General features: G+C 33.3%; 251 protein-coding genes, 2 tRNA genes and 1 other RNA gene (2 of these 254 only partly in view). 116 read left to right on the top strand and 138 right to left on the bottom strand.

Annotated features, from left to right (window positions below):
* The 15 genes from CUU59_RS04330 to CUU59_RS04260 all read left to right on the top strand — a co-directional run.
* Positions 1–147, top strand: the final stretch of a protein-coding gene (locus CUU59_RS04330) for an ABC transporter substrate-binding protein (RefSeq protein WP_099950770.1). The gene continues 891 nt to the left of window position 1, outside the view; only the last 147 of its 1,038 coding nucleotides appear in the window; the start codon falls outside the window, past its left edge; the stop codon is at positions 145–147.
* A 171-nt stretch (positions 148–318) separates the two neighbouring features.
* Entirely contained in the window at positions 319–2,133 is a 1,815-nt protein-coding gene (gene ftsH, locus CUU59_RS04325; RefSeq protein ID WP_099950769.1) for an ATP-dependent zinc metalloprotease FtsH, read from the top strand.
* Positions 2,130–2,672: a histidine phosphatase family protein gene (locus CUU59_RS04320; protein ID WP_099950768.1), complete on the top strand. Its 543-nt coding sequence runs from the start codon at positions 2,130–2,132 to the stop codon at positions 2,670–2,672. The genes ftsH and CUU59_RS04320 overlap by 4 nt, the downstream gene beginning before the upstream one ends.
* A gap of 74 nt (positions 2,673–2,746) precedes the next feature.
* Entirely contained in the window at positions 2,747–4,531 is a 1,785-nt protein-coding gene (locus CUU59_RS04315) for an aminopeptidase P family protein (RefSeq protein ID WP_099950767.1), read from the top strand.
* Positions 4,521–6,338 (top strand): excinuclease ABC subunit UvrC, encoded by a 1,818-nt coding sequence (gene uvrC / locus CUU59_RS04310; protein WP_169922854.1) that lies wholly within the window; start codon positions 4,521–4,523, stop codon positions 6,336–6,338. The genes CUU59_RS04315 and uvrC overlap by 11 nt, the downstream gene beginning before the upstream one ends.
* Before the next feature lie 114 nt (positions 6,339–6,452).
* Positions 6,453–10,004, top strand: a complete 3,552-nt coding sequence (nifJ, locus tag CUU59_RS04305; RefSeq protein ID WP_099950765.1) for a pyruvate:ferredoxin (flavodoxin) oxidoreductase — start codon at positions 6,453–6,455, stop codon at positions 10,002–10,004.
* 252 nt (positions 10,005–10,256) lie between these two features.
* Positions 10,257–11,573, top strand: a complete 1,317-nt coding sequence (gene der / locus CUU59_RS04300) for a ribosome biogenesis GTPase Der (protein ID WP_099950764.1) — start codon at positions 10,257–10,259, stop codon at positions 11,571–11,573.
* Positions 11,573–12,166 carry a glycerol-3-phosphate 1-O-acyltransferase PlsY gene (gene plsY / locus CUU59_RS04295; protein WP_099950763.1) on the top strand — a complete coding sequence of 198 codons (594 nt, stop codon included), beginning with the start codon at positions 11,573–11,575 and terminating at the stop codon, positions 12,164–12,166. The genes der and plsY overlap by 1 nt, the downstream gene beginning before the upstream one ends.
* On the top strand, positions 12,163–13,170 hold the full coding sequence (locus tag CUU59_RS04290; protein ID WP_099950762.1) for an NAD(P)H-dependent glycerol-3-phosphate dehydrogenase: 1,008 nt from the start codon (positions 12,163–12,165) through the stop codon (positions 13,168–13,170). Before plsY ends, CUU59_RS04290 begins: the two co-directional genes overlap by 4 nt.
* Complete coding sequence (locus CUU59_RS04285) at positions 13,167–14,330, top strand: biotin/lipoyl attachment domain-containing protein (protein ID WP_099950761.1); 1,164 nt, start codon at positions 13,167–13,169, stop codon at positions 14,328–14,330. Before CUU59_RS04290 ends, CUU59_RS04285 begins: the two co-directional genes overlap by 4 nt.
* Before the next feature lie 8 nt (positions 14,331–14,338).
* The gene (locus CUU59_RS04280; protein WP_245870551.1) at positions 14,339–15,019 is read left to right on the top strand and encodes a YggS family pyridoxal phosphate-dependent enzyme; all 681 of its coding nucleotides are present in this window, start codon (positions 14,339–14,341) and stop codon (positions 15,017–15,019) included.
* A 14-nt stretch (positions 15,020–15,033) separates the two neighbouring features.
* Entirely contained in the window at positions 15,034–15,486 is a 453-nt protein-coding gene (locus CUU59_RS04275; protein WP_245870550.1) for a cell division protein SepF, read from the top strand.
* On the top strand, positions 15,480–16,244 hold the full coding sequence (locus CUU59_RS04270) for a YlmH family RNA-binding protein (protein ID WP_099950759.1): 765 nt from the start codon (positions 15,480–15,482) through the stop codon (positions 16,242–16,244). The genes CUU59_RS04275 and CUU59_RS04270 overlap by 7 nt, the downstream gene beginning before the upstream one ends.
* Entirely contained in the window at positions 16,241–16,690 is a 450-nt protein-coding gene (gene lspA, locus CUU59_RS04265) for a signal peptidase II (protein WP_245870549.1), read from the top strand. Before CUU59_RS04270 ends, lspA begins: the two co-directional genes overlap by 4 nt.
* The gene (locus CUU59_RS04260) at positions 16,687–17,595 is read left to right on the top strand and encodes an RluA family pseudouridine synthase (protein ID WP_099950757.1); all 909 of its coding nucleotides are present in this window, start codon (positions 16,687–16,689) and stop codon (positions 17,593–17,595) included. Before lspA ends, CUU59_RS04260 begins: the two co-directional genes overlap by 4 nt.
* Here CUU59_RS04260 and CUU59_RS04255 read toward each other — a convergent pair.
* Positions 17,563–18,630, bottom strand: coding sequence for a nucleotidyltransferase family protein (locus CUU59_RS04255; protein ID WP_099950756.1), 1,068 nt, complete (start codon positions 18,628–18,630; stop codon positions 17,563–17,565). The two genes, CUU59_RS04260 and CUU59_RS04255, sit on opposite strands and share 33 nt — an antisense overlap.
* A 101-nt stretch (positions 18,631–18,731) precedes the next feature.
* On the opposite strand from CUU59_RS04255, the gene CUU59_RS04250 reads away from it, so the two are divergent.
* A tRNA-Pro gene (locus tag CUU59_RS04250) sits at positions 18,732–18,808 on the top strand.
* A gap of 234 nt (positions 18,809–19,042) precedes the next feature.
* On the opposite strand, the gene sdaAA is transcribed toward CUU59_RS04250, so the two are convergent.
* From sdaAA to CUU59_RS04235, 3 genes are read right to left on the bottom strand one after another with little or no spacing between them, the layout of a single operon-like run.
* Positions 19,043–19,918, bottom strand: coding sequence for an L-serine ammonia-lyase, iron-sulfur-dependent, subunit alpha (sdaAA, locus tag CUU59_RS04245; protein WP_099950755.1), 876 nt, complete (start codon positions 19,916–19,918; stop codon positions 19,043–19,045).
* 1 nt (position 19,919) lies between these two features.
* A complete protein-coding gene (gene sdaAB / locus CUU59_RS04240; RefSeq protein WP_099950754.1) occupies positions 19,920–20,591 on the bottom strand; it encodes an L-serine ammonia-lyase, iron-sulfur-dependent subunit beta in 672 nt (223 codons plus the stop codon).
* A 3-nt stretch (positions 20,592–20,594) separates the two neighbouring features.
* Complete coding sequence (locus CUU59_RS04235) at positions 20,595–22,421, bottom strand: stalk domain-containing protein (protein WP_099950753.1); 1,827 nt, start codon at positions 22,419–22,421, stop codon at positions 20,595–20,597.
* 128 nt (positions 22,422–22,549) lie between these two features.
* Here CUU59_RS04235 and CUU59_RS04230 point away from each other — a divergent pair, with 128 nt between their 5' ends.
* The 9 genes from CUU59_RS04230 to CUU59_RS04190 all read left to right on the top strand — a co-directional run bounded on the left by CUU59_RS04230 (position 22,550) and on the right by CUU59_RS04190 (position 34,887).
* Positions 22,550–23,389 carry a hypothetical protein gene (locus tag CUU59_RS04230; protein ID WP_099950752.1) on the top strand — a complete coding sequence of 280 codons (840 nt, stop codon included), beginning with the start codon at positions 22,550–22,552 and terminating at the stop codon, positions 23,387–23,389.
* Positions 23,386–24,420, top strand: a complete 1,035-nt coding sequence (locus tag CUU59_RS04225; protein ID WP_099950751.1) for a metallophosphoesterase family protein — start codon at positions 23,386–23,388, stop codon at positions 24,418–24,420. The genes CUU59_RS04230 and CUU59_RS04225 overlap by 4 nt, the downstream gene beginning before the upstream one ends.
* A complete protein-coding gene (locus CUU59_RS04220) occupies positions 24,417–25,865 on the top strand; it encodes an ATP-binding protein (RefSeq protein ID WP_099950750.1) in 1,449 nt (482 codons plus the stop codon). The genes CUU59_RS04225 and CUU59_RS04220 overlap by 4 nt, the downstream gene beginning before the upstream one ends.
* A gap of 49 nt (positions 25,866–25,914) precedes the next feature.
* Positions 25,915–26,607, top strand: coding sequence for a metallophosphoesterase (locus tag CUU59_RS04215; RefSeq protein ID WP_342747446.1), 693 nt, complete (start codon positions 25,915–25,917; stop codon positions 26,605–26,607).
* Between the two features lie 3 nt (positions 26,608–26,610).
* Positions 26,611–27,333, top strand: coding sequence for a glucosamine-6-phosphate deaminase (gene nagB / locus CUU59_RS04210; protein ID WP_099950748.1), 723 nt, complete (start codon positions 26,611–26,613; stop codon positions 27,331–27,333).
* Positions 27,330–27,836 (top strand): class IV adenylate cyclase, encoded by a 507-nt coding sequence (locus CUU59_RS04205; RefSeq protein ID WP_099950747.1) that lies wholly within the window; start codon positions 27,330–27,332, stop codon positions 27,834–27,836. Before nagB ends, CUU59_RS04205 begins: the two co-directional genes overlap by 4 nt.
* 273 nt (positions 27,837–28,109) lie before the next feature.
* Positions 28,110–28,973, top strand: coding sequence for a KPN_02809 family neutral zinc metallopeptidase (gene ypfJ / locus CUU59_RS04200; protein WP_099950746.1), 864 nt, complete (start codon positions 28,110–28,112; stop codon positions 28,971–28,973).
* A gap of 8 nt (positions 28,974–28,981) precedes the next feature.
* A complete protein-coding gene (gene trpS / locus CUU59_RS04195) occupies positions 28,982–29,971 on the top strand; it encodes a tryptophan--tRNA ligase (RefSeq protein WP_099950745.1) in 990 nt (329 codons plus the stop codon).
* On the top strand, positions 29,971–34,887 hold the full coding sequence (locus tag CUU59_RS04190; RefSeq protein ID WP_099950744.1) for a phosphoribosylformylglycinamidine synthase: 4,917 nt from the start codon (positions 29,971–29,973) through the stop codon (positions 34,885–34,887). Before trpS ends, CUU59_RS04190 begins: the two co-directional genes overlap by 1 nt.
* A 63-nt stretch (positions 34,888–34,950) precedes the next feature.
* Here CUU59_RS04190 and CUU59_RS08075 read toward each other — a convergent pair whose 3' ends face one another.
* The 4 genes from CUU59_RS08075 to CUU59_RS04170 all read right to left on the bottom strand — a co-directional run bounded on the left by CUU59_RS08075 (position 34,951) and on the right by CUU59_RS04170 (position 40,453).
* A complete protein-coding gene (locus CUU59_RS08075) occupies positions 34,951–36,000 on the bottom strand; it encodes a hypothetical protein (RefSeq protein WP_146036070.1) in 1,050 nt (349 codons plus the stop codon).
* A 637-nt stretch (positions 36,001–36,637) separates the two neighbouring features.
* Positions 36,638–37,372, bottom strand: a complete 735-nt coding sequence (locus tag CUU59_RS04180) for an ABC transporter ATP-binding protein (protein ID WP_099950742.1) — start codon at positions 37,370–37,372, stop codon at positions 36,638–36,640.
* Between the two features lie 19 nt (positions 37,373–37,391).
* A complete protein-coding gene (ppdK, locus tag CUU59_RS04175) occupies positions 37,392–40,010 on the bottom strand; it encodes a pyruvate, phosphate dikinase (RefSeq protein WP_099950741.1) in 2,619 nt (872 codons plus the stop codon).
* On the bottom strand, positions 40,010–40,453 hold the full coding sequence (locus CUU59_RS04170) for a kinase/pyrophosphorylase (protein WP_099950740.1): 444 nt from the start codon (positions 40,451–40,453) through the stop codon (positions 40,010–40,012). Before CUU59_RS04170 ends, ppdK begins: the two co-directional genes overlap by 1 nt.
* Positions 40,454–40,620: 167 nt before the next feature.
* Between CUU59_RS04170 and lepB the strand changes: the two genes are divergently transcribed.
* The 14 genes from lepB to CUU59_RS04100 all read left to right on the top strand — a co-directional run bounded on the left by lepB (position 40,621) and on the right by CUU59_RS04100 (position 54,676).
* Positions 40,621–41,217: a signal peptidase I gene (lepB, locus tag CUU59_RS04165; protein ID WP_099950739.1), complete on the top strand. Its 597-nt coding sequence runs from the start codon at positions 40,621–40,623 to the stop codon at positions 41,215–41,217.
* The gene (lepA, locus tag CUU59_RS04160; RefSeq protein ID WP_099950738.1) at positions 41,214–43,016 is read left to right on the top strand and encodes a translation elongation factor 4; all 1,803 of its coding nucleotides are present in this window, start codon (positions 41,214–41,216) and stop codon (positions 43,014–43,016) included. The genes lepB and lepA overlap by 4 nt, the downstream gene beginning before the upstream one ends.
* Positions 43,017–43,079: 63 nt before the next feature.
* A complete protein-coding gene (locus CUU59_RS04155) occupies positions 43,080–43,982 on the top strand; it encodes a radical SAM protein (RefSeq protein ID WP_169922853.1) in 903 nt (300 codons plus the stop codon).
* Complete coding sequence (hemW, locus tag CUU59_RS04150) at positions 43,979–45,115, top strand: radical SAM family heme chaperone HemW (protein WP_099950736.1); 1,137 nt, start codon at positions 43,979–43,981, stop codon at positions 45,113–45,115. Before CUU59_RS04155 ends, hemW begins: the two co-directional genes overlap by 4 nt.
* 216 nt (positions 45,116–45,331) lie before the next feature.
* Complete coding sequence (gene hrcA, locus CUU59_RS04145; RefSeq protein WP_099950735.1) at positions 45,332–46,354, top strand: heat-inducible transcriptional repressor HrcA; 1,023 nt, start codon at positions 45,332–45,334, stop codon at positions 46,352–46,354.
* Positions 46,351–46,878 carry a nucleotide exchange factor GrpE gene (locus CUU59_RS04140; RefSeq protein ID WP_099950734.1) on the top strand — a complete coding sequence of 176 codons (528 nt, stop codon included), beginning with the start codon at positions 46,351–46,353 and terminating at the stop codon, positions 46,876–46,878. The genes hrcA and CUU59_RS04140 overlap by 4 nt, the downstream gene beginning before the upstream one ends.
* A 12-nt stretch (positions 46,879–46,890) precedes the next feature.
* Complete coding sequence (gene dnaK / locus CUU59_RS04135; RefSeq protein WP_099950733.1) at positions 46,891–48,717, top strand: molecular chaperone DnaK; 1,827 nt, start codon at positions 46,891–46,893, stop codon at positions 48,715–48,717.
* A 169-nt stretch (positions 48,718–48,886) separates the two neighbouring features.
* A complete protein-coding gene (gene dnaJ / locus CUU59_RS04130) occupies positions 48,887–50,032 on the top strand; it encodes a molecular chaperone DnaJ (protein ID WP_099950732.1) in 1,146 nt (381 codons plus the stop codon).
* Positions 50,033–50,034: 2 nt separating this feature from the next.
* A complete protein-coding gene (locus CUU59_RS04125; RefSeq protein ID WP_099950731.1) occupies positions 50,035–50,916 on the top strand; it encodes a 50S ribosomal protein L11 methyltransferase in 882 nt (293 codons plus the stop codon).
* A complete protein-coding gene (locus CUU59_RS04120; RefSeq protein ID WP_099950730.1) occupies positions 50,909–51,616 on the top strand; it encodes an RsmE family RNA methyltransferase in 708 nt (235 codons plus the stop codon). Before CUU59_RS04125 ends, CUU59_RS04120 begins: the two co-directional genes overlap by 8 nt.
* Positions 51,600–52,901: a tRNA (N(6)-L-threonylcarbamoyladenosine(37)-C(2))-methylthiotransferase MtaB gene (mtaB, locus tag CUU59_RS04115; RefSeq protein WP_099950729.1), complete on the top strand. Its 1,302-nt coding sequence runs from the start codon at positions 51,600–51,602 to the stop codon at positions 52,899–52,901. The genes CUU59_RS04120 and mtaB overlap by 17 nt, the downstream gene beginning before the upstream one ends.
* The gene (locus CUU59_RS04110) at positions 52,877–53,212 is read left to right on the top strand and encodes a histidine triad nucleotide-binding protein (protein ID WP_099950728.1); all 336 of its coding nucleotides are present in this window, start codon (positions 52,877–52,879) and stop codon (positions 53,210–53,212) included. Before mtaB ends, CUU59_RS04110 begins: the two co-directional genes overlap by 25 nt.
* A 73-nt stretch (positions 53,213–53,285) precedes the next feature.
* A complete protein-coding gene (locus CUU59_RS04105) occupies positions 53,286–53,723 on the top strand; it encodes a hypothetical protein (protein WP_099950727.1) in 438 nt (145 codons plus the stop codon).
* Positions 53,720–54,676 carry an S-layer homology domain-containing protein gene (locus CUU59_RS04100; protein WP_099950726.1) on the top strand — a complete coding sequence of 319 codons (957 nt, stop codon included), beginning with the start codon at positions 53,720–53,722 and terminating at the stop codon, positions 54,674–54,676. Before CUU59_RS04105 ends, CUU59_RS04100 begins: the two co-directional genes overlap by 4 nt.
* Before the next feature lie 10 nt (positions 54,677–54,686).
* Here CUU59_RS04100 and CUU59_RS04095 read toward each other — a convergent pair whose 3' ends face one another.
* Positions 54,687–55,124 carry a threonine/serine exporter family protein gene (locus CUU59_RS04095; protein ID WP_099950725.1) on the bottom strand — a complete coding sequence of 146 codons (438 nt, stop codon included), beginning with the start codon at positions 55,122–55,124 and terminating at the stop codon, positions 54,687–54,689.
* A complete protein-coding gene (locus CUU59_RS04090; RefSeq protein ID WP_099950724.1) occupies positions 55,121–55,888 on the bottom strand; it encodes a threonine/serine exporter family protein in 768 nt (255 codons plus the stop codon). Before CUU59_RS04090 ends, CUU59_RS04095 begins: the two co-directional genes overlap by 4 nt.
* Positions 55,889–56,015: 127 nt before the next feature.
* On the opposite strand from CUU59_RS04090, the gene CUU59_RS04085 reads away from it, so the two are divergent.
* On the top strand, positions 56,016–58,301 hold the full coding sequence (locus CUU59_RS04085; RefSeq protein WP_099950723.1) for a DNA internalization-related competence protein ComEC/Rec2: 2,286 nt from the start codon (positions 56,016–56,018) through the stop codon (positions 58,299–58,301).
* Positions 58,280–59,305 carry a DNA polymerase III subunit delta gene (gene holA, locus CUU59_RS04080; RefSeq protein ID WP_099950722.1) on the top strand — a complete coding sequence of 342 codons (1,026 nt, stop codon included), beginning with the start codon at positions 58,280–58,282 and terminating at the stop codon, positions 59,303–59,305. Before CUU59_RS04085 ends, holA begins: the two co-directional genes overlap by 22 nt.
* On the opposite strand, the gene CUU59_RS04075 is transcribed toward holA, so the two are convergent.
* Together CUU59_RS04075 and CUU59_RS04070 are read right to left on the bottom strand one after the other, a co-directional pair.
* Positions 59,264–59,638 carry an ATP synthase subunit I gene (locus tag CUU59_RS04075; protein WP_169922852.1) on the bottom strand — a complete coding sequence of 125 codons (375 nt, stop codon included), beginning with the start codon at positions 59,636–59,638 and terminating at the stop codon, positions 59,264–59,266. The two genes, holA and CUU59_RS04075, sit on opposite strands and share 42 nt — an antisense overlap.
* Positions 59,631–59,864 (bottom strand): AtpZ/AtpI family protein, encoded by a 234-nt coding sequence (locus CUU59_RS04070; protein WP_099950720.1) that lies wholly within the window; start codon positions 59,862–59,864, stop codon positions 59,631–59,633. The genes CUU59_RS04075 and CUU59_RS04070 overlap by 8 nt, the downstream gene beginning before the upstream one ends.
* 90 nt (positions 59,865–59,954) lie before the next feature.
* Between CUU59_RS04070 and argF the strand changes: the two genes are divergently transcribed.
* The 11 genes from argF to CUU59_RS04020 all read left to right on the top strand — a co-directional run bounded on the left by argF (position 59,955) and on the right by CUU59_RS04020 (position 69,083).
* Positions 59,955–60,947: an ornithine carbamoyltransferase gene (gene argF / locus CUU59_RS04065; RefSeq protein WP_099950719.1), complete on the top strand. Its 993-nt coding sequence runs from the start codon at positions 59,955–59,957 to the stop codon at positions 60,945–60,947.
* A gap of 23 nt (positions 60,948–60,970) precedes the next feature.
* Entirely contained in the window at positions 60,971–61,660 is a 690-nt protein-coding gene (gene atpB / locus CUU59_RS04060; RefSeq protein WP_099950718.1) for a F0F1 ATP synthase subunit A, read from the top strand.
* Between the two features lie 19 nt (positions 61,661–61,679).
* On the top strand, positions 61,680–61,946 hold the full coding sequence (gene atpE, locus CUU59_RS04055; RefSeq protein ID WP_075573566.1) for an ATP synthase F0 subunit C: 267 nt from the start codon (positions 61,680–61,682) through the stop codon (positions 61,944–61,946).
* Between the two features lie 21 nt (positions 61,947–61,967).
* Complete coding sequence (gene atpF / locus CUU59_RS04050) at positions 61,968–62,480, top strand: F0F1 ATP synthase subunit B (RefSeq protein ID WP_099950717.1); 513 nt, start codon at positions 61,968–61,970, stop codon at positions 62,478–62,480.
* Positions 62,468–63,007 (top strand): ATP synthase F1 subunit delta, encoded by a 540-nt coding sequence (gene atpH / locus CUU59_RS04045; RefSeq protein ID WP_099950716.1) that lies wholly within the window; start codon positions 62,468–62,470, stop codon positions 63,005–63,007. Before atpF ends, atpH begins: the two co-directional genes overlap by 13 nt.
* Complete coding sequence (atpA, locus tag CUU59_RS04040; protein WP_099950715.1) at positions 63,001–64,509, top strand: F0F1 ATP synthase subunit alpha; 1,509 nt, start codon at positions 63,001–63,003, stop codon at positions 64,507–64,509. Before atpH ends, atpA begins: the two co-directional genes overlap by 7 nt.
* Positions 64,510–64,518: 9 nt before the next feature.
* Entirely contained in the window at positions 64,519–65,367 is an 849-nt protein-coding gene (gene atpG / locus CUU59_RS04035) for an ATP synthase F1 subunit gamma (protein WP_099950714.1), read from the top strand.
* 9 nt (positions 65,368–65,376) lie between these two features.
* Entirely contained in the window at positions 65,377–66,768 is a 1,392-nt protein-coding gene (atpD, locus tag CUU59_RS04030; RefSeq protein WP_099950713.1) for a F0F1 ATP synthase subunit beta, read from the top strand.
* 1 nt (position 66,769) lies between these two features.
* Positions 66,770–67,159, top strand: a complete 390-nt coding sequence (gene atpC / locus CUU59_RS04025; RefSeq protein ID WP_099950712.1) for an ATP synthase F1 subunit epsilon — start codon at positions 66,770–66,772, stop codon at positions 67,157–67,159.
* A gap of 139 nt (positions 67,160–67,298) precedes the next feature.
* Positions 67,299–67,395 (top strand) — tRNA-Sec (locus tag CUU59_RS08160).
* Between the two features lie 68 nt (positions 67,396–67,463).
* On the top strand, positions 67,464–69,083 hold the full coding sequence (locus CUU59_RS04020) for a phospho-sugar mutase (protein WP_099950711.1): 1,620 nt from the start codon (positions 67,464–67,466) through the stop codon (positions 69,081–69,083).
* A 149-nt stretch (positions 69,084–69,232) separates the two neighbouring features.
* Here CUU59_RS04020 and CUU59_RS04015 read toward each other — a convergent pair whose 3' ends face one another.
* On the bottom strand, positions 69,233–69,865 hold the full coding sequence (locus tag CUU59_RS04015; protein WP_146036069.1) for an endolytic transglycosylase MltG: 633 nt from the start codon (positions 69,863–69,865) through the stop codon (positions 69,233–69,235).
* 53 nt (positions 69,866–69,918) lie between these two features.
* On the opposite strand from CUU59_RS04015, the gene CUU59_RS04010 reads away from it, so the two are divergent.
* The 8 genes from CUU59_RS04010 to CUU59_RS03975 are packed head-to-tail and all read left to right on the top strand — an operon-like array spanning position 69,919 to position 80,762.
* Positions 69,919–70,878, top strand: coding sequence for an RluA family pseudouridine synthase (locus tag CUU59_RS04010; protein ID WP_099950709.1), 960 nt, complete (start codon positions 69,919–69,921; stop codon positions 70,876–70,878).
* A gap of 58 nt (positions 70,879–70,936) precedes the next feature.
* On the top strand, positions 70,937–71,986 hold the full coding sequence (nagZ, locus tag CUU59_RS04005) for a beta-N-acetylhexosaminidase (RefSeq protein WP_169922851.1): 1,050 nt from the start codon (positions 70,937–70,939) through the stop codon (positions 71,984–71,986).
* A complete protein-coding gene (locus CUU59_RS04000) occupies positions 71,964–74,075 on the top strand; it encodes a PD-(D/E)XK nuclease family protein (protein ID WP_099950707.1) in 2,112 nt (703 codons plus the stop codon). Before nagZ ends, CUU59_RS04000 begins: the two co-directional genes overlap by 23 nt.
* Positions 74,068–76,845, top strand: coding sequence for a UvrD-helicase domain-containing protein (locus CUU59_RS03995; RefSeq protein ID WP_099950706.1), 2,778 nt, complete (start codon positions 74,068–74,070; stop codon positions 76,843–76,845). Before CUU59_RS04000 ends, CUU59_RS03995 begins: the two co-directional genes overlap by 8 nt.
* Positions 76,842–77,519 (top strand): response regulator transcription factor, encoded by a 678-nt coding sequence (locus CUU59_RS03990; RefSeq protein WP_099950705.1) that lies wholly within the window; start codon positions 76,842–76,844, stop codon positions 77,517–77,519. Before CUU59_RS03995 ends, CUU59_RS03990 begins: the two co-directional genes overlap by 4 nt.
* The gene (locus tag CUU59_RS03985) at positions 77,519–78,913 is read left to right on the top strand and encodes a sensor histidine kinase (protein ID WP_099950704.1); all 1,395 of its coding nucleotides are present in this window, start codon (positions 77,519–77,521) and stop codon (positions 78,911–78,913) included. Before CUU59_RS03990 ends, CUU59_RS03985 begins: the two co-directional genes overlap by 1 nt.
* Positions 78,882–80,303, top strand: coding sequence for a hypothetical protein (locus tag CUU59_RS03980; protein ID WP_099950703.1), 1,422 nt, complete (start codon positions 78,882–78,884; stop codon positions 80,301–80,303). The genes CUU59_RS03985 and CUU59_RS03980 overlap by 32 nt, the downstream gene beginning before the upstream one ends.
* 45 nt (positions 80,304–80,348) lie before the next feature.
* On the top strand, positions 80,349–80,762 hold the full coding sequence (locus CUU59_RS03975; protein ID WP_099950702.1) for a hypothetical protein: 414 nt from the start codon (positions 80,349–80,351) through the stop codon (positions 80,760–80,762).
* A gap of 18 nt (positions 80,763–80,780) precedes the next feature.
* Here CUU59_RS03975 and CUU59_RS03970 read toward each other — a convergent pair whose 3' ends face one another.
* Positions 80,781–81,035: a GIY-YIG nuclease family protein gene (locus CUU59_RS03970; RefSeq protein ID WP_075573583.1), complete on the bottom strand. Its 255-nt coding sequence runs from the start codon at positions 81,033–81,035 to the stop codon at positions 80,781–80,783.
* Positions 81,028–81,465 carry a regulatory protein RecX gene (locus CUU59_RS03965; protein WP_075573584.1) on the bottom strand — a complete coding sequence of 146 codons (438 nt, stop codon included), beginning with the start codon at positions 81,463–81,465 and terminating at the stop codon, positions 81,028–81,030. Before CUU59_RS03965 ends, CUU59_RS03970 begins: the two co-directional genes overlap by 8 nt.
* Positions 81,466–81,491: 26 nt before the next feature.
* On the opposite strand from CUU59_RS03965, the gene CUU59_RS03960 reads away from it, so the two are divergent.
* The 46 genes from CUU59_RS03960 (at position 81,492) to CUU59_RS03735 (ending at position 127,910) form a co-directional block, all read left to right on the top strand.
* Positions 81,492–81,905, top strand: coding sequence for an FHA domain-containing protein (locus CUU59_RS03960; protein WP_099950701.1), 414 nt, complete (start codon positions 81,492–81,494; stop codon positions 81,903–81,905).
* Complete coding sequence (locus CUU59_RS03955) at positions 81,902–83,098, top strand: FtsW/RodA/SpoVE family cell cycle protein (RefSeq protein WP_099950700.1); 1,197 nt, start codon at positions 81,902–81,904, stop codon at positions 83,096–83,098. Before CUU59_RS03960 ends, CUU59_RS03955 begins: the two co-directional genes overlap by 4 nt.
* Complete coding sequence (locus tag CUU59_RS03950; RefSeq protein WP_099950699.1) at positions 83,091–84,440, top strand: penicillin-binding transpeptidase domain-containing protein; 1,350 nt, start codon at positions 83,091–83,093, stop codon at positions 84,438–84,440. Before CUU59_RS03955 ends, CUU59_RS03950 begins: the two co-directional genes overlap by 8 nt.
* Before the next feature lie 10 nt (positions 84,441–84,450).
* Positions 84,451–85,071, top strand: a complete 621-nt coding sequence (locus tag CUU59_RS03945) for a CBS domain-containing protein (protein WP_099950698.1) — start codon at positions 84,451–84,453, stop codon at positions 85,069–85,071.
* A gap of 73 nt (positions 85,072–85,144) precedes the next feature.
* The gene (gene ruvC / locus CUU59_RS03940; RefSeq protein ID WP_099950697.1) at positions 85,145–85,639 is read left to right on the top strand and encodes a crossover junction endodeoxyribonuclease RuvC; all 495 of its coding nucleotides are present in this window, start codon (positions 85,145–85,147) and stop codon (positions 85,637–85,639) included.
* Positions 85,640–85,641: 2 nt separating this feature from the next.
* On the top strand, positions 85,642–86,211 hold the full coding sequence (ruvA, locus tag CUU59_RS03935; RefSeq protein WP_099950696.1) for a Holliday junction branch migration protein RuvA: 570 nt from the start codon (positions 85,642–85,644) through the stop codon (positions 86,209–86,211).
* An 11-nt stretch (positions 86,212–86,222) separates the two neighbouring features.
* Entirely contained in the window at positions 86,223–87,227 is a 1,005-nt protein-coding gene (gene ruvB / locus CUU59_RS03930) for a Holliday junction branch migration DNA helicase RuvB (protein ID WP_099950695.1), read from the top strand.
* Complete coding sequence (locus CUU59_RS03925; RefSeq protein ID WP_099950694.1) at positions 87,224–88,459, top strand: SpoIID/LytB domain-containing protein; 1,236 nt, start codon at positions 87,224–87,226, stop codon at positions 88,457–88,459. The genes ruvB and CUU59_RS03925 overlap by 4 nt, the downstream gene beginning before the upstream one ends.
* Positions 88,455–89,474, top strand: a complete 1,020-nt coding sequence (gene queA, locus CUU59_RS03920) for a tRNA preQ1(34) S-adenosylmethionine ribosyltransferase-isomerase QueA (protein ID WP_099950893.1) — start codon at positions 88,455–88,457, stop codon at positions 89,472–89,474. Before CUU59_RS03925 ends, queA begins: the two co-directional genes overlap by 5 nt.
* Positions 89,475–89,483: 9 nt before the next feature.
* Positions 89,484–90,602, top strand: coding sequence for a tRNA guanosine(34) transglycosylase Tgt (gene tgt / locus CUU59_RS03915; protein WP_099950693.1), 1,119 nt, complete (start codon positions 89,484–89,486; stop codon positions 90,600–90,602).
* Between the two features lie 53 nt (positions 90,603–90,655).
* Positions 90,656–91,009: a preprotein translocase subunit YajC gene (gene yajC / locus CUU59_RS03910; RefSeq protein ID WP_099950692.1), complete on the top strand. Its 354-nt coding sequence runs from the start codon at positions 90,656–90,658 to the stop codon at positions 91,007–91,009.
* A 9-nt stretch (positions 91,010–91,018) separates the two neighbouring features.
* A complete protein-coding gene (gene scfA, locus CUU59_RS03905; protein ID WP_075573596.1) occupies positions 91,019–91,168 on the top strand; it encodes a six-cysteine ranthipeptide SCIFF in 150 nt (49 codons plus the stop codon).
* 31 nt (positions 91,169–91,199) lie between these two features.
* Positions 91,200–92,552, top strand: a complete 1,353-nt coding sequence (scfB, locus tag CUU59_RS03900; protein WP_099950892.1) for a thioether cross-link-forming SCIFF peptide maturase — start codon at positions 91,200–91,202, stop codon at positions 92,550–92,552.
* 72 nt (positions 92,553–92,624) lie between these two features.
* Positions 92,625–93,830, top strand: coding sequence for a protein translocase subunit SecD (secD, locus tag CUU59_RS03895; RefSeq protein ID WP_245870548.1), 1,206 nt, complete (start codon positions 92,625–92,627; stop codon positions 93,828–93,830).
* Between the two features lie 10 nt (positions 93,831–93,840).
* Positions 93,841–94,701 carry a protein translocase subunit SecF gene (gene secF, locus CUU59_RS03890; RefSeq protein ID WP_099950690.1) on the top strand — a complete coding sequence of 287 codons (861 nt, stop codon included), beginning with the start codon at positions 93,841–93,843 and terminating at the stop codon, positions 94,699–94,701.
* A 99-nt stretch (positions 94,702–94,800) separates the two neighbouring features.
* Positions 94,801–96,546 (top strand): single-stranded-DNA-specific exonuclease RecJ, encoded by a 1,746-nt coding sequence (gene recJ, locus CUU59_RS03885; protein WP_099950689.1) that lies wholly within the window; start codon positions 94,801–94,803, stop codon positions 96,544–96,546.
* 4 nt (positions 96,547–96,550) lie between these two features.
* Positions 96,551–98,695, top strand: a complete 2,145-nt coding sequence (locus tag CUU59_RS03880; RefSeq protein ID WP_099950688.1) for a RelA/SpoT family protein — start codon at positions 96,551–96,553, stop codon at positions 98,693–98,695.
* Entirely contained in the window at positions 98,695–99,144 is a 450-nt protein-coding gene (dtd, locus tag CUU59_RS03875; protein WP_099950687.1) for a D-aminoacyl-tRNA deacylase, read from the top strand. The genes CUU59_RS03880 and dtd overlap by 1 nt, the downstream gene beginning before the upstream one ends.
* A gap of 45 nt (positions 99,145–99,189) precedes the next feature.
* Positions 99,190–99,981: a nitroreductase family protein gene (locus tag CUU59_RS03870; RefSeq protein ID WP_169922849.1), complete on the top strand. Its 792-nt coding sequence runs from the start codon at positions 99,190–99,192 to the stop codon at positions 99,979–99,981.
* A gap of 8 nt (positions 99,982–99,989) precedes the next feature.
* Entirely contained in the window at positions 99,990–100,643 is a 654-nt protein-coding gene (gene fsa / locus CUU59_RS03865) for a fructose-6-phosphate aldolase (RefSeq protein ID WP_099950685.1), read from the top strand.
* A gap of 11 nt (positions 100,644–100,654) precedes the next feature.
* Positions 100,655–101,623: a class II fructose-bisphosphatase gene (glpX, locus tag CUU59_RS03860; RefSeq protein WP_099950684.1), complete on the top strand. Its 969-nt coding sequence runs from the start codon at positions 100,655–100,657 to the stop codon at positions 101,621–101,623.
* A gap of 83 nt (positions 101,624–101,706) precedes the next feature.
* The gene (gene rpmE / locus CUU59_RS03855) at positions 101,707–101,913 is read left to right on the top strand and encodes a 50S ribosomal protein L31 (RefSeq protein ID WP_099950683.1); all 207 of its coding nucleotides are present in this window, start codon (positions 101,707–101,709) and stop codon (positions 101,911–101,913) included.
* A gap of 56 nt (positions 101,914–101,969) precedes the next feature.
* Positions 101,970–102,797 (top strand): peptide chain release factor N(5)-glutamine methyltransferase, encoded by an 828-nt coding sequence (prmC, locus tag CUU59_RS03850; protein ID WP_099950682.1) that lies wholly within the window; start codon positions 101,970–101,972, stop codon positions 102,795–102,797.
* Between the two features lie 3 nt (positions 102,798–102,800).
* Positions 102,801–103,871 (top strand): peptide chain release factor 1, encoded by a 1,071-nt coding sequence (prfA, locus tag CUU59_RS03845; protein ID WP_099950681.1) that lies wholly within the window; start codon positions 102,801–102,803, stop codon positions 103,869–103,871.
* Positions 103,871–105,028, top strand: coding sequence for a BaiN/RdsA family NAD(P)/FAD-dependent oxidoreductase (locus CUU59_RS03840; RefSeq protein ID WP_099950680.1), 1,158 nt, complete (start codon positions 103,871–103,873; stop codon positions 105,026–105,028). The genes prfA and CUU59_RS03840 overlap by 1 nt, the downstream gene beginning before the upstream one ends.
* Positions 105,029–105,030: 2 nt before the next feature.
* Positions 105,031–106,305, top strand: coding sequence for an NAD(P)H-dependent oxidoreductase (locus CUU59_RS03835; protein WP_099950679.1), 1,275 nt, complete (start codon positions 105,031–105,033; stop codon positions 106,303–106,305).
* A gap of 250 nt (positions 106,306–106,555) precedes the next feature.
* Positions 106,556–109,666: an isoleucine--tRNA ligase gene (gene ileS, locus CUU59_RS03830; RefSeq protein ID WP_099950678.1), complete on the top strand. Its 3,111-nt coding sequence runs from the start codon at positions 106,556–106,558 to the stop codon at positions 109,664–109,666.
* A gap of 9 nt (positions 109,667–109,675) precedes the next feature.
* Positions 109,676–110,428, top strand: coding sequence for a peptidylprolyl isomerase (locus CUU59_RS03825; protein WP_075573611.1), 753 nt, complete (start codon positions 109,676–109,678; stop codon positions 110,426–110,428).
* Entirely contained in the window at positions 110,428–111,765 is a 1,338-nt protein-coding gene (locus CUU59_RS03820; protein ID WP_099950677.1) for a GTP pyrophosphokinase, read from the top strand. The genes CUU59_RS03825 and CUU59_RS03820 overlap by 1 nt, the downstream gene beginning before the upstream one ends.
* Before the next feature lie 66 nt (positions 111,766–111,831).
* Positions 111,832–112,146, top strand: a complete 315-nt coding sequence (locus tag CUU59_RS03815; RefSeq protein WP_099950676.1) for a DUF1292 domain-containing protein — start codon at positions 111,832–111,834, stop codon at positions 112,144–112,146.
* A gap of 46 nt (positions 112,147–112,192) precedes the next feature.
* Complete coding sequence (locus CUU59_RS03810) at positions 112,193–112,612, top strand: hypothetical protein (RefSeq protein ID WP_099950675.1); 420 nt, start codon at positions 112,193–112,195, stop codon at positions 112,610–112,612.
* 16 nt (positions 112,613–112,628) lie between these two features.
* Positions 112,629–113,180 (top strand): DUF6648 family protein, encoded by a 552-nt coding sequence (locus CUU59_RS03805; RefSeq protein ID WP_075573614.1) that lies wholly within the window; start codon positions 112,629–112,631, stop codon positions 113,178–113,180.
* Positions 113,181–113,266: 86 nt separating this feature from the next.
* Positions 113,267–115,432, top strand: a complete 2,166-nt coding sequence (locus tag CUU59_RS03800) for a polyribonucleotide nucleotidyltransferase (protein WP_099950674.1) — start codon at positions 113,267–113,269, stop codon at positions 115,430–115,432.
* Positions 115,425–115,862 (top strand): dUTP diphosphatase, encoded by a 438-nt coding sequence (gene dut, locus CUU59_RS03795; RefSeq protein ID WP_099950673.1) that lies wholly within the window; start codon positions 115,425–115,427, stop codon positions 115,860–115,862. The genes CUU59_RS03800 and dut overlap by 8 nt, the downstream gene beginning before the upstream one ends.
* Positions 115,856–116,674 carry an undecaprenyl-diphosphate phosphatase gene (locus CUU59_RS03790; protein WP_099950672.1) on the top strand — a complete coding sequence of 273 codons (819 nt, stop codon included), beginning with the start codon at positions 115,856–115,858 and terminating at the stop codon, positions 116,672–116,674. Before dut ends, CUU59_RS03790 begins: the two co-directional genes overlap by 7 nt.
* 4 nt (positions 116,675–116,678) lie before the next feature.
* Positions 116,679–119,000: a DNA translocase FtsK 4TM domain-containing protein gene (locus CUU59_RS03785; protein ID WP_099950671.1), complete on the top strand. Its 2,322-nt coding sequence runs from the start codon at positions 116,679–116,681 to the stop codon at positions 118,998–119,000.
* Positions 118,972–120,315, top strand: a complete 1,344-nt coding sequence (gene rimO, locus CUU59_RS03780) for a 30S ribosomal protein S12 methylthiotransferase RimO (RefSeq protein ID WP_245870546.1) — start codon at positions 118,972–118,974, stop codon at positions 120,313–120,315. Before CUU59_RS03785 ends, rimO begins: the two co-directional genes overlap by 29 nt.
* Positions 120,312–120,839, top strand: a complete 528-nt coding sequence (pgsA, locus tag CUU59_RS03775; RefSeq protein WP_099950670.1) for a CDP-diacylglycerol--glycerol-3-phosphate 3-phosphatidyltransferase — start codon at positions 120,312–120,314, stop codon at positions 120,837–120,839. The genes rimO and pgsA overlap by 4 nt, the downstream gene beginning before the upstream one ends.
* A 5-nt stretch (positions 120,840–120,844) precedes the next feature.
* Positions 120,845–121,315, top strand: a complete 471-nt coding sequence (locus CUU59_RS03770) for a CinA family protein (protein ID WP_099950669.1) — start codon at positions 120,845–120,847, stop codon at positions 121,313–121,315.
* Between the two features lie 4 nt (positions 121,316–121,319).
* Entirely contained in the window at positions 121,320–122,351 is a 1,032-nt protein-coding gene (gene recA, locus CUU59_RS03765) for a recombinase RecA (RefSeq protein WP_099950668.1), read from the top strand.
* A gap of 8 nt (positions 122,352–122,359) precedes the next feature.
* A complete protein-coding gene (locus tag CUU59_RS03760) occupies positions 122,360–123,331 on the top strand; it encodes a metallophosphoesterase family protein (protein WP_099950667.1) in 972 nt (323 codons plus the stop codon).
* Positions 123,324–124,775 (top strand): AAA family ATPase, encoded by a 1,452-nt coding sequence (locus tag CUU59_RS03755; RefSeq protein WP_099950666.1) that lies wholly within the window; start codon positions 123,324–123,326, stop codon positions 124,773–124,775. The genes CUU59_RS03760 and CUU59_RS03755 overlap by 8 nt, the downstream gene beginning before the upstream one ends.
* Complete coding sequence (locus CUU59_RS03750) at positions 124,765–125,001, top strand: hypothetical protein (protein ID WP_099950665.1); 237 nt, start codon at positions 124,765–124,767, stop codon at positions 124,999–125,001. Before CUU59_RS03755 ends, CUU59_RS03750 begins: the two co-directional genes overlap by 11 nt.
* A complete protein-coding gene (locus tag CUU59_RS03745) occupies positions 125,001–125,651 on the top strand; it encodes an ATPase (protein WP_099950664.1) in 651 nt (216 codons plus the stop codon). The genes CUU59_RS03750 and CUU59_RS03745 overlap by 1 nt, the downstream gene beginning before the upstream one ends.
* Positions 125,652–125,739: 88 nt before the next feature.
* Positions 125,740–127,281: a ribonuclease Y gene (gene rny, locus CUU59_RS03740; protein WP_099950663.1), complete on the top strand. Its 1,542-nt coding sequence runs from the start codon at positions 125,740–125,742 to the stop codon at positions 127,279–127,281.
* Between the two features lie 137 nt (positions 127,282–127,418).
* Positions 127,419–127,910: a ferritin gene (locus CUU59_RS03735; RefSeq protein WP_099950662.1), complete on the top strand. Its 492-nt coding sequence runs from the start codon at positions 127,419–127,421 to the stop codon at positions 127,908–127,910.
* Positions 127,911–127,958: 48 nt separating this feature from the next.
* Here the strand turns inward: CUU59_RS03735 and rbr are convergent, their stop codons facing one another.
* Complete coding sequence (rbr, locus tag CUU59_RS03730) at positions 127,959–128,549, bottom strand: rubrerythrin (RefSeq protein WP_099950661.1); 591 nt, start codon at positions 128,547–128,549, stop codon at positions 127,959–127,961.
* A gap of 590 nt (positions 128,550–129,139) precedes the next feature.
* Between rbr and CUU59_RS03725 the strand changes: the two genes are divergently transcribed.
* Positions 129,140–130,234, top strand: coding sequence for a tyrosine recombinase XerC (locus tag CUU59_RS03725; RefSeq protein ID WP_099950660.1), 1,095 nt, complete (start codon positions 129,140–129,142; stop codon positions 130,232–130,234).
* Positions 130,235–130,278: 44 nt separating this feature from the next.
* On the opposite strand, the gene CUU59_RS03720 is transcribed toward CUU59_RS03725, so the two are convergent.
* The 43 genes from CUU59_RS03720 to CUU59_RS03510 all read right to left on the bottom strand — a co-directional run bounded on the left by CUU59_RS03720 (position 130,279) and on the right by CUU59_RS03510 (position 171,712).
* Positions 130,279–131,535 (bottom strand): methionine gamma-lyase family protein, encoded by a 1,257-nt coding sequence (locus tag CUU59_RS03720; protein ID WP_099950659.1) that lies wholly within the window; start codon positions 131,533–131,535, stop codon positions 130,279–130,281.
* Positions 131,522–132,451 (bottom strand): tRNA (adenosine(37)-N6)-dimethylallyltransferase MiaA, encoded by a 930-nt coding sequence (miaA, locus tag CUU59_RS03715; RefSeq protein WP_245870545.1) that lies wholly within the window; start codon positions 132,449–132,451, stop codon positions 131,522–131,524. Before miaA ends, CUU59_RS03720 begins: the two co-directional genes overlap by 14 nt.
* Positions 132,444–134,276 (bottom strand): DNA mismatch repair endonuclease MutL, encoded by a 1,833-nt coding sequence (gene mutL, locus CUU59_RS03710; RefSeq protein ID WP_169922848.1) that lies wholly within the window; start codon positions 134,274–134,276, stop codon positions 132,444–132,446. Before mutL ends, miaA begins: the two co-directional genes overlap by 8 nt.
* Entirely contained in the window at positions 134,269–136,869 is a 2,601-nt protein-coding gene (mutS, locus tag CUU59_RS03705) for a DNA mismatch repair protein MutS (RefSeq protein WP_099950657.1), read from the bottom strand. The genes mutL and mutS overlap by 8 nt, the downstream gene beginning before the upstream one ends.
* A complete protein-coding gene (miaB, locus tag CUU59_RS03700; protein ID WP_245870544.1) occupies positions 136,869–138,176 on the bottom strand; it encodes a tRNA (N6-isopentenyl adenosine(37)-C2)-methylthiotransferase MiaB in 1,308 nt (435 codons plus the stop codon). Before miaB ends, mutS begins: the two co-directional genes overlap by 1 nt.
* A gap of 59 nt (positions 138,177–138,235) precedes the next feature.
* Positions 138,236–139,531, bottom strand: a complete 1,296-nt coding sequence (rpsA, locus tag CUU59_RS03695; protein WP_099950656.1) for a 30S ribosomal protein S1 — start codon at positions 139,529–139,531, stop codon at positions 138,236–138,238.
* A gap of 153 nt (positions 139,532–139,684) precedes the next feature.
* On the bottom strand, positions 139,685–140,524 hold the full coding sequence (ispH, locus tag CUU59_RS03690) for a 4-hydroxy-3-methylbut-2-enyl diphosphate reductase (RefSeq protein WP_099950655.1): 840 nt from the start codon (positions 140,522–140,524) through the stop codon (positions 139,685–139,687).
* A complete protein-coding gene (locus CUU59_RS03685; RefSeq protein WP_099950654.1) occupies positions 140,505–141,089 on the bottom strand; it encodes a lysophospholipid acyltransferase family protein in 585 nt (194 codons plus the stop codon). The genes ispH and CUU59_RS03685 overlap by 20 nt, the downstream gene beginning before the upstream one ends.
* Complete coding sequence (cmk, locus tag CUU59_RS03680; RefSeq protein WP_099950653.1) at positions 141,090–141,731, bottom strand: (d)CMP kinase; 642 nt, start codon at positions 141,729–141,731, stop codon at positions 141,090–141,092. It lies immediately after the preceding gene.
* Entirely contained in the window at positions 141,728–142,081 is a 354-nt protein-coding gene (gene aroH, locus CUU59_RS03675) for a chorismate mutase (protein WP_099950652.1), read from the bottom strand. Before aroH ends, cmk begins: the two co-directional genes overlap by 4 nt.
* A complete protein-coding gene (locus tag CUU59_RS03670) occupies positions 142,078–143,280 on the bottom strand; it encodes a BaiN/RdsA family NAD(P)/FAD-dependent oxidoreductase (RefSeq protein WP_342747445.1) in 1,203 nt (400 codons plus the stop codon). Before CUU59_RS03670 ends, aroH begins: the two co-directional genes overlap by 4 nt.
* The gene (locus CUU59_RS03665; RefSeq protein ID WP_099950651.1) at positions 143,280–143,930 is read right to left on the bottom strand and encodes a hypothetical protein; all 651 of its coding nucleotides are present in this window, start codon (positions 143,928–143,930) and stop codon (positions 143,280–143,282) included. The genes CUU59_RS03670 and CUU59_RS03665 overlap by 1 nt, the downstream gene beginning before the upstream one ends.
* Positions 143,931–143,945: 15 nt before the next feature.
* On the bottom strand, positions 143,946–144,806 hold the full coding sequence (locus CUU59_RS03660; protein ID WP_099950650.1) for a MurR/RpiR family transcriptional regulator: 861 nt from the start codon (positions 144,804–144,806) through the stop codon (positions 143,946–143,948).
* Entirely contained in the window at positions 144,793–145,515 is a 723-nt protein-coding gene (locus CUU59_RS03655; protein WP_099950649.1) for a pseudouridine synthase, read from the bottom strand. Before CUU59_RS03655 ends, CUU59_RS03660 begins: the two co-directional genes overlap by 14 nt.
* Entirely contained in the window at positions 145,505–146,167 is a 663-nt protein-coding gene (scpB, locus tag CUU59_RS03650) for an SMC-Scp complex subunit ScpB (RefSeq protein WP_099950648.1), read from the bottom strand. The genes CUU59_RS03655 and scpB overlap by 11 nt, the downstream gene beginning before the upstream one ends.
* A 12-nt stretch (positions 146,168–146,179) precedes the next feature.
* Positions 146,180–146,884, bottom strand: coding sequence for a segregation and condensation protein A (locus CUU59_RS03645; protein ID WP_099950647.1), 705 nt, complete (start codon positions 146,882–146,884; stop codon positions 146,180–146,182).
* Positions 146,881–147,474, bottom strand: coding sequence for a site-2 protease family protein (locus CUU59_RS03640; protein WP_099950646.1), 594 nt, complete (start codon positions 147,472–147,474; stop codon positions 146,881–146,883). Before CUU59_RS03640 ends, CUU59_RS03645 begins: the two co-directional genes overlap by 4 nt.
* On the bottom strand, positions 147,474–148,760 hold the full coding sequence (locus tag CUU59_RS03635; protein WP_099950645.1) for a thymidine phosphorylase: 1,287 nt from the start codon (positions 148,758–148,760) through the stop codon (positions 147,474–147,476). Before CUU59_RS03635 ends, CUU59_RS03640 begins: the two co-directional genes overlap by 1 nt.
* Positions 148,760–149,281 carry an NUDIX hydrolase gene (locus tag CUU59_RS03630; protein WP_099950644.1) on the bottom strand — a complete coding sequence of 174 codons (522 nt, stop codon included), beginning with the start codon at positions 149,279–149,281 and terminating at the stop codon, positions 148,760–148,762. The genes CUU59_RS03635 and CUU59_RS03630 overlap by 1 nt, the downstream gene beginning before the upstream one ends.
* Positions 149,282–150,949, bottom strand: a complete 1,668-nt coding sequence (gene recN, locus CUU59_RS03625) for a DNA repair protein RecN (protein WP_099950643.1) — start codon at positions 150,947–150,949, stop codon at positions 149,282–149,284.
* 12 nt (positions 150,950–150,961) lie between these two features.
* Positions 150,962–151,771 (bottom strand): polyprenyl synthetase family protein, encoded by an 810-nt coding sequence (locus tag CUU59_RS03620; protein WP_169922847.1) that lies wholly within the window; start codon positions 151,769–151,771, stop codon positions 150,962–150,964.
* 1 nt (position 151,772) lies between these two features.
* Positions 151,773–151,991 carry an exodeoxyribonuclease VII small subunit gene (gene xseB, locus CUU59_RS03615; protein WP_099950641.1) on the bottom strand — a complete coding sequence of 73 codons (219 nt, stop codon included), beginning with the start codon at positions 151,989–151,991 and terminating at the stop codon, positions 151,773–151,775.
* A 9-nt stretch (positions 151,992–152,000) separates the two neighbouring features.
* Positions 152,001–153,182, bottom strand: a complete 1,182-nt coding sequence (gene xseA, locus CUU59_RS03610) for an exodeoxyribonuclease VII large subunit (protein WP_099950640.1) — start codon at positions 153,180–153,182, stop codon at positions 152,001–152,003.
* Complete coding sequence (gene nusB / locus CUU59_RS03605) at positions 153,175–153,585, bottom strand: transcription antitermination factor NusB (protein ID WP_099950639.1); 411 nt, start codon at positions 153,583–153,585, stop codon at positions 153,175–153,177. The genes xseA and nusB overlap by 8 nt, the downstream gene beginning before the upstream one ends.
* 35 nt (positions 153,586–153,620) lie before the next feature.
* Entirely contained in the window at positions 153,621–154,001 is a 381-nt protein-coding gene (locus tag CUU59_RS03600; protein WP_099950638.1) for an Asp23/Gls24 family envelope stress response protein, read from the bottom strand.
* Positions 154,002–154,022: 21 nt separating this feature from the next.
* On the bottom strand, positions 154,023–154,340 hold the full coding sequence (locus CUU59_RS03595) for a CD1247 N-terminal domain-containing protein (protein ID WP_099950637.1): 318 nt from the start codon (positions 154,338–154,340) through the stop codon (positions 154,023–154,025).
* 12 nt (positions 154,341–154,352) lie between these two features.
* A complete protein-coding gene (gene efp, locus CUU59_RS03590) occupies positions 154,353–154,910 on the bottom strand; it encodes an elongation factor P (RefSeq protein ID WP_099950636.1) in 558 nt (185 codons plus the stop codon).
* Between the two features lie 56 nt (positions 154,911–154,966).
* The gene (locus CUU59_RS03585; RefSeq protein WP_146036067.1) at positions 154,967–155,851 is read right to left on the bottom strand and encodes a hypothetical protein; all 885 of its coding nucleotides are present in this window, start codon (positions 155,849–155,851) and stop codon (positions 154,967–154,969) included.
* Positions 155,852–155,915: 64 nt separating this feature from the next.
* Positions 155,916–156,476 (bottom strand): type II secretion system protein, encoded by a 561-nt coding sequence (locus CUU59_RS03580; RefSeq protein WP_169922846.1) that lies wholly within the window; start codon positions 156,474–156,476, stop codon positions 155,916–155,918.
* On the bottom strand, positions 156,445–156,768 hold the full coding sequence (locus CUU59_RS03575) for a prepilin-type N-terminal cleavage/methylation domain-containing protein (RefSeq protein ID WP_099950633.1): 324 nt from the start codon (positions 156,766–156,768) through the stop codon (positions 156,445–156,447). Before CUU59_RS03575 ends, CUU59_RS03580 begins: the two co-directional genes overlap by 32 nt.
* The gene (locus tag CUU59_RS03570; RefSeq protein WP_099950632.1) at positions 156,761–157,216 is read right to left on the bottom strand and encodes a prepilin-type N-terminal cleavage/methylation domain-containing protein; all 456 of its coding nucleotides are present in this window, start codon (positions 157,214–157,216) and stop codon (positions 156,761–156,763) included. The genes CUU59_RS03575 and CUU59_RS03570 overlap by 8 nt, the downstream gene beginning before the upstream one ends.
* Complete coding sequence (locus CUU59_RS03565) at positions 157,200–158,504, bottom strand: hypothetical protein (protein WP_099950631.1); 1,305 nt, start codon at positions 158,502–158,504, stop codon at positions 157,200–157,202. Before CUU59_RS03565 ends, CUU59_RS03570 begins: the two co-directional genes overlap by 17 nt.
* Positions 158,491–159,738 carry a hypothetical protein gene (locus CUU59_RS03560; RefSeq protein ID WP_099950630.1) on the bottom strand — a complete coding sequence of 416 codons (1,248 nt, stop codon included), beginning with the start codon at positions 159,736–159,738 and terminating at the stop codon, positions 158,491–158,493. The genes CUU59_RS03565 and CUU59_RS03560 overlap by 14 nt, the downstream gene beginning before the upstream one ends.
* Positions 159,738–160,163, bottom strand: coding sequence for a hypothetical protein (locus tag CUU59_RS03555; protein WP_169922845.1), 426 nt, complete (start codon positions 160,161–160,163; stop codon positions 159,738–159,740). The genes CUU59_RS03560 and CUU59_RS03555 overlap by 1 nt, the downstream gene beginning before the upstream one ends.
* 37 nt (positions 160,164–160,200) lie before the next feature.
* Positions 160,201–160,542, bottom strand: a complete 342-nt coding sequence (locus tag CUU59_RS03550) for a type II secretion system protein (RefSeq protein ID WP_099950628.1) — start codon at positions 160,540–160,542, stop codon at positions 160,201–160,203.
* Between the two features lie 13 nt (positions 160,543–160,555).
* Positions 160,556–161,260, bottom strand: coding sequence for a hypothetical protein (locus tag CUU59_RS03545; protein ID WP_099950627.1), 705 nt, complete (start codon positions 161,258–161,260; stop codon positions 160,556–160,558).
* A 152-nt stretch (positions 161,261–161,412) separates the two neighbouring features.
* Entirely contained in the window at positions 161,413–164,088 is a 2,676-nt protein-coding gene (locus tag CUU59_RS03540) for a cation-translocating P-type ATPase (RefSeq protein WP_099950626.1), read from the bottom strand.
* Positions 164,089–164,176: 88 nt separating this feature from the next.
* A complete protein-coding gene (locus tag CUU59_RS03535) occupies positions 164,177–166,147 on the bottom strand; it encodes a sulfatase-like hydrolase/transferase (protein ID WP_099950625.1) in 1,971 nt (656 codons plus the stop codon).
* The gene (locus CUU59_RS03530) at positions 166,113–166,820 is read right to left on the bottom strand and encodes a response regulator transcription factor (protein WP_245870543.1); all 708 of its coding nucleotides are present in this window, start codon (positions 166,818–166,820) and stop codon (positions 166,113–166,115) included. The genes CUU59_RS03535 and CUU59_RS03530 overlap by 35 nt, the downstream gene beginning before the upstream one ends.
* A 2-nt stretch (positions 166,821–166,822) precedes the next feature.
* Complete coding sequence (gene selB / locus CUU59_RS03525) at positions 166,823–168,700, bottom strand: selenocysteine-specific translation elongation factor (RefSeq protein ID WP_099950623.1); 1,878 nt, start codon at positions 168,698–168,700, stop codon at positions 166,823–166,825.
* Complete coding sequence (selA, locus tag CUU59_RS03520) at positions 168,697–170,088, bottom strand: L-seryl-tRNA(Sec) selenium transferase (RefSeq protein WP_099950622.1); 1,392 nt, start codon at positions 170,086–170,088, stop codon at positions 168,697–168,699. Before selA ends, selB begins: the two co-directional genes overlap by 4 nt.
* Before the next feature lie 12 nt (positions 170,089–170,100).
* On the bottom strand, positions 170,101–171,144 hold the full coding sequence (gene selD / locus CUU59_RS03515) for a selenide, water dikinase SelD (RefSeq protein WP_099950621.1): 1,044 nt from the start codon (positions 171,142–171,144) through the stop codon (positions 170,101–170,103).
* A complete protein-coding gene (locus tag CUU59_RS03510) occupies positions 171,137–171,712 on the bottom strand; it encodes a ComEA family DNA-binding protein (protein ID WP_099950620.1) in 576 nt (191 codons plus the stop codon). The genes selD and CUU59_RS03510 overlap by 8 nt, the downstream gene beginning before the upstream one ends.
* A gap of 234 nt (positions 171,713–171,946) precedes the next feature.
* On the opposite strand from CUU59_RS03510, the gene CUU59_RS03505 reads away from it, so the two are divergent.
* Both CUU59_RS03505 and CUU59_RS03500 read left to right on the top strand, forming a co-directional pair.
* Positions 171,947–172,426 (top strand): DUF2975 domain-containing protein, encoded by a 480-nt coding sequence (locus CUU59_RS03505; protein ID WP_099950619.1) that lies wholly within the window; start codon positions 171,947–171,949, stop codon positions 172,424–172,426.
* A gap of 9 nt (positions 172,427–172,435) precedes the next feature.
* Positions 172,436–172,648 (top strand): helix-turn-helix domain-containing protein, encoded by a 213-nt coding sequence (locus CUU59_RS03500; protein ID WP_099950618.1) that lies wholly within the window; start codon positions 172,436–172,438, stop codon positions 172,646–172,648.
* A gap of 267 nt (positions 172,649–172,915) precedes the next feature.
* On the opposite strand, the gene CUU59_RS08070 is transcribed toward CUU59_RS03500, so the two are convergent.
* The 52 genes from CUU59_RS08070 to CUU59_RS03270 form a co-directional block, all read right to left on the bottom strand.
* On the bottom strand, positions 172,916–173,065 hold the full coding sequence (locus tag CUU59_RS08070) for a DUF6290 family protein (RefSeq protein ID WP_146036065.1): 150 nt from the start codon (positions 173,063–173,065) through the stop codon (positions 172,916–172,918).
* A 98-nt stretch (positions 173,066–173,163) separates the two neighbouring features.
* Positions 173,164–173,298, bottom strand: coding sequence for a hypothetical protein (locus CUU59_RS08310; protein ID WP_281254426.1), 135 nt, complete (start codon positions 173,296–173,298; stop codon positions 173,164–173,166).
* A 237-nt stretch (positions 173,299–173,535) separates the two neighbouring features.
* Entirely contained in the window at positions 173,536–173,859 is a 324-nt protein-coding gene (locus tag CUU59_RS03495; RefSeq protein ID WP_099950617.1) for a phage holin, LLH family, read from the bottom strand.
* Between the two features lies 1 nt (position 173,860).
* Positions 173,861–175,141 (bottom strand): N-acetylmuramoyl-L-alanine amidase, encoded by a 1,281-nt coding sequence (locus CUU59_RS03490; RefSeq protein WP_099950616.1) that lies wholly within the window; start codon positions 175,139–175,141, stop codon positions 173,861–173,863.
* Positions 175,142–175,152: 11 nt separating this feature from the next.
* The gene (locus CUU59_RS03485) at positions 175,153–175,410 is read right to left on the bottom strand and encodes a hemolysin XhlA family protein (RefSeq protein ID WP_099950615.1); all 258 of its coding nucleotides are present in this window, start codon (positions 175,408–175,410) and stop codon (positions 175,153–175,155) included.
* A gap of 29 nt (positions 175,411–175,439) precedes the next feature.
* Complete coding sequence (locus tag CUU59_RS08305) at positions 175,440–175,571, bottom strand: CD1375 family protein (RefSeq protein WP_281254425.1); 132 nt, start codon at positions 175,569–175,571, stop codon at positions 175,440–175,442.
* Positions 175,571–175,765, bottom strand: a complete 195-nt coding sequence (locus CUU59_RS03480; protein WP_099950614.1) for a hypothetical protein — start codon at positions 175,763–175,765, stop codon at positions 175,571–175,573. Before CUU59_RS03480 ends, CUU59_RS08305 begins: the two co-directional genes overlap by 1 nt.
* 9 nt (positions 175,766–175,774) lie before the next feature.
* Complete coding sequence (locus CUU59_RS03475) at positions 175,775–177,298, bottom strand: fibronectin type III domain-containing protein (protein ID WP_146036064.1); 1,524 nt, start codon at positions 177,296–177,298, stop codon at positions 175,775–175,777.
* Positions 177,285–178,511 (bottom strand): radical SAM/SPASM domain-containing protein, encoded by a 1,227-nt coding sequence (locus CUU59_RS03465; RefSeq protein WP_099950611.1) that lies wholly within the window; start codon positions 178,509–178,511, stop codon positions 177,285–177,287. Before CUU59_RS03465 ends, CUU59_RS03475 begins: the two co-directional genes overlap by 14 nt.
* Entirely contained in the window at positions 178,511–179,188 is a 678-nt protein-coding gene (locus tag CUU59_RS03460; RefSeq protein ID WP_099950610.1) for a phage tail-collar fiber domain-containing protein, read from the bottom strand. The genes CUU59_RS03465 and CUU59_RS03460 overlap by 1 nt, the downstream gene beginning before the upstream one ends.
* A 62-nt stretch (positions 179,189–179,250) precedes the next feature.
* Positions 179,251–179,655 (bottom strand): type II toxin-antitoxin system HicB family antitoxin, encoded by a 405-nt coding sequence (locus tag CUU59_RS03455; RefSeq protein ID WP_099950609.1) that lies wholly within the window; start codon positions 179,653–179,655, stop codon positions 179,251–179,253.
* Between the two features lie 32 nt (positions 179,656–179,687).
* Positions 179,688–179,885 carry a type II toxin-antitoxin system HicA family toxin gene (locus CUU59_RS03450; RefSeq protein WP_099950608.1) on the bottom strand — a complete coding sequence of 66 codons (198 nt, stop codon included), beginning with the start codon at positions 179,883–179,885 and terminating at the stop codon, positions 179,688–179,690.
* Positions 179,886–180,350: 465 nt separating this feature from the next.
* Positions 180,351–181,100, bottom strand: a complete 750-nt coding sequence (locus tag CUU59_RS03440) for a hypothetical protein (protein ID WP_099950606.1) — start codon at positions 181,098–181,100, stop codon at positions 180,351–180,353.
* Positions 181,093–181,740, bottom strand: a complete 648-nt coding sequence (locus CUU59_RS03435) for a putative phage tail protein (protein WP_281254428.1) — start codon at positions 181,738–181,740, stop codon at positions 181,093–181,095. The genes CUU59_RS03440 and CUU59_RS03435 overlap by 8 nt, the downstream gene beginning before the upstream one ends.
* Positions 181,741–181,794: 54 nt before the next feature.
* Positions 181,795–182,886 (bottom strand): baseplate J/gp47 family protein, encoded by a 1,092-nt coding sequence (locus CUU59_RS03430; protein ID WP_099950604.1) that lies wholly within the window; start codon positions 182,884–182,886, stop codon positions 181,795–181,797.
* A gap of 440 nt (positions 182,887–183,326) precedes the next feature.
* Positions 183,327–183,752, bottom strand: coding sequence for a DUF2634 domain-containing protein (locus CUU59_RS03425; RefSeq protein ID WP_245870541.1), 426 nt, complete (start codon positions 183,750–183,752; stop codon positions 183,327–183,329).
* Complete coding sequence (locus CUU59_RS03420) at positions 183,749–184,150, bottom strand: hypothetical protein (RefSeq protein WP_099950603.1); 402 nt, start codon at positions 184,148–184,150, stop codon at positions 183,749–183,751. Before CUU59_RS03420 ends, CUU59_RS03425 begins: the two co-directional genes overlap by 4 nt.
* Positions 184,151–185,122 carry an XkdQ/YqbQ family protein gene (locus tag CUU59_RS03415; RefSeq protein ID WP_099950602.1) on the bottom strand — a complete coding sequence of 324 codons (972 nt, stop codon included), beginning with the start codon at positions 185,120–185,122 and terminating at the stop codon, positions 184,151–184,153.
* 44 nt (positions 185,123–185,166) lie between these two features.
* The gene (locus CUU59_RS03410; RefSeq protein WP_099950601.1) at positions 185,167–185,802 is read right to left on the bottom strand and encodes a hypothetical protein; all 636 of its coding nucleotides are present in this window, start codon (positions 185,800–185,802) and stop codon (positions 185,167–185,169) included.
* Complete coding sequence (locus tag CUU59_RS03405; RefSeq protein WP_099950600.1) at positions 185,802–187,787, bottom strand: tape measure protein; 1,986 nt, start codon at positions 187,785–187,787, stop codon at positions 185,802–185,804. The genes CUU59_RS03410 and CUU59_RS03405 overlap by 1 nt, the downstream gene beginning before the upstream one ends.
* Positions 187,788–187,947: 160 nt before the next feature.
* Positions 187,948–188,340, bottom strand: a complete 393-nt coding sequence (locus tag CUU59_RS03400; RefSeq protein WP_099950599.1) for a phage tail assembly chaperone — start codon at positions 188,338–188,340, stop codon at positions 187,948–187,950.
* A complete protein-coding gene (locus CUU59_RS03395) occupies positions 188,333–188,812 on the bottom strand; it encodes a phage tail tube protein (RefSeq protein ID WP_099950598.1) in 480 nt (159 codons plus the stop codon). The genes CUU59_RS03400 and CUU59_RS03395 overlap by 8 nt, the downstream gene beginning before the upstream one ends.
* Before the next feature lie 11 nt (positions 188,813–188,823).
* The gene (locus CUU59_RS03390; RefSeq protein ID WP_099950597.1) at positions 188,824–190,131 is read right to left on the bottom strand and encodes a phage tail sheath family protein; all 1,308 of its coding nucleotides are present in this window, start codon (positions 190,129–190,131) and stop codon (positions 188,824–188,826) included.
* A complete protein-coding gene (locus tag CUU59_RS08155) occupies positions 190,131–190,301 on the bottom strand; it encodes a hypothetical protein (RefSeq protein WP_169922843.1) in 171 nt (56 codons plus the stop codon). The genes CUU59_RS03390 and CUU59_RS08155 overlap by 1 nt, the downstream gene beginning before the upstream one ends.
* The gene (locus CUU59_RS03385) at positions 190,298–190,753 is read right to left on the bottom strand and encodes a phage tail terminator family protein (protein ID WP_099950596.1); all 456 of its coding nucleotides are present in this window, start codon (positions 190,751–190,753) and stop codon (positions 190,298–190,300) included. Before CUU59_RS03385 ends, CUU59_RS08155 begins: the two co-directional genes overlap by 4 nt.
* Positions 190,750–191,154, bottom strand: coding sequence for an HK97 gp10 family phage protein (locus CUU59_RS03380; protein ID WP_099950595.1), 405 nt, complete (start codon positions 191,152–191,154; stop codon positions 190,750–190,752). The genes CUU59_RS03385 and CUU59_RS03380 overlap by 4 nt, the downstream gene beginning before the upstream one ends.
* On the bottom strand, positions 191,145–191,504 hold the full coding sequence (locus CUU59_RS03375) for a hypothetical protein (protein ID WP_099950594.1): 360 nt from the start codon (positions 191,502–191,504) through the stop codon (positions 191,145–191,147). The genes CUU59_RS03380 and CUU59_RS03375 overlap by 10 nt, the downstream gene beginning before the upstream one ends.
* Positions 191,498–191,962 carry a head-tail connector protein gene (locus tag CUU59_RS03370; RefSeq protein WP_099950593.1) on the bottom strand — a complete coding sequence of 155 codons (465 nt, stop codon included), beginning with the start codon at positions 191,960–191,962 and terminating at the stop codon, positions 191,498–191,500. The genes CUU59_RS03375 and CUU59_RS03370 overlap by 7 nt, the downstream gene beginning before the upstream one ends.
* Before the next feature lie 8 nt (positions 191,963–191,970).
* The gene (locus CUU59_RS03365; RefSeq protein ID WP_099950592.1) at positions 191,971–192,219 is read right to left on the bottom strand and encodes a hypothetical protein; all 249 of its coding nucleotides are present in this window, start codon (positions 192,217–192,219) and stop codon (positions 191,971–191,973) included.
* A 2-nt stretch (positions 192,220–192,221) separates the two neighbouring features.
* Positions 192,222–193,139 (bottom strand): hypothetical protein, encoded by a 918-nt coding sequence (locus CUU59_RS03360; RefSeq protein ID WP_099950591.1) that lies wholly within the window; start codon positions 193,137–193,139, stop codon positions 192,222–192,224.
* Between the two features lie 12 nt (positions 193,140–193,151).
* The gene (locus CUU59_RS03355; protein WP_099950590.1) at positions 193,152–193,691 is read right to left on the bottom strand and encodes a phage scaffolding protein; all 540 of its coding nucleotides are present in this window, start codon (positions 193,689–193,691) and stop codon (positions 193,152–193,154) included.
* Positions 193,692–193,935: 244 nt separating this feature from the next.
* Positions 193,936–194,604 (bottom strand): hypothetical protein, encoded by a 669-nt coding sequence (locus CUU59_RS03350; protein WP_099950589.1) that lies wholly within the window; start codon positions 194,602–194,604, stop codon positions 193,936–193,938.
* The gene (locus tag CUU59_RS03345; protein WP_099950588.1) at positions 194,597–195,028 is read right to left on the bottom strand and encodes a Panacea domain-containing protein; all 432 of its coding nucleotides are present in this window, start codon (positions 195,026–195,028) and stop codon (positions 194,597–194,599) included. The genes CUU59_RS03350 and CUU59_RS03345 overlap by 8 nt, the downstream gene beginning before the upstream one ends.
* 100 nt (positions 195,029–195,128) lie before the next feature.
* A complete protein-coding gene (locus CUU59_RS08150) occupies positions 195,129–195,302 on the bottom strand; it encodes a hypothetical protein (RefSeq protein ID WP_169922842.1) in 174 nt (57 codons plus the stop codon).
* Between the two features lie 6 nt (positions 195,303–195,308).
* Positions 195,309–196,874, bottom strand: coding sequence for a minor capsid protein (locus CUU59_RS03340; RefSeq protein ID WP_099950587.1), 1,566 nt, complete (start codon positions 196,872–196,874; stop codon positions 195,309–195,311).
* Complete coding sequence (locus tag CUU59_RS03335; protein ID WP_099950586.1) at positions 196,849–198,237, bottom strand: phage portal protein; 1,389 nt, start codon at positions 198,235–198,237, stop codon at positions 196,849–196,851. Before CUU59_RS03335 ends, CUU59_RS03340 begins: the two co-directional genes overlap by 26 nt.
* Before the next feature lie 9 nt (positions 198,238–198,246).
* On the bottom strand, positions 198,247–199,506 hold the full coding sequence (locus CUU59_RS03330; RefSeq protein WP_099950585.1) for a PBSX family phage terminase large subunit: 1,260 nt from the start codon (positions 199,504–199,506) through the stop codon (positions 198,247–198,249).
* Positions 199,499–199,921: a terminase small subunit gene (locus CUU59_RS03325; protein WP_099950584.1), complete on the bottom strand. Its 423-nt coding sequence runs from the start codon at positions 199,919–199,921 to the stop codon at positions 199,499–199,501. The genes CUU59_RS03330 and CUU59_RS03325 overlap by 8 nt, the downstream gene beginning before the upstream one ends.
* Before the next feature lie 205 nt (positions 199,922–200,126).
* On the bottom strand, positions 200,127–200,543 hold the full coding sequence (locus CUU59_RS03320; RefSeq protein WP_099950583.1) for a sigma factor-like helix-turn-helix DNA-binding protein: 417 nt from the start codon (positions 200,541–200,543) through the stop codon (positions 200,127–200,129).
* 9 nt (positions 200,544–200,552) lie between these two features.
* Positions 200,553–200,897, bottom strand: a complete 345-nt coding sequence (locus CUU59_RS03315; protein ID WP_099950582.1) for a DUF1064 domain-containing protein — start codon at positions 200,895–200,897, stop codon at positions 200,553–200,555.
* A gap of 2 nt (positions 200,898–200,899) precedes the next feature.
* Positions 200,900–201,754: a Lin1244/Lin1753 domain-containing protein gene (locus tag CUU59_RS03310; RefSeq protein WP_099950581.1), complete on the bottom strand. Its 855-nt coding sequence runs from the start codon at positions 201,752–201,754 to the stop codon at positions 200,900–200,902.
* Between the two features lie 65 nt (positions 201,755–201,819).
* Positions 201,820–202,578: a hypothetical protein gene (locus tag CUU59_RS03305; RefSeq protein ID WP_099950580.1), complete on the bottom strand. Its 759-nt coding sequence runs from the start codon at positions 202,576–202,578 to the stop codon at positions 201,820–201,822.
* Between the two features lie 19 nt (positions 202,579–202,597).
* Positions 202,598–203,266 (bottom strand): hypothetical protein, encoded by a 669-nt coding sequence (locus CUU59_RS03300; protein ID WP_099950579.1) that lies wholly within the window; start codon positions 203,264–203,266, stop codon positions 202,598–202,600.
* An 11-nt stretch (positions 203,267–203,277) separates the two neighbouring features.
* A complete protein-coding gene (locus tag CUU59_RS03295; protein ID WP_099950578.1) occupies positions 203,278–203,877 on the bottom strand; it encodes a host-nuclease inhibitor Gam family protein in 600 nt (199 codons plus the stop codon).
* 8 nt (positions 203,878–203,885) lie between these two features.
* Positions 203,886–204,053 carry a hypothetical protein gene (locus CUU59_RS08145; RefSeq protein ID WP_169922841.1) on the bottom strand — a complete coding sequence of 56 codons (168 nt, stop codon included), beginning with the start codon at positions 204,051–204,053 and terminating at the stop codon, positions 203,886–203,888.
* Positions 204,054–204,079: 26 nt separating this feature from the next.
* Complete coding sequence (locus CUU59_RS03290) at positions 204,080–204,265, bottom strand: hypothetical protein (protein ID WP_099950577.1); 186 nt, start codon at positions 204,263–204,265, stop codon at positions 204,080–204,082.
* Positions 204,266–204,275: 10 nt separating this feature from the next.
* On the bottom strand, positions 204,276–204,449 hold the full coding sequence (locus CUU59_RS08140) for a hypothetical protein (protein ID WP_169922840.1): 174 nt from the start codon (positions 204,447–204,449) through the stop codon (positions 204,276–204,278).
* Positions 204,431–204,781 (bottom strand): glucosaminidase domain-containing protein, encoded by a 351-nt coding sequence (locus CUU59_RS03285; protein ID WP_099950576.1) that lies wholly within the window; start codon positions 204,779–204,781, stop codon positions 204,431–204,433. Before CUU59_RS03285 ends, CUU59_RS08140 begins: the two co-directional genes overlap by 19 nt.
* Entirely contained in the window at positions 204,774–204,929 is a 156-nt protein-coding gene (locus CUU59_RS08135; protein ID WP_169922839.1) for a hypothetical protein, read from the bottom strand. The genes CUU59_RS03285 and CUU59_RS08135 overlap by 8 nt, the downstream gene beginning before the upstream one ends.
* A complete protein-coding gene (locus CUU59_RS03280; RefSeq protein WP_099950575.1) occupies positions 204,929–205,165 on the bottom strand; it encodes a hypothetical protein in 237 nt (78 codons plus the stop codon). Before CUU59_RS03280 ends, CUU59_RS08135 begins: the two co-directional genes overlap by 1 nt.
* 5 nt (positions 205,166–205,170) lie before the next feature.
* Positions 205,171–205,437, bottom strand: coding sequence for a helix-turn-helix transcriptional regulator (locus CUU59_RS03275; protein WP_099950574.1), 267 nt, complete (start codon positions 205,435–205,437; stop codon positions 205,171–205,173).
* Positions 205,438–205,439: 2 nt separating this feature from the next.
* Positions 205,440–205,679, bottom strand: a complete 240-nt coding sequence (locus CUU59_RS03270) for a hypothetical protein (RefSeq protein ID WP_099950573.1) — start codon at positions 205,677–205,679, stop codon at positions 205,440–205,442.
* A gap of 132 nt (positions 205,680–205,811) precedes the next feature.
* Between CUU59_RS03270 and CUU59_RS03265 the strand changes: the two genes are divergently transcribed.
* Positions 205,812–206,003 (top strand): hypothetical protein, encoded by a 192-nt coding sequence (locus CUU59_RS03265; RefSeq protein ID WP_099950572.1) that lies wholly within the window; start codon positions 205,812–205,814, stop codon positions 206,001–206,003.
* A gap of 77 nt (positions 206,004–206,080) precedes the next feature.
* Here the strand turns inward: CUU59_RS03265 and CUU59_RS03260 are convergent, their stop codons facing one another.
* Positions 206,081–206,266, bottom strand: a complete 186-nt coding sequence (locus CUU59_RS03260; protein ID WP_099950571.1) for a hypothetical protein — start codon at positions 206,264–206,266, stop codon at positions 206,081–206,083.
* Between the two features lie 120 nt (positions 206,267–206,386).
* Between CUU59_RS03260 and CUU59_RS03255 the strand changes: the two genes are divergently transcribed.
* The gene (locus tag CUU59_RS03255) at positions 206,387–206,644 is read left to right on the top strand and encodes a hypothetical protein (RefSeq protein WP_099950570.1); all 258 of its coding nucleotides are present in this window, start codon (positions 206,387–206,389) and stop codon (positions 206,642–206,644) included.
* Between the two features lie 10 nt (positions 206,645–206,654).
* Here the strand turns inward: CUU59_RS03255 and CUU59_RS03250 are convergent, their stop codons facing one another.
* Genes CUU59_RS03250 through CUU59_RS03240 form a run of 4 tightly spaced genes read right to left on the bottom strand, consistent with a single transcriptional unit; the run spans position 206,655 to position 207,657 of the window.
* Entirely contained in the window at positions 206,655–206,876 is a 222-nt protein-coding gene (locus CUU59_RS03250; RefSeq protein WP_099950569.1) for a hypothetical protein, read from the bottom strand.
* Entirely contained in the window at positions 206,866–207,132 is a 267-nt protein-coding gene (locus CUU59_RS03245) for a hypothetical protein (protein ID WP_099950568.1), read from the bottom strand. Before CUU59_RS03245 ends, CUU59_RS03250 begins: the two co-directional genes overlap by 11 nt.
* Before the next feature lie 16 nt (positions 207,133–207,148).
* Positions 207,149–207,325 carry a hypothetical protein gene (locus CUU59_RS08130; protein WP_169922838.1) on the bottom strand — a complete coding sequence of 59 codons (177 nt, stop codon included), beginning with the start codon at positions 207,323–207,325 and terminating at the stop codon, positions 207,149–207,151.
* Positions 207,326–207,333: 8 nt separating this feature from the next.
* On the bottom strand, positions 207,334–207,657 hold the full coding sequence (locus CUU59_RS03240) for a hypothetical protein (RefSeq protein WP_099950567.1): 324 nt from the start codon (positions 207,655–207,657) through the stop codon (positions 207,334–207,336).
* A gap of 53 nt (positions 207,658–207,710) precedes the next feature.
* Between CUU59_RS03240 and CUU59_RS03235 the strand changes: the two genes are divergently transcribed.
* The gene (locus tag CUU59_RS03235) at positions 207,711–208,142 is read left to right on the top strand and encodes a hypothetical protein (protein ID WP_099950566.1); all 432 of its coding nucleotides are present in this window, start codon (positions 207,711–207,713) and stop codon (positions 208,140–208,142) included.
* On the opposite strand, the gene CUU59_RS03230 is transcribed toward CUU59_RS03235, so the two are convergent.
* Together CUU59_RS03230 and CUU59_RS03225 are read right to left on the bottom strand one after the other, a co-directional pair.
* Complete coding sequence (locus CUU59_RS03230; RefSeq protein ID WP_099950565.1) at positions 208,139–208,366, bottom strand: hypothetical protein; 228 nt, start codon at positions 208,364–208,366, stop codon at positions 208,139–208,141. The two genes, CUU59_RS03235 and CUU59_RS03230, sit on opposite strands and share 4 nt — an antisense overlap.
* A 68-nt stretch (positions 208,367–208,434) precedes the next feature.
* Complete coding sequence (locus tag CUU59_RS03225) at positions 208,435–208,656, bottom strand: DUF739 family protein (RefSeq protein ID WP_099950564.1); 222 nt, start codon at positions 208,654–208,656, stop codon at positions 208,435–208,437.
* 165 nt (positions 208,657–208,821) lie between these two features.
* Here CUU59_RS03225 and CUU59_RS03220 point away from each other — a divergent pair, with 165 nt between their 5' ends.
* From CUU59_RS03220 to CUU59_RS03210, 3 genes are all read left to right on the top strand, one after another.
* The gene (locus CUU59_RS03220) at positions 208,822–209,427 is read left to right on the top strand and encodes a LexA family protein (protein WP_099950563.1); all 606 of its coding nucleotides are present in this window, start codon (positions 208,822–208,824) and stop codon (positions 209,425–209,427) included.
* Positions 209,428–209,571: 144 nt separating this feature from the next.
* Positions 209,572–210,540 carry an Abi family protein gene (locus tag CUU59_RS03215; RefSeq protein ID WP_099950562.1) on the top strand — a complete coding sequence of 323 codons (969 nt, stop codon included), beginning with the start codon at positions 209,572–209,574 and terminating at the stop codon, positions 210,538–210,540.
* Positions 210,541–210,710: 170 nt separating this feature from the next.
* Entirely contained in the window at positions 210,711–211,895 is a 1,185-nt protein-coding gene (locus CUU59_RS03210) for a tyrosine-type recombinase/integrase (protein WP_099950561.1), read from the top strand.
* A 212-nt stretch (positions 211,896–212,107) separates the two neighbouring features.
* Here CUU59_RS03210 and ssrA read toward each other — a convergent pair.
* From ssrA to CUU59_RS03175, 7 genes are all read right to left on the bottom strand, one after another.
* Positions 212,108–212,468: a transfer-messenger RNA gene (gene ssrA / locus CUU59_RS03205) on the bottom strand.
* 14 nt (positions 212,469–212,482) lie between these two features.
* A complete protein-coding gene (locus CUU59_RS03200) occupies positions 212,483–212,950 on the bottom strand; it encodes an ATPase (RefSeq protein WP_075573670.1) in 468 nt (155 codons plus the stop codon).
* 1 nt (position 212,951) lies between these two features.
* Positions 212,952–213,437: a pantetheine-phosphate adenylyltransferase gene (gene coaD / locus CUU59_RS03195; RefSeq protein ID WP_099950560.1), complete on the bottom strand. Its 486-nt coding sequence runs from the start codon at positions 213,435–213,437 to the stop codon at positions 212,952–212,954.
* Positions 213,412–213,972, bottom strand: a complete 561-nt coding sequence (gene rsmD / locus CUU59_RS03190; protein ID WP_099950559.1) for a 16S rRNA (guanine(966)-N(2))-methyltransferase RsmD — start codon at positions 213,970–213,972, stop codon at positions 213,412–213,414. Before rsmD ends, coaD begins: the two co-directional genes overlap by 26 nt.
* Positions 213,972–215,987 carry an ATP-dependent DNA helicase RecG gene (recG, locus tag CUU59_RS03185; RefSeq protein WP_099950558.1) on the bottom strand — a complete coding sequence of 672 codons (2,016 nt, stop codon included), beginning with the start codon at positions 215,985–215,987 and terminating at the stop codon, positions 213,972–213,974. Before recG ends, rsmD begins: the two co-directional genes overlap by 1 nt.
* Positions 215,987–217,615, bottom strand: coding sequence for a DAK2 domain-containing protein (locus CUU59_RS03180; RefSeq protein ID WP_099950557.1), 1,629 nt, complete (start codon positions 217,613–217,615; stop codon positions 215,987–215,989). Before CUU59_RS03180 ends, recG begins: the two co-directional genes overlap by 1 nt.
* Before the next feature lie 8 nt (positions 217,616–217,623).
* Positions 217,624–217,980, bottom strand: coding sequence for an Asp23/Gls24 family envelope stress response protein (locus CUU59_RS03175; protein ID WP_075573675.1), 357 nt, complete (start codon positions 217,978–217,980; stop codon positions 217,624–217,626).
* Between the two features lie 137 nt (positions 217,981–218,117).
* Between CUU59_RS03175 and rpmB the strand changes: the two genes are divergently transcribed.
* The gene (rpmB, locus tag CUU59_RS03170) at positions 218,118–218,297 is read left to right on the top strand and encodes a 50S ribosomal protein L28 (RefSeq protein ID WP_099950556.1); all 180 of its coding nucleotides are present in this window, start codon (positions 218,118–218,120) and stop codon (positions 218,295–218,297) included.
* Positions 218,298–218,312: 15 nt separating this feature from the next.
* Here the strand turns inward: rpmB and CUU59_RS03165 are convergent, their stop codons facing one another.
* The 13 genes in view from CUU59_RS03165 to gmk are tightly spaced (at most 16 nt apart) and all read right to left on the bottom strand, a layout consistent with a single transcriptional unit that may run on beyond the window.
* The gene (locus CUU59_RS03165) at positions 218,313–218,969 is read right to left on the bottom strand and encodes a thiamine diphosphokinase (protein WP_099950555.1); all 657 of its coding nucleotides are present in this window, start codon (positions 218,967–218,969) and stop codon (positions 218,313–218,315) included.
* The gene (rpe, locus tag CUU59_RS03160; RefSeq protein WP_099950554.1) at positions 218,957–219,613 is read right to left on the bottom strand and encodes a ribulose-phosphate 3-epimerase; all 657 of its coding nucleotides are present in this window, start codon (positions 219,611–219,613) and stop codon (positions 218,957–218,959) included. Before rpe ends, CUU59_RS03165 begins: the two co-directional genes overlap by 13 nt.
* Complete coding sequence (gene rsgA / locus CUU59_RS03155; protein WP_169922837.1) at positions 219,607–220,437, bottom strand: ribosome small subunit-dependent GTPase A; 831 nt, start codon at positions 220,435–220,437, stop codon at positions 219,607–219,609. Before rsgA ends, rpe begins: the two co-directional genes overlap by 7 nt.
* A gap of 16 nt (positions 220,438–220,453) precedes the next feature.
* Complete coding sequence (pknB, locus tag CUU59_RS03150) at positions 220,454–222,559, bottom strand: Stk1 family PASTA domain-containing Ser/Thr kinase (RefSeq protein WP_099950552.1); 2,106 nt, start codon at positions 222,557–222,559, stop codon at positions 220,454–220,456.
* Between the two features lies 1 nt (position 222,560).
* On the bottom strand, positions 222,561–223,259 hold the full coding sequence (locus CUU59_RS03145; protein ID WP_099950551.1) for a protein phosphatase 2C domain-containing protein: 699 nt from the start codon (positions 223,257–223,259) through the stop codon (positions 222,561–222,563).
* Position 223,260: 1 nt separating this feature from the next.
* Complete coding sequence (gene rlmN, locus CUU59_RS03140) at positions 223,261–224,298, bottom strand: dual-specificity RNA methyltransferase RlmN (RefSeq protein WP_245870539.1); 1,038 nt, start codon at positions 224,296–224,298, stop codon at positions 223,261–223,263.
* Positions 224,277–225,509: a transcription antitermination factor NusB gene (locus tag CUU59_RS03135; protein WP_099950550.1), complete on the bottom strand. Its 1,233-nt coding sequence runs from the start codon at positions 225,507–225,509 to the stop codon at positions 224,277–224,279. Before CUU59_RS03135 ends, rlmN begins: the two co-directional genes overlap by 22 nt.
* Positions 225,481–226,401 carry a methionyl-tRNA formyltransferase gene (gene fmt / locus CUU59_RS03130; RefSeq protein ID WP_099950549.1) on the bottom strand — a complete coding sequence of 307 codons (921 nt, stop codon included), beginning with the start codon at positions 226,399–226,401 and terminating at the stop codon, positions 225,481–225,483. The genes CUU59_RS03135 and fmt overlap by 29 nt, the downstream gene beginning before the upstream one ends.
* On the bottom strand, positions 226,402–226,890 hold the full coding sequence (def, locus tag CUU59_RS03125) for a peptide deformylase (protein ID WP_099950548.1): 489 nt from the start codon (positions 226,888–226,890) through the stop codon (positions 226,402–226,404). It lies immediately after the preceding gene.
* Positions 226,891–226,898: 8 nt separating this feature from the next.
* Positions 226,899–229,190, bottom strand: coding sequence for a primosomal protein N' (gene priA, locus CUU59_RS03120; RefSeq protein WP_099950547.1), 2,292 nt, complete (start codon positions 229,188–229,190; stop codon positions 226,899–226,901).
* Positions 229,187–230,362: a bifunctional phosphopantothenoylcysteine decarboxylase/phosphopantothenate--cysteine ligase CoaBC gene (gene coaBC, locus CUU59_RS03115; RefSeq protein ID WP_099950546.1), complete on the bottom strand. Its 1,176-nt coding sequence runs from the start codon at positions 230,360–230,362 to the stop codon at positions 229,187–229,189. Before coaBC ends, priA begins: the two co-directional genes overlap by 4 nt.
* Positions 230,362–230,556 carry a DNA-directed RNA polymerase subunit omega gene (gene rpoZ, locus CUU59_RS03110; protein ID WP_075573687.1) on the bottom strand — a complete coding sequence of 65 codons (195 nt, stop codon included), beginning with the start codon at positions 230,554–230,556 and terminating at the stop codon, positions 230,362–230,364. The genes coaBC and rpoZ overlap by 1 nt, the downstream gene beginning before the upstream one ends.
* 2 nt (positions 230,557–230,558) lie before the next feature.
* Positions 230,559–230,686: the 3' end of a guanylate kinase gene (gene gmk / locus CUU59_RS03105; RefSeq protein ID WP_099950545.1), read on the bottom strand. The gene runs 478 nt beyond the window's last position; 128 of the gene's 606 nt are visible here — the last part of the coding sequence; its start codon lies off the right edge, out of view — the gene reads right to left on this strand; the stop codon is at positions 230,559–230,561.

Genomic DNA, 230,686 nt, shown 5'->3' with positions numbered 1-230,686 from the left:
AAAGAGATGCTGCCAGATGAAATTAAAAATAACCCGGCCCTATATCCTCCAGAAGAAGATTTAAAAAACACAGAAGTATTTACAGACCCTACTGAAGTTATTGAGCTTTATGACAGGATTTGGACTGAGGTTTTATCTGGCCTATAAGTGTTATTGACCGTATTTTTTTACGGTCTTTTTTATTGTATAAACATAAAATATAATTTGCTAGAATTCTTTTTTATAAACTCTAATGTTAATGATTTAAGCAAGCATCTGTGTTTTTTTATATACACTTGGGTATAAATAATCATAAATTAATTCAAAGAGGTGATCGAGATGTTTAAGGATAAAAAACCTTTATATATTTATTATAGTATTGTTATTGCACTAATGCTAATATTTAATTTGTTTTTACTTCCTTATTTACAAACAAAAAAAGTAGAAGAGGTTGGTTATTCAGAATTTTTAACCATGCTTAAAGAGGACGAAATTAAAAAAGTAGAAGTTCAAGACAGGCAGATACTATTCACAACTTTAGATGAAAATAATGAAGAAGTTATTTATAAAACAGGACCTTTTAGAAATAATGAGCTTGCCAAGATGCTCCAAGAAAAAGGTGTAGAATTTGGCAGCCCAATAATTCCAGAACCAGGAATTCTTGCAAGCATTTTGAGTTGGGTCATACCAATATTTATTTTTATATTGCTCGGCCAATTGCTCAGCAAACAAATGCTAAAATCAATGGGCGGCGGTCGCGGCACAATGAGTTTTGGCAAATCAAATGCAAAAGTTTATGTAAAAGCAGAAACTGGTAAAACCTTTGCCGATGTTGCTGGTCAAGATGAAGCCAAAGAAGCCTTGAAGGAAATAGTTAGCTTCCTCCACAATCCAGCCAAGTATGCAAGTATCGGTGCAACCATGCCTAAAGGTGCACTTTTGGTTGGACCTCCGGGAACTGGTAAGACCTTGTTGGCTCAAGCTGTTGCCGGGGAAGCAAATGTACCCTTCTTCTCTATATCTGGCTCGGAATTTGTAGAGATGTTTGTTGGTATGGGTGCAGCCAAGGTTAGAGACTTATTTAGGCAAGCAAATGAAAAAGCTCCATGCATAGTTTTCATAGACGAAATTGATACCATTGGTAAGAGACGCGATGGCAACTATGGGGGAAATGATGAAAGAGAACAAACGCTCAACCAACTCCTATCAGAAATGGATGGTTTTGATGGTCGAAAGGGTGTTGTTATACTTGCTGCAACTAACAGGCCAGAAACATTGGATCCAGCCCTCTTAAGACCGGGCAGATTTGACAGAAGAATTCCTGTTGAATTACCAGATTTAAACGGTAGGATTGCAATTTTAAAAGTTCACGCAAGAAAAGTTCGCACTGAAGATAATATCGACTTTAAGACACTTGGCCTATCCACAGCTGGGGCCAGCGGTGCAGACCTTGCAAATATGATTAATGAAGGTGCTTTAAATGCAGTTAGGGCCGGCAGGCAGGTCGTAACTCAAAAGGATATTGAAGATGCGATTGATGTAGTAATAGCTGGATACGAACGCAAGTCTATGATCGTTAGCCCAGAAGAAAAACGCATTATATCCTATCACGAAATTGGTCACGCTGTTGTAGCTGCTGCTCAAACTCATTCAGCTCCTGTTCATAAAATTACAATTATTCCTAGAACATCAGGAGCTCTTGGCTATACCATGCAAGTCGAAAAAGAAGAAAAGTTCTTGAAATCTGACAAGGAAATCTTTAACGATATGGCGACGCTTTGTGGTGGCCGTGCAGCAGAAGAATTGATATTTAACACCAGAACCACAGGTGCGTCAAACGATATTGAGAGAGTAACAAATCTCGCTCGCAATATGATAGCAACCTATGGTATGACAGATGAATTTGATATGTCTGGCTTTACTAGTCTGCAAAACCAATATTTGGGTGGCAATAGGACACTCGATGCTAGTGAGCAAACCGTTAGACAAATTGACGAAGCAACAATTGCCCTTGTTAAAAAGGCTCACGAAACTTCCATAAATATTTTAAAAGAAAATATGGAAGCCATGCATGCAAGTGCAAAATTTTTACTTGAAAAAGAAACCATTACTGGCGATGAGTTTATGGAAATCTTTAACAGGTATAAAGAATGATTTATATAGCCAGACATGGTGAAACAGATTACAACAAAATAGGTCGACTTCAGGGACAAAGGGATATCTCTTTAAACGAAGTCGGCAGAAACCAAGCCCTTGAGCTCAAAGAAAAGCTTAAGGGTCTTGATTTTGATGAAATTTATTCGTCCGATCTTGTAAGAGCATATGAAACAGCCTGCATAATTGCTGGTGATAAGAAAGTTATCCAAGATCCACGCCTCCGTGAAATCTGCTTAGGCTCTTGGGAGGGCAAAACTTATGAATATCTTCGAGCTAATGACCCCAGATATGAAGTATTTTTTAACGATCCCAGTACAATCACAGGGGCAGACCACGAGCCATACGTAGATGTAATTAAACGCACAGATGAATTTTTCTCTTCCTTGGATACAAGTAAAAATATTCTGGTAATCACCCATGGCTTTGTAATTTATAATTATTTTATGAAACTAATACCTGATATAAAGCCGATAGGAAACTGTGAAATTTTAAAATACGATAGGAATAAAAATATTATTTTAGGAGAAGAGGACTAAGGGATAGGAAAAATAAATATAAGTATTTTGATTTTCGAAATAAATAGGGTATAATATAAAGCAGGAGGTTTGTTATGAATTCTATTGAAAAATTATCTAAGCTAAGAGAGCTAATGAAGAGAGATGGAATTGATTATTTTGTAATTCCTACTAGTGATCCGCACATGAGTGAGTATGTTCTTGAAAGATTTAAGTCAAGAGTGTATTTGACAAATTTCACGGGTTCAGCTGGCTATGCTATTGTAAGTCAAAATGACGCTTTGCTGTGGGCTGATGGTCGTTACCATGTTCAAGCCGCAAATGAAATAAAGGATACTCCTTTTAAACTTATGAAATGGGGTTTGGAAGGCGTTGATACCTGGCAAGAGTGGCTGGATAAAAATGTAAAAAAAGGCGATGTAATTGGATTTAATGGCTACATTACATCTGAAGGTTTATGCGAAGAAATTCAAAACTTGTTAGCTGACAGGGCTGAGTTTAAATACGACAAGGATTTGGTTGGTGAATTTTGGGAAGATAGACCTGAACTTCCAAATGGCAAGGCCTTTATCTTAGATGAAGAATTTACTGGCGAATCGCCAATGAAGAAGCTTGAAAAGATTAGAGAAGATATGAATAAAGCTGGCGCAAATTATATGTTTATATCCACACTTGATGATATAGCATATATTTTGAACTTGAGGGGGCACGATGACAATTTTACTCCTTATGTAGTTTCATATCTGATTATCGATAAACACAATGCAACACTATACGTCAATGATTTTAAATTAGATCAAACTGTAAAGGGATACCTGCAAAAAAATGGAATTAAGTTTAGAGACTACGATGCTATAACAGATGATCTAGGACACTTTAAAGACAGTGACTATGTATGGATTAATTCTGGAAAGATTTCAAGTCTCCACTACAAGATTTTAAATGAAAATACAAATATTATAGACAAGGCTCTGCCAACAACTATTATGAAGGCTGTTAAAAATGATGTAGAAATTTCCAACACCAAGAAGGCTCACATCATTGACGGGGCAGCTCTTACTAGATATTTATTCTGGATGAAGAACAATGCTGGCAAGGTCGAATTGAACGAATACACTGCACAAGAAAAACTGCACGAATTTAGGGCTGAGGCTGAAAGCTTTATTTCAGAATCATTCGGAACGATTTCTGCTTACAAGGGCAATGCTGCCATGGCTCACTATTCTGCAAATGAACACAAGCATTCAGATATAACAAAAAATGGTATTTATCTGGTTGACTCTGGTGGACAATATTATGAAGGCACAACAGATGTTACCAGGACTATTACACTTGGCAATCCAAGTGAAGAAGAAATTCGCGATTATACATTGACTTTGATTGGTCATATTAATTTATATATGGCTAAGTTCTTGAAGGGAACTTGTGGTTGCCATTTAGATGTGCTTGCCAGGGGCAGAATGTGGGAAGAAGGCATTGACTTCAAGCACGGAACTGGCCACGGTGTAGGCTTTGTACTGGGTGTTCACGAAGGTCCAATGAGCATATCAAGAGCTCTTATAAATGTTCCTTTGGAACCCGGTATGGTTATTTCAAATGAGCCAGGTATCTATCGTGAAAACAAACATGGTATTAGGATTGAAAACTTGATCACAGTTACTGAATTTAAGTCAACTGAATTTGGTAGCTTCTATCAATTTGAAAACCTAACTTATACTCCTTATGATAAGGACTTGATTGATGTAAGTCTCTTAAACGAAGACCAAATCAAATATATCAACGAATATCACAAGGCTTGTTATGACAAGTTGATTTCAGGCATGAAAACTGACGAGGAAAAGCAAATGCTTAAGGAGGCATGTAGTCCACTTGAAGTTTGATATTAAAGAAGAATTAAAAAAGCTCCCGGCCAAACCGGGAGTTTATATTATGAAGGATAAGGCTGACAACATTATCTATGTGGGCAAGGCTAAGAGTCTGAAAAACAGGGTAAGATCTTACTTTCAATCAGGCAATAAAAATATGAAGGTGGAGGCGATGGTAAAAAACATTGACCACTTTGAATATATTATTGTCGATAGTGAGGTTGAGAGCCTGATTTTAGAGAGCAATCTGATTAAGACTCATGCGCCTAAGTACAACATCCTGCTTAGGGATGACAAGTCCTATCCTTATATAAAAATTACAAATGAAGATTATCCAAGAATTATCAAAACTCGTGAGCTAAAAAATGACGGGGGCAGGTACTACGGTCCATTTCCAAACGCTTATGCAGTTAATATTGCTGTGGAAAAGTGGGAAGACATGTATAAACTCCGCAGGAGAAACAAAAATATAGAAAAAATTTCTGAGCCTTGCTTAAATTACTATATACACAAGTGCGATGCTCCATGTGCTAGGTTTATTAGCGTGGAAGATTATGCAAAAAAACTGGTTGAGCCTATAGACTTTTTGGAAGGCCGCAACAAAAAGGTAATTGAAAGATTAGAAGACCAGATGCTTGCCTATGCCAAAGAAATGGAATATGAAAAGGCAGCTGAGATAAAATATGCCATTGAGCAGATGAGCTTTTTGAAGGAAGAGCAAAAGATCACCAAGCCACTTGGAGATTCGGCTGACTATATTGCCTACGCCAAATCGAATGATATATTTCTGGTTGAAGTTTTCTTTAAAAGAGATGGCAAGATGATCGGCAAGGACAATTTTGTCCTTAACAATATTTCGGAAAACGAACACCAGATGATGGAAGAATTTATAAAGCAGTATTATGTAAATATTGCCAATCCTCCATCAGAACTCTTAGTCGAAATCGAGCCGGACAATATTGATCTCTTGGAAAAAGCTTTGAAGGGCAAGGGAACATTATCCACAAAAATTTCTGTGCCAAAGCGTGGGGAAAAGCGCAATACAATTATGATGGTAAAGAAAAATGCTATGGAAGAATTGGCCAAGCACAAGAGCAGGCTCTTGCAAAGGACCAAGACCAACGAGAGGGCACTCTTGAATTTAGCTGAAATAATTGGCACAGGTGAATATCCATCTATAATTGAATCTTTCGATATTTCTCATATACAAGGAACGGATGCAGTTGGCGCTATGGTTGTATTTATTGAAGGAAATCCAAATCGAAACGGCTATAGGAGATTTAAAATTAAAAATAAAAACACTGGAGACGACTTAGCTAGCATGCGAGAAGTTTTAACGCGCAGGTACAAGAGACTGGTGGAAGGGTCTAGAGGGTTTAACGAAGCGCCTGATTTAATAATGATGGACGGTGGTCAGACGCAAATAAATGTTTGTAAGGAGGTTCTTCAAAGCCTTGGACTTGATATACCTGTTATGGGGATGGTCAAAGACGATTTTCATAAGTCAAGGGCAATTTTATACGAAGGCGAGGAGTACGAACTTAAAAATTACAGGGACTTATATACTTTTGTAAGCACTTTACAAAACGAAGTTCACAGATTTGCCATATCCTATCACAAGTCTTTGAGGGGAAAGACTATGGTTAAATCAAGGCTAGATGGGATCAAGGGCATTGGACCAAAAAGAAAAAAAGTTCTCATGGAAAAGTATGGAAGCATAGAGAAAATTAAAAACGCAGACATGGAGGAATTAAGTTCTCTTCCTGGTATGAATACCAATGCAGCTCTTAGTGTAAAAGAGGAATTGGCTAAGTACGATTAAAGCTTGATAATAAGATAATATCAAGCTTTTTTATGCTTGGACAGGTGATTTGAATCACTTGACAAAATACAGCATATGGTATAAGATTAAGACATAATGAATTAGGAGGTAATTATGACTAAACATTTTAAAACGATGGATGGTAATACCGCTGCCGCTCACGTAAGTTACGCATTTACAGAAGTTGCAGCCATTTATCCTATCACACCATCTTCAAACATGGCCGAAGTTACAGATGAATGGGCTTCACAAGGAAGACTAAATCTATTCGGACAAAAAGTACTGGTAAAAGAATTACAATCAGAAGCAGGTGCTGCTGGAGCTGTTCACGGTTCTCTTCAAGCAGGCGCATTGACTACTACATACACAGCAAGCCAAGGTTTGTTGTTGATGATTCCAAATATGTACAAGATTGCTGGTGAATTATTACCAGCTGTTTTCCATGTTTCGGCTAGAGCTGTTGCGTCACATGCACTTTCAATTTTCGGCGACCACTCAGACGTTATGGCTTGCAGACAAACTGGTTTTGCTATGCTAGCTAGTGGTTCTGTTCAAGAAGTTATGGACCTAGGAAGCGTTGCTCACCTTGCAACAATCAAAGGTAGAGTTCCATTTGTTCACTTCTTCGACGGATTTAGAACAAGCCACGAAATTCAAAGAATCGAAGTTATGGACTACGAAGAATTAAGATCTTTAGTTGACTACGATGCAATCCAAGAATTCAGAAACAGATCATTAAATCCAGAAAGACCTGTTACTCGCGGAACTGCTGAAAACCCTGATATTTTCTTCCAAGCTGCTGAAGCTTCAAACCCTTATTATGAAAATATTGTAGAAATTACTAATGATTATATGAAGGAAATTTCAAGAATTACAGGCAGAGACTACGCACCATTTAACTACTATGGTGATCCTGAAGCTGAAAGAGTAATCGTTGCTATGGGTTCAGTAACAGATACAATCGAAGAAACTGTTGATTACCTAAATGCTAAAGGTGAAAAAGTTGGTGTTATGAAGGTTAGACTTTATAGACCATTCTCAGCTAAATACTTCTTTGACGTTTTACCTAAGACTGTTAAAAAGATTGCAGTTCTTGACAGAACAAAAGAAAAAGGCGCTTGTGCAGAACCTCTACACTTAGACGTGCTAGAAATTTTCCACGAACATGAATTACAACCTAAGATTGTTGGTGGTCGTTATGGTCTATCATCAAAAGATACAACCCCATCACAAATTAAAGCTGTTTATGATAATCTATCATTGGATGAACCAAAAGATAAATTCACAATTGGTATCGTAGATGACGTTACTCACACAAGCTTAGAAGTAAAAGACATCATCAACACAGAACCAGAAGGAACAATCAAATGCAAATTCTGGGGCTTTGGATCAGACGGTACTGTTGGTGCTAATAAATCCGCTATCAAGATTATCGGTGATGACTCAGGTCTTTATGCTCAAGGTTACTTTGCCTATGACTCAAAGAAATCAGGGGGTGTAACTACATCACACTTAAGATTTGGTAAACAACCAATTAAGAGCACATACTTGATTACACACTCAGACTTTATCTCATGCTCAAAGCAAGCTTATGTTAATAGCTATGACCTACTAGAAGGTCTAAGACCTGGCGGAACATTCTTACTAAACTGCCTATGGGATGATGCAGAACTTGAAGAGCATCTTCCAAACCACATGAAGAGATATATCGCTGAAAACGATATTAACTTCTACACTATCAATGCAACAAAGATTGCCGCAGAAGTTGGTCTAGGTGGAAGAATCAACATGGTTATGCAAGCTGCATTCTTCAAATTATCAGAAGTATTACCAGTAGATGAAGCTGTTCGTCACTTAAAAGACGAAATCGTTCACAACTACGGTAAGAAGGGTGAAGCAATTGTTAACATGAACTTTGAAGCTGTTGACAAGGGTATTGATGCTCTACACAAGATTGAAGTTCCTGAAAGCTGGAAATCATTAAAAGATGATGAAAATGAAGCTGATGAATCAAGACCAGAATTCATCAGAAACATTGCAGATGTTATGAACTCAATGAAGGGTGATACACTTCCAGTATCAGCATTCACAGGTAAATATGCTGACGGTACTTTTGAAATGGGTACATCAGCTTATGAAAAGAGAGCTATTGCTGTTACAGTTCCAGAATGGAAGATTGAAAATTGTATCCAATGTAACCAATGTTCACTAGTTTGTCCACACGCTGCTATCAGACCTTTCTTAGTTAGCGAAGAAGAACAAAAGAATATGCCTGAAACATTTGAAACAAAGAAAGCAAATGGTAAAGGCTTAGATATTTATCAATATAGAATCCAAGTTTCAGTAATGGATTGTACAGGTTGCGGTAACTGTGCTGACATTTGTCCTGCTAAGGAAAAAGCACTTGTTATGGAAATGTTTGAAGACCAATATCATCCACAAAAAGAAAACTGGGAATTCGCAATGTCCTTATCTGAAAAGAGAGACATTATGGATAAATACAGCTTGAAAGGCAGCCAATTCAACATGCCATACCTTGAATTCTCAGGAGCATGCGCAGGTTGCGGTGAAACACCATATGCAAAATTGATCACACAACTCTATGGTGACCACATGTTAATTGCAAACGCAACAGGTTGTTCATCAATCTGGGGTGGTTCAGCTCCAAGTACTCCATACTGCACAGATTGCAATGGAAGAGGACCAGCATGGGCCAACTCATTGTTTGAAGACAACGCTGAATACGGTTTTGGTATGCACCTAGGTATTAAGCAAATTAGAAACAAGATCCAAGACCTAATGGAAGAATTAATTGAACTCAATGTAAATGATGAGCTAAATGAAATTCTAAAGAACTGGATTGAAAATAGAGAAGACACACCAGCAACCAAAGACGCTTATGGTGCTTTAGTAACTGGTAAGTTCGATCTCAAAGGCGATGCTAAGGCTGAAGAACTATTCAAAGAAATTATGGATAGAAAAGATTACCTCATCAAGAAATCTGTATGGATCTTCGGTGGTGACGGCTGGGCATACGACATCGGATTCGGTGGACTTGACCACGTACTAGCAAGTGGTGAAGACGTTAACGTTATGGTATTTGATACAGAAGTTTACTCAAATACAGGTGGTCAATCATCTAAATCAACACCTCTAGCAGCAGTTGCAAAATTCGCAGCAAGCGGTAAGAGAATTAGAAAGAAAGATCTAGGTTTAATGATGTCAAGCTACGGCTACGTATATGTTGCTCAAATTGCTCTTGGTGCTAACATGAACCAAACAATCAAAGCTCTAAAAGAAGCCGAAAGCTACAAGGGACCATCACTAATCATTGCTTATGCACCATGTATCGCACACGGTCTAAGACAAGGTATGGGCAGAACAATCGCTACAGAAAAACAAGCAGTTGACTGTGGTTACTGGCACCTATATCGCTTCGACCCAAGACTGGAAGAAGAAGGAAAGAATCCATTTGTTCTTGATTCAAAAGAACCTAAGGAATCATTCCAAGACTTCATCAACAGCGAAGTTAGATACACAGCTCTCAGACGTTCATTCCCAGAAGAAGCTGATGAATTATTCAAAGCTGCTGAATACGAAGCAAAGAGAAAATACCAAGTTTACAAACAAATGGCTGAAAGAGAAGGCATTGTTGTTGAAGACTAATATATAACTTAAGTCAAAACTTTAAAAGTTTACGCGCACTGACAAGGTCAAAACTATTTAATAGTTTACGCACACTGATTAAGTCAAAACTTTAGAAGTTTACGCACACAGACTAAGTTTAATCAAAAGATCTCGATTTTAAATCGGGATCTTTTTTATTTATTATATTAGAATTTAATAATAAAGATAAATGACAAGGCAAATAGAATGAAATATTTAAAATAATATGTTATAATATTCTTAGGAGGGTCTATGAGAAGAGAGATAGTTACAATAGTGGGGAGGCCAAATGTTGGTAAGTCCACACTTTTTAATAGAATAACAAAATCAAGATCTTCTATTACAGAAGATACGCCAGGTGTTACTAGGGATAGGCTTTATCGTAAGGCCGAGTGGCTTAATAAGCCTTTCTTGCTAGTTGATACTGGTGGTCTTGACGCAAAGAGCGAAGATAATTTTATGAATGATATTTACGAGCAGGCAGAAGTTGCTATTAAATCGAGTTCATGTGTCATTTTTATTGTAGATGGTAAGTCGGGCATTACGCCAACTGATAGATCAATTCTTAACATGCTTAGAAAATTCAATTCCAATATTGTTTTAGCTGTTAATAAGATTGATGCCAAAGATGCAGAGGCTAATCTGTATGATTTTTATGAATTTGGTATAGAAAAAATGGTTCCTATAAGTGCAGAGCATGGAACAGGAATTGGCGACTTATTGGATGAAGTCGTCAGCTTTTTCCCAGAAGAAATTGTTACTCCAGATAGGAACGATGAAATAAAAGTAGCTTTTATTGGTAAGCCTAATGTTGGAAAGAGTTCTCTATTAAATTATATACTTGGTGAAAAGAGGGCGATCGTAACCAATATTCCAGGAACAACTAGAGATTCTATTGACACTTATGTTACTTTAAGGGATAGGGAATTTAGATTAGTCGATACTGCTGGCCTTAGAAAGCGCGGAAAAATTACAGAAAAAATTGAAAGATTCTCTGTTATTAGAACACTATCAGCTGTTGATGAGTGTGATGTTTGTGTGCTTGTAATTGATGCAAATGAAGGCATTACAGAACAAGACACAAAGATAATGGGCTACGCTTATGAAAATAACAAGGCAGTAGTGATTGCTGTTAATAAATGGGACTCAATTGAAAAAGATTCTCTGACTCAAAGGCAATATGTTGCAGATATTAAGAATGACCTATCTTATGTTCAATTTGCACCGATTGTCTTTATTTCTGCTCTTACTGGACAGAGGGTTGATGTTTTGATTGATACAATAATCAAAGTTTATGAGAACTATAACAAGAGGGTGCCAACTGGTGTTTTAAATGAAATTATTAGCGAAGCTGTGCTTTTAAATAACCCACCTCAAGATAAGGGTAGGAGGTTAAAAGTTTTTTATGCTGCTCAGGTATCAGTTGCACCACCTGTATTTTGTATTTATGTAAATGATACAAAATTAACTCACTTTTCTTACACTAGGTATTTAGAAAACACAATAAGGAATTCATTTGATTTTGAAGGAGTACCTTTGGTGTTTGTTTATAAGAATAGGGGCGAATAATGAAATATTTATTTTATTTATTTTGCTATTTACTTGGCTCAATTAGTTTTTCCTACGTCCTTGTAAAGATCTTTAAAAATGAAGATGTAAGGGATAAGGGAAGTAAAAATGCTGGTGCAACTAATGTTATGAGAAACTATGGTAGACCCATTGGTTTTTTTGCCTTTCTTTTGGATTATGGCAAAGGTTTTTTGGCAGCATTTTTATCTAGTCATTTTAATATTGGGCTTCCTATTATAGCAGTATTTTGTACTGCTTTAGGGCATATTTTCCCTATATTTTTAAAATTTAAGGGCGGTAAGGGAGTTGCTACAACCGCCGGAGGCTTTTCTGCCATGAGTCCAGCTTCTATTTTAATGGGATTTGTTGTATTTGTAGTCTTTGCTATAGCAACTGGTTATGTTTCAGTTGGCAGTATGGCTCTTATGGCATATTTATTTTTCTATGTAGCCATGGTTGCCCTGAAGCTTAAAGGCATTGAACTATTCATTGCGGGTATATCTGTATTAATGGTTATAATTCGTCACAAGGACAATATTATTAGACTTATAAATGGTAAAGAAAATTCTATTCGTAAGGGGAAAAGATTATGAGAGTTTGCGTAATAGGTGGCGGAAGTTGGGGAGTTAGTTTAGCCAATGTGTTAAATGATAATAAGCACGATGTAAGCATATATTTTCGCGATAAGAAACAAATTGATTATATAAAAGAAAATGGCAAGAGCAATAAATATTTAAAGGACTTTGTTTTTCCAAAGGAAATAAAGCTTACAAATTCTATATCAGAGGCTATTGATGGAAGTGTGATTATTGTCCTAGCTACTCCTTTGCAACAAATTGTTGAAGTTTTGGAAGAAATAAAGCCATATTTAAAGGGCGATGAAATTATTGTAGATGCCAGCAAGGGAATTCACTTTGAAAGACTGCAAACGGCTTCTGAAATTGTAGAGGATGTATTAGGGAATTTTTCTTACGCTGTTATATCTGGACCAAGCCATGCTGAAGAAGTTTCCAAGAGAATGATAACTACAGTTGCCTGTGCATCAAAAGATGAAGAGGTTGCCAAATTTGTACAAGACTCTTTTATGACCGAATATTTTAGGGTTTATATCCACAAGGATGTCTTGGGCGTTGAAGTAGCAGGGGCAATTAAAAACGTAATTGCCATTGGAGCTGGTGTCCTAACTGGACTTGACCAAGGCGATAATGCCAAGGCTGCTTTGATAACCAGGGGCTTGTTTGAAATGTCAAAGCTAGGCAAGAGCTTAGGCTGCAATCCGCTTACCTTTATGGGCTTAGCTGGTATGGGCGACTTAATTGTAACTGCAAACTCAATTCACTCTAGAAACTTTAGGGCGGGTTTATTGATTGGCAAAGGTGTGCCTATAAATAAATTACAAGAAGAGATTGGTGAAACAGTTGAGGGTGTAAACACTGCCAAGGCTGTTCATCTGCTAAGTGAGAAGATGGGTGTAAACATGCCGATTTGTAAGGTTATATATGAAGTTTTATATGAAGACAAGGGAATTGATATAGCTATTCACGAGCTAATGAATAGACCTAGGAAACATGAGTTTATGGAGATGATGGAAATTTGAAGAAAGAAAAGAAATATTCTCCCTTTTTAGTAGTAATGCTCCTTGTAATCTACACAGGCATTTTATTCTATTCAGTCCAGCCGATGCTTAAGGCAAATTCCTCGACATTTTATTTGCCAGTTGAAACAACATACTATGATTCTATTAGTGGAGATTTTTTGGCTATAAAAGATGAGACAGTATTTTCTTCATCTAAAATAACTGGTTCGGCAAACTATGAAGAGGGAACAAGGCTAAGACGTGGAATTATAAAGGCTGGTATAGCAGAAAACGAAGAGTATTACGAGATAAGTAAAAAGTTATCTGAGCTAGAAGATACTAAGGCAATGTTTACAAGTGAGATTACTGATATAGATAAAAATTTAAGGCAAGCTATCATTAGTGAAGATTACAATAGTTTGAAAAAACTGGTCAATAGCTTTGGATATAAAGTTTTAAAAGATGGCAATCTGACAAATGCCAGCAAGATAGATGAAGAAATCGAGAATTTAAGAGTAAAATTAAACTCTTTAAGCTCAGCTGAGGTATGGAATCCTGCTGGTATTATTAGCTATGATATGGATGGATATGAATATCTTAAGATTGATGATTTTGAGAATATCAAATATGAAGAATTCGTAGATGTGCTTAGCAGACCAAATTTGGATATTAACCAAAAAGATTTCAAAATAGTTGATAATTTTAGAGTTTTATTTATAGTTCATTTTCCAAACAGCCAGGAATTGGTGGATCTCAACGGAAGACGCATAAATATATCCATTGATGACCACAATAGCTTTTTAAGTGCAAGGGTTTTGATTCCCGCTAACTATGATAAAGATGGATTGGTTGGTTTCTTGGTCGATAATCACATAGAAGATATATATAGTATTAGAAGGGGGAAATTATCTGTTGTCTTTAACTCTGTGCCAGCTTTTAGAATTCCAACACAAGCCATAGTTGAGTACAATGGAAAGCAGGGAGTTGTTGTTAAAGATGAAAATGGAATAATTAGGTTCAGACCAGTTGATATTTATAAGTCTCAACAGGATTTTACTTTTATATCTAGAGGTAATGCAAGAGCAGAAATTGGCAACGAAGATAATTCAGAGCGAACCATAGTTTTTTATGAGGAAATAATTCTAAATCCGAATTTAAATAGAATTGATACGATTTATTGAGGTGGATAATGATAAAAGAAAATTTGGATATGGTAAATCAAAAAATCAAAATTGCTGCAGAAAAATCTGGCAGGACTTTTGAAGATATAACTTTAGTTGCTGTGACCAAAACTCATGGTCTGGATATGATAGATGAGGCAATAGAATCTGGTGTAGTAAATATTGGAGAAAATCGAGTCCAAGAGCTTATGACCAAGATTGACCATATACCTGAAAATATAAATATACACATGATAGGGCAATTGCAATCAAACAAGGTCAAGTATATAATCAATCGGGTTAATCTTATTCAATCCTTGGACAGGATGAGTTTATTAAAGAAGATACAAAATGAAGCTGAAAAAATAGATAAGATTCAAGACTGTTTGATTCAAATTAATTTGACCGATGATAAAAATAGGGCTGGCGTACATTTTGATGATCTGGAAGATTTTTGCAAAGAAGTTTCTAATTGTAAAAATGTAAGAGTTTTAGGATTAATGTGTGTAGCACCATTAGACTCTAATAAAGATGAATTAATTGAAGTATTTTCTAATATGAGACTAGCATTTGAAGGATTAAAATGCTATAATATAAGTAATGTATGTCCTAAAATACTTTCTATGGGTATGAGCTCAGATTTTAAACTTGCTATTGAACAAGGTGCAAATATGGTTCGTGTCGGAAGTGCAATTTTTGGACATAGATAATAGAGGAGGAAATTATGTCATTTTTAGATAAGATGAAAAATTTTTTAGTTGCTCCAGACGAAGAGCAAGACTTGTATGAAGAAGAATTTGAAGATGAGGTTGAATATACCCCTGAGCCAGCAAAAGCTAAGTACTCACCAAAGGTTACCGTTAGCGAAAGCAGTCGTCCAGCACCTTTGACATCAAGGGCATCAACTTTTAAAATCCAAGTTCAAGACCCTCTAAAGTACGAAGATGCACCAAAGATTATAGATAAACTAATCAATAATGATGCAGTGGTTGTTAATTTTGAAAACCTTGAACCAGAAATTAAAAGGCAAGTGTTTGACTTTATTAATGGTGGAATTTATGCTATTGAAGGTAAGATTCAAAAGGTTACAAGAGATATCTTTATCCTAGCTCCAAAGGGAGTAGGCATTGAAGGCATCAAAGAAGAATTGGTAGAAAGCGGTCTTTATACTTGGTAGATGAATTATCGTTTTTATACAATGACGATGAAAAAATAAAATACTCCAGAATAGAGGAGAAAGCTTTAATTGCTTTAAATAATTTTAGGGCTGAGCCTGTAGATTTTCTTGACCCATTTTGGCAAGAAATGTCTATATCAATTGCTCAAAAGTATGATGACCTTAAAGCAATATTTTTTGGTGGAATGGATAATGCAGAAAATAAATATCTAGTCTTTTATCCATGGTATATGGATTTAGACGCAAAGGATTTTATAAGCATTATTTGTTTCGACAATCCTTATGATGATATTAAACATAGTGATGTTTTAGGGAAACTTCTTTCATTTGGAATTGAAAGAAGAACTTTGGGCGACATTCTTGTTGGAGATAAGGTCTATATAGTTGTAAACAAGTCTGTAGAGTCGTTTTTGCTAACAGAATTTAGAGATGTTCGCCGCCATGGTATAATTCCTTACACAGTTGACAAAGCTCCATCCATTATAAAGGATTCTTATAAGGAAGTAAGCGTTATTGTACCTTCTTTGAGGTTGGATGCAGTTGTTAGTAAAGTATACAATATATCTAGAAGCGAGGCCCAAGGCAAGATTGAAAATGGTTTGTTAAAGTTAAATTATAGGATTGTTGACAAGCCAGCATCTGAGGTTAAAGAGGATTCATTAATATCGCTCAGGTCTTTTGGGCGGGTGAAAATTAAAGAAGTCACGGGTACTACACAAAAGGGTAATTTAAGATTAAAAGTGGAGAGATTGATTTGATATATGTTTTTATAACTTTAATTTTAATAGCAGCTGACCAATATACCAAGCACCTAGCTGCAAATAATTTGCTAGAGAATTCAATAAACATTTTTAATTGGCTAAAGTTAACCTATGTAGAAAATTCAGGGGCAGCCTTTGGTATGCTAGCTGGTAAGCAGACTTTTTTTATAGTGCTAACCGCAGCAGTTTTGGTGGTTTTTTCTGCCTATGTTATAAATCACAGGCTTGAGTTTAATATCCTAGAAAAAATCGCCCTTACTCTATTTTTTAGTGGGGCAGTTGGAAACTTTATAGACAGGCTCTTGAATGCTTATGTAATAGATTTTATTTCGGTTAGGCTCTTTAATGTTTATGATTTTCCGGTATTTAACCTTGCAGATTGTTATATTTCGATTTCGGCTGTATTATTTATTATAATTGTTATTTTAGGGGACAAGAAATGAAAATGACTATTTTTATGTCAAGCGATGATAGGCTTGACATTTTTTTTAAATCTTTTGGTTTTGAGACCAGGTCAGAGTTTTCAAACGCAATAAAGGAAGAGCGGGTTTTAATAAATGATAAAAAAACAAAAGCAAGCTATAAGCTTGCCGAGGGTGATGTTATTACCATTAAACCCGATATAGATTACAATCAACCGAAAAATTTAAATATTAAAATTCTATATGAGGATGAGGATATACTTGTTATAGACAAACCAGCTTTTATAGCAAGCCACGGGGCGAAGTCTTATAAGGGGGATAGCGTTGTCAACTGGCTATTATATTATGGCTGTGATTTAAGTGATTTAAATGGAGATGATAGGCCAGGAATTGTTCACAGGCTTGATGCAGATACATCTGGCGCCCTTATCATTGCAAAGAATAACCTTGTCCACCAAAAGCTTCAAGACGCATTTAGATCAAGGTTTATTACAAAAGAATATTTGGCAATAGTAAATGGCTGTCCAAAGTTCGATCAGCTTACTATTGAAGATCCAATTGCCAGGGGCAATAATCCTACAAAAATGGCAGTTGTAGAGGGAGGCAGGACTGCCGTATCACATGTAGATATAATTGATAAAAATGAAGATTTTGCTCTATTAAAAGTTAAAATAGAAACAGGGCGGACCCATCAAATACGTGTCCACCTTAGCCATCATAATCTACCGATAGTCGGGGATAAACTATACGGCTTAAAAAAAGAAAAAATAATAGCACGAAGACAAATGCTTCATGCTTATCATTTAGCTTTTAATCATCCAATTACGGGTAAGCGGATGGATATTTATGTTGATTTGCCAGAAGATTTTAATTCTATATTGGCAAAGGCAGGCCTAGATAAAGGGAGACTGACTTCTATCGAGTAACTGCTTGTGGTCTGATAGTGAGTGATAAAACTCACTGTGACTTTCATTTAAAATATACAAGTCTCGACTTAATAAATTCAATCTAACAACATCTTTGTATTGGGTGTAGAGAATAGATTTATCGATAGAATTTAAAATATCTGATGATTTTGAAATAGCTAAAGGCTTAATCAATGTGGTGTCAGCAAATTTTTCTTGCATTTCACTTGTAATTCCAAGTATAGCTTTTAAAAGGGCCCTTCTAATCCTCGATCTACTTAGAGTCTTGTGGGCTGAGTTTTCGATTATATCCTCAAAGCTTTCAGCATAAAATATGGAATCATAAATTCGATTTTTATTTGATTCATCTAGGCCTTCGGTATTAATAGACCTGGATATGCCAATAGACTTACATGATGAAAGCAAACATTCATTTGAAAGGTAATTTCCAGATTTTTTCATATTTTGTCTAATAGAAGAGGCAGAGTAGTCGCTATCCTCATTGTGGTTGTATGGGCTTACAATTCTCTGTATTGGAATTATTTTTATTGGTGCATTTAATCTTTTCAATTCTTTTATATATTCAGTGGCTAGCATATCATTGCTGCCAATAGTTTTGCCAGTTTCCTTAAGGACTAAATCTTTTATATAATTGCTATAAGAGATGTCCTTGAGGATTATTTTTTTATTGGCAATGTCATTATCAATTGAAGATACAATATCAGCTAGATAATATAAAAAATCTAGATCAGGATTTTCAGCTCCAAAGGCAAGTGCATCTATGTCAATAGCCATTAGATGGCGAATGGAGTTGCGGCTAAATGTCTGACCGTTTTGCAAGGAGAAAATAGCCGCTAATTCAAAAACAGCATCGACACCATTATTGTAAGCATTAAAAGCACGCGAAAACTTATCTGTAATTGCAAATTCTCCGCGCACTACATAATCACCACTCATTATAGATATAATGACATTATTTTTTTCTTTAACTGTATTTATCAAATGCAAATGGCCCTTATGAAAGGGATTATATTCAGCAATAATTCCAATTCTCATAATCTACCTCTAGAAAATTTTATCACAGTAAGCGATATTTTACAATTAAAGACTTATATTGTAAAGTTTATTTTTATATGTTATAATACATAGGAAGTCGGCGGGGTGTAGCGCAGCCCGGTAGCGCACTCGTCTGGGGGGCGAGTGGTCGCAGGTTCAAATCCTGTCACTCCGACCAATATAAAAAACAGATGGTTTGTTTTATGTACTGCCATCTGTTTTTATTTGTGCAATTTATAAAAAACATGAAATAATTTTTTTAGGATTTTTAAATGCGAATAAAATTTTAATTTGAATATTTTTAAAAACATTAATTTTAAAAAATCTTTTAAAGTTTAGAACAGATAAAATTGTTATTAAAATGAAAATTAAAAAATGCGGACCAAAGCCCGCATTAAATAAATTTAAATAGTTATTTTTTATTTACGCTCATTCTTTCGTGTTCTAATCTTTCGGCAGTAGGAGTTGCAGCAATTCCGCCCATAGCAGTTTCTCTAAGAGCTTCAGGCATACTTGCTCCTACTTGACGCATGGAGTCAATGGTTTCGTCCAAAGGAACTAGGCAGTTGACACCAGCCATGGCGAGGTCTGCCGATATAATTGCGTTTACAACACCGCTTGCATTTCTAAGATTGCAAGGATACTCTACAAGGCCGCATACAGGGTCGCATACAAGTCCTAAAATATTTTTAATAGCAAAGGCTGCAGCTGCAAACATTATATCAGGCTTGTATCCTCTGAGATAGCAAATAGCAGCAGCACCCATGGCAGAAGCTGATCCACATTCTGCTTGACATCCACCTTCAGCACCAGAAATGCTTGCGTTTTGTGCAATAATTTCGCCAATTACACCAGATGTTATTAGAGCCTTTACAAGTTCTTCGTCTGTGTAGTTATATTTTTCTTGCATGGAAAAGAGCACACCAGGAATAATGCCGCTGGCACCAGCTGTTGGAGCTGCAACAATTCTACCCATTGAAGCGTTTACTTCTGATACTGAAAGGGCCATTGCCATTGCTCTGGTAATTAAACTTCCACTTACAGAGTCATCTCTAAAGTGGTTAACCTTAACAGCGTTGCCACCTGTAATACCTGAAAGCGTTTGAATTGATTTATCTAAACCTTCATAAGCAGATTCTCTCATTACATTTAGCGTGGTTGTCATTTTTTCAAGCATTTCTTCAGGAGTAATTCCTATATTTTCTTCGTCTTTAAGAAGGGCAATTTCCCAAATTTCCTTGCCAGTTGTTCTGTATATATCATATACTTCACTTGCTTTATTATACATATTAGTTATCCTTTCCAACTTTTATAAAAGTAGCAAACTCAAAGTCGTCAATTCTATTTATATCATCTAAAATAGAATTATCAACTTCACCATCAAATTCACATATAAGAGCGGACATACGGCCACTTCTTATTACAGTCATGTTTGCAATATTAAAGCCTGCGATGGCAAATAGGGAAGTTATACGCGAGATAATACCTCTCTTATCTTTATATTTTAAAATAACAGTAGGGCGTTCACCTCTGAATTCAATTTCGGTGCCATTGATATTTGTGATTAAAATATTACCGCCACCAATGGATGAACCTTGTACATAATAATCAGGCCTATCTTCGTAGTGAAAAATAATGCGGACTGTGTTTGGGTGAACAAAGCCCAAATCTGTTTCTAAGTACTCGTAATGTAAGTTATTTTCATCAGCAATTTTAAAAGCATCTCTAATCCTTACATCACTTGGTGAAAATCCCATAACACCGCCTAAAAGAGCCTTATCGGTACCGTGGCCATTGTATGTTTTTGCAAACGAACCATGCAAGAGGAAAGAAACGGATGTAAATCCTTCTCCTGCAATAGTTGTAGCAATTCTTCCTAGTCTTGCAGCTCCAGCGGTGTGTGAGCTTGAAGGGCCAATCATAATTGGTCCAAGTATTTCTAATAAACTAAAATCCCTCATAAATTACCCTTTCTTTCTTTCAATTTTTTTATTCTTTTTTCCTAAATTCAAGTATAAAATCATACTAATAAGAAGTAGTGCCGAGAATAAATAAACATAGATAATGTTTTTTGTGTCCAATTTAATATTAATATCTCCATCTTGAAGAGGAGCTTCTAATAGACTAGCCTTTGAATTTTTCTTAAGCTTTAGTGTATTGTTATCAGTTTTAACAGAATAAAATTCGTTAAAAAGGTTTGATAGTGCTTTTTCTGACAAATAAATATCATTATTTATAAGTATAGGTGGATCTATTAGTTCTGATTTGTTAGCACCAGTTGAAAAAAACTGATTACCTATGCTTAATTTAATAGCATCTCCTATTGTTGCAATCCCAAGATTTTCTTCATAAGAAACTCCCAGAAATTCACAGATTTCATTGATGGGTAGGAGCACGCGATTGTTGTAGCTAATAGCATTTAAATTTCTAGCTTTTTTGCCTTTAACATCTATTTTATAATCTTCAATTTTATCGAATGAAGCAACTGTCCTTTTAATCCATCTGGCTTTTGGTGTGTTTGGAATAATTTTACCCTCGTTTATTAAAACTACACCCTCTCTAATTAAAGTTTGAACGCCACTAGATATATTTGGTGTATCTGCAATAGAAGAGTGCTGGCTAATAGTTTTAGAATCTATTATAAGAATATCTGCATCCGCACCAACTTGTATCATTCCTTTGTTAAGTAGGGGGGAATCGATGGCAGGAAACATATCTTTAACTGACTTAGTCTGAGCACTTATAGCTTCTTTTAAGCTTTCTGTATTTATTCCCAGTAAAATTCTAGCCATAAACGTATTTATATCTTGAGTATTCATAATTTTTCCAGGTGCGCGGTCATAACTTTCGCTTGTAAATTCTGGGCTTGAGGCAAGCTTACTGATAGTATCTTGGTTTATTGCACTGGCAACAGAAATTCTATTATTTGACTTATAATAGTTTTCACCAAAAGTAAAAGACTCTTTGCTATCTTTATTTATGGCAAGATTTCCATTTAAGTTTTTCAAGTAATTAGAATTCTGATTAGCAGGGACAATATTTACATAAGAAAAAGGATAGCCACCAAGAGTGAAATTATCATGGTCACTAGCAAAGTTGAGGAGGTCATCCATAATACTATAAAAATTATTTGCTGCAATTAAATGAATTTTGCGATCTTTATTTGTTTCTGCAAGTGTAGAAACAAATGGAATAATTTCGCTTTCATTAATATTCTCTAAGTCTAGATAGAGTGGATAGGAAGAATCTATAAAATCTAAGTCCAAGGTATCTGTTGTCAGAGGTTTATTATAAAAGCCAGCAAAGCCATCAGAAATTGCAGAAGCAACTTTTGATTTAAAATCAGCATAGGCCTGATCTTGGTCTTTGTTTGCGTAAATGTTTGAAATATCTCTCAATAGAATTCTGTTTATGTAAGAGATACTCGAACCATTATTTAAAAGAAATGAATCGTAATTATCATCTGCAATATAAATAGAGCTTACGACTCCATCAAATAGTCTGGATTCATCAAATTTATCTCCAAAGTGTCTTTGAAAACTATCTATAAAGGCAGGTACTACAAGCTTACCTGTAGCATCTATAATTGTATTGCCAACAATGTCATCAAGAGTTATTATTGAAATTTTGTCATCTTTAATACCAATATTATATTTTTCTAAACTTTTATTACTTGCAGGGTCGTAGACATCTCCGTGTAAAATAACAGTATCGTACTGGTCAGCTGCATGTGATGTAAAAGAATACAATAGAAGAAATATTAATAATGAAAAAACTGTTTTCCTTTTCATACAAATCACCACAATCATTATACACGATATATGAAAAAAATAAAAGAATAATCGATTACAAATAGGTCTTTAAGGTAAATATGAGAATTATCTTATAATTTGTGTTATAATTAATACAAGGAGGGCGTATGGCACTGTTAATTGAACTATCACCCAAGTTGGTTATAGATTTTGAAGATCAAAAATCATCTAGAGAAGTTTTATTAAGATCAGGTGATCTTTATAAAATTTTAAACAAGTACAATCAAGACAACAATATTTATTTAGCAGCGGGCTCAAATATAGGAGAGGAAATTAAAACCATCCTATTAAATAGGGGATCAAATGTTAAGCATATTAAGATTAAAGATGGGGCAAAGATTGAAGTAAGGATAAATTATGGCCACAATCCGATTATAAGAAGTGAGGCAGATCATAAACTTACTTTTGATGATAATATGGAAATAAAGAAAAACTTTGTCTCTTCACTCTTTAAAGAAGACCTTATGGTTTTGCCTGTTTATGATTTGGAGAGGGAATTTGCTTTGGAATTTTTACGCAAGGCAAATGAATATCATAAAGACTCTATTATTTTTGGCGACCGTGTAATTAGCTCTTTATCAGAAAATCCGACGGTGGCAATTATAGATGAAGAAGCGGTAATTGATTTCGCACCTTTTAAAATTGTAAGTGAATATGAATTAATAAATTTCTCTTATAGTCTATGTGAGGGCAAAAACACAAAGCTTTTATTAACCACCAATTTTGGTTTGCTATTTTATGATGGAGACACTTGCCTTCAATATGATTTAACTTCTTACAATATAGATATGATTTACTTTGCCTATACTTTTGCTCTGGAGAATAAAATGAATTCAAAAGATATTCCCAAATTTGTTGTAGCAGCCTCACAGGTTGAACCAGGTACAAAGATTGGAGAGATTATGTCTTTGGCAAAAACTTTTAAGGGAAGTGTACTCCATAGATGATTAAGCTAATTCATATATCTGATCTTCATTTATGCGATTCTTTAAAATCTTCAGTTATAGAGCCATATCAGCTAAGAGAAATCCAGTGGACTACTTTGAAAAATGTAGTTACCTATGCAAACAGTAAGGAAATCTATCTAATTCTTATAAGCGGAGACCTCTACGAGAGAAAAAATTTTTTAAAAACTCACGCCCAGAGGTTGATTAAAATTTTAGGAGAATTTAATGGTGAGGTCCTGATTATTTTTGGCAACCATGACTATGTAGGAGACAATTTTGTATTCGATGATATAGATATACCTGACAATATAATTTTGCACACTATGAACAAGATCAAGAGATATGATTTCAATGACCTAGATCTTTCTGTTTTTATGCATAGCTGGGAGAGAGAAGTCGAAAGTGAGCCTGATTTTACAGGTATAAATAAGATTAATAAGTACAATATTCTAATGGCTCATTCCGGTTTAAACGTTGATAAGGCTTATATGCCTTTTGATAGAAACCTTGTTGTAGAGGCTTTTGATTATATTGCCCTTGGCCATATTCATAAGCCCATGGTGGTTGATGATAAGTTTTTTTATCCGGGAAGCTTAGAACCTATGTCAATAAAGGAAACTGGTCCGCACGGTGGATATGAAATTAAAATTGATAATGGAGTAAGCGTTTCATTTGTTGACTTTGCGTCTATGGAATATGTGGATAATAATATTGATATTAGTCATAAGACTGTTGATGAGTTAATTGATGAATTAAAGACAATAGCTAGAGATAAAATACAAGTTTTAAGGCTAAATATCACAGGTTCAGATATGGCTATGGATGTAGAAGAATTGAGATATGCTTTAAAAAATTATTTTCCATATATAGTAATAAATGATAAGCGGACGCCAAATATGAAGGTAACAGGTATTAATTCAGAATTTTTAGATGATGTAAATAATATAATTGAAAGTGAATTCCAGGGTCATTATCAGGAAGATTTAAAGAGAAAACTTATATCGCTTATGAATAAGGTGGTAGGCTTATGATTATAAAAGGAATATTACTTGATGGCTTTGGCAAGTTTGATAGAAAGCACATTGAATTTGCTCCTGGATTAAATATCGTATACGCCGACAACGAATCTGGTAAGACCACAATTAGAAAATCAATTGAAGCTGCCTTGTATGGTTTTACCAATACAGAATCCAAGAGAAAAAATTATTATGATGATTATAGTATATACAAGTCAGGGGCCTATAGGGTTAAATTAAATTTGGCAGGCGAGGATGGCGACATTTCAATTGAACGGGATTTATCGCAAGAGATTGCAAGGGTTTATTCTGACCACAAAGATATTTCGAGTGGTTATTCTTATGTAAACAAGATTCTTGCTCCTGGCCTTGATATCTTAGGTGTGGATAGCTCTGTTTACAGGGAGTTTTTTGATATAGATTCCAATATTGATTTGAATAATGAACTCATTCGAATGATATTAAACGCTGATTTTGATTCTGATTTTGCAAGCAAAATAATTTCCTTGGCTGAAAGTGAAAGATCTGAAATAGGTTCTTTAAATGCGCCCACTAAACAAAGGGCTATTATATATAGGCAGATTTCAGATTTAAAAGAAAAAATCCGCTCTTATAAGGAAATAGAAAATGAAATTAAAAGCTTAAAAGAAAAGATTGAGGACAAAGAGTTGGCTGAAGTTCAAAGGCTAAAATCAGATAAAAAGCCAAAGAATGCTCAATCAAATTTGTTTGAATACATTGTCATGATAATTTCTTTTGCTTCATTTTTTATCTATGTAAATAATGCTTGGCTATATCTAATTCCAGCTATTTTTATTATTTTATCTCTGACCAGTATATTTAAGAAGAAAAGAAAAAGAAATCTTGCAAAATTAGATACTAATGAAAACAAAGATGAAAATGAAATTGAATTTTATAAGGGCCAGCTAGATATTTTGGAAAAATATATGGACGAGAAGTTGGAAGATATAGATAGGTTGGATAGATTAACTGCAAAATTAGAAGATCTAGACTATGAGTACAAGCTTTTAACTGACCTGATAGATATTACAGACAGGGCTCAGAGAAAAAAATCTGCTAGTCCAATTAATAAGAGCCAAGACAAGTCAAAGGAGATTTTTAAATTTATAACGGCATCTGATGATTTGTTTTTAGATCAGGATTTTAACAGCTTTTTAGACAGGGGATTTAAACTAAACAGAGAGCAAATGAGCACAGCTACCAAAGAAATTGTAAACTTTTCAACCAAGATGGCCCTTAGGCTTCAAATAATGGAAGGCGGTTTTATATTGCTTGATGATGCCTTTCAATATTTGGATGACTTTAGGTTAGCCAATACAGTTGATTATTTGCTTGGTCTTTGCCAAGAGGGTTTTCAAATTATTGTCTTCACATCCAACAAGAGAATTTTGGATATATTGGAAGCTGGATCAAAAAAATATAAGAAAGTGCTTTTATAAATATTGATTTTGAATAAAAAAAATAATATAATAAAATTGCAAATTTGAGGTGATTCATTTGATATATGCGATTGCAGATACTCATCTTGATGGTGGACAAGATAAGCCCATGGATGTATTTTCAGATATATGGTTGAACCACAAGGATAATATAGAAAAAAACTGGAAGGAGATTATCACAGACGAAGACTATGTGCTTCTGGCAGGTGATATTTCCTGGGCTTTAAAATTAGAAGCTGCTCTTGAAGACCTGAAATTTTTGGACCAATTGCCAGGACAGAAAATAATATCTAGGGGCAACCATGATTATTGGTGGTCAAGCTTGAAGAAGATGAATGATTTAAATTTAAAAACAATTAATTTTTTACAAAATAATTCATTTTCTGTTGGCAACTATGAAGTTGTTGGCAGCAGGCTTTGGTGTGACGAATCTTCCAGGGAATTTGAAAAAGGTGATGAACGAATAATTAATCGTGAAGTAATTAGGCTAGAGATGTCTATTAAGTCAGCTAAAAAAGATAAACCTATAATTGCTATGGTTCATTATCCACCATTTGACAACAATGGAAGTCCAAATGTATTCCATCAAGTATTAAAAGATCACAAAGTAAGCATTTGCATTTATGGCCACTTGCATGCAGATGGTCATAAAAAAGCCGTAGAAGGCTTGGTGGATGGAGTGGAGTATCATTTAACATCCGCCGATTATTTGAATTTTACTCCAAAGTTGATTAGGAGGTAATATATGAAAGTTATAGTTTGTAAAGATTACGATGAAATGAGCAAGAAGGCTGCAGAATTTTATGCAAGTAGAATCAAAGATGTAAAAGTTCTTGGACTTGCAACAGGAAGCACGCCTATTGGTCTATACAAGGAGTTAGCTAAAAAAAATAAAAATGGAGAAATTTCTTTTAAAGACATAACAACAGTAAATTTGGACGAGTATATTGGTTTACCAGAAGGTCATGAACAATCATACAAGCAATTTATGAAGGATAATTTCTTTGATCATATTGATATAGACATCAATAATACTCATGTTCCAAGTGCAAAAGATCAAAATGATATTGAAGCATGTAAAGAGTATGACGAGCTCATTGAATCTGTGGGCGGCATTGATATTCAACTATTAGGTGTTGGTGAAAATGGTCACATCGCATTTAATGAACCTGATGAAAGTCTTCCTTTCGGCACCAATATTGTAAAGCTAACTGATTCTACTATAGAAGTTAACTCTAGATTTTTTGATAGTGTAGATGAAGTTCCTAGATATGCTATTAGTATGGGTGTTGGAAAAATTATGGAAGCAAAGACCATTGTTATGATGGCAAATGGCAAGAGAAAAGCTGATGCTATTAGAGCTCTCGTTAAGTCAGATCAAGTTACAACAATGTGTCCAATATCACTTCTAAAACTTCACCATGATCTACATGTATTTATCGATGAAGAATTATATAAGGCCTTATGATAGAAAAAGAAATTGAGATCAAAGTTTTGGGATATAGCCTTGATGAGTTGAAAAATATGATTGAAGATTTGGGTGCAAAGTTTCAAGTAGTGGAAGAGCAAAGCAATTATCGTTTTGAAACACCAAATGTAAATGAAGATTCATATTTAAGATTAAGGGTCACTGACAAGTACTCTGAGTTTACTTTTAAGAAACGCTTAGGGTCTGTTGGAGCAAGGACAAATTCGGAACTTACAACAAGGATTGATGATCCAGAAGTATTTTTACAGATAATGGATGAGATCGGTATGAGTTATTCCTTACAAAAAAAGACTCGTTATAAGTATTTGTTAGATAAATTTGTTTTTGATATTGACCTATGGGATAAGGCAGTTTACCCTTATCCTTATTTAGAAATAGAAGCGGCTAGTCAAGAGGACCTAGACAAGATATTATCTAGGTTAAATATTCCGAAAGAAAATATAAGCACAAAGTCCATAAGAGAATTAATAAATGAGCTTTAAAGTGCTTGAATTCAATCCCTTTTAATGCTATTATATAAGGTAGGAGGGAATGAAATGGAAATGGTCTTTAAAGTAACTAGTAAATATACTTATAAGAGATTTTTTCTGTTTTATTTTCGAATAAATTCACCATCAAACCAGATGATTTTAAGCGACATTTTTAGACCTAAAAGTTTCGCTTGATTTATCTGGTTATTTTTATATGGTTTATAATTCTTTATTAGGAATATATTTTTATTCTAAAAAAATTTTAGAAAGGTCAGGTGACAAATTATGAAATGGAGAGGAAGACAAGGAAGTTCCAATGTTGAAGATAGAAGATTTAACAGTGGAGGCGGTAGACGTGGAGGCTCAGGATTTAAATTGGGCGGAGGAGGCCTAATAATATTTGCAATTATTTATATGATAATGGGCGGCAATCCCCTTAGTTTAATTCCACTTGCAAGCAATAGAACGCAAACAGCTCCTGAATATGTTGAAACTGAATCAGATAAAGAAAAAATGGAATTTTTAAGCGTAGTATTGAAAGATACAGAGGATGTTTGGAATGAGGTATTTAAAGAGTATAATTTAGACTACGAAACTACAAATCTAGTTGTATTTAACGGTTCAGTTAATTCAGCATGTGGCACTGCACAAGCTGCTATGGGGCCCTTCTATTGTCCGCTGGATAAAAAAATCTATATGGACTTGGACTTTTTTGATCAATTAAAAAATGAGTTCGGAGCAAAGGGTGAATTTGCAATTGCCTATGTCCTTGCCCATGAAGTTGGCCACCATGTCCAAGATGAGCTCGGAATCTTAGGCGAAAAGCAGCAGCTGAGAAAGCAACTTAGTGAAACAGAATACAATAAAATTTCTGTAAGAATTGAACTTCAAGCAGATTATCTTGCAGGAGTTTTTGCTAGCAGAATTGAAGATAAGGGTTATTTAGATGTAGATGATATTGATGATGCAATTAGAGCTGCAGAGTCAGTAGGTGATGATATTTTACAAAAGAGGTATCAAGGGACGGTTGTGCCTGATGCTTTTACTCACGGTACAGCAGATATGAGGTCGCGTTGGTTTATGAAGGGTTATCGTGCAGGCAACTTTGATGAATTTGACACTTTCAAATATGAATATGACGACTTATAGGAGGGAAAATGAAAACAGTTTATAGTGCTATACAGCCATCAGGACTTTTAACAATTGGTAATTATATAGGTGCACTTAAACAATGGCCAAAGCTACAAGAAGAGTATAAATGCTTATTTTCTGTTGCTGATATGCATGCAATTACAGTTAGACAAGATCCTAAGGAATTAAGAGAGCGTTCTAGAATGCTAATTGCAGTTTATTTGGCTTGCGGTATTGATCCAAAGAAAAGTATTATGTATATTAACTCACATGTAAGCGAACACGCTGAGCTTGCTTGGATCTTGGATACCTATACAAGCATCGGTCAATTAAAAAGAATGCACCAATTTAAATCTAAGATTAAAGGCAACGAAGAGGGGGCCAACGCGGGTTTATTTTGCTATCCTGTATTAATGGCAGCAGATATTTTACTTTACAATACAGATTTTGTTCCAGTAGGGGATGACCAAAAACAACACGTAGAAATAACCAGGGATATAGCTGAAAGATTTAACTCAGCTTATGGAGACACATTTGTTATGCCTGAGCCTCTTATTTCAAAGACAGGAGCTAGGATTAAATCTTTACAAGATCCTATGGTAAAGATGAGTAAATCAGACCCTAACGACAATGCATACATTTTATTGTTGGAAGACGAAAAAACTCTTAAGAAAAAATTAGGCAGGGCTGTTACAGACTCTGTTGGTGAGATAAATTATACTGATGACCAACCAGGAGTTAAAAACCTAATTGACATTTATCAAGCATTTACAGATGAAAGCTTAGAAGAAATTTTAAATAAATTTGAAGGCAAGGGTTATGGAGAATTAAAAAATCAAACTTTTGAAGCTGTGAACACTGTTTTAAAACCAATTAGAGAAAATACTGAAAAGTTTTTAAGTGATCAGTCTTATATTGATCAAATTATAAAAGAAGGAGCTACTCACGCCAAGGAAATTGCGTCAGAAACCTTGGAAAGAGTCTATGATAAGGTGGGCTTTGTTAGGAGGATTTAATGAAAATATTAATTATTGGTAGCGGTGCAAGAGAGTATGCTATAGGTAAAAAGATTTATGATCAAAGGGGTTCAGAAGTTCAATTGTATTTTGCTCCAGGCAATGCTGGAACTGAATTAATTGGCAAAAATGTAAGCATTCCTGACAGTGAAATTGCAAGTCTACTTGTCTTTAGCCAAGAAGAAAATATCGATTACACGATTGTTGGTCCAGAAGCTCCACTTGTTGAAGGCATTGCAGATGTTTTTGAACGTGCAGGAAAATTAATATTTGCTCCTTCAAAAGAAGCCTCACAAATCGAAGGGTCCAAGGAATTTTGCAAGACTATATTGGCAAGCAAAAATATTCCTACGGCAAAATACAGGTCCTTTAAAGATGCAGGTGAAGCTATTAAATATGCAAAAGAGCTCAGGGATGAGTCTGAACAAAACTTAGTTGTTTTAAAAGCAGATGGACTTGCAGCAGGTAAAGGCGTTTTAATAGTATCAGATGATGTGGATATTGAAAACGGGGCAAAAAATGTTTTGGAAAACAAAATTTTTGGCGACCAAGTCTTGCTTGTTGAAGAATACTTAGAAGGATTTGAAACTTCGCTCATGGGATTTTTTGATGGAGAATCTTTTAAACTCTTTAATCCAGTTAGAGACCACAAGACAATTTATGAGGGAAATGTAGGACCTAACACTGGAGGAATGGGAACCTTCACTCCAGATATGGAAGCTTTAATGTACAGGGATGAAATAAAAGACCAAATTTTAGATCCTTTTATTGAAGCGATAAAAATTAATAAAATTGACTACAGAGGGATTGTTTTCTTTGGACTAATGATAACCAAGGAAGGTCCAAAAGTTCTTGAAATTAATACTAGGTTTGGTGATCCAGAAACCCAGGTTGCCCTCATGGCACTTGAAAGTGATTTATTAAATCTGATGATGGCAACTAGCAAGAGAGAACTTAACGAATGCTATATCAAGATTAATGATAAAAATATTGTAAATGTTGTAGCAGCAAGTGGTGGCTATCCAGGTTCATATGAAAAAGGATATGATATTAATGGACTCGATAAGCTTAATGATGTTGAAGTATTTTATGCTGGTGTAAAATCCGAGGATGGAAAACTTCTGACAAATGGGGGAAGAGTACTTAGTATTGCAGCTGCGGATAAATCAATGGAAGAAGCCGAGAGAATTGTTTATAGTGAAATCGAAAGGATTAAATTTAAGGATATGTATTATAGAAAAGATATAGCTCCAAATGTAAAGAGAATTTATGTAAACAAGAAAGACGAGTTTGACATTTTTTCAGAGGCGGTACTTAATCAATTACAAGAACATGGAATTAATCCATCCAAATGCAAATTATACAAGAGATATGACATTGAAGGTCTGACCAATAAAGAAATAGATTTAATCAAGGATACTATTTTAAGAGAACCCCCAGTAGATGATATCTATGTTGGGGACGATGCTCTAAGCTTGCAAAAATCTTTTAAGGATGTTCTTGTTAGACAATACAAGGCTGGACAATTTGACCAAAGAGAACGCGGCTTAATTGATACAATAAAGAGCGTTATCCCAGGAGCAAATGTAGCTGCTCATGTTGCTGAAGTTATTTCCTTCGAAGGTGTCGATAAGGATACAATGACAAAGATAAAGAAAGTTCTAATCAATCCTGTAGATGAAGAAGAGGGAAGGCTATTGGAAATTCCATCATCCATTAAAGACACAGGAAAAGCTGATAAAACTGTTGTAGTTTATGAAGGCTTTAAGGACTTTGATGACAAAGACTTAGCTGAATTTTATAAGAGCCAAAGTCTTGCCATGGACTTAGAAGACTTGAAAATTATTCAAGACTACTTCAAAAAAGAAGGCAGGGACATAAATGATGTTGAGCTTTCAATGATTGATACTTATTGGTCAGACCATTGTAGGCACACAACTTTTAATACTGCTCTTACAAATATTAAATTTGAAAGTGAAAACTCAAAGCGTGACAAGGCTCTTAAAGAAGCTTTTGAAAAATATTTGGCCAAGAGAGAAGAAATTAATAGAACAAAACCAGTTTCATTGATGGATCTTGGTACAATTCACTCCAGATATATGAGACATTTGGGCAAGCTCGATGATGTTGAAGTAAGCGATGAAATTAATGCTTGCACACTTATTATTGACGCTGATGTGGATGGGGAAAAAGAAGAATATTTGTTCTTCTTTAAAAACGAAACCCACAATCACCCAACAGAAATTGAACCTTTTGGTGGTGCACAAACTTGCTTAGGCGGAGCTATCAGAGATCCATTATCTGGCAGGGGTTACGTATATCAAGCTATGAGAATTACAGGTGCCTCAGATCCTATTAATGATTATGAGCTCAAGGGAAAATTAACTCAAAAGAAAATAGTTCGCGATGCAGCTAAAGGCTATTCATCCTACGGCAATCAAATCGGTTTAGCTACTGGTTATGTAGAAGAATTGTTCCATCCTGGTTATAAAGCAAAGAGAATGGAAGTTGGCGCTGTAGTAGGTGCTGCTCCAAGAAAATATGTTAAACGCGAAAACCCTGAGCCAGGCGATGTAATTGTATTATTGGGCGGACGCACAGGTCGTGATGGCGTTGGCGGAGCAACAGGTTCTTCTAAATCACATGATGAATCAAGTGTAAAAAAATCTGGTGCAGAAGTTCAAAAGGGTCACGCACCAACAGAAAGAAAAATCCAAAGGTTATTTAGACGTCCAGAAGTTACTTCTATGATTAAGAAATGTAATGACTTTGGTGCTGGTGGAGTAAGTGTTGCCATTGGTGAATTAGCTGATTCACTTGATATTTATCTGGACAGAGTACCTCTAAAATACAAGGGGCTTACACCAAGAGAAATTGCAATTTCTGAATCTCAAGAGAGAATGGCTGTTGTTATTAGGTCTAAAGACTTAAATGAATTCTTGAAATATGCTGAAGAGGAAAATCTAGAAGCTACTCATGTTGCAGACGTTGTTGATACTGGCAGAATGAAAATCTTCTATCACGATGATATCGTTGTAGATCTTTCTCGTGAATTCTTAAATTCAACAGGAGCTGAAAAAACTCAAGATGTTACTGTTGAAGGTTTAAATGAAATTAATTTCTTTAAGGAAAAACATACAGAAAAAATTGAAAAGAGAATGGCTGGTCTTGACCAAGCTTCCAGAAAGAATTTGCTTGAAAACTTTGACTTCTCAGTAGGCAGAGCAACCATAAACGCACCCTTAGGCGGTAAAAATGAATTGACTCCTATCAATGCAATGGCTGCAAAGATTTCTTCAAAGACTGACTTAACAAGGACCACAACTTACATGAGTTATGGTTTTATTCCTTACTTGTCAGCTGAAGATCCATTTGTAGGTAGCTATTATTCAGTTCTACTATCGGTCTTTAAGTTAGTTGCATCAGGTGCTCCTCTAGCAACAATTAGAACCTCTTATCAAGAATATTTTGAAAAGATGGGAGACAATCCAAAGACCTGGCAAAAACCATTTATAGCCTTGCTTGGTGCACTTAAGGCAAGCTCAATTGTAAGCACGCCACCAATTGGCGGTAAGGACTCAATGAGCGGAACTTTTGAAGATCTAAACGTCCCACCAACACTGATTTCATTCGCAGTTGGTTATGGAGACAAGGATTATGTTACAACTTCTGAAATGAAGGGTGGCCACAAAATTGGCTTAATTGAAATAGACACAGATGAATTTGGATTAGCAGATGATAAGGAAATTTTAGATAAGCTCGCTATTATTGAAGAACAAATTCAAAAGAAAAATATCAAAACATCATTTGTCTGTGATAATGCAAGCGTACTTGAAGCATTGATAAAAATGTGCGTTGGAAATGATGTTTGCGTAGATGTAAAGCTGACTGATAATGACCAATATAAAAAGACTCCGCTAACAGTTATTATTGAATATGATGAAGAGTTTGATGGGGTTAGAGAAATTGGTAAATCTGGCACAGAAGACTTTATCGTTAACGGCGAAAAGCTCGCTTACGAAGATGTTAAAAAGGCTTTTGTTAATGGCTTAAATGAAATTTACGGCACAAACAAAGATCAAGAAACTAAAGATCTTTATTTCCATGAATCTATTAACAGAAGGATGAAGTCCTATAAGCCAGTTGAAAAAGTTCGCGTTGTAATTCCAGTTTTTGAAGGCACAAATAGTGAATTTGATTCAAGACTTGCCTTTGAAAAGGAAGGGGCTTATGTTCAAGAAGTTTTAATCAAAAACTTAACTCCTGAACTATTAGAAGCATCGATCAAAGAGTTTGCACTTGCTATTAACAATGCGCAAATATTATTTATACCAGGTGGTTTCTCAATGAGTGACGAACCGGATGGAAGTGCAAAGTTTATTGCAAATGTTCTTAGAAATAAGGATGTTAAAGAAGCAATTGAACATCTTGTATCCGAAGAGGGCAATGACGGACTTGTCTTAGGTGTATGTAATGGTTTCCAAGCTCTAATTAAAACAGGGCTCCTACCATTTGGACAAATCAAAAACTTAAGCGAAGACGATGCAACTCTTACCTTTAATACTCTTGGCCGTCACATCTCAAGAATAATTCCAACTAAGCCACAAACATTAAATTCACCATGGCTAAAGTATATTGAAAATAAAGAGTACAGGGTTCCAATCTCACACGGAGAAGGCAGGTTCTATTGTTCAGATGAAATGTACAAGGACCTTGTTGACAAGGACCAAGTTGCATTTAAGTATGTAATAAATCCAAATGGAAGCTCACATGGCATTGAATCCATTATGGACCCAAGTGGAAAGATACTTGGTAAGATGGGCCACTCAGAAAGATTGAGTGAAGACACTTATAAAAATATTCCAGATATAGAATATATGAACTTATTCAAGGCTGGAGTAGAATACTTCAAGTAAAATAAACAAATAAAATAGGCCTTAGCTTCTAAAAGCTAAAGCCTATTTTTTATTCTCATAATATTATTCATCTCTGTATTTGGGAAGCTTTTCTTCTAAAGTAGAAATATTTAACTTGTAAATTACTTCGCCAAATATTAAACATAAAAGCATATATATAAGAGATACATATTGAAGTACTGTAAACCAATCCTCATACAAGGCTGCAAAAAATTTATATAGAAGATATATAATTAGTGCATTTGCAAAAGTAAAAGCCATACTTTTCAGAGGGTTAGTACCTCCTTTAACAGCTCTTTGCGGTGAGTCCCAATCAAAATATGGATACTTAATACCTATATATAAATCTATATTGGAATAATAAAACCAAGATATTATGGTTCCTCCGGCAAATGCAAGAGGCATCGTGATAGAGGATATTGTTAGACCAGATTTAATTATAGTTAGTGCAAGAATAATTATTATTGCAAAAAAAGCATTAAAAGCACTTATCCAAAGAGAGGCTAGAAGCCTTCCATCTACTTGGTCTTTGGCAGTAGTAGGTAGGGTCTTAATCACATTAATTTTATTACCCTCTCTGGTGATTGTACTTATAGTTGAAGAGTTTAAAGATACAAATGTTGTATATAGAAATCCAATTAGTATACAAGAAAAAATTTCTGTTAAGATATTTTCTCCAAAATTATAGTCTAAGCCTCCAAATAAACCTGATAGGCTAACTCCATCTTTGGCGGCGGCTCCTAAGAATCCAATGGAAAATATTATTATAAATACTATTCCTATAGCCATGATATTAAAAAAATAAATTGGAGTTTTTAAAATCTCTTTAAATTCTTTATTCGCAATTTCTCTAACAACTGATCTCTTTTTAATTTTTAAAGCTTTCTTGCGTTTTTTCTTTCTGCTTCCTGTTATGGAGTTAAGTTCGAGGCCTTTTTGCAAGGCTTTTTCTGAAAAACGACCAACAAGATACATTATTGCAAACACAATCCCTGCATACACAAGAGTATATAAGAGGCTTAACAAAATGCTTCTGTTAAATATTTTTACCATAAAAAATGCATGTGGGAAAAATCTAAAGACTGAATTATCAAAATTTTTAACAACTGTCATAAGAGAATCTGCAGTATTTATATATCTGGTAATTAGTATATAAATTACTAGTCCAGCCATTAAAGCTAAAGCTTGCATAATGTTTTTAAGATTAGAAATCCTGTTTAAATACTTCATTAATTTTATAATAATAAAGGATAATAGTGATATTATAAGTATATTTGTTAAGAATATACTTATTAAAACAGTTAGGTAAACTATTATATTATATGAAGAGAAATAGCAGAGCCTAATAAAAGTTGGAATTATTAAAAATAAGGATACAAATAAACTATCTATAAAAATAGAAATAGATTTACTAATTATTATGTCCCTATTTTTAATTGGTAGCGTTTGCATTATTTTTATATCATTTGAGAAATAAAGGTTTGACATAATGGAGGGCAGAACGGTAAAGACAAGAAAGAGGATATGAGATGTACTTATTGATACAATAAATAAATTTATCATACCTGCTTGAACCAATGAATCTATTTGTCCAAATAAAAACCTTTGTATCAGAACTGCGTAGAAAGCTATAATTATGAATGAAAAGATTAGAGAAAATAGTTTTCTCTTTTCTTTTTTATCTTTAAGTGCAGCTCCTGGGTGAAAAAGGGCACTGTATCTGGCATATAAATCTTTTATTACTAGGGTCTTAATCATTTTTGGTTAGCTCCAAGAATATTTTTTCAAGATTTCCTTCAGCTTCAGGCACGAGGCCTTTTATTTCATCAACGCTTCCTCTTGCGATTATTTTTCCATTATTAATAATAATTATATCGTCACATACATTTTGGGCCACTTCCATTACGTGAGTAGAAAAGAGGACGACCTTTCCGTCGTCCGCTCTTTGTCTCATAATTTCTTTTAAATTAAATGAACTTTTTGGATCAAGTCCAACCATTGGCTCATCTAAGATAAAGTAGTCAGGATCGTGTATTAAACCACCGATTAGGGCAAGCTTTTGCTGCATACCATGTGAATAACCAGAAATTGTTTGATCAAGTGCAAAGTCTAGTTCAAATATTTTTGCATATTTTTCAACTTCTTCTTGAGCAAACTCTGGATCCATCTGATATACATTTGCTATAAAGTTTAAATACTCGAAACCTGTCATTGTTTCGTATAGAAGAGGATTATCAGGTATATAACTTATAAGCTTTTTGCTTTCGTAGCCCTCTTGGCTCACATCAAAACCATTTACAGTAACCTTACCATGAGTAGGAGAGAGAATACCAACAATCATATTTATTGTTGTAGTTTTACCGGCACCATTTGGTCCCAGAAAACCTGTTATCTTTCCACCTTCAATATCTAGGTTTACACTATCAACGGCGATTTTAGAGCCGAAAGCTTTTGTAACATTTTGAAGCTTAATAGCTTTGTTCATAAAATCCTCCTAAAGTATTTTATTTTTGTTTTTTAAGCTCGATTGCTGATTGTGCAGCAGCAAGTCTTGCGATTGGAACTCTGTATGGTGAGCAGCTTACATAATCTAAGCCAACTTTTCCAAAGAATTTAATTGAATCTGGATCTCCGCCGGCTTCACCACAAACACCTACATGAAGATTTGGATTTGATTCACGGCCAAGTCTTGTAGCCATTTCAATTAATTTACCAACACCTTCAGTATCTAGAGATTCAAAAGGACTTACTTTAAAGATTCCTCTATCGACGTACTCTGCAATAAATGGACCAGAGTCGTCGCGGCTAAAGCCAAATGTCATTTGAGTCATGTCGTTTGTACCAAAGCTAAAGAAGTCAGCTTCTTTTGCAATTTGGTCAGCGAGTAGGGCGGCACGAGGAATTTCAATCATGGTACCTACTTCATAATCAATCTTTGCTGATTTTTCTTCAAATACTTTTTCGATTTCTTCTTTAATTTGTCCCTTTACATACTTTAGTTCTTTAATATCACCAACAAGTGGAATCATAATATGTGGAGTTGTTTCTCCAACTTCAATTGCAGCTTCCATAATTGCACGAACTTGCATCTTGTAAATTTCTGGATAAGAAACAGCAAGTCTGCATCCTCTGTGGCCGAGCATTGGGTTTAATTCTTTTAATTCTTCAATCCTATCGCAAAGCGTTTCATAACTTACTCCAAGATCTCCTGCAATTTGTTCTATATCGCTTTCCTTAACAGGAAGGAATTCGTGTAGAGGTGGATCTAAGAGACGAATGGTAACAGGTAGGCCTTTCATTGCTTCAAAGATTCCAACGAAGTCAGATTTTTGATGAGGCAATAATTTATCAAGCGAAGCTTGTCTTTCTTCGGTTGTCTTTGCAAGAATCATCTTTCTAACATCAATAATTCTCTTTTCATCAAAGAACATGTGTTCTGTTCTTGTTAAGCCGATGCCCTTAGCACCAAATTTTCTGGCAGCTGAAGCATCTTTTGGTGTATCAGCATTTGTGTAAACACCCATTACCTTATATTCATCAGCCCATTCCATAAAGGTTTCGAAATTGCCGGAAAGTTGTGGTTCAATCTTCTTGATTTCATCTAGGTAAACGATACCGTTTGTTCCGTCAATTGAAATTGTCTCGCCTTCTTTTATTTCGAGGCCATTGTGAGCTCTGATAATTTTGCTTCTTTCATCAACTCTGAGCTCTGAGCAGCCAGCTACACAGCATTTGCCCATGCCTCTTGCAACAACAGCTGCGTGTGAGGTCATACCACCTCTAGCTGTTAAAATACCTTCAGCTAAAACCATTCCTTCAAGGTCTTCAGGTGAAGTTTCTTCACGAACTAGAATTGTCTTAATACCTTTATCGTGTTTTTTCTTAACGTCTTCTGGCGAGAAGACAACAACTCCACTTGCAGCTCCAGGTGAGGCAGGTAGACCTTTTGTAAGAACTTCTTTGTCTTTAAGATCATCTTCATCGAATTGATAGTGCATAAGTTGGTTCAGTTGGTTTGGTTCAACTTTTAATAGGGCTTCTTCTTTTGTTAAAAGCCCTTCGTTAACCATATCTACTGCAATATTTAATGCAGCCTTACCAGTTCTTTTACCATTTCTAGTTTGAAGGAAGTAGAGCTTGCCTTCTTCGATAGTAAACTCAACGTCTTGCATATCTTTATAGTGTTTTTCCAAGCTTTCGATTGTTTCAAGGAATTTATTATATACAGCTTCATTTTCTTCTTTTAAAGTTTCTATATCATTTGGAGTTCTAATTCCAGCAACAACGTCTTCACCTTGGGCGTTCATTAAGTATTCGCCGAACAATTTATTTTCTCCGTTGGAAGGGCTTCTTGAGAAGCATACGCCAGTACCACTGGTTTCTCCCATGTTACCAAATACCATTGATTGAACATTAACAGCTGTGCCGAGATTATCGTCAATTTTATGGAGTCTTCTATAAGTTTTCGCACGAGGATTCATCCATGATTTAAATACAGCTATAATTGATAGTTCCAGTTGCTTTAATGGATCGGCAGGGAAGTCTTCATTAGTATGTTTCTTGTAAATTTCTTTAAATTTAGCTACTAATTTCTTTAAACCTTCAACTGAGATCTCTTGGTCCATGTTTACATTTTCTTCGGCTTTGATATCATCAAGGGCATCATCAAATTCATATTTTGGTAGACCCATAGCAACATCAGAAAACATTTGTATAAAACGTCTGTAGCTATCATAAGCAAAGCGTTCATTTGAAGTTTTTTCAGATAAAGCTTTTACTGTGTCATCATTAAGCCCTAGATTCAAAATTGTGTCCATCATTCCAGGCATAGAAATAACAGCGCCTGATCTTACTGAAAAGAGTAGAGGATTGGATGATGAACCAAATTTCTTATCTGTATGTGATTCGACTTCTTGAATTCTTTTTAAAACTTCTTCCATCAAATGTGCTGGTAGCATTTCTTTGTTTTCATAAAATGCCTTACATGCATCTGTGGAAATAGTAAATCCTGGTGGAACTGGAATACCCATTACGGTCATTTCAGCAAGGTTTGCACCTTTACCACCCAATAGAGAACGCATACTTGCGTTGCCTTCTTCAAAACTGTAAGTAAATTTTGACATTACTCCTCCTTAAAGTTAATTCTGTCTTTAATAAATTCTGCCGCCTCTTCATTAGAGTAGTTATCAAGGTCGATAATAGGACATCTAATACTTTCATAAATATTGTTAGCATACTCAAGCTCTTTAAAAATCCTGGATTCAGTTGCGTAGTTTGAAGATATTCCTAAATATTTTTCTCTTGTACTACGAAATTTCTTGAGGCTTTCTACTGAACGAATTAATCCAAAGCATTTACGCCTTGGCAACTCTTTATAAATATTTAGGTTAATTTCTGGCACCAAAGGAATGTTTAAAGCTTTTATACCAAAGTAACCCAAATAAAAACAAAGAGGTGTTTTTCCCACGCGTGAAGGACCTAAAATAATACAATCACAATCTTCAAAGTGATCAAGTATTTTGCCGTCGTCGTGTTCAAAATTAAAGTTGATTACATCTATAACCATAACTCACCTCTCATATATGATACATTATACACCATAATCCCACATAAATCAAAGAATGATGAGGGAAAATTTAACTTTTTATTTTTTATTTTTAATAAATTAAAATTGACAAATCTCAGGAAATGTGATGTAATATAACTACATAATTACTTATATAGGAGAGAAAAATGAATGAAATAAATCCACAAGAAAATAGTCAAGTAAACTCTGAAAATGAGCAAGACAATACAGATGATCAAAAAATTAATTGGAAGCGTGAGCTGATGGAATGGGTTAAGTCAATTGCGTTTGCATTTATAGCAGCACTTTTAATTACAAAATTTATTTTTACATTTACAGTTGTTAGGGGCAAGAGCATGTTTCCAACCCTGCACAATAGTGACAGGTTGGTTGAATTAAAGATTGATAAAATTTTTTATGAGTACGACCGTGGAGATATTGTAGTTATAAAGGACAAGGAACTAACAGGTAATGATTTTTATGTCAAAAGAATTGTAGCTGTAGGTGGAGATAATATTAAGATTATAGATGGGCAAGTTATTTTAAATGGCCAAGTTTTAGAAGAAAATTATATTGATAATTTATATACAGAAGGAAATATTGATTACACATTAGAGGATGATGAGGTTTTTGTACTTGGAGACAATAGACTTCCAAATGCAAGCAAGGATTCCAGATTTTTTGGCCCTGTTAATAGAAAATCAATAGACGGAAGATGTGTATTGAGGGTATTTCCTTTTAATAGATTTGGAGGACTTAATTGAAAAAAGAGCATATTAGAAACTTTTCGATAATTGCACATATCGATCACGGCAAGAGCACACTTGCAGATAGACTATTGGAGTCTACGAATACAGTTGAAAAAAGAAATTTGAAACAGCAGACACTCGACAGCATGGATCTGGAACGTGAAAGAGGTATAACCATTAAATTAAAAGCGGTAAGGTTAGATTACAAGGCTGATGATGGAAATACTTATGCCTTAAATTTAATTGATACACCAGGCCATGTTGACTTTAATTACGAAGTTTCCAGATCTCTCGCAGCTTGTGAAGGCGCAGTTTTAGTAGTGGATGCTACTCAAGGCGTTGAAGCACAAACCCTAGGCAATGTTTATCTTGCTCTTGACCAAGACTTGGAAATTTTACCTGTTATAAACAAAATGGATTTGCCTTCAGCTAGACCTGAAGAAGTTAAGCATGAAATTGAAGATTTAATTGGCATTGATGCGGAGGACGTTCCTTTAATTTCTGCCAAGACCGGTCTAAATATAAAAGATGTTTTGGAAGATATTGTTAAAAATGTTCCAGCCCCAGATGGAAATGATGACGCTCCACTTAAAGCTTTAATCTTTGACTCATATTATGACCAATACTTAGGCGTTGTTTCTTATATTAGAGTTTTCGAAGGAAAGATCAAGCCAGGTATGAATATTAAACTAATGAGCACAGGAAAAGAATATGAAGTTACAGAAGTTGGGGTAAATGTAACTACCATGAAGCAAGTTGATGAGCTTTGTTCGGGTGAGGTTGGATATTTTACAGCGGCTATTAAAGAAGTTAAAGACGCAAGAGTTGGTGATACAGTTACAGATGCAGATAATCCAACAGCTGAATCACTTCCTGGCTACAAAAAAGTTGTTCCAATGGTTTACTGTGGTGTATATCCATCCGAAGGCCAAGATTATAATACAGTTAGAGAAGCCCTTGAAAAACTTCAAGTAAATGACGCTTCATTAGTCTTTGAAGCTGAGACATCAAAGGCGCTTGGCTTTGGTTTTAGATGTGGTTTCTTAGGTCTCTTGCACATGGAAATTATTCAAGAGAGAATTGATCGTGAATTTGATTTAAATATTATTGCAACAGCACCTAGTGTTATTTATAGGGTTCATAAGACAGATGGAGAAATGCTAGAAATTCAAAACCCAACTAATCTGCCTCCTGTTTCTGAGATTGATTATATAGAAGAGCCAATGGTCGAGGCCGAGATAATGGCGCCAAAAGATTATGTCGGCAAGATTATGGATATTTGCATTGATAGACGCGGCGAATATTTGGGCATGCATTACTTGGATGAAAGAAGAGTAAGCATAAAGTTTAAATTGCCATTAAACGAAGTTATTTATGATTTCTTTGACGCCCTAAAATCAAATACAAAGGGTTATGCTTCACTTGATTATGAGCTATGTGGCTATCAAAAATCAGACCTAGTTAAGTTAGATATTTTAATTAATGGTGAATTAGTGGACGCATTTAGCTTAATTGTTCACGAAAGCAAGGCATACACAAGAGGTCGTGATATTGCAGAGAGATTAAAGGATGTAATTCCTAAACACCAATTTGCTGTTCCTATTCAAGCTGCTATTGGATCTAAGATAATTGCACGTGAAACTATCTCCGCTCTTAGAAAAGACGTTTTGGCTAAGTGTTATGGTGGGGATATTTCTAGAAAGAAAAAGCTTCTTGAAAAACAAAAAGAAGGTAAGAAGCGCATGAGGTCAGTAGGCAATGTCGATGTACCTCAAGAAGCTTTCTTGGAAGTATTAAAATATAAGGAAAAATAATTATAGCTGCATTTTTGCAGCTTTTTTCTTACATATGTTATAATGATTAGGGAGATGATTTTTGTGGACGATTTTTATCCAATTTACATGTATACACCAATGAGTGAAATGCACAACGAAATGATACCTGTAACCATGGGCTGTTCATATCAGCGTTGTTTGTATTGCGATTTAAATTACAGACAAAAATTTAAAATATTTCCTATTGAAGAGATTAGAGATTATATACTTAAACGCAAATGTGAATTAGAAAAGATTAATAGGAAGCCCACAAAATTTACCTTGCTTGAAGGCAATCCTCTATGTATAAAGACGGATTACCTACTAGAGATTTTTAAAATTTTAAAGGTGAATTTTGATGTGGATTATATTTCTATGTTTGCAAGGGCAAATGATGTTTTAAATAAAACTGATGAAGAGTTATTAAAATTAAAAGGTATGGGCATGGATAGGTTATGCTTGGGCCTTGAAAGTGGAAGCGATTTGGTCTTGAATTTTCAAAAGAAGGGTCATAGTGTTTCGGATTCCATTGAGGCTTGCCATAAGCTTGATAGGCTAGGTATAAGTTACAGCACTTATTTTATGTTAGGCTTGGGCGGCAAAGAATTCACAGAGGATCATAGAATAAAGACGCCTATTTTAATCAACCAGATAAATCCTTTTGAAATAATCTTTGTAACTACAGTTATATTTAAAAGAGCTCCCTTAAAAAAACTTGTCCAAGATCAGTCATTTAAAAGACTAAGTATTAGAGAGTCACTCGAAGAGGAGAGAGATATTTTAAGTAAAATAAATATTGATACAGTTATAAAGGCTAGCCATAAGACAAACGCTTTACCATTACTGGCAAAATTTCCTGAACACAGGGACTTGTGTATAGAAAAAATAGATAAGTATATTGAAAATTCTGATAAGATTTTGCAAGCCAATGAAAGAAACAAATGGAAGGTTTGGGGTAAAGAATGATGAAGACCTTAGGATTATATATGCACATACCATTTTGCAAGACCAAGTGCAATTATTGTGATTTTTTAACAATTATTCCTAATAATGTCGAAAAGATCGATGAATACACGGAATATTTATTAAGAGAAATAAATATTACTGCAGATAATTTTGCTGATAGGGAAGTTGATACCATATATTTTGGTGGTGGCACACCATCCTTATTGACAAGCGATCAAATTTATAGGATATTAGATCTGATTTATAAAAAATTTAAGGTAAGTCCAAAAGCAGAGATTACAATTGAAATTAATCCTGAAACTATAGATCACAAGTGGATAAGAAATTTAAAAGAATCAGGAGTAAACAGGACCAGTGTAGGCTTTCAAAATTCTAATCAAGAAATACTAGATTTAATTGGACGCAAGTCTACTTTAAAAATGTTTTTATATACAGTCGAATTTTTACAAAAAGAATCCATAGACAATATTTCTGCTGATATAATTTTGTCTCTACCTAATACTAATGTAGAGTCCACTCTAAGAGATGCAAAACTCTTGGCAGATTTAAACATTCCTCATATAAGTGCTTATTCACTTATACTTGAAGAAAAAACCTTGCTCTATAGGCAAGTTAAGGAAGGGAAAATTAAATTATTAGGCGATGAATTAGATAGGAAGATATACCATGAGTTTTGCCATTATTTAGAGTCAAGGGGCTACCATAGATATGAAGTTTCGAGCTTTTCAAAAGCCGGATATGAGAGCAAGCACAACTCAAGATATTGGAATTTAAGCGAGTATTTAGGACTTGGTCTTGGTGCTAGTGGATTTATAAATAATATGAGAACTAAAAATCCTGTAAAACTTTCTGATTACTATAAGCGAATAGATAATAATAAAATACCTTATTATATTGAGTACGAGCTTTCTAAAGAGGATATGATGAGTGAATATTCTTTTTTATCAATAAGGACTGCAAGGGGAATAGATAAAAATTTTTTTAAAGAAAAGTTCAATGAAGATTTTGATAAAATATTTAATTTAAAAGTTCACGAAGAAAATGGACTCATTATAAACTATAAAGATTTTGTAAGGCTAACTGAAAAGGGCTTTGATTTATCAAACTTAGTAGAAGTAGATCTATTATTATAAAATGGAGGAATATTATTGAAAAAAATTTGGCTTGTAATATTAATATGCTTAAAAAGTAAATAAAATTTCTGTACAAAACTCTCTTGCTTGGAGAGTTTTTTATTTATTTTAAAATATTTTAATATTTTGTGTTTAAAAAAGATTTATAGTGGTATAATATAAATGTAGTTAGCACTCACCAAGAGTGACTGCTAATAAAAAGATGGGAGGTGCGTTATGTTAAGTTCAAGAGAAGCCACAATTTTACATGGAATCATCGAGAGCTTTATCCTTAGCGGAACTCCAATTGGGTCAAGAACGCTTGTTAAAAGTTATGATTTAGATTTATCATCGGCTACTATTAGAAATGTTATGAGTGATTTGGAGGAACTTGGTTACTTAACTAAAACCCACCAATCGAGCGGAAGAATCCCTTCCATAAAGGGGCTCAAGCTTTATGTTTCAAATCTAATAGCTAAGGAGCTCTCTGAAAATAGACTGCCTAATTCAGATGTAAGAAATTATTTGGAAGATGGCGACAGAGAGATAAAAAACACCTTATCTAAAATAGGAACGGTTTTAAATGAGATAACAGATTATGCTTCACTAACCTTTATTAGCAAAGACAAAAATGGAATTGTTAAAGATATATTTATAAAAGAAGTATCTAGCAATTCTTATATTTTTGCTGTAATGCTAAGTGATGATGAAATTTTTACCAAGCTAATTACAACTGAAGAGGCAAATGATTTTATAAGTACGGAAGAATTCAACAGATTTTTAGGAGATAATTTTAAAAATAAGTCCACTAAATATCTGGTAGACAATTTGCTTCCACTTTTTAATTTTACTTTTTATAAGGACTTGAAGGTTTTAAATGATATTGTTAATGATATTAAAAAGAAAAGATCAGATGAACTTCAGTTATCAGGTATATCAAGGCTATTAAATCATCCAGATTTCGATGACATTGACAAGGTTCGTCAAGTTGCAAATTTGATGAGTGATGATACTGAGATTAGAGATGTTCTTACTCACGAGGATAAGGACGGCATCAAAGTTTACTTAAGTGATGATGAAGATGATCCACTCTCCAGTTTAGCTATTATTACTTCGAATTATAGTATTGATGAAGATAGGATAGCATCTTTTGGCCTTATTGCGCCAATCAGAATTAATTATTCTGAGGCTGTAGCAACAATAATAGGACTGGATAGAGATTTAAAATCAATAATAAATAAAAATAGAGGTAAGGTATGATGGATAAAGACTTGAAACAAGATGTATTAAAAGATGAAGAATTAAAAGTAACAAAAGAAGAGGACCTCGATTTAGAAAAAGAGGCTTCTGAGGATGAAGAAAAACTTAATGCTGAGATAGATTCATTAAAGAATCAATTGGTAAGGCTACAAGCAGATTTTACAAATTATAGGAACAGATCAAAGAAAATTGAATTAGAAAGTGTCGGTATAGGTATTGAAAAAATGGCCGAAACACTTTTTCCAGTTATTGATAATTTTGAAATCGCCCTTAGCCACATTGAAGACCCAAGCACAAAAGAAGGGGTCCAAATGATTTACAATCAGATTATTGAGGCTTTAAAGTCTCAGGGCATTGAGCTTATGAAAACCAAAGACGCTGACTTTGATCCAAATTTACATTATGCAGTAATGATGGAAGAAGCAGAAGGCGTAGAAAGTGGTAAGATTATAGAAACATTAAAAACAGGATTTATAAAAGACGAAAAAGTTTTAAGACCAGCAATGGTAAAAGTATCAAAATAGGAGGAAATTATTATGAGTAAAGTTATTGGTATTGACTTAGGAACAACAAATTCATGTGTTTCATTTATGGAAGGTGGAGAACCCACTGTTATTACAAATATTGAAGGAAATAGGACTACACCAAGTATAGTTGCATTTACAAAAGATGGTGAAAGACTAGTTGGTGAAACAGCAAAGAGACAGGCTGTTACAAACCCAGAAAGAACAATCTCTTCTATAAAGAGAGAAATGGGTAGCGATCATAAAATTAATATTGATGGAAAAGATTACGGACCAGAAGAAATTTCAGCAATGATTTTACAAAAATTAAAATCAGATGCAGAAAGCTATTTGGGAGAGCCAGTTAAAGAAGCAGTTATTACTGTTCCTGCATATTTTACAGATGCTCAAAGACAAGCAACAAAAGACGCAGGACGTATTGCTGGCTTAGATGTAAAGAGAATTATCAACGAACCAACAGCTGCAGCTTTAGCTTATGGTATGGACAAAGAACATGGCCAACACAAGATTATGGTTTACGACTTAGGTGGAGGAACATTTGACGTTTCAATCCTGGAATTAGGAGATGGAGTTTTTGAAGTTCTTGCTACAAGAGGAAACAATAAACTTGGTGGCGATGACTTTGATAATAAACTTATTGATTATATTGCAGAAGAATTTAAGAAAGAACATGGCGTTGATCTTAAAGCTGACAAGATGAGTCTACAAAGATTAAAAGAAGCTGCAGAAAAAGCTAAAAAAGAATTGTCATCAACAATGACTACAAACATTAACCTACCATTTATTACTGCAACTGCAAGCGGACCAATCCACTTAAATATGGATATCACTCGTGCAAAATTCAATGAATTGACACACGATTTAGTTGAAAAGACAATTGAACCAGTTAAGGAATGTATCAAAGATGCTGGTATTAATGTAAGTGATTTGGATAAGGTACTTTTGGTTGGTGGTTCAACCAGAATTCCTGCAGTTCAAGATGAAGTAAAAGCTTTAACAGGCAAAGATCCACAAAAAGATATTAACCCAGACGAATGTGTTGCACTTGGTGCTGCAATTCAAGGCGGTGTTTTAACAGGTGAAGTTAAAGATTTGCTCTTACTTGACGTTACACCTCTATCATTAGGACTTGAAACTCTTGGTGGAGTTACAACAAGATTGATCGAAAGAAATACAACAATTCCTACAAAGAAGAGTCAAATCTTTACAACCGCTGCTGACTCGCAAACATCAGTTGACATTCACGTATTGCAAGGTGAAAGAGAATTTGCAAAGGACAACACAACTCTTGGTCGCTTCCAACTAACAGGAATTGCACCAGCTCCAAGAGGAATCCCACAAATTGAAGTAACCTTTGACATCGACGCAAATGGTATTGTAAACGTTAGCGCTAAAGATATGGCAACAGGTAAGCAACAATCAATTACTATCACATCATCAACAAATCTATCAGAAGAAGATATCAAGAAAAAAGTTGATGAAGCTAAGAAATTTGAAGCAGAAGATAAAAAGAACAAAGAAAACATCGAAATCAAAAATAATGCTGATCAATTGATCTATCAAACAGAAAAGAGTTTAAAAGACTTAGAAGGTAACATTGATGAAGCTGACAAGAAAGAAGTCGAAGAAAAACTTGAAGCATTAAAGAAAGTTGCTGAAGGTGATGATTTTGATGAAATTAAATCTAAAACAGAAGAATTAACAGAAGTTTTCTACAAAATAAGTCAAAAAGCCTATGAAGCTGCAGCTGCTGCAGGCCAAAACCCTGGAGGAGATGACAACGGCAACGGAGGAGACGACGTTGTTGATGGAGACTATGAAGTTGTAGATGAAGACTAATTAATCTACCTGTTGAAGTAGATAATTTATAATTTGAAAAAGCCCACTAGCTAAAATTTTTTAGAGATTGGGCTTTTCTTATTTTTAAAAATTAGCAAAATAAGTGCCTTTGTGTTAAAATATATATGAATTATGTTTAGATATTTTATTCACATTAGAGGGAGATTTAATGAGAGATTTATATGAGGTTTTAGAAGTTGAAAGAACTGCTAGTCAAGAAGAAATAAAAACTAGTTATAGAAGGCTAGCTAAAAAATATCACCCAGACTTGAATGACGGAGATTTAGATGCTCAAGAAAAGTTTAAAGAAGTATCAGCCGCTTATGAAGTACTTGGAGATGAGTCCAAAAGAAGAATGTATGACAACTACGGAACAACAGATGGAAGTGGTGGCTTCTCAGGCGGTGGCTTTGAAGATATTTTTAGTGATATATTTAATAATTTTGGCGATTTTTTTGGTGGTGGATTTTCTTATGGACGGGCCAGATCAAATGCCCAAGATGGAAATGACGCCAGAGTTGATCTTACAGTGAAACTATCAGAAACTTTGCAAGATAATGAAGTGTCCTTTACTTATAATAGAATTGTAAATTGTGACGAGTGTGAAGGTAGTGGGGCAGAAAACCCAGAAGATGTTGAAATATGTCCAGAATGTAATGGCAGGGGCCGGGTCTTTTCTACAAGGCAAACTATGTTTGGCATGGTGCAAACTGAAGGCGAATGTCAAAGATGCCATGGCAAAGGCAAAGTTATAAAAAATCCATGCAAAAAATGCAAGGGAAACGGAAGATTAAAGAAGAAAGTAGATAAAACTGTTACTATTAAAAGAGGAATTCAGGATGGCAATATAATAAATGTTGGTCCATTTGGTGATGAAGGCATTAATGGAGGCAGAGACGGTAATTTATATTTAGTTGTTCATGTTATAAATGATACGAATTTTGAAATTGATAATTATGATGTTATTACTGAATATGATACTACTTTTGTGGATGCTGCCTTAGGCGCAAACAAAAGAATAAAAAACATTGACGATGAGATTGAAACAATAGAAATCCCTGAGGGAACACAAAATGATTATGTTATAAAAATAAATGGTAAGGGTTTATATAGATATGACAGTGATTATAGGGGAGATATGTATATTGTCATAAAGGTTAAGACTCCAACAAAATTAACTGATAAACAAAGAGAACTTTTAGAAGAGTTTTACGATGATGACAATGACGAACCGCGACCCGTGAGGCCTAGGGGATATAAAATAAAATATTGGTTGTCAAAGTTTAAGAATAAGATTAAAAATTGGTTGAGGTAGTTATGAAAGAAGTTAGCATAAAAGTAAATAGGGCAATTGAAGATAAAATGGAAATTCTATTGTCTATATGCGGAGTTGACTCATACGAGATTGTTGATTCTGAAATATACAAAGAGTTTAGTGAACGAGAAAAGAACTGGGATTACATTGATGAATCAGTGATGGAACAATCGGAATATATTTCTTTTAAATGTTATTTGGATGACTCGACAGAATTGAAGAATTATATTAAATCTCATGCGGACTTTGAATACGAACTCACTGAGAAGGATATTAAAGAGGTCGACTATGAAAACGACTGGAAAAAATATTTTAAGCCTATAAAAGTTTCGGATTCTTTAATAGTCGAACCTAAATGGGACGTGCACCATGAGAATTCTGTCCTTATAAATCCTGGCATGGCCTTTGGTACTGGCAGCCATGAAACTACATTTTTGATGCTAAAGGAAATAGATAGTATTAAGCCGCATGGTCATGTTCTTGACGTAGGGACTGGAAGTGGAATTTTAGCAATTGCATGTGCAAAATATTTTGCTTGCAAGGTTGATGCTTATGAAATAGATGATTTAGCAATTAAAAGTGCTGAGGAAAATTTATTATTGAATAATGTGGAAGATAAAATAAATTTATTTAAAAAAGATTTTAGAGGCGAAGAAATAAAACAGTACGATTATATTTTATCTAATATTTATGCTGAGACCTTGGTTGATATGATGGAAGGTTTTTCTAAGAGAATAAAAGCAGGCGGAAAAATTATTTTATCAGGTATTGTGGACAAAAAGGATGAAATTGTAGAAGCAGCTATGGTTGAAAAAGGATTTGCAATCCTGTCCAAGGAAAAAATGAATGATTGGACGCGAATAACTGGAGAATACCGTGGATAGAGTATTCCTGGACGACTTTGTATTAACCGATGGCGATTACAAGCACATGATTAAAGCTAGAAGGCTTGGTCTCGGTGATAGAATTGAAGCGGTTATTAATGGAGAGCTTTATCTGTGCGAGATAGTTGAAGTGAGTAAGAACTCGGCTGAGATCCAATCAATAGAAAAATTAGAGATAAAAAACCTTGGACCAAAAATAACTCTCTATCAATCAGTTATAGATAAAAAGAAAATGGAAAGTGTATTTAAATATTGCACAGCTCTTGGAGTTTCAAAGTTTGTCCCTGTTGTCACTAGATTTACAGATGCAATTAAAGATAAAAACTTTGTAAATGAAAGAAATTATGGGATATTAAAAGAAGCTGCCCAGCAGTCGAAGGGCTGCTTTTTACCTGAAATTTCCAAGACAGTTGATTTTAAAGAGGCAGTATTAAAAGCAAAAAAAGATGATCTGAGCCTTATATTATATGAGCTCGAAGATTCAAATTTTATAGGAAATTTAGATTTTATAAATATAGATTCAATTTCAATTTTTGTTGGACCTGAGGGTGGTTACCACAAAGATGAAGTTGATTTTGCAATACAAAATGGCGTAGAGCCAGTAAGATTATTTTCAAGGATATTAAGATCTGAATTAGCAGGATTTTCTGCATTATCGATTATAAATTCTTGCGTGGAGGCATATGAAAGTAAAGATTAAGACACTGGGATGTAAGGTAAATTTTGTTGAGAGCATGGCTCTTTCTAAAGCCCTTGAGGCTTTAGGTTATGAGATTGTAGAAGATGATATCTGTGATGTATTTATATTAAATTCTTGCTCAGTAACCAATGAGAGCGACAAAAAGAGCAGACAGGCCCTTGGCCGCAACAGAAGAATTAATCCTAACAACCTATCGATTATTATGGGTTGTTATTCCCAGGTTTCAAAAGATAAATTATTAAAAAATAAAAATGTAAATATAGTTTATGGAAATATTGATAAGATGAAGGTCGTAGATATTATTGATGACCATGCATCAAAACTTGGAGAAAAAACTAATGCGGTGAGTGATATTTCCAAATACAGGGTCTATGAAAATTTGCCAATTCATTCTACAGGTGAAAAGACCAGGGCGTTCTTAAAGATTCAAGATGGTTGCGATAATTTTTGCACTTATTGTATTATTCCATACGCTAGGGGCAGGGTGCGTTCTCGTGATATAGAGACTATAAAAAAAGAAACTCAGTATCTAAAGGAAAGCGGTGTTAAAGAACTTGTAATTACCGGCATTGAAGTTGCAAGCTACGGAAAAGATTTGGACGGTTATAAATTAATAGATGCTATTGAAGCTGTAGCTGAAGTTGATAAGGATATGAGGATTAGGCTTTCAAGTTTGGAGATAAGCGTAATAACAGAAGACTTTTTAGAGAGGGTTTCCAAGATCGAGCACTTTTGCAGGCATTTCCATTTATCCCTTCAATCAGGTTGTGATAAAATTTTAAAATTAATGAACAGGAAGTATACAAGAGAAGTTTTTAAAGAAAAGGTCAAAATGATTCGAAAATATTTTCCTGATGCTGGTATTACCTCTGATGTAATTGTTGGTTTCCCAAACGAAACAGATGATGACTTTAAAGATACGCTTGATTATGTAAAGGATATAAAACTTTCTAGGATACATGTTTTCCCTTACTCGATTAGAAAAAATACAAAGGCCGCACTCATGGATCAAGTTGATCCTCAAACAAAAAACAAGAGAGCTCACTTGCTACGAGATGTTTCAGAAGAATTAGAAGATGAATTTTTTAGAAGTATGGTGGATAAGAGGGAAAGAGTTTTGATAGAGGAGAGGTCAAAAGGAAGGTTTATAGGTTATACTTCAAATTATATTAGAGCTGAAATAGATGCAAATGAAAATCCAAATTTGAAGATAAATCAAGTTGTGGATGTAGAATTAAAAAATCAAGGAGGTAATTTAAAATGGATTGTTTGTTCTGCAAAATAATTAAAGGTGATATTCCTTCAAAGCTTGTTTATGAAGATGACGTATGTTATGCATTTGAGGATATTAATCCAGTAGCGCCAGTGCATGTGCTTTTTATTCCTAAAAGACATATTGATGGAGTGGATAAATTAACCGAAGAAGATGCAAAAGATGTAGGCCATATATTTTTAAAGATTGAAGAAGTGGCAAAGAAACTTGGTTTGGATGATGGCTACAGGGTAGTCTCCAATGTTGGGGAAGATGGTGGCCAGTCAGTTAGACACCTTCACTTTCATTTAATTGGCGGTAGGAAACTTACATGGGAATTCTAGTAAAGAGGGCTTAAGGCCCTTTTTTATTGCAATTAATGGCGTAATATTGTATAATAAGTTATCGGAGGAAAATATGGAGTACAATTATGATTTTATGAATAAACTTGATTTTGAAAATATTTTATCAAAAGACCAGTTTGAAAAATTTCTAAACAGTTTAAAGGCTTTTATTAATGATAATCAAATTATAATAAGCACCACGAAATCTCTAGATGATCTATTGTGGATGCTTACGGATTATTTTAATGGTTCATATGAAGATATGGATAAAAAAGTTATTCCTATTGGGTGCTTTTCGATTTTGTATTTTATATTGCCGTCATCTGTTATGAAAAAATATATTGGTGAAAAAACTTTCTTTAGATCAGCTCTAGTATTTTCCTTTGCGTTTTTTACTCTAAACTCTGAACTCAAAAAATACAGAGAATTTTTAGAAGAAAATAGAGTTGTAATAACAACTGAATATGGCGATATAAGTTATTATCGTCATAGAATTAAGGAGGAATTATGAAGAAAATAGCAATTTTATTATTGCTTATAGTACTTATTTCATCTCAGTGTCTCGCAAATGAAATTTATACTTTTGATAATTTAGTTGGTGAGATAGATGCTCAAGATGATAAATATGTAAAAATTTCTTGGAATATTAATAGTGATATGAAAGAGGCAATTGCCAGTGGTGAAATAAGTAATGTTTTAGTTGAGATGGATGTTAAACTAGATCAAAATAAGTACTTAAGTGAAAGAGAAAAATCCTTGCACACTGTGGAGGCAAGCGCAAATGAATTTAGATTTTCACCTTTTGAAGACAGGGCTGAGATGAACGCGAATAATACACTTGTTTCAATAAGATTAAGATATTCATACGATAAAGATGGAGAAAATATAAAAACAGAATTTATAGATCCTATTGTCTTGGGACACGATTCTTATGTTAAAAAGTCTTCTTACTGGAGCAAGAACGAAATGGATACAGCTATCAAAATGGGTTTGATTCTTTCCAGTTTTAAGGATGATGTTAGCCGCCCAATAACTAGATATGAATTTACTAAAGTTTTAATGAAGCTAAATTCTTATATAGGCAAGAAAAAAGCAGATGTAAACTTAACTTTTGATGATGTCACGGACAAGGATATAAATTTAGCTCATAGTTTAGGTCTGGTTAATGGGGTTGGAGGCCTGGAAGGCAATCGTTTTGCTGGCGACTTAAATTTAACCAAGCAAGAAATGGCAACCATACTCGATAGGTTCTTAAATTTATTAAATGTAAATGTTGATCAGCAAAAGCAAGTTGATGTAGTGGATATGGATAAAGTTTCTAGCTGGGCAAAAAAATCTGTACAGACCCTATTAAATACTGGAATTATAAAAGGGGACAGTATGAAAAAAATAGACCCTATGAGGAACGTTACCTGTGAAGAGTCTATTGTAATGATAATTAGAATATTTAATTTTGTAAAATAGCCTTAAAGGGCTATTTTTTTTTGACTTTTAATCTAAATGCCCTAGCTATTGATGAGCTAACCATAATTGACACGGCAATTGCGACTGCTATAAACGAGGCTTCAAATAGCAAAGCTACTCCAGCGTTTTGATTGCCTTCTATTAAGTTTAAGATACCTTGATATGTTTTAAGCCCAGGAACAAGTGGAATAAAACCAATTATAATAAAATTAATAGCTGGTGATTTTAATTTTACAGCGGCGATTTCTGTCCCTATGCCTAATAAGAATCCAGAAATCAGAGTTGCAAATACAGAATTAACTCCCAAGGATTGGAGATATTGCAAGCTGGTCCATGTCATGCCAGAAAATAAAGCACAAACAATCATATTTCTTGGTCTAACTGAAAAGATAAGACAAAAACTTAAGCCGGCAATTGTACTAAGGGCAAATATTTTTAACCAACTCATAATACACCTCCAAAGAATGTGAAAAATGTAATTGTAAAACCAACTCCAAAAGCAATTGCAATTGCTATTGTAACAGCCTCCATAACTCTGGCCATACCACTTAACAGGTCTCCACTCATAAAATCGCGAACACCTGCTGTAAGCGCTACTCCAGGTACGAGTGGAAGGACTGATCCAACTATTGTAGAATCAAGGTTTTGTCCTAGACCAATCTTGTTTAGACCAATTGCTATTAGTGTTACCATTAGTGATGAAACAAAGAAACCTAAAAACTGTGCATTAGTATGTTCAATAATTTTTTCACAGCTATGGAAAGAGATTGAACTTGCGATTAATGTTGCAATAAAATCACTGATATTTCCACCAATAAGTATTGAGAAAATAGCACAGCCGAGGGCACCTCCAAAAATAATTAGCCAGTAAGGATATGGACTTTGTGTATTAATTTCTTTAAGCTTTTCAAAAGCTTCGTCTGTATCGATTTCATGATTTACATATGACCGACTTAGATTATTGATAAGTTCTATTCGTGACAAGTTTGACGATCTTTTATCTATGTTTTGAATAAAGCACATCCCATCTTTAGTATTATCGCCAATTATAATTACAGTTGGCGATACAAAGGTGGATATATTATGAATATCTCGACTGGCGAGCATTCTTTTAATTGTATCTTCAGCTCTGTATGTCTCAGATCCACTTCTTATCATGGACTCTGCTGCATATAAAGCCATTTTATATATTTTAGTGTCTTTTGAATCCATAATTAACCTCCGCTTATATTATAACTTATTTAAAAAATGAGTCAATAGATTTAAATTTCAAAATATTTGAATATAAGAAAGTCTGGAGAAAGTTTTATTTATATTGTATAATTAATTTGGGGGAGAAATGGCAGACTTACTTTTATTTTTATTAATGGGAATATTTGCAAGAGAATTTTATTTCACTATTCCTATATTTATTTTATTTACATATATATACTTTAAGAAGAACAGGTCATCTAAAAAGAGAGCTTTAATTTTGATTATTGTAATGGTATTGTCTTTTACCAACAGCCTCTTAAGGTTTAACTCATTTAATAAAAATAAAACTGTGGAGTCAAAGGGCATTGTAACAGATGTAAGAACCTTTGATGACTACAATAGAATAACTTTACGCTCTGGTCTCTCCAAAGTCTATACTTATGATACAAGTAAGGAATTAAAAAGAGGGGACAAAGTAAAATATCAGGGAAAACTTGAGATGCATAATAGAAGAACCATGCCTTTTCTTTTTGACGCCAGAAACTATTATTATTCAAATGGTATTTCTTATAAACTTTCGGATGCAGATCTTTCTTATAATGGTCAGTCTTGGCTTAGTAAGTTTGAAAATATTAGAGTCTGGGCGGCAGGCGTTTATGATAGATACTTATATGAAAATGCTAGTACGATTTCAAAGGGACTAACTTTAAGATATAGAGAGGATACTCCAATTTTAGAAAATATAATGGCAATAGGCCTAAGTCATATATTATCTGTTTCAGGTTTGCATTTAGGACTTATATTTTCATTTATATTTTTTATATTCTCTTTAACAGGCATGAAAATAAAAGCCAGAAGCTATCTTTCAGCTATTGTAATATTTTTATATTGCTTAGTTGTGGGCTTTACTCCATCGTTAATACGGGCAATTATAATGATATATGTATTAATGTACAAGAGGCTTTATAGACCAAGTTTAGAAACTAAAGACGCATTAATAATTGCAGCTTTTGTTAGCTTGTTTATAAATCCATATTACATTTATTCAATTGGATTTTTGCTTTCATACGCTTGTATGTTTGGAATTGTTTTTATCTATAGCAGATTTGCTAGAAATGTCAATTATGAAAAAACTTTGGCCTATTATTTTAAAACGGCTTTGCTTGTAAATATTTCAATACAAATTGCAACCTTGCCAATAGTAATTTATTATTTTAACAAGGTAAATATATTAACTGTATTTATAAATATATTATTGGTTCCAATCTTCAGCTTGTATTTAATTTTATCTGTTTGCTTGCTATTATTATCCAAGATAAATTTTTTGGCATATGGTCTGGCTTTTGTAATAAATAATCTGAGCAAATTACTAGATATTATTACGGCATTTTTTAATAAGAGCTATTTGATGGTTATTTTTGAGTCGCCAGCTAAAATCATTATAGTAATTTATTATTTGATTTTACTTGGGATTATCTTTTATGATAAACTTAGATTGGTAAAACTTGATTATAAAATGCTTTTTATTATGGTTTTAATTCTTTCGATACCAAATCCGATGAACTTTAAAAATCAAGATAGGATTGAATTTTTAGATGTTGGACAAGGTGATGCAGCACTTATAAGCATTGGAAAAAAGAATATTATGATTGATTCGGGAGGTAATCCCAGAAATCATGGGGCTGTTGGTAAAAATATTATAGAACCATATTTGATAAAAACTGGCAGAAGAAAAATAGATTATGCTTTTATAAGTCACTATGACTATGATCATGCTGGCGGCTTTATTGAACTGAGCGACGATATAAAAATAAAACACGTAATTGTTAACCATAAATATGAGGCTGAGGATGACTCAAGCAACTTTAAAAGCAAGCTTGAAAAAATAAATCCAAGAGAAGTAAAAGGAGATTCAATATTTAAACTGGGCAAGGGTTATTCTATAAATTTTATAGGAGGAAATCATAACCTTATGCATGAAAACGATAAGTCAATTGTAGCAGTACTAAGAAAGAAAAACAAAAATTTAGTTTTATTTCCTGGTGATATAGAGGAAGAAGCTGAGAAAAAAATTTCATTTAGTCTTCCAAAAACTTATATTTTAAAAGTGCCTCATCACGGATCTAAAACTTCTTCTAGCGATGAACTTTTAAATGCTGTTGGCCCTAAAAATGTTATTATTAGCCTTGGCAGGAAAAATCCGTTTGGTCACCCCCACAAGGAAGTCATAGACAGGTACAAGAAAAGGGGAATTAATATTTATAGGACGGATTTAGACGGGCTCATTACTTTTGATCTTAATAATTATAAAATTTATACCTACAATGACAAGAATAGTGTAATGACTATCATACTAATTTATTTGCAGGTATTGGTCTCCATGATTTTGGTTTTATATAGGGAGGAAAGATGGATTATTCAATATTTATAAATAGGATTAAGAAAAATATGATAGGGGGTCCATATGCTTTTGTTGGTGAGGAAACTTTTCTAGCTGACAATACATTGGAACTCGTAAAAGAGGCTTATGTAGATCCATCTTTGGAATCTATGAACTACTTATTAATTGATGCTAGCAAGCAAAGTGTAAATGATATCTTAGAGTCCGCCTATCAACTTCCACTAATGGCAGAAAAGAGACTCACTGTTGTCAAGGATATTTCTGATGCTCAGACAAAAGAATTGGCTGGTAAAATAGAAGATTTAATTGACCTTGGATCAAGCTCAATTGTAATTTTTATGTTTACACCAAATAATATTAAAAAGACTACTAATTTTTATAAGTTTTTATCAAAAGCTGATTCCATTGTAGAGTTTAATACCGTAAGCGAAAGCCAATTAAATAACTGGGTGAGACGAAAGATTGAGCATAATAATGTTGAGATTGATGATGATGCTCTATCGTTATTTATGATGCACATCAACTACACTAAGGAAAACCAAAATAACTCCTTGTATTTTGTTGATAGTGAATTAAATAAGCTCTTCTCTACACAAAAACAAAAGATATCTATTACTGATATAGAAGAGTTAACTAGCAAGAGCCCTAGCTCAAATATATTTAAACTCACGGATGCGATTAATGAAAGAAATGAAAAAGAAGCCCTTAGGCAGATTGATAATTTATTTAAAACCAATGAAGAACCTGTAAGAATTTTATATATGATTACCAGGCAGATTATAAATTTGAACAAGGTTTACAAAGAACTTGGATCAAGTCAGTATGAAGCTACTAAAAGAATTGGCATTTCACCATTTGAATATAAAAAAATCAGGGCAAGTATAAATAAGTATAATGCAGATGAATTAAAACTTGGTTTAAATTTGGCAAAGCAAGCTGACCTAATAATTAAAAGCAAAAAAAATGACCCCAGAATTCTATTGGAATCACTTTTAATTGGATTTTTTAGATTTATAAATATCTATGAAGTTTAAAATATAAATAGCCCAAGATAAAGTTAAAAGTCCTATGGCACATGTATATATATTTAAATAAGGGGAAAAGTGGGCTACTGTTAAAGCTAGGCCATAAAAAATAAATCTTTTAACGTAATTGAACTTTGCAGAAGACTTAGCTTTTTGAGGATCTTTATTTAAAGTCTTATCCAAGTCTATTGCCGAAAGTTTAAAAAGCAAACACCTAATTGCCGTGCCAAAAAATGTGCCGATGATTAGCGGAAGGGGATTATCAAAAAATAAATAAACAGGAGAGATGACAGCGGATATTATAAAAGATGTTTTAATATATCTATATAAAAAATCATTCATCATCTTTACCTGTTTTTTTATTGTCCTTATCGATTATTTTTTTTATGTTTAAATAGGCGCTTGCTAATCCCGAAAAAATTCCAAAAATCATAAAGATTATAAAAAATATATTATTTAATTTAAAAAGCTTATCTAAAAGGTAGCCAACTAAGCATCCTAAGAGAATAGTGGTTACTAAATTTAATCCTAGCTGAGTGATAAAAGTTAAGTATTTTAAGTGTTTCATTTTTGCCCCTTTCTACTTGCATTTTTAACATTTATATTATATCATATTAGAAGATGGATTAAAACCATTAAATAAAATAAGGAGTGAATTATGGGAGTAAATTTAAGAGGAAGAAGTTTCCTAAAACTACTTGATTTTTCAAGTCAAGAAATCAGATACTTGCTCGATTTGAGTAAGAACTTTAAAAACATGAAGATGAATGGTGTCGACCACAAATATCTGCAAGGCAAAAACATGGTCTTGTTATTTGAAAAGACATCAACAAGAACACGTTGTTCATTTGAAGTAGCTGGCTACGATTTGGGAATGGGAGTTACCTATCTTGATCCAGGTAGCTCACAAATGGGCAAAAAAGAATCTATCGAGGATACCGCAAGAGTACTTGGCAGATTATATGACTGCATCGAATACCGCGGTTTCTCACAAGATTTAGTACAAACACTAAGTGATTACGCTGGAGTTCCTGTATACAATGGACTTACAGATTTATTCCATCCAACTCAAATGATTGCTGACTTACTCACAATCGAAGAAAATTTTGGAAGGTTAAAAGGAATTAACTTTACTTACATGGGAGATGCTAGAAACAATGTAGCTAACTCACTTATGATCGCTTGTGCAAAAATGGGAGTCAATTTTACAGCATGTGCACCATCACATTTATTCCCAGAAGAATGGCTTGTTGAAGAAGCAAAGAAAATTGCTAAGGAAACAGGTTCTACAATAACTTTGACAGAAGATGTTAAAGAAGGAACAAAGGGAGCTCATGTATTATATACAGATATTTGGGTATCCATGGGTGAACCTGATGAAGTATGGGAAGAAAGAATTAAACTTTTAAAACCATATCAAGTAAACAAAGAAGCTATGGAAAATGCAGCTGAAGATGCAATCTTTATGCACTGCTTACCAAGTTTCCACGACTTAAAGACAACCATTGGCCAAGATATTCACGAAAAATTTGGTTTAAAGGAAATGGAAGTAACAAACGAAGTTTTTGAATCATCAAGAAGTAAAGTTTTTGATGAAGCAGAAAACAGAATGCATACAATTAAAGCAGTTATTTACGCTACTTTAAAATAAATAAGCATTGAGAGGAGGATTTAGTGGAAAAAGGAATATATTTCAATATTGGCGGTAGCCAATACCACTTACACGACTCTGTATTTAATGCCGTATTAGTCACTATAGCACTTTTAATTTTTGGATTTTTTGTAAAAAGGGCAGCTGAAAAAGCTGACCCTACAAAAAAGCCAAGTGGACTTTTGCATTTAATGGAAATATTTGTAGAGGCTGTAACAAGTCTTGTTGATCAAACAATGGGTGTAGCTAGGCGTGGATTTGTGCCTTATATGGGAACAATATTATTGTTCTTAATTTTTGCAAACCTTTTGGGCCTATTAGGGCTTACACCGCCAACAAGTGATTATAATGTTACTTGCACACTCGCTTTAATGACTTTTGTACAGATTCATTTTTTCAGTATAAAGTCAAATGGCTTTGGAAATTACCTTAAAGGGTATTTTGAACCAATGCCAGTTTTATTTCCGATTAATCTAATGGGTGAAATTGCAACCCCAATCAGCTTAAGTTTCCGTCTTTTTGGTAACATTTTAAGTGGTATGATTATTATGGAATTGGTGCACTCAGCACTCAGCAAGATAAGTCTTGCGCTTGTACCGCTAAGTGCAGTTTTACACGCATACTTTGACGTGTTTTCTGGATTATTACAAGCATTTATTTTTACCATGTTAACCATGGTTTATATTGGAAATGTTTTTCCAGAAGAGAATTAATTTTGAGAGGAGAATTATTATGAACGGAATTTCAAACGAAGCATTTGTACTAGGTTGCTCAGCTATCGGTATTGGCTTAGCAATGATCGCAGGTTTAGGACCTGGTATTGGTCAAGGTTTTGCAGCAGGTAAAGGTGCTGAAGCTGTTGGCAGACAACCAGAAGCAAAGAGTGATATCATGCAAACAATGCTTTTAGGTCAAGCAGTTTCTGAAACAACTGGTATTTATTCACTTGTTGTTGCTCTAATTTTAATGTTCGTAAGACCATTACTAGCTGGACTATAAATTTAGGAACATAAGATAGATATGGATATTACTATTAATGTATTTCCCGATCTTCTTAATTTTTCTGTTACTTTAATTACAACATTAGTTCTGTATTTAGGATTAAGACATCTCTTGTTTAAACCTGTTACTGAATTTTTAAATAAGAGAAAGGCCCATATTGAAGAAAATATCAAATCAGCTGAAAATTTAAAATTAGAAGCTGAAGAATTGAGAAATGATTACGCATCAAGAATTGAAGAAGCAAATAATGAAGCTAGAGATATTCTTGCAAATGCCAGAAATAATTCAGATAAAATCATTTCCAGTGCAAAGAGTGAGGCTGAATCAGAAAAGGTCAGAATTATAGCAAGTGCTAATAGAGAAGCTGAAGAAATGAAGCAAAAGGCATTTTCAAATCTTAAAGATGAGATTGTTGATCTTGCAATTCTTACAGCAAAAGACTTATCTGATGTTGAACATAATCCTGAAACCGCTAGAAAATTCACTGATAAGAGAATTAAGGATCTAGGAGAAGTAAAATGGCAAAGATAGCTAATGTTTATGCAAATAGCTTATTTGAACTTGCCAAAGAACAAGATAAGATTGATGTTTGTAAACAAGCATATGATGACTTTATTGAGATTTACAGGGCCGAAAATTTAAAGAATATTTTCTCAAATCCTATCATCGATGATAAGGATAAGATTGAGCTTATAGACAAGATTTGTGAAAGCCAGGAGAGAATTTTCAAAAACTTTCTAAAAGTTTTGGTTAGGAAAGGCCGTGAAAATTATATTGAAGAATGCTATACAGAATTTTCCAATATTGTTTCTCAAGAAAAAAATGAAGTCACAGTGGAAATAAAAGCTGCAAAAAAATTAAGCGACGAACAAATCAATCTAATAGTTGGCGGCATTGAAAAAAGCATGGGTAAAAAAGTTGTCGTTAAAGAAACTATAGACCCAAATCTTTTGATGGGCTTTGATGTGCTTGTCGATGGCGAGCTGTTAGATTTATCGCTTGATGCAACTTTTGAAAGACTAAGAAAGAAATTAAAGAAGATAGAGGTGAAATTATGATGAAACCTGAAGAGATTACCTCGATCATCAAATCGATGATTGAAAGGTATGATGATGATATATCTACTTCGGAAGTTGGAACCATAATTGAAGTTGGGGATGGTATTGCTCGTTTGTATGGCCTTGACAATTGTATGGCAGGTGAGCTCTTAGAATTTGAAAACGGAATCTATGGTATGGCTCAAAACCTTGAAGAAGACAATGTTGGTGTCGTGTTATTAGGTAGCGAATCCGCCCTCAAAGAAGGTATGAAGGCTAAGAGAACTGGTCGTATTGTTGAAGTTCCTGTTGGCGATAATCTTATTGGAAGGGTTGTTAATCCTCTAGGTCAACCAATAGATGGCAAGGGAACTATTGAAGCAAAAAAATTTAGACCAATAGAGTCAAAAGCACCAGGCGTTATTGAAAGAAAATCAGTTTCTGTTCCTTTACAAACTGGTATTAAAACCATCGACTCAATTATTCCAATCGGAAGAGGACAACGTGAACTTATTATTGGTGATAGACAAACAGGTAAGACCGCTATTGCTGTAGATACAATTATCAACCAAAAGAAAGAAAATGTAATCTGCATCTATGTAGCAATTGGACAAAAGATGTCGACGGTTGCTGGTATTGTAGAAACACTTGAAAAACATGGGGCCATGGACTATACAATTGTTGTTAGTGCAAGCGCAAGTGAACTTGCTCCTATTCAATATATCGCTCCATATGCTGGTGTTGCAATGGCTGAAGAATTTATGAGCCAAGGCAAGGATGTTTTAATTATTTATGATGACTTGAGTAAGCATGCTGTTGCTTATCGTTCAATGTCACTATTATTGAGACGTCCACCTGGACGTGAAGCTTACCCTGGTGATGTTTTCTATATTCACTCAAGATTGCTAGAAAGAGCTGCTAGAATGGACGATAAATATGGCGGAGGAAGTATTACTGCCCTACCAATTATCGAAACCCAAGCTGGCGATATTTCTCAATATATACCTACAAATGTTATTTCAATTACTGATGGACAAATATTCCTTGAAACTGAGCTGTTCTTCTCAGGGCAAAGGCCTGCAGTTAATGCTGGACTTTCAGTTTCTCGTGTAGGTGGTAACGCTCAAAACAAGGCTATGAAAAAAGTTTCAGGTGGTATTAAGCTTGAACTTGCCCAATATAGAGAATTAAGTGCCTTCGCACAATTTGGAAGTGAACTTGATCAAGATACACAAGATAGACTTAACAATGGTATGAAAATTCTTGAAATCCTAAAACAACCACAGTATTCTCCTATGCCTGTAACAAATCAAATTTTAATTTTATTTGCGCTTACAAAGGGCTTTTTGAAAGATGTTCCTGTGGAAAAGGTCAAAGAATTTGAATCTCAATTCTTAAGCTATATTAATGATACTCATCTTGATCTTGTCAATAAACTTGATGAGGTTAAGGATATTACTCCTGAAATAGAAAGCAAGATTATAGATGCAATTAATGAGTTTAAATCTGTTTATAAGTTTTAGAGGTGAATTATGGCAGCAAAAATGAAGGATATTAAAAGAAGAATAAATTCGGTATCCAGTATCAGACAAATTACCAAAGCCATGGAATTAGTTAGCACTTCTAAGATGAGAAGAACAAGGATTAAACTTGAGAAAACCAGACCGTATTATAATACAGTCACAGATAACATTTCTGAACTTGTATCAGTTGTAAAGGATGTTAAAACACCTCTTACAAAAACAAGGGAAATAAAAAGCACTATGCATATAATTGTGTCATCAGATCGTGGACTTGCTGGTGGTTATAGTGGCAATATTGCAAGATATGCAATAGAAAATATTGATAAAGAAAATGACCTATTAATCACTATTGGTGGCAAGGCTTATGACTTTTTTTATAAAAAAGGCTATAAGATTTACAAGAGATGCAATATGATGGAAGACATTGAATTTGGAGATGCAAAATTTATCTCTGAAATGGCGATTGATGCTTTTAAAGACGGAGAGGTGGATTCAGTTAAAATTTTCTACACCCACTTTCAATCTGCTTTAGTTCAAAAGCCAATGTCGCTTGTATTACTTCCTGCTGATAAGATTGAATCTCATAAGGAAGTAGATACAGAATTAATAACTTTTGAACCATCAGCTGAGTACATGCTTGATTATCTTATTGAAGAATTTGTTAAAATTGCTGTATATGGAGCACTAATTGAAAGCTCTGCAAGTGAGCAAGCAGCCAGAATGCAAGCTATGAAGAATGCATCTGAAAGTGCTGATGATATGATAGAAGAATTAGGTATGCATTATAATCGTGCAAGACAAGGCAGTATCACACAAGAGTTAACAGAAATTGTTAGTGGTGCTGAGGCTTTAAATTAAGGGGGAGTAATGAGTAAAAATATTGGAAGAATTACACAGGTAATTGGACCTGTTGTTGACATTAAATTCGAAAACGATATGCCTAATCTCCTAAACGCTATCAATATAAAAACCGGAGAAGATACTTTGATAGTTGAAGTTGCACAGCATATCGGAAACAATACAGTTAGAACCATCGCTATGGATTCAACGGATGGTCTTGTAAGAGGCATGGAAGCTGAAGATACAGGGGCTCCTATTTCTGTTCCAGTTGGCGATAAGACATTAGGAAGACTCTTTAATGTTTTGGGCGATACTATTGACAATGAAAAGAAAATTAAAGCTGATTTGAAATTGCCTATACACAGAGAACCTCCAGCATACGATGAACAAAAACCAGCCGCAGAAATTTTTGAAACAGGAATTAAGGTTATTGACCTTATTGCTCCATATTCAAAGGGTGGTAAAATTGGTTTGTTTGGTGGTGCTGGTGTAGGTAAGACAGTTTTGATTCAAGAGTTAATCAATAACATCGCTACTGAACACGGCGGATTATCAGTTTTCGCAGGCGTTGGCGAAAGAACAAGAGAAGGTAATGACCTTTACTATGAAATGAAAGAGTCAGGAGTTATTGATAAAACTGCTCTAGTTTTTGGTCAAATGAATGAACCACCTGGAGCACGTATGAGAGTTGCTTTAACCGGTCTTACAATGGCTGAATATTTCAGGGACGAAAAGCATCAAGACGTTTTATTATTTATTGATAATATTTATAGATTTACACAAGCTGGATCAGAAGTATCTGCTCTACTAGGAAGAATTCCTTCAGCTGTAGGTTATCAACCTACTCTTGCAACCGAAATGGGTGCATTACAAGAAAGAATTACATCTACAAAGACTGGTAGTATTACATCTGTACAAGCTGTTTACGTCCCAGCAGACGACCTTACTGACCCTGCTCCCGCAACAACTTTCGCTCACCTTGATGCGACAACAGTTTTATCAAGGTCAATTTCAGAGTTAGGTATATATCCAGCAGTTGATCCGCTCGATTCATCAAGTAGAATTTTGGATCCAAACATTGTTGGTGAAAAACACTATGAAGTTGCAAGACGCGTTCAAGAAATTCTTCAAAGATATAAAGAATTACAAGATATTATTGCAATTCTAGGTATGGATGAATTGAGTGACGAAGATAAAGTTACTGTTGCAAGGGCTAGAAGAATTCAAAGATTCTTGTCACAACCATTTACTGTTGCAGAAGCCTTTACTGGTATTGAAGGTAAATATGTACCACTATCAGAAACAATAAAGGGCTTTGAAGAAATACTTGATGGTAAACATGATGATTTACCCGAAAGTGCTTTCTTGTTTGTTGGAACCATTGAAGAAGCTGTAGAAAAAGCAAACAGGAGTAAGTAAGATGCAATTTGATTTAAAAATTGTAACTCCAAATAGGATATTTTTTGAAGGCAAGGTTGACCAATTAATTGTAAAGGGAATTGAAGGGGAGTTTGCAGTACTTGCAAACATGACTCCTTTTGTTACAAGAACCAAAATTCATCACATGAAAATTTATCAGGGGTCAGAGGTTTTAATGGCAGCTGTTACTGATGGTTATATCGATGTTAGAAATAATGTTGTAACCATGGCAGCAAATGCTGCTGAGTGGCCAGATGAGATTGATGTTTCACGTGCTGAAGATGCAAGAGAAAGAGCTGAAAGAAGATTACAATCGGCAGATGAAATAGATGCTCTTAGGGCTGAAGCTGCTCTTAGAAGAGCGCTAAATAGATTAAGTCTTAAAAAATAAATAATTTATACATTAGATGATAAAGCTCTATGTTAATTGTTGAAATATTATTATTTAAAACAGTTTATAGAGCTTTATCTAAATTATAGGGGGATTTACTTGCAAAATGTATTAAGTTATTGTATAATAATTTTCGTATGGGGGTAGATGGGTCCTGGTGGGCCCTCTGGTCTTCAAAACCAGCGAATGGGGTTCGGAGCTTCATTGGTGTGTTCGATTCGCACGTACTCCCGCCAAAGTGTAGCCACTTTGTATCACTGATTAAGTGGTACAAGGTGGTTTTATTTTATATTAAGGAGGCAATATGATTAAGGATTATAATACTTGGTTAGAAATGAAAGAAATAGATGATGATACCAAAGCAAAGCTGAAATCAATGACAGAAGAGGAGATTAAAGCATCATTTGGATATGATTTAGCTTTTGGCACCGCAGGTTTGCGTGGAGTTTTAGGACTTGGAACCAATAAAATGAATGAGTATACGGTTTTAAAATCTGCTATTGCAATTGCCAAATGGGTTCTCAACAACAACAAAGAAAATCCAAGTATTGCAATTGGATATGATGTAAGACATATGTCTTATGAGTTTGCCCATATGATCGCAAGAGTGATGATGCATTTTAATATTAAATATTATATTTACGATCATATTATTGCAACTCCTCAACTTGCATTTGTTACAAGGTATTATAATACCGATGCTGGCATCATGGTAACGGCTTCTCATAATCCAAAGGCTTACAATGGAATTAAAGTATACAAAAAAGGTGGAAGCCAAATACTTGATGATGATGCAAATTTTATTGAAGAAACATCGAAAAATATTTCTTATGATTGTATTTTTGACTATATTTCTGATTCTGAAATTAAGTATGTAGATGATTCAGTTTTTGAAGTTTATTATTCAAGCATATTGGATAAGAGCTTATATAAAAATGAAGATAGAAAAGTAAAAATTGTTTATTCACCATATAATGGTACGGGTTTAAAACCTGTAAGCCGTATATTAAATGATGCGGGATACACTTTTGATGTGCCAGAAGAACATAAAAATCCAGACCCTGATTTTACAAGTATACCTTATCCTAATCCAGAAGTTGAATCCACTTTTGATATTCCTAAAGAATTAGCGAAAAAAACTAATGCTGACATAATTATCGCAACTGACCCTGATGCAGATCGTATGAATATTTGCGTTAAGGATAAGGGCGAATATGTATTTTTAAATGGCAACCAGGTTGGAGCTCTATTGGTATACTGGATAGTAAAGAGAAGGGAAGATCTTGGACTTGATAAGGGTGTTGTTGTAAAAACAATTGTAACAGATGATTTTGGGAAGAGTATTGCTGAAAAATTTGGCTATGAGGTTGTTGAGACTCTTACAGGATTTAAAAATATATCCAGAGTTGCCAATGAACTTGATGGAGATGACAAAGAGTTTATAATGGGTTATGAAGAATCTATTGGATATGAAATAGGGACACTTGTTAGAGATAAGGATGGCATTAGTGCAAGTCTCTTTATAGCAGATATGGCTGATTATTATATTAAACAAGATAAAACTCTCATAGATGTTTTGGAATATCTATATAAATTCGCTGGCTACCATCTATCAAATAACTTCTCAATAGAATTTTCTGGACCTGATCCAAATGAAAAAATGAAAAATGTTATGGATAATATTAGGCAGGCTGGAATAGACGGATTAAATTCTATTGAGACAATTGACTATTCAAAGCACGAAGATGAAAACTTACGCACAAACGCTTTGATTTATCATCTAGAAGATGCAAAGCTTTGTATAAGACCTTCTGGTACAGAACCAAAGATAAAGGTTTATATATATTCACATACTGATGATTACGATAAATCAAGGAAACTTACTTTGGATATTGAAGCTTGTGTTAGAAAGGCAATGGAATAAAAATTTAATTAATTTTTATATATATTTTGCAGGCACTTATTAGTTCTTAACAAAATAAAAAAATGGTAAAATGATTTTTTTAGGGCAATATAAAAGCGGCCGACGGATTGAATAAATCCATCGGCCGCTATTTTTATTTTAATATTAAATTATTTTGCAATAGTTCTGATAATTTCTTCTAAGCTTTGTCCTTTTTTGAAAGTAAATTCACCAGATCTGAGCTTTCTATCTAATTGAAGTTCAACAGCTTTGTTAATAAAATCTTCTTTGCTTGAAACTAGTCCTTGACTTGCTAATATTTCACCAATGCCGCCAGGTAGAGTACCATTTGGAATGGTAATTTTTACCTCTTCTCCTGTAGCTTGAGGAGTTGTATCAGCTGGTTTAGAATCTTCATTATTATTTTCTTCTGTTTCATTTGTATCGGTATTTTCTTCTGTATTTTCGGTTAAATCTATTTTAGTTGATTCAGCGTTTTCATCTGTATTTGTATCTACATCTGAATCAGTATTAGCATTAGCATCAACATTCGCATCATTCTCTACATTTTCATCATTATTTAAATCCTCATTAGTAATATTTACTTCAGGATTGCTTTCATCAGTTTGAGCAACTTCGCTGTCAATTTTTCCCTTATTGAATAAGAGCTCAAATTTATGGCCCAATATAACTACTATTCCTAGGATAATTACAATCATTACAACGTAATCAATTGTATTAAATAATAAATCTTTTGTTTTATCTTTTCTAGTCATCTTACACCTCGTTTGTATACATTTCACTTTTGTATTATAATTATAACAGATATTGAAAGATTTTTAAAGGGGTAATTAAAATGAAAAAAATAATTGTGGGAGAAAATGATAAGGACCAAAGGGCGGATAGGTTCTTATCTAAGCTTTTACCTAATGCTAATAAAAATTTTATTATGAAAATGATGAGAAAAAAGAATATTGTAAATAATAATAAAAAGATGATTGCATCAGATATTTTAAAAAAAGGCGATGAGATTACAATTTATTTTTCGGATGAAACTTTTGAAAAATTTTCTAAAAAGGATAATACTTATGCCCATATTAATTTAGATATAGTTTATGAAGATGAAAACATTTTAGTAGTTGATAAAGCAAATGGCTTATTATCTCATTCTGCAAGCAATAATAGAGAAAAAAACTTAATTGATGGGGTTATAGCTTATTTGATTGAAAGTGGTCAATATAATCCCAGAAATGAAAACTCTTTTGTACCAGCCCTCTGCAACAGATTGGATAGGAATACAGCTGGGCTTGTAATTGTAGGGAAAAATGCATTAGCTCTTAAAACTATAAATGAAAAGATAAGACAAAGGGATTTTAAAAAAATCTATAATGCAATTGTACTTGGCAAATTTACTTATGATGGCTTACTCGAAGATAGGATGGTTAAAGATGACAAGAAAAATCGAGCTAATATAGTTAAATCAAAAGATGGTATCCTAATGCAGAGTGAAGTTAAGTCAATAATTATTGGTGAAAGATATTCCTTTGTTGAAATAGATTTGATTACCGGAAGAACCCATCAGATACGGGCACAATTGGCAAATTTAGACCATCCAATTTTAGGTGATCCTAAGTATGGAAGTTATAGTGCAAATAGGAAACTGGAGAGTTTGGATATGAAAAACCACCAACTTTTGGCAAGTGTTGAAATGATTTTGCCTAAGATGGACGGGGAATTGGAATATTTATCTAATAAGAAATTTACTTCAAAGTATAAATCAAAGTTAATGGAGGTTTATAAAAAGATAAATGAATAAATTATTAATTTTTTTCTTAATATTTTCTTTCTTAGGATGTAAGGTTGATGAGAGCAAGTTGAGCGGACCAAAAGAAATTATCGAAAATAAAAATAATGAATCCAAAACACAACACGTAATAGATTTTGAAAAACATAGGGAAAAATATTCTAAGGATGACAAAATGGGTCAGTTGATGTGCGTGGGTATTGAATCAACTGTATTAGACGATAATTTAAAAGCTTTAATTGATCAGTATAAGCCAGGAGCTATTATATTGTTTAAGAGAAATATTCAAACATCTGATCAATTGGTAAATTTAAATAAATCTATCAAAGACTATTATAAAAATAATAATTATATAGAACCCTTTATTTATGTTGACCAAGAAGGAGGTAGGGTTGATAGAATAAAAGATGTTTATAAAGCGATGAATTCAGCTAATTGGTATGCCAATAATAGTAGTCCAGACCAATACGTTTTGGATTTGAGTAAAAGATTAAAAACTTTTTACATTGATTCTCCTCTTGCTCCAGTACTAGATACAAATCCAGCCAATGCAAGTGGAGCTATTGGTGATAGGGCATTTTCAAGTGATTACAATACAGTCAGTAAATTTGCCAGGGGAGTAATAGAAGCTATGGACAAGGAAAAGCTATTATCAGTTGCCAAGCATTATCCTGGCCACGGGGCTACGCGAGTAGATTCTCATAAAAATCTTCCGGTTATAAATAAAAGCTATGAAGATTTATTAAATTCGGATTTAATACCTTTTAGAGAAAATTTGGATATTGTTGATGGAGTAATGATTGGTCATATACTTGTTCCAGCTGTTGATAATATGCCTGCAAGTCTGTCTAAAGTTTGGATTGGAAAATTAAGAGAAGATAATTTTAAGGGTTTAATCTTATCGGACGATCTTACTATGAATGCTCTCGCTGATTATGGGACTTTAGAGGAAAGATTTATCAAATTTATTGAAGCTGGTGGAGATATTGGATTAATATGTCATGATTTAAATAGAATTCCTAATATTTTTGAAGCTATGAGAAAAGTTGATGATAATAAAATTAACGAAAGTTTTGAAAGAATAATGAGGGTTAAGAATGAAAAGTTTACCGTTAAATGAATTTCTTAGTCAAATTGAAAAATCTGATAAAAAAACTTTGATTATTACTCCAAGTGTACAATCAAAAAAATTATTTTTATCAAATTTATCTTATAATCAAATTCATGTCGAGACAATTTCTTTCGCTGAGCTTTATATTAGATTTGTTAGAAAAAACTTTATAAACCTGGCTGAAGAATCTTTGAAGAGATATTATTTTGGGCTCGCATTTTCTGATGATAAAGAAATTTCTAGAAATGACAATCTCTATAATGTTATTGAAGAAAAAGTAGCAAGAGGCGTTAAACTCGATTTATATGAGCAAGATTTATTTGATAAATATATTAGAATGTTAAATTCTAATGGTTACTATGATAAATCACAAGTTATTGATATGATTTTAGAGTCTATTTATTTAGATGATTTGGACAAATATGAGAAGATATTTTTTATTAAGCCTAGATATTTTACTGTAAAAGAGAGGGAAATTATTGAAATATTAGAGGCAAAAAATAATGTCTATGTAATTGCATATGATGATGAATTGACTAAAAATAAAAAGTTTAAGCACTATTCAGCAGAAAACCTGGATTCACTATTGTACAAAATTGCTGGGGATATTATTAGTGAATTTAAGGTCAATCCAGAAATAAAAGTAGGTCTCCTCAATGAGTCAAAGTCTGTCCAAGATCAAGTGGCCAAAATTCTATCTGAATATGGAATATATACTAATGTAGGTCTAAAGGAATGTTTTTATAATATAAATTTAGTCCGTAAATTTTTAGAAGATGAAGATTTTACCCTTGCAAATATTAGTGAACAATTAAATAAATTAAATTCAATCCTAACTAATGAGATTAAATTAAATTATGATACAGATATTTTTTTGGATAGGTTAGCAAGAAAGATAAAAGACCTAAATATTGAACATCCCAAATATTATATGGAAGATGTTTTTAAATCTCATTTTTACTCTAGGAAATTTAGGTCTAATATACATGTTCTAAATCCAGTTGAAGTTATATTAGATTATGATTTAATCTATCAAATTGGACTGGATGACAAAAGTTTTATGCCTTCTGATGAATTTACACACCAGGAAATAAATGGCGGTATAAATAATGTTATAAGCAAATCCCAGGAAACTATTTTTTGTACTTATGAAAAAAACCTTATAAGTAAGTCCGAGATGCTTGCTCTTAATTTTGATACAATTAATTTGAAAAACTATGCATTTACAAAGGGACAAGGCCAGATTACTGACTTACAAAAAGCGTATACAAAAGAATCACAAGCGAACTTATCTAGAAAATACAATGAGATAAATGAGGATAATAATTTGTCGGCTCAAGCTTTGAGAAAAAATATATTATCAGCATCAAGAGTTGAGTCCTATATGAATTGTCCTTTTAAGTATTATTGTGATTATATTAAAGAGTTTTCTATAGACTTTGATGAGACCTATATCAAACTTGGCAACTTCTCCCATGAAGTTTTGAGGTTATATTACACAATAAACAAAGATAAGAAATTTAGAGAAGGTTCCTTTGAGGAAACTTTTGAGATAGCTTTAAAGGATTATGAAGATATTGATAAATATAAAATTAGGCTTGTAAAAGATAAGTTAAAAGAACTTATTATTAATGAAGAAAGCACAGAAGGAGAAGTACTAACAACAGAGCAAGATTTTACTCACAATTATTTTAAGGATGAAAAGGGAGAAGATATATCCTTTAGAGGACGGATTGATAGGGTGGATAAGCTTGATGATAAATATATTTTGTTGGATTACAAGCTAACAAGTTCTTCTATAAAATCTAAAAATAGAATCAAGGATGGCGAGGCTTTACAGTTCCCAGTTTATATGGGCGAGTATGAAAATATGATTAAGGAGATAGCCTATATAAATATTGATGACGGATGTAGAAAAAGCCAAATGTTTTTTCAAGATGACGGAAGTACATTTAATGAAATAATGGAGGCTGCTGGAGAAAAAATTAAGGACATTGTTAAACAAATGGATGAGGGTGTAATTTCTCAAACAGATGATAAAAACAATTGCAGATATTGCCAATATATGAATCTATGCAAGAGGTTTTGGAATGATTAAATTAGATGACAAACAGAGGATAGCTGTTAATACAATTCATCAAAATGTTTTAGTTAAAGCTGGTGCTGGAGCGGGTAAAACGGCTGTTTTAACTGAGAGATATATAAATTTAGTTAATAAGGCAGCCACAACAGAAGAAAAGGAAGCTATACTTGCAATTACCTTTACAAATAAAGCTGTTGAAGAAATGAAAAGTCGTATCGTAAGCAGATTAAATGAAAGCGGAGCAGATACAGATTTTCAACTTAACATCTTTACTTTTGATGCTTTTTTTAAAAAACTCGTAGAAGAATATATTCCAGATAAATATATTGGCTTTGATTTAATGGATGAAAATAAAATATATGTCACTCTCAGGGAAATTATAGAGGGCCTATTGGAACATGATCCAAAGTATATGGATCTTATAGTCACTCTGCAAGAGTTAAACGATAGCTATGATATGAGCGCCATCGTAGATGATTTAGTATATTTGTATATAAATTCCAGAAATATATATGGAGATTTAGACTACAGAAAGTTAAAATCTCCTTCTTCAAGCAAACCTAAGCTTACCTATGGAAAATTATATGATTTATCAAGAGAGTATTATTCTAGAAAAAATAAATTGTGGACATATCTAGACGAACACTTTTCAGAAGTAGGCGATGATTATGTATTAACAATTGAAGACCTTATCGATTTAACAAAGCTTAGCTCATTAAAAAGTGAAATTTTATCTGAGATTCAAGCTGCTTCTGTGAGCCTGGATGAAAATTACTCTGAGCTTTATGATTTGACAAAAGAGTTACTGTACGATGTAAATAATAATTATCAGGCAAAGAAGAGAGAGCTGTACTTATTTGATTTTACAGATATAACTGTCGATGCAATTATCTTATTAAAGGAGCATCTACAGGTTTTACAAGACCGATATAAGTATATAATGATTGACGAGTTTCAAGATACAAGTCCTTTGCAAATGGAAATCTTTGACATCTTAACCAATAATTTTACAATCAATAATATTTTTGTAGTTGGTGATATAAAGCAAAGCATTTATAGGTTTAGGGGAGCTGATTATAAAAATATAAATAAATTTGAAAGAGAAATTTTAAAACAAGGAGGCCTGGTAGTTGAATTAGATACAAATTACAGATCTTCTAAAGGGATTGTTAAATTTGTCAATAAGAGTTTTTCTGATGTATTACCAGAATATTCAGATATGATTTATGATAAGGATAAGCCATCGGAGATAATGTATTTTGACAAGGAGAAATTTTCCGCTGAATCTTTATCAAATATGATTCATCAATTAATTAACGATGGTTATTCCTTTGAAGATATTGGAATTTTAACATCTACTGCAAATAACGCTTATGAAATTGAAAAAATGTTAAGCCTAGCAGGCATACCCTATATAAATTATAACAAGCTTAGCTTGAGCCAAAGGCCAGAGATTATAGAAGCCATTATTTTAATTGATTTATTTATAGACACTGATAACAAATTCAATGTTTTCTCAGCACTTAGGGGCCCACTGTTTGATTTATCAGATAAAGTCTTATCAAAATTAGAATTAGATTTTGACTTTAATAATTATAGTGGCGATTCAAAAGAAATCAATAAATGTGTTGTAACTTATAAAGATTTAGAAGATTATTTCTTTACGCATAGTATCACTGAGTTTTTAGATTATTTGTATATAGAAAAAGAGTTTTTGGCAAAATGTAAAAAACTATGGGGAATAAATGCAGTAAATAATTTAATTGAATTTAAAAAATATTTACAAAATATAGTAGAAAACGAGCAAAAAACTTTAAAATATGCTATAATTGAATTACAAAGCAATAACGAACTAAAAGGTGCAGATTTTTACTCTGATTCAGAAGATGCCATTAAAATTTCCACTATACACAAAGCTAAGGGTCTTCAGTATAAGGTAATAATTTTGCCAAATTTATCAGATATCAGTCAGAAAAAATTTTCTAGATTTCTTATTAAAGAAGAAACTTTATATATAAAACTCAATGATAAATTAGGTTCTTATCAGCTTGTAAAAGGACAAGAGGCTGCTGACTTGTATGCAGAAAAAAATAGGCTCTTGTATGTTGCTATAACAAGAGCAAAAGAGAAAATTATTTGTGTTACTAATGAAAAGATGTATAATACGGCAATGCTCGCACCAATATTTGACACATATCAAAACCATGCAAGAGAGTTTGAAATCAAGGATATGAATTCTTGCTTTAGTGAGTTTAAAATTATAGAAAACATTCAAGATAAAGCAACAATTGGCATTGAAGAAAAATCGATTAAGCCTTCTCAAGCTGAGGATAATGTGTTTGCAGATATTGAATTTGGGAATTTTATCCATCACTTTGCGGAAATCTATCAAGATAATAAAAATATCAATGTTAATGAGCTTATTGATTTGTATAATATTGCAGAGATCTATGATTATGAGAAAATAAATAGGCACTTAAATAATATCTCAGATTTTATTGATAGTCGAGATGGAGATGTATATTGCGAGAAAAATATAAGCATGGATATAGACGAAAAACATATTGATGCTGTAATTGATCGACTAGAGATTAAAGATAATGAGATTTTTATTGTAGATTATAAAACCGTTGAGATAAGTCAAGATATAAGTTTTTATAATGAAATTTACAAAGACCAGCTCATAGCATATATGGATATAATTTCTAAAGTATATAAAGATAAGCTAATAAAGACATTTATATTTTACACATCAATTGGAAGATTGGAGGAAATACTATTATGATGTACAAAATTTTAGTTGTTGAAGACGAAGATGCTATCAGGAGATTTATTAAAATAAATCTTGAGAGACAGGGATGGCTAGTAGACGATGTTGACACTGGCGAAAAAGGCGTCAAGATGGCAAGTAAAAATGTATATGATTGCATTTTACTCGATGTGATGTTACCCGGCATTAGTGGTATTGAAGTTGCAAAAGAAGTTAGAAAAACAAATCAAGAAGTAGGTATTATTATGCTCACTGCTAAATCTCAAGATCTTGATAAAATCGATGGCCTTGAAGCTGGCGCAGATGACTATATTACCAAGCCATTTAATCCTACAGAACTTATTTTAAGAATTAAGTCTCTTGCTAAAAGGGTAGATGTTGAGCCAGAATATAGAAATATAAGTGATGATGTCTTTGATCTTAACGAAGAAAAACGTGAATTCAGAAAAAATGGTGAGTTAATTGAGCTTACACCAACTGAATTTGCCCTTATGGAACTATTTATGAAAAATCCTGAAAAAGCTTTTACAAGGGACGAACTCTTGGACGAAGTGTGGGGAGACAATTTCTTTGGAGAATCAAAGATTGTAGACGTTAATATAAGAAGAATTAGATCAAAGATTGAGGAGGATCCTGCTAATCCAAAATATTTGAATACTGTATGGGGTGTGGGTTACAGGTATAGATAGTGAAAAGAAGTTTTAAAAGTATCCTAGTTTTAACTTATGGGTTGCTAATACTCTTGACTGTTGTAGTTTTAGATTTAGCAACTATTTTGAGTGTAAAAAATTATTTTTATAGAGATACAACTAGAAAAGCAAAATCTCAAGCAGAGTTAAATTTAAATTACTTATACAGATATATAGATTTTTCCAAGGGCTTAGATAATGTTGTCCTTGAAGATGCATCGACAATTTACGAGTATAATGCAGGTCATATTATAATTTTAAATAATGATGGCGAAAATATTTTGAGCACTATGGGAATTAGGAATGACATATTTGATGTTAATTCTATAGAGTCAAGTATTGAAAGAAATGGTTATTTTACATCGATAGATAATTTTGATTATGCTGAAAACAAGTTAGTTAGTGTCGCACTTCCTATTAAATTACATGGCAACAATATAGGCACTGTTATTTTTCAATATGATATGACGGATGCAGAAAATTCTATAAAAAATATTCAAAAAATACTTATTTTACTATCATTTGTCGTTTTGGCAATTGCCTTGGTAATGTCTTTTTATATGTCAAATAAAATAGTTGGGCCACTAGGCAAATTAAAGGAATATGCATCTAAGTTAGCTGGTGGAAATTACTCAGAAGATATAATAATAAAGGGTTCCAGAGAAACCGTTACCCTTGGCGAAACTATGAAGTATATGGCTTCTGAAATAAATAAACGTGATGAAATCAAGAATGAATTTATTGCTAGCGTTAGCCATGAATTAAAAACTCCTCTTACAAGCATTAAGGGATGGGCATACACTTTAAATGCTGATTCATCAGATCCTGAACTTGTAAAAGAGGGTTTAAATATAATTGAAAAAGAAACTGATAGATTAACCGGCATGGTAAATGATCTATTAGATTTCTCAAGGCTTTTAAACAATAAAGTTGAATTATTAAATACTAATTTTGATTTAAATGAACATCTTGAGGGTATTGTTAGCCAATTTACACCAAGGTCAATAACAGAAAATAAAAATTTATCATTTATATCCAAGGTTAATAAAGCTAATTTTAAAGGCGATGAAAATAGACTAAGACAAGTTTTTATAAACTTACTAGATAATGCTTTTAAGTTTACCTCTTCTGAGGGGAATGTATTGGTTATTTTAGATGAGAAAGATGATTATTATTGTGTAACTGTTGCTGACGATGGGGAAGGAATGGATGAGAATGATGTACCTCATATCTTCGAAAAGTTTTATCGTGGCTACAGTAGAAATTCTCATGCCGGAATTGGCCTATCAATTGTTTATGAAATAGTTAACCTTCATGGCGGATATATTAATGTAAAGAGCAAAAAGAAAGAGGGAAGCAAATTTGAAATCTATCTTCCAAAAGTACAAAAATAGAATTCTTTTAATTTTATTTGCATTATCATTATGCTTTTCTTTTGCTTGTAAGAATGAAAGAAAAATAAAATCACCTCAGATACAAGGAAAATTTAGAGTTGATAAATCCTATGAATCTTTTTCTGGCAAGGAAGAGAATATTCCAAACAACTTATCTGTTGTTTTTTACAATGACAAAGCTCTTATTTTTGGAGAAGAATTTAAAGATATTAGCTTTGCAAGTAAGAGAGTTAATTTAGTAAACTATTTTATTTACAATAACATTAGCTATGAAAAGATTTTTAATATAAATGACATGTTAGATTATGCGTCTGTTGTTTCAGTTCTAAATGAAGGCAGGTCTTTAGGGGAAATAGTTGAATACAACAACAGAAAGTTTCTATATTATCAAAATCATATTTATGAATTGCAATTTATAAAGCAACTAGATGAAGCAGAGTATGAGATAGCAAGAAAAAAAACATCAAACTACAAAGCCAAACCTATGTATAAGCCGCTCAAGACTACTGCTGCCTTTATTGGGCTCAGAGATGATTCAAAAGAGTCCGGAAAGTATTTTACTTTATTTTTATATAGTGATTATAATTCCACGAATGTATTTTTAACAGATGGTCTTGTTATCCCAAAATCCAATGGCTATATAAATATAAATGACAAGATGGCCTTAGATGGTGGGATTTATACAGATTATCTAGTTTTTAGATTTAACAATAGATATATAACTAATCCAATAGAAAAATTTAATGTTGAAAAATACTTTTCAAGGCAGGCTTCAATCATTGATTATGCATCTCCTTATATGATTAGTTTAAACACCAACTATAAGAGTTTTTTAAATAATGTTTTTAAGGAAAGGTATGAGACATATTCTTTAGAAAAAAATGGTTTAAGAACAAAGCTGGATATTACAGATATATTAGGAGATAATTGGCTAAATTTAATAAAGGGCAGTCTTGATATAAACAGCTTAAAAGAAGATGATTATATGATACTTCTTTCAAATGTTGGGATTGTTAGGAGAAATGGATATTGGATTTTAAGAACTCAATTATATAATGATATATCAATGGAAACTGTATATGCTAGGATAGATCCAAACTATTTAAAAGAAGAAGAGGGAAGGAGTTTCCTTAGCATGGAAGATATAAAGTACTTATATCCTTCGGCAGTTGATTACAGTGCTTCTCCTGAAAAAACTCTTGCCATTGTTAATACTGGGTCGAATTTAAAGGTTGTCAGCCTTTCAAGCAATGATTTATATATTAGAGATGAATTTTCTTTAATTAACAATAACTATCACTTAGTTATGGATAATTGGCTTGTGGGTGCAGAAGCAGAAGCTCATTTATTTAACATCAACAAGTTAGACGAATGGATTAAAATATATTAGTTGATATTTTTGCACTTTTAGTTTATACTGGAGGTGGAGAGATTTATGGATCAAATTTTAAAAATTTTAAAAGAATTAATACCATACACTTCGAATGTTAGTTCAAAGTTATATTACTTTTTACTTGCAGCAATTTTTGTTATGGTACTTCATATATTGTTTCCAAGACGAAGGATAATAAAGTTTATCCCAGGTATTGTCTTGGTTTTATATGCATTAAAGTTGCTTATACTTAACGGAGAGAGCAGCATAATAAGGACCAATGTAAATGATTTAGAAACAGCTATTATATGCGGAAGCGTTGGACTTGTTTCAATTATTTATGCAAGCATGATAGGCATTATGTATGGGAAAAACAAAAAAAGAAATAAAAAAGGTCGAGGCAAAAAGCCAATTCCTAAAAATAGAAAGGCAGACGAAGGAGAAAAACTCGAAAGCGTACCTGTAGATAAAAATTAGCAATAAAAAAACCGATACCTAAGTTTCGGAATTTTTAATAAGCTCATATTTTTGTTTATGGGTAAGCTTTTTTATTTGTGCTTCTCTTTTTAATGCGGTAGATTTAGAGTGATCATTTTCATGGTAAACCATTTTAACAGGAAGTCTCGCTCTGGTACACTTACTTGCAGTACCTTTGTTATGCTGGTCTAATCTTCTTTGAAGGTTGGTAGTGATTCCACAATAATAACTCCCGTCATTGCATTCTAATATATAGACATAATAATTATTCATAAGAGTTAAGCACCTCTGATATTTCGCTGTAATTATAACCCTTATTTAACAAATGTCTAATTATTTTATTTTTATCTTTTTGATCACTTAGATCTAGGCTATTTGCCTTTTTTTCAAATTGCTGATAAAGATTATTCATTATATCTTTCTCATTATCCATTAGGGCATTGTTGATATATTCCTCGGGGATTCCTTTTTCTTTTAATTTTAGTTTTATTTTAATCGGGCCCCACTTATTAATTAAAACATGGTCATTTACATATGCGTAAGCATAATCGTAGTCATCAATATATTTTAGTTCTTTAGCATAGGCTATTGCATCTTCTATTTCATTGGTCTTATAATCCATTTCATAGAGATAATTTCTTACTTCTTTTTCAGTGCGACTAAACTTTAAATAATTTAGGCACTCTTCCATACAAGTTCTCATTTAACACCTCATTTTTAGGAGCAAATATGAATTTCGATTTATTTTCTATTATATCCACAATTTTTAAATATTTATTTATTCTTGTTGTGTATTATTTTATTATCAATATCCTTAAAGATATTTTAACCTATTTTACAAAAGAAAGCAAAAATAGGATTACTATTATTAGAATAATTGAAGGAAGCCAAATTGTTGATGTCCCTATTATTAATAATTTTACACTTGGTAGGGGTGTTGATAACGACTATACAACAAAAGATTTAGCAGTATCCAAGAGACATTTTCAAATTATAGATAATGGAGAAGAATTTTTCATTGTCGATCAAAAAAGCTCAAATGGAACTTTTGTTAATGGCAAAAAAATTAAGAGAGCTGTAATAAAAAAAGGCGATATCATAAGTATTGGTGGAGCAGATATTAGAATAGAGGTAATGAAATGAAGAAGACTTTTTCAAGCTATTACTATGTTCTTTTGTTTCAAGTCTTGGCAATAATTGTTTTAGCATTTTATCCAATTCATAATTTTTCTAGTAAGTATATTTTTTATCCGGTTGTTATTTTGGTGGTTGGACTTGTAAATGTATTTTTAAATTCTCGGATGCTTGGCTTTGGTCGACACTATGCTATTGTGTCTATGATTTTTTCTATTGGAGTAATAGAAATCTTTAGGCTCAGTCCAGAATACGGCTTCAAGCAAATGTTCTGGTTCTGTATTGGATCAATTTTAATGTATATATCATATATAGCAGTTAAAAATTTAAAATTTTTAAATAAGCTATACTTATATTACATTGGAGGCATATTTTTTCTCTTTGCAATCACCTTGACTTTTGGTGTAGTGGACCACGGGGCAAAAAACTGGGTGAGAATATTTGGCCACCTTTTTCAACCGATGGAAATTATAAAGATACTTTATATTTTTCAGCTAGCTTCATCTCCTAGCGAAAAGATTTTTGGGGTAACTTATAATTTAGTAAATATAATTTTAACTCTTACCTATATGGGACTGCTTGTTATACAAAAAGACCTTGGGTCAGCCTTAATACTTTTTGCCTTGCTTCTGGCTTACTTATTGATGTTTGTAAAAGATAAAAGATATTTTATATTTACTCTTGTTTTGTTTGTTCTTGCAGGCTATGTTGGCTATTTAATTTTACCTCACGTTAGGATTAGATTTTATACATGGATGCACCCATTCAAACAATATAAATCTACAAGCTATCAAGTAGTAACTGCTATTACTTCAATGGCTAATGGGGGATTTTTAGGCACAGGTTTGGGACTTGGAATTCCAAATATTATTCCTGTAAACTTAAGCGATATGATTATAGCTTGCATAATTGAAGAAATGGGATTACTTATTGGTATTGCAATTATCTTATTGTATTTAATTCTTTCTATTGATGGATTATTATTATCAATGAATGTTAATAATGACTTTTACAAAAAAATATCAGCCTTGATAGCATCTTTTTATATGATGCAATTCTTGGTTATTTTATTAGGGACACTTAATATCATTCCTTTAACAGGTATTACAGCACCATTTTTATCTTACGGTGGCAGCTCCATGCTTAGTTCATTTATAATGCTTGGATCAATGCAAGCTAGCTTGAGGTCGTACAATGGATAAAAGAATTAGATTTTTTATTTTGGTATTTATTATCGTATCTATATTTTCAATATTCGTTCTTACACTCCTAGGAACTGCTGGACAAAAATACTTGGTCGGCTCTAAATATGACAGTAGGGCACATAGGAGCATGGTAAGTGTAAAAAGAGGAAATATATATGATAGAAACGATAAGCTTATAAACTATTCTGTATATGATGGCGAAAAATATATTAGACAATATAATTATCCAAGTCTTTATTCTCATTTGATTGGATACGTAGATTATAAATATGGGGCAAGTGGATTAGAAAGTCTTTATAATGGGACATTACAAGGTTCATCCCAGGTAAGCGAGTGGACTAAGCTTTTAAATAAGATTAATAATTTTAAATCGGGTGAGCATCTTAGATTAACTGTTGATCATGATTTGCAAAAAAGATCAATGCAATTAATGAAGAATTATAAAGGCGCTGTGGTTATTACTGATCCAAGAAATGGGGATGTTTTGACCTATTATGCTAATGGTAAGTTTGATGAAATAAAACTCGAAGAAGCGATTAGCTCTGAAGAAAGCGTAATGCTTGATAGAGTATCTGATGGCAAGTACAGCCCAGGATCGGTTTATAAAATAATAAGTGCAGTAAATATTTTAAATAACACAGATAATTTAGATTACGATGATAAGGGCAGCATAGATATTGGAGACGGATCAGTTTCAAACTACGGGAAAATAGTTTACGGTAAGACAGACTTGCATAAGGCTTTAGTAAATTCTCTGAACACATATTTTGTAGAAAAAGGGTCTCTATATACTGACTCACTAATTGAATTAACTGAAAATATAAATAATACTATTCAAAAAGCTACTGGAGGAAAATACGCTTTTTCAATCAGAAAAGGAGATAATGAATTTAAAAATGCAATCTTACAGATAGGTCAGGGCGAAGTAACGGCTTCTCCAATGGCAATAAATTTAACGACTCAAGCAATTTATAATGGCGGATATTTTTACTCTCCAAGATATATTGATTATATTATTACAAATGATTTTAAATTTTCTAGAAAGCAAAAGGCAAAAAAATATAATCTTCCGATAGAAAAATGGCAAGCTGATTATATAAAAGATGCGATGTTTGATGTTGTAAAGGTTGGCACAGCCTCTGGCTATGGTATCGGAGAAAATTGCGGCGGTAAAACAGGAACGGCACAATTACCAGGGAAAAAATATAATTATTGGTTTACGGGATTTGTTTCTGGAGAAAAACCAATGATTATTACAATAGTAGTTGAGAATATTGATGAAATGGGGTATAATATACCTGTAAGCATTTTTAAATCATTGCTTGAACAAAATAAATAGGAGGTATATTATGTACGTAAAGAATCACATTCTTGAAAAAAGTCAGCTGACTCTCATTAATGCAGAAGATAGCATTAAAACCGCTATGGAAAAATTGGATAAACAAAACTTCATGAGTCTACCTGTTGTTGAGGGTGACAAATTTGTTGGTTATCTGATGAGGGCTGATATATTTGAAGCATACTACAATAAGGACCTATCAAAAGACGAATTCTTAAATTTAAAAACTAAGGAATTCATGAAGACTGATATCAACAGTTTGGATCCAGATGATGGAATTGATAAGGCATCATATGCGATTGAAAAACTTAACATTCCATTTTTACCCGTTATAAATGTGGATGGTAAATTTTTAGGAATTTTAACCCACGCAGCAATATTTAAAGCTTTCTCAGATTTATTCAATCTTGGAAAAGGCAAACAAATGATTGTCTACATTTTTAATATACCAGGACAATTATCTCGTTTATTGAATGTATTTAGAAGAGAAGATGTAAACGTTGCAAGCATGGTTGTAATGGATGCAAAAGTAATGGGAATCTTAAAAGTTTTAGTTAGAGTTGAAGCCGATAATATCCAAGATATCAGCGAAAAAGTTGAAAAAGAAGGATTTAAAATAGGCGCTCTATAGAATATCAAGGGCTTTAAGCCCTTTTTTTATTGTAATTTTTTCTGCTATCTGTTATAATTGACCAGAGGATATTATGAGAATTTTAGGATTAGACCCTGGTCTTGCAATTCTTGGATTTGGAATTATAGATGAAGAAGGTAATAAATTAAAGCTAGTTGATTATGGCATCATAAATTCAGAACCAGATATTACTTTTCCAGAACGTTTAAAATTATTATATGATGATTTAGATTTTTTAATTAATAGATACAAACCAGAGATTGTTGCAGTTGAGGAATTGTTTTATAACAGAAATGCCACAACTGCTATTAAAGTTGCCCAAGCAAGAGGTGTTCAAGTTTTATGTTGTCAACAACATGAATTACCATTATATGAATTTACACCTTTGCAAGTAAAGCAGACTATTACTGGTTACGGAAGGGCTGATAAAAAGCAAGTACAATTAATGGTTAAGAATTTACTTAATATGGATCATATGCCACAACCAGATGATGCTGCAGATGCTATTGCAATTGCAATTTGTTTATCATTTGCTGGTAGATTCAAAGATCAATATAGGATGGAGTAGGTATGTACGAATATTTTGAAGGAAAGATAGTTAAAGTTGATTCTGAAAATATAGTTATAGATATAAATGGAATTGGTTATAAGCTAGAAGTCCCCACTTCTTTGAGAGACCATGTATCTGTGGGTAGTGAGAGGATGATTTTTGCTGAACAGATAGTATCTGAAAATAGGATAGCTATTTTTGGCTTTTACAATGAAGATCAAAAATGGATCTTCAATTTGCTAAGAACAGTTTCTAAGGTTGGTCCTAAAACAGCCCTGGGTATTGTTGGAGCCTTAAATACAGATGAAATTGTCAATGCAATAAATATAGGTGATGATAAATTACTTGCAACCTGTCCCGGAATTGGGGCAAAAACAGCTGCTCGAATTATTATCGAGTTAAAAGATAAGGTAAAATCATTTATCGTTTCTAGTGATGAGCTTGCTGATAATCCTGATATTGATTTAATTGATGCACTGGAAGGTTTAGGTTATTCTAGATACGAAATTACAAAACACATAGCAAAACTAGACTTAAAAGGTTTAGAGCTTGATGAAATGATTAAAGTCTTTTTAAAGACGATTAATTAAAGGATGATATTATGAGTGATAGAATTGTTTCAAGCAATTTACAATCTAATGAAGATGTATTTGATAATAGCCTGAGGCCCAGGTGGCTTGAGGATTATATTGGTCAACATAAGGTTAAGAGTAAATTAAATATATTTATAGACTCAGCAAAGATTAGGAAGGATACCCTCGATCACGTGTTGTTGTATGGGCCACCAGGACTTGGCAAAACAACTCTTGCAACTATTATTGCAAATGAGATGGGTGTAAATTTAAAAGTTACAAGTGGTCCTGCAATTGAAAGGCCAGGAGATTTGGCAAGTCTTATGACCAATCTTAATACAGGCGATGTACTTTTCATTGACGAAATTCATAGGCTATCAAGATCTGTCGAAGAAATTTTATATCCTGCTATGGAAGATTTTTGCCTGGATATGATTGTAGGTAAAGGACCGACTGCAAGAAGTTTGAGGCTTGATATTGAACCATTCACTTTAATTGGTGCTACAACAAGGGCTGGACTACTCAGCTCTCCTTTTAGAGACAGATTTGGTGTGCAGCTAAATTTAGATCTTTATGATGTTGAGAGCTTAAAAGATATAGTTATTAGATCAGCTAAAATTTTAAATGTTAAAATTGAAGACGATGGCGCTTACGAAATCGCTAGAAGAAGTAGGGGTACGCCAAGAATTGCAAATAGACTTTTAAAAAGAGTTAGAGACTATGCTATTGTAAAAGGTGATGGTGTAATCTCTAAATCAAATGCCGATAAGGCTCTAAAAATGTTAGAAATTGATGAGTTAGGTTTGGATAAGACTGACAGAAAAATCTTGCAAACTCTGCTTGTTACATTTGCTGGTAGACCTGTAGGGCTTGATACATTAAGTGCAGCTACTGCAGAGGACCGTTCAACTATTGAGGATGTGTACGAACCTTATCTTTTGCAAATTGGTTTTTTACTTAGAACACCTAGAGGAAGAATTGCTACTCGCCAGGCAGCAGAACACTTAAACATTGATTACAAGGGTGAATTATGAAGAAATTTTTGATTTTGTTATTAACAATATTATTTGTTTTTACAATAAGTACTGAGAAAGTAAATGCAGACAACTTTATCGATGCAGGTGAGCTAAGGGTAAAGATATGCTCTTCTGACGACGGCTTTAATCTTCAAACGAGTGAAGGATTTCAATTGCTTGATGGATACAATATTATTGAAACTATATATGACAATAATATAAGAATTTATTACAATAACGGAATTATTGTAGAGTCAGCATCTAATAATTATGGACCGTATATGGATGTAAAGGTTAAAGCAAATAACAATACAATTTTATATAATAACCATGAGTACAATGGAGCCTTTACATTAGCTGAAAATGGTAGGTCGTTGGTTAATATAATTGACATGGAGACCTATATATATTCAGTCGTGGCCAATGAAGTAGGCGACTCTTTTGAAGTTGAAGCTATAAAAGCACAAGCTTTAGCCGCAAGGTCATACGCCTTATACAACAGTAAAAAATTTATTGATAAAGGATATAATCTCACATCTGATGCTGTCTCTCAAGTCTATAGGGGTAATAAAGGTGTAAGCCAAAAGATAAAAGATGCAGTTAATGAGACTAGGGGAGAGGTCATAGTTTATAACGATGAAATTATTGATGCCACTTATGGATCTACTAGTGGAGGTGTTACAGCTGCTTCTAAAGATGCTTGGGGAACTAATTTTCCTTATTTGATTTCAAAAAGCGATCCTTACTCAATAAATTCGCCTAGAGTAAACTGGAATTATAAGACGAACATAGCTGTAATGGACCAAAATTTATCAAAAGCTACAAAGATGTCGAATTTTACATCGATTGTTTTCAATAAAAATGATTTGGGAAGGATTGTTTCTGTTGGTGTTGAATACGCTGGAGGTAAAGTTTCATTAAGAGCTGAAAGATTTAGAAGTCTAATGGGAGTATCAAATTTAAAATCCACCAAATTTGAAATAAATTCACCTGCTCTTATGGAAGGTACTAATCAAAATGAAAGCCTATATAAATCCTGCCTTTTGCAAGGGTATGGAAGGGCAAGTGACTCTTTTACTTTATATAACAATGGTGTAAACGATGAAGTAGAGTTTGTTGGAATGGGGGTTGGTCATGGTGTTGGTATGAGCCAATATGGCGCTAATGAAATGGCTAAACAGAACTTTAATTATATAGATATAGTAAAATTTTATTACGAAGGAGCAGAAGTTAAGAAAATTTATGATTGATATTAATGATTACGATTTTTATTTACCTGAAGAATTAATCGCTCAGCATCCGCTTGAACACAGAGACGATTCAAAACTATTGTGCTATTATAAGGATCAAGATAAGATTATAGATAAAAAATTTTCAGATATTGCGGATTTACTTGATGAAGGTGATATTTTAGTTTTAAATAACTCTCGTGTAATTCCTGCAAGGATTTATGGATCTAGAGAAAACAAAGATGAAAGTGTAGAATTTTTACTTCTACATGAAAAGAAAAAGGATATATGGGAATGCTTGGTAAAACCAGGCAAAAAAGCAAAAGTAGGCAGTAAATTTTACTTCGGCGATAAGCTTATGCTAGAAGTTTTAAGTTTTGATGAAGAAGGTATACGCACCGTTAAAATGCATTATAAGGGCGTTCTCTTAGAAATCTTAGAAGAAATCGGTACTATGCCATTGCCACCATATATTCATGAAAAACTACAAGACCAAGAGAGGTATCAAACCGTTTACTCCAGGATTCCAGGATCTGCTGCAGCCCCAACTGCGGGGCTTCATTTTACAAATGAACTGCTAGAAAAGATTAAAAATAAAGGCATTGAGATAGAGTACATTACACTTAATGTTGGCTTGGGAACATTTAAGCCAGTAACTGAGCAAGATGCATCTAAACATAAAATGCATTCAGAAGATTATTTTATTTCTAATGAAGTTGTAGAAAAGATTAATAACGCTAAAGCTAAGGGCAAAAAAATCGTTGCAGTTGGAACCACAACAGTAAGAACTTTGGAAAGTGCAGTTGAAAACGGAAAATTAATTCCTGGTCATCATAGCACTGATATTTATATTTATCCAGGCTATGAGTTTAAAATGATTGATTCTTTAATAACTAATTTTCATTTGCCAAAATCAACTTTAATTATGTTGGTATCTGCTTTAATCGGAAGAGAAAAGACTCTTGATATTTATAAATATGCTGTGGAAAATAAATATAGATTCTTCTCTTTTGGCGATGCTATGTTTATTAGATAGGAGGTATAGATGACATTTGAATTTGAATTATTAAAAACTGATAAAAAATCAAAGGCAAGAAGGGGAATTTTACACACTCCAAATGGGGACATTCCAACTCCAATTTTTATGCCTGTAGGTACTAGAGCAACAGTAAAAACATTAAGTTCAGAAGATTTGGTTAAGCTAAATGCGAAAATAATATTATCTAACACTTATCATTTATTATTGCGCCCAGGAGATGAATTGATTGCAGAAGCTGGAGGCCTGCACAAGTTTATGAATTGGAATGGACCAATTTTAACGGATTCAGGTGGCTTCCAGGTTTTTAGTCTTACTGATAACAGAAAAATAAGTGAAGAAGGCGTTTCATTTAGGAGTCATTTGGATGGGAGTGAAATATTTTTATCTCCAGAAAAGTCTATTAAGATTCAAGAGAACCTTGGTTCAGATATAATGATGGCTTTTGATGAATGCATTCCTTATCCAGCAGATAGAGATTATGTAGAGCACTCAGTGGATAGAACCTTAAGATGGCTTGAAAGATGCATTGAGGCTAAAAGTGACAACGAAAATCAAGCCTTGTTTGGTATAATTCAAGGCGGTATGTATGAGGACTTAAGAATCAAATCAGCAATAGAAACTACCAAGCATGATCTAAAAGGTTTTGCAATTGGTGGACTAAGTGTTGGGGAGCCAATGGATTTGATGAACCAAATGATGGATGTAACGACTGATTATATGCCGGTAGATAAGCCGAGGTATTTAATGGGGGTGGGGACACCAGATTATCTATTTGAAGCTGTTGAAAGAGGAATTGACATGGCAGACTGCGTTCTACCAACTAGAAATGCCAGAAATGGTGCGGCTTTTACCATTAATGGAAGAATTAATATGAAAAATGCAAAATACAAGAATGATTTTGGCCCATTAGATCCAACTTGCACTTGCGAAACTTGTCAAAATTATTCAAGAGCTTATATAAGACACTTAATGGTTTCTGGAGAAATTTTGGGCGCAAGACTTTTAAGCTATCACAATATACACTTTTTAATAAATCTTATGGAAAATATTAGGAAGTCAATTGAAGAGGATAGATTTTTAGAATACAAAGAAGAATTTTATAAGTCATACGGTTATCTAAAATAATCATTGCAATTATACAAAATATATTGTATAATTACTGTAAGTGAGGTGAATATATGTTTAATTTAGATTATTTACTTAAGAACTCTTTATTGGAAGCTGCGGCTCCAGCTGCAAATCCTTTGATGAGTTTACTACCAATGGTTCTAGTACTTGTATTTTTCTATTTCTTTATCATTAAACCTCAAAAGAAGCGTGAAAAAGAAATCTCAAATATGAGAAACGAACTAAAAGCAGGAGACCATATTATAACAATTGGTGGTATCCTTGGTAAAATTGTTAAAGTTAAAGAAGATATCATTTTAATTGAAGTTGCAGATGGAACTGTTGTTGAAATTTTAAAATCAGCAGTAGGTACTGTAGCTGATAAAAAAGATGCAAAAAAAGCTGATATCGAAGGACAAATATAGGAGGTTAAAATGAAATTTGTTAAAACACTTTCAAAGAAAAATTTAAAACACACATATTGCAAAGGTGGTTGTGGTGAATGTCAAACATCATGTCAATCAGCCTGCAAAACAAGCTGCACTGTTGGAAACCAAAAGTGTGAAAATCCAAATTTAAAATAGGAGTGGAACTCTCCACTCTATTTTTTTGATGATGGATAAGTTAAATAAAATCCACAAGTTTTATCTAAACAATGCTTACATTGTTCTAGATATAAATTCAGGTGCAGTTCATGTTGTGGATAAAATTATTTATGATATAGTTGATATATTTGATGAATACTCAGTAGAAGAATTATCTAAGAAGTTCAATTATAGTGAAGATGAAATTAATACAGCAATTTCTGAGATCAATACGCTGATTAATGAAGAAATGCTTTTTACAGATCCAATTGAAGTGGATCTGATTCCATTTAAGAATCAAAATGTAGTTAAAGCCCTTTGCCTACACTTAGCTCATGATTGTAATTTAAAGTGTGAATATTGCTTTGCTGCTCAAGGAAATTTTAAAGGGGAGAGCTGCTTGATGCCACTAGAAGTTGGCAAGCAAGCATTATTGTTTTTATGCCAAAACTCTGGCAATAGACAAAATCTTGAGGTAGACTTTTTTGGCGGCGAACCTCTCATGAACTACGATGTATTAGTAGAACTTGTCAAGTACGGCAGAGAGCTTGAAAAAGAATATAATAAAAAATTCAGATTCACATGCACTACTAATGGAGTTCTTCTCACGGATGATAAGATTGAATTTTTAAATCGTGAGATGAGTAATATTGTCTTAAGTCTCGATGGTAGAAAGTCTGTAAATGATAAGATGAGAAAGACTTTAACTGATAAAGGATCTTATGATATTATTGTTCCTAAATTCAAGAAACTCGTCGAGCAAAGAGGCGACAAGGACTATTATATTAGAGGAACTTTCACTAATCAAAACTTAGATTTTTCAAATGATATACGTGATTTTTATGAACAGGGCTTCAAAAAAGTTTCTGTTGAACCTGTTGTTACAGATCCTAATGAATATTATGCTATTAGGGAAGAACACCTGGATAAAATCTTAAAAGAATATGAGAAATTTTCAAAAGAATATATTGATATATTAAAGACAGATGATAAGTTTATGTTTTTTCACTTTATGATTGATCTAAACCAAGGCCCATGTATAATAAAGCGGGCTTCAGGTTGTGGAGCAGGTCATGAATATATGGCCGTAACTCCAACTGGTGATCTATATCCTTGCCATCAGTTTGTTAGCGAGAAGGAATTTAAGCTAGGAGACGTATATAATGGGGTAGAAAATACTAAACTTAGAGATGAATTCAAATGCACAAATGTATTTACTAAAGATGAGTGCAAGGATTGTTGGGCAAGGTTTTATTGTAGTGGCGGCTGCCATGCTAATTCTTGGTTTGAAAGCCACGACATTAATAAGACTTATAAAATTGGATGCGAGATGGAAAGAAAGCGCATTGAATGTGCTATATCTGTACTTGCAAATCAGGATTAGGGAGGGATTATGAATAAAAAATCCATTATATCCTTTATTATCATCGTAGCGATTGTTTTAGGAATTGCTTGCGTGGGTCTTTTTGGCCTAAAGGTTGGTAATAAAGAATTTGTAAAAGCGAAGGATGCTATATCACTCGGATTAGACCTTCAAGGTGGGGTTTATGTTCTACTTGAAGCACAGACTGATGCTACAGGTAATGAACTAACCAGAATTATGGAGCAGTCTAAAGCTGTTATTCAACAAAGAGTTGACGGTCTTGGACTTAGTGAACCTAACATTGCTATTGAAGGTGGCAATAGAATTAGAGTTGAATTAGCTGGAGTTAAAGATGCTGAAGAAGCTATGGAGCTTATTGGTAAAACAGCTCAATTAGCTTTTGTAGATCCAGACGGAAATACTGTTCTTACAGGTAAAAATGTTGTTGAATCTATGGTTCAATATACAGATGATCCTGTTAAGGGACAAGTACCAGTGGTTAGCTTGGAATTTGATAAAGAAGGTTCAGATTTATTTTATGAAGCAACTCAAAGACTTGCCTCAGAAACAGAACCTCAAAAGAAACTACTCTTTATTGTTTTAGATAATGAAGTTATTTCATCACCTATAGTTCAAACTCCAATTAGTGGGGGCAAAGCTCAAATTAGTGGTGAAAATATGTCAATTGATGAAGCTGCTAAATTAGCAACACTTATCAAGGCTGGTGCACTTCCTGTACCACTTGAAGAACTTACAAGCTCAGTTATAGGACCAACATTAGGTCTGGATGCTTATGAAAAATCAATTTTAGCAATTGCCATTTCATTGATTGCAATCATGATTATTATGTTGATTTTATATAAGGTTTTATCAATACCAGCTATAATTGGTTTAACTGTATACACAGAAATACTTGTTATTTTCTATTTATTATTAGATGTTAAACTAACCTTACCGGGTATTGCAGGTTTGATTTTATCTATCGGTATGGCAGTTGATACAAACGTTGTTATTTTCGAAAGAATCAGAGAAGAATTGAAGATTGGTAAAACACCTGAAGCTGCAATAAACGCAGGTCATCATAGGGCTTTATCATCTGTTATTGACTCAAACGTAACTACATTTATAGCAGGACTTGTTCTTTATAAATTTGGTGTAGCATCAATCAAAGGATTTGGTATTACATTAATGCTAGGTATTGTTGCGTCAATGGTCACAGGAGTTCTATTGTCCAGATTGATTCTAAAGTTAATGACTGGATTCATTAAAACAAAGAATCCAAAGGTTTGGGGAGCATAGGAGGTTTATTATGGATTTTATTAAAAACAGAAAAATATTTTATGTTATCTCAGCTCTATTTATATTAACAGGAATCGTCTTCTATTTTATAAATGGATTTAACTATGGTATTGACTTTACAGGTGGTACTGTATTTGAAATACACGCTGACAGTCAATTGGATTCAGATGAGCTGATGTCAATTTTCAAACCACTTGACAATACCTCTTCAGTTGTATATTCAGGTGAACAGAAGCAAACTGCAATTGTAAAGAGTACAAAAGACTTTAATTCAAAAGAAGTTGCAGATATAAAAAATCAACTTAAAGAAAAGTTTGGTATTGAAAAAGAAAAAATTTCTAACGATACTACAGGCGCAACTATGGGACGTGAAACCAGACAAAAAGCACTAACATCAATTTTAATTGCTGGTGCTTTGATGCTAGTTTATATCACAATTAGATTTGAATTTAAATTTGGACTTGCTTCAGTATGTGCTTTGTTGCACGACGTTTTGATAACTCTTGCTTGCTATTCAATTTTCCAACTACCATTTAACTCAAGCTTAATCGCTGCTATTTTAACTATAGTTGGTTATTCTATCAATGCTACAATTATCATATTTGATAGAATTAGAGAAGAAAAGAAGTTTATGAATGGCCGTACAATTGAACAAGTTATCAATGAATCTATTAATAAAACTATAAGACGTACTATTATTACAACAGTTACGACAGTTCTAGCTGTAGTTACCTTGTACTATGTAGGCGTTGAAGCTGTTAAGATCTTAGCATTACCATTATTGATTGGTTTACTTGCTGGTTCTTATTCATCATTGTTCTTAGCATCTAGTTTCTGGTACGACTTTAGCAAGAAAAGCTTTAAAAAGTAGACTAAAAATTAAAAAAGTGTTACAATAAGGGTGAGCCTGTGCTCATCCTTATTTTTTTATTTTTTAAAATTTATTACTTTTTATTTAAGAGGAGATAATATGGAAAAATGGTTTATAAAACAAAAGCATAGAGAAAAATTTCCGAAAACTTCTTTAGACTTATTTACAAAAACTAAATTACAAATTTTATATAACCGTGATATTGTTGATATGAAAGATATTGAAGATTATATTACTGTACCAGACACACTATTAAATGATATAAATACCATGAAAGATTATTCTGTTCTAAAAAAATATATCGACAAAGTTATAGAAGAAAATTTAAAAGTATATATTGTTGGCGACTACGATGTTGACGGGATTATGAGCACTTCAATATTCATAAAAACTTTTACTGAGTTAGGTATAAATGTTTCTTATAAAATTCCTCACAGGGTTGAAGATGGCTATGGAATAAATACTAGTATGGTTGAAGATATTGTGAGTGAGGGTGGAGATTTAATAATAACATGTGATAATGGTGTTCAAGCCTTTGATGCTGCAAATAGAGCTAAAGAGTTAGGTATAGATTTAATAATCACAGATCACCATCAAATTAAAAATGAAGATAGTAATGATATCTTGCCTGATGCGCTAGCTGTAATTGATCCCTTAAGAAAGGACTGTAAGTATCCTTTCAAAGATTTATGTGGAGCAGGCATTGTATTTAAAATATGTGTAGATATTTTAAAAAAATACAACAAGTTATCAGTGGATTTATATGATGAACTAATCTCACTTGCTGCCTTTGCTACAATTTGTGATGTGGTTAATTTAATCGGTGAAAACAGATATATTGCAACGAAGGGAATTCTCGCCTTAAGAAGAAGCGAAAATATTGGACTGAATTCTTTAATAGAAGTATCAAATATAAATAAAAATCAAATTGACACTTACCATTTAGGTTTTATTTTAGGCCCCAGATTTAATGCAAGTGGGAGGTTAGATACTGCAAGTTTGGGTATAGATTTATTAATTACAGATGATGCCATTAAAGCGGATTCAATAGCTATGGAACTTAACGACTTGAATGAAGAGCGAAAGTCTATGACTGAAAATGCTTTAAAGAAAGTTCTTTCGAAAATTAATCCAGAGCATCTTGATGAATTTATTGTTGAATATGTAAAAGGGACTCATGAATCTGTTGCTGGTATTGTTGCAGGTCGGATTAAAGAAAGGTTTCATAGGCCTACTATAGTTTTAACAGATGCAAAAAATGGTTTAAAAGGGTCTGGCAGATCTATTGATAATTTTAATATGTTTAAAGCTATTTCTGCTTGTAGCTCATATTTGGATAAGTTCGGTGGCCATGAGATGGCAGCAGGTATTTCAATGCAAGAACCTAACTTGGAAGAATTTAAATTAGCTCTTAACCAATATGCTAAGGATAATGAGATTGACTTGAGCCGTGAGATTTCTGTGGATGCTTTGTTTCCTATAGCCTTGGTTGACCTAAGATTATTGGATATGATTAATTCATTTAGGCCATTTGGTAAGGGTAATCCAGAGCCTTTATTTGCAGATAGAAATTTAACTTTAAAAAACTTCAGGGTTTTTGGAAAGAATAAAAATGTTATTAAATTAGAGTTTGTTACGAATGTTAACACTACAAGAGAAGCTATGTTATTTCAAGAAGAAGATATATTTTTACAGTTTATAAAAGATAATTATAATGATGATATTGCTTATTTATTGAACAATGGGAAAATTAACATGGACATTGTTTACTATCCAAAACTCAACGAGTTTAGGGGTATTAAAAATGTCGATGTTGTCATAACAAATTATAGAATTGCGAGTTGATAATATGATTGATAATTTATTAAAATCTATAGAAAGCTATAATCCAGATTTTGATAGGGATTTAGTTATAAAAGCTTTTGAGTATGCTAATAGCCATCACGAAGGACAAAAGAGGAAGAGTGGTGAACCATATATAATTCATCCAGTTGCAGTTGCAGAGATTTTATCAAGTCTTAATATGGATACTGCGACTATTTGCGCTGGTCTCCTTCACGATACAATTGAAGATACATCTGCTACTTATGAAGATATTGAGGAGAAATTTGGTACTGATATTGCAAATTTGGTTGAAGGCGTAACAAAAATTAAATCTATCAATTATCAATCTGGTGAAGAATCACAAGCTGAAAATATTAGAAAACTTGTCTTAGCAATGAGTAAAGATATAAGGGTAGTTATTGTAAAATTAGCCGACAGACTTCATAACTTAAGAACTCTAGAATATATGACTGATGAAAAGAGGCAAAGAATTGCCAGGGAGACCTTAGATATCTATGCTCCTTTAGCTCATAGGCTAGGGATATCTAGAATTAAGTGGGAACTTGAAGATCTTTGTCTTAGACATATAGACCCAGATACTTATTATGATTTAGTTGATAAGGTAAATAAAAAAAGAGCTGAAAGAGAATATCAAATTGAGAATATTATTGATCAGCTTAAAGAAAAGCTTGATGAGCAAAACCTTAAATATTATATAGAGGGCAGACCAAAGAGCTTTTATTCCATTTATAAAAAAATGAAAGATCAAAACAAGTCCTTTGAATCTATATATGACCTTACGGCTGTTAGAATTATCGTTGATACAGTTAACGAGTGCTATACAGCTCTTGGAGTTGTCCATGCTAACTGGAAACCAATCCCAGGCAGATTTAAGGATTATATTGCTATGCCTAAGCCAAATATGTATCAGTCACTCCACACTACTGTTATGAGTGATGAGGGAGATGTATTTGAAGTTCAAATTAGGACCTGGGATATGCATAAAACTGCTGAGTACGGTATTGCTGCCCACTGGATGTATAAAGAAAAACTAAAAAATGTAAATTTTGACTCTAATCTAAAATGGTTAAAGCAATTAATGGAATGGCAATCAGACTTAACTGATCCGAAGGATTTTATAGAAACGTTAAAAGTGGACTTTTTTAACGATGAAGTTTTTGCTTTTACACCAAACGGAGATGTCGTAGATTTACCTCAAGGTGCTACACCTGTTGACTTTGCATATAGAGTTCATACTGATGTTGGTAATAAATGTATTGGCGCTAAGGTTGATGGGAAAATTGTTCCATTAAATTATAAATTGGAAAATGGGAATATAGTCGAGATAATAACTTCAAAAAATTTGGTTGGTCCAAGTAGAGATTGGCTTAAATTTGTAAAAAGCAATAGGGCTAGGGGAAAAATTAAATCCTGGTTTAGATCTATTGATAAGGAAGAAAATACAGCTCTAGGCAAAGAAATGCTATGGAATGAATTAAAGAATTTAAATATTGACGTTCATGAAGCTCTCAGCAAAGAAAACATTACAGATGTTCTAGATTATTTTTCTACAAATGAAATTGATGATTTATATCATTCAATTGGTTATGGAAACTTAAAGCTAGCAAATGTTGTTAATAAAATTAGATTGCAAGTTCAGGATGTACTTCCTAAACACAATATACCTAAGGAATTTAACCCAACCAAAGAACATTTTTCTAAATCTCAAAGTTCAATTATAGTAGATGATATTCCTGGTCTAAAAGTAAGAATCTCAAAATGCTGCAATCCTCTTCCAGGTGATAGTATTATTGGCTTTGTAACTAAAGGTCACGGGGTTAGTGTCCATAGGTCTGACTGTCCAAATGCTAATGAGCTCAAAAACCGCTTATCAGAAATTTCTGTTAGATGGAGCACCGAAATTGATGGAGCTTTTATTAGTAATATTGAAGTAAGAGCTACTGATAGGGTTGGCCTATTAAGCGAAGTTGCTGGATTTATGAGGGAACAGAATGCTCAGCTTAAAGGATTAAATGCAAAAGTTGAAGATAATGGTGCAGCTACGATTTCTATGACTATTAAAGTAGACAATAAAGGTGAGTTGAACGATTTATTAAGAGATTTAAAACAAATCCCTTCAGTCTTAGATGCATATAGGAAGATAAACTAATGATAGCAGTTTTACAAAGGTGTGATGGTGTAAAGTGCCTTATAGATGATGAGATTAAAAGTGAAACTAACAATAAAACTTTGCTTGTGCTGTTGGGAGTAAAAAATGATGATAGTCAAGAAGATGTTGATTATATTGTTAGAAAGATACCTGAATTAAGATTGTTTTCAGATGAACATGGTAAAATAAATTTAAGCGCTAAAGATGTAGCTGCAAGTTTATTTGTAGTAAGTCAGTTTACCTTATATGCAAGATGCAGAAAAGGGAGGCGGCCTAATTTTATGGACGCTGCTGGTGCAGAGCTTGGAGAAGAACTTTATAATAAAGTAATTCAGGGCTTAGGTTCTAGCGGTTTAGAAATTCTAACTGGGGAATTTGGAGCAGATATGAACTTATTTTTTAATAACAATGGTCCAGTTACAATTATCTTAGATTCAAGAGAAGATTAGCAATTTTAATAAAAATTTGTTATAATTATGTGGGAGGAATTTATTATGTTAATGAACAATTTTTTGGGCTCAAGAAAGAGCGTAAGACACTTCAAATCAAAATCAATTTCAAAGGGCACAGTTGAAAAAATTAATAACTTAATCAGAGTATTTAATTCTGATAAAGGCAATAGTTTTGCTTTTCACGAAAATGGCAAGGCTATTTATGATGGGCTAAATGGTCATGCTGGATATAACGGTGTAATGATAAGTGCACCTAGCTATATCTCAGTTGATTTTGGTGCATCCTCAGATAGGGAAAAGGTTATCGGCATGTATAATGCTGAAGATATCATAACTTTCTTGGAATCAGAAGGTTTAGGATCCTGCTGGATTGGTTTGTTTGACACTGCTGATGACATTAAGACAAAAGTTTTTGGCAATGAACACAAGGCTAATTTATTGTTAGCTATTGGATATCCAAAGGCAAGAAATCCTTTTGTAGTAGAAGAAGCTAGCGAAAGAAAACCTGTTGATGAAATTGTGTTCGATGGTAGCTTTGATAATCCCGTAGATATCAATATGCTAGAACAAAGAGGTTTGGATGACTTATTTTATTATGTAAGATTTGCTCCTAATACTTTAAATTCACAAACATGGAGATTCCTAATGAAAAACAATTCCGTTGAACTTTATTTAAAAGAGTTTGATGGCAATTATTTCTTTGAAGATGCTGGAATCATAATGTATTATTTTGAAAGATTATACAACATGACGGGCTTCGATAGAAAATTTGAAGTTGAAAAAGAATTTAAAGAAGAAAATGGCATGATTAAGATCGCCACTATTAATTTATAGGATTTAAAATGCGTTTTTTTATCGATACAGCTAATATTGAAGAGATTAAAGAAATTGCAAATTTAGGCGTTATTTGTGGAGTTACTACAAATCCAAGCTTAATAGCTAAAGAGGGCAAAGACTTTAAATCTGTGGTTAAAGAAATATCTGACATTGTTGATGGTCCTATTAGCGCTGAAGTAAATTCCTATGATACTGATGGTATGGTCAAAGAGGCTAGAGAACTTGCCAAGATACATGATAATATTGTTGTAAAAGTTCCTATGACCAAGGAGGCCCTAGCGGCTATTAAAATTCTTTCAAAAGAAGGCATTAAAACAAATTGCACCTTGATTTTTTCTCTAAATCAAGCTCTTATGGCTGCTAATGCAGGTGCGACCTATGTAAGTCCTTTTATTGGTAGAATTGATGACATAGGTTATAACGGAATGCAACTTATCGAAGATATAATGCATGTATTTGAAGAATATGGAATTGAAACAGAAGTAATAGCCGCATCTATTAGAACAGTAAATCATGTTAACGATGCCGCTAAAGCTGGATCAGATATTGCTACTATTCCTTATAAGATTTTTAATCAAATGATTAATCATCCACTAACAGACAAGGGTATAGATAGTTTTAAAAAAGATTGGGAAAAGTTTCAAAACGAGGTTAAGTAAGGGGATAATATATGGATAGAAATTTAGTTATGAACTTAGCAAGAGTAACTGAAGCTGCTGCTTTACGTTCTGCCAAGTATTTAGGTAAAGGTGACAAAAATGCAGCTGACCAAGCTGCTGTAGATGCTATGAGAAAGATGTTTGATACCGTTGACATCAACGGTACAGTCGTAATTGGTGAGGGCGAAATTGATGAAGCCCCTATGCTCTATATTGGAGAAAAGATTGGTCAAAGGCACGATAATTCTCTGCATGTAGATATAGCTGTAGACCCTCTTGATGGTACAACTGCTATTGCAAAAGGTATGAGTGATGCTATTTCTGTAGTGGCTGTTGCTCCAGAAGGACATCTCCTTCACGCTCCAGACATGTACATGGAAAAAATTGCCTGCGGCCCAAAAGCCAAGGGAAAAATTTCTATTGAATACCCTATAGAAAAAAATCTTGAAATTTTAGCTGAAGTTTTAAATAAAGACATTTCCGATGTTACAGTTGTTATGCTCGACAGAGAAAGACATATAGAAATTGCAAATCGCATTAGAAAAGCTGGTGCTAGAATTAGATTTATTCAAGATGGTGATGTCTTAGGTGCAATATCAACTTGCTTTGACAATGTAAGTGGTGATTTGCTAGTAGGTAGAGGCGGGGCACCAGAAGGTGTTTTAGCAGCAGTTGCTCTAAAATGTCTAGGTGGATATTTTGAAGGATATTTAACCGCTAGAAACCAAGAAGAAATTGATAGATGCCATAAGATGGGCGTAGAATGCGACAAGATTTACAAGATTGATGACCTAGTTAAGGGCGATGATGCTGCATTTGCTGCAACAGGTGTAAGTCATGGTGAACTACTTGATGGTGTTAATTATATCGAAAAGAATGTTGCTACAACTGAAACACTTGTCTTAAGAGCTGAAACAGGAACAGTGCGTTTTATACAAGCTAGACATTATTTAGATAAGAAACCTGAATATGCTAAATAAAACTTGCAATTTTCTCGAAAAAGAGATATAATAATATGGTCAAAATTTGTTCTAAATAGATTGATTGGAAAGAGGTGAATATAATGAAACAAGGTATACATCCAGAATTTAAAGAAGTTACAGTAACATGTGCTTGCGGAAATACTTTCACAACTGGTTCAACCAGAGATGAATTAAAAGTAGATGTTTGCTCAGAATGCCATCCATTCTTTACAGGAAAACAAAAGTTCTCCGAACGTGGTGGTAGAGTTGAGAAATTTAAGAAGAGATACGAACAATCAGGAAAATAAATTAGCTGCGTTTATAGCAGCTCTTTTATTTTATAGGATTCTTTTTTGAGGTGACTATGAAAGTAAATGAAGTCAAAGAAATTGCTTTAAAATATCTTGAAAATATAAATAATTATGAATTTGAAGCCAATTTGTTTATCAGAGATTTTTTTGGACTTTCACTAACTGATATTCATTTTAATAAAGACATAGAATGTTCCCAAGAAGAAATTGATAAGTTTATTGGATTGTTAGATATAAGAGCTAGCGGATGCCCTTATAATTACATCTTTAAATATAAAGAATTTTATAATAGGAGATTTTATGTAGACGAGAGAGTTTTGATACCAAGGCCAGAGACTGAATTATTAGTTGAAGAATGTATAAATTATTATAAAGGCAAAACTATTGATAGGTATTTGGACTTATGTACAGGCAGTGGCTGCATAGGAATAAGTTTAGCTAGTGAGCTGTATATAAAAAGTGTTACTCTTGCTGATATCTCTAAAGATTCGTTAGAAGTTGCAAAAAAGAATGCGGATATATATAATATAGATGCAGACTTTATTGAATCTGACTTATTTTCGAACATAGTTGGTGAATTTGATTTAATTACTATTAATCCACCTTATGTTCCGCTTAATAGAAAGAGAATTCTAGATAAAACTGTTATCGATTATGAACCGAATTTAGCTTTATTTGCAGACAGTGATGGTTTATCGATTATAAAGAAATTCATCCAAGAATATGATAAGTATTTGACAGATGATGGTTTAGTTCTTATGGAATTTGACGAGAGTCAAGGAGATGCAATTTCGAAATTGTTAGAAGAAAAGAAAGTAAATTTTAAAATTTATAAAGATTATTCTAATATGGATAGATTTGTTGTCATGGGAGGGAGATAGGACTTGTTAGAAAAATTAAAAGGTATTGAAGATAGGTATGAAGAACTTAATAAAATGATTATGGATCCTGACCTTGTCAATGATCTTGAAAAGTATCAGGAGGTTATGATTGAACATTCCAATCTAACTGAAATTGTTGAAGTAATCAAAGAATATAAAAAATGCCTAGAAGACTTAGAAAACACTAAGGAGCTTCTGGGTGAAAGTTTAGATGATGATTTAAAGGAAATGGCCAAAGAAGAGCTTAAGGAGCTTGAAGAAAAAGAAGAGACATTAGAAACTCAAGTAAAAACTCTCTTAATTCCTAAAGATCCTAACGATGATAGAAACGTTATAGTTGAAATTCGTGCAGGTACAGGTGGAGATGAAGCTGCTTTATTTGCTGGCGATTTATTTAGAATGTATAGTAGGTACGCTGAGAGACACAGATGGACTGTTGATGTAATGAGCATTAACGAAATTGGTATTGGTGGATACAAAGAAGCCATTTTTATGATCAACGGTAAGGGTGCTTACTCAAAATTAAAACATGAATCAGGTGTTCATAGGGTTCAAAGAGTCCCAGAGACGGAAAGTGGCGGAAGAGTTCATACTTCTGCTGCAACTGTTGCAGTTTTACCTGAAGCCAGAGATGTTGAAATTGAAATTGATGAAAAAGATTTAAAGATTGATGTCTATAGATCAGGTGGACACGGCGGACAATCAGTTAATACTACAGACTCTGCTGTTAGAATCACATATCTGCCTGAAAATCTTGTTGTTGCTTGTCAGGATGAAAGAAGTCAGCTTAAGAACAAAGAAAAAGCTATGAAAATTTTGAAATCCAGACTCTACGATTTAAAGCTACAAGAAGAAGAAAAGAAGATGGCTGATATGAAGAGAAATCAAGTGGGATCTGGTGATAGATCTGAAAGAATCAGGACTTATAATTTCCCACAAGGAAGAATTACAGACCACAGAATTAACAAAACGATTTATCAATTGCAAGACTTCCTAGACGGTGATCTTGATGATATGATTGAATCCATCATAACTTATTATCAAGCCGAAGCCTTACAAGCCATGGAAAAATAATGGACATAGCTGTTGTAGGTGGTGGAGTTTCAGGTGTTGTAAGCGCTATTGAGCTCTCTAAGCTTGGACATAAAGTAAGTATATATGAAAAGACAGATCGTCTGTTAAAAAAACTTTTAATTACAGGAAATGGTCGATGTAATTTTTCCAACAAGGATGTTTCTAGAGAAAATTTTCATGGCAATAAAAGTTTTTTAGATAAAGTTTATACTGATGAATTTATTGATGCCAGAGATTATATAATAAATCTTGGGATAATACCTTATTTGGATGAGAGAAATAGGTTCTATCCCATGAGCCTTCAAGCTCAATCAGTAGTCGAAGCCTTACTAAAAGAAGTAGAAGTCAGAAATATATCTTGTTATTTTAAATCAGAAGTTATTTCTATAAATAAGAATAAAAATTTCACCATAAAGACAAAAGATACTAGCAAGGATTATGATAGAATTATTTTTTCTGCTGGATCAATGAGTTATCCAAGCACTGGTACTGATGGTAGTCAATATAGGCTGGTCGAAGATTTGGGACATACCAAGACAAAATTATACCCTGGTATAGGGCCCTTAATTGCTGATATTCCTTTTTCTAAAGAATTAAAAGGTTTGAGATTAAATGCGACAGTTTATGCAGGTGATAGATCTTGTAATGGAGACCTCTTATTTACTGAAAATGGAATAAGTGGCAATAGTATTTTTGAATTATCATCTTATATCTTAAGGGAGAAAATTGATAAGATATTTATAGATTTTTTACCTCTAGTTGATATAGAAGATTTAAAAATTATTCTAAAACTTAGACAGAAAAAGTTAAATGATGCTGACTCAAAGTGGCTTTTAAATGGTATTATTCACAAGAGACTTTATAAAGTTTTCTTTAAAATGCTTAATGTAAATACTACTAAGGATATAGATATTGATAAGTTATGTAATCTTATTAAAAACTATGAAGTTAGTAATATTAGAGCAGGTTCTTGGGCCCTTAGTCAAATAACTGTTGGTGGAATTAATACAGATGAAATTGACACGAACCTTGAATCCAAAATCCATAAAGGACTTTATTTTACAGGTGAAGTATTGGATGTCGATGGGGATTGTGGTGGATATAACTTGACTTGGGCTATATATTCTGCTTTACTAGTTGCTAATATGTTGAGGTAATTATGCAAGTATTACTTAAAAGATTAAATGAATATTATAAGGATGGCAAGGAAATAAATGTTTTTGTAATTGGAACTGGATTCATGGGGTCATCCTTAGTGGCTCAATTAAATCTTATTGATGGTTTTAAGTGCAATATTATATATAATAGAACAAATTCCAAGGCTGTGGAAACATTTTTGTCTTGTGGAGTAAAAAAAGAATCTATTTATACTATTAATAAAAAAGAAGAATACAATTCACAAGGGTTTTTTATTCCGAATGATCCCTACGAGTTTATAGATCTAGATCTAATTGATGTAATTGTAGATGCAACTGGATCGACTTATGAAGGAGCAAAGATTGCTTATTCTGCAATAAAAGCTAAAAAACATTTGGTTAGCCTCAATGTAGAATGCGATGTTGTAGTTGGACCAATTTTATATAAGATGGCAAAAGCAGCAGGCGTTTGCTATACTGGCATTGCTGGAGATGAGCCGGGCAGTGTGAAAGAGCTCTTTGACTTTGCTGAATTTTTGGGTTTTGAAGTAATGACTATTGGCAAGGGAAAAAATAATCCACTGGATTTATCGGCTAATAATGAAAGTGTATATGAAGAGGCTAAAGCTAAAGGACTTTCTCCTTATATGCTAGCTACTTTTGTTGATGGATCTAAAACCATGGAAGAGTTAACCATGATGTGTAATGCAACTGGATTTAAACCAGATACAATTGGGGCTCACGGTATAAAATCAGACCTAAAAGACTTAGACCATAAACTTCGAATAAAATCAGAAGGAGGCTTATTAAACAACTATAAGGTTGCTGATTTTGTATTCGGCATTGCTCCAGGCGTCTTTATTATGGTTAAAGCTAATCATGATTTACTTGATTATGAGATGAGATTTTTAAAGATTGGCCAAGGCCCATATTATATTTTATACAGACCATTTCATTTAACCAGTATTGAAGTTCCTATAACTATTGCACAGGCGTTCTTTTATAATACGCCTACAATAAGTCCACGAAGTGATAAGCCTTTTGCAGATACAGTAGCTGTTGCTAAAGTTGATTTAAAGGCTGGTGATAATCTTGGCAGGCCTGGCGGCAAGGCAGCTTATGGTACGATTACTACTTATGAGGATTCAATTAAGAGAAATCTTTTACCATATGGCTTTATTTCGCCCGATACAATTCTTGTCAATGATATAAAAAAAGGAGACTTTATAACTTATGAAGATGTTATAATACCAAAGTCTAGGCTTTATGATTTGAGAAGAGAAATGGATAAAAAATAAGCATAAAACGCTTGACAAAAATTGATATATATGATGTAATATATACAAGAAGACCGCATAGTGAATGGAGTTTTATAGAGAGCGATTATAGGTGGAAATTCGTAAACTCATCATTATGAGATCAGCTTCTGTTTACCTTCGGGCGTGAGTTAAGCGTTAATTACATTTAAGTGTGCATTTGCAAACGAAGGTGGTACCGCGGAAATTTCGTCCCTCGATTATTCGAGGGGCTTTTTTATTAGGAGGTTATATGAAAAAATTTACACCGTTAGAAAATATACCGGTAAAAGAAAGAGAAGAAAAGATTTCTAAATATTGGAAGGAAATCGATTTACTTCACGAGAGTTTAAAAACAAGAGAAGACGGTCCTAAATATATTTTTTATGAAGGACCACCAACAGCCAATGGTAAACCAGGTATTCATCACGTAGTTTCTAGAACACTAAAGGATATGACTTGTAGACACAAGGTTATGAAAGGTTATTACGTTGAGAGAAAAGCTGGATGGGACACACACGGTCTTCCTGTAGAAATTGAAGTTGAAAAGAAATTAGACTTACACAATAAAAAAGACATTGAAGCTTATGGAATCAAAGCCTTTAATGAACAATGTAAAGATTCTGTTTTCCAATATGAATCTCTATGGAGACAAATGACCGAGAGAATGGGTTATGAAATCGACTTAGACAATCCTTATGTCACTTTCCATAACGATTATATTGAATCGGTTTGGCATATCATTGACAAAATGTTTCAAGATGGACTTTTATACGAAGGACATAAGATTTTACCATACTGCCCAAGGTGCGGAACTGGTTTAGCTTCACACGAAGTTGCTCAAGGTTATGAAAATATTACTACAACAACTGCATATGTGAAATTTAAGAGAAAAGACAAAGATGAGTATTTTATAGCATGGACTACCACACCATGGACATTACCTTCAAACGTTAGCTTGACCGTTAATGCAGATGTTGATTATGTACTTCTTAAAAATAATGACAACAATGAATTATATTGGATGGCCAAAGATTTAGTTGCAGATGTACTTAAAGGTATAACAGAAGATTATGAAATAATTAAAACTGTAAAAGGCACAGAGCTTGAAGGCCTTGAATATGAACAGTTAATTCCGATGCTTGAAGCTGATAAAAAGGCTTTTTACATTACTCTTGCTGATTACGTTACAATAACAGACGGTACTGGTATAGTTCATACAGCGCCTGCTTTTGGTGAAGATGACTATAATACAGGTAGAAGATATAATTTGCCAGTTTTCAACCCTGTAAATGAAGAGGGTAAATTTAATGTCGGTAAATGGGGAGGTATGAATGTGTTTGATGCCGATCCAGAAATATTAAATTATTTAAAAGAAGAGGGTAGACTCTTAAGAAAACAAAAGGTTGATCACAATTATCCACACTGCTGGAGGTGTCATACACCTTTAATTTACTATGCAAAGCCATCTTGGTATATTGAGGTTACAAAGTTTAAAGATAAGCTAATTGAAGCTAATAACGATGTTAAATGGTATCCTGAATTTGTTGGCGAGAAGAGATTCGGCAACTGGCTAGAAAATCTAAATGACTGGGCCTTATCTAGAAACAGATACTGGGGTACTCCACTTCCAATTTGGAAATGTGAAGACTGCGGTGAGACTATCAGTATTGGCAACAGAAAAGAATTAGTAGAAAAATCAATAGAGAATATTGATGAGACAATTGACCTGCATAGACCTTATGTTGACGATTGCCATATTAAGTGCAGTAAGTGCGGCGGCAAGATGACCAGATATAAAGATGTTATTGACGTTTGGTTTGATAGTGGAAGTATGCCTTTTGCCCAAAGACATTATCCTTTTAATAAAGATGATGACTTTTTTAAGCATTATCCAGCTGATTTTATTTGTGAAGGTATTGACCAAACTAGAGGATGGTTTTACTCCTTGCTCGCAATAGGGACGTATATGACTGGAAAGTCACCATATAAATCTGTTTTAGTAAATGATCTGGTACTCGATAAGTACGGCAAAAAAATGAGTAAGTCTAGGGGAAACACACTTGATCCGTTCGATATATTTGATAGATATGGAGCTGACGTTGCCAGATTCTACGCCGTTTATGTTTCAGTTCCTTGGCTGCCAACAAAATATGATGAGGATGGCCTAAAAGAAGTTGAATCTAAATTTATTAGGAGCTTAAGAAACGTTTATACATTCTTCTCATTGTATGTAAACAGTGAAAATGTTAAACCAGATGAATTAAACATTCCAATAAGTGAAAGAGATGAGTTGGATAAATGGATAATTTCTAGATTAAATTCTCTAATTGATTTGGTTGAAGAAAACATCGATATTTTTGAACTTACAAAAGTTTCTAAGGCACTAGTTGATTTTGTAGTTGAAGACTTATCTAACTGGTACATCAGAAGATCTAGAAGACGCTTCTGGGGAGAAGATTCAAAGAGCAAAGATTCAGCATTCTTAACAACATATGAAGTTCTCTTAACAATCTCTAAGTTAATTGCACCATTTACCCCATTTATAGCTGAAGAACTTTATCAACATTTAACTGATGGTAAATCTGTTCACTTAGAAGATTATCCAATAGTTAACAAAGACCTAATCGACACAGTACTAGAAACAAAAATCGATTTAGTTAGAACAATTGTTTCCCTTGGAAGGGCTGGTCGTGAAAAAGAGAACATCAAAGTTAGACAGCCAATAGCATCAATGATTGTTGATAATAAATATAAGGATAAGGTTTTCGACCTCGAATCATTGATTAAAGAAGAATTAAATATTAAAGAAATAATTTATTCTTCAAATGTATCTGATTATATGAATTATGAGGTTAAGCCTAACTTTAAACTCGCTGGACCTATATTTGGAAAATCAGTAGGTAAATTTGCACAATACTTGCAAAAATCTGATAAAGCTAAATTAATTGAAGAAATCGAAAACAAGGATTTAGATATTGATTTAGATGGCCAAACTTATACTATAAACAAAGATTATCTTGATGTTCGCGTAAGTGCAAGAGAAGGCTATGATGTTCAAGTTGAAAATGGTGTATATGTACTCTTGGATACAGTTTTAACTGATGATCTAATAGACGAAGGCTATGCCAGAGAGTTTATATCAAAAATCCAACAAGAAAGAAAACGCTTGGATTTAAATATAAGTGATAGAATTGAAATCAAATACGAAGCAAACGACGACTTCTCAAATGCTCTAGACAAGTATACAGAAGAGATTATGTCTGAAACTCTTGCTGTAGAGTTAAATAGGGAGTCACTTGATGTAAAAGCTGTTGATATGAACGATAACATGGTTAAATTCAAAATTGAAGTAAGTAAATAGGAGGAAATAATGACAGATATTAAAGTGATAGCTAAGGTAGGAAATAAGGAATTTACTAATGAGGACTTTCAAAGGTTTCTTTCAAGCCTAGATCCTAATATTGTAAGGCATTTTATGAATGAAGAAAATGGCTTTGAGACAATTCTTAAAGAGATGCTTAATCAAGAATTGATGCTCCATTATGCTGAAGATGAAAATCTAGAAGATGATGAAGAATTCCAAAGAGTTTTTAAAACTACAAAGGAAAATCTTCTAAAGAACTATGCCTATCAAAAAATAATTACTAGCGCTCCAGAGCCAACGGAAGAAGAAATAAAAGAATATTTTGAAGCCCATAAAAAAGATCTGGAAAAGACTTTTGTAAACGCTAGCCATATCTTGGTTGAAGATGAAGAGCTAGCCAAAGATATCAAAGCAAAGATTGATAAAGGTGAAAATTTTGAAGAATTAGCTAAGGAATATTCAACTTGTCCGTCAAAAGACAAGGGAGGCAATCTAGGAGATTTTTGCCAAGGTCAAATGGTTCCAGAGTTTGATGAAGTAGTATTTAAAATGAAAGAAGGCGAAGTTGCAGGCCCTGTTCAAACTCAATTTGGTTTTCATGTAATCAAATTAAATAAGATTAATGCAACTCAAAAACCTGACCTTGATACAGCAAGAGAAAATATAATTGTTGAATTAAAACGCGTAAAGCAATTAAATGCTTATCAAACTAAGGTTGAAGAATTAAAAGAGGAGTATCCAGTAGAGATTTTATTATAATGCAACTAGAATTATTTAGATTTATTGATGAATCTATTGATTTATTAAACTCAAATATTGATGAATTGCTATCTGTGGAAAAACTTATAGATGAATTTTTCACAAATACTTTCTCTACAAAGGATCATTTTATGGATGTTAAATCTAGGGTTAAAGAGGAGTCGAGCCTAAAGGAAAAAATAATAAGGAATAATCTCTTTATGCAGTATAATTCCCCAGAGGATCTTTTGAACAATCTATCGGATTTAATTGGTGTGAGAATTGAGTGCAGGTTCATTGGAGATGAAAAAAGAATATACAGGGAGATCACCAATCTTTTTAGAATTAAAAATGATAATGGACTCTATTCTTCATACCTAAATGAAAATATTTTCTTAAATCTAGATGAAGAGCAGCCAGCACTTCAAAAGAATGGCTTTCAAATTTATAAAATAGATGGTAAGTATTTGTATGAAGGAAAATCATATAATTTTGAACTACAGATAAAAAGTTTGGTCAACTTATTCTGGGGTGAAATAGATCATAAGATTTTGTATAAAAATTTCAATTACTCAGGAACAGAAATGTTCTTATCAGAGATCATGAGCTCAATCAAAGAAAACTTAGAGATGATTGATAGAGAGCTTATGATGCTTTATAATCATTTAAATGAACCTACAAACAATGTTTCTGAAAATGTAATGAAGGAGATAAGAACAAGTCTATCTAAAGGTTTAAATGATATATACTACCAAAAAGTTAGAAATGAATTTGGTTTTCCTGTTGATTTTAAACTAACAAGCAACACCATTATTAACTATCTATTTATGAAGATTCCTGAAAAGGATGAGGCATATATAAATGAGTTTATAAGAATACTAAATCGTTTAAAGTTTTTAGATTCAAAATATATTGACCTAAAAAAACAAATTGAATTTCCGGTAGATTTAAAATTTCAAGATCCTTTTATCAGTTCTATAGGTAATAAACTTTCTGAAATAATTAACATAGATTTTTCATGGAATTTATTTTTTAGAATACTCTTTGACCTTGAAGAGGGTAGCTCTGAACAAATTATAACGAACTTATTAGTTTTCTTAAAAAACAGGTACAGTGAAGTTATAAATATTGCGTTCTCAAATTTTGAACTTACAGATAAAAACAAATTTGAAATAAATAAATATACTATGGGTTTAATTGCTGATAGGTTTAATGCTACAAGCTCAATTAAGCTAATATCAGATAAATCTCTGGCACAAACTCATAATATAGTTAAAAATTCAATTATTGAAGCTGTTGATATATGGGATGTTGATGAGATAAAATCTTTAATCAAACAAAAATTTGATAATTTATAAAAGTAGAGTAGATTTTTATAGACTTTACTGTTATAATAAAAATAATATTACAAATAGGAGGAGACTATGGATAAAAAACATGAACATGAATGTGGCTGTGAAGGTGGTTGCTGCTGCGAAGAAGAGATGCAAGAATATGAAACAGTTACTCTAACTTATGATAATGGTGATAGTGAAGACTTTGCTGTTATAGATCAATTTGAGATTGATGGCAATGAATATGTCGCATTATTGGCAGTAGAAGAAGATAGTCCTCTTGGAGAAGATATTGTTATTTTTAAATATATCGAAGGTGAAGACAACAACTTTACCTTAGAAATTATTGAAGATGATGATGAATTTGAAAAGGCTTGCGACTACTTTGAATCTTTAACTGATTAATATAAGATATATTTGGGTAGCTATTTAATAAGAACAGGAGGTTAGTATGGTAAAGTTTATTTTAGGAGCAAAAGGATCAGGCAAAACAAAATGGCTGATTGATAATGCAAATGAAGACAACAAGTCAGGTAACGGAAATATTGCATTTATTGATGTGGATGATGAGCACATCTTTAGTCTCGATTACAATGTAAGACTGATCAATGCAGGAGATTATGGTGTAAAAGATTTGGCAGGATTCTATGGATTCTTGAGCGGAATGCTTGCAATGGACTATGATTTGGAAAAAATTTATGTAGATAGTATATATAAATTAATTCCTTTAAAATCTGAAGAACTTGTAGATTTTTACAACGAATTAAATAGAATTGCTGAAAAATCTGAATGCAAGATCTATCTAAACCTTGGTTTTGAATTAAACGAAATTCCAGAAGAATTAAAAGATAATTCAGAAGAGGTTAAGTAATTAGAAAGGAACACAATTGCTATATAGAAATAAAAAGGGTCTATTTGAAAGTTTTTTTGAAAACAGATCCTTTTTGATTGCACAATTAGAAAGCGGCGACTTAACTAAATCTCAATTTTTGGATGCAAATTTAGAGTACTTAAATAGAATTGGAGCCAAACCCTTTGTAAAATTAGATTCGATGGAGAAGGGCATATTTAATTATCAGTACTATAATATAATGGCCAAATATTATACAGCAAATGCTTACGAGATAGAGTTAAGAGGTAAGCACCAAAAGCTTGCGATGAGTTTTAGAAATAAAGCTAATGATCAATATCATAAAAAGAATATTACTATTTCTAAGATGTTAAAGCTTGTTAATTATGAAAATGTGGATTCATACTATGTAAAATCCAAAAGCAAGAAACTTAATAATGTCCTATACGAAATAGTTTTTTATGATTATAAAGAAGCAATTTTTCATTCAACGGCCGATTGGCTTTTAACAATTTTAAAAGAGAATGATTGCTTTATAGAGGGTAAATATAAATCGCTTATTGACGATTATATTAACACAAGATATTAACGCCATTTATATGGCGTTTTTTATTTATAAATCTAGCAATTTATACGTCTTTATGTTATAATATTATGAGAGAAATAGGAGGAAAGATGGAAAGAATTTTTAAAACCGACCTAGCGGGTCGAGAATTATCTGTATCGATTGGAAAGTATGCAGAGCAGGCAAATGGTGCATGTTTTGTAAGATATGGAGATACAGTATTGCTTGTAACTGCTACAAGCTCAAAAACACCAAGAGAGGGCATAGACTTTTTCCCTCTAAGCGTAGATTATGAAGAAAAATATTATGCTGCAGGTAAAATCCCTGGAGGATTTATTAAGCGTGAAGGTAGACCTAGTGAACATGCTATTTTGACTGCAAGATTAATTGATAGGCCTTTGAGACCACTTTTCCCAGAGGGATATAGAAATGATGTTCAAATCATTGCAAGCCTTTTATCAAATGATCCAACATGTTCAAGCCAAGTTGCTGCTATGATAGGATCTAGCATTGCACTTAGCATATCTGACATACCTTTTAATGGACCTATTGCTGCAGTTCAAATGGGATACATCAATAATGAATATGTTGTAAATCCATCAGCTGATGAATTGGAAAAGTCTGATTTAAATTTAACTGTTGCAGGAACTCATGAAGCTATTATGATGGTTGAATCTGGTTCTAATGAGCTTAGTGAAGATGTAGTGCTTGAAGCAATTTTAAAAGCTCATGACGAGATCAAAAAAATTACTGAATTTATTTCAGAGATTGCTAAAGAAGTTGGCAAGGAAAAACAAGAATATACTGTATTCGAAGTTAAAAAAGAAGTAGAAGAAAAAATAAATTCAAATTATAGAGAAGCTATGATTAAAGCTATGAATTATCCAGACAAAATGGAAAGACTCAAACAATCATCAGAATTAATCGATAAAATTAAAGATGAAATGTCTGAAGAATTTCCAGATGATAGGGCTAGCATAAGCGCTGCAATTGATCAATTACAATACAATGAAGTACGTCGTCAAATTTTAGTAGATGGAATACGCCCTGATTTAAGAGCATTTGATGAAATTAGACCGCTGAGTGCTGAAGTAGGAATCCTTCCTAGAACACACGGTTCAGGCTTATTTAAGCGTGGACAAACACAGGTACTAAGTGTAGCAACACTTGGTGTAAGTGATGATGCTCAAGTAATTGATGGAATGCTTGATGAATATGAGAAAAAGTATATTCACCACTATAACTTCCCACCATATAGCGTTGGGGATACCAGACCATTAAGATCTCCTGGCAGAAGGGAAATTGGCCATGGTGCATTAGCAGAAAGGGCTTTAATCCCTGTGCTTCCTTCAGAAGAAGAATTCCCATACACAATTAGAGTTGTATCTGAAGTATTGAGTTCAAATGGATCGAGCTCACAAGCTAGTATTTGCGGTTCAACACTTGCTCTTATGGATGCAGGTGTTCCAATTAAAAAACCTGTTGCTGGTATTGCTATGGGACTTATTTCAGGAGATGACGGTAAAAAAGTTATTTTAACTGATATCCAAGGATTAGAAGACCACTTAGGAGATATGGACTTCAAAGTTGCAGGAACTCGTGATGGTATTACCGCTCTTCAAATGGATATTAAAATATCAGGTATAGATAGATCTGTATTAGAAAAGGCTCTTGCACAAGCTAAAGTTGCAAGAATGCAAATTCTTGATGTAATTCATGGAGCAATTGCAGAACCTCGTAAGGAAATTTCAAAATACGCTCCAAGGCTTATTCAAATGTCAATTCATCCTGACAAGATTAGAGAAGTTATTGGGCCTGGTGGAAAAGTTATCAATCAAATTATCGCCGAAACTGGTGTAAAGATTGATATTGAAGATGATGGATCAGTAATAATTGCTAGTGTTGATTCCGAAATGGGAGAAAAAGCAAAATCCATTATTGAAAACATAATTAAAGATGTAGAAGTTGGTGAAGTTTACGAAGGCACAGTAACCAAAATTATGAAGTTTGGCGCATTTGTTGATGTCTTAAATGGCAAGGAAGGCCTACTACACATTTCGCAAATTGATAACAAGAGAATTAATGAAGTTGAGGATGTCCTTAAGACTGGTGATAAAGTTACAGTTAAGGTAATAGGCATTGATAATGATGGTAAAATTGATCTTTCGAGGAAGGTTTTATTAAAGGATTCAGATAGTGACGAAAGTCAAGATAAACCTGAAGGCCAACAACACAGAAGACAAAGATATACCAGAGACAGGAGTAAAAATGACTAAGGTTAAAATAGTCAACAAGAGTAATAATAATATTCCTCAGTATGCTACAAGCGGTTCAGCTGGTATGGATATAAGAGCTTTTTTAGACGAGACTGTCGTTATAAAAGCTGGTGAATTTAAGCTTATACCTACAGGTATTTATGTTGAAATACCTGTAGGCTATGAGCTACAAATAAGGGCGAGGTCCGGGCTTGCAATCAAGTCTGGCATTTGCCTTATAAATGGTATAGGAACTATCGACGCTGATTACAGAGGGGAAATCGGTGTAGGTTTGGTTAATCTATCCAAAGAAGATTTTGTCGTCAACAATGGTGATAGAATAGCACAGATGGTCCTAAACAAATATAAAACCATTGATTTTGAATTGGTTGATGATTTATCCAAGACAGAACGTGGTGATGGAGGATTTGGTTCAACAGGAATATGTTAGAATTTCTAAAGATGATATTAATGGGAATAGTCCAAGGTGTGGCAGAATTTTTGCCAATTTCAAGCTCTGGTCACTTAGTTGTATTTGAAAAGCTTTTAAATATACAAGAACCAGGTTTATTTGTTGCACAAATGCTTCACTTTGGAACTTTTATTTCCGTATTCATTGTTTTTTTCAATGATATAAAAAATATAATAATTGAATTTTTTAAAATGATTTATATGCTGATAAAAAGGGAAAAGTTCAAAATAAACTCTTATCAAAAATTAGCTTTGTTAATACTTGTAGCATCTGTACCAACTGCTATAATTGCACTATGCTTTGAGGATATTTTTAAGGTCTACTATACGAATTTAAAATCAATTTCCCTTATGTTCTTAATAACAGCTATCTTGTTATTTGTAACCGACAGGTATCAAGGCAAAGGTAAATCAGCACATAGCTTAAATTACTTATCTGCTATTGGTATTGGTATGGTACAAGGCCTTGCAATTATGCCTGGAATAAGTAGAAGTGGTTCAACAATTTTTGCTGGGACCATCTTAGACTTAGATAAAAATGAAGCTGCAAAATTTTCATTTCTGATTAGTCTACCAGCTACCTTTGGTGCATTTTTATTTGGCCTTAAAGATATTGCAAAGTCAGGTGCTGAAGTTAGTTTTAGTTTTAATATTATTGTTGGAATGCTAACATCAATGGTTGTTGGCGTTATAGCAATTAAATTTTTACTAAGTTTATTAGACAAAAACAAAATGTCTTATTTTTCAATTTATTTATTATTTATTTCAATAATTACGTATACAATAGGGTGATTTAATGGCAACAAGAAGTAAAAACACAAGATCAAGATCCAAAAAATTAAATAATCAACAAAAAATTATTTATTTAGGGATATCTATTTTTTTACTTAGTTTATTTTTAATATTATTCATGCTAATACCAAAAACAGGTATTATTGGTAGGTATGTAAACAATTTTTTAAAAGGAGTATTTGGCTTTATGGGCAGGGTACTTCCTTTTATGCTATTATATTTTTCTTTTTGTTTTTTGTTTCCTAGTATGAGAAAAAATAGAAGAAAGTATATAGTACCAACTTTGTTTATATTTTTTGCTCTTATAATTATTTTTGATGTTATTCAAATTAAATATACTGATCTTAGCGATCACTTTAAACAAGCCTTAAAACTTTCAAATGATTTTAAAGGAGGAGGCTGGATTGGTGTTATACTTTCTCACCCAGTAAGACAAATCGCAGGAGATTTTGGAGCCTACTTACTATCAACAATACTTGTTTTTGTTGCAATATTTTTATCGTTCTCTGTGCAGAAGAAAGATGTTATAGATGGCACAGATGTTATAGCAGAGAAAATTGAAAACAGGATTAAGAAATCAGTTAATAATGTTAAAGACAGATCTAGGATTGTAAAAGATCCAGGCAAGGCTTTAGAATTAGATGATAGCTTAAATCAAGATATTGTTTTTAACGAAGAAGAGACAAGCGTTTCTAAAAATATTGATAGAATATTAAATATTGATGGGGAAAGTACCATAGTCAAAGATGCTGATAAAGGAGCAAACGAGGAATCAGAAGAAAAGAAGATTCCAATGTACACTAAGACTATTAAAACAAAAGGTCAAGATCCAATTGACCAGTTTTCTGTCTTGCCTGAAGATGATATCCAAGAAGAAAATGCTTATGTATTTCCTCCGCTGGAGCTATTATCTTTGCCACAAGGTAAAGCAGCTATAAATAAAGATATAATTGCTAGAAAATCTAAAATTATAGAGGATACTTTAGCTAGTTTTGGAATTGAAGTCAGTGTGGAGAGCATTAATAGAGGTCCAACTATAACTTGCTATGAATTAAAGCCTGCAACAGGTGTAAAAATAAGCAGGATTGTAAATCTTCAAGATGACCTTGCTATGGCCTTGGAAAGTAAAGATATCAGAATAGTTGCTCCAATTCCAGGTAAGAACAGGGTTGGAATAGAAACTCCAAATGATGTTAAAGAAACACTTTTCTTACGAGAAATACTAGAAACTGATGAATTTATAAATTCTAAAGACGAACTTCCTCTAGTTTTAGGGAAGGATATCACAGGTAAAACTATTATTTCATCCATTTCAGATATGCCACACTTGTTAATTGCAGGTGCTACTGGATCTGGTAAATCAGTTTGCATAAATTCAATAATTTTAAGTATAATTTATCACTCTACTCCTGAAAAAGTGAAATTTATTTTAATTGACCCAAAAGTTGTTGAATTAAGTGTTTATAATAACATTCCTCATCTATTAATTCCGGTTGTTACCGACTCAAGAAAGGCAAGTGTTGCTTTGGATTGGGCAGTAACAGAAATGGAAAGAAGATATGGACTCTTTGCAAAAATGGGCGCCAGAGATTTCAAGGGTTATAATGCCAAGGCTAAGGAAAGCGAAGATGCAGAGATCCTTAAAAAAATTGTTATAATTATAGACGAATTAGCAGATTTAATGATGGTTAGTGGTAAGGAAGTAGAAGAATCTATAGCTAGACTTGCACAAATGGCCAGAGCTGCAGGCATGCACTTAATTGTTGCTACCCAAAGACCCTCTGTTGATGTTATCACTGGTACGATTAAAGCGAATATTCCATCAAGAATTTCCTTTGCAGTATCATCTCAAATTGACTCAAGAACTATTTTAGATATGGCAGGAGCTGAAAAGCTTTTGGGTAGGGGAGATATGCTTTTCTTACCTGGTTCTGCATCAAGTCCAATGAGAATCCAAGGCACATTTGTATCGGATAAAGAAATCGAAAATATCATCGATTTTATTAAAGTTAATAATGACAGTCAAAAATATGATAAGGATGTTGTGGATGAGGTTCACAATGCACCTGATCCAAGTGAATCAGATTTCTTTGACGAATTATTTGAAGATGCTGTAATTTTAGTCGTAAAAGATAATCAGGGATCCATTTCCTATCTACAAAGGAAATTAAGAATAGGGTATTCTAGAGCGGCCAGAATTATTGATAGAATGGAAGAGTTGGGCATAGTTGGTCCTAGTGAAGGCAGCAAACCAAGGAAGGTCCTTATTAGTCTAGATCAAATCGATGAGGTCTTACATGGAAAGGAAAGTGCAAACGATGATTAATAAAGTTTATTTTCTTACCCTGGGATGCTCTAAAAACGATATAGATACAGAATGCATGATTTCTCTTTTGGATAAAAATAAATACGAGCATACCGAAAATTTTGATGAAGCTAATATTGTTATAATTAATACTTGCAGTTTTATATTAGATGCAAAAGAACAGTCTATTAATTCAATAATTGAGCTTGGAGAATTAAAAAATCAGACCTTTAAATATTTATTAGTTGCTGGCTGTTTGGGACAAAGATATCCAGAACAATTGCTTGATGAAATGGAAGAAATTGACGGGATAATTGGAACTGGTCAGATATCTAATATAAATGAAATTTTAGATTCTACAGTTAATGGCGAACGCAAAGCTTATGTAGGGTCGATAAATGCTCCTTACACCGAAAATGCATCAAGAAATGATTTTAAAGTGACTCAATACATTAAAATTTCTGAAGGCTGTAACAATCACTGCGCTTATTGCGTTATACCGTCTCTGCGCGGTCGAATGAGATCTAGACCAATAGAAAACATTTTAAATGAAGCAATATTTTTAGCTCAAAACGGTGTAAAAGAACTTATTTTAATCGCACAAAATACTAGTGAATATGGAACAGATATTTACGGGAAACCAATGCTTCATGAATTATTACATGAGTTAAATCAAATAGAAGACCTTCACTGGATTAGAATATTGTACATGTATTCAGAAGGTTTTTATGATGAATTAATAGATGCAATAGCTACATGTGCCAAGGTCGTTAAATATGTCGATATGCCTTTACAGCATATATCTGACGATGTTTTAAAAGCAATGAATCGGCATACTGATAAGAAAAGCATATGTGATTTGATTATAAAGCTAAGAAAGCGGATACCGAATATTGTTATCAGGTCTACATTTATAGTTTGTTTTTATAATGAAACCAGGGAAGATTTCGAAGAATTAAAAAAATTTATAGAAGAGTATAAACTTGATAGAATAGGTGCATTTTGTTATTCCTTAGAAGAGGGAACGAGGGCTTATAAGTATGGGGATCAGGTCAGCGAAGATGAGAAGCTATTAAGACAAAAAGAGCTTATGCTTCTACAGGCTGAAATTTCTGAAAGAAAACTTTGTAAAAAAGTAGGTTTAAGTATGGAATGCTTGATTGAAGATGAGACAGATGATGCTTATATAGGCAGAACTTATATGGATGCACCTGGTATTGATGGCTTAATATATATAAATAAAGATAAAGCTCTGAATATTGGCGAGTTTTATGATATAATTATTACTGGTAACGATAGTTACGATTTATATGGAAAGTTGGTGTTGGAAAAATGAATTTACCAAATAAGATCACTATAGCCAGGATGTTTTTAGTTCCTGTATTAATAGCTTTATATTATTTGCATCCTAATACTTATGCCCCTGCAATAATTTTTATTATTGCATCGCTTACTGATATGCTTGATGGATACCTTGCTCGTAAAAACAATCAAATAACGGCTTTTGGCAAATTTATTGACCCTCTTGCAGATAAAATTTTAGCAATTACCGCTCTTATTCTCTTTGTAGAAAGTAAGATACTTCCTGCTGTACCAGTTATAATCGTAATTTATAGGGAATTTGCTGTTAGCGGATTTAGATTAGTGGCTGCAAATAAAGGAATTACAATCGCTGCTGGAAAAACCGGAAAGATAAAAACAGCTTTACAGTTTATTGGAATTGCTATGATATTAATCTCTATGGGAGGAAACTTTAATCAACTTCTAAATATTGGTGTAATCACAATTTATCTAAGTGTTGTTATGACTGTGGTGTCATTTATCATTTATATTAAAGAAAACATTGAGGTGTTAAAATAAATACAATGGATGCTCTAGATTTAATATGTAAAGAAATCGTTGACACAGCAATTAAAAAAGAATTGACAATTTCAACTGCAGAGAGTTTTACAGCAGGCCTTATTGCTTCGTCTATAGCCAGAATTCCTGGTGCCTCAAATGTTTTATATGGTGGGGCAGTCACATATATGGTGGAAGCCAAAACAATGTTTTTAGGTATACCAAGAGATTATATAAACATTCACGGAGTAGTAAGTAAAAATGTTGCTAATCAAATGGCCATACAAATCAGAAAAAAAACTGTCTCTGACTTTGGTATTGGTACAACTGGTTATGCAGGTCCAGGCGAAGAAGCAGGTCATGTATTTGTATCAATAGCAGATGAGAACAAAGTTTATAATTTAGAGATGAATCTTTCTCTTTCAAGAAATATGGTTAGGTTAACTGCAAGTAAGGCAGTTTTGAAAAAATTATTAAGTATTATTAGAGAGGTGTAGAGTAATGAATGAAGAAAAACAAAAAGCGCTCGATAAAGCATTAGCGGACATAACAAAACAGTTTGGTAAAGGCTCTGTAATGAGGCTTGGAGAAAAAAACTCTATGAAAGTAGCCGCTATACCAACTGGAAGTATTGATTTAGACATTGCTTTAGGTATCGGTGGTATTCCTAGAGGAAGAATTATTGAAGTTTATGGCCCTGAATCATCAGGTAAAACAACAGTTAGTTTGCATATGATAGCAGAGGTTCAAAAACTAGGTGGAGTAGCTGCTTTTATTGATGCTGAGCATGCTCTAGATCCTGAATACGCACAAAAATTAGGTGTTGATATCGATAACCTTATAGTGTCCCAACCTGACTATGGTGAGCAAGCACTTGAGATTATGGAGTCTCTAGTTAGAAGTGGAGCTGTTGATTTAATCGTAGTCGACTCAGTTGCTGCACTTGTTCCTAAGGTAGAAATAGATGGAGAAATGAGTGACTTACAAATAGGTGCTCATGCTAGACTTATGAGTAAGGCTATGAGAAAATTAGCAGGCGCTATTAACATTTCAAAAACAACTTGTGTATTTATTAACCAAGTTCGTGAAAAAGTTGGCGTTATGTTTGGTAACCCAGAAACAACTACTGGTGGAAGAGCTTTAAAATTCTATTCTTCTGTTAGAATTGAAGTTAGAAGAAAAGAAACTATTAAAGATAAAGATGAATTTATTGGTTCAAGGACAGTTGCTAAAGTTGTTAAGAACAAGGTTGCACCTCCATTTAAAACTGCTGAATTTGATATTATGTACGGCGAAGGAATATCAAAAGCTGGCGATATTTTAACCGTTGCAGTAAAAAATGATCTCATTAAGAAGAGTGGAAGCTGGTTCTCTTATGAGGGTGACAATATTGGCCAGGGAGCTGAAAACGCAAAAGCTTGGCTGAAAGAAAATCCAGAGATAATGAAGCAACTTGATACACAAATTAGAGCAGCCTATGGTCTTGCTCAAGTGGATGCTAATCTAAACGAACCAAAAGAATCTGATGAATAAAATCAAGCATGATTAAGTTATTGTATTTTACAGATACACATATTAGATCTAATAATCCGTCCAGCCGTATCGACAATTATCAGGAAACTTTACTAAATAAATTTAGCGAAATTTCTAAGATTGGACATGAAGAAGATGTTGATTTTTATGTCCATGGAGGAGATATTGTCGATAGGCCGGACATACCAATTTTAACGATAAGGGCTTTTAATAAAGTTTTGCTAAGCTTTGAAAAGCCCATTTTTTTAGTTCCTGGAAACCATGATATTTATGCATACAATTTAAATAGCATTAATAGAACTGTCTTAGCATTATTGGAAGATTTGCATGTAATTAATATAATGATGGGTAAATACCCTGTATTTCTTTCAAAAGATGGCACTTCTCTGGAAATGAACTTTGTTCCATATACTTTTGACCTAGATACAGAAGATGGGAAAAAGTCATATATTATGGACACAAAAAAAGCTGATTTTTCGATTACATTTGCTCATGGCATGCTTATAGACAAGCCTTTTAAAATGATTGACCATACGCTAGTAGAGCAAATTAAAGATACAAAAGCAGATATAACCTTATCTGGCCATTATCATACAGGATTTTCATTACAGAAAATAGATGGAAAGTATTTTTATAATCCAGGCAGCGTTGCTCGTGTATCTGCATCAAAAGTTGAAATTTCACGTAAGCCCAAAGTGGTGATAATAGAACTAGAAAAAGAAAAAGAACCTGTTATTAGGGATATTTATCTAAAATCTGCTCCAGCAGGTGAAAATGTTCTTGATAGGACTATGATAGAAAAAGAAAAGTCTGAAAAGGTGGAGTATCAATCTTTAAAGTCACTTATTGAAAGCAATGCAAGTAGTGAGTATGTGAGTGTTAGAAAGATAATTGAAAATGTTGCAAAGGATGAAAACATAGATATCAATGTTAGGAATCATGCTCTAAAGTTAATTGAAGAGGTCGAGTTAAATGTATAGAAAAATAGCACAAATTAAAATTAACAATTTTCAATCTCACGAGAATTCAATTATAAAGCTCGATCCTGGTGTTAATGTTATAGTTGGCCGGACAGATTCTGGAAAATCTGCTGTCATTAGAGCTCTTAGGTGGGTGTTTTTTAACGAGCCCAGGGGCACAGACTTCATAAGGAAGGGCACAGATGCAGTATCAGTTGAGTTAACATATGATGATGGAACTATAGTAAGAAGGATAAGAAATAAAAAAGATAATGGCTATGAAATTGAGATTGATGGCCAGAGAGAATACTATTATGGAATTGGATCAGATGTGCCAGAAGAAGTTATGAAATTAACTGGGGTTAGAAAGGTTAAATTTTCAGAGAATAATGACCCTATAATGATTAACTTTCAAAATCAACATGATGGTGCATTTATGCTAAACGATAGCCCTGCCCAAAAGGCAAAGTCTATTGGTTACATATCAAATGTAAACATACTTGATGATGCCATTAGGCGCGCAAACCAGAAAGAACAACAGGCAAATCAAGCCAAAAAAAGATTTGAAGAGGAATTATTAACTAATAAGGATAAATTAAAAGAATTTGAAAACCTGGACACAGAGATAGCTAATTTTAATTTATTAAAAGCTAAGTTAGAAAGTATAAAAGAACTAAATCAGAAACTCGATAGGTACAGTTATTTAAATAAATATATAAATGACGTTGAGAAATCTATTAGTATTGGTGTAGAATATATTAAAAAATTCGATAACCTAGATAAATCTTTAGAAATTGCAACATCTATTATCGAAAATAATGATAATTTAAAATATAAGGATAATTTTTTATTAAAATATAGAAATATTTTAAAGGAAGAAAAAGAATTAAAAAAGACTCTATCATCCTTAGCTTATATAGATAAATATAAATCGGCCTATGAAAATCTTGTGTTGACAACTAACAAATACATTGGCAAAACTGTTTTATTAGCTAAATTATCAGAAAATAATAATCAAATAGAGTTATCAAACAATATTATTATAAAAACGTCAGGTATAGATGATATAAAGAGAAATATTTTAAATATTATAAATTTAAAGAATAAATATAATTTATATCGAGAACAAGATAAGGAAATTAAGTTCTTTATAAATGAAGAAAAACATATATTAAGGGGGATCGAGTCCTCGGATATAGAAAATATTAAGAGTCTCTATGAGAGTGCTGATAAACTTATGGATAGCTCTAATAAACTAAAAAATTTATACAGACAGTTATTAGACAATAATAAAGAATACTCAATTCTTGAAGAAGAATTAAAGTCTATAAATTTAGATATAGAAGAGAAGATGAATAAGTATATTGAACTTATATCCCTGTATAAAAAATGTCCTTTATGCGGATCAGATATTGATAATAAACATTTAGAGAATATAAAAAAGGAGTTTTATTATGAAATATGATGAGGAATTATTAGAAATTAAAAATCAATTGGAAAGAGCTCAGTCAAAAAGAGATACTGCTTTGGGTAGAATGGAGTCTTTAAAAATTCAAAAAGAAAAACTAACACAAGAAATTATTGATGCTGGATCAACTCCCGAAAGCCTAGAAGACGACATTAAAAGCCTTGAGAATGAAATTAATAAGCTAATCTTAGAATGCAAGGAACTAATGCCAAAGGATATATAATGGATGTTTTTACTATTATTGACTATGTAAATAGCAAAACAGATGAAATAAGCATAAAAAAAGCCCAGAGGGATAATTTAATAGAACAAAATGATTTTCTAAACAAAAAAATCTCTGAGCTTGAAGAAGAAATTACATTAAATCAAGCTGCTAGCTTGCTAATTAAAACTGCCTCTAGAAAGGCTAGAGCTCATGCTATAAATACTTGCGAAAATATTGTAACTGCCTGTCTTAGAGATGTATTTATGAATGATATGAAGTTTATAATAAAGGAATTCGAAGACAGGAAAACTCCTCAGATTGAGTTTTATTTGACCGATGAAAAAGGAGATGAATCAAATCTTACTCTTCCAACTGAATCCAGGGGTGGGGGAGTTGTTGATATAGTTGCCCTTGGCCTGAGAATTGCTATTAATCAATTATTGTATGGAGAAAATAACTTTGGTCCACTTGTTTTTGACGAACCTGCTAAATATGTAAGCTTAGATTATATTGGGAATGTAGGCTTGTTTTTAAAGCAGTTTTCTAAAGACTTTGATAGGCAAATAATAATGGTTACTCATGATGCTTATTTGTCAAATATTGGTGATAGTATATTTACTGTCGATAAAAATAATATGACTTCTGAAATAATAAAGGATTTTAATTAAGATAATAACGCTTTAATCATTGACAATTGATTAAAAAAGCTATACAATATATATAGAACTTGAAAAATTTAATAGAAAGGAGAGTTTTATGCCGATAACTTATTTTATCATATTACTCATCCTTTTTTCGGTAGTTTCTTGTTTCGCAGGTTATTACTTTCGCAAAAGAAATAGCGAAAAATTAATTGGTTCTGCGGAAGAATATTCAGAAAAATTAATTGAAGACGCAAAAAAAGAAAGCGAATCCATTCAAAAAGAAATGGTGCTTTCAGCTAAAGAAGAAATTCAGAAATCAAGAGAAGAATTGGATCAAGAAATCAAGGACAGAAGATCTGAAGTCGCTGTAACAGAAAAGAGACTTATTAAAAGAGAAGAAAACCTTGATAAAAAATATGATTCGTTATCGAAAAAAGAGGAAAAGTTAAATAACAAACTTAAAGAAGCAGATGAAAAAAATCTGCAGGCAGAAAATTTAGTACAAAAACAATCGGATGAACTTGAAAGAGTAGCTGGCTTAAGCAAAGAAGAAGCTAAGGCAGAATTAGTAGACGCACTAGAAAGTTATCTAATCCAAGAAAAAGCTCTTAGGATCAAGAAGATGGATGATGAGATTAAAGAGTATAGTGAAGAAAAATCTAAAGAGATTTTATCCCAAGCTATGCAAAGAATTGCATCTGACTATGTAAGTGAGACTACAGTAACTGTCGTTGATCTTCCAAATGATGATATGAAAGGTAGAATCATCGGAAGAGAAGGCAGAAATATTAGGGCTTTAGAAAGTCTTACAGGAGTTGACTTGATAATTGATGATACTCCAGGTGCAGTAGTCTTATCTAGCTTTGATCCCGTTAGAAGGGAAATTGCCAGAGTTGCTTTAACAAAGCTTGTTCAAGATGGAAGAATCCATCCAGCTAGGATCGAGGATGTTGTTGAAAAGTCCAAACAAGAAATCAACAAAGTAATTGTTGAAGAAGGAAATAGGGCAACGCTTGAAACCAATGTTCACGGTATAAACCCAGAGCTTCAAAAGTATCTAGGTAGATTAAAATACCGCACAAGCTACGGTCAAAACGTTCTAGAACACTCCATCGAAGTTGCTAATTTAGCTTATCTAATTGCTCAAGAAATCGGAGCTAATACTAAGATAGCCAGAAGAGGTGGTTTGCTTCACGACGTAGGTAAATCAGTCGATAGAGAACTTGAAGGAACTCACGTAGAACTAGGTGTAAGCTTGGCTAAACGCTACAAAGAATCAAAAGAAGTAATTCATTGTATTGAAGCTCACCACTTTGATGTTGAACCTCAAACAGTAGAAGCTTTTATAGTCCAAGTAGCGGATGCTATTTCAGCAGCTAGACCTGGAGCAAGAAGAGAAACCCTCGACAGTTATGTTAAACGCTTAGAAAAACTTGAAGAAATTGCAAATTCATTTGATGGAATTGAATCAAGTTTTGCTATTCAAGCTGGAAGGGAAGTTCGAATTCTAGTAAAACCTGACCAAGTAACTGATGATATGATGACTGTAATGGCCCACGATATTGCAAAGAGAATTGAAGATGAAATGCAATACCCAGGACAAATTAAAGTCAATGTTATTAAAGAAGTTAGAAAGTCAGATCTTGCAAAATAATTTAAACCTGTGTTTAATTACACAGGTTTTTTATTTTTTAAAATTAATGTTATATTCTTAACTTAATGGGGTATATTAGATAATGTGATGATAATAAATATCATCAGTGAAGATAAAATTTAAGGAGGATTAGATTAATGAAAGTATCAGACAAAGTTGTAAAAGCGTTAATTGACCAATATAATTTTGAAATTGAAAGTGGATATGTATACCTAGCAATGGTTCATGACTTAACCGAAAAGAATTGGGCAGGATTTGCTCACTTCATGGATCTTCAATCTAAAGAGGAATATGAACATGCAGAACGCTTCCAAAAGTTCATAGAAGAAATAGATGGAAGAATTGAATTAAAAGGAATTCCAGAACCTAAGAAAGAATACAAATCAGTTCTAGAAATCTTTAAAACAGCTCTAGAACATGAACAAGAAGTTACTTCAAGAATTGAAAAAATCTATGAATTAGCTCTTAAAGAAAAAAATTATGTCGTTGTTGACTTCTTAAAATGGTTCTTAAGCGAACAAGTTGAAGAAGAAGATACAATGAGAACAATTTGTGATACATTAGAACAACTTGGTGATTCATTTGCTTCACTCTACTTATTTGATAAGGAACTTGGCAGCAGGGAATAATTAAGAATTAAAAAAAGAAGCCTTAGGGCTTCTTTTTTGTAGAAAATATTAATAATTTTCAACAAATATTTCAAAGTGATCGATTGGGTGATCACAAGCTGGGCAAACCTTTGGTGGTTCTGTCCCTTCGTGTAAATAACCGCAGTTATTGCACTTCCAAATATAAACTTCTCCACGTTTAAAGACTTTGCCTTCTTCTATGTTTTCAATCAGTTTTCTGTATCTAGCTTCGTGTGCTTTTTCTGCAACTGCTACTGATTCAAATACTCTAGCAATCTTTTCAAAGCCTTCTTCACGGGCAACCTTAGCATATTCAGGATACATATCAGAATGTTCTTCTAATTCTCCATCTGCAGCAGCTTTTAGGTTTTCTAGAGTGTTTCCTAATTCTAGTGGAAACTCAGAGTTATTATCACCAAAGCTTAATGTTTGTCCTTGCATTGATTGGGTTAAAAATTTATAAAATCTCTTCCCATGTGCCTTTTCATTTTCAGCTGTTTCTAAAAAGATGTTTTGAATTTGAACATAACCATCTTTCTTTGCTTGAGATGCATAGTATTCGTATCTCATCTTTGCTTGACATTCCCCAATGAATGACCTAAGTAAATTTTCAGCTGTTTTAGTGCCTTCTAATTTCATTTTTTCCTCCTTATAAAATATGTTTGCATATATATTATAACATATTAGATAATCAAATTCCAGGAAAATAATGTTTTCTTACTATTTTTACTAAAATTATAATAAACACAGTATATTTAAGGCCTTAAATAACAGAAATGAGATTTAAGGCCTTAAATAGGCTATATTTTGATTTTTTTGAAAATCTAGTACAATTATATGTCTTGAATATAAAAAGTTCAAAATAAGGCATTTTAAAGCCTATGTTTTTTCTTAACTATATAAAATAATATAGAGAGGGGAGGTTCTATAATTTTTTAGACTTTAAAGCTAATAAATGAAAAATTTTATACATAATATAAATAATCAGTTTGAATAAGATTTAAATAAAGAAATTTTTTAGACATGACATATGAAAAATGTACAGTTGTATTTTTATAAAATAATAAGTTTAGATTTATATACAAGTTGCAAAACAAATCTAGAAAAATCATTTTTATTTAAAGTAGAAAAGGGGGTTGACAATATTAAGTGATTTGTATATAATAATAGATAAATAAATAACCGTACAAAATAGTTATTTTGTACGGTTAGGACATAGGGAGGAAAAAATGATCGCTAATAATGATATAATCAGGTCTAGCCAAGAATTTGCTGATGATAATACATCTGAATCTAATTCTAACAATAATGATAACCATATTAATAATATAGATGATATTGTTTTACCGATTATACTTGAAGATTATTTGTCATATATATCAACTATGAAAAATCATTCTAAAAATACTGTGCGTGAATATACTTATGATTTAATTTCTTTCTTACGCTTTATGCGCATCCGCAAAGAAAGATTAAAAGATATTCCTTTTGATGAAGTTGATATTTCAAATGTGGATGCAAATTTATTAAACTCAGTTGATATTAGAGATTTGGATGCATATTTAGCTTTTGCTAGTAATTATGGAAAATCCAAAGCTACAACTAGGTATAGAAAAATTGCTTCCTTGAGGTCTTTTTATAAGTATCTACATGAACGTATAAATGCAGTTGATGATAATCCAACATTAAAGCTTGAATATCCAAAGATTGATAGCAGATTGCCTGTATATTTAACTTTAAACGACACTTATAAACTCCTTCAAACCTGTGAAGATGTTGAGGGTCAAACTGGCAGAGATAAATACTTAAATAAGCGAGATTACGCAATATTAATGCTCTTTTTAAACTGTGGTTTACGACTATCAGAGCTAGTTGCTTTGGATATGGATTGTATTAATGAAGATAATTCTGTTAATATTATTGGTAAAGGCAATAAAGAACGGCAAGTTTATTTAAATGCCGCAACCTTAGATGCTGTTGAAGAATACTTAAAAATAAGGCCAAATAATGAGCAAACAGCGGATACTAAAGCCTTATTTATATCTAACAAGTTCAACCGCCTCAGCAAATCAGCTGTCCAAGAAGTGGTTAAAAAACGTGTGCGAATGGCTGGATTAGATGAAGAAAAATATTCTGTTCATAAGCTTAGACACACTGCAGCAACTTTGATGTATAAATATGGAGATGTTGATATACTTACTATAAAAGAGGTTTTAGGCCATTCAAATGTTGCTACAACGCAAATCTACACTCACTTAGATTCTGATATTATAAAACTAGCTACAGAAAAAAATCCTCTAAGTTCCTTTAATCCCAAGGAATAAATTCTATTTTAAAAGCTGTGTATAATTAAAATACACAGCTTTTTTTATTTTTTATAAAAACTTTTTAATACATTCATGAGTGCAATTTTTACATGTTCATATGTCAAGCCACCTTGATAATAGCCCGCATATGGCTCTCTCATAGGCGCATCAGCACTTAGCTCAATGCTGGATCCATCTATAAATGAAGGACTTGCCATAATTACCTGGTCTTCATATCCTGGCATGTCCCATGCTGTTGGAATCGCATGAGAATCAACAGCTCCAGCCTGTTGAATTGAAATTGCAAATTTTTTTAATAGGTCAGGATCTTTAAAGATAATAGTTTGAACTATATCACTTCTCTCCTCTCCTATTTTTGGAATAATTTCATATCCCCTGTTATAAAATACTCTTTGTATAAGTGTTGCTCCCTTAACACTTTGACAAACAATATGCGGTGCCAAAAACAATCCTTGAAGCGTCAATCTAGTTGTTCCAAATGATAAACCAACTTCTTTACCTATACCCGGAGCAGTTAATTCATTTGAACACCTGTCAACAAGATCAGCTCTTCCGACAATATAACCTCCAGAAAGTGCAATTCCACCACCTGGATTTTTAATTAATGATCCAGCAACTAGGTCAGCGCCAACATCTGAAGGCTCTAAGGTGTTAGTAAATTCACCATAACAATTATCTACAAAGATTATTATATCCTTGTTAAACTCTTTAATTTGCTTGATTATATCTGCTATTTCACTTATTGTAAAAGCTGATCGCAATGAATATCCTGTTGATCTTTGAATTGCAATTACTTTTGTATTGTCTTTAATTTTATTTTTTATATTTTCAAAAGACATTTTGTTTTTTTCATCTAACTTTGCAAAATCAATTTCAACGCCATTTTCCATTAAAGATCCTGCTACTTCACCAGTATAACCAATAGCCTTTTGCATGGTGTCATATGGGATATCAGATGCAAATAAAAGGCCGTCTCCGTGCTTTAGAATAGATTTAAGGCTAAGATATATGGCGTGGGTTCCTGAAGCAATACTTGGCCTTACAATAGCATCTTCAGTGTGAAAAATATTTCTGTATATGGCTTCAACCTTATCTCTACCAACATCTCCATATCCATAACCTGTTGTCCCCATAAAGTCAGAAGATCCAAGATATTCATCTTGCATCGCTTTTAAAACCTTGTATTGATTTTTAAAAGCTATCTCATTAAGCTTTTTAAATTCTTCTTGAATGCTCGCTTCAGCATTCTGTATTTCTTCTATTATATCTATATTAAAAATATCATCAATGTTTGACATTTATATCCTCCAATATTCTTTTAATTGTTTGTTCCTTATCATTGATACCAACATCAATAAATTTCGCCTTTTCATCGTTTCTAAACCAAGTTAGTTGCCTTTTTGCATAATTTCTTGAATGTTGTTTTATTAAGTTTATAGCCGTATCAAAGTCATAGACTCCATTTTTATATTTAACCAATTCTTTATAGCCGATAGCAGTCATAGATTGAGCATCATCTTTAACTCCTAATTTTTTTAAAGTTTCAAATTCATCCAATAGGCCATCTCTTACCATCTCATCAACTCTAGCATCAATATCCTTGTATAGGTCTTTCCTATCCCTCGTAAGAGCATACAGATACCATTCATACTTACCATTGTCAACACGAAATTGATTTTCTTTTTCAGAATATTTTTCATTTTTGCACAAAAAATACTCTAAGGCCCTGACATTTCTTTTGTAATCATTTAGGTGAAGCTTGTTATAAGATTCCTCATCAACATGCTTTAGAATTATTCTAATATACTCGATACCTCTTTCTTCTAACAAGTTATTAAGGATATTTCTGATATCTTCATCAGCATTATTATCATCAAAATTTAAATTATAGATTAAAGAGTTGATATACAGCCCTGTCCCCCCTACTACTATGGGTATTTTATTTTGGGCATGGAGCTTATCTATAATACCATAGGCCATTTCTCTATATTCTTTTACAGAAAAATTATCATTGGCCTCTACTATATCAATCATATGATGTTTAATACCTTGCATTTCCTCTTCGGTTACTTTTGCAGTTCCAATATTAAAACCCTTATATATTTGCATGCTATCAGCAGAAATTATTTCCGTATTTAGAATTTTTGCAAGTTCTATTGCTAAAGAACTCTTACCCACTCCTGTTGGCCCGCTTATTAGTATTAATTTATTCATAATAAAACCTCCTAACAAACTCTTCGGCCGGCAGAATTTTAAATATAGGCTGCCCACTTGGAGATGTGTAAGGTTCATTTGATAATAATAATTTATCCAATATATTTTTCCCTGTTATGTCATTAAAAAACGGATCAGCATTAGCGGCTATCAAGCTCACCCTCTTTATTAGATTAGGTAGAACGAGTTTTTTATCCTTCGATACATCTTTAATAATATTAATTAAATCATCCTCTTTAAAATAGTCAGTTAAATATGATGGAATCCCTCTTAACAAAAAACTATCTTTACCCAATGCTGTAAGATCAAACCCAAGCTCAAGCATCAAATCTAAATTATTGTTAATAAACTCGGCATCATTATAATCAAACTTGTAGACTATAGGCTCTAAAAATCCTTGTATTGGTACATTTTTTTTGCTTATATCCTCGGTATAGAGATCATAAAAATTTCTAGCTAATGCATGCCGTAAATCCATTAATATCAATAAATTATTAGGCCTATTTTCAATTAAGAGGTATTTTTTTATAATAACACCTACCACTTTATTAAAACTGCCTATTTGTTTATCTGGAAATATATTATTTAAATCTATTACACTATTGGGCTCATAATTTGTTTCGTTTTCATGGACGATTATATTTGGAACAGAAATATTGAGTTCATTTTGTATATAAGGAATATATGAATCTTCTTTATTTTCTATATCAGATGGTACAATGACTTCTCTTTCTGTTGGTATATCGATAGAAATCTCTTCTTCTTTGACCTTGCTAGTATTAAGATCTTCTTTTTCATAAATTCTAAACTCTATAGAATCATCATCTTGATTGCTATAAAAAGAAAATTTATTAGACTCATCTAATGAATTTGATATAGTAGATTTTATTTTACTAATTAAATCTTCATTAAATGTTATCTTTACATATTTTTTAGATGGATGAATATTCACATCGACTTCATTTTTATCTACATCAATGAATAAAAAAAATAAGGGATGCTTAGTATTGGGTATTTTACCAAAGTATTGACTTTCAACCGCCTTTGATAGCTCTTCATTATAAACAATCCTATTATTTATAAATATCATTTGATTAGAAGTATTATTGGAATATAAATTAGAATTTGAAATATAACCATTTATACGACCAGATTTTGCTTCAATTATATCTTTAACAACATTCTTTCCAAAAACTTCAAAGATTGCTTGTTTTAAATCATTTGATCCAGATGTATTTAATAAAACTCTAGAATTAGAAACAAGTTTAAAAGCCACTTGAGGATATCCAATTGCAAAGCGTTCTATCAAAGACCTAATGCGATTTTCTTCTGTCCTGTCACTTGCCAATAGTCGTCTTCTAACAGGCATATTTCCAAACAAATCCTCTACTATTAAGCTTGTACCTTGATTTGCAACAGCATTTGCTTTGTTAATAAAATTTCCGTATTCATATTGAATCCTATAGGCTTCCTCTCCTTGAACTTTACTGACAAGACTTGCTTTTGAAACACTTGCAATCGAATTTAAGGCCTCTCCTCTAAAACCACAAGAATTAAGATTATATATTTCATCAAAAGAATAAATCTTTGATGTGCAATGTTTTTTAAAAGCATAATCCAAATCATCATAACTTATGCCAATCCCATTATCAGTTACCCTTATATAATCTTTACCTCCAGACTTAATATCTATTAATATAGAAGTGCTCTTAGCATCTATTGAGTTTTCTACAGCTTCTTTAATTACAGATTCTGGTCTTTCTATAACCTCACCGGCTGCAATTTTTTCAATTGTATCCTGAGAAAGTTCTCTAATTTTATTCATAGATATCATCCTTTATTTCATACAAAAACTTTAATGCATCTATAGGTGACATTTTATCAGGCACTAGATCTCTAATTTTTTTGATAATCTTATCTTCATTATCGTTTTGATTTTTGAACTTGCCCTCAGGCTTTTGATCATTAGCTAAAAAAGTAAATTGTGCGTACGAATTATCGCTTGCTTTGCTGGTGTTTGCAAAAGTTTCTTGATAGTGTTCGGCAATATCAGTTAGCGAATTAGGTAGTCCAGCTAATTTAGCAACATGAATACCATAGGATTTATTAGTAACCCCTGGCTTTACCTTGCGTAAAAACAAAATCTCGTCATTATTTTCTCTTATATCAAGTGTGAGATTAAATACGTGTGGAAGTTTATCTTCAAGCTCAGATAATTCTTGATAATGAGTAGAAAACATTGTTTTTGCACCAATTTCTTTTACTATATACTCCATAAGAGCAAAGGCAATGGACATGCCATCATAAGTGCTCGTTCCCCTGCCAACTTCATCTAATAATATCAAAGAATCTTTGCTTGCATTGTTTAAAATATTACTTACCTCTGTCATCTCGACCATAAAAGTAGATTTGCCTTGATTTAAAGCATCGCTTGCACCTATCCTTGTAAAGATATTATCTATTATACATAAATTAGCACTATCAGCTGGTATAAATGATCCGATTTGTGCAAGGATTTGATTTAAGGCAATAGTCCTCATATAAGTTGATTTACCACTCATGTTTGGACCAGTTATAATTGCATACCTATTTTCCATGTCAAAGTATGCATCATTTGGAATAAAGTCTTCAAGTGAAGTATTTAATTCAACTACAGGGTGTCTGCAGGCCTTTAGTTCCGTAAGACCACTTGTATTAAAGTTTGGCCTTACATATCCATTTAACCTTGCTGTCTCTGCTAATGATAACAGAGCATCTAAACTTGCAAGACTTTCTGCAAGTAATTTTAAAGAAGAAATGCTTGGTATTATGGAAACTAAAATTTGATCGTATAGTTCTTTTTCAAGTTCTAAAGCTTCTTTTGAAGCATTTAATATCTTGTACTCTATCTCAGACAGATCATTAGTCATATATCTCTCTACATTTTTTAAAGTTTGAATTCTTCTAAAATATTCAGGGACATTTTCAATCTGACCTTTTGAAACCTCAATAAAATATCCAGTTACTTTATTGTATTTTACTCTTAAATTTTTTATACCAGATTCTTCTTTTAGTTTATTTTCATAATCTAAAAGTAAATTTTCTGAATGTCTGGACCTACCTTTTATTTCATCCAGTTCACTATTATATCCATCTCTTATACAATCTCCATCATTAATAGAGTTTGGAGGTTCATCAACTATTGATTCATCAATTAAATAAAATATAGATTCATTTGAATCAATTTTAATGGTATCAAAAGCCTTAGACTCAAAAGATGAGATAATTTCTTTAATCCTTGGGACAACACCCAAACTGGTCTTTAAATTAATCAAGTCTCTTGGACCTGCAATCTTTGCAACTATTTTAGAAACAATTCTTTCAATATCAGATACATAATCCAATAAATCCCTGATATTTTCAGATGTAATTGGATCAGAATAAAAACATTCAACGATATCAAGTCTTGTATTAATTTGGTTTATATCTAGAAGTGGTCGCTCAACCATACTTTTAAGCATGCGTGAGCCTTTAGAGGTCACCGTCTTATCTAATACATTTAATAAAGATCCCTTCTTGCTATTATCAAAAATAGTTTTTATTATTTCAAGATTTTTTATAGCTATGTCATCTAATCCCATATAAGCATTGATTGAAATCCTTGAAACAGAATTTATATGTCCTAACTTCGTATTTTTATTTTCAATCAAATATTGAAATAGCATAAACATAGAGTTCGTTTCAAAATCATTAAAACTCTCATAGTTATCTAAGCCAACAATATCATCAACTAGATCTTTAAGGTCCTTAAAAGTCTTTTTATTATAAGCATTATCATATATTGCATTAAATTTTTCTTTTGAAAGCTTCTCATATAATAATTGTTCATTTACTATAATCTCTTTTGGATCAAATTTATTTAATTCACTATATAAATTTTTAAAATCATTAATTTCAAACTCTTCAAGCATTAGCTCTCCAGTTGAAATATCACAAAAACTAGCTCCAATTTTATCCTCTACATAAATTGAAGCTATAAAATTATTTTCACTATTATTTAAATATCCATCATCCAGGATTGTGCCAGGAGTAAAGACCTTCACAATTCCTCTTTCTACCAATCCTTTCGAATTAGCAGGATCTTCTAATTGCTCACAGATTGCAACCTTATACCCTTCGGCTATTAAATTTTTTATATACTGAGTCGCAGAATGATACGGTACACCGCACATGGGTGCACGTTCTTCAAGACCACAGTCCCTTCCTGTCAGTGCCAAGCCTAATATCTTTGAAGCCACAATGGCATCATCAAAAAACATCTCATAAAAATCACCCAATCTATAGAAAAGGATCGTATCCATACACTCTTTTTTAATTTTTGCATACTGTTTCATCATTGGTGTTAAATTATTAATATCAATGTTTTTTAATGAAATCATTATCTTACCTCTTTACCATAACTTGTAAATGTGTTTACCTTATCAACCTCAACGGTTAAAATTCTGCCAATATCATCCTTAGAGCCTTCAAAAACAATAGTCCTACCGTACTCGTTTCTGCCTTCTATTGTTGCGTTATCTTCGTTATAACTCTCTACTAAAACCTCATATCTCTTACCCACCGTATCCTCGTGGTTTTTTAACTGTATATCATTCATCAAATCTGTCAACCTGTCAAACCTATCTTTAACAACATCTTTATCCAGTGGCTTTAATCTTGCTGCTGGCGTATTAGGCCTAGGTGAAAATATAAATGTAAATGCAGAATCATATCTTACCTCTTTAATTATATCCAAGGTCCTCTCAAAATCTTCTTCAGTTTCTGTTGGATATCCAACAATTATATCAGTTGAAAAAGAAATATCTGGCCTTACCTGCTTAGCATAATCTATAATTTTTAAATATTTTCCAGTATCATAGTGCCTATTCATATCTTTTAAAACTTTGTCCGAACCAGATTGAATAGGTAAATGTAGCTGGGGCATTAAATTATTAACTGATGAATAACAATCCAAAAACTCCTCACTTATATCTCTTGGGTGCGGAGTCATAAACCTAATTCTTTTTAAATCTCTAATCTGCCCTAGCTCTTTTAATAGTCCTGCAAAATTAGTGCCATCTTTAAATATCTTACCATAGGAGTTTACGTTTTGCCCTAAAAGCATAACCTCTTTTACGCCATCGTTAACTAAAAATTTAACTTCATCCACTATATCTTTTTGTAATCTAGAGGTTTCTCTCCCCCTTGTGTACGGAACAATACAGTAAGTGCAAAAATTATTACAACCATAAGTAATATTTACAAAGCTTTTAAATTTAAAAGGTCGTATTGCATTAAATGTCTTGTCAATATAATCGTTTTCTTCTTTTATTTCTACAACAGTTTTTCCCGTCTCTAAATATTCTCTTATAAAAGTATCAATCTTATCAATATTATTAGTACCAAAAATTATATTAACATTTTTATACTTTTCTAAAATTGTATTTCTAATCTCTTCGGATTGCATCATGCAACCGCATACGCAAATAATCTTGCCATCAAAATGAGAATCGCCTTTAAGCCAGCCCAAATTTCCATAAACCTTGTTCTCAGCATTCTTTCTGATAGCACAAGTATTAAAAATTATTAAATCAGCATCTCTAAGCTCATCTGTATATGAGTATCCCATATCTTCAAGTTTATGGGCTAAAATTTCTGAGTCATGCTCATTCATTTGACAACCATATGTTTTAATAATGTATTTCAAAATATCACCTAACTAAATAAAGCTGCCTATAGATATAGGCAGCTTCTCAAAATTAAAATTTATTCTTCTGTATCATCTGATTCAGCTTGAGCCATTTTCTTAAGTTCGCCAAGAACTTCACTATCGAAAAGTGGATTATCAATAGGATTTGTTTCTACTTTTTCTTCCTTTGGAGCTTCTTCTTTAGCTCTTTCTTTTCTTGGACGACGTTCTCTTTGTGGCTTTTCAGGTTCAACTAAAGCTCTCATGCTTAATGAAACCTTCTTATCTTCATCCTTAATGTCTACAATTTTGGCTTCTACTTCTTGACCAATATTAAGAACATCTGATGGCTTTTCAATGTGTTCTACACAAATTTGTGAAATGTGTACAAGACCATCAATTCCATCGCCAACGTTAACAAATGCACCGAAATCTGGCATTGAAACAACTGTTCCTTTGATGGTATCACCAACTTTGTAGTTGCTTGTGAAAGTTACCCATGGATCTTCTTTTAATTGTTTGATTCCTAATGAAACTCTTTCTTTTTCTTGATCGATGTCTAAAATTTTAACTTCAATTTCATCGCCAACATTTAAAAGTTCTTTAGGGCTTCTAATCCTACCCCAGCTCATGTCACTTATATGAATCAAACCATCTACAGGCCCTAATTCAATAAATGCACCAAAGTTTGTAAGTCTAGCAACTTTACCAGTTCTAACTTGTCCAACTTCGATTTGATTCCAAAATTCATCTTTTTCTTTTTGAATTCTTTCACGTTCAATCTCACGTCTAGATATGATTGCTCTTCTTCTAGATTTGTCAAAATCAATAAGTTCAACTTCTACAGTTTGACCTACTAGACCTGAGAGATTCCTTCTAAATCTGTCATAAGCATGGCTTGCAGGCATAAATAACCTAGCACCTTCATAGTCAGCTACTAAACCCTTGTTAACTTCTTCCTTGATAAGAACATTAAGATGTTCTTTAGCTTCAAATTTTGCTTCTAAATCATCCCATGCCTTAACATCTTTAATTCTTCTTAAGCTTAATACTACATTACCTTCGCCATCGTCAACCTTAACAACGTAAACGTCGATTTGGTCTCCAGCTTTAAAATGTTCTCTTGGGTCTTCAATATCTTCTGGCATTTCATCACGATTAATAATTCCATCTGATCTGAAATTAATATTAACCATAATTTGATTGTCAGTTACATATAGAATTTCTCCCGGTACAATCTGTCCTCTTCTGATGCGAGTAAATGTGTCTTCAATTTGTTGCATCATCGCATCTTGGTCTGTAGGTTGAACTGTTGTGTTTGACAATTCACTTTCGTCGTTTGAAACATTTGTGTTTAATTCATTTGTGTTCATAGTATCTCTCCTTCAATATCTTTTTTGATTCTGTTACTGTGTCAGTAGGATTTGTCATCCTTCTTAATCGACTCACCTGTCGGCTACCCCGATTCGTAACATCTTGAAGTAATCATACATCAACCACATATCCATACGGATTTTAAATTGATTTTATCCTTCAATGTTTCTGTCAATGTCGTTTAACACTCTAACAGTCTCCTCAATTATCCAATCTGGAGTTGAAGCCCCAGCGGATACTCCTACTCTATTATACTTGTTAATCTCATATAAATCAAGTGAAAATACGTCTTTTGTTAAATAAAATGGAAAATTATTTTCTTTTAAAATATTTGCTAATTCCTTTGTGTTATTTGAATTTTCTCCACCTAAAACAATTATACAATCTGTAAGATCCATTAACTTTATAATAGCCTGTCTTCGTTTTATTGAAGCATTGCAAATTGTATTTTGTATAAGTAGGTTTTCTTTATTATTTTTAAATTTATTTAAAATATATTCTGTTAAAAGCTTTGATTTTTCAGTATTTAAAGTTGTCTGCATAGTAACAAAATATTTCTTACTTATATCCAGCTTATCAATATCATAAACATCTTCAACAATAATTGTATCGCCAACTTGTGATGCTGTAGCCAAAACTTCAGGATGAGTCTTAGATCCAAATATTAAATTTATATATCCCAACGAATTATATTTATCAATCATTTTATAAATATTTAATAAAACTGGACAGGTAGTATCTATCAAGTTATATTTTTTTGCTAACTCATCTTTTTGGGCCTTAACGGTCCCATGACTTCTTAAAATAAGATTTTTACACTCACAACCGTCAGTGTATTCAACTATGCCAGCATCTTCTATTCTTCTTTGAACATCTTCGTTATGAACAAGTTGACCAATTATAGCAGAATCTTCTGCATTATCTATCGCGAGATCAAAAGCCCTCTTAACTCCAAAGCAAAAACCCAATTCATCAGCTAAGATTACTTGCATCGGCCATCTCCTTAATTTTTATCATAACATCCTTGCTCATTTTATCATAGAGCTCTTTTGAATTTAATTTGCTGTTAGTTTCAGGATAAATAGGATCCCCTACATAAAATTCTACCTTAGAAAATAACTTATATTTTGATTTTATATAAATAGGTTGTATCCCTGTATTTGCTTTATATGCAATTAGTCCAACTCCCGCTTTTGCATCATCAATATTTATATCTTTTTTCCTAGTCCCTTGGGGAAATACTCCCAAAGCTTTATCATCTTTGAGAACATTTATAGAGTCCTTAATTGAACTTAATTCCGGTTTTTTTCTATCCACAGCTATCATATTTAACTTGTTGAACAACCATTTAACTGGTCTAATTTCAAACAATTCTTTTTTAGCCATAAAAATAATTTCTCTAGGAAAATATAAATACATTAAAATAGGATCCCAATTAGACAAGTGATTGGCGCAGAAAATAATAGGCCCATCACAAATAATTTTGTCCTTATTGTGAATCCTTACTCTAAAAAGTATATGTGATAATATTTTTGAAATAAATAAAATAAATTTCATTTAAACTCCATGTATATTAGATAAAATCTCATCAATAGTATCATTAATTTTTTTATTTGAAGTGTTAATTATAATTGCATTTTCAGGGATAGCCAAAGGATCAATATCTCTCTCCTTATCCCTTTTATCCCTAGCTTCAATATCCTTTAGTATTTCTTGGTAACTTTTACCATTAAGCATATCTTTTCTTTTAAGCTGATTGTATCTTCTGCGGGCACGAGTGCTGGCACTTGCATCAATGTAAAATTTATAGTCAGCATCAGGCAAAACTGCTGTGCCAATATCTCTTCCATCAACAATAACAGAATATGCATCTGCAGTTTTTCTAATAATACTATTAACCTTTTCTCTTACATATCTCCTGGTTGCAATTACACTTGACATATTTGTCACGTCTGCAGTTCTTAGTTCGTCTTTAAGATGTTTTCCATTTAAAGATACACCATATTTATTATAACTAATACATATATCTTTAACTTTATCCTTGGCATCTTCAAGGTCAATATTATTTTCAATTAAATAATAAGCAATTGCACGATAAATAGAGCCTGAATCAATATGCATAACTTTAAGTTTTTTTGAAACTTTCTTAGCTAGTGTGCTCTTACCTGACCCGCTAGGGCCATCAAAAGTAATAATCATTTTTCCTCCGCAAATAAATCCGGTCTTAAAGATCTTGTTTTTCCAACGTAAACGTGAGAAACACTTTTAGAAATATCAGCTGTAACAACAAATCTAATGCATTTTTCAAGAGAGTCAGCAACATACTGCTCCTGAACGCATATTATAGGTACATCAACTCCTGCCATCCTGATTCCAGGTCCTGGATATGCTGATGTGATATCTCTTGTTGCTGTAGTTGTAATAGATATAATATCATCTGATGAAATATCGTTAAGCTTAAGTATTTCTTTCATCAAATAGCAAGAAGCTTTATTAACTTCATCAGTAGTATCATTTTCTATGGTAATAGCTCCTCGTATAATCTTCATAATTCCTCCGATATTGATTTAAAAGCCTTATAAGCAGTTGAAAATGCGATTTGTAAATTATATCCACCAGTATTGGCAGCTACATCAATTATTTCTCCAGCAAAATAAAGACCAGGCACTAAGTTAGACTCCATTGTTTTTGGATTAATCTCTCTAACATTAATGCCTCCATCGGTAATAACTGCTTCATTGTACCCTCTTCTAGATAAAACTTTAAACTCTAGATTTTTAATAAGTTCAAGCAATCTTTTTCTTTCATTAAGGGTTATCTGATTAACTTTTTTATCTTCGTCAATTCCAGACCTTTTTACAATATAATTAATAATAGACTTAGGCAATAATTTATCTAGAGAATTCTTAAATGACTTATTAATATTCTGATCAAAATCACGCAATAACCTGTTATCTAGTTTTGTATTATCAAGACCAGGTTTTAAATCGATAGATATCATATCGCCTTCTTCTACATAAGAACTTAGGGTTAAAATAGTCGGCCCACTTATGCCATAATGAGTAAACAATAATTCTCCAAATTCAGACATATGCCTATTCTTTGAATATAAACTTACATTTACATTTCTTAATGATAGGCCCATAAGCTCTTTATCATCATCTAAATTAACATTTAAACCAACAAGAGCTGGTTTTGTCGATGTAATAGTGTGCCCAAAACTCTTGGCAAACTTATATCCATCTCCAGTTGACCCTGTCATTGGATATGATAGCCCACCGGTTGCAATTAATAATTTTTTTGAGGTGTACTTGCCTTTATTTGTCTCTACATTAAAACAATTATCTTTTGACACACTTAAAACATTTTCACTAAATGCAAAGTCAGCTTTAGATTTCTTATATAAGGCATTAATAACATCTGTGGACTTATCAGTAAAGGGGAAGACACGTCCTCCCCTTTCAGTTTTTGTATTTAAACCTTTTTGCTTCAAATAATCCAATAAATCATAATTTGTAAATTCATAAAAAGACGAAAATAAAAATTTGTTGTTTGAAAAAACTTCGTCAAAGAATTCATTTATTGGTCTTGAATTTGTAATATTGCATCTACCCTTACCTGTTATTTTTAGCTTCTTGCCAGGCTTTTCATTTTTTTCAATAATTAAAATCTTTTGATTTTCACTTACCATTGAAGCAACTAGTAGACCGCTGGCGCCAGCACCGATAACAATAAGATCATAAATCATTATTCAGCAACAATTCTTGATAGATTTAAAATTCCATTAGACTCTGAAAAATAAATATAAATTGTCTTATCAGAGCCCTTTAGTTCAGCTCTATATTCTCTTGGATTATCAACTGTAACAATTGTCTTTGTATATTTTAAACCTTCATAGGTTTTTCCTTCATCGCGAACCATTCTAAAAGCATTTTGATAGTCTGCATTGAAATTTTCTATTGCTGCAGTAAATGTTTCTTCTGATTCATATGCTCCTGTGTAAATATTTTTAATTACTTCCACAATATTATCTAAGAATGGAATATTTACAATTTTTTCTTCTTCAGTTGGAGTTTTTACAGCATTTAGTTCCTTATAATCATTTAAATAAGATTCATATAGGTTAGCTTTGTTGGCTTCAATTTGTGTTCTAAGTTGAGCCACAGTCTTATCATCTTTTGTTAAAGCAATTTGATCTAACATTTTTTCAGTGATAAAATTAAATTTTTCGTCTTCGGTTAATACAATCGATGCTAGTTCATTAGCAATTTGCATCTTTTCTTCTTCTTTTAATGTAGCAACTTTTCTAGCATTAATATCTCCGTCACTAAATAATTTACATCCTGTAGTAAATACCATAGCTGTAGCTACTACTGCAACTAAAATCCTTCTTTTCATAATTACCTCCCTAAATCATTCTGTGTCAAATATATTATATTTTTTCCACAGGTCTTCCATTTGAGATAGGCTATTGATTGTATTTTGCCTATTGCTCATGCTTATATCAACTATAATCCCATTTATTATCGCCATAGGAACTACGAGCGAATCTACAAAAAACAACAAATTATTATTTGCTGCAATTGATAAATCGGACATTTTTGATAATTTATTTGAATCATTATCTGTTAATGATGCTATTTTAACATTCTTATCTTTGGCATGCTGTACAACTTCTAACATCAATCTAGTATATCTTGGATAGCTGATTACAAATAATAAATCATTTTCATCTGCATCTACCATTTCTTCAAAAATTGTTGTTTCATTTTCTCCCAGCAAGCATACATTGTCAAGTAAAATTTTTAAATAAAAATTAAAATACGAAGCTAGAAAATGAGAAGTCCTACATCCTAGCAAATATATTTTTCTAGCAGTTAAAAAATTTTCAACAATTTCCTTTACTGTAGATTTGTCAATAAGTTCTAACTTTTTTAAATAAGAAATCTCTGAACTAACCGAGCTGTAAATAGAGCTTGTATATGCATCTACTTCAGAAAAAATATTCATCCTATCTATCGATGTAGATGTGCTTTTTACATCATCGATTATAATTTCTTTTAGATCTCTGTATCCTTCAAAGCCTAATTCTTGAGCGAACCTAACAATTGTAGATTCGCTAAGTTTGAGTTTGCAAGCCAAATCTTTAGCTGTCATATCAACCATCTCATTAGAATTTAGAATGATAAAATCAGCAATTTTTTGTTGACCTTTACTAAGATTTTCATATTTCTCATAAATTAAGTTTTTTAACTTCTTTTCATTTATTGCCATGAATCTTTAGTAGCTCCTTAACATATTTTAACTCATTTTTATCAAATTGTCTATACTTCCCCTCTGTAAGTCCGTTCAGACTAATTTCTCCATGCTTAGTTCTAATTAATCGATTTACAGTAAAATTAAACTTTTCAAACATCCTTCTAATTTGTCGATTACGCCCTTCATAAATTTGAATTTCTAATTTTGTTTGATACTTATTTCTACTTTTGACATTTATAATACATTTTTGAGTAAGACCATCTTCGAGCTTAACTCCATTTTCAATTTCCTTAATAATTCTATCAGGAACATAAACATTTATATAAACCAAATATGTTTTTTTAATTTGAAAAGATGGATGCGTCATGATATTTGTAAATTCACCATCATCTGTTAAAATGATCAATCCTTCGCTATCTAGATCAAGTCTACCGACATATTGAAGTTTCTTATTATAATTAATTAAATCCACTGCAAGCTTATCATGGTAAATGTCAGAATTAGATGATAGATATCCTCTAGGTTTATATAAAGCGAAGTATACATTTCCTGGACTTAACTGAATTGTTTTACCATCAATTTTTACATAATCATTTTCTCCTACATCATGACCTATATTCTTTATTATCTCACCATTGACCGTAACAAGGCCTGATTTAATAATTTCATCAGCTTTTCTTCTTGAGGAGTACCCTGAATTAGAAATAAATTTATTAAGCCTCATTTGAATTTCCTACCTCATTATTCTTATAATTTACATCACTAGAAATAGATTCTACATTATCCTCGTCTTCTTCTACTGGATCCATTTCAATTATATCGTCAAAATCAATTTCTGTGATCTTTAATAGCTCAAGGATTTCTTCCTTATCGACAAGTTCTGGTAAATAATTTAAATTTTCAATCTCAAATGACTTTAAAAATTTATCTGTAGTCTTATAAACTATAGGTCTACCTGGCTGATTTAAATTTCCAGCTTCTCTTATTAGTCCTCTATCTAATAGAGTCCTAACAGATCCATCACTTTTAACACCTCTAATTTGCTCAATTACAGACTTGGTTGTTGGTTGTAAGTATGCGATAATGCTAAGAGTTTCCATTGCTGCATTCGATAAGTTTCTCTTCTTTTGCTTTACACCAAAATCAGAGATTATTTTATTATATTCTGGATTGGAATTTAGCTGAACCGATTTACCAATAATTTGAATCCTTAAACCCCTATCATTATATTCATTTTTTAATTCATAAATAATGTCTTCAACAATAGATTTTTCAATATCAAAATATTTAGATATTTCGCTAATTTCAATCATATCGCCCCAGGCAAAAAGTAAAGCCTCAATTGAATTTTTATATTTTATTCTGTCTTCACACACTTTAAACCTCTTTTAAATCTTGCTTAAGTAAATATCTGTAAATGCTGATTCCTGCTTACAAACAATTAATCCGCTATTTAATAATTCTAGAATTGCTAAAAATGCAGTAATTAGATATTCACGATTTTTATTATTAGATATTTTTCTTAAAGAAACATCATTATCTTTAAGCAAAATATTTTTTATATCCTCGACCAGATCTTCAGTCTTATATCTTTCTTTGACTATTAAAATTTCATTGCTTTCCAGGGCTTGCTTTTTATTGTTAATCAAGCTTTCAAATGTATTGAACAAATTATTCTTATTATAGCTAATTGTATATACAACATTAGTATTAAATACATCTTCATCTAAATTTTTATCATAAGATAATAAATTATTATCAAATAAAGCAAACAAGTCAGCTTGAGTCATCTTAAATCGATTGTAAACAATCAGTTGCTCAACAAGATTAACCCTAGGATCATCATCCCCTTCATCTTTAGATGGAAGCATCATTTTCGTTTTTATATTTAATAAAGTGGCCGCCAAATATAAAAATTCAACTTGAATTTCTATGCCCATATCTGCATTTTGTCTAAGAGTATCCAAATACTCCTGTGTAATAAAATTTATTGGAATATCGTAGATGTTAACTTCATTCTTTTTGATTAAATCTAATAATAAATCCAAAGGACCTGAATAATCGTCTAATTTTACCAGTATATTTTGGCTCATGATAACATCCAATTCATCGTGGACATTACTAAATGTCCTAAAACATCTGAGATTGATCCACTAAATATTAATACTACAAGCAATAACTGTGTATATCTCGAATACTTTTGAACCTCATAGGCAGTTCTAGGACTAAAAAATGATAGCAAGATATTAGAGCCATCAAGAGGTGGCAATGGTATTAGATTAAAAAATGCTAAGTTAAGATTAATAAGCATAGACATTACCAAAAAAGTATAAATATATGAATTTGTACTTACTACATTATTTTTAATTATAATTGCACAAATAAATGCAAATAGAAAATTTACAACAATCCCTGCTATGCTGACCAAAAACATACCTAAATTATAATTTTTAAAATTCCCTGGATTAACAGGAACTGGCTTTGCCCAACCAAATTTAAAAATAAATAGTGAAATCAATCCTATTGGGTCAAGGTGATTGAAAGGATTAAGTGAAACCCTCCCCATATCCTTGGCACTCCTATCACCTACAGCCATGGCTGCTAAAGCGTGAGCCGATTCGTGAATAACAATAGCTAGTACAAGCGCAGGAGCATATCTTAAAAAACTTAATATCGCGTCCATTAAATCACCTTTAAAATTCTGTCGGTGGATTGCTTGCTATTATTGAGTTCGTAAGATCCTTTAATAAATTCCTCAATATCTTTAAAATCTTTTTCTGTATAAATTGAATAAAGTATATCACCTTTGTTCACTTTATCACCGTGAACTTTATTAAATTTTATTCCAGCACCATGATCTATAGCATCTTCTTTAGTTTTTCTACCTGCACCACACATTAATGATAAATAACCGATAGCATGTGCATCATAATCTATATAACCATCAGCATCTGCTAATACGTCATATTTATTTTTTGATAAACTAGCCTCAATGTTATCAAAGAAGCTTGCATCGCCATCTTGCCATTTGACAAGTTCCACAAACTTATTATATGCAGAACCATTGTCAATTAATTCTTCGCATTCTTTAATAATCTCTTCAAGAGATTTGGATGGATATAAAAGTTGTATTGATTCAGCTGCAAATCTAATGGACATATCATAAACTTCTTCTTTTAAATTTCCTTTTAATACATCTACAACTTCCATTATTTCCAATGAGTTACCGACGCATCTGCCTATTGGGTTGTTCATATCTGTAAGCACAACACTGATATCTCTTTTATTTTTATCGGCAATGAATTTAAATATTCTAGCAAGTTCTGTTGCTGATTCTAGATCCTTCATAAAAGCACCCTTACCAACTTTTAAATCTATGCAAAGCGCTTTATTTTTTATAGCCAATTTTTTGCTCATTATTGACGAGGCTATTAGTGGATAAGAATCAATCGTAGCTGTAACATCTCTTAAAGCATATATTACTTTATCAGCTGGAGCTAAATCATTTGTTTGTGCAGCTAAAACAAGACCAATTTCTTCTGCTTGCTTTTCAATTTCTGCTTGGTCAAGATAAATATTAAAACCTGGTATACTTTCAAGTTTATCAAGTGTACCGCCGGTAATACCTAAGCCTCTGCCACTCATCTTAACAACTGGCACTCCATAAGCAGCAAGAATTGGTGTTATAACTAATGTAAGCTTATCACCAACTCCACCTGTAGAATGCTTGTCAACTGAATGTTCACTAATGGCTTCTATATACTCGACGCTACCGTTGTTAACCATACTCATGGTTAAGTTGTATGTCTCTTCATCAGTCATCCCATTGATATATGTTGCCATCAAAAAAGCCGATAATTGATAATCAGGTAATGACCCATCGACAATTTTTTTAACAACAAAATCTATCTCATCAGCATTTAAATAAAGTCCATCCCTTTTCTTTTCAAGAATTGAAATAAAATCCATTAAACCAACCCCTTTGCAATGTAATATGCAACAACAGTTTTCATGTCAATAATTTCTAGATCATCAATCATCTTTCCTAATTTATCCAAGTCTATATATTCTACTTCTAGATTTTCTTTTTGCTCACCCTTTTCAAATGGTCCTTTAGCTAAAAAGAAATTAATTTTTTCAGTAGAATATCCAGGAGAACTAAACAAAGAATAAACCAGCTCAACATCAGATGCGATTATGCCTGTTTCCTCTGTTAATTCTCTTTTAGCAGCCTCAATAGGTGTTTCGCCAGCATCTACCATTCCAGCAGGTATTTCATATATTACATCATTAACAGTATTTCTAAAATGTTTAATCAATAAAAGCTTTCCATCTTGGACTAAAATTATTGCTGAAGCATCAAGGTGTTCAACAATTTCCCTTTTTGAATATTTTCTATCAGGCAACTCAACTGAATCTAATCTTAAATTTAGAATCTTACCTTCATAAATCTTATCGCTTTTTATGGTCTTTTCATATAAATCTGACATTTAATCCCTCTTTTCATTTAACAATTCTTCAGCGTTTTTTAAAGTAGCTTCGCTGATTACATCACCACTTAATAACCTTGCAATCTCTTCGATTCTTTCATCTCTATTTAGCTCTCTAATTTGTGTTTGAGTCTCATCAGCGTCATTAAACTTTTGAATTTTGAAATGAACATCAGCTTTGGCAATAATTTGTGGTAAATGTGAAATTAAAATAACCTGTCTAGTCTTTGATAAATCTAAAAGTCTATTACCTACAGCGTTTGCCGCTTTTCCACTTAAACCAGAATCTATTTCATCAAAGATAAGAGTTTTATTGGTCTCATCATTTGCAAAAATCTTTTTTATAGCAAGCATAAACCTACTCATTTCACCACCTGAAATTATCTCTCTTAGTGGTTTTAAATTTGCACCCTTATTAGTTATAGCCATAAAATCAATTTTATCTATTCCATCTATGCTGGGAAACTTCTCTTCAAAAGAAACCGTGAAGTAGATATTATTCATATCCAAATGCTTTAACTCGTCCATTAATTTCCCTTCAAAAATTTTAGCATTCTCTTTTCTTAAATTAGAAAGCTGGTTAGAAATTTTATTGTATTCGCTCTGTAAAGAATCTACCTCATCTTGCTTTGCTTTAATATTGTCTTCTATATGCTTTAAACTTTTTAAATTATCTTGTAAGACACCTCTATAACTGATTATCTCAGAAACATCTTTATTGTATTTTTTCTTAATAGCTTGGATACATGATAATCTAAAGTTTATTTGTTCGAGTCTTGACTCATCAAAATCAACACTCATATAATCGTCAAGCGAATCAGAAATATCTTCTACTTCATAAATAACGCTTTGCAATCTCTTTGCAAGTTCTGATATCGATTCATCAAAAACTTCTATTTTTCCTAGTGAAGATACAGTATCATTTAATGAGCTCAATGCTCCAGTACCTGTTTCAAAATCTCCAGCGATAGAATTTTTTGCGTTAATAATAGAATTATATATAAGCTGATAGTTTTCCAATTTATTTAACTCTTCTTTTAAAGAGCTCTCTTCACCCTCTTTTAATTCCAGGGCTTCTATTTCATTTATTTGAAATTCCAAATAGTCCATTTCTTGGTTAATGTTTTCAGATGTTTTTATCAGCTTATCGAGTTCTTGCTGGGCAGCTCTTTGCTTTTTAAACAAGTCTTCAACTTGACTCTTTATGTTAATGGTTTCATCGCTTAAAGAATCTATCATGGGCAAATAGTTGTCTGTATCTAAAAGAATCTGATGCTCATATTGTCCATAAATATTGCAAATCTGATTTGCAATCAGCTTTAAATTGTTTATAGTAACAGAAAAACCATTAATCCTTGATACGGATGGATATTCTAAAAATATATCTCGTCTAATAGTAAAAGTCTCATCATCTGTATAAACGCCTAAATCTTTTAGTGTAGGAATAATTTCTTCATTCACAGAGAAAGTCGCCTCTATAACTGCATGGTCTTCACCAGATTTTATCATATTCTTAGAAGCTCTTTCACCAAGACAAACACTTAGAGCTTCAAATACAATAGATTTACCAGCACCAGTTTCCCCACTTAAAATATTTAATCCACGTTTAAACATAACTCTTGAATTTTTTATTAATGCAAAATTATTAATATTTAATTCTAAAAGCATGAGCTCCTCCAATTAGTTGTTTATAAATTCCTTATTAAATAATACATCAGTTATCTCTTTATACCCATTAACGGACGCATCTAATTCAGATAAAGACTTATAAATGCTGTCTATATTATTTTTGCAATCGTTAATTATTTTCTGGCACTCTTCTTTTGAAATTTTATAGATGCCATCTTCATCACTTCTATCATCTATAGCTTGAAATCCCTGACCAATATTTATTGATAAATTCGCCAATAAATTTAATTCTCTTTCACCTAATCCTAAGTACAATCCACTACCGTAAATTGCACACTCAAATAAGGCAACAGTCTTTCCATTTATAGTTTTAAAATAATCTTCTTTAGTTGCCTTCGCTTCACATTCAAAAGCCTGACCCCCAATCATTCCCAAAGCCCCTGCTTTGTTGAATAAAAATTTGTAGGCACGAACTTTATTTATGTCATTGTCAACCATAAGATCATCAAAAGAAATTTCTGCTGCAAAATTTAAAAGACCATCGCCTGCAAGTAAGGCACTAGTCTCTCCATAAACTACATGGGTTGTTTTCTTTCCTCTCCTATAGTCATCATTATCCATACACGGTAAATCGTCATGAACAAGTGAGAACTCGTGAATCATCTCAAGAGCTGCTGCATAAGGATATATTAACTTTGGATCAATATCAAATGCATTAGCTGTAAGCAAAGAAAACTTAGGGCGCAACCTTTTGCCCCCTCTTTTAATTGAATATATCATAGCTGACTTTAAGCTGTCACTTGAAATCTCCATTTTTTCAAGTGTGAAAATTAAATACTCTTCAAAATTAGAAAAATCCATCTTAAAACTCAAGGTCTTCCTCTGAATCAATGCTATCATCTTCAATCAAGATTTCAAAATTCTTCTCACAATCATCAATATAATCTTCACATTTTTTTATTAATGTTTTTGCTTCTAAAAATAGATTGTAGCTTTCGTTTAACGGAATATCATCTGACTCGAGAAGCTCTATTATTTCATTTATTCTGTTTAAGCCATCCTCGTAATTAAAGTTTTCCATATACTCCTCCTAAATAATTTCAGAAATCAGACTGCCTTTATCAAAAATAGTTTTTAGTTTGTCGCCCTTATTGTAACTAGACTTTTCGGATAATAACTTACCATCCTCATCAACAGTTATGGTATAACCTTTCTTTAAAAGTTTTTGTGTGTCAAATGGTATTAATTGAGACGAATAGTCCTTAAGTTGATTCTTGTATTTTAAAATCATTAACCTCATGGATTGATTTAAAGTTCTATTTTTTTCTAATAACTGAGCCTTATTATTTTTTAATTTTTTAATAGGTGATTTTAGATTAATTATATTTTCAAGCGCTTTAAGATTTTTACGCTCATCATTGAAATAAATAAAATAGTTATTAATCATCAATTCAAGCCTGTCTTCTAAATTATAAATATCTTGATAAATATCTGGAGAGATAAGTTCCGCGGCGGCTGTAGGGGTAGCAGCTCTTAAATCAGCAACGAAATCAGTAATTAAAAAATCAGGTTCGTGTCCAATTGCAGAAACTGTGGGGTGAATTGACTCGGCTAATTTGCGTGCAATTTTTTCATTATTAAAGACAGCTAATTCCTCGTAGCTTCCTCCACCTCTTGTCAAGACAACAACATCAAGATCTTTAGAATTAAAATAATCGATAGCCCTACATACTTCATTTACAGTTTCTACGCCTTGAACATGCACTGGATACAAATAAATATTTGCTAAAGGATACCTCCTTTTAATTACAGAAATGAAATCTCTAAGCGCTGATCCCGATGGGGATGTAATAAGACCAATATTTTTTGGCTTTAAAGGGAGTGGCCTTTTTGTAATATCAAAAAGTCCTTCTTTTTCCAACTGCTCTTTCAGCTGTAAAAATTTTATATATAAATCTCCTAATCCCTGAACTTTTGCATCGGACACAATAAATTGATACTGGCCTGCTCTTTCATAAACATCAATTCTACCCTCTAATGTAACACTGTCGCCTTCTTTAAAAGGTATTTCATCATATTTACTAAGTATATTAAAAAAAACACATCTAATTCTGGAATCCTCATCTTTTAATTCAAAATATAGATGTCCATTTTTAGATGGTTCTTTAAAGGCACAAACCTCCCCTTCAATAGCAATAGACCTTAGGTTAATATCATTTACTAAGATATTCTTGATGTAGTTATTTATTGCAGATACACTAAACTCAATCATTCATAGACCTCGATATTTTACCTAAAAGTGAATTTACAACTTTATAGGAATCTACTTCTGAATATATTTTAGAAATTTCAACCGCTTCGTTTATCGCCACTCCAATTGGTATGTCCAAATATTTAATTTCTACGAGTGCCAGCCTTACAATACACTTGTCTAGAAGAGGAATTCTGTTAAATTTATAATTTTTTTCTTCTCTATTAATAATATCCTCAATATTATCTTTGTTATCCAGATACTCTAAAAGCAACTCATATGTATACGACATAGAGTCTTTTTCAATATTATTGTTTATTGCATAGTTATCAATAAATTCAGTATTAAACTGATTATTTATTTCCATAGCATATAAAATTTTTATAGCTTCTTCACGATGTTTTTTTCTGTTTTCTATTCTCATAATATCATCTTAAAAAAAGCCCTTATCTAAGGGCTTTATGCATTCACTTTCTCTTTAAAGTTAGAATCTGTGTTTAAACTTGTAACTAAAACATTAACATATTCTACTTCTAAGTTTGTCATAGATTCTACTGAGTTTTTAACGTTTTTTTGAATTTCTCTACATGTGTTTTCAATATCAACACCATAGTTAAGCTCAACTGCAATTTCCAAATTGATAATATCTTCAGCAATATTTACCTTAACACCTTGACTTTGTTTATTTGAGAAGATATCAGTAAATGTTTCAGTAACAGTTTTTACTGTTTTACAAACACCATCGATTTCTTCTGTAGCAAGTCTAGCGATATTAGCAATAACATTTTCCGAAATAGTAACATTGCCCTGAACTATGCTTGTGTTTTCATTATTATTCATAATTCCTCCTAGAAGTTAAAACTAAAAATTATCTGATTCATCGGATGATTCGTTGTCATCTTCATCCCAATTTAAATCATCCCAATCGTCGTCATCTTCATCGAAGCAATAATCATCGTCATCTTCAAATAGCATTTCTAGCTCAGCTAAATCATCATCGAGCATTTCAACATAATTTTCTAGGCTTTGAAAATCAGAGTTTAAAAAATCTACTTCATTAGCCATGTCTTCCATGCAATCTAGCATTTCTAAAACAATTTTTTCAAGCTTGCTATCTTCACCTGTTAATCCATAGCCTTCTGCTAAACCTTTTAAGTATGATACTTTTTTAATAGTCATAACTCCTCCTTTTTATACTCTAGATAAGTATTCTCCAGTTCTGGTATCTATCTTCAAGACGTCTCCACTTTCAACAAATAGTGGAACTTGTAATGAAAAACCAGTTTCTACAGTTGCTGATTTTGTGGCTGAGCTTGATGTATCTCCTTTTACTCCTGGTTCAGTTTCTGTAACCTTAAGTTCCACAAAGTTTGGAGCTAGGACTTCAAATGGTTTTCCATCAAAAAATCTAATGGTAGCTGTATCATTTTCTCTTAAAAATTGAAGAGCTTCTTCCACTGCATCTTTGCCAAGTGGCATTTGTTCGTATGTTTCATTATCCATAAAATAATACAATTCACCATCATTATATAAGTATTGCATTTCTTTTGTTTGAATATTGGCCTTTTCGTATCTATCTGATGGGTTGAAGTTTAATTCACGTGTGCCACCTTTAACAACATTTCTGATTTTAGTACTTACAAATGCAGCACCCTTACCTGGCTTTACGTGTTGGAAATCAAGAACTTGCCAAACATCTCCATCCATTACAAAAGTAACACCTTTTCTAAATTCACCTGCTGATATCATAATTAACCTCCCGTTTCTTATACAGATATTTTAACATATAATTGTAAAATAATCAATTATCTTTTATAATTTATAATCCTTGGATCTGCAAACACTCTATTTATTAAAGCAAATTTATTTGCAATATTAAATTCACCCATATTTACTTTATCCCTATTGATTGCCTGCAAATATCCATCAATAATAATTCTTCCAGATCCCTCTAATTCATCTATATATAGATTTCCTGATTTTATACATAAAAATCCATTAAACTTTAAGTGCTTTGAACTTACATCTCCGTTATTAAAAATATACAAGTGGTTAAACTCAAAACCATCATTTAAGTCAAAGAAAATATTTGTATTTGAATCAGGTCCTACTATATAAGTTGTAAAGGTTAAAGGTGTTTTAAGAACTTCCCTATCTTCATTTTTTACAATAATTTGCAAATTTTCAATCGTTATATAATTATCACCAGGTTCCAGTTCAATAATGGTCATAAATTGTTCATCATATAATGGCTCTAAATTCTCTAAGGCCTGGTTTATCAACCTATTTTTTTCATTTTGAAAAATATTATCTGATGTATTATCTATTACCTCATCTTTACAAGTCGACAGTATTTTATTGACTGTATCCACAGTAAAATTTTCATAGATTGAGTTGATTGATGTGCTTTCAGATTTATAAAACATATTGAAATTAACAAATGAATCCAGGGCTATCATGCTTTCAAAAGAAACTTTCTCATTAATAAAATTATTTGGGTAGTATCTATTCATATTTAGATTTGTTAAGGTATCCCAATGAATATTTTTAAAAGCATCTTCGACCATTCTGCCCTTGTATTTTTCAAAAAAATAAAGCATTGTACTGTATATATCTTGTTCGACTTGAAATCCTTTTACTTCCAGCTCAAGTATTTGATTTTTTCTATACACATCCTCTAATTTAATCATTACTATACTGCTGATTAACATTAAAAAACATATAAACCATATCAAGACTGAGCCATTATATTTTTTATTCATTGTAGACCCCAGACAAAACTTTTCTTCTACTTTCATTCCCAAACTTGTCTTTAATATATATTTCAAAAATACCATCATTATATGAAAGATCAAATGTATCTATATTTTTAATAATAATATTGTCAGAAAAAGCATTATATACTAGTTTCCCTCTGATGGGAGTATTGTAAGCCCTATACTTTAAATTACCATTATCATTTTCAAAATAATAATAATTAACTTTTTTCTTTTTAGCTATTTCTTTTTTTATATCCTTTTCTTTATCTTCAAAAGGATATGACTCAAAAACATATTGCTTGTCAATGCTATTAAATCTATCCTTAATTTCAACTATACTGTATGTATTTGCTATTTTAATTTGATTAGCAATAAAATACGAGGCATCAAAAAGATCAAAATAATTTTTGTTATTTTCTTCTGCTTTAGAATTAGTTAGGACATCTTTAAAAAATATTAAGCCAGTCATTAGCAGTGATATAAAGACAATAGAAATTATAACTTCTAGCAAGGTAAATGCTGCCTTATTTTTCTTTGATTGAAAAACATATTTCAAAATCCTTACCATCCTTATTGTAATCTAACTTATAAGTGCGAATATTATTAAAAGAATTTATTAAGCTAATATTATATAAATCTGTTGCCTCTATACTGCCATTTGCCTGGCATTGATAAATATAATTTTCAATGTTTAGAAGCTCAGCATTATTTGTATACAAGTCTTTTTGCTTTTTATTTATTGAATTTAGGCAAAAGGCTATAGATGAAAATGAAATTGAAACAACTAAAATAACAATCAATAGTTCCAATAAAGTAAATCCATTTTTCTTCTTTTTTTGTCTAATCATTTTTATCTTTTACCTCAACTCTAAATTTTGCAATAACAGGAGTGAAAATTATTTCATAATCCTTATATTCTCCACTTATAAAAAATCTGCCTGAATCACTTGGCGCCATAGACTTGTAAATTTTATATTTTAATAAATATTTTTCACCATCTGGGTGTTTAAATTTTATATTACCCTTTAGCTTGTACTCTTTCTTTAAGTCTCCACAAACAATTGTAAGAGTCTGCATATCTACTTCTGAAACATTTAACTCCACCGTTCTTTTAGAGCCTGCAGCCATCCTAGAAGCATCTGCCATTGCATTTTTTATCCTCTCAACTTCTCGCCGCTCCATATATGCTTCATAAGCATCTCTAGAAGAAAATATAATTGAAAAAGATATGCTTATAATAATCAATACTATTATAATTTCTAAGATTGTAAATGCAGATTTATTCTTTGATCTCATATATATTCCTAAATCTAACCAAGAAAACTTTTTTATCCTTAAATTCGTTTTCCTTCAGTTGGTTATCGTTAATTAACTCCTCTTTTATTACTCCACCAGAAATACTATCTATAAATTCATCAATACTATTCTCTCCTTCCTTAGAGACTGTTCGTATAACTCCATTTTTTAGTATTTCATTATATACGTCACTTTTTATTTCAAGATTTAAGTTTTCAAGTGCAAAAGATGTTGAACTTTTATCAGGAATATTAAATTTTATGCCATAAATTTCTATTGGAAAATTATATTTATCTTCAACATGGAAAATAAATTTACCATCCTTGTAATTCCCACTTATATTCTTAATCTCTCCATAATAATCTGTGACGCATAGTTCTAAATTACGGCTAATGTTATTAAATAAATCACATTTTAGCAATACATCTATTTCACCTGTAAAAAACTTCACTCTTTTATTTTTAAATGATACAAGCGCAGACCCATTTTCATCAGAATTGTTGTATATATTAACGATATATGATCGATAGTTTTTATTAGGCGTCACTTGATATTTGCCTTCAACTGATATGTTTTGATGCATTGGAGTACATAATAAATCAAGATCTTCTTCTCTAAAATCTATTAAAGCAAATTCCTCTTTTTTCTCAACTTTCTTAGTATCACTCCCTACACCCAGATTAGAATTTGATTCTAATTTAGAATCATTAGTTTCACCATCGTCTTCACCTTGAGTTTCTTCTGTATCAACCTCGGAAAGCTCAATAAGACGATTATCTATTGTCAAGTCTTTATGGCTAAATGATTTATCGAATATAAATAAATTCTTTAAATCTATGTGCACTTTATCATCTTTAATTAAAGTAAAATCTAGAAGCTTGTTTGGAAGGATTGATTTTAAATCATCTAATAAATCAATATCTCTCATTTCTAATCTAGTATTAGTTACCATTGGGTATGTGCTTGTGCTTCCATAGAAATTATCATAAGTATTTTCTAGTGATATATAATCAAGATTATTTAATCTAGAAAACTCTACTATCTCATTATAAAAATCATCATATTTTTTGTTGTCAAATTCTACTACTGGTAACTCTTCTTCTGAAGGTGTTTCATTTGAGCTTAACTGAAAGCTTGATTCTTTTATTTTTTTATCGATAATGCTAAGATCTTTTTTCAATGGTCTGATGCCTTTAAAAAACAGCAAAATAGATAACAAAATTAAAGCAATAATGGATGTAATTTTTAGTATTCTAATTTTATTAATACTATCATTAATATTCTGCATTTCCCACCTCAAAGCTTAGCTCATACTGAGCGGTATCACCCATATTTTTAATCTTAGTTACTTTATCAGAGTACTTCTTATCTAATCCTTCTGAACTGTTTATAGTTACAATTAATTCCCCGCCAACAACTCTCGCATTTATTATCTCATAGCCTAAATTTAATTCCTCTAAAATATCGATTATTTTTTCACCGTTAAGTAATTGATAGCTTGATAGAGTTTGCTCATAATCTTCAAACATTGAAAGCTTATCTTCTTGATTTTTAATATTATTATCCTTACTGATTAAATTATCAATCCTCTGATTTTCAATAATTTCATATTCCTCGTACAAATTTTCAAGGTTAGATTTCAAAGATTGCATATAATATATTTCAAAAATAAAAATTGCTAATAAAGATACAAATAAAATTGTTAGTAGAGGGCTTTTCACTTTCTTTTTGGAATTATTTAACAAATTCTGGTCACTGTTTAACCCAACTCTTGGAATATCAAAGTATTTAATAATTTCTAAATTTTTAAAAGCAAAAGTTGATAAGTATTCTTTTGTATTATCACTGATATTATAAGGAATTAATTTTAAATTATAGTCTGAGGGACTATCTAAGTCTTCCAAAAGTCCACCCAATACAGATGCAAGTAATTCAAAATCTAAATTTTCATAAATTTCATCTTCAGTTATATTTTCAGCATTTTCCTCTATATTTCTTTTAGCTCTATCATTATAGAAACTTCTATCATCATAAAAATACTTTTCTACATGACCATTATCAACAGCCATTAAAAAATAAAAATCTTTTTCAAGTATAAAATAAATGTTCTTTGCATCTTTTGATTCCGATTTAAGTAAGTCATAAAAACTATATAAATTATAATTAACGCCCAAATCTACTGAAGCCCTTTGAAAAGCCTCCATAGTTTTTAAATCAAAGTTAAAAACAGAATTAGTATTATCAGTATCTATAATAGATTTGTATTTTGTCCTATCTAAATAAAGCATGGCATTATTAATGTTCTCATTCTTTTTAAATGTTTCAATATAAGAGTTAGGATCCAAAATATAAACATTGCATGTTTTACACTCTAAAAATTTATTTATTTTATTAAGTGTCAAAGTAAGAACTTCATCATTTATTACACCATTTTCATCATATAAGTTATCATAAAAGAAATATCTTCTTTCTTCTCCATCGAAATACTGAGCAAAATAACTGGTAATAAAAATATCACCCATTATAATATACCTCCAAGATAAATAATAATACTAAGCTCTCCAAGTGCAAAAGCTGGAAACATTGGTATGTGTGAATCATTTTTATCTACATATAATATAATACCATAAATAAGAGAAATAATTAAGTAGATCCACCAAAAAATAATAAATGATTTTACATCTAATGAAATTAATTGTAGGCATAAAAAAATAATATCTGCCTCACCGACCATCCTTCTAAAATATTTAAAGGAAAAGTATATAGCAAATATTACTATAGCAAAAATCAATTTGTTTTCAAAATACAAAGAGTCTTTTATCATATATGCAGAAACAATTTGAAAAACATTTATAGCATACAAAAAAATTGAAGATACGGACTTTGTTTTAATATCTTCAATTGCTATAAAAATTAATATTAATAATATAAATACTCTTAAAAGCAAATATAACTTCATAAATAGAATCTTTTATAATTTCGGACTATTTCTTCTTAACAATAACTTTTTTATCCTGAACTGCAACAGAATATGAGTCTAATAGTTTTTTAGCTTTATCCGTAGAGTCACTATCATCAAGAGAGCTCTCTAAAAATGGAGCCAAATCCTCTTTACTTAGTTCAGTTTTATTATCCCAGCCATTTTCAATACAATACATTGTTGCCGCCTCTTTTAATGCAAGCATGTTCATGTTATCAGCGGTGCTTTGAGCTTTTTCCTTGTACTTGTTTATAGATGGAATAGCTACGGCAAGTAATATAGAAATAATTACTAGAACTATAACAAGTTCGATCAAAGTAAAAGCTTTTAATTTTTTTCTTTTCATATGAACCTCCAGCTTACCTGTACCTATCAATTACCCTTTGGTTTAACGCCTTCCAATAAGCATCAAAAAATATATCCTGAGCATATTTTGATATACAATCTTTAGTTTTCAAGTATATTTGATTTAAATTTTCTCTAGATAAATCAGTCTCTTCTGGCTCGATGCCACTTTCAACCATTACATACTGAGAATCGAAATGATTATTTAAATCAAATATAAAAGGCCTTAGTTGTTTTCTAGAGAATGTGTTCACAAGTTTCTTTAGAATCTCTTTGTTCTTTTTCTTTTTTAAGAGTTCTTTTTTTAAAAAAGCTTTAAGTTCTAAGACTTCCTTATCTTCATATTCGTACTCATAAAGGTAATTATAATTGGTCAATCTTTCTAAATCAAATTTATTTAAAGCCATTTCCTCTACTTCATTAATAGAAATAAAATCATAATAAGCTTTATTATATCCTATAATATTCAACCTTAAGTCAAGAGAGCTAATATCGTCGTAAAACATGGTAACTGTTTTTGTTATATTCATAATAGAAACGTCGTACCTTTTCAAGAGCCTCTTCATATCATTTGTAAATCTCTTATAACTGGTGTATTTAAAACCCTCAAATTTAAGCAATTCTCTATTTCTATCACAAATATAATAGTTTACGTCAAGGGAACTTCTTCTATCAGTTTTATCAGTATACAAATTGTTTTGTAAATTATTAGAATCCATTTGTTCCCTCCCTCTTAAATCATTATACAATATAAAAACAAAAAAATATCGGCTTTCAACCGATATTTTTGTTAAGATTATTTAACAACTGCTTTCACTGGCAAGAATATGCACCGAAAGCAATTTGTTGTATTATTTTAATATTTATATTACTATTGTTTAACATTTCTAACTAGCTTAACCAATTCTCCAATTATAAATGGAATAAAAGCAAACGATAATACAATCTCCCAATCCTTAAATCCTAGTTGGAAGGTATCAAATATATCATGAAGGAATGGAATATATAATACTGCTATTAACATTAAAAAACTTATTAAAATAGCATATACCATTTTCATATTTGATTTAATTCCAATTTTCCAAATTGGTCTATCAAAAGATCTACTTGAAAATGCTCTAAGCAATTCACTAGTTATCAAAGTTGCAAATACAATTGTCCTTGCATGAGTAATTGAGTCTGGATAAAGTTTTCTTGCATAATAAAATGCTAAGAGTGAAGCGACTGTAATTGCTAAAGATTGAAGTACAATTGCTACACCCATTTTTTTAGTAATAATTGGATCATCCTTTGATCTTGGTTTTTCATCCATAATTCCAGGTTCTCCTGGCTCCACACCTAAAGCTAATGCAGGAAGTGAATCAGTAACTAAGTTTAACCACAATAGGTGAATAGGTTTTAATGGCTCTTCCATGCCTAAAAGCATGGCGAAAAATACAATTAAAATTTCACCAATATTGCATGATAGTAAAAATGCAACAAACTTTTGTATATTGGCAAATATGATTCTACCTTCTTCAACTGCATTTACAATACTTGCGAAATTATCATCAGTAAGAACCATATCAGCTGTATTTTTTGCAACGTCCGTTCCAGTTATTCCCATAGATATACCAATATCCGCTCTCTTAATTGCAAGAGCATCGTTAACACCGTCGCCTGTCATGGCAACAATTTCTCCATTTTCCCTTAAAGCATTAACTATTTTAACTTTTTGCTCTGGACTTACGCGTGAATATACCTTAATTTTCTTAACTAATTCATTGTATTCTGAATCTGCAATTGTAGACAATTCAGAGCCAGAAATTGTTTCATTATGATTTTCACAGATTCCAAGTTCTTTAGCAATTTGGAAAGCAGTCTCTCTGTGGTCACCAGTTATCATAACTGTATGAATCCCAGCTCTTTTACATTCTTTTATAGCCTGCATTGCCTCTGTCCTTGGTGGATCAATCATACCTGTTAATCCAATAAAAATTAGATCTTCTTCATTTTTATCAGTGTTTTTAAAATCATCTTTATCAAAAATCTTGATTGCAAAACCGAGTACTCTAAGTGCATCAGAAGCAAAAGTTGAGTTGGCTTTAAGAATATCTGCTATTTGTTCATCAGTTATTTCTTTAAACTCTCCATCTATATAAATATATCTACAATTAGATAAAACTATATCTGGTGCACCTTTTGTATATTGAATAACCCTATTATCAACTTCATGGAAAGTAGACATCATCTTTCTATCTGAGTCAAAAGGAATTTCATCAATTCTAGGTTGTTCGGCTTCAACTTCATCTTCTAAAAATCCTGCTTTGCCAGCAAAAGTTATTAGAGCACCTTCAGTTGGGTCGCCCATAATTGTGTATACATTATTATTCTCTAATAAATTTGCGTCATTATTTAATATACATGCATATAAAAGAGCTTTTAAATTGTTTAGCTCATCATGAGTTAGCTCATTCCCCTTATTTAAAATTTGTCCTTCTGGTTCATAACCAGTGCCGGTGACATCATAATATTTGCCGTCTGAGTAAACTTTTTTTACCGTCATTTCATTTTGTGTAAGGGTTCCTGTTTTATCAGAGCAAATATAGGTTGTACTTCCTAGAGTTTCTACGGCTAGAAGTTTTTTAACTATTGCATTTTTCTTTACCATCCTGCCCATTCCAATTGCAAGTACAATTGTTACTATAGCAGGTAATCCTTCAGGTATAGCCGCAACAGCAAGTGAAACAGATACAAGCAGCATATCAATAACTTCACGTTTTTGAATTAAGCCTAGGGCAAACACAATTGCACAAATAATAATTGTTAATATTCCAAGTTTCTTGCCAAGCTTATCCAGCTTATTTTGAAGAGGTGTTAAATCATCTTCTATCTCTTCAATCATAGTTGCAATCTTTCCGATTTCAGTGTCATGACTTGTACCTACTACAACACCCTTACCTCTTCCGTAAGTTACAATTGTAGACATATAAGCCATATTTACCCTATCACCAAGTGTTGCATTGTTATCTAAAATAGCTTCTGAGTTTTTTTCAACTGCAACGCTCTCTCCGGTTAGACTTGATTCATCCACTTTCAAGTTACTTGAAGTAAATAATCTTAAGTCCGCTGGAATAATATCACCAGCTTCTAAGATAACAATATCACCTGGAACTAATTCTCTAGCAGGAACCACTGTTTTTTTACCATCCCTTATTACCTTAGCCTCAGGTGCACTCATTTGTTTTAAACTTTCTAGAGATTTTTCTGCTTGACCTTCTTGATAAATTGAAAGAAAAGCATTTAATATTACAATTGCTAAAATAACAATTGCATCCACTCTTTCTCCAGCAGCAATAGAAATAATAGCCGCAACAATAAGTATAATGATCATAAAATCTTTAAACTGATCAATAAATTTTTGGAGAAAAGTCTTTCTTTTTTTGTCTTGAAATTCATTTAAGCCATATTTTTCTAATCTTTCCTTGGCTTCTACAGTGCTTAAGCCATCAGATGCCATAGAATCAAACTCTTTTAGAACATCAATAGACCTTTGATTGTGATACATATTACCCTCCTTATCTACATATTGATACCATTTATAGATATATTTAAATCAATAAAAGCCACAAAAAATTAATTTTGTGGCTTTTTATTTATAAAGTATCCGTATAAATCATTTTTACTCCCTCATTTAGGAGTTTATTTGCATCTTCTAGATAGTTTACTGTATGAACAAACACCTTTATATTGTTGTCGATCAATTTCTTTCCAATACCCGTTTTATATTTTTCTTCATTCATTGTTATAGCAAAAATCTTTTTACTTTTTGCAAAATCAATCACAGTTTGGTCTGATACATCTCTTCTATATAAAGTATATATGATATTTTTAAAACCTTTATTGTATACATAATCATATTCATTAGCTTTATATATTTGAATAATAATCCTATCTAAATCTTTAAAACCGGAATTAATTATCTCTTGAATGAGCTCTTTATTATCTCCCTTGCAATCAGTAATTATATAGGCATCCTTATGAGTGTTTAGCCAATTAGTTACATCCTTCACATCCATTTGCTTATAACCGTGAACCTCTTTGAAATTCATAAAATCGCTATATGAAAAAGGTAGATAATTATTTTTTTCCCCTTTAATAGGATCAACATCAAAAAATTTCTTTAAAAAACCATCCCAAGAGTGAATGCAAACATACTTTCCATCTTTAGTTTTTTCAAAATCAACTTCAAAAAATCTTTTCCCCTTATTGTAATTGTAATCCAAGGACTCCTTCATATTTGAATATCCAAGTCCAGCAATCTCTCCTCCTGCATGCATAATTGACTTATCTGAAGGCAAACTCATTTGATGTTTTTTTCTGTAATTAGATAAAAGCTCTTCCATTATATCTAAATCACACAAACCATTTGAAAAATCAATTTGACTAATAGCATTTTGAGACTTCGCCAAGTATTCTTTTGGATCAATGGCCTTATTCTCAGCAAGATCAAAGGCTTGATATTTAAAGTTTGGTTTATTTACAACAAATAGTATATTATCACTCAAAAATGAGCCCTTTGATAGTTTATTCTGAAAATAAATATCTCTTTTCCCTAGATTTGGATTAAATAAAACCTGCCCCATCATTGGGTATGTGTTTTTATTTGATCCAATAAGGTGTAATATACTCGGCATTATATCTATCTCAGAGCATCTATGATTAAAGACTTTTGATTTAACACTCGAATTAGTCCTTACAATAAGTGGTACATTTAAGCTCTCAATTGTATTATTTATTTTTCCTTCAGAACCCTTGGAGTTATATATAGGTCTACCATTAGCTCCATATATTATTAAAGTAACATCTTTATTTTTCTCTTCAATTAAATTAAGAAGTTCTCCAATCTTTTTATCCATATAATTTAAATACAAGATATCTGATGCTAAATCGTTCTTAACTTGTAATTTAAATTCATCGTTAGCTTCATAATAAGAAGATGAATCTGTCAAAGCATATATAAAGTTTTTATTTTCTTCAACAGAGCTCATTATCCTATCAAAAAGCTTCTCATTATATGAACCAAAATAATATATATCTTTAAAACCTTGTGATTTTGCAATTTCTATCTTTTTAGGAGAATACAATTTATTTGCAAACAAATACTTTGTATTATAGCCATCCTCAGCTAAAATTTTTGGAAGCTCTCTTGTTTTCTTGCTTAAATTTCTTTCAAGACTATCTGTGTTTGGATGTGGATAAAGTGAATTTAAAACAGAAAATTCACTTTCATTACTTGCAGGTAATGAGCTTTCGTAAAAATTATCAAAAGAAAAAATTCCATTTTCTTCCTTTAATAATTTATTAATATTAGGCAAGATTTCAACATCATTGTATTTCTTGTTAATATAAGCGTTAGTAAGCCTATCAACCTGTAGTAGTATTATAGAATTATCTTTTGAAATACCCTTATATTCACTTTCTACATCTAATCTCTTTAAATATTTGTCATAACCTGTATAATCAACCTCTTCAGCATAAGCAGTACTGAAGCCTAAGATTAATACAAATAACAATATAAGTTCTCTAAGCCTATTTATTTTCATTGTTTTCCTCTGCATTATCATTATCAAAATAGTAACCAATTCCCCATTTTGTTTTAATATACTGAGGATTTTTGCTATCTTCTTCGATTTTTTCTCTCAGTCTTCTAATATGAACATCAATGCTTCGCAAATCACCAAAGTATTGATATCCCCACACTTCTGTCATTAGATCTTCTCTAGAATAGACAGTACCAGCTTTTGAAGAAAGGACATACAATAAGTCAAACTCTTTTCCTGTTAAACTTACAACCTCGTCTCCTCTTACAAGCGTCCTACCAACTGTTCTTAGACGATAATTGCCAAATGTAATATCTTTATCATTATTTATATCAGCACTCTTAACTCTTCTTAAGATGGCTTTAATCCTCACTTTTAATTCCAAAATATTAAATGGCTTTACTAAATAATCATCAGCACCATATTCAAAAGCTAAGATTTTGTTTATCTCATCTTTATTTTTAGTTGTTACTAAAATTGGAATGTCCGTTAATGATCTTATTTTTTGCACCATTACTAAATCAGAAGAACCATCAGTTTCAGGCTCCAAAAGAATCATATCAAAAGTATTAATTGAAAGCCTATGCTTAGCCTCTTTAAAGGAAGCAGATAAATCAACAGTGTAATTATCCTGAGTCAATGAATATTGAAGATTTGTACTAGATATAATATCATTATCAACTATTAAAATCCTCAAATCTATACCCCCTTCTTTAGAAGAATTCTTTCATCTCCAACTCTTTTTGTAACCTTCTTTGAATCAAAATATTCCAATAAAGCTACAGCTGTCTTCCTATTTGTATCAAGTGCATCACGCAGCATCTTTACATCGATCTTTTCATTGCTATTGAATAATTTTACTAGATCATCCTGAGCTTTTAAAAGATCAGAATATAATAAAACTTCTCCATCTAATTCTACTAATATTTTGTCGAAAATAATGGCGGCAATTAAATCCATTCCAACTCCCAGTTCATCTTTTTTATAAGTCCTATATTCTTTAGACATCAGTTCTTTTATAGAATCAATTTGCTTATTTTGAGCTTCGGTATATTCACGAACAAACTTAGTTAATTTTATAACATTGCCCACTCTTTCAATCTCAGAATCATTAATGATCAGCTGAATAAGGGTATCTTGATTTTTTGCTTCAATACCCTTAAAAAATCTCGCTCTAATCTCTTCAATAGAAACTCCCACCGTTAGAGGATTGCTATCATGGAATTTTTCAAGATATTCTATAATATCACTTGTCTTTTGAACAATGTAATCTTTGGCGACTATTATATTATTAACAAAAACAACCAAACCATCATCTTCCAGTTCTTCTACAAGCTTGATTGATTCATCAGAACTAACATTTAGAGATTTTGTAAACATATCAAATTCTATTTCATTTCCATGCTCTTTTATTATAGCAAGAGCAGTTTTAGATAAATCTTCACCTGCTTTATCTTCAAGTAATTTAATGCCTTCTTCTCTAAATCTACGTTTTCTCTTAGGCTTTACTTCAAGAATTTCTCCGCCGCCTATAGTAATTACTGGACTAAAAAATCTTATAATAAATTTATCTTCTCTTCTTGCAACAATTTCTTCTTCTAGTTGTAATTGACAATAGCATTCTTCTCCAGGTTTTAATTCATCGCGATCCAAAAGATTGACCCTGGCAAATGTTTCCTTACTTGCTACATGAAACCTAACTCTAGATTTATTTTTTACAGTAAATAAGGAATCTTTTAATACCTTCAGCTTAACATCAATCAACCTGCTTACAAGTAAGTGATCTTTAACAGATATTACAGACCCTCTGCTAATATCGTCTTTTTTGACATTATTTAAATTTATAGCAACTCTTTGAGAGCTATAACTTTTATCTGTATCCTCACCATGAACTTGAATTGAACGAATCTTGCTTTCAATGTTTTCCGGATAAATATAAATATCCTGATTTACTTCAAAAGTACCTTCAATTTGTGTCCCCGTAATGACTGTGCCAATACCTTTTAAGACAAATACCCTGTCTATTGAAATAATGCCTGGAGAGTCAGATGTAATATCTTCTATGAGCTCAGATTTTTTCGAAATCATTTCTTTAAGCTCGTCAATACCTTCATTAGTCTTTGAACTGACTACAACCATTGGTGAATCTTTTAAAAATGATTCCGAAAGTTGGTCTTTAACATCATCAACAACTAATTCTAGCCAATCTTTATCGACCATATCAGACTTTGTTATTACAACGATTCCCTCTTTTACTCCCAATAAATCTAAAATATTAATGTGCTCAATTGTTTGAGGCATGATGCCTTCATCTGCAGCTATTACGAGTAAAACCATATCCATGCCATGAACACCAGATAGCATATTAGTTACAAACTTTTCGTGGCCAGGAACATCAATAATGCCAACTCTTATTCCAGTATTTGGATCATCATAATAGGTAAAACCTAAATCAATAGTTATACCTCTCCTGGTCTCTTCCTCCAGCCTGTCTGTATTCCTGCCTGTTAGGGCACGAATTAAACTCGTCTTACCATGGTCAATGTGACCAGCGGTCCCAATTATAAAATGTTTCATAACCTATCCCTCATATCCTCAAAGGCATTACAAATTATTTCAATATCATCATCCAATAATGTTCTAGGGTCTATAATATATTTGCCATCATTAACACGTCCAACAATTCCAATCTTATAATTTCTCATAAATTCATCAATCTTATGTTCGGACATATTAGATATTGAAATTTGGACTACATATGTTGGCAGTTTCTCAGTTGGAAGACTTCCTCCGCCAACTTCACTATAATCCTCGCAAATATTAGCTTGCAGCCCTTCAAGTTTTAAAGCCTCAAGCCTATCCTTAATTTCTGCGGACCTTTTTTCTAATTTATCAATCGGTAAAGTAAGCATGTTTAGTGTTGGAATATTCTCATTAGCTTTATCTTTATCGATATATTCTTTCAGAACCTCTTCTAAAAGTTTTAAAGTCATTTTATCAACTCTTAGAGCTCTGGTCATAGGATTCTTTTTTAAAGCATCGATATATTTTTTCTTCCCGACAATTATTCCGGCTTGTGGTCCACCAAGAAGTTTGTCACCACTAAATGTTATGATATCAATTTCAGCATTTATTGAATCCATTACAGTCGGTTCATGCATCAATCCGTACTTTTCTAAATCTACGAAAACGCCACTGCCTAAATCTTCTATTAATGGCAAATTATATTTATCGGCTAACTCTTTTAGTTCGGTAGAAGATACGCCTTCAGTAAAACCGACTACCTTGTAGTTAGAAGTATGAACTTTTAAGATAACTCTTGTATCTTCGTTTATCGCTCTTTCGTAATCATATAAATGAGTTTTATTAGTTGTTCCAATTTCTTTAAGTTTACATCCACTAAATTCCATTACATCAGGAATTCTAAATGATCCACCAATTTCAATTAGCTCACCACGACTTATTATCGCCTCTCCACCTTTAGCAAATTCAGACAAGACTAAAAATACAGCAGCAGCGTTGTTATTAACAACCAAAGCAGCTTCTGTACCAGTAATATTTGTAATAAGCTCTTCGATATTGGTATACCTTAAGCCTCGTTTACCAGTATGAATATCGTACTCAAGATTAGAATAGTGAGTTAATATATCAACTAAAGATTTCGCCATTCTCTCGCTTATAACGGACCTACCTAGATTGGTGTGAATTACTGTTCCTGTTGCGTTTACAAGCCTTCTAAGTCTTGGAGCTAAATAGTTGTTGCAATCATTTACAATATCTACTTCTAAATTTCTAATTTCAGATTTTATCTCATCCTCACTTTTATTATCCTTGATCATATTCCTTATTCCATCAAGTCTATCATTTATTATAGATTTAACAAAATCAACTGAATATTGATCAACTAATTTTTTTACTTGATTATTTTCAAGAATCTCATCCATTTTTGGAATCAACCTATACATTAAACTCTCCTTTTATTTTAAATAAATCCTCTTTTCTGATTTAGGTATTACTTCACCAATTACAGAACCCTTGTATGGTGAATCATCTAAAACCTTCAAAATCTCTTTTACATTTTTTTCTTCCGTTGCAATTAAAAGACCACCACTTGTCTCAGGATCAAAAACCAAATCATCAGTTGTATCTGTGTATAAAGATTCATAGCGATTTGAGAAATACTTCTTATTATCGTAAGCTCCCTTAGGAACAAGTCCCATGCTTGCAAAGGTTCTGGCAGAAGTCATAACATTTAAATCATCAGCATAAAGGTTGCAGGATAAATCTGCTCCCTCCATCATTTCTATTAAGTGACCACCAATACCAAAACCTGTTATATCAGTAAGAGCATTTGCTCCTCCGCCTTTTCTTATAGCATTTAATCCAAATTCATTTAAGGTGCTCATGGACTTTACGGCTTCTTCAATATCGGATTGGCTAGCAATTCCGCCCTTAATGGCCGTATTGATAATACCCGCACCAATTGGTTTGGTCATAATTAGTATATCGCCAACTTTTGCACCGCTATTAGTAATTAAGTCTTCTTTTTTACAAAAACCATTAACACTAAGTCCATATTTTGGCTCATCATCTTGAACCGTATGTCCACCAACAACCAAGCACTTAGCTTCCATAATCTTGTCATAACCACCACGTAAAATTTCTGCTAAAATTTCTGGGTCTAAACAAGATGGAAAACAAACTATATTCATAGCCATCTTAGGATATCCACCCATCGCATAGATGTCACTTAAGGAGTTTGCTGCAGCAATTTGACCAAACAAATATGGGTCATCAACTATTGGCGTAAAAAAATCAAGCGTCGTAATCAAATATTCCCCATTTTGTAGATCATACACAGCAGCATCATCAGATGTTTCAATTCCTACAACAAGTCTATTGTCATCAATCATATTTTTATTTATACCGCTCAAAACCTGAGCGAGAATGTCTGGTCCGACCTTGGCGGCTCATCCGCTGGTCTTAGCATATGAAGTTAATTTAACATCAAATTTACTCATAAATATCTCCTCCTATTGAAATCATACCTTTAAAAGAATCCAGTTTTTTCTTTCCTATACCAGGGACCTTTAAAAGGTCATTAAAATCCTTAAATTCATTCTCTTCCCTATATTTAATAATTGAATCAGCAGTTTTTTCTCCAACCGAAGGAAGTTTCATAAGCTCTTCTTTGGACCCAATATTTAAGTCCACAATAACTTCATTTTCTGAAGAGTTAGATGAAACGCTTCCTATATTTACTTTTTCATCCTTGTTTGGAATATAAACTTTACTTCCATCTCTTAATTTTTCAGCTAAATTAACCGCTTCTTGATTGGCATCAACAGTAAAGCCTCCAGCTTCCTCGACTAGATCTATAACCCTTGAACCAGGATCCATTTCATAAACGCCACTTCTTAAAACTTCTCCAGTAATATGGACAAATATTTTAGAATTGTCATTATCTGATAGAGAATCTACAGATTTATTATCATTTACATTAAGTTTTAAATCATATTCACTTAGATCTTCTTGATTAGAACAAGAAATAAAAAGAAAACATATTAATAAAATAAATAACCTCTTCATCCGCTATCCTCCTAGCTTTATAATAGCATAATTATGAATAAATTGCAATAAATTTTCGATTTATATTACCTTATATAATTCATAAAAATGATATATTAATCTTTTAAAAAAAATTATAAAAATCAAATTATTAAACAAATTTTTATTTAAAAAATTTTATTGTTAAAATGCATAAAATATTTATTGACTTACAATAAATATCGGACTATAATTATATAAAACAAGGAGGTTATTATGGAAATAAAAAAACTATCTAAACTTTTAAAAGTTATATTAACAGGCTTGTTCATATTAAGCCTTATCCTATATATTTTTGTTATACCATTAATTGGTAGAACATTTGTAGAGGCAAACCCTGAATTATCTAACTGGTACCTACCCTGGCTTATATTTATATGCCTTACCAGTATACCTGTATTTATGGCACTATTTTATTCAGCAAAAATATCAAAAAATATTTCCAATGACATGGCTTTTACCGAAGAAAACTCAAAGTATTTAAAGTATATTTCAAAACTAGCCCTCACAGATTCAATTATCTTCTTTATTGGAAATATTGTTATGCTTTTGTTCAATATGAATCATCCATCTGTCCTTATACTATCTTTTTGGATATCTTTTCTAGGCTTAAGCCTATATGTAATATTTTCACTTTTGTCTTATTTTGTAAGTAAAGCTGCTATATTAAAAGATGAAAATGATCTGACTATTTAAGGAGGGCTTATGGAGGGAGAAATTATTTTCAATATAGATGTTATGTTGGCAAAAAGAAAAATGTCTGTAACTGAATTATCAAATAAAATTGGGATTACTATGTCAAATGTATCAATACTAAAAAATGGAAAGGCTAAGGCAATCAAGGTTTCAACTCTTGCTAAACTATGTGAAGCTCTTGATTGCCAACCAGGTGATTTATTAGTATACAAAGAAAAATAACGAATAAATTTAATGGCTAGAAAAAATCTAGCCATTTTATATTTCTTTTAATATCCAGTACATACAATATATAATAGCCTTATTTTAAAAAATGCTTTGTGAAGTTATATTTTAAATCTGCAAACAAAAAAGGAAGTGCTTGAAACACTTCCATATCTTTCTGGTGGAGATGATGGGAGTCTTAGTCAATATGACTACAACCATTGGTCCTATCAGTTTTTTAAATCTCTGACTGCTACCAGTCAGCTTCTAAATAAAAGATGCAAGCTATTTGCCTGCATCTTTTTTAATTGCTTCTAGAATGATAAGTCTGCAAAAATCAGACACGGTCCTTGAATCTTTTTCTGCCGCTTCTTCTACTAACTTTTTTTCTTCAGGATATAGCCTGATATTGATTTGGCTTTTTCTTGTTGTCATTTTGTACCTCCTTGACTTCGTCCTTTTTATCCTCTATAATATGTATAGAGGAAGAGGGGAGAACGAGAACCCCTCAGCTCTGTTTTTTGCTTGAGCTACTATTTATTTAGTAGCTCTTTTATTTTTTCTATCATTTCTTCTTTATCATCTGTGTTTCTGATAATTTCTTCGATTGATTTTTCTAGGATATCTAGAACTTTTGCGAATTGCTCATTTGTCATTTCTTCGTTCATCGTTTTCTCCTTTCTCTCGTCCGACTTGTCATCTCTGACTGTATATATATTATATCCTGTTTGTGTTTATTTGTCAACACTTAGTATACATAAATCTATAATAATTAAAAATAATCAAACCTTATAATCCTTGCAATTAAGCCATTTATCAAAGCATATATAAATATTTTATAATTGTAACTTTTTTGTAACTATTAAAAACAAAAAAAGACGGAGGATTTTACTCCTCCGTACAAGTTATTTTAATAGTGCGTCTTTCAAAGCATTCATCTCATGGACTGCACTTTCAATTAATATAGTCATGGTATCATCATCAAGCCATGGTGCTTTTTCTTTGATTACTTTTTTTACTTGGTCAAGTCTTTCTTGGCCTTTTTTTGTGCCAACAATAACTTGCTCAGCCCATTTCACAGCCTGTCTTATCCAGATCATAGCAGTCTCAATATTTGTGATTGTCTTCTCTCTTTCAGCTAACTTATACTTAGCAGTCAAATATGGTATTAAGACCGCTGCTGCTATTGCTCCTAATAGTCTAATTGTTGTTGTTAATATTTCTGTCATTTTACACCTTCCTTACTCCTATTACACTTGCTAATTTTCTTCCACTTCCTTGATAGACTCCATCATAATAAAATTCTGTGGATCCACCGCCATCTAAGGCCACTGCACCATCAAGACCAAGAGCTTCAATATGTCTTTTAAAGTCAATCATGTCACACATGCTCTTTGAAGTTATAAGATAAATATCTCTGTCCTTGTATCCAATAGCCGTATGGTAGGTCCGCCTTAATATATCCTTTGGAATTTTTTCCCCATCTGGATCATACTTAGGTATTAGACTTAAGCCACCAACAGCAAATCGTGGACTTGGACTTATTTCACTAATGTTATTTACGACTTGGATGCTAACTTTACCCTCGTGATCAATGCACAAGGTCCCCCTTTTTATATTTTTATCAGGATGATTCTTATAAGCATTTGGACCAAGGGCTGCTCCATTGTTAACTGCAATGGACCAAATGGATTCACTCAGGTGAGGGCTTACTGTATTGAAGAAAGTCCCATTTATACCATAAGCACCAAGCTTTCTAAGTGTTGTACCGCCAATGAAGGCCTGGTATATATTTTTACTGTCAGTTTTTAAAACATTCAAGTATTGGTTTTTTATAATCTCGCACATTTTTTGCTCACCCTTTTCAACTTCCTTTTCTTTCTCCTCTTTCTTTTCTTCATGCAGCACTTGACCGCATGTTGGACAGACATTTGGCTTTTCTTCCTTGACCTCAATTGGCTCTGCCACAGAGTCTTTATCCAAGTCTATTTTTAATTCCATTGTCTTTTGGATTTCTGCCTTAAAATATTTCCATACCGCCCAGCCATTATCAGACATGGATCTAGGACAATTTTTGCCACTTGCATCATAATGCCTGACTACTCTTTCAATTGGCACATTGAATTTGGCCATTAAGTTCTTTGTCAGCTCTACTAAGTTATAAAAAGCTTGATCATAGTCACCGTCGGAATTAACGCACAGCTCCACATTTAGTGAGTTGTCATTTGTGATATCTCGCCTAGTTTGAGCTGTCCTTGCCCAAGTGTCACCCACCGACCAAGCAATCCTGCTGTCGCCAATGGTTTGAATAATCTGGCAATCGTCTACATAATAGTGGGCTGATCCATACCGTTGAGCATTTTGTAGATATTTAAAATGGTTCATAGCATTTGCCCCACGGCCACTATTTGCAGTATCGTGTATTACAATGAACTTAATATCTGATGTCTTTCTCCTCTTGGTCGAGTATTGTCTGGCATTTGTTATAGGCTTATATTTAAATTCAAGCATTGTCCACACCACTATCTATTCAACAAAAATTGTTGAATAATATAAACAATAAGTCCTATAATCGCTGTACCAACTCCTCTTGTAAGCCACTTCATTGTCCCCATCAAGTCATCCATTTTGGCGATTAGATTATTTATACGCTCATCAATCATATACTTATAATTTTCAAGCTTATCGAGTCTCTCGGAATGATTGTCAAGCCTTTTGTCCTGTATTTGCAATCTTTCATTCACTCTATCTCTGTAAATTTCACATTGTTTATCATCCATTTTGCACCTCTTTTATAGAAAAAAGAGAGCTAAAAGCCCTCTTTCTCTATCTCTTCTAATCTCTTTTTAACAGCTTCTCTGTACTTGTCTGGCACTTCTTCAATGGTCTTTAAACCCTCGTGTACCAAGTATGCATACACCTTAACTCTTACTTCACTCATTATTTATCTCCTTTCTCCATAATCTCAGCAATGGCCATCATAGCTGTATCAACCGCTTTTTTTAGCTTCTCCACCTCTTCTAATGTGTCTGTGCTCATTTCAAGTGCGCTGTCTGTCAGTGCCTTTAAATTTTCTCCAGTAGGCACAAAGGCTCTTTTGCCTGTAACTTCCGCTTCTTTTAATACTTTAATCATATCTACTCCTTATCTAAAATTAATTCCGACGGCGTCGATGTAGCTATCGCCTGCGCCCTCGCCTCTTATAACTTCGACCTTAACACCTGCTGCCCAAGATCCAGCAGTCTTTGAGGAGTTCTTGAGATTGTAAATTTTTTCAAGATGGTCAGTGACTTCTTCCCAATTCGGCTTGCTGTCGTTTGCATTATTGCATACGTAAGCCTTAAAGGTTGATTTCTCATCAACCTTGCGAGATGCCGAGACGATAACTTGGGTAACCTTGGCAGAGGTGTCTTTCCTGAAGATGTAGCCACAGCCGTTGATCTCTTTCTTAAAAGTGACCACCCTTGCAGATACACCGCCCTTATCATCGGTCGCTTCAATCTTAATTGAAATATCGCCTGCAGGGATCTGTGCAAAGTCAAGTTTTTTGAATTTGAATGTCTGCTCGGTGTCTAGCTTTACACTCTTGATATTTTCAAGAACTTTGTCGCCATATAAAATCCTTACGCCTGTCGGGTCACCCTCGGCGTCTTTGATTGTGTACTTAAATTCGAATGGCTGGTTTTGTGTGCCGAGGTTTACGCTTGGCAAGTCGATTGTTGGTGCCGCATTAATACGCGTGAAATAGTATCTGCGGTAGCTTGTAGCCTTGCTGTCTGTTGCAGAGATTTCAATCTCATTTCTGGCATTGAGTGCAAGCGCGTTAAATCTGCTTGCGTCGATTTGGATTTCGTAGTTGGTATTTTGCGCCGCATTTTTGATGGTCTTAATGGTCGAGCCATTGAGCTTGGCTATAAGGTCTATTTGGTCGCCTAGGTCTTTGTCTGATACTGACACATCGATTTTAAATGGTGCTTTCTGTCCGCCTAGGTCTGTATCTTTGCCGCTAATAATCGGTGCGCTATTATTGGTGACGATAACCTCATTTGATGTCCTGTATCCTGATTCTGCTCCATAAGAGTCGTAGGCCTTGACCCTGTATTGGACTTTGTTTGTGCCTGCTGCAACTGTGTCGCTAAATGACCTTGAAGCGCCCTTGTAGATTTGCACATAGGCCCCGCCGTCTGTTTTCTTTTGCAGGATATATCCTGTCAGATTGCTATCGCTTGAAGTTCCCCACTGTATAAGTATGGTGTCGCCGCCCTTAATGGTTGATGGAACTGCTATTGAAGCAGGTACGCTTGGCGCTGTATTGGTTTGTGCGCCAGTTTGGCAGGATTTCTCGCAGCCTGTTTGGCAAGCCTGGCAGCTTCCGCATTGATAAGACTTTTCGCAGGTGGTTTGACAACCCAAGCACGAGCCGCATTGGTAGGATTGACATGTTCCACATTGACTTCCTGGTTCCTCACACACATTCTGACATGCATGTTCACAACTTGATTGACAGTAGCTGTCACAAATTGATTCAGTCCCTTTTTGACATGATTGACAACCATTAGATTGACAACCTGTGTAACATGCCCCCACCGCCTCTGGCACATTTTCATCGCCTATATCGAGGCCGCTATTTCCTATCGCCTCTTTAATTCTATTTTCATTTAAGCTCATTTAAATCGCTCCTTTCGTCTTTGCACTCGTTGAATTTCATATCTCCACCCCAGGTCAATTTTTCCGCCGTGCAGGTTTCGATTATTTCGAGTGCCATTTCCATACATTTCCGCCCCCACCAGCAGTAGACGAAGTCCACCGTGTGCAAATCATTTGTCTTAAAAAAGTTGTTAATCGTACACCCGCCGTCACAGATCCTTTTCTTTGGGCAGTCCTCGCAATATTCTGCCTTGCTGCATACGACATTGACTGGGTTGAAGCTCTCGGCAATTGCATAGCGCTTTTCGTCATCCACGCCGTAATAAATATTGCCGACCATAAACCTGTCGCCCACATCGGGATTCTCGACCATTTCTTGGCAAGAGTAAAGATTTCCTGTCACACCTACGCTTGCAAAACTTCCTGCACCAAGACCGCAAGTGCCACCTGCTAGGAGTCTTTTGTTTTCCCGATAATCATTGTCTTTAAGCCTTGCAATCCTTATCATGTCAGCTTTGGCTCGATCGAAGTGGTTGAAGGACATAGGCTGTCTGCCTGCCCTTAATTCTTCGATGTAGTAGTCTTTAATCTTGACTAGTCCCTGCTCTAGCTCGGCCAATTCTTGGTCGCTCCATTCGTTAAAAATGTTCGGGATAAAAAAGCTATTTGTATAGCCTTTGTCAACTGCAAATCGGTAATTCTCATACAAATATTTGTGGGTTGGCTGATTGACTGTGGCACGGAAGGTCATATTTGGGTGGTATTCCAAGACCATATTTATAATCGCCTCTAGGTCATCAAAAGAGCCTTTGCCGTCGTGGTATGGTCGATTTATATCCTGGGTCTTTTTGTCGCCGTCTATGCTGAATAGCATGCCCACATTATTGGCATTAAAAAACTCCATCACCTCTCGGGTCAGGAGTGTTCCGTTTGTTGTGAGTGATAATTCGTAGGCGTCGCCGTAGGTTTCCCTTATCCATTCTGTGAGTGGCTTGATGATTTGCTCGTACATAATCATTGGTTCGCCACCAAAGAAGTTTATCGATGGCCTTTTGCCTGCCTTCATTGCGTTTTTTGCAAAAAACTTTGCCGCGTCCTCCGCCACCTTATAGGTGATTGACTTGGGTTGCTGGCAAACAAAGCAATATGGGCAGGCCAAATTGCAGGCCTGGGTCAGGTTCATAAAACCGCCAGTAATTAGTGGAAGTGGCTTTCTTGTCTTTATCTCCGCCATTATCCCACCAACCTTGCTTTGCTCTTATCCCAGTAACCCCAAAACTCCTCGGTCTCTTTTAAGTCGCTAAATGATATAAGCACGCTGTTTTCGTCAAGTCCACCCATGCCATTGTTGACCCCGCCCATCATTAATTTTAATTTCAAGGCCAAGATATCGTCTGCATTCTTCTTAACAGTCTCATCAGTTCGTCCGACTCCAGCAAGGTCAAATAGCTCTTGTCTGGTCGCCCATACAAGACTGTCATTGATGATGAAGTTGACGTTCGTTGCATTGCCGATTGTAACCCTGATTTCCAGCAGGATTTGTAATTCTTTGTCCGTCTTTGCGCTGAATAAATCGCTCGCGTCTCCGCAGGAGCAGATCGCATAGAGGATCTCGCCGCGCTTTGGGTCTTGGGCATATAGTCCGATCTCCTTAATAAAATAGCGGCTCTCGACATTCTTATTGTCTAAAACCGCTCCAATTGAGACTGTGCCGTCTCCGTTGTCTTTGACGCTTGTAACTGGGAAATAATCCTTGGGATTGATTAAGCTCGTCATATTCTCCATATACTCCGCAGATATTGGCTCGCCCTCACCAAGACCAACCTTGGTGAAGCTCAAGACCTCGCCTGATTGCACGCTTGCAAGCAGGTGTCTGCCTGCGTTCGTTAAATAAAATTGATTTACACTCATTTCTTCTCCTTTCCAATAAAAAAGCACGCATAACGCGTGCTCGTGATCTAAAAAATTAGATCCTATTTAATTTGTAACTCCCTCTTAAGTCCCTCCTGCAGGACTTGTGAGAAATTAATATCATGCTCCATAGCCATCTCGTTCATCCAAGCAGGTATAGACAGAGTCTTTTTAACCGACTTATTTTTATTTCTTAGTCTAAAAGGCGGCATAAAGACCTCTACCAAAATACTTTTTTCATTCTCTCCAACCTTTAACTTTCCAAGTTGAGTAGGCTCAGGGATAGGCTCTCCATCTTCTTCTAAGCCATTCATAGTCAAAGTTAAAAGCTCTTTGGCATATCCAACCAAATTTGAATCATCATCATTGCAAGTACAAACATCTAAATCTGGAAAATAAGTCTCCGTACCTCCGTCCTCATAAAAAGTTACAATTGCAGGATAACAATAATAATCACTAAATTTCATAAAAACCTCCTTTAAGGTATGGGAAGAAAGGACTAGTTAAATTTTAGTCCTGATTGCTTTTCGATTGATTTTAAAGTTCTAAGCCGTAAATCCTTTCTAGGATGTGGGACTGTAACCCGCCCCTTCTTAAAATCATGTTTGAATTGATGGTGACTTCCTTCAACATCAGCCAAATACCAACCGTCAGCTTCTAATAATTTTATAACTTCCCTTGACGAATAAGATTTCATCACTACCTCCACTGACTATATTATACCACGTATTATATTACGTGTCAAGAGTTATTTGTGGTTCTAGTAACTATCCTCATCTTGGAAATCGCACATTCCTCCTCTAAGGCATCCACCACATTGAGCTATATTCTGACAATTTGTTTCACATTTAGTCTGACAAGATTTTTGACAGCTAGATTCACACCCTTTTTGACAAGTACTTTGACATGAACTTTCACAGCTGCTTTGACAGTTCTTCTCACAACTGGTCTCACACTTGCCCTGGCAATTCTGACATGATTTTTCACATGTACTTTCACATCTTCCTTGGCAATTTTGGCAAGATAACTGACAGATCTCTTGACATGCACTAGCACACTTGTTTTGCCAGATCACATTCCCCTTGTGATTAATCTTCTCAACCTCCTCCATGGCAAATATAACTTCTTTAATCTTGTTTTCATCTATTAATATTTTAATCACCTAACCCTTTATGAAGTACAAGGTATCTGCACGATTCTTTTCTGTGCTAGACAAAGCGTCGTATTCTGATTGGGTGAGTATCTTGCAGCGTTTAAAGTCAGCTAAATTTTCATTTGTAACAAGCTTACTAGGGTCAATGTCATCAAGCTTTTTCTTGTCTTCCTTGCTCATCAGTCCTATTTTGTCTTGACTTGCTGCATTTAATCGTACGCTGTCAAAAACTCTTCCTTCTATATTTTCTAAGTTAATTATAATGCTCTTATCAGGCTCATCCTTGTCAAATCCTAGTTCAATAGCCTGGAAGCTATAATCCACAAGTTCCTTGTATTCATCAGTAAAGTCATTCGTAGATAAAATCTTGTTCCCGTCTTTGTCCACCTTATTATTCCAGGTGGTTTTTTCCGTATCAGTGACTGTTCTGTGATTCGTGTCTTCCGTCATCTCAGACAACTTGGTCTTTATCTCCGTCCTGCCCGCCTTGTCGCCCAGTTTTTTCAAAATCGTAGTCACGCCTGATTGATTCTTGCTTAGTTCGTCTGCAATTTCTTTTAGCGTGTCCAGTTCTTGTGGCGCGCCGTCGATTAATTTCCCGATTCTATCATCAATCATTCCACCAATGCCCGACTTTAAATCCTTGCCGTCCATCGTAACTGCGGAGGCGTCGGTCAGTACATCCACATCTGTCTTGACCTCTAGGCCGTTTTCATCTCGACCTACATGCTGTACTCTAATTTTCTTTAAATCACTCAATTATTTCACCTCTTATACTTCCAATGTTTGATGATAAATAGCCGCCTTGTCCCTTGGCAATTAAATTATACTGCTTATTAATCGGCCATTCTTTCCTGATTATGCTTACCAGCCTACCCGCGAATATATTATCTGCCTCGCCTTTAATGTCCGTCACCTGATATTCGTTATAAGTTAGCTTCAGCACCCTTCGCCTACCGCCTGCCCATATAGGTCTAAATATAACTTCTACCGTTGTAAACATGGCAATATTAGCAGGAATAATTCTTCTAAGTTCATCCATCAGTACATTTGCTGTAACATTAGTGGTCCCAAAGTAAACCTTAATCTTTAAAGCGTACTTATCATAGATCAGTTCCATCTCATAAGTATCTTTGCCTAAAAATAAGTCTAGAAACCGCCTTAAAGTCCTATCAGTCCATATAACATTGGAGTTCCATTCTAAAAACACCTTTAATCTTCTATCCTCAAGACTGCCCATAGGTATGATACCAAGCATATCTTCCCAGCGACTAATCCCCTCTTCGTCAGCCTCTAAAATCAAGGTGTTTTTTAGAGTTCTGTAAAACTCATCCCACATAAGATTAAACTCGGGATTTTCCGCCTCAACTCTAGCGTAAAATTCCCGAGCCTTACCTATGACCTCATAGTCTGTATAATTTAATAATTCAACTTTTCTAATTTTAATCGCCCCCTATGCCTTACACATGCCCTCAGGAGCCTTATCAAGATAAGTCACTTGACCAAGTATAGGGATCTCCTCTTCTGCAAAGGTCAGCCGTATATTCTCATCATTAAAAGACACATACTCGCAGTCAACAAAGTATTTATCATACTCCAAAAACCTACTGATTAAATTAGAACTTCTTAGAACCAAAGGTCTTTTCCCCCAGCCATCTCTAACTTCCTTGATATATTCTTCTAAAACTTTTTTGACAATATTGTCTGTGTTGTCTTTGTTGTATCCCTCGTGAAAAACAAGTTTTAAAGCTATATTTACCAGCTTTTCATCAGCCCCCTTAACAGTAACTGTATGGCCAATAGGAGCAATCCCGACTCCCTTGCCCTGATTCTTAACAGGATCAAGAGCCGTCTGCACATCATCAATTAATTTTGTTGATGGTTTAAGTCCATCAGACCCTGAAATTACAACTTTTACTGTGCCGCCGCCTTGCCAAATTGGAAATACCTTAACAGCACCAACACCATCAAGAGCCATAGTCCAGCGTTCGTAGTCTTCAATATTTCCGCCAAAGTTTTTCTTCCTAACTTCTTTAAAATATCTTTCTCTAAACTCTTCCTGACTTTCGTCATCTCTAGCAGGCTTCAAAAGCTCTTTAATTCTAGCTACTTCATAGTATCCATACAAGGCGTTTAAATAACCACTTTGAATATTGTACTGACTTCCTGGTCTCTCTGCTATTAAATCAGCTTCAAAGAGGGATCCTTTTTCCTGGCAATCACTAGTAACAATAAATCTTAATTTATTTATAGTAAATATATCGCCCTTATTCACCTTGTCAGAAAACTCTCCTCTTACAAGAGCCTTGCTTGCCCTGTATACTTCTATACCTCTTTCTCTGCCAAGCTTCTTCAAGTGATTGAAGTCAGCAGTATCAGCAAAGGCATTTTTATATAATTCGTCAAGCTCAAAATACAAAGCTTCAAGCTCCATACAAGCAGGCATCAAAGCATCGTATATAACCGAGCCCTCTCTTTTGTCCATATCATCTGATATCCTAGACATACATCTTTTCAGTATGTCCTCTGCATAAAATTTAGGCAATGCAAATCACCTCCTAATTGAAATAATTTATTTATAATGATATAATATACAAAACGACCTCTCAAAGTGAAAGAGGTGCACATAGAATGTCAAACTACGAAGTTGCGATGGTTTTAATATCGCTAATTTCATTAATTATCAGCATAAATCGTAAAGACCAAAACAACAAATAATCTTTATAACTGAAATTTAAAATGATCAAGCATATTTTTTAAAATTTATGGCAAAATCCGAATTTGAGTCAAATTGAAATCTTTAGAGCATAAAGGAGTTTTTAAATCGCTTGACAATCAATCAAACTTATGCTAAACTAAGATCAGACATTAAATATGCACCAAATAAAGTCCTATTCGGAAAGGCAACTACCAAAATAATTAATTAAAAATTATTAGGAGGTACTAAAAAAGCTCATGAAATCTAATCATGAGCTTTTTTAGTGTTTAAATTGATAGGACAAGCCTATCCATATCAAATTCTCCATATATACTATCTACTGTAAAAGACAGGCACACATTATCCTTTTGTGACATTTCTTCATTGTATATAAATCTGTGGACCTCGTTTATCCTGTCATCATCAATTAATGCGTCCCTTATCCTATCTGTCAAAATCATATAGGCCCACCTTTTCTCTTTTCCAAAGAGATCTTTTTTCTTTAATCCATACTCGCCATATATTACATATTCGCCCTTTTCAGTATTGAGTTCCTTATATATAGCTTGCTTGAGGGCCTCTATATCGTCACAGTGCCCCCAAATCCTCTCTCTTTCTATGTCCATCTTATAAGTCTTTGAAGGCTTTACTCTTTCTATTTCAATCTTGTCTTTTAAAAGCTCATTAATTTCTTTATCAACTTGAGGAATCAATCTAGGCCCTCCTTATGAACAATCTCATTTAAAACACCGCTATAAATATGGACCTCATGGCCACAGCTGCAGTTCCCAACTAAATCGCAGCTTGGAATTGTTCCCGTCCATCTATAAGGGATCCCGTTCTCACCAACATTTGCAGCTTCATAGCAATAAAAATACCTTTGACCACCAAGGTCTTCCTCCAATACAAAGTCCTTGCCAATGTCATTTGCTGTAAAAACCCTATATTTAGGTGTAATTACAAAAGCGCCTGACACCTCCAGATTATCATAGAGCTTAAAGGTAGGTGGATTTACCTTTGTTAGCTTGGCAAAAACCTTTCTGGCCATATTCTTTTCTTCAATAACACCATTTGCAATCTTTTCAATTACTCCCTTTAAATTAGTGGACATCTACTTACCTCCCAGTGGCATTATGTCTTTGTTGTATACTTTGACATCCATTAAGTGGATGCCGCCCTTAACCTTGTGATTTACACTTGATACAAACATCATAGAATTAACCACAATGTCTCCTATTGCTCCCAAAACAACAGGGATCAAAGACCCGCCCCTTACTTCCCAATTGCCAATACAGTCTTTAATCTCAAGAGTACGCTCTTTTCTATTTAATAACTCCAACAATCTAGCCGCCTTCCCATCCATATCTTCTGTTTTGGAGCTTTCGGCCATAAACTGCCTAAGTCCCCACTCCTTAATGTGGTTCATATCCTCTTTTATATAGTATTTAAGGTTTTGCTTGTCATCATCATTATGGGATAATTTAATTCTGTTATACGAATTTTCAATGCTGGTCTTGTAGTTAAAATTACAAGCATTATCAAATGTAATTGCCCTTTCAACCATCATTGAAGTTGGCTTTTTAAGAGTGATCCGCCCATTTTCATCAAATAGAGTAAATATAACCCCATTGTGGGCCAAGGTCATATCATAGGCATCCTTAAAAATAGTAAAATATTCCTTATTTCTATGGATAGCCCCCTTGATTTTATATCCAGTATCTTCAATCTCTCCAGTTATCATTCCCTGGTGCCCACAAACTTCTTGGATGATTTCGCTATAAGTCATGTCATCAAACTTCATTGTGTCCTTATTCTTAAAATACCACATAGAATCATAGCATGTATTTTTTATAATCTGCTTCTTATCCCTGGACTTGCTTACAATATAACCTGTATAAATCATATTGCCATCTTCGTCATATACCTTTATATTGTCACCCTCTCTATAGCTGATAATCTCATCCTTCACCAATTCAAAAGTTAATGTTGAAGGTTCAAAATTCATGCTGCGCTTTATTGTAAAATTTTCCTTTACAATAGGCTCATAGGTCACACCCCTGGATGTAATTATTATTTTATACAAAGACTCTACCCCCTTATGTAAAAAAAGAGGGCCGCCTCTTCCCTCTATTTCAAATCTATTGTCCTGCCTGACAGATCATCTCTTATACTGCCAATATTATTTTTACTTTTTATGCTCTCATAATTATTTAGATCAATTCCACCCCGCCTCATGGCAACATTTAAAGGCTCGCTCGGTCTTACCTTAACCTTATCCAAGACTGACCTTTCCACAGTGCTAACTTCTGTAAGTGTCGTTATGTCCCCGTCACTCTTAGCACTTAGGACCTTGGTCTTAAGTGGTATATAGACCTTTAAAGTAATGGATGCCATAAGTCCAGGAGCCTTATCTGAAGACTCTTCATAAGAAAAATCCTCAACTGTTGCTTTTTTGATGATTGAATTTTTTAAACCCCTATCATATCTGATGATAATAAATGGGATTATCTTCTTTTCTTTCATCAGCTTTTCAATACCGTCAACCACAGTAAAAGGCTCAATATATGTGCCAACTATTGGCGCATAATCACGAGGCAGAAAAAAATCAAATCTATAACTGGTCAAAGATGGCTTTTTTAAAACATTGTATTCATCCCCATTTAAGAGATCTATTGTTTTATTTTTCCCCTTATAGTCAACCTTGATACTAGATGGAGTAATAGGCAGCTTAAAGTTATTAATATAAAAATCATGTGCTCTCATTAAGCCATCACACCTACCCTTTCTACAGCCTCATACAAACCATCCTCAATCGACTTAATAATTGAATCTGTGTCCGCAGTCTCGTGGACATCTCCAAAAGTATTGTCCACATGGACATCGATCTTATCCCAGGATAGATTTTGAATGGCCCTTTGAAACATAACATCCTTAATTTCTTTTAGATCTTCATTGCTTACCTCTAGGCCGTCATCAAGCTTTTTATCAATACTGCCTGCAGCACCGCTAGCCTTGGCAAGGTCATTGCCCATACCTCCTAACATATCTTCATACTTTGGAACACTAATATCGCCTAGAGTATTAGCCTTTTCAGCTTCCTTCTGCTTGGCAATTTCATCTTGTTTGATTTTAATTTCATTTTCTATGCCAGCTGTTTTATCTGAGAGCTCTTTTGCTTTTGCAACAAGGCCATCTCCCATCTTATCCCTGATTTTATTGGACCACTCATCGTAATTATCTGCAAATTTTGCCTCGCCAATTAGTCCAACATTAACACCAGGTATATGGTTAATTCCTTTAATCAAAAAGTTAAAGGTCTTAATTACTCCATTTACAATAGATTGGACCGCATTTAAAACCATTGATACAACTCCCAATATAGCCGAGGCAACCCCGCCCATAAATCCAGCGATTACCATATACAAAACGCTAAATATATTCATAACGGCCAGCTTAAACTTAAGCCAGGCTATAGTTAATCCGCCAACTGATTGGATCCATCTGATGGTAAGCATTATTAGAGTTAAGACTACTGTCGCTATCAGAATTATAGGATTGGCATTGCAAGTTGCATTAAATAAAGCCATGGCAGCATTGACCGCAAGCGTTGCTCCCCTAAAAGCAAAGAAAGCCATTACTACAGTCTCAATTATGCCTGGTATTTCTCCAAGGACACTCAAAACAGGTCCAAGTATATCAATAAATACACTTATTATGTCTGAAGCTATATCTACAAGTGTCACCAAACTATTAATGATAAACTCGATAGTCTTTTGCATATTATCATTATTTAAGAGCTCTTCCCACTTAATAAAGGCTTTGCTGAGAGCCGCTTGGGCCCTGTTTTTAATATCAGTCATTATGTCCGCAAAGGTCTTTGGCATATCTTTAAAGGCATTATTAGTCTCTTCAGCACTTGCAAGCATGGCATTTTTAATCACTTCACTAGAAAGTTTGCCCTCTTCAGCAAGTTTTCTAATCTGACTTATATCTTCTCCCATATATTCAGCAACTTTTTCAAGTATAATAGGAGCATTAGACATAACAGCATTGAAGTCTTGGCCACGAAGCACACCGCTAGCGAGGGCCTGAGTCAAGTTATACATAACGGACCTGATCCCTTCCGCATCTGTGCCTGCTATCTTAAAGTTTTTGTTTAATTGCTCAGCAAAAGTTATCAGCTCATCTGAAGAGCCAAAGGCATTTCTTGCCTGCATACCAAGCTTGCTGATGACATCAGCTGTCATCATAAATTCACCACGAGACGCGGCAGCACTCTGCCTAATCTTGGATATTAGCTGGTCTCCAGACAAATCTTTTTCATTGGCCTTAAAGCTAGCAGCAACCATGCCCAGCCTAGTGCTTACATTTTGAAACTCATCTGCAGCTTCAACAAACTTTTTGACCCCCTGAAAGGACAGATAAGCTCCCAAAAGCTTCTTGGCAGTTCCAATGGCCTTGCCCATAGCTCCTTCATTGTTCATTATTGAGTGAGACAGACCATCAATTGAATCACTAGACTTTTCACTGTTAATCTTCATTTCAATGAGGGCCTCATCGTACTTGTATATACCATCAAGTGCACCCTGCATTTGATCTCTGGCTTTTTCAATGCCTCTTGTGTCAATCATGCCCTCAGAAGACCTGGCGCAGTCTTCCATAGCTTTAATAACATTGTCGACAGACGAAATAATATTTTTAAGGACAGGTGACATAGAGTCAAAAAGTCTAATCTCGGTACTAATCATTATTTACTTGCCTCCTTCACTTCCTTAGCATACATTGAAAGCATCGCCCAGTACATAGCCTTTTCCTCTAAGGTCATAGAGGAAATATCGCGAGGACAAATCCTTCCCTTAGTAAAAACAAAGAGATGATAACCAAGCGATGCATCATCGTCCGTCTTAATTAGTTTTTTGCTTTGTCAATCTTTTCATTAACCCCTTCATCAAGTGAGTTAAACTCATTAATGAGTGTTGTAAGTCTTACAAATTCTGCCCCAGTAAACATCTCGTTAATAAGGTCTTCCTCATTCATAACTCCATAAGAGTCTTGAAGCTGAGCATCTTTTAAATCAGGCTCTACAATTGAAGCCTTTAAAATCTCCATATTGTATACATTTGAGTCAAAATAAGGCTTCTTGCCCCTGATTGACACGGCCATTTCTTGACACCGCGACAATTCTTTAGGGCTCAAGAGTTTAATTGTTACAGGAGCTTCAAATCTATCTGAAACTAACACATCCTTGGTCCTTTCGCTATCCTTTACATTGACCTTTAAAAAGCTATCTAATCTACTCATTCATTCCCTCCAACACTTTAAATAGTTCTGGTGCATCAATATCTTCACAAGTCCCATCAACCTTTTCAGATAAAACTTGATTGTCGACATTTAAAAGTGCCATTGAAATATTATTAATCTTACAATCCCTTAAGATAATTGTATGCCTACCTGCAGTAGAGTTAGGGTCATCATTGGTGATTTGCAAGTCAAAATATGTTTCCTTGCCAGTCTTTATATATTCTAAAGCAAGGGCTCTGAAAATATCTGTGTTGTAATACATTTCAGCTTCCCAACCCAGTTTAATGCCACTGGTTAAGTTACCTGCAACAGTAGTCCCAAGCCTTTGAAGTTCAATGTTATTTTTCTCTGTCTTTGTATCAAAGTTTTTTAATTGAAAGAGCAAATACCTCTTCCCCTTGATCGTTGCATAAGCCCTACCATGTCGACCATCAATAGCCTCATGAGCTGGCATAATTCTTTGTTCAGTCATATTAAACCTCCTTATTTAACCCTAACGATCATATAAAGCTTTCTCATGACCATAATAGGCTTAACCAGATAATCAACCTCAACAGTATCCTTATCGTGACCAGCTTTAACAACAACATCATCAGGCACGAAATCTTCAATAGCTCCGAGCTTTTCAAGAGTCTTTGCATGATTGGTTATATCTGCCCACAAGCTAATTCTTCCATCCTCGTTGTTTTGTACCTTGCCAATATACATAGAGTTAAAGATCTTGGCAATATCCATGGCAATTTGGTCAAGGACTCTAATAACTTGGTTTTGAGCAAAGTCATGATTTTTATCCTTGGTAAACTCAGTAAATGAGTTGATATCTTCAAGGATCCTGATGTCATCATTATCCCTATGGAAAATAAACTCTCCATTAATAATAGCCTTTTCAAGATCCCTTTGAGCAAGCTTGTCTGAGAGAGTATACTCACCTAAATACAAGCTATTATCTAGGCCCTTGTTAACATCGCAGCCAGCAGAAACACCCAGCACATAATATACAAAGCCTGCTGGCTCTTCCTTGGCTGAGCTCGTAACATTAATTACACCCTCATAATTAGCAGCCTTTTTGTGTAAGACTGCTTGGCACTTCTTGCCAACCTCGTCTCTCATTCTCTTTACAAAGCTTACATAGAGGCTCTTAATCTTGTCATCAGAGCCTGCATAGCCAATGGTATTGAAGTAATAGCTCTCAATAGTCTTTAAGTATTCACTATGGTCTTCAGCTTTAACTTCTTTATCTGTACCGCCTTGCAGGGCCTTTGGCTCTCCACTTAGGTCTGTATAATTAGCCTTGCCGCTTATATCTATATAATCATTACTTGGAATAGCCTCTGTCTTTTTAACCTTTTCACTTAAGACCTTTCTGCCAAAGAAGTATAGATCAAAAATAATATTGTCTTTATTGTCAATATCTTCCTTAAAGGCAACTTCAATATTATTGCCAGCAGCACCAGCATACTTTGCAGTCAAAGTCAGGCCATTTATGGTATTTTTTGCCTTTTCTCCCCTGCCATTAAGTCTATATAAATAAAGTGTCTTTGCATTTAATAAAACCTCTCTAACTGGTCTCAATCGGTCATCATCATAAGATAGACCCAGTAGCTTCAGGCTATCTTTTTGCAGCTCATCCTTGGATAGGGTAATGAGTTCATCTCCCCAGCTTAGCGGCATAGCAAAAGTGGCATAACCTCTTTCGCCAAAAATATTTGATGGCCTTCTTACTGACACAAAGTTAATATAGGTGCCTGGTAAAACCTTGTTTTGAGTTAAAAAATTTCCTCCACCTAGCATTATTTAACCTCCTTTTTCTTAATAAAATCTTTATAAAGCTTATCCACCTCATTTAAGATATAAGCTTCTCCGTCTTCTAGGACCACATCTAAAACATCAACATTGTAATCAAGGCTGATTGCATTTTTGATGTCTTCTTTTGTGTACCTTGCTTCCACTTCTTTCTTCAATCTTTAACGCTCCCTTCTTCAACCAGCTTAAGCATGTAATTCTTATCTCTGACTGTGTGATAAGTTATTGAGTATGTCGCCATAGCGTTTATCGTTAGGCCAAATTCATCATAATTAGTCTCGCAGCTCACATAACTTGCATATACGGATCCTGTCTCTGTGTCTATCTTTTCTAAAGCAGCCAAGAGCTTCATTTGAATATCTTGGATATTAGTAGGGAATTTCTTCTTAAAATTCTCTTTTTCAGGCACATAAGTCGCACTGACTATAAAGTCAAATTTAAGCCTGTCATTCAAGAGCCTTTTAATTGAAGTATCTGCAATTCTTAAAAATATACATGGAGTCTTTAAACCCTTAAGGACATTATTTTCATAAAAAGTCAGCTCTCCAAAGCTAGATTTAAGACTTTTGTTTACATTTTTAATCAGCCTATCATCAATCCTATAATTCATTTGACCAGCTCCTTTAAATACCTGTCCACAGACCTTTTAACATACCTATCCAGGTCTCTCTTAACCCTCTGCTCGGATATTTTAAGCATAAAAACCCCGTCAACCCAGCCAATGGTAACCCCATTTGATACAATCCTATGGCCCTTTTCCACAAAGCGTGCATAGGCCGTGTTGTTGTAGACCTCACAAATATAGGAGCCATCCATATCCTTTCTAAAACTGGAGAAATAGCTCCTTCTTAAAAGTCCACTATCCACAGGAGTCAAATCCTTTGCTTCTTTAATGACTTCTGCCGCAATATCTTCAAGGACCTTGCTTAAAAGCTCATCCATAGATTTTCCACTGGACTTTAGCCTTGAACTTAGGTCTTTTAAGCCTGATAAATTTACATTTATAGCCATCTGTCCACCTCTTTTACCTTGTACTCTCTATGAGATGAGTAAGCCTTGACCTTGCTAGTCACAAGATAATAATCAACTTCATTTTGCCTGACCTTAACCAGTGATCCCTCTTCTAAAAGGACCTCATAAGGAGTAAAAAGAGTCATCCCTGAGTCTGACTTAGCATTCTTATCATCTAAATCATAGCTAGTAGTCTCAAAGCTTAGCCTGCACTTAAAATCTGACACAGGCTCGTAGCTTTCTCTGGTATAGCCTTCGTCATCTACGCTTTCAGTCTTAAGATATAAAGAGCCTGATGATTTCATCAAGCTCTCGGCATTTTCTTTTATACTTTTAAAAATATCTACCATGCTAATTTCCTATACCTGGTAAGATAGGCCCTATATCCACTCATAAGAGAGCCTACAAGGGCCTTAGCATTGAGTATCTTATCACTAGATGTACTGTCTTTATAGGTGACAGACACATCACCCTCGGTTATAGATGCCAATGCACCTGTTATTGCAGCATTGTCAGCTCCTTCATCTATATTTACATAATTTTTAATGATATATAAATCAAGATAGCTGGCACAGGTCATATTGACCCAGGTATACAATAGACCCCTAGGTATCTTATCTATGTTGCAATAGTTTAAGATAAACTCCCTAACCTCAAGGGCCGCCATAGTAAGACTTTTAACATCCACATCCTCGTAACCATAAGCATTAAGCTTCCCAAGAGCCTTTAAAGTTGCCTCTTTGATGAAGTTAACCTCATCATCGATTAGATTTTCGTTAATAGTCTTTAAAATAAGCTCTTCGCTCATACTATCACCTACTTTTTATTTGATGTAGTCTTCTTGGTTTTCTTAGCCTCTGCCTTTTCTACTTCTTCTACAGCCTCTGTTTCTTCGTTGACAACTTCAGCTGCTTCTTTATCTTCAGCCTTTTTGTCTTCAACTTCTTTGTCTTCAGCTTCTTCTACAACCTCTACTCCTACAATTTCATAATCCATAGCTAATAGCTTTTCGATTTTGACTGGATCATCTGTTATTTTAACAATATTATCTTTAACTAGCTTCATAACTAAGCTCCTGTACATACAAAGATTGATTTTTCGTCGCCTTTTTTGATCCATAGATCATGGTAAACCCTAAAGTCAATCTTATAAGCATCTGCTTGTTGGTTAACATCAGGAGTAAATACTCTTAATTTATCAGTTTTTGAAATAGCAATAGGAACTGATTGAGGAGTAATAATCCAGTTGATATCCTTTGCATCGTCAGCTGCCTTTAAACCGCCCTTTTCTTGACCTGATGTAGTTCCATCAAGGCTTTCATATTTGGTCTTCATTCTGCCTGCAGGTGCTGGTTTAATGATATTGCCATTTAAGTTATATACTCGTGTATTAACTTGTCCTTGCTTAAAGTTATCCACAGCAATACCTCTCTTAAATTCGCTTGAGTTATTTAAAAGGGCCCATGCCTTACCAGCAATTGTAATGACAAGGTTTTTGTCATATCCAATTTGGTCTTGGATGGCCATAATGTGCTCTAAAAGCTTATTAACAACATTGTCAGCTGTAAGTGCAAGAGCTTCGTTTTGTCCAGCCTTTTCTGCAATTGCAGCAATCTTTGAATACCTGTATGAATCAATTTCAGGAATCATTTGTTCAGATTGGAAAACCTTAATAGCATTTGCTGATGTTGCAACAAAACCTGACTCATCAAGATCCATAGCATCAATCATAAAGGTCCTACCCCTATCTTGAGTAAGTGTATAGGTATTGTATTTAACAGAAATACCACCTTGGACAAAACCCTTGTCTCTGTCATAGTCTGCTAGGCCAGCTGTGGTCATTGTAGGAATTTTAACCTCATCGCCACCGTTATAAATAACTTCCCCTGCGTTTGCTTCCATCCAGCCTGATGTAGCTCCAATAATAGCAGCTTGATCAAGCTTTTTTTGCATTAATTTTGCGTACTCAATTGTGTTAATAGTCATTTAATTACCTCCTTAACTATTAAAAACATCATCAATCTGGCTTGCCATCATAGATTTTGGCTCGCCGCTACTTGATTCAGGCTTGTGTGAAGTCATTGACCCACTGCCTTCATCTACATTTTGTGACTCGTCACTTTCAAAAAGATAGGCGTTGGACTTTTTCAGAGCTTCAATGGCTTCATCAAGGCCCTCAATCTTGTCCTCGTCGTCAAACTTTAGCTTATCCACATCAATAAGCCTCTTTGCAATATCTGAAGACTTAAAGCCTGCGCCCTTCAATGCCTTGTCAAGACGGACATCATTCTTGTACTTGGCAAAGCCTGACTCGGTTTCTTTTAGCTTGTCTCCTGATGCCTTTAAATCATCATTTGCCTTTTTAAGCTCAGCCTCCAGGTCCTTCTTTGTCTTTTCTAAATCGTCAATGCCCTTGGACTTTTCCCTTAGCTCTTCATTCTCAACCTTTAACTGATTGATATTCTTGCCATACTCAGCCATAACCTTATCGATGGCCTCATCAGTTAAACCCAATCCCTTTAAAAATTCTCTTGTCATAAAAACACTTCCTTTCACATTTTTACGAGTTTTGTCTCGAGATTATATTTAAAAAGCAGCTATCGACAGAGTGTCGACAACTACTTAATAAAACTTATTTAATTTTTAAACGATTATTCACGATTAAAGCTTGCAATATAGCTATTTCTCGTAACTTTTCGCACAATTAACTCACGATTGCAAGCAATAAAAAAGACACATCACTGTGCCTTAGTTTAATATTTCTATATAACAAAATATACTACTATTTTGCTATACCTTTAATCATCTTATATATAACAAAAATAGATGTGACTGTAATAAGATTAAATAGGAATGTTAAAAGTATTATATTCAAGATGCTAATTCCTTCTCTGCTCGAAATAGCTGCAAACAATGTAACATTAATTGACATAAGTGAAAAAGCAGAGAATATTAATGATGCAACTCCAATCATATCATAAGTGTGCCTATCGACCTTATTACTAAGTATATTTGTTTGCTCATTTAATTTTTCTTGATTTTCCACAGCATCTTTTTTGACTTCTTCTAACTTGCTTTTAGATAAATCTAATAAACCTTTAAGATAGTTTATCCTTGATACATCTAAATTTACATGATCCAGCAATTTTTTAAAAGATTTTTTAGTATCATCATCTAAATTACATGTTTTTTCTTCAAAATATTCATTAATACAATTCAAATTATTTATAAGATTATTAATAAGCCGTTCGGCATTTTCTTTATTATTAATATCCGTTATAAATGTAAATATACTAGAATACTTATGCCTATAATCATCAGAGTATATATCTTTTAATTTATTGCATATAATATCTAATCTTTCTACATTGAATTGATTGTTATTAATCAAATTCTCATCATCAGCTATATTGTTCAAAAATTCAAATATTAAATTATCTTTATTATCCATAATTTTTAATCTCTTCTAAAGAAATAATTGGATGGTAAAAACTTTGACAGTTGCTACAAGCTCTATCCCATGCAAGACCTCTAGAGTGGGTCTCGTCAACCATGAGCCAAGGATTTTGATTTTTATATCGCTCTATAACATTATCAATTAAATTAATATCATTTGAATTTATATAGATTTTAGGGTCTTCAAAAACTTCAATTTTCATGCCCCCATAGCCAGCATATCTATAATAAACTTCAGGAACAACTGGGCCAAACTGCCAAGCTTCAATAACTTCTTTAAACATGGCCTCATCATTCACTCTTAAAGACTCTCTTTGAACAAAATAAAGCATTTTTTGTAATTTTAAATTAGTTATTGGTAGTCCCATTTGAGTATATATATAGAGAATATATCTAGCAATATCTAAAGCCTTATACATATCCACTCCTCCTTAATCAAATTATAGCATACTGCGAAAAATTATGCAATATTATACAATAATACTGCTGTAGTACTAAAAAAGCACATCTAAAATCTATTTAGTGTGCTTCTTTTTCCCTTTGCTCTCTTCTTTTTCTCATAAACTCATCAAGTTTTTTTCTATTTTCTTCCCCTCGTTTTTTTTGCTCAGGTGTTAATTCGTGATAACTTTCCGAGTCATATCTTGCTTGAATAATCTCAGCAACTTTTTTATCCGTTAATACCTCTTTCATTTAAAATCACCTCACTATATATATTGACATTTTATCATTTGTACATAGTTTTTTCAAAGCTGTATCTTGGTTTAGTAAAAACTCTCTCTGTTTTTTAAACTTGTCATCAGCTAAACCTTCAATATAAGCTCCATTTGTACCCCTAGGAATGATAATTGCTACATTTGGTCTAGTACCTGTTGTGCCTTTCATTGTTACTGATGTACTTAAAAACTTTTCAACAGTACCTTCCAAATTGCCTGGATTAATATCATTCCTGTATACGATTATATCATGTTTCAATGTATTCTTCAATAATCCATCAGCAATGTTAGAAGCATTATTTAACAGCATAATCTCTTCTTTTTTATCAACTGGCTTATATCTACCTTCTAGATACCCATTAATTTTTTCAAACAATCTCAATCCATCCTTATCAACCCCGTTATATGTGTATTTATTGATTGCTCTTTTTTCGTCATCAGTTAACTTATCAATCCAGCCTTTAGACTCTTTTCTTAATACACTTACAACCTTTGATGGTTTGAGTGGATCATATCCATAAGCCCTGGCAATTTCTTCAACAGTCATATCTTTGAATTCATCTGAAATATCATCTACATATTTCTTCTTCCACTCATCATAGGACATATAATCAGTCTTGACGCTCTTGCCATTTTCATCCCTCATCATTCTTTCGCTTGGCAAGTCGTCGTCTTCAAAATAGACTGTTGTTGTGCACCTGCAATTTGGATGAAATGGCGGCATATTTACACCAATCTTAGCATCTTTAATCTCATAGTGCATGGTATCTTGGCTGCCACATATCTCACAAGTCCGCCTGTCAAGTGTTGCCAGTATCATATACTCATCAGCTGTTGTTTTCTTGTAAGCATCCATAACTGCCTTGTTAGAGAAAAAACTGTCCTCAGTGTTTAAAAGCCTCAAGCATTTCTTGTAGCTAACATTCATCTTCCTTGACATTCTCCTAGAGGCTTCTTTGAAGTTTGCCCCCCTAGTCGCAGCAACAATAAATTCCTTGTATAACTCATCAACCAAGGTCTCTTGGTCCTTCCATATTCTATTAGAAAAAGTCTTGCCATCAGAGGTCCACGGCTTTTTTGCCATCCAATCAAAATACTCTCTCGTCACCCTCTTTGTAAAAGAAAAATCATCCATAGTCCTATACAAAAGATAAGATGCACTGTAATAATTGTGCTCATAGGTCTTGAATAAGTTTTCAAAAATCAAGCTCTCATTTTCCTTGGCCATATCTTTAACATTCTTAACCATCTCCAGCCTTATTGCCTCAGCATAGGATAAATTCTCATATCTGGACATAACATCCTCTTCATTGCCTAAACTTGAAGCAAGGGCATATATCTCATCCTTGGTCATCTTTCTTTTTAAGGTCTTAAGGTCCAACTCTAGGTCATTTGATAACCTGGCTACATACTTTGCAATATCATCTTCGATCAGCTGAAAGGCTTTCTTGTAACCCCTCTTGATCCTTATCTGTGCTACTTTAGACCGCCTTATATCTCCCTTGAGCATAGCCTCAAGTCTTTTATTGAAGTAGTCCTGCTTCTTCATCTTCGCCGCCGTCTATAAGATAGTCGCCCATCTCTTCCTCGTCTTCCTCTTCCAAGGCTCTCAGCTCTTCGTCAACATTATCCACAAATGGATGCCTTGATAGTAAAGTCTTCCTGGATAATAAGCCCTCACTTTGAGCAATCATATTAACAGTTGCCTCGTCATTTATCATGAGGTTTCTTCTAAACTCTGTAGTGGTCAATAAATCGTCCTTATCGATCCCTTTTATTTGTTTCAAGAAACCCTCAAGATGTTCAAGGCTTGCAGTAAATTCAAGGGCCGTTTGATTTGCGTCCAATTCCATATCTGAATAGGCGCTCTTAATGTTTAGCTCATTTGGAGCATTGCCCGTCTTGTCCTGCTTCATATCAAAAGCCATAGCATTTTCAATTAACTTTTCTTTAAGCAAATCAAGTATCAGCCTATAATTTTCACTGTTGACTTGGACCTCTAAAGTCTCAACATCTCCGTCAGCCCCGTCAACACCAGTAGACACTTTAACCGCCCCGTACTGGGCAAGCTTTTGTCTAAATTCACCCAAGTCTTCCCCATCATAATTCTTTAAAATTATAATCGAGTTCCTTGGGTCTTCGAGCATGTTGTCGTAGTAATTAGATAATATTGCATTAATAGCATCTTGCAAGCTCTTAACCCTCTTAAGCAAAGGCATCTCACTTGAATTGCTCTTAAAATAAACAAAAGGCACCTTGCCAAAGCTGTATCTTAACCCATCTTTTTCAAGGTAACCCTCTTCTTTAATCTCTGTATAGTCTTTATCTCTTAGAAATATTTTAACATCATCTTTCGTGTACAAGGCCACCTTATCAACCATCTTGATGGCTCCGTCTTTAAAGTCTTCCGTCTGATAAACTCTAATAATAGCCTCAATACTCTCGTGGTTTCTGTCTGACCAAATTGGGATAATCTCCGTCGAGTCCATCTTCATCATAGAAAGCTTGCCAGATTCGTTGGCCACATACATCCAAGAAATTCCACATAGGTAACTCTCAAGAGCAATCTTATTAAGTGTCCTCAAGAATTTGTTGTTGTACAGCTCTTGGACCAACTCCTGATAGCTTTCATCTTCACACTTAACAGAGGGCAGCTGGCTAAATAAGTAATTGACCTTTTGGTCTACCGCCTTTTTGTATTGGTTATCAATAATACGAGCGTTGGGCAGGTTTTCAATAGTCTTTATTGATCCATCCTTACCGATTGTACACCTCTTTTTAAGGAGTATATCCTGCTCGTAATTATAATACTTTATTGACTCCTCCATAGCCTCTCTTGTTAGCTGGAAGTCTGAAATTTTCGCCTCAATATATTTGATTAATTCATCCTTGTTTAATTTTGTTATATCCATCTTTACTCCTTAATCAAAAGAAAATTTGCTCTGCCTCATATCAAGAGTTAGGCTATAGCGTACTGCATCTATTATGTGATTATCCTTGTCCACCAGCCTATTAAGTGCATTGCCGTCCTTATCCGTGTCGTAATCGATATTCTCAAACTCCCTGGTAGCATTAGGACATCTCTTGGGATCAATGACAATAGCATCTAAATCATCAAGCCATTTCTCTCCGTACTCCACAGAACCCTGGCCCTTTTTTGCTCCGTCGCATTTCAGGCCATAGCCTCTCATCTCTTCAATGGACTTAGGCTCGGCACTGTCACAAATAATCCTAACATCTGTCCAAGCTCTTTTTTTTATCTCTTCTGCTGCTTCACGGTTACTCATTTTAACCCTGTACAGCTCATCAAAAATATAAATCCTCCGCCTGGTCTTGTCATAGTGTAACCTCACACATGCAAGAGGATCTGTAGCATAACCCCAGTCAAGGCCCATACGGATATTGTCAAAGTTTTTAACCTCGGCATCCGTCAGTTCCCTAAAGACTAAATTATCAAAAGGCACTACACCAGAGCCAATAGGCTCTCCCAAATACTCATGCTTGTATTTTAAGGGTTTCATCTCTTTTACATGGTCAGCCTCAGCAATAAAAGCTTTTGATATATAAGGATTGTCCAAGTAAGTCGACTTGTGCAAATAGAGATTGTCTGGCTGAAAGACAGTCTCAAATCTCTTATTGACCCAAGACTGTCTTCTTTTCGGTGGATTGTATGAATAAATAATCTTGTACTCCAAACCCTCTGCAAGCTCCGCCCTTAAAATTGACTGCTCAATTGATGAGACTTCTTCCTCGGTCTTAAACTCTGCCAGCTCCTCAATCCACAAAGTTGTGATTGGAAACTTGCTCATCTTGATTGACTTAATCTTGGATGGATCGTCAGCGCCCCTGAATATAATGGTGTTGCCTCTAGGCTTGTAAGTAATTCTCAAAGGACTTTGATTAAATCTAAAATACCTGTCCAGCTTCATCATCGAAACAGCTTCTTTTAACTGCTCATAGCAGCTCTCAGCCAAGGTGTTGCCGACCTTCCTTACACACAAAATCGTTATAGGATACTTGATAAGCTCTAGGATTAGCTCAATGGCAACAGTAGTAGACTTGCCACTTCCCCTGCCGCCTTTTAGTACATAATAAGTGTGATCACCCTTTTTAATGGCCCTGTGGACCTCTCTAAACTTAGGCGCGATCAATTCTTTTAGGCTAACATTAATCTCACTCATCAATATCATCCTTAATGACAACAGTCTCAGCCTCAATCTCAAGCTTTTGTATAAACATGCCGTGTGCTTTTGCCAAGCTATCTGCTGCACTCTTCCTAGTTGCAGCGCTCGGAATAACCATCTTTATGTCTTCGCCCATGCCATTTGAAATAGCCATAGGCTCTCTTACCTCTCCACGCATTACAGAAGTATAAAAAGCCAAGACCTCTTTTTGCTCTGCAATTTTCTTATCGTCAAGCTCTTTCATCCTCTCGTCTATATAGGATTTAATGTCAGGTTTTGTCAGGTTTTCATTTCCAATGCTTCTAGCACTACTTTCTTTGTAACCAGCTTTAATTGCAGCTTCGCTTGCATTTCCACTGATGATGTACTCATCAGCAAACTTTTTTTGTTTAATTGTTAATTTCTTTGACAAATACACCACCACCTTTCTCTTGGCAATGAAAAAAGCACCCCACCACGGTAAGTGCTTCTTTCAGTCGTAAAATTAAAATGAATTTAGGAGGATATATGAAAATTCTGAAAATTATGGATTTCATCTCGTTCACTTTCTCCACTCTAATAATACCACAAAAAGATAGTGCACTTCTATACACTTTAGTACATTTTAGTACGCACTTTTAAGAATTTATTAATTTTTTTAGGTTCGCAAGGGCTCTACGGTGAATATTATGTATTGCCGTATTTCCATAATTCAATTCGTCCGCAATCTCGAACCACTTCATGCTCTCAAAATACCTCATTTCCATAACCGTGGACTCCTCAGTATCTAATCCCCTAAACTGCTCAGACCAGTAGGCTTTTTTGTCTACAAGCTCCTCAATCTCGTCTGCCTTTTCCCTCTCTAACCTGCAAATCTTATCCAAGAGCTCTTCAAGCTTGTCTCTAGACTCAAAGGACTGGCACTTAGGCATACCAGTAATAACGGGAGATCTAATGCTCGTCTTTAATTCTTTTAACTCTTCAAGCTGGCGATTCTTTGACCTAATGGCAAACTCTAAGTACCTCATAGAATCCAGCTCACGCTTAATATCCATAGAACCCCCTCATGACTCAATAAATAAAATACCGTCTCCGCAATACATGCTTAAAAAAAGCTTACGCTTGATCTTATAGACATCAGTCTTAAAACCTTTGACATCTTCAACAATGATCTTGCTTTTAGCCTTATCAAAATACTTAAAGTCAGCAACATAAGAGATCTCACGCTCTTTCTTGCCATCATAGTAAAAGCTATCAAGTAGTACAAACTTAGGCTGCAGCTCAAGGTCCGTAATTTCTTTAGCCCTCTCTAATAGCTTTAGCTCTTTGTATCTAGCAGCCTCTTTCATGCTATCAAAAGGGATGCCATCGATCTCAACCTTCTTGGCATTGTATTTGCTGTATCTCATACTCAATCTCCCTTGTACCTTAAAAGCTCGTCAAGCTCTTCATCGCTCATGCCGTCAGTCTGCCTTTTGTCTGAGTAATCAAAGCTACCCATCTTGGCCTTATCACTTGCCTTTAGTGGATAAATATTCTCCCACCCATTCATCAATGCATTTCTAAGCATAATGATTTTATCCTCATCCTTGCCCTTACTCATAGTGTCAAGCTGTTTTAAGAATAGCTCAAAGCTAGCCTCATCAAAAGGCTTGTTTCTCTTAAATCTTAAATCTACAAACATACACAAACAATCAATAAGTTCTTTGCTCTGTGTGTATTCATTAATTTTTTGCATAATAATATCTCTGTGTGTGTATGTTTTACTTTTATTTTCTTTACTTTTCTTTTCTTTTCTTTTCTTAGCATCGTTTTGCATGTTTTTTGCATGCATTTGCATTGCACTTGCATTGCTTTTGCATTCTTGACCTTGATTTTCAATATTTTCTTGTTTTTCTTTTTCGCCTTGCCATCTTTTGTTGGCGGCTTTTCTTCTTTTTTCTGAAATTTCATTTGCCTTATTATCTTTAAGAGACATTCTTCTGCGGAAGCTTTCGGAGTAGAAGCACGCACCATCTTCGGTGAAAGCAAATAACCCAAAATCTTCAACGACAGATTTTACTTTCCCTGCATCTACACGAAGGTCAAAGGCTATAGCATTATAATCAGTGACACTCATGTAGTCAGAGTCCTCTCTTAATCTTTCTAGCAGCATGAAATATATTCCATATCCCTCAGCACCAAGCTTGGCCCTAAGATTTAAAATCTTGGTATCATTCCTAGCATTGCTATCGTGAGAAAAATAACCCTGTATATTCTTTTCCATAACAATCTCCTCTTGGAGAGCAAGGCACGCTTAAAAACGCACCTTGCATATATTTAAAAGACCGATTAGATCTCCGTCTTTTCTTCGTCAGCCATAGATTGGTTCAAGTTCTTTAAATCATCTTCAATAGCCTTGACCCCTGCTTCAATTTCATCACAAATCTTATTGTAGTCAGTCTTTTTAACATCAGATGATGAACCCTTATATCCATATCTTTCCATAACAGCCTTAACAAGGTTACTATCACCCTTGGCAATGGCAAACATTCTCTTTGCCTGTGCTTGAGAAATTGTCCCGTCATTATCCGTATAATACCTTTGTGCATTTGAATAAGTGTTGCCTTGTAGGTCCATGTCTTCAATATCTTGAGTAAAGACATTTGATAAAGACCCAACCATTAAAGCAGCATCCACCAGGGCCCTCTTCTTTGCCATCTTTAAAACAGTGTTATCTAAATCATAAGGACTTGATTTTTGATACTTACGTTCCATTGTGTTGCACGAACCAAGGCCCTCTGTTATGACCTCATCTTGGCCATCAATGTTTTTTATCAATTTACACTTGATTTGGTATTGGAAAAAGCCGTTTTCAAAATCCCTAGTGCTTTCTACGATTTCAAAATGACTCTTTAAACCAAGAAGCATAACAATTTTTTCTGCCCCTGGCTTTAAAAGTGTTGGCTTGCTAGTCCCTGGTATAACTCCATAGTCCATATTTTGTTGAAACTGATTTTGCACAGCTTGTTGAAACTTCGTAATTTGTTGTAATTGACCGCTAAGTGCATTAGCGTCAAAACCTTCAACTATCATAATGTTATTATCCATAATATCCTCCTTAATTTAATTAATCGTCTATATATCCACCTAAATATTCATATTCATTGGCATTAAGCCTAACTTCTCTGTACTTGGCATAACGGTGGCCAATACCTTTTAAAAACTCTACTCGCTCCCTGGCCATTTTTTCTGTTCCATAAACTCCAAAGAAACAAATCTCTGCTCCATGGTCATCATAGTCGCCATCATAAGTGTCAGCAGTAACCATATATAGCTTTCTCCACTTTGTTATAAGGCCAATATCATCTTGAACTTTAATCTTTTCAAGTTTAGCCGAAAATTCTTCTTCTATTTTCTCCGCTTCTTCTTCGGTAAATATATCTCTTTCGCTAGTGTATTTGATGAAAGTATGTCCACCCCTAGGAGTAGGTATCCGCTTCAAATAATTTCCAGTCTTAAAATTCCTTATATAGTAATTTTGCTGGATATCTCTTTCGTCTATAGGTGAGCAGGCAAATTGGCTAATAGCCCATGCAATCTCCTCGGTATCATCCATGCTCCATTCTTTTGCATAATTGCTAAACGAAAAAGAAACCTTAAATTTGGATTTATCCTTTCTGCTCACAGTGGCAATTATATTCTTGTCTTTATCACAAATCGCATAATCATAATCAAGCCTTTGTATATATAGATCATATTTTTCTAAAATCTCTTGTAGTTCTTTATATGTTAACATCTCGCCATCTCCTATATCGTCTTTATACTCAAAGCTTCGCCTTGGTCTGTGACTGTTATGCCCTCGACCTCTTCGCCAGCCTCTGTATATGCCTTACCATCTACTACCTTGAGGGCCTTTTTAAGTGGAGTCTTTTCAACTTCCTCTTTAACTCTTATAAATTCGTTCATTTCTGCTTGGTGCAAAAACTTAATAACCGTCTCATCATCGTATGTCCATTTGGCTTGTTGTTTGCGTGTGGTGACCGCACCAAATGGTGTATCAATTTTTGCTTTAGGATTATCTTTTCTCAATTGGTAAAGATATCCGCTTAAACTTTGGGAAAGAAAAGCCTTTCTTTTTTCAATTTTTTCTTGTTCTTGATCCAGCCAGAATTTTAATCTGTCAATTTCATCCTTGACCAAATTCTTCTTTCGCTCCTCTTCAATCTCAAGCAGCTTATATTTTTTTAAAGCCCAGCTTGCCTTTTTATCATCATCAATAATAAAAGCTTGCTGCTCTTCTTTTTCTTCTTGGCAATCGCAGTCTTCGCAATCGCCGTCGCAGTCAAGGCCTAAAAATTCTAGGTCCATGTCATCTGTCAATTCAATTAATTCAACTCTGTCTTCCATAATTCCTCCTATCTCTTTTTCTTCACTTTTAATTTTTCCTTGCTTGGACTGTTAAAAAGCATTTCACCGTCTTTCGTGTAAAATCGTCTCCCAGTCCGCCTCTCTTCGTCAATCTGCCTTTGAAACTTCAATTGCCTCAAAGCAATCTCCGTGTAAATATCCCTTTGTTTACTCACTCAACTCTACTCCGTTTTACTCAACTCTATAAGCATTCATCATTTAAATCTGATATAAATGCACTCTTTAAACAATAATCGTTAATATCGACTCCAGTCATAGCATCTTGACCGACTTTTGCAAAAATTGAGTTTTTATCAAAACTAACCATTATCACCTCATCATCAATCCAGTCATAAAGAATGTATATTTTTTGCTTTTCAGCTTTCATATTATCCTCCTTACTTTTCCGCCCATCCCTCAATTTCTGGGATTACTTCAATAGGCAACCAGCATTTAATCTCTTTATATTTTGTGCCGTTTACAGTCTTTGTTCTTCCTTTTTTTGCTAATCTCACAATAGTTTTGTACAAGTTTCTTTGTTTTTCTTCTGCTGTCAATTCTTTAGCTTCCACATTATCCTCCTAACCTTTGCCGCCCATTCCTCACTATTCGGTTGGCAATATTTCCTCGCTATACTGTTGATATCTTTTGGGTATTTCGTCTTAATCAGCCTGCACCAATAATGGATGCCTTGGTTTACACTGTCAAAAGATTTCCCATACATACCAAATAAGTTCTTATCAACCCTTGCCCTTCTACTATCATGCCCCCATCCACTCTCTACTACAGCCACAGCCTTTGCAAAGTCAGGATCAATTCCATAACCCTCACAAATGCTGAAGTCGTGAGTAGGCTTTGAGAATAACATCGACAGGGCAGCACATATTATTTGAACCTTAACCATTGATATCTAAAACCCTTTCAAGGCCCTTGGCTGCACCCTTAATATCTCCAGCCTTAATTTGCCCTGCAAAAGTCTTGTACTCCTGCTTGGTCAAATGCTTCTTTAATTTGGCCAATAATCCTAAGGCCTTTGATATCCTATCGTCCATTACTTAACCTCTTTTATAGGGCTAAGAGCTGACTTATCTAGCCTTTGCTCTTGCCTCTCACCCATTAGCTCAAGGCTTGCCCAGTTAAGTATTGTTAAAACTATAAATGTCAGCGGCAGCATATAATTTAACCAAAAATTATAAGACCCACTATAAATCACCATTGTTAATAGGGCCAAGGTCCCAAATATAAAAATCCTTTTTAATGCCCCTCTCATGCTCTTTGTCATTGTCATATCACTTACCCCCTTGTAATATCCTGATTAATTTGACTGGCTAGCCAATCATCTACCAAGTGTAAAATTGCTTTGTGCCTAGTCCCAACCAATACTTTTGGAAAACCTTGCCTCTTCATAATATTCCTTGCTGCCCTCTCGCCAATCCCAAGATACTCAGCCAGTTGAACTGGATCCAAGAGAGCTGGCATATTTAGATCAAGCTCTTGGTCCTTTTCAGGATCAGGCTTTACGAATTTAAGATTTAAATCCTTGTAATCAAAAGCGTTCATAACTACCTCCCAAAACTCTCACAATTTGCAAACTTCTTATCTCCATAAAGCTCTTCAGCCTCAAAGACTGAGTCAGCCCTTACAATATGAAAACCTGCCTGGCCCTTGCACCTGATAGCACAGATGCCAGAGCCTAGGTTTTTAACATAAATCTCTTCGCCGCAGTGCTTGCAATAATAACCGTGGTGTGTAAAAGCCACACTGTCTATCTCTTTAAAAAATTCATCAACTTTAAAATCCATAACCAATCCTCCTTAAATTTTATGTACACCCCCAAGCAATAAATAGCGATTAAAATCATTGTAGCGTCCACTTTATGTGGACAATCCCAGAAAGCTATTTAATGCTATAATATAACCAAGGAGGTGATAAAAATGATTGATACCAAACAAATTGTCAGCCAAGTCCTTGAAGATCAAGTTAAAAAGATTAAACAAGCTAATCCTAAAAACCAAATCCCAGAGCTTGTAATCAACCTAACTGCTTCAATGCTTCTTCAAGTCCTTGAGCAATATGACACTCAACTTGGCCAATATCTAATCGCTCACTCTGAAGAGAAGAAATAGCCTCTTCAATCGCTTGGACCTTTTTCTCTAACTCGTCCAAGCGACTACATAAATCCTTGCACTTGCAATCTTCCATCCTAAACCCCCACCTCATACATCAGATCCCTATCGACCCTAGCAATCTCATCTGACAGTCCAGCAATCCTTGACTCCAAGATTGACCTCTCATAACTATCACTCGTATACATAAGCTCAGCTTCCAGCTGGCTCCTCTTTTTATCATACATAAGCATTAAATTACTTAATTCACTTGCCCTACTCATAACTCCTCCTAACCTACCCCCCAGCATTAAATAGCGATTAAAATCATTGTAGCGTCCACTTTATGTGGACAATCCCAGAAAGCTATTTAGTGCTATAATAAAAATAAGGAGGTGATAAAAATGATTAAAATATCTGCAGATATTTTGAACAGTCTACTAAACAAACTTGACCAACAAAATATCAAATACATCGGATATTTCAGTGAAGAAAAAGAGCAAAAACCCTTATCTTTTGATGAAACAACTTCAACAGTCTATAAAGTGCTAATAAGTTCAGAAATAGGTCAATTCTACACAACCACAAAAGACCTAGACTTCACAAAGCTAATTGAAGTGCAATCGCTCATAATTAAAAATCCATCAGCTGAAATATCTTAAAAAGTGAGGGCTAATTATCGCCCTCATACATACGAATAGGCGTACTTAACTTCTCATAATTGAGTAAAATATTAACTAACACATCGAACCTATCCCTTTCAAAAAAATCATTTGAATTTAAAGCCCAAAACAAAAGCCAAGCCGCAGGATTTTCTGCAAATTGATTAATCAAAAAGTCCTTACCAGCCTCATCTCCTGATTTCTTTAAATTAACAACATCCTTAAAATTCATAACTCCTCCTAAAACCAACCTTGGCAAACAAGAACTTGAAGAACTTCTTTAAGTTATAAGCGACCGCCCAACACACATTCCTAAAAGTAAAGGGCGTTCGATTTACATACTTAAAATCAATAGGCTTGCACCCGCCACCATCATCAAGCTCCGACAAACTAATAACCTCAAGCCTGTTCAACCGCTTCCTGATAGGAATAAAAAATCTCCTACCCTCAAACTCAATCTCCAGACATAAAATCCTCAAATCAATCATCAGCTAAACCTCATAACTAAATAAAACCCTTTAGATGCTTGGATATGCCATCAATCTCAGAATCAGTTAATTCAGACCTAGTTCTGGCATTGATGGTCGTACATATAACACGATTAATAAAATCCCAATCATCTTGAGACAACTTCCTTCTAATCTCCAAAAGAGTATCAACATCCTTTTCTGAAATCTTCATAACCCCTCCTACTTAACAGCCTCAAGCTCCTTATCCTTTGCCTTAAAAGTCTCATCAATCCCATCAATGATTTTCCTAAAACTATTGAGTAAGTCCCCTGTTGGCAAATCTGCAACAAGCTTTGGACTAACCCCGTACATAAACTCATAAAAGCCAATGACCTCACCCAAACTCCTAATGAAAATCATATTGAAAAGCAGCTCTCTGCCCCCATCAGGACCCTTAAACTCATCCACAAGATCTGGATTAGCAAAAGCCCTCTCAATAATCTCTACCGTGGTGTCCATAACATCCTTAATCAAAAACCCATCATCCATAAATTCTTTCTTCATAACTCCTCCTAACCCACCCCTTGTGCTATAATAAGTACAAGGAGGTGAAAAAAATGAATAAATCAACAGATAAAGCACCGCTAAAATTTCTAATTTACTATGCAATCGTTTCAACAACAGTTGGAATACTCGTCTCAACAAAATCAGGAAACAACACATTCTTTAAACAACTATTGGAAATCAACCTGTTGGAACTAATCTTAAATTTCTCGCTCGTATTCACATTGTCATTATTTGTATGCCTAGTTGTTTCAACACCATACTTTATGACTACAAAGAAAGTAAAAGCAAAAACATTAAACGAACTAGACAAACTAGGCCTTACAAAAATCACATCTGTAATATCCCTACTATTTGCAATGATGAATACACTAACAATAGAACAATTTGAACAAATATTAGACATAGTTGCCTTTATACCATTGTTCACAATATCCGTAAAAATCTTTATGGAAATAAGCAAACAGAAATTAACCAAGAATTAAGAGTCTTGTTCCCTATCTCTAAGACCAACATAGGCAAAATACAAGGAACCCAACAAACACAAAGCCAAAAGAATAAATAAATGAACTCTAATACTCCCACTGCCAAAAATAATGGCGAAAACAATAGCTGAATAAAAGAAAATATTCAAAACAACCATCCTAATAGGCTTGTCCGTCAAAAACTCCATAACCCTTACAAGTAACCCCCGCTTGTCCTTATCCATAACTCCTCCTGTAATTCTTTGTGTGGTGATTTTAACTTTTTAAGTTAAGATGCATATTAAAGTTTAACTTATAAAGTCAAATTTTCCTTAAAAAAATATTCTCTTATTTCACTGTCTGATAAATCATACCTATAAATTATTTGATTCATTTCTCCTCTGGTAAATTCAGCTTTGCCATTTAATTTTAAATTCATATTGCTTTCAGATATTCCAAGGAAATTAGCGAGATCTCTTTGAGTTTCATTTGCTAAGTACATTTTTGCTTTAAGCTCTCTACACTCTCTACACATATTTTTCCCTCCTTCTTTTAACTTTATAAGTCAATTATACAACATCATTTTTAACTTGTCAAGTCAATTTTTAAAAATAATAAAAAATTTTTTAAATTTTAAAGTCAATTGCTTGTAATTTAAAAGTTAAACTGTTATAATCGTATTTAACGAAGGAGGTTAAAAATGAATACAGGAGATAGATTAAGACAATTAAGACAAAATAATAATATGACATTGGAAGAGCTTGGAGATAAGTTAGGTGTATCTCATGCTACTATATATAAATATGAAAAAGGCGAAATCGCAAACATGAAACAATCCACCATTGAAAAATTAGCAAATATTTTTGGTGTTTCTCCAATTTATATTATGGGACTTGATTTGACTAATCCAAGCGTAAAAATTCCAGACTCAGTGAAAAAAATTCCAATCCTAGGCACGATCTGTGCAGGAGACGGGATATTTTGCGAAGAAAACTACGAGGGATATTTTATAGCTGACCCTGAAATAAAAAGAGCCGACTTCGTTGTAAAAGTCGAAGGCGACTCCATGAGCGGCGACAAAATCCAAGACGGCGACATGGCCTTTCTTAGGTCCACCCATGCCGTCGACAATGGAAAAATCGCAGCAGTCCTCCTAAAAACCACCAATGAAGTCATGCTAAAACGAGTCTATGTCAAAGAAGACCACGCAATCCTCCAACCCTCCAACCCCACCTATTCACCAATTACCACGGATAACTTCCTAATCTTGGGCGAGCTAGTAGGTATTTATCACAAAGTGGAATGAGAGGAATAAAATTTAAAAAATATGTTGACAAATTAATAATTCTAGGGTATACTATAAGTACAAAGGAAAGGAACCAAGCTTTTTGGTTACAATTAAGCCCTAGCATCATGTTAGGGCTTTTTTGTTTCTTAAATAGGAGATAAAATGAATAAACCTTTTAAAACAATTGATGAACAAATTGAAATTCTTAGATCTAGAAAGATGATAGTAGATTCAAAGTACGCTTCTAAATCACTCATGAAAAATGGATACTACAACATAATCAATGGTTACAAAGACTTTTTCCTTAAGGAAAATTCAAATGATTTTTTAGATGGTACAAATTTCATAGATCTAGAAACTTTATTTAAAGTTGATAAAATTTTAAGCCAAGGATTTTTTTATGCCTGCCTTGATATCGAAAGAACTTTCAAAACAAATTTGGCTTACTTTATAGCTGAAAAATACGGAGAAAAAGAAAATGAATATCTTAAAAAAACAAATTATTCCACTGGTAAAAACTTAGGAAATAATAGATGGCAAAGGGATGAGACTATAAAAATATTTAATAAATTGCTTAACGAAGATATTCAACCGATACAACATTACAGAAAAAAATATAATAATGTACCACCATGGATCTTGTTTTCAAGAGCTACTTTTGGCAATGTGTATTATCTATACAAGTTGTCAAAAAGCGACATTAAAACAAAAGTTATATCAAGTATATTGGACATTAACCCAGCAGAAGTTGACGCCCCTTTAAAACAACTATTTTCAGATGCTATGTTATTAGTGTTATATTTTAGAAACAGAACTGCCCACGCAAATAGAGCATACAATTTTACAGTTAAAGTTTCAGGTCAAATTTTAAAATATCATAAGATATTTTATGATCCATTCAAATTAACCAAACAGGATAATCTAAACGGAATTTGCAGAAATGATGTATTCGCATTTATAGCATCTGTTTACTTTTTAGATAAAGAACCTTATGAAGAGCTAAAAAAGAAACTGATATATATATTTTATAGTTATAAGTTTATCAACTCCAAAAACTATAATAAATTATTAAGAGCAATTGGAATACCAGAACCAATGATTAATTGTGATATTGCTGACATACTACCTTAAGCAATATAAATAAAACCAAAATAAGACTGTAAACAAAAAAGAAGAGCCTACCAATCACCACAATTTAAGGCCCTTCTTCCCAAAGTATAGACCCTGCTCTTTTTGTGTGCAGAAGTCTATACATATTATACCAAAATTAATTATTTTATACAAGAAAGGAGAAAATAATAATGACGAAAAAAAGAAGCAAAAGAGCCAACGGCGATGGCTCCATCACCTTTAGGATGAGAAACGGAAAAAAATATTACACGGCATCCATAACCCTTGGTTACAACAGAGACGGCACGCAAGCACGGGAAACAAAGTCATCATACAAGCAAGGCGAGGTCATCAATTGGTTAAATGATATGAAATCAAGGCGGACACAATTGTCTATTTACTCAGATAAACAAACCCTAGAGGGCTTTGCCAATTACTGGCTCTTTAATGTTAAGGCCCCAACAGTAAAAGCAAACACATTAGAAAGATATGAGTCTCTTATAAGAAATCATATTGCAACCACCAACCTTTGGAATAGGCAACTTACCAAATTAAGATTTGAAGACTTTGAGCAGCTATTTGCTAATTATGGATCAATAGACCCAAAGACAAATGATCCAATGGTATCTTTGCATTCTAGAAAGTTTATATTAAGAGTATTAAGAGCTATGTTCAAACATGCAATGATCTTGCAAAAAATTCAATTGAATCCAACAATGACTGTTGCCTTGCCTAAAGAAGATACAGCAATCAAGCCAACCTACAGCCAAACAGAGCAGCAAATAATAATAAATGCCCTGACCTCGTCAATAGAAGACAGAGCAATATTATTAGCCTTGGCAACGGGATTGAGGCAAGGAGAAATACTAGGTCTCCAATGGAAAGACCTAAAAAATAACACACTAAATATAAATAAGCAGCAATCTTATGTAAAACAAGTCAATCCTGACGGCACTAGGACCAATTACTATCAAATAACACCACCTAAAACGAGTAGCTCAAAAGCTATTGTCCCTATTCCCTATCAAATTGCAATGATCTTTGAAAGATATAGAGAAGATGATGAAACATTTATCTTCTCAGAAAACGGCAAGATAATTGATTGCAAAAAATTAAGACGGAGGCTCTATAAAATACAGGAAGAAAACGGCCTGCCGCACAAAACCTTCCACCAATTAAGACACGCATTTGCTACTAGACTCTTTGAAACTGGAGTTGACTTAAAAACGGTCTCAGGCTTAATGAGACACAAAGATATAGCTACAACAGCAAATATATACACTCACCTATCAGATGAAAAGAAAAATAAAGCCAGTGAATTGATGAGTCAATTTTTAACACCAGAAATAACAATTAAAAAAACCAAGAAAGCATAAAAAATTAAAGTGATCTTCATGGTCACTTTTTTATTGCCCAAAATTGTCAACAATAAAAAGCAAAAAGTCTGCTACCAGTCTGCTACCAGCATTACAAATTATGCCAAACTATACCAAAAAAATGCAAATAAATAAAAATGCAAAAAAATAAAACCGCTGAATTGCAACACTTTAACAAATTATGCCAAACTATGCAAAACTGCGATTTTGATTGGTGGAGATGATGGGAGTCGAACCCATGTCCGAAAACCCCTTCTAAAGAACTTCTCCGAGTGCAGAGAATTTCAAAAGTTCTTTTCTCAATATAAATCCACAAAATATTTAAGAATATAGCTTTTATAATAAATTAATATGCCAAAAGCAATGCAATATTAATTCAACTCGTGTTAATTAAGATCTCAAAACTCGTACGAGAGATAGAGAGTGAGATTCGCCGCAATTAAACTAAGCAGCTAGTGCAAAACTTCTATTGTTGTCTGCATTTAAATTTAAGTGCTCTTTTTTAACGTAGTTTCGCGAACTACGACTCGCTTTTCCTTAGAACAAGATCCCCGTCGAAGCCAAGTCATCCCCAAATAAAACAGAAATTATTCTTCTGTTTTAATGCTGTTACTCATTTGAGCTAGTTGACGTCTATTGTCATTTAAGGTTTCAATAACCTTCTTTAGCTCTTCTTGAGTTTCTAATAACAACTTGTCTGAGTAGTTGATACTACCAAGAGTCATTTGTTTTGACTTATCTTTTGTTTCTGTCATTAACTTTTGTGCTTGGCTCTTTGCCTCAACCATAACACTATCTTCGCTTAAGAGTTTGCTTAATTCAACTTTAGCATCATTAATAACCTTTTCGCCATCAAGTCTTGCTTCATTTAAAATTCTTTCTCTTTCTTCTTTGATCCATGTTGCTTGCTTTATTTCATCAGGCAATTTTAACCTAAGTTCACTAATTAGTTCTAGAATTTCTTCTTTGTCAACAGCAACTTTATTGCTTAAAAATGCTGTTTTTGCGCCTTCGACTACATCTTCAATTTCATTGATAATTTCAATAACGTCCATTTTATACCCCCCTTGAAAATTTTTCTTTGAGTTTTATATTTACATTAATCGGCACAAAATCTTGAAGATTGCCATCAAAATGTGCAATTTCTTTTACAAGACTTGAGCTTAAATAAGAATACTTACTGTTAGATACTAAAAATATTGTCTCTATTTCATCATATAATTTTTTATTTGCCAAAGCCATCTGAAGTTCGTACTCATAATCACTTACAGCCCTTAAACCTCTAATTATAACATCAGCTTTAACTTCTTTTGCATAGTTAATCAAGAGTCCATCGAATGGTTCGACAATAATATTATCATATTCTTTTATATTTTCTTTAATCATTTTGATTCTTTCTTCAGAGCTAAAAAGCGATTTTTTTGATACATTATTCAAAACTGCTACTCTTAGCTCATCAAAAAGCTTTGCACCTCTAAAAATAATATCAAGGTGACCATTTGTAATCGGATCAAAGCTACCTGGATAAACTGCCCTCATTATTTACCTCTAGAATTATTACCTTTCGTTTTCCATACTTGCGAGACTTAATCAATTGGTAATCTTCAAAAGACTCGTTTAGATCATCTACCGTTTCTATAATAATTTTAGTATTATTATCTATTATATCAGATTTATTTAAAAATTCCAATACATTCATTAATAATTCTTTATCATCATATGGAGGATCAATATATACATAATCAAAAGCACGGCCAGTATAAGATTTTATATATCTTAATGCATCTGATTTAAAAACTACTTGTTCAGTTATTTTTAGTTTTTCAAGATTTGCATTTATTGACTCAATAGCTTTAAAATTTTTATCAACAAATACTGCCTTAAATGCTCCCCTGCTTAAAAATTCAATGCCAATCTGTCCACTACCAGCAAATATATCTAGTGCACTGGATTGATTTTTTATAGGTCCAATCAGATTGAAAATATTTTCTTTTAGCATATCATCCGTTGGTCTTGTGGTTAGACCTTTTGGAGCACTAAGCTTCGCTCCCCTATATTTCCCACTTATTACTCTCACTAGCTAATCTCCTGGGCATAGTCGCCTATAAATTCTTTGTTGTTTACTAATATTTGTTCCCATTCTATGTTATCTTTCGACATTGCATATTTTTCATAGTCTCTTTTTGCAAGTAAAATAATATCCATATCCCTTTCAAAGTCTAAGAACTTTAATTTTTGTCTGCCGTGTTGCCTTAGTCCTAAAAACTCCCCAGGTCCTCTTAGGCGCAAATCTTCTTTTGCGATTTCAAAACCATCATCAGTCCTCTCCATAGTTTTAATTCTAGCATAGGACTCCTCAGATTTAGACGTATTAATTAACAAGCAATAGGACTTATGCTGGCCTCTGCCAACTCTTCCCCTCAATTGATGGAGCTGCGACAAACCAAATCTTTCAGCATTCATAATTACCATGCAGGTTGCATTTGGCACGTCAATTCCTACTTCAATTACAGTTGTGGAAACCAATATATTTATCTTTCCCTGGTAGAATTCAGACATAATTTCATCTTTATCGTCGTTTTTTGTTCTGCCTGTAACTAGGTCAACTTTGTAATTTTGAAAAATTTCTTTAAGTTCAGCGTACAAGTCCTCGGCTGATTTTAAATTTGATTTCTCGCTTTCCTCGATAAGCGGACATACAAAATATGCCTGTCTGCCTTTTTTTATTTCATTTAATACAAATTCATATACAGAGGATATTTGACTTTCATTTAAAGCGTAAGTTTCTATTTTTTGTCTGCCTTCAGGCATGGTTCGTATTTCACTGATCTCCATCTCGCCATACAAAATAAGAGCAAGACTTCTAGGAATAGGAGTTGCACTCATTAAAAGTAAATTTATGCCCGCAGTTTTCTCAGCCAATGTTCTTCTTTGCATAACTCCAAAACGGTGCTGTTCATCAATAGCAACAAAACCAATATTTTTAAATTTCACCTCATCATTTAGTAAAGAATGTGTCCCAACAATAACATCAATATTTCCTGCTTCAAGCTCTGATAATATTTCTTCTCTCTCCGACATCTTTATCTTTGATGTTAAAAGGACTACATTAAATCCAAATCTTTCAGTTAAAGATTTTAGTTTAACATAATTTTGCTCGGCAAGAATTGCTGTTGGCGCCATAAATGCAGCCTGATAACCAGAGGCTACCGCCTTTACAATTGCATATTGAGCAACAACTGTTTTTCCACTTCCAACATCGCCTTGAAGCAGTCTTGACATCTTAATCTCGGATTCTAGGTCTTCTTTAATCTCTACGAGGCTAGCCTTTTGACCTCCTGTAAGTTTAAAAGGTAAAAACCTTAAAAAGTCTCTCTCCTCTTCAGTATCTTTTAGGCTAATACCAGGAGTGTTTTTAAATAATTTATTCCCATCTGATGTTGATACTAAAATTGAAAAAGCTTCAACATAAGCCATCAATGACAGTGCCTTGTTAGCTTCATCCATCGATTCTGGAAAATGAATCATTCGAAGTAATGTTTTCATTGACGGAATATTGTGAGTATCCCTAAGTGATTTAGGAATAAGCTCAAACTCTTGCCACTGATCTAAAGCTTGTGAAATATATGATCTTAGAACTTTGTTGGTTAAATCTTTGGTAAGCGGATAAACTGGTACAATCGATCCGATGTTCTCATCAATTTTTGAAGAAAAAATTGGAGAACTCATCGTAATCTCTGATTTAAAAGTTTTTATCCTTCCATACAGATAATACCATTCTCCAATTTTAAAATTATTTTTGGCCCAATACTGGTTAAAAAAAGAAATATTAATAACTTGATAACCGTCACTTGCAACAAAATTTACAATAGTCATTTTATTGTTGATACGTTTAATTGGCTCTCTACGTGTTATTTTTACATGAATCAGAGCATCCTCGCCGTCTCTTACCTGATCCAAATTAAGTACAGTTTTTCTGTCCTCATAATAATTAGGAGCATAAAAGACAAGGTCATTTAAGTTATTAATATTCAATTTCTCAAGTAACTTAATACGTTTAGGTCCGAGTCCCTTTATGCTCCCAAAGCTCATTATTCAATACTCAACAAATAATAGTATACTGGTTGATCTCCCCTTGCAGATTCAATATCTATATCAGGATAAGCCTCTGAAAGGTTTGCAACATCTTCTTCTAAAGTCGCATCATCAATTTCTTCTCCCGCAAATAAAGTTACTATAGATGTATCTTCATTAACAGCTGATTCGATTGCCGCCTTTAAAACGCCATATCTATCGCTATCACTAGCCACAATATCCTTTTCTATTATAGCCATGTAGTCGCCTTTTTTAATTTCCCTTCCATCAATTACTGTATCTCTTACAGCATAAGTTATTGCACCACTTTTAACTTCTTCCAATGATTTAGTCATAGTTTCAGTTATTGTATTTAAATCTAAACTATCATCATAATTGATGAGAGCTTGTATACCCTGTGGGATTGTCCTTGTAGGAATTACAATTATATTCTTATCAGAAATATCGCAAACATTTTCCGCAGTTAAAATTATATTGGAGTTATTTGGCAATATAAAAATATTATCTGCATTGATACTATCAACAGCCTTGATAAAATCCTCAACACTTGGATTCATTGTTTGTCCACCCAATACAACCTTATCTGCACCAAGGTCTAAAAATAAATTTTTAATACCTTCACCTGCAGCAACAGCTATAAAAGCATTTTCCTTGTGTTCTAAGTCTCCAGGATTGATCATTTCTTCTTTAATATGGTCATCATGTCTAGCCCTTACTTCAGCATTTTGAAGCCTCATATTATCAGCTTTAACACCGGTTATATAACCATATTCAAGACCTATTTCAAAAGCCTTGCCTGGATGATTTGTATGAACGTGAATTTTTATAATATCATCATTTTTTACACAAACTAATGAATCACCAAAATCTAAAAGTCTGTGTTTTAATAAATCAAGATCATCAAAATCCGTATGAATCATAAACTCAGTACAATAACCATACTTAATGCTTTCATCAAACTCTAAATTGATTGTAGGCTCAGTAACTGGTGCAGCAATTTCATAGTCAATTTCTTTTCCTATAAAACCAAAATAGAAACCTTCCAGTATAACCATTAAACCCTTACCACCTGAGTCGACAACACCAGCTTCTTTTAAAACTGGAAGCAAATTAGGTGTATTATCTAATGATTTTTGTCCTACATCAAGGCACGCTTTAAAAAATTCAACTGTATCATCAAATTTTCTATGAGATTTTTCAGCGTATTCAGCTATCTCCCTAATTACAGTTAAAATTGTGCCTTCTGTAGGCTTCATTACAGCCTTATATGCAACTTCTTTTGCACTTGTTAAAGCATGGCTCATAGTACTGACATCTATAGTTTTTTTATCAGCTATACCTTGTGAGAGTCCGCGTAAAATTTGAGATAAGATTACACCCGAGTTTCCTCTTGCTCCCATAAGGGCTCCTTTGCTCAATGCTTTTGCAATATCTCCGCAGCTATCGCTATCTTCAGAAAGCGCATGCTCACTTGCAGATTTAATAGTCAAAAACATATTAATACCAGTATCTCCATCTGGCACAGGAAAAACATTAAGAGCGTTAACCAAGTCCTTATTTACATCAAGATTAGCAACAGCATTCTTAATGCCATTTTTAAACATATTTGCATCTATATACTTCATAATACCTCCTATTTGTTCGTTCTTATTCCTTGAACAAATAAGTTTACATCCCTAACTTCTAGACCAGTTTGCTTTTCAACATTGAATCTTACCTTTTCAATAAGATTTTCAGATACAACTGCGATATTTATCCCATATTGTATAATAATATGAATATCTATATTAACAAATGTTTCTTCTGATGTAACTTTAATGCCCTTAGAAAGATTTTTAAAACTCAAAAGTTCAAAAATTCCATCTGTCGCATTCTTAGCAGCCATTCCAACAACTCCATATGTCTCCATTGCAGAAATACCTGCAATTATAGCAACTGCATTGTCAGAAATAGTAATTTTTCCATAGTCGGTAATTATTTTTGCACTCATAATAGACTCCTTTATATGATATTCTTCTCCTCTATTTTATAATATTTTAATATATTATTCAAGTTATTAAAAATATAGCTTGATTTTTAGATAAATATATTGTAGAATATATATGTTAAATAAGAGGAGGTGTAATTATGGCAAGAGTATGTGATGTATGTGGAAAAGGCAAGAAATTTGGTAACAAAGTTAGCCACTCCAAAAGAAACTCTCGTAGATCTTGGGCTCCTAATCTTAGAAGAATTCGCGTCGTTGAAGACGGAACAGCTAAGAGAATTAAAGTATGCACAAGTTGCTTAGGAAAAGCTGAATTTTAAGAAATTTGAAGAGAGCTATAAGCTCTTTTTTTCTTGCCTAGTTTTCTTTTCCAATGGTTCTATAATAACCATTAAAACCTCACCATATACTTTTATATAACCACAATCAATTGTCTCATTGCTCAATGTTAGGCTGCTGTATTTAGATACAGGAGCCTTATTTAAATTCCACTTAAAACCCTTTAGGCTGACTTTGCTTTCCATATCTTCACTTGAAACAATACTTACTCTAAGTCCTTTAGGTATTTTTAATAGGTCGCCATCTTTTAAGAACTCAATCCTAGTATTGGGTTCTCTTATTGAAACTTTATAACCTTGTTTCCTAAGATCAATCAATAGATTAATATTAAATAACTCGTGAGAAAGTTTTCCACCAAGCACACCAGAAAAGTCAATCCTATTAAAGTTTTTTGCTTCTTCTATAGCAAGTTCTAAGTCAGATTTATCCTTATCTATTTTAAATTTTTTTAAAGAGGCGCCAGATGATTCAAATTCATTTAATATAGTTTGATTGATTGAATCAAAATCTCCAAGCATTAAATCTGGCATTAGCTTTGCTTTATAAAAAACTTCAGCTCCTCTATCAACTGCTATTTTGAAATTATAATTATCATAAATTTTTAAAAGATAATTATAATCCTTAAGCATTGCTCCAACAATTAAAGCTTGCATAATTGATCTTTAAACGCTTTTAGGTTGCTTTCAAAATCACCTTTTAATAATCCAGAGCCACTTACAACCATATCAGCTCCAGCCTTTGCCACATCAAGTACATTAGATGCAACTATTCCTCCATCAACTTCAATAATAGCTTCTGAACCAATTTGATTCAGCATTTGTCTGATCTCTTTTATCTTTTGACTAGCAGATGGGATAAATTTTTGTCCTCCAAAACCTGGATTTACACTCATTACTAAAACCATATCAACAACATCTAATACATATCTAATTGTTTCTGGAGAAGTGCCTGGATTTAAAGCAAGACCAGCTTTCATGCCTAATTCTTTTATTTTATTTAAATCTCTTTCTAAATGTGTTGATGCTTCAGCATGGATTGTTAAATATTCCGTTCCTGTATCTTTAAAAACATCAAAATACCTGTTTGGTTCCATTATCATTAGATGAGTATCAAGAGCAATATCGTATTTGTCCTTAATTTGTTTAAGAATCATCGGTCCATAGCTAATATTTGGCACGTACATACCATCCATAATATCCATATGCAAGATATCTATGCCTGAATCCATCATCATTTCGATATCATTACCTAAATTTAGAAAATCACAACTCAGCACACTTGGCGCAATTCTTACCATCTGTTTACCTCCATGTTTTTAACCTCTTCTGCTAATCTTAAATAATTCTCATACCTTCCTCTATCAATAAAGCCATCATTGAGTGCTTTTTTTACTGCACATCCAGGTTCATTAATATGTTTGCAGGTATTGAACTTACATGATCCCTTATATTTTAAAAACTCGGGAAAATAATTCTGCAAATGCTCTCCTTCATTTAAAAGTGGTATATCTAAAGAAGCAAAGCCAGGCGTATCTATTAATTTAAATTCACCAAAATCAAAAATTTCTACATGCCTTGTGGTGTGTCTGCCCCGCCCTAATTTTTTGCTCGTCACAGCTGTTTTTTGGATGGTATCCCTTGCCAATTGATTTAAAAAAGTGCTCTTACCTACGCCGCTATTGCCTACTGCCATAATGAGTTTTTCTTTAAATCTCTCTTCAATATCATCATAGGACTCGTGATCAATGCCAGAAACATATACATCAATTCCGCTCTTTTCATACATATCTTTTATTTCCTCTGTTTTACTTAAATTTAAATCAGATTTTGTTAATAAAACAACAGGCTCACAATTGTGAATAAAAGAGTAAACTAATAACTTATCTGTTAAATATTGGTCAAACTGAGGATCTTCTATAGAGGATACTATCAAAAATATATCTATATTTGCAGCCTGAGGTCTTATGAAAGAATTTTTCCGTTCATAAACTTTAGTTATTATAAAGTCATCATCCTGCTTTTCAAATTCAACAATATCACCAACCAACAACTTCTGAGCTGATTTTATTTTTCCAGGGCTGTGAAGGATGTATTCTTCTCCATTGTAATCAGCTAAGAACACACCTCCCGCCACTCTTTTAATTTGTGTTTGCATTTACTGTAAAGGTTTGTTTAATAATATCATCAAAATAGAGTTCAACTGTCGATCCAACTTTTAAATCAGAAAAATCAAGGAATACAAAGCCCTTGTCGCTAGGATACACATCTTCGTGAAGAACATTTCTCTGTCCATCTACAATGTTTACAACTTTTACAGCTGTCTCTTCCTTATCTTCAGGCACATTAAATGAAAGATTAAAATTAGCTGCATCTTTATTGGCCTCGGTGTTTTCATTTTCAGTTTGCTCTTCTTCCTCTTCAGTTTCTTCTTCGCCTTTTGATACCACTAAGGTAATAATTGTTCCTGGAGAAAACTCAACACCTTCATCATGGGATTGTGAGATAACAACATCTTTTTTTACTTCCTCTGAAGCTTCATAGGTTATATTTCCAACTTGAAACTCATTTGCTATAATTAAGGATTTCGCATCTTCCACATTCAAGCCTACTAGTTTTGGAACTTTCCTAACACCAAAACTTCCCGTTTCTGGAACGGTAAAAACAATAATAGTTTTATCCATAATTTCTGTTCCAGCTTTAGGGGATTGCTTAATGATAACATTTTTTTGGCCATTTGAATCCTTATCATATTCAATTTTATAACCTACGCCAAGATTTTTAATTTCATCTTCTATTTCATCAAGGCTCTTGCCAACATAATCTTTCATAAATTTACCAGTAGATTTTGATTCCTCAGAATTATCTTTTTCTGGAGAATTTATAGTAACATAAATTGTAGAGCCTTCTTTGATATTGATTCCTGGTTGAGGGCGTTGATTTAATATACCAAAAGCGCGACTTGTTTCATTGGTAACTCTTTCAATTTCTAGGTTTACTTTAATTTCTGATGCTTTTTCCCTGGCATCTTCGTCTGATAATCCAATTAAATTTGGAGCTGGATGTTCGCCAATTCTATTTTGTATATTAGTTTCTCTGATTTTGTTGAAACCAATATACAAACCGGTAGTTAATAAAAATGCTAACAATATACCAGCAAAAATAGGTAGTAAGTGAAGCTTTTTAAATATGCTTACGCCTTCGTCGTCATCATCATATTCGTCATCATCATATTCATCATCGTCATCTTGATCATAATCGTAATCCTCATCATCGTCATAGTCGCTGCCATCATAAGCATCTGAAATGGTTTTTTTCTTTTTGTTTTTTATCAGTTGTTCAATTTCTTCTTTTGGTATTACCCTTGTCATATCAAGTTGCTCATCTATTTCTTCATTTGATAAAAAACTACGCTTAGAATTTAAGATTTTATTTAAATCTGTAATTATTTCATCAACATTTTGATATCTTTCAGCCTGACGTTTCTTTACACATTTTAAAATAATAGCCTCTAAACTATCTGAGATATTAGGATTGAACTTGGATGGAGGAGTTATTTCTTCCTCCAAATGCTTCATAGCAATTGTAATTGGATTCTCCCCATCATATGGTCTCTTTCCTGTAACCATTTCATATAAGAGAATACCAAATGAATATATATCTGTTCTTTGATCAGTATATGCACCACGAGCTTGTTCTGGTGAGAAATAATGTACAGATCCCATAGCGTCCATAGTTGTTGTCATAGTTTGATTTGATGTTGCCCTAGCAATTCCAAAATCAGTAACCTTAACAATACCATTTTTTGTAATCATAATATTGTGAGGTTTGATATCCCTATGAATAACACCATGTGAGTGAGCTTCTTTTAAAGCTGCTAAAATTTGTCCAGCAATTATAAGAGCTTGCTCTTGTTCTATAGGACTTTTTTCAGCAATCAAATCTTTTAATGTCTCCCCATCAATATACTCCATTATTATAAAATAATGATCTACACCGTCGATTTCTACCTTATGAAAATCATAAATACTAACAATATTGGGATGATTTAATTTTGCTGCAGCTTGACATTCGTTCATAAACTTCTTAACGAATTCATCATCGCTTGCATACTCATCTTTTAACTCCTTGATAGCAACAAGTCTATCGAGAGTATGACACTTGGCTTTATAGACAGTTGCCATACCTCCAACGCCTACAACTTCAAGTATCTCGTATCTATCTAATAACATTGAACCTATTTCCATACTATTCTCCTATCTTAGTCAAAATACAAGTTATATTATCCTTGCCCCCTCTTTCGAGGCACTTGTCAACAATAATATTAACAGTTTCTGAATCATTATCATTCTTAAGCTCTTCTTCTAATTCATCATCACACAGATATTTTGTGACGCCATCTGTACATAAAAATACTTTAAAAGGTACACTTGATTCTATTTTACCAAGGTCTGGTGTTTCTATTGAAGATACACCAACAGCTCTTGTAATATAATTTGAATACGATTCTTCATTGACATCAACACCATTTTTAATCAACTCAGCAGTTAGTGTATGGTCACTTGTAATTTGTTTAAGCTCATCATCATATATATAAATTCTCGAGTCACCAACATGAGCATAATATAAAATATTCTTTTCAATAACTGCTATAGAAAGGGTTGTCCCCATTCCCGATAAATCTTCAGATGATTTAGATTTTAAATATATATTTATATTAATATCTTCTACCAACTTCTTCAGTGATTTTAAAATATCTTCATCTTTGTTAGGTCTCCATTTTTCCACAGCTTTTACAGCCATGCTACTGGCAACTTCACCAGATTTGTGACCACCCATTCCGTCGCATATTGCTAAAATTAATAAATCATCAAATTCTTTTATAAACAATGAATCCTCATTATTTTTTCTAATATTACCCTTATCTGTTCTTGAGAAATACTGCATATTAATCCTCGCATATAAACTTTCTTCTTAATTGACCGCATGCTCCATTAATATCTTGGCCCATGCTATGCCTAAAGGTTGCGTTTACGTTTAAATCATTTAACTTTTGTGTAAATAATTTCGCCGCACCATCTTCACCCTTATTATTGTATTCTTTTATTGGATTTAATTCCAGTATATTTATGTGAGCGTGCGTTTTATTTACAAATTCTTTTAACCTTTTAGCGTCGTTATTACTATCATTCTCACCGCCAATTACCATGTATTCAAAGCTAGGCCTTCTGCCAGTTTTTTTATAATAATATTGAACTGCATCCATTAATTCATTTAGTGGATATTTTTTATTTATAGGCATTAACTTTGACCTCTCTTCATCAGTTGTCCTGTGCAAAGAAAGTGCAAGTGTTACTGGCAAGCCTTCATGGGCTAAATCTATTATTTTATCTGTAAGACCACAAGTCGAAACAGTAATCTTCCTTAGAGATTTATTGGCACCATTCTCATCAGAAATAGTTTTCAAAAATCTAATTAAATTATCGTAATTATCAAGGGGTTCACCCTGGCCCATAATAACAATATTATTTATATATTTTCCTTCAATTTTTTCAATTTCATATATTTGCCTGACCATTTCACCAGAGCTTAAGTTTCTTGCCTTGCCACCTTTTGTGGATGCACAAAAAACACAGCCCATGTTGCAACCAACCTGTGATGAAATACATATGGAATTTCTGTCCTTATATTCCATATATACTGACTCAACAAAATTACCATCAGCAAGCTTAAATAGGTATTTTTTAGTCCTGCTATCTTTGCTCGTTAAACTTGTTACTGTACTAATTTCTGTGAACTTGTACTCGTCTTTAAGTTTAGCCCTAAGATCCATTGGCAGTGAACTTATTTGATCAAAACTTTCTACTCTATTCTTATGAATAGCAGAAAAAATTTGACTAGACCTAAATTTTGGCAAATTAAATTGATCTAAATCTGACTTTAATTCTTCAAGTGTAAAATTATCTATATCTTTTTTAATAAGCAAGCGTAAAATCCCTCACTATCTTTACTAGGAAAAACTGTTGTATCTTTGATGATACTTAAATTATTTTCTCCTGCAACCTTATCTACTATATCTCTGTTTTCTCTTTTCAATATTGAACACGTTGAGTAAATTATATATTTATCTTTTTTAGTTTGGTTTACAGCATTCTTGAGTATTTCAATTTGCTTGGTATTTAACTCTTCAATCATTTTATAATTAATCTTATACTTTAACTCTGGCTTTCTCGAAATTACGCCTGAACCGCTGCACAAGACATCACACAAAACTAAACCATATTCATTGCCATCAAAGTTTCGGGCATCATGAACACCACAAGTCACATTTGTTAATCCCCAGCGTCTTATATTGTCTTCCAACAAAGTTACTCTGTTTTTATTTATGTCACTTGCTTTTATATTCGCCTTTGGAAACTTATCAGCTAACAAAAGGGTTTTACCACCCGGTGCTGCACACATATCAAATATTGTATGAATATCTTCATCAGGCGCAAGTTCCCTTACTGCTGATGTAGAATAGTCCATGATTGTGTAATCTCCATTTCTAAAAAAGCTTGCAAGCACTTTATGCCTATAATTTTGTATTATTAAAAAATCTTTTATTTCTTTAAATTTTATTTCATTTGATTCAAGCCTAGCTTTAATTTTGGCCATATTTTTTCTGACATAAATATGAACTTTTGGTGGGATGAAAGTTGCTTTTAAAATTTCAAGCGTATCTGCTTTATTTTCCTTAATCATAGACAAGAGCTCGCTATTAATAGAGTACTCATACTCCCAACCCCTGTCATAAACTTTATTTAAAAGGTCATCTCCCATTCGCTGAGCTGATCTTAAAATCCCATTAACAAAGCCAGCAGCTCCTTTATTTAACATTTTTTTAGCTAATTCAACAACTTCATATATAGCTGCATAATCTTTCGTATTGGAATAAAATAACTGATAAAGGCCCATATAAATTAAAATAATAGCTTTCTCATCTATTTTTTTTATATCTTTATTTGATAAAATTTTTAGCATTTCTTCTAGGGTTAATTTTCTTTCAATAACTCCATAAACCAAATCTGTTACAAAAGGTCTTGAATCAAGCTGGTTGTTTTTTAATAATAAATTAGAATAGCCATCATCATAAATAACCCTATATATGATATCAAAGGCAACTTCTCTATCGTTTATTTTCAAATCTTCCTTCAATATTATTTCCCCTTAAAAAATCTGACGTTTTCATTTTCTTTTTACCCGGAGCTTGTATTTCATCAATTATAACTGATCCATCTAGAGTTCCAATATGCAAATTACCATCAGAAACTTTTATAAACCCTGGATCTAATTTAAGGACAGAAACTCTGGCTGAAAATAATTTATATCTATCATCTCCATTATAAGCATAAGCGCCAATATGTGAACTCAAAGCATTAATTTTATTTTTTATATCCTTGCTTTTAAAATTAAAATCGACCAGTGCATCCTCTTTAGAAATTTTACCTACATAAGTTTCTCCGGGTCCTTGTGGCTGTGCCTTTAATTCTCCACTCTCTATCCCAGATAAAACATTTACAATAGTCTCCTTTGATAAATTACACAGTCTTTGATTTAAAGAGTCAAAAGTTTCATTTTCACCAATACTTAGTTCAAAAACTTTATATATATCACCCGCATCAAGGGCTTTAACCATTTTCATATATGTTATTCCGGTCTCGTCTTTACCATCCTTGATAACACTTTCTATTGGACTAGCTCCCCTGTATTTGGGTAAAAGCGATGCATGAATATTAATAGGATCAATCTTTGGAAGGTCTAAAATATACTGAGGTATAATGGCCCCATAAGCTACAACTACAAAAAAATCTGCATTCAAGTCTTTAATCCAAGACTCGTCATCTTGTCTTAAAAAATCTCTTTCAAATACTTGAATATTATTTTCTTCAGCATATTTTTTTACTGGTGTGCTTATAACCTTGTTTCCCCTACCTCTAACTTTATCAGACCTTGTAACTACTCCTACGACTTCATTTTCAGATTGATGTAAAGTTTTTAAAATTTCTGCTCCAAATTGTGTTGAGGAAAAAAATAAAATTTTACTCATCTATAAATCACTTTCCACTAAATCTTCATCGTCGAATAGTTGATTTTCATAAATTTTATCCGTATAGAGAATGCCATTTGTATGATCAACCTCATGGCAAATAATTCTTGCCACAAAGTCTTCTGCTTCAAACTCAAGATTTTTGCCATCTGCATTCATAGCTTTAACTTGAATCTTTTGAGGGCGTTCTACTTTTCCATGTTTACCAGGAACGCTCAAGCAGCCCTCGAGTCCAACTTCTGCTCCATCGCATTCAACGATTTCAGGATTTATTAAAACCATTGCCTCTTCATCTTCTTCTGGCTTTACAAGTATAATTCTTCTTAATGAGCCTACTTGAACTGCGGCAAGGCCAACGCCATTTGATTCATCAAGTGTTTCTCTCATATCTTCTATTAAAGTTATAATATTTTCGTTTATTTCTTTTACTGTCTTCGATTGTTTTCTTAAAATAGGGTCTCCATCGATCCTTAATTTTCTAATTGCCATGTAACCTCCTACATCATACTAATTGGGTCAACACTTACATTTATTTCTTTACTATTAAAATTTCTTAAAAATTCTATAATCTTACTTACATTTTTGTCTGGCGATTTTATAATAAATTGCCAGCGATATTCATTTTTTATCTTCGCAATTGGAGAAGGATTTGGATGCAAAACCTTTGCGGTAATATCATTATCAATAACAAATTTAGTGAGTTTATGATAAACATCCATCAAATCATTATGAGCAGTCATATTATCCGTTGAAGTTTTTTGTACCAATATTATTTTAGTAAAGGGAGGATATAAAAACTCTTTTCTAACCTTCATCTCAGTCTTAAAAAATTCTTCATATTCACCATTTACGCTTAATTTAATTGCAAAATGTTCTGGTTGATAAGTCTGAAGAATAACGCGTCCTTCATCCTCTCCTCGACCAGCTCTTCCGCTTACCTGCCTAATAAGCGAGTACATCCACTCACAAGCCCTGTAATCAGGAATTTTTAAAAGCATATCAGCGGCAATTATTCCAACTAAAGTAACATTTTTAAAGTCTAATCCCTTAGCTATCATTTGTGTGCCAATTAAAATGTCAATGTCTCCAGAATTCATTCTCTGATATATATCATAATGAGAATTTTTTCTAGACATTGTATCCCTGTCCATTCTCTCAACTCGAGCATGAGGAAATAGTTTTTTTGTTATATATTCAACCTGCTCTGTACCTATGCCAAAATCTTTTATTTTATCAGAACCACAGTTGGGACACTTTTCTGGTAAAGCTATTGATTTCCCACAATAATGGCAGACAAGTCTATTCATATTTTTATGGTAAGTCATACTTACATCGCAGTCTTCGCATTTAATTGCTTCTCCACAAGTTCTGCAGCTTACAAAGCCCGAATATCCTCTGCGATTTAAAAAAAGCATTGTCTGTTTTCTATTCTTTAAATTATCTAGTATGGCTTCATAAAGTTTTAACGAGAAAATAGAGGTGTTTCCATTGTTAAGTTCAAGAGCCATGTCAGCGACTTCGATCTTTGGTAAAGACTTTCCATTTGCCCTTTCATTCATCTCATATAGTCTATAAATGCCCTTGCTTGCCTTGTAATAGCTATCCAGTGAAGGAGTTGCAGATCCTAAAATCAGCATGGCATTGTTTATGTCAGCCATAAACTCTGCAATATCTACAGTTTTGTATTTAGGAGTATGGCTAGAAACATAAGAATTGTCGTGCTCTTCATCTATAATAATTATCCCCAAATTTTGAACCGGAGAAAAAATTGCAGACCTAGCTCCAACAACTATTCTAATATCGCCATTTTTAATCCTCATCCACTGGTCATATCTTTCTTTTTGAGTTAATTTAGAGTGGATAATAGCAACTTCTTCATTAAAGCGACCTTTAAATCTAGCTACAGTTTGTGGAGTAAGACCAATTTCAGGAACTAATATTATTGCAGATTTATTATCCTTTAGGACCTCTTCTACAATTTGTAAATATACTTCAGTTTTACCCGAACCCGTAACTCCGTTTATTAAAAACTTATTGTTAGCTAACTTGTAGTCTTTGAATATACCGTCTACAACATTTCTTTGTATTTCATTTAACTGGTGTTTTTTATATTGAGAAACTTTTTTCCCTATAAATTTTTGTACAACTACTCTCTCGCCAATATAGCCATTTTTTATTAATGTTTTTATTGGACTATCGCTAATTGATAGTCTTTTCATAATGTCGGATCGACTGTAATTACCTAATTTAATAATATTATATACAGCCATCTGCTTCTCAGAAAGATCATCGGCCTCCTTCTTTGTATACAAGATTTTTTTAGTATACATAGATGGCTGATTTTTTAAAGAGTATGAGTATTTAAACTCTCCACTATCAAGCTTTTCTCTTATCTCCTCATGGCCGAACTTTGATTCATCAACTAATTCTAAAGTCCTAGTCGAATACAAGTCTTTTTGGATTGAATTTAAATCCATTGGCGGAAGAAATAACTTTAAGCTCTCAATCTTGTTTGAAAATGTCTTTTCAGAAATAAAAGATGCCGTATCAATATCCTTTTGAGTGATTAGTGGTTCTTCATCTAAAATTTCTAATATAGGTTTTAATTCTATATCACTATCATCTTCATCAGAAATTTCAACAATAATACCGATTATTTTTGAATTGCCTCTGCCAAAAGGTACGACAACACGTGCCCCTACAAATGCATTCATTTCCTTAGGTATTAGATATGAAAATTCACGATTTAATGAATCAATATTTCTATTAATTAAAACCCTTGCAATCATAAATTCTCCTCTACAAAATCAATCATCAGCCTTGCAAAGCTATTTTTATCAGTATCTTTAATTTCTAATTTTTTATTGTCTTTAGATAAAACAGTTCCGCTATTTCTATCAGATCCAAAGGCTGAGTTTTCGCCCTTTATATTGTTAATTACAATAAAGTTCATATCCTTTTTAACAAGTTTCTCTTTACCGTATTCAATGTGGTTTTCACTCTCTGCAGCAAATCCAACAACCTTCATATCTCCCTTTATAGGAGCTATAGTTTTTAAAATGTCTTTTGTCCTTACTAATTTAAATTCTAAGGAGTCAGATTTTTTTATTTTTTCTTCTACATAAGAATCAAACTCATAATCTAAGGGAGCTGCTGCCATAAATAAGGCTTTAGAATCTTTTATCTCATCTTTAACAGCCTCTAACATATCCGAAGTAGTGCAAATATCAATATATTTATAAAAATCATCTTCTGGCTTAAATCTGCTTATATAAACCACATTTGCTCCACGTCTTTTTAATTCACGGGCAATTGCAAGTCCCATTTTACCGCTTGAACGATTTGTAAATATTCTAACAGGATCGAGTTGAGAAACAGTAGATCCACTTGTTACAATAACCTTTTTATTCGCAAAGCGAGGATTTTCTCTATGAGTGCTGATAATTTCATTTAAAATACTCTCTGGCGATGGCAACTTGCCGATCCCCACATCATTACAAGCTAATAAACCCGTGTCTGGCTCAATAAAATAATATCCAAGAGTCTTTAAATACTCTATGTTTTCTAAATTTATTTTATTCAAATACATTTTTGTATTCATTGCAGGAGCAATAAACGTTTGTGCTTCGCTTGCAGAAATAGCATTTAACAAAAGATTATCACAAATACCTGCTCTTAATTTGGCAATAAAATTCTTTGTAGCTGGAGCTACAATAATATAATCAGATTGGCCCAAGTATATATGAGGAATTTTGCCATCTTTCATATCAAATCCGTCCACATATACATCTCTGCCGGTTATGCTTGAAAAAGCAAGTGGAGTCACAAAATGAAGGGCGTTTTCAGTTAAACAGACATCTACCAAGGCACCCATTTTTTTCAGTCTACTGGCAATTTCTATTGCTTTATAAGCTGCTACACCGCCAGTGACGCCAAGTAAAACACGTTTATCTTTAAACATTAATCATGATCCTTATATTCTATTTTGCCCTCTCTAACTTCTTCAAGTGCAATAGTTATTGGATTTTCGTCTTCATGACCTTCAACCTTAATCATTGATCCGTCCACTATTTGCCTTGCTCTCTTCGCTACAACAGATACTAGTGTGTACCTGCTAACATTTTTTCCTAAAACATCTGTTGATGGGTTATACATAGTTATTCACCTAACACTTTCTCTTTTATATTTTTAAATCTTTTTACCTTGTGAAGTTCTGCATTTATAATATCCTCAATATCCTTAGCAGCTTCTTCTATCTTCTCATTTATAATAAAATAATCATATT

This window comes from Ezakiella peruensis (genome assembly GCF_900215725.1).
Lineage (GTDB): Bacteria > Bacillota > Clostridia > Tissierellales > Peptoniphilaceae > Ezakiella > Ezakiella peruensis.
Note: the sequence above shows the minus strand (reverse complement) of the source record. Positions and strands in the feature narration are given on the sequence as shown.

What these genes read in the sequence shown, in the direction of transcription:
- ftsH (WP_099950769.1), top strand. Translation starts at nt 319, where the DNA reads ATGTTTAAGGATAAAAAACCTTTATATATTTATTATAGTATTGTTATT.
- CUU59_RS04320 (WP_099950768.1), top strand. Translation starts at nt 2,130, where the DNA reads ATGATTTATATAGCCAGACATGGTGAAACAGATTACAACAAAATAGGT.
- CUU59_RS04315 (WP_099950767.1), top strand. Translation starts at nt 2,747, where the DNA reads ATGAATTCTATTGAAAAATTATCTAAGCTAAGAGAGCTAATGAAGAGA.
- nifJ (WP_099950765.1), top strand. Translation starts at nt 6,453, where the DNA reads ATGACTAAACATTTTAAAACGATGGATGGTAATACCGCTGCCGCTCAC.
- der (WP_099950764.1), top strand. Translation starts at nt 10,257, where the DNA reads ATGAGAAGAGAGATAGTTACAATAGTGGGGAGGCCAAATGTTGGTAAG.
- plsY (WP_099950763.1), top strand. Translation starts at nt 11,573, where the DNA reads ATGAAATATTTATTTTATTTATTTTGCTATTTACTTGGCTCAATTAGT.
- CUU59_RS04290 (WP_099950762.1), top strand. Translation starts at nt 12,163, where the DNA reads ATGAGAGTTTGCGTAATAGGTGGCGGAAGTTGGGGAGTTAGTTTAGCC.
- CUU59_RS04280 (WP_245870551.1), top strand. Translation starts at nt 14,339, where the DNA reads ATGATAAAAGAAAATTTGGATATGGTAAATCAAAAAATCAAAATTGCT.
- CUU59_RS04275 (WP_245870550.1), top strand. Translation starts at nt 15,034, where the DNA reads ATGTCATTTTTAGATAAGATGAAAAATTTTTTAGTTGCTCCAGACGAA.
- CUU59_RS04260 (WP_099950757.1), top strand. Translation starts at nt 16,687, where the DNA reads ATGAAAATGACTATTTTTATGTCAAGCGATGATAGGCTTGACATTTTT.
- CUU59_RS04255 (WP_099950756.1), bottom strand. Translation starts at nt 18,630, where the DNA reads ATGAGAATTGGAATTATTGCTGAATATAATCCCTTTCATAAGGGCCAT.
- sdaAA (WP_099950755.1), bottom strand. Translation starts at nt 19,918, where the DNA reads ATGTATAATAAAGCAAGTGAAGTATATGATATATACAGAACAACTGGC.
- sdaAB (WP_099950754.1), bottom strand. Translation starts at nt 20,591, where the DNA reads ATGAGGGATTTTAGTTTATTAGAAATACTTGGACCAATTATGATTGGC.
- CUU59_RS04235 (WP_099950753.1), bottom strand. Translation starts at nt 22,421, where the DNA reads ATGAAAAGGAAAACAGTTTTTTCATTATTAATATTTCTTCTATTGTAT.
- CUU59_RS04230 (WP_099950752.1), top strand. Translation starts at nt 22,550, where the DNA reads ATGGCACTGTTAATTGAACTATCACCCAAGTTGGTTATAGATTTTGAA.
- CUU59_RS04225 (WP_099950751.1), top strand. Translation starts at nt 23,386, where the DNA reads ATGATTAAGCTAATTCATATATCTGATCTTCATTTATGCGATTCTTTA.
- CUU59_RS04220 (WP_099950750.1), top strand. Translation starts at nt 24,417, where the DNA reads ATGATTATAAAAGGAATATTACTTGATGGCTTTGGCAAGTTTGATAGA.
- nagB (WP_099950748.1), top strand. Translation starts at nt 26,611, where the DNA reads ATGAAAGTTATAGTTTGTAAAGATTACGATGAAATGAGCAAGAAGGCT.
- CUU59_RS04205 (WP_099950747.1), top strand. Translation starts at nt 27,330, where the DNA reads ATGATAGAAAAAGAAATTGAGATCAAAGTTTTGGGATATAGCCTTGAT.
- ypfJ (WP_099950746.1), top strand. Translation starts at nt 28,110, where the DNA reads ATGAAATGGAGAGGAAGACAAGGAAGTTCCAATGTTGAAGATAGAAGA.
- trpS (WP_099950745.1), top strand. Translation starts at nt 28,982, where the DNA reads ATGAAAACAGTTTATAGTGCTATACAGCCATCAGGACTTTTAACAATT.
- CUU59_RS04190 (WP_099950744.1), top strand. Translation starts at nt 29,971, where the DNA reads ATGAAAATATTAATTATTGGTAGCGGTGCAAGAGAGTATGCTATAGGT.
- CUU59_RS08075 (WP_146036070.1), bottom strand. Translation starts at nt 36,000, where the DNA reads ATGACAGTTGTTAAAAATTTTGATAATTCAGTCTTTAGATTTTTCCCA.
- CUU59_RS04180 (WP_099950742.1), bottom strand. Translation starts at nt 37,372, where the DNA reads ATGAACAAAGCTATTAAGCTTCAAAATGTTACAAAAGCTTTCGGCTCT.
- ppdK (WP_099950741.1), bottom strand. Translation starts at nt 40,010, where the DNA reads ATGTCAAAATTTACTTACAGTTTTGAAGAAGGCAACGCAAGTATGCGT.
- CUU59_RS04170 (WP_099950740.1), bottom strand. Translation starts at nt 40,453, where the DNA reads ATGGTTATAGATGTAATCAACTTTAATTTTGAACACGACGACGGCAAA.
- lepB (WP_099950739.1), top strand. Translation starts at nt 40,621, where the DNA reads ATGAATGAAATAAATCCACAAGAAAATAGTCAAGTAAACTCTGAAAAT.
- hemW (WP_099950736.1), top strand. Translation starts at nt 43,979, where the DNA reads ATGATGAAGACCTTAGGATTATATATGCACATACCATTTTGCAAGACC.
- hrcA (WP_099950735.1), top strand. Translation starts at nt 45,332, where the DNA reads ATGTTAAGTTCAAGAGAAGCCACAATTTTACATGGAATCATCGAGAGC.
- CUU59_RS04140 (WP_099950734.1), top strand. Translation starts at nt 46,351, where the DNA reads ATGATGGATAAAGACTTGAAACAAGATGTATTAAAAGATGAAGAATTA.
- dnaK (WP_099950733.1), top strand. Translation starts at nt 46,891, where the DNA reads ATGAGTAAAGTTATTGGTATTGACTTAGGAACAACAAATTCATGTGTT.
- dnaJ (WP_099950732.1), top strand. Translation starts at nt 48,887, where the DNA reads ATGAGAGATTTATATGAGGTTTTAGAAGTTGAAAGAACTGCTAGTCAA.
- CUU59_RS04125 (WP_099950731.1), top strand. Translation starts at nt 50,035, where the DNA reads ATGAAAGAAGTTAGCATAAAAGTAAATAGGGCAATTGAAGATAAAATG.
- mtaB (WP_099950729.1), top strand. Translation starts at nt 51,600, where the DNA reads ATGAAAGTAAAGATTAAGACACTGGGATGTAAGGTAAATTTTGTTGAG.
- CUU59_RS04110 (WP_099950728.1), top strand. Translation starts at nt 52,877, where the DNA reads ATGGATTGTTTGTTCTGCAAAATAATTAAAGGTGATATTCCTTCAAAG.
- CUU59_RS04105 (WP_099950727.1), top strand. Translation starts at nt 53,286, where the DNA reads ATGGAGTACAATTATGATTTTATGAATAAACTTGATTTTGAAAATATT.
- CUU59_RS04100 (WP_099950726.1), top strand. Translation starts at nt 53,720, where the DNA reads ATGAAGAAAATAGCAATTTTATTATTGCTTATAGTACTTATTTCATCT.
- CUU59_RS04095 (WP_099950725.1), bottom strand. Translation starts at nt 55,124, where the DNA reads ATGAGTTGGTTAAAAATATTTGCCCTTAGTACAATTGCCGGCTTAAGT.
- CUU59_RS04090 (WP_099950724.1), bottom strand. Translation starts at nt 55,888, where the DNA reads ATGGATTCAAAAGACACTAAAATATATAAAATGGCTTTATATGCAGCA.
- CUU59_RS04085 (WP_099950723.1), top strand. Translation starts at nt 56,016, where the DNA reads ATGGCAGACTTACTTTTATTTTTATTAATGGGAATATTTGCAAGAGAA.
- holA (WP_099950722.1), top strand. Translation starts at nt 58,280, where the DNA reads ATGGATTATTCAATATTTATAAATAGGATTAAGAAAAATATGATAGGG.
- CUU59_RS04075 (WP_169922852.1), bottom strand. Translation starts at nt 59,638, where the DNA reads ATGAATGATTTTTTATATAGATATATTAAAACATCTTTTATAATATCC.
- CUU59_RS04070 (WP_099950720.1), bottom strand. Translation starts at nt 59,864, where the DNA reads ATGAAACACTTAAAATACTTAACTTTTATCACTCAGCTAGGATTAAAT.
- argF (WP_099950719.1), top strand. Translation starts at nt 59,955, where the DNA reads ATGGGAGTAAATTTAAGAGGAAGAAGTTTCCTAAAACTACTTGATTTT.
- atpE (WP_075573566.1), top strand. Translation starts at nt 61,680, where the DNA reads ATGAACGGAATTTCAAACGAAGCATTTGTACTAGGTTGCTCAGCTATC.
- atpF (WP_099950717.1), top strand. Translation starts at nt 61,968, where the DNA reads ATGGATATTACTATTAATGTATTTCCCGATCTTCTTAATTTTTCTGTT.
- atpH (WP_099950716.1), top strand. Translation starts at nt 62,468, where the DNA reads ATGGCAAAGATAGCTAATGTTTATGCAAATAGCTTATTTGAACTTGCC.
- atpG (WP_099950714.1), top strand. Translation starts at nt 64,519, where the DNA reads ATGGCAGCAAAAATGAAGGATATTAAAAGAAGAATAAATTCGGTATCC.
- atpD (WP_099950713.1), top strand. Translation starts at nt 65,377, where the DNA reads ATGAGTAAAAATATTGGAAGAATTACACAGGTAATTGGACCTGTTGTT.
- atpC (WP_099950712.1), top strand. Translation starts at nt 66,770, where the DNA reads ATGCAATTTGATTTAAAAATTGTAACTCCAAATAGGATATTTTTTGAA.
- CUU59_RS04020 (WP_099950711.1), top strand. Translation starts at nt 67,464, where the DNA reads ATGATTAAGGATTATAATACTTGGTTAGAAATGAAAGAAATAGATGAT.
- CUU59_RS04010 (WP_099950709.1), top strand. Translation starts at nt 69,919, where the DNA reads ATGAAAAAAATAATTGTGGGAGAAAATGATAAGGACCAAAGGGCGGAT.
- CUU59_RS04000 (WP_099950707.1), top strand. Translation starts at nt 71,964, where the DNA reads ATGAAAAGTTTACCGTTAAATGAATTTCTTAGTCAAATTGAAAAATCT.
- CUU59_RS03995 (WP_099950706.1), top strand. Translation starts at nt 74,068, where the DNA reads ATGATTAAATTAGATGACAAACAGAGGATAGCTGTTAATACAATTCAT.
- CUU59_RS03990 (WP_099950705.1), top strand. Translation starts at nt 76,842, where the DNA reads ATGATGTACAAAATTTTAGTTGTTGAAGACGAAGATGCTATCAGGAGA.
- CUU59_RS03975 (WP_099950702.1), top strand. Translation starts at nt 80,349, where the DNA reads ATGGATCAAATTTTAAAAATTTTAAAAGAATTAATACCATACACTTCG.
- CUU59_RS03970 (WP_075573583.1), bottom strand. Translation starts at nt 81,035, where the DNA reads ATGAATAATTATTATGTCTATATATTAGAATGCAATGACGGGAGTTAT.
- CUU59_RS03965 (WP_075573584.1), bottom strand. Translation starts at nt 81,465, where the DNA reads ATGAGAACTTGTATGGAAGAGTGCCTAAATTATTTAAAGTTTAGTCGC.
- CUU59_RS03960 (WP_099950701.1), top strand. Translation starts at nt 81,492, where the DNA reads ATGAATTTCGATTTATTTTCTATTATATCCACAATTTTTAAATATTTA.
- CUU59_RS03955 (WP_099950700.1), top strand. Translation starts at nt 81,902, where the DNA reads ATGAAGAAGACTTTTTCAAGCTATTACTATGTTCTTTTGTTTCAAGTC.
- CUU59_RS03950 (WP_099950699.1), top strand. Translation starts at nt 83,091, where the DNA reads ATGGATAAAAGAATTAGATTTTTTATTTTGGTATTTATTATCGTATCT.
- CUU59_RS03945 (WP_099950698.1), top strand. Translation starts at nt 84,451, where the DNA reads ATGTACGTAAAGAATCACATTCTTGAAAAAAGTCAGCTGACTCTCATT.
- ruvC (WP_099950697.1), top strand. Translation starts at nt 85,145, where the DNA reads ATGAGAATTTTAGGATTAGACCCTGGTCTTGCAATTCTTGGATTTGGA.
- ruvA (WP_099950696.1), top strand. Translation starts at nt 85,642, where the DNA reads ATGTACGAATATTTTGAAGGAAAGATAGTTAAAGTTGATTCTGAAAAT.
- ruvB (WP_099950695.1), top strand. Translation starts at nt 86,223, where the DNA reads ATGAGTGATAGAATTGTTTCAAGCAATTTACAATCTAATGAAGATGTA.
- CUU59_RS03925 (WP_099950694.1), top strand. Translation starts at nt 87,224, where the DNA reads ATGAAGAAATTTTTGATTTTGTTATTAACAATATTATTTGTTTTTACA.
- tgt (WP_099950693.1), top strand. Translation starts at nt 89,484, where the DNA reads ATGACATTTGAATTTGAATTATTAAAAACTGATAAAAAATCAAAGGCA.
- yajC (WP_099950692.1), top strand. Translation starts at nt 90,656, where the DNA reads ATGTTTAATTTAGATTATTTACTTAAGAACTCTTTATTGGAAGCTGCG.
- scfA (WP_075573596.1), top strand. Translation starts at nt 91,019, where the DNA reads ATGAAATTTGTTAAAACACTTTCAAAGAAAAATTTAAAACACACATAT.
- scfB (WP_099950892.1), top strand. Translation starts at nt 91,200, where the DNA reads ATGGATAAGTTAAATAAAATCCACAAGTTTTATCTAAACAATGCTTAC.
- secF (WP_099950690.1), top strand. Translation starts at nt 93,841, where the DNA reads ATGGATTTTATTAAAAACAGAAAAATATTTTATGTTATCTCAGCTCTA.
- recJ (WP_099950689.1), top strand. Translation starts at nt 94,801, where the DNA reads ATGGAAAAATGGTTTATAAAACAAAAGCATAGAGAAAAATTTCCGAAA.
- CUU59_RS03880 (WP_099950688.1), top strand. Translation starts at nt 96,551, where the DNA reads ATGATTGATAATTTATTAAAATCTATAGAAAGCTATAATCCAGATTTT.
- dtd (WP_099950687.1), top strand. Translation starts at nt 98,695, where the DNA reads ATGATAGCAGTTTTACAAAGGTGTGATGGTGTAAAGTGCCTTATAGAT.
- CUU59_RS03870 (WP_169922849.1), top strand. Translation starts at nt 99,190, where the DNA reads ATGTTAATGAACAATTTTTTGGGCTCAAGAAAGAGCGTAAGACACTTC.
- fsa (WP_099950685.1), top strand. Translation starts at nt 99,990, where the DNA reads ATGCGTTTTTTTATCGATACAGCTAATATTGAAGAGATTAAAGAAATT.
- glpX (WP_099950684.1), top strand. Translation starts at nt 100,655, where the DNA reads ATGGATAGAAATTTAGTTATGAACTTAGCAAGAGTAACTGAAGCTGCT.
- rpmE (WP_099950683.1), top strand. Translation starts at nt 101,707, where the DNA reads ATGAAACAAGGTATACATCCAGAATTTAAAGAAGTTACAGTAACATGT.
- prmC (WP_099950682.1), top strand. Translation starts at nt 101,970, where the DNA reads ATGAAAGTAAATGAAGTCAAAGAAATTGCTTTAAAATATCTTGAAAAT.
- CUU59_RS03840 (WP_099950680.1), top strand. Translation starts at nt 103,871, where the DNA reads ATGGACATAGCTGTTGTAGGTGGTGGAGTTTCAGGTGTTGTAAGCGCT.
- CUU59_RS03835 (WP_099950679.1), top strand. Translation starts at nt 105,031, where the DNA reads ATGCAAGTATTACTTAAAAGATTAAATGAATATTATAAGGATGGCAAG.
- ileS (WP_099950678.1), top strand. Translation starts at nt 106,556, where the DNA reads ATGAAAAAATTTACACCGTTAGAAAATATACCGGTAAAAGAAAGAGAA.
- CUU59_RS03825 (WP_075573611.1), top strand. Translation starts at nt 109,676, where the DNA reads ATGACAGATATTAAAGTGATAGCTAAGGTAGGAAATAAGGAATTTACT.
- CUU59_RS03820 (WP_099950677.1), top strand. Translation starts at nt 110,428, where the DNA reads ATGCAACTAGAATTATTTAGATTTATTGATGAATCTATTGATTTATTA.
- CUU59_RS03815 (WP_099950676.1), top strand. Translation starts at nt 111,832, where the DNA reads ATGGATAAAAAACATGAACATGAATGTGGCTGTGAAGGTGGTTGCTGC.
- CUU59_RS03810 (WP_099950675.1), top strand. Translation starts at nt 112,193, where the DNA reads ATGGTAAAGTTTATTTTAGGAGCAAAAGGATCAGGCAAAACAAAATGG.
- CUU59_RS03800 (WP_099950674.1), top strand. Translation starts at nt 113,267, where the DNA reads ATGGAAAGAATTTTTAAAACCGACCTAGCGGGTCGAGAATTATCTGTA.
- dut (WP_099950673.1), top strand. Translation starts at nt 115,425, where the DNA reads ATGACTAAGGTTAAAATAGTCAACAAGAGTAATAATAATATTCCTCAG.
- CUU59_RS03790 (WP_099950672.1), top strand. Translation starts at nt 115,856, where the DNA reads ATGTTAGAATTTCTAAAGATGATATTAATGGGAATAGTCCAAGGTGTG.
- CUU59_RS03785 (WP_099950671.1), top strand. Translation starts at nt 116,679, where the DNA reads ATGGCAACAAGAAGTAAAAACACAAGATCAAGATCCAAAAAATTAAAT.
- rimO (WP_245870546.1), top strand. Translation starts at nt 118,972, where the DNA reads ATGGAAAGGAAAGTGCAAACGATGATTAATAAAGTTTATTTTCTTACC.
- pgsA (WP_099950670.1), top strand. Translation starts at nt 120,312, where the DNA reads ATGAATTTACCAAATAAGATCACTATAGCCAGGATGTTTTTAGTTCCT.
- CUU59_RS03770 (WP_099950669.1), top strand. Translation starts at nt 120,845, where the DNA reads ATGGATGCTCTAGATTTAATATGTAAAGAAATCGTTGACACAGCAATT.
- recA (WP_099950668.1), top strand. Translation starts at nt 121,320, where the DNA reads ATGAATGAAGAAAAACAAAAAGCGCTCGATAAAGCATTAGCGGACATA.
- CUU59_RS03760 (WP_099950667.1), top strand. Translation starts at nt 122,360, where the DNA reads ATGATTAAGTTATTGTATTTTACAGATACACATATTAGATCTAATAAT.
- CUU59_RS03755 (WP_099950666.1), top strand. Translation starts at nt 123,324, where the DNA reads ATGTATAGAAAAATAGCACAAATTAAAATTAACAATTTTCAATCTCAC.
- CUU59_RS03750 (WP_099950665.1), top strand. Translation starts at nt 124,765, where the DNA reads ATGAAATATGATGAGGAATTATTAGAAATTAAAAATCAATTGGAAAGA.
- CUU59_RS03745 (WP_099950664.1), top strand. Translation starts at nt 125,001, where the DNA reads ATGGATGTTTTTACTATTATTGACTATGTAAATAGCAAAACAGATGAA.
- rny (WP_099950663.1), top strand. Translation starts at nt 125,740, where the DNA reads ATGCCGATAACTTATTTTATCATATTACTCATCCTTTTTTCGGTAGTT.
- CUU59_RS03735 (WP_099950662.1), top strand. Translation starts at nt 127,419, where the DNA reads ATGAAAGTATCAGACAAAGTTGTAAAAGCGTTAATTGACCAATATAAT.
- rbr (WP_099950661.1), bottom strand. Translation starts at nt 128,549, where the DNA reads ATGAAATTAGAAGGCACTAAAACAGCTGAAAATTTACTTAGGTCATTC.
- CUU59_RS03725 (WP_099950660.1), top strand. Translation starts at nt 129,140, where the DNA reads ATGATCGCTAATAATGATATAATCAGGTCTAGCCAAGAATTTGCTGAT.
- CUU59_RS03720 (WP_099950659.1), bottom strand. Translation starts at nt 131,535, where the DNA reads ATGTCAAACATTGATGATATTTTTAATATAGATATAATAGAAGAAATA.
- miaA (WP_245870545.1), bottom strand. Translation starts at nt 132,451, where the DNA reads ATGAATAAATTAATACTAATAAGCGGGCCAACAGGAGTGGGTAAGAGT.
- mutL (WP_169922848.1), bottom strand. Translation starts at nt 134,276, where the DNA reads ATGAATAAAATTAGAGAACTTTCTCAGGATACAATTGAAAAAATTGCA.
- mutS (WP_099950657.1), bottom strand. Translation starts at nt 136,869, where the DNA reads ATGATTTCATTAAAAAACATTGATATTAATAATTTAACACCAATGATG.
- rpsA (WP_099950656.1), bottom strand. Translation starts at nt 139,531, where the DNA reads ATGAACACAAATGAATTAAACACAAATGTTTCAAACGACGAAAGTGAA.
- ispH (WP_099950655.1), bottom strand. Translation starts at nt 140,524, where the DNA reads ATGCAAGTAATCTTAGCTGATGAATTGGGTTTTTGCTTTGGAGTTAAG.
- CUU59_RS03685 (WP_099950654.1), bottom strand. Translation starts at nt 141,089, where the DNA reads ATGAAATTTATTTTATTTATTTCAAAAATATTATCACATATACTTTTT.
- cmk (WP_099950653.1), bottom strand. Translation starts at nt 141,731, where the DNA reads ATGATTATTACTTTTGATGGCCCTAGCGGGTCAGGTAAGAGCACACTA.
- aroH (WP_099950652.1), bottom strand. Translation starts at nt 142,081, where the DNA reads ATGAAGATTATACGAGGAGCTATTACCATAGAAAATGATACTACTGAT.
- CUU59_RS03670 (WP_342747445.1), bottom strand. Translation starts at nt 143,280, where the DNA reads ATGATTTATGATCTTATTGTTATCGGTGCTGGCGCCAGCGGTCTACTA.
- CUU59_RS03665 (WP_099950651.1), bottom strand. Translation starts at nt 143,930, where the DNA reads ATGAAAAGAAGGATTTTAGTTGCAGTAGTAGCTACAGCTATGGTATTT.
- CUU59_RS03660 (WP_099950650.1), bottom strand. Translation starts at nt 144,806, where the DNA reads ATGGCAATAAATGAAAAGAAGTTAAAAAACTTAATTTATGAGAAATAT.
- CUU59_RS03655 (WP_099950649.1), bottom strand. Translation starts at nt 145,515, where the DNA reads ATGAGGCTTAATAAATTTATTTCTAATTCAGGGTACTCCTCAAGAAGA.
- CUU59_RS03645 (WP_099950647.1), bottom strand. Translation starts at nt 146,884, where the DNA reads ATGAGCCAAAATATACTGGTAAAATTAGACGATTATTCAGGTCCTTTG.
- CUU59_RS03640 (WP_099950646.1), bottom strand. Translation starts at nt 147,474, where the DNA reads ATGGACGCGATATTAAGTTTTTTAAGATATGCTCCTGCGCTTGTACTA.
- CUU59_RS03635 (WP_099950645.1), bottom strand. Translation starts at nt 148,760, where the DNA reads ATGGATTTTATTTCAATTCTTGAAAAGAAAAGGGATGGACTTTATTTA.
- CUU59_RS03630 (WP_099950644.1), bottom strand. Translation starts at nt 149,281, where the DNA reads ATGTCAGATTTATATGAAAAGACCATAAAAAGCGATAAGATTTATGAA.
- recN (WP_099950643.1), bottom strand. Translation starts at nt 150,949, where the DNA reads ATGCTTTTAGAATTAAATATTAATAATTTTGCATTAATAAAAAATTCA.
- CUU59_RS03620 (WP_169922847.1), bottom strand. Translation starts at nt 151,771, where the DNA reads ATGGATTTTTCTAATTTTGAAGAGTATTTAATTTTCACACTTGAAAAA.
- xseB (WP_099950641.1), bottom strand. Translation starts at nt 151,991, where the DNA reads ATGGAAAACTTTAATTACGAGGATGGCTTAAACAGAATAAATGAAATA.
- xseA (WP_099950640.1), bottom strand. Translation starts at nt 153,182, where the DNA reads ATGATTGAGTTTAGTGTATCTGCAATAAATAACTACATCAAGAATATC.
- nusB (WP_099950639.1), bottom strand. Translation starts at nt 153,585, where the DNA reads ATGAGAATAGAAAACAGAAAAAAACATCGTGAAGAAGCTATAAAAATT.
- CUU59_RS03600 (WP_099950638.1), bottom strand. Translation starts at nt 154,001, where the DNA reads ATGAATAATAATGAAAACACAAGCATAGTTCAGGGCAATGTTACTATT.
- CUU59_RS03595 (WP_099950637.1), bottom strand. Translation starts at nt 154,340, where the DNA reads ATGACTATTAAAAAAGTATCATACTTAAAAGGTTTAGCAGAAGGCTAT.
- efp (WP_099950636.1), bottom strand. Translation starts at nt 154,910, where the DNA reads ATGATATCAGCAGGTGAATTTAGAAAAGGTGTTACTTTTGTAATGGAT.
- CUU59_RS03585 (WP_146036067.1), bottom strand. Translation starts at nt 155,851, where the DNA reads ATGATTAAATTAGAGGATGTGTATAGAAAAAATCAAATACTTGAGCTG.
- CUU59_RS03575 (WP_099950633.1), bottom strand. Translation starts at nt 156,768, where the DNA reads ATGATTAGACAAAAAAAGAAGAAAAATGGATTTACTTTATTGGAACTA.
- CUU59_RS03570 (WP_099950632.1), bottom strand. Translation starts at nt 157,216, where the DNA reads ATGAGATCAAAGAATAAATCTGCATTTACAATCTTAGAAATTATAATA.
- CUU59_RS03565 (WP_099950631.1), bottom strand. Translation starts at nt 158,504, where the DNA reads ATGCAGAATATTAATGATAGTATTAATAAAATTAGAATACTAAAAATT.
- CUU59_RS03560 (WP_099950630.1), bottom strand. Translation starts at nt 159,738, where the DNA reads ATGGGTGATATTTTTATTACCAGTTATTTTGCTCAGTATTTCGATGGA.
- CUU59_RS03550 (WP_099950628.1), bottom strand. Translation starts at nt 160,542, where the DNA reads ATGAAAAGAAAAAAATTAAAAGCTTTTACTTTGATCGAACTTGTTATA.
- CUU59_RS03545 (WP_099950627.1), bottom strand. Translation starts at nt 161,260, where the DNA reads ATGGATTCTAATAATTTACAAAACAATTTGTATACTGATAAAACTGAT.
- CUU59_RS03540 (WP_099950626.1), bottom strand. Translation starts at nt 164,088, where the DNA reads ATGTATCACAATCAAAGGTCTATTGATGTTCTAAAAGAGTTTGATTCT.
- CUU59_RS03535 (WP_099950625.1), bottom strand. Translation starts at nt 166,147, where the DNA reads ATGATAATGCAGAGGAAAACAATGAAAATAAATAGGCTTAGAGAACTT.
- selB (WP_099950623.1), bottom strand. Translation starts at nt 168,700, where the DNA reads ATGAAACATTTTATAATTGGGACCGCTGGTCACATTGACCATGGTAAG.
- selA (WP_099950622.1), bottom strand. Translation starts at nt 170,088, where the DNA reads ATGTATAGGTTGATTCCAAAAATGGATGAGATTCTTGAAAATAATCAA.
- CUU59_RS03510 (WP_099950620.1), bottom strand. Translation starts at nt 171,712, where the DNA reads ATGAAGAGGTTATTTATTTTATTAATATGTTTTCTTTTTATTTCTTGT.
- CUU59_RS03505 (WP_099950619.1), top strand. Translation starts at nt 171,947, where the DNA reads ATGGAAATAAAAAAACTATCTAAACTTTTAAAAGTTATATTAACAGGC.
- CUU59_RS03500 (WP_099950618.1), top strand. Translation starts at nt 172,436, where the DNA reads ATGGAGGGAGAAATTATTTTCAATATAGATGTTATGTTGGCAAAAAGA.
- CUU59_RS08070 (WP_146036065.1), bottom strand. Translation starts at nt 173,065, where the DNA reads ATGACAACAAGAAAAAGCCAAATCAATATCAGGCTATATCCTGAAGAA.
- CUU59_RS08310 (WP_281254426.1), bottom strand. Translation starts at nt 173,298, where the DNA reads ATGAACGAAGAAATGACAAATGAGCAATTCGCAAAAGTTCTAGATATC.
- CUU59_RS03495 (WP_099950617.1), bottom strand. Translation starts at nt 173,859, where the DNA reads ATGACAGAAATATTAACAACAACAATTAGACTATTAGGAGCAATAGCA.
- CUU59_RS03490 (WP_099950616.1), bottom strand. Translation starts at nt 175,141, where the DNA reads ATGCTTGAATTTAAATATAAGCCTATAACAAATGCCAGACAATACTCG.
- CUU59_RS03485 (WP_099950615.1), bottom strand. Translation starts at nt 175,410, where the DNA reads ATGGATGATAAACAATGTGAAATTTACAGAGATAGAGTGAATGAAAGA.
- CUU59_RS08305 (WP_281254425.1), bottom strand. Translation starts at nt 175,571, where the DNA reads ATGAGTGAAGTAAGAGTTAAGGTGTATGCATACTTGGTACACGAGGGT.
- CUU59_RS03480 (WP_099950614.1), bottom strand. Translation starts at nt 175,765, where the DNA reads ATGATTAAAGTATTAAAAGAAGCGGAAGTTACAGGCAAAAGAGCCTTT.
- CUU59_RS03475 (WP_146036064.1), bottom strand. Translation starts at nt 177,298, where the DNA reads ATGAGCTTAAATGAAAATAGAATTAAAGAGGCGATAGGAAATAGCGGC.
- CUU59_RS03465 (WP_099950611.1), bottom strand. Translation starts at nt 178,511, where the DNA reads ATGGCGGAGATAAAGACAAGAAAGCCACTTCCACTAATTACTGGCGGT.
- CUU59_RS03460 (WP_099950610.1), bottom strand. Translation starts at nt 179,188, where the DNA reads ATGAGTGTAAATCAATTTTATTTAACGAACGCAGGCAGACACCTGCTT.
- CUU59_RS03455 (WP_099950609.1), bottom strand. Translation starts at nt 179,655, where the DNA reads ATGAAATTTAGTGATTATTATTGTTATCCTGCAATTGTAACTTTTTAT.
- CUU59_RS03450 (WP_099950608.1), bottom strand. Translation starts at nt 179,885, where the DNA reads ATGAAATCTTATTCGTCAAGGGAAGTTATAAAATTATTAGAAGCTGAC.
- CUU59_RS03420 (WP_099950603.1), bottom strand. Translation starts at nt 184,150, where the DNA reads ATGTCCACTAATTTAAAGGGAGTAATTGAAAAGATTGCAAATGGTGTT.
- CUU59_RS03410 (WP_099950601.1), bottom strand. Translation starts at nt 185,802, where the DNA reads ATGAGAGCACATGATTTTTATATTAATAACTTTAAGCTGCCTATTACT.
- CUU59_RS03405 (WP_099950600.1), bottom strand. Translation starts at nt 187,787, where the DNA reads ATGATTAGTACCGAGATTAGACTTTTTGACTCTATGTCACCTGTCCTT.
- CUU59_RS03400 (WP_099950599.1), bottom strand. Translation starts at nt 188,340, where the DNA reads ATGAGTAGATTAGATAGCTTTTTAAAGGTCAATGTAAAGGATAGCGAA.
- CUU59_RS03395 (WP_099950598.1), bottom strand. Translation starts at nt 188,812, where the DNA reads ATGACTGAACAAAGAATTATGCCAGCTCATGAGGCTATTGATGGTCGA.
- CUU59_RS03390 (WP_099950597.1), bottom strand. Translation starts at nt 190,131, where the DNA reads ATGCTAGGTGGAGGAAATTTTTTAACTCAAAACAAGGTTTTACCAGGC.
- CUU59_RS03385 (WP_099950596.1), bottom strand. Translation starts at nt 190,753, where the DNA reads ATGAATTATAGGATTGATGATAGGCTGATTAAAAATGTAAACAAAAGT.
- CUU59_RS03380 (WP_099950595.1), bottom strand. Translation starts at nt 191,154, where the DNA reads ATGGCTATAAATGTAAATTTATCAGGCTTAAAAGACCTAAGTTCAAGG.
- CUU59_RS03375 (WP_099950594.1), bottom strand. Translation starts at nt 191,504, where the DNA reads ATGGTAGATATTTTTAAAAGTATAAAAGAAAATGCCGAGAGCTTGATG.
- CUU59_RS03370 (WP_099950593.1), bottom strand. Translation starts at nt 191,962, where the DNA reads ATGAGCGAAGAGCTTATTTTAAAGACTATTAACGAAAATCTAATCGAT.
- CUU59_RS03365 (WP_099950592.1), bottom strand. Translation starts at nt 192,219, where the DNA reads ATGAAGCTAGTTAAAGATAATATTGTTAAAATAACAGATGATCCAGTC.
- CUU59_RS03360 (WP_099950591.1), bottom strand. Translation starts at nt 193,139, where the DNA reads ATGACTATTAACACAATTGAGTACGCAAAATTAATGCAAAAAAAGCTT.
- CUU59_RS03355 (WP_099950590.1), bottom strand. Translation starts at nt 193,691, where the DNA reads ATGACAAGAGAATTTTTAAAGGGATTGGGTTTAACTGATGAGGCCATC.
- CUU59_RS03350 (WP_099950589.1), bottom strand. Translation starts at nt 194,604, where the DNA reads ATGGATAATAAAGATAATTTAATATTTGAATTTTTGAACAATATAGCT.
- CUU59_RS03345 (WP_099950588.1), bottom strand. Translation starts at nt 195,028, where the DNA reads ATGTATAAGGCTTTAGATATTGCTAGATATATTCTCTATATATATACT.
- CUU59_RS08150 (WP_169922842.1), bottom strand. Translation starts at nt 195,302, where the DNA reads ATGAAAGAGGTATTAACGGATAAAAAAGTTGCTGAGATTATTCAAGCA.
- CUU59_RS03340 (WP_099950587.1), bottom strand. Translation starts at nt 196,874, where the DNA reads ATGAAGAAGCAGGACTACTTCAATAAAAGACTTGAGGCTATGCTCAAG.
- CUU59_RS03335 (WP_099950586.1), bottom strand. Translation starts at nt 198,237, where the DNA reads ATGGATATAACAAAATTAAACAAGGATGAATTAATCAAATATATTGAG.
- CUU59_RS03330 (WP_099950585.1), bottom strand. Translation starts at nt 199,506, where the DNA reads ATGAGTGAGATTAATGTTAGCCTAAAAGAATTGATCGCGCCTAAGTTT.
- CUU59_RS03320 (WP_099950583.1), bottom strand. Translation starts at nt 200,543, where the DNA reads ATGGATATTAAGCGTGAGCTGGATTCTATGAGGTACTTAGAGTTTGCC.
- CUU59_RS03315 (WP_099950582.1), bottom strand. Translation starts at nt 200,897, where the DNA reads ATGAGATACAGCAAATACAATGCCAAGAAGGTTGAGATCGATGGCATC.
- CUU59_RS03310 (WP_099950581.1), bottom strand. Translation starts at nt 201,754, where the DNA reads ATGGAAAAGAATATACAGGGTTATTTTTCTCACGATAGCAATGCTAGG.
- CUU59_RS03305 (WP_099950580.1), bottom strand. Translation starts at nt 202,578, where the DNA reads ATGGATAATAACATTATGATAGTTGAAGGTTTTGACGCTAATGCACTT.
- CUU59_RS03300 (WP_099950579.1), bottom strand. Translation starts at nt 203,266, where the DNA reads ATGTTAACATATAAAGAACTACAAGAGATTTTAGAAAAATATGATCTA.
- CUU59_RS03295 (WP_099950578.1), bottom strand. Translation starts at nt 203,877, where the DNA reads ATGGAAGACAGAGTTGAATTAATTGAATTGACAGATGACATGGACCTA.
- CUU59_RS03290 (WP_099950577.1), bottom strand. Translation starts at nt 204,265, where the DNA reads ATGAAAGCTGAAAAGCAAAAAATATACATTCTTTATGACTGGATTGAT.
- CUU59_RS03285 (WP_099950576.1), bottom strand. Translation starts at nt 204,781, where the DNA reads ATGGTTAAGGTTCAAATAATATGTGCTGCCCTGTCGATGTTATTCTCA.
- CUU59_RS08135 (WP_169922839.1), bottom strand. Translation starts at nt 204,929, where the DNA reads ATGGACGATAGGATATCAAAGGCCTTAGGATTATTGGCCAAATTAAAG.
- CUU59_RS03280 (WP_099950575.1), bottom strand. Translation starts at nt 205,165, where the DNA reads ATGACAATGACAAAGAGCATGAGAGGGGCATTAAAAAGGATTTTTATA.
- CUU59_RS03275 (WP_099950574.1), bottom strand. Translation starts at nt 205,437, where the DNA reads ATGAACGCTTTTGATTACAAGGATTTAAATCTTAAATTCGTAAAGCCT.
- CUU59_RS03270 (WP_099950573.1), bottom strand. Translation starts at nt 205,679, where the DNA reads ATGGATTTTAAAGTTGATGAATTTTTTAAAGAGATAGACAGTGTGGCT.
- CUU59_RS03265 (WP_099950572.1), top strand. Translation starts at nt 205,812, where the DNA reads ATGATTGATACCAAACAAATTGTCAGCCAAGTCCTTGAAGATCAAGTT.
- CUU59_RS03260 (WP_099950571.1), bottom strand. Translation starts at nt 206,266, where the DNA reads ATGAGTAGGGCAAGTGAATTAAGTAATTTAATGCTTATGTATGATAAA.
- CUU59_RS03255 (WP_099950570.1), top strand. Translation starts at nt 206,387, where the DNA reads ATGATTAAAATATCTGCAGATATTTTGAACAGTCTACTAAACAAACTT.
- CUU59_RS03250 (WP_099950569.1), bottom strand. Translation starts at nt 206,876, where the DNA reads ATGAATTTTAAGGATGTTGTTAATTTAAAGAAATCAGGAGATGAGGCT.
- CUU59_RS03245 (WP_099950568.1), bottom strand. Translation starts at nt 207,132, where the DNA reads ATGATTGATTTGAGGATTTTATGTCTGGAGATTGAGTTTGAGGGTAGG.
- CUU59_RS08130 (WP_169922838.1), bottom strand. Translation starts at nt 207,325, where the DNA reads ATGAAGATTTCAGAAAAGGATGTTGATACTCTTTTGGAGATTAGAAGG.
- CUU59_RS03240 (WP_099950567.1), bottom strand. Translation starts at nt 207,657, where the DNA reads ATGAAGAAAGAATTTATGGATGATGGGTTTTTGATTAAGGATGTTATG.
- CUU59_RS03235 (WP_099950566.1), top strand. Translation starts at nt 207,711, where the DNA reads ATGAATAAATCAACAGATAAAGCACCGCTAAAATTTCTAATTTACTAT.
- CUU59_RS03230 (WP_099950565.1), bottom strand. Translation starts at nt 208,366, where the DNA reads ATGGATAAGGACAAGCGGGGGTTACTTGTAAGGGTTATGGAGTTTTTG.
- CUU59_RS03225 (WP_099950564.1), bottom strand. Translation starts at nt 208,656, where the DNA reads ATGTGTAGAGAGTGTAGAGAGCTTAAAGCAAAAATGTACTTAGCAAAT.
- CUU59_RS03220 (WP_099950563.1), top strand. Translation starts at nt 208,822, where the DNA reads ATGAATACAGGAGATAGATTAAGACAATTAAGACAAAATAATAATATG.
- CUU59_RS03215 (WP_099950562.1), top strand. Translation starts at nt 209,572, where the DNA reads ATGAATAAACCTTTTAAAACAATTGATGAACAAATTGAAATTCTTAGA.
- CUU59_RS03210 (WP_099950561.1), top strand. Translation starts at nt 210,711, where the DNA reads ATGACGAAAAAAAGAAGCAAAAGAGCCAACGGCGATGGCTCCATCACC.
- CUU59_RS03200 (WP_075573670.1), bottom strand. Translation starts at nt 212,950, where the DNA reads ATGGACGTTATTGAAATTATCAATGAAATTGAAGATGTAGTCGAAGGC.
- recG (WP_099950558.1), bottom strand. Translation starts at nt 215,987, where the DNA reads ATGAGCTTTGGGAGCATAAAGGGACTCGGACCTAAACGTATTAAGTTA.
- CUU59_RS03180 (WP_099950557.1), bottom strand. Translation starts at nt 217,615, where the DNA reads ATGAAGTATATAGATGCAAATATGTTTAAAAATGGCATTAAGAATGCT.
- CUU59_RS03175 (WP_075573675.1), bottom strand. Translation starts at nt 217,980, where the DNA reads ATGAGTGCAAAAATAATTACCGACTATGGAAAAATTACTATTTCTGAC.
- rpmB (WP_099950556.1), top strand. Translation starts at nt 218,118, where the DNA reads ATGGCAAGAGTATGTGATGTATGTGGAAAAGGCAAGAAATTTGGTAAC.
- CUU59_RS03165 (WP_099950555.1), bottom strand. Translation starts at nt 218,969, where the DNA reads ATGCAAGCTTTAATTGTTGGAGCAATGCTTAAGGATTATAATTATCTT.
- rpe (WP_099950554.1), bottom strand. Translation starts at nt 219,613, where the DNA reads ATGGTAAGAATTGCGCCAAGTGTGCTGAGTTGTGATTTTCTAAATTTA.
- pknB (WP_099950552.1), bottom strand. Translation starts at nt 222,559, where the DNA reads ATGGAAATAGGTTCAATGTTATTAGATAGATACGAGATACTTGAAGTT.
- CUU59_RS03145 (WP_099950551.1), bottom strand. Translation starts at nt 223,259, where the DNA reads ATGCAGTATTTCTCAAGAACAGATAAGGGTAATATTAGAAAAAATAAT.
- fmt (WP_099950549.1), bottom strand. Translation starts at nt 226,401, where the DNA reads ATGAGTAAAATTTTATTTTTTTCCTCAACACAATTTGGAGCAGAAATT.
- def (WP_099950548.1), bottom strand. Translation starts at nt 226,890, where the DNA reads ATGGCAATTAGAAAATTAAGGATCGATGGAGACCCTATTTTAAGAAAA.
- priA (WP_099950547.1), bottom strand. Translation starts at nt 229,190, where the DNA reads ATGATTGCAAGGGTTTTAATTAATAGAAATATTGATTCATTAAATCGT.
- coaBC (WP_099950546.1), bottom strand. Translation starts at nt 230,362, where the DNA reads ATGTTTAAAGATAAACGTGTTTTACTTGGCGTCACTGGCGGTGTAGCA.
- rpoZ (WP_075573687.1), bottom strand. Translation starts at nt 230,556, where the DNA reads ATGTATAACCCATCAACAGATGTTTTAGGAAAAAATGTTAGCAGGTAC.